The following is a 170,384-nucleotide window of genomic DNA, read 5'->3' as shown; positions in this document are numbered from 1 at the left end:
TACGTTGATAGGCCATAGGTGTAAAGGTTGAGAGACCAAAGCCAAGTGGTACTAATAGCCCGAAGCTTTCTCAAGCAGACAGACACTGTTGTCTTCCTCTTTAATTTTTGAAACAAACAAGAAACGAACCTCTTTCAATAGCTATGTCATTTGGCATGAATAACATGATATCAATCATGATAATGTCAATAAAGATTTTTAGGTGCCTATATCGGCGGTGTCTACCTCTTCCCATTCCGAACAGAGCAGTCAAGCCCGCCAGAGCCGATGGTATTGCCGTAACAGGTGGGAGAGTAGGTCGGTGCCTTTTTTTACACGGAAGCCCTTGCTGGAAACAGTCAAGGGCTTCTTTCGTTTAAATACTTCCGTATTTCCATGTACAGGCTATTGCCTATCCTCCGCATATCGGTTATCGCAGCACATGGCCGTCGATGAGCCTGTTCCGCAACCGTCGCTATCCTGCAACCGCAACTGTCACTGTTCTCAGTGGTATGGAGCATCCTTGTAGCCAAGGGGAATTGTAATCCAGTGGACAGCACTCATACAGCCTTCACTGACCGTGTCAAACCTTATTGCTTTTCACCAGTGTCCTATAGCCGTATATCGGTAAGTACTGCAAGGGCTACTCGTAATTATTGGGGAATATCCTGTCCTGCTACTATCCTTGTCAAGCTATATTGTTTTTCATCTGTATCGTATTGCTGTATATCAATGGAGCTTGCAGGAGCTACTTGTAATAAGCAGTTGTATATGCTATCCGACTGTTGGGAAGTATACAGGTAGTGGTTACAGGTATAGCTCTCATAATTACAAGCTATACAGCTATTCTACTCTATTATTAAGCTTTATTGGCAAATGTCATTAGCCACATAAGTTGATCTTCTTATTTACACATCCTGATCAGGAACGTAATATAACATTATACCTGCAGCTATACCTCTGTGAGTTACAATTGTATAACGATAGCAAATGCAGCTCGATATTCCCTGCTAGGGTAACCGGTTATGATGGGCTTATCCTATCAGGGATTTCATTATTGAAAACTTTGTGGCTGATGAATATCGATTGAAAAACAACGAAGATAAAAAATTAAGCAATCGTTTGTGTAGATTAAGCAAACGATTGCTTTCAAGTTTCATTTTTTATTTAGAAAAAAGTGTTATATTATTGTTATAGAGATTAAGTTCTTACATAAGAACCAAATATAAATCCAATCCAAAAGGATTTTTCTATTGACTGTTTAGTTTGTTTTAAAATAGGTGATTTTTTAGAGGGACCAATTGGTCCCTTTAAATTTATATGAACTTTAAATTATGGATTCTAGAAGAGATTTTCTAAAAAAGGCCGGAATATTGTCATCACTGGCTGTTTCACTCCCTACTTTGGTCAATGCCAATACGGCAGCAGAGTCGTTTAATATGTGTGGCTATGCAGCTCCAAAAATTGATAAAGTCAGAGTAGCGGTGATTGGACTGGGCATGCGCGGTCCTGGTGCTGTTGAACGGTTATCCTTTATTGAGGGATGCGAAATTGTAGCACTTTGCGACAAACATCCGGATCGGGTTGAGCGCGCAACAAAAATCGTTACATCGAAAGGTCTAACAGCTCCGAAAGCGTATTCAGGTGAAGATGGCTGGAAATCCTTGTTGAAAGAAGAGAAACTCGATCTCGTCTATATTTGTACGCCTTGGGATTATCATACTCCGATGAGTATTGCCGCGATGAAAGCGGGTAATCACGTGGCTTGTGAAGTGCCGATTGCTTTGACGATCAAAGATTGTTGGGAGGTCGTGAAGACATCTGAAGCGACTAAAAAGCATTGTATGATGCTGGAAAATTGCTGTTATGATTTCTTCGAAATGCTGACATTGAATATGGTGCGCCAAGGCTTGTTTGGCGAACTCGTCCATGCCGAGGGTGCTTATATTCACGATTTGCTTGATCTTAATTTTGCAAAGAATGGCTATGATAACATGTGGCGCCTGAGAGAAAATATAAAATTAAATGGAAATCTATATCCTACTCATGGACTTGGGCCTGTGGCACAATGCTTAAATATCAATAGAGGGGATAAGATGGATCATCTTGTGGCAATGTCTTCCAATGATTTTATGATGGGAGAAAAAGCAAAAGAGTTAGCGGCCAAGGATTCTTTTTTTCAGGAATTTGTCGGAAAGAAATACCGCGGTAATATGAATACAACGCTTATCCGCACCGCAAAAGGAAAAACGATTATGCTGCAGCATGATGTCACTTCTCCTAGACCTTACTCTAGATTACATACACTAAGCGGAACCAAAGGGTTTGCGCAAAAGTATCCTACGGAGAATATTGCTTTTGGTCATGAATTCATTACAGAACAGAAATTAAAAGAACTGTACGATAAATACACACCAGAATTGGTAAAATATATTGGTGAGCAGGCAAAACAGGTTGGTGGACACGGTGGGATGGATTTTATGATGGACTGGCGTCTGATTGACTGTTTGCGCAACGGATTACCTTTGGACCAGGATGTCTATGATGCTGCTTCATGGAGCTGTATCGTGCCATTGAGTTTTGAATCTGTAGAAAAGAACTGTAAAACAGTTGATGTACCGGATTTCACAAAGGGTGCATGGAAAAATAATACGCCGGTAGAAATCACGTTAAAAGGCGGTGGAAATACGCCTATTCGTTCTAGATCAGCGAAAAAAGAAAATATACAATTAGGCGTATAGCCCTCTTATATAAAATGACTTATTGAAGGGGAACTTTTTATTGTTCCCCTTTTATGTTTATCTTTAATTATGTTATTCAATCTGACTCTAATTACCTGTTTATCGTTATTTTCCACCAAGGATACACTTTCCTGTTGTGTTGGGGAAAATATACCTACGCGCGCAGGTATGATAAAATCCCAAATTGCTCAGTTAAAAAGTAAGACTACGGACAAGATGATATTAGTCGAAGGGGGCAAATTTTTGATGGGAAGTTCGAACTTTGAAGATAGTAAGCCTTTACATCAGGTGCAACTGAATTCATTTTATATGGACGAACATGAGGTCACAAATGCACAGTTTGCACACTTTGTAAAGGAGACAGGTTATATAACTGTTGCTGAGCGGGAGCTGGATCCGAAAGACTTTCCTGGAGTGGATCCCAAGATGTTAGTTCCGGGATCGGCTGTATTTTCCAAACCTAAAGAACTCAATTCATTAAATAATTATCTGATGTGGTGGGAGTATGTCCCTGGTGCAAATTGGCAACATCCCGAGGGACCGAATAGCTCGATAAAGGATAAAATGAATTATCCTGTTGTTCAGGTTGCCTATGAAGATGCTGCAGCTTATGCGAAATGGGCAGGCAAACGATTACCTACAGAAGCGGAATGGGAATATGCGGCTAGAGGACGTAAAGATGCAAACGACGACTTGTATTACTGGGGTAAGGAATTGAAGCCTAATGGTAAATGGACCGCAAATATTTACCAGGGAAAGTTTCCTGTACAAGATTCGAAAGAAGATGGATTTGAAGGGACAGCACCTGTAAAATCATTTCAGGCAAATGCGTTGGGACTGTACGATATGGAAGGGAATGTGTGGGAATGGTGTGCTGATTTTTATAGACCCGATTATTATCAGCATAGTACAACTGCTAACCCCAAAGGACCACAAGATTCTTATGATCCGCAGGAACCAAATCTTGAAAAACGCGTTCAGCGGGGAGGGTCATTTCTTTGCAATGATCAATATTGCGAAAGGTATAAAGCCGGAAGCAGAGGAAAAGGGGAGGTCAACAGTCCTACAAATAATGTAGGGTTCCGCTGTGTAAAAGATATAAAATAGAAAAGAAAAGGCTTGCATTTGCAAGCCTTTTCTTTTCTATTTTATTTTATTGATATGTCTTATTGTGCATTCAAAAACATTGATTTTTGATTGTACAATTCTCTGAAATAAGGATCTTGAAGATCTTTGATAAAGCGAATTGCTTCACCAGTTGATTTCATCTCAGGGCCTAATTGCTTGTCTACTTCAGGGAATTTACTGAAAGAGAATACAGGTTCTTTAATCGCGTATCCTTTTAGTTTACGTTCGATCGTAAAGTCTTTCAATTTATTAACACCCAACATGACTTTAGTTGCAATATTGATGTAAGGAACATCATAAGCTTTAGCGATGAAAGGGACCGTACGAGATGCACGTGGGTTGGCCTCGATAACATACACATTTTCACCTTTTACGGCAAACTGAATGTTTAATAGACCTCTTACGTTCAATGCTTTTGCTAATTTAATGGAGTATTCTTCCATTTTATCCTGAACTGCTTGTGATAGGCCAAATGGAGGCAATACAGCTGAAGAGTCCCCTGAGTGGATACCAGCAGGTTCAATATGTTCCATCATACCAATGATGTGTACATCTTCACCATCACAGATTGAATCTGATTCAGCTTCTTCTGCACGATCCAGGAAGTGGTCGATCAGGATATGGTTTCCAGGAAGGTTTTTCAACAAGTTGACGACAGCTTTTTCTAAATCTTCATCGTTGATGACAATGCTCATGCCTTGTCCACCCAACACGTAAGAAGGACGAACCAATACTGGATATCCAACTTCGTTTGCAACTTGTAATGCTTCTTCTGCTGAAGTTGCCACTCCGTATCTTGGATATGGAATTTCCAATTCTTTCAATAGGTCGGAGAAACGGCCACGGTCTTCTGCCAAGTCCATATTCTCAAATGAAGTACCAATGATTTTTACACCAAGTTGTTCTAGACGCTCAGCCATTTTAAGAGCCGTTTGTCCACCCAGCTGAACGATAACACCTTCTGGTTTTTCTAATTCGATGATCTCACGTACGTGCTCCCAGAATACGGGCTCGAAGTATAATTTGTCAGCCATATTGAAGTCTGTCGATACAGTCTCCGGGTTGCAGTTAACCATAATCGCTTCGTAACCACATTCTTTAGCCGCCAATAAACCGTGTACACAGGAGTAATCGAACTCGATACCCTGACCGATACGGTTAGGACCTGAACCTAAAACGACGATTTTCTTTTTATCTGAAGAGATCGATTCGTTTTCTTCTTCGAATGTCGAATAGTAGTATGGTGTTTGTGCTGGGAATTCTGCAGCACAAGTATCGACCATTTTGTAAACACGGTTGATACCTAATTCCTTACGACGATCGTAAACTTGATCCTCTGTTACATTTCCTAATAACCATGCGATTTGTACATCTGAATAACCTTTTTGTTTTAAGGTCATGAAGAAATCGCGTGGAATATTATTCAATTGATAACGACGTAATTCTTGCTCAAGGTGTACCAACTCTTGGATCTGTACTAAGAACCATTTGTCGATACGTGTTGCCTTACGGATAGATTCCAAAGGAACGCCTAATTCGAATGCATCTTTGATATGGAATAAACGGTCACCGCTTGGATGTTCTAAGCTGTCCATGATCTCGTCAAGGTTTCTCCATTGACGACCGTCAGCACCTAAACCAGCGCGGCCAGTCTCCAATGATTGACATGCTTTTTGTAAAGCTTCGATAAATGTACGGCCGATTGCCATTACTTCACCTACTGCTTTCATCTGTAGACCTAATTCCTTGTTTGCTCCTTTGAATTTATCGAAGTTGAAACGAGGGATCTTAACGATCACATAGTCTAATGTTGGTTCAAAATATGCAGATGTTGTTTTTGTGATCTGATTTTGCAATTCATCCAAGTTGTAACCGATCGCCAATTTAGCGGCAATCTTCGCAATTGGATAACCAGTTGCTTTCGAAGCTAAAGCGGAAGAGCGTGATACACGTGGATTGATTTCGATGGCGATGATCTCTTCGTTTTCTGGGTTTACAGAGAACTGAACGTTACATCCACCTGCAAATGTACCAATAGAACGCATCATCAGAATAGCCTGATTACGCATATCTTGATAACATTTGTCTGACAATGTCATGCCTGGTGCAACAGTGATTGAGTCTCCAGTGTGGATACCCATTGGATCGAAGTTTTCAATGGTACAGATGATGATAACATTGTCGTTGGTATCACGAAGTAATTCCAACTCAAATTCTTTCCAACCCAATACCGCTTGTTCTACCAAAACTTCGTGTGTTGGTGAAGCGTGTAAACCTCTATTTAAGGCTGCGTCAAAATCTTCTTTTCTGTGAACAAATCCACCTCCTGTACCTGCAAGAGTATAAGATGGACGTATAACAAGCGGATAGCCAATTTCTTGCGCCGCTTCTTTACCTTCAAGGAATGAGTTTGCAATTTTGGATGTTGCAACGCCCACACCGATATCAACCATTAATTGACGGAATTCTTCACGGTTTTCAGTTTTTTCAATGGCAGCAACGTCAACACCGATAACTTTTACGTTGTATTTTTCCCAAAGACCTAGGTTAGAAGCTTCGATACATAAGTTCAAAGCAGTCTGGCCACCCATGGTAGGAAGTACAGCGTCAATGTTGTGTTTTTGCAAAATTTCTTCAATACTTTCGCATGTTAATGGAAGTAAGTAGACATTGTCTGCAACAACTTTGTCCGTCATGATTGTTGCAGGGTTTGAGTTGATGATGGATACTTCAATACCTTCTTCTTTCAATGAAAGGGATGCTTGAGATCCAGAATAATCAAATTCACAAGCTTGACCGATAACGATGGGACCTGATCCGATGATTAAAACCGACTTAATGGAAGTGTTTCTTGGCATTATATCTAGTTCAAAAAATTAAATTTCCTATTGTAAATCTGAGCAAAGACAATCAAAAGTAGCTCATGGGGAAGGGTCATTCCGACTGCTTTGTCGGAGTGCAAAGTTACATTTTAAATTTTGAAAATTAACTATTTATTTTAAGAATATTTCAGAAAAAAATGTAGTTTTTAGAAAAGTGGTCCTGAAAAAACAAAAACGAGTTGGAAAATATAAGCGATATGTTTTCCAACTCGTAGGCAATAATGGGGTTGATTTGTTTAATAAATGATGATTTCGTCCGTAAACAAGTAGCCTTTTTTTGGATTGCTGGCTTTGATTTTTATATAACGAGCCTGTTGGGCTTTGTCAAGTTTGAGTTCAAACCTTTTGAAAGTCAGCTTGGATTCTTTATCGGATATGTCATTTTTGATTGTTCCTACGGATCTGAAGGTACGGCCATTATCCGAAAGCAGGACTTCCATTTCTCCTGGCATATAAACGCCCGGGCCAATCATCTGCATAAAATTCATGGCTACCAGGTGTATTTCTTCTCTTCGTTCCATATCGACAACAACATCAATCGGACTGGTGAATCCTTGCCATTGACCATCGTGATAGGAAAGACCGCCCATGATTCCGTTTGTTAAGGTAGAATCTTTTTGTGCTGGATATCCCGACCATGCTGTGTTGTACGTTACTTTTTTTCCAATAGCGCGATGAATGTCAATATCAAAGGATAGGGTTGGACCGATTTTGATAGAATCTAGAAAATAAGCGGCATTGATATGACCTGTTGAGCTGAGTTCAAATGGTCCAGTATATGGTGTAGATAAGATTGTAGGCTCACTGCTATCAATGGTATATCGGATCTGATCTGTTTTTAGTTGCTCCGTTGTCAGCGTAATTTTATTGTTGTTTTTAGCAGCATTGTATGTTGCCGTATAAGCGACATTGAAGGAAGGACGATAATAATTGACGTTTAGATCTTGTAGTAGCTTATAATGTGATTGTAGTCTTCGCTGAAAATCTGTCCAGTTTTTCCCATCTTTATTTGTCCAATTGACTTCCGCCAAAGCCAGTGCACGTGGGAACACCATATATTCGAGGTGTTCGGTGGTAGGTACATATTCTGTCCATATATTCGCTTGTGCTCCGAGGATATGCTTGGCTTTGTCCCCTTGTATCGCAGCTGGAATAGGATCATACGAATAAACCTTATCAAGTGTCAGGTAACCGCCGATGGCCTCAGGCTGTGTCCGTGGGTCTGTCTGATAAGAATCAAAATAGAGGTGTGAACCTGGAGTCATGATGACATCATGGCCTGCATTTGCGGCCTTTATGCCGCCATCTTCACCGCGCCAGCTCATGACGGTAGCTCCTTCGGTGAGCCCCCCTTGGAGGATTTCGTCCCAACCGATCAGCTTTCTACCCTTGGATTGCAGGTATAGATCCATTTGTTTGATAGCATAGCTCTGCAATTCGTCGACAGATTTTAATCCTTCTTTTTGCATGAGCGCCTGATCTTTTGGGCAGGTTTCCCAATGCTTTTTCTCAGCTTCATCACCGCCGATATGAATATACTGGGAAGGGAATATCGTGAGGACTTCATCCAAAACATTTTTTAAAAATTCAAAGGTTTTTTCATTGCCGATACAGAATTCTCCCTGACCATAGGGCTTTCCGGAACAGGAGAGTTCGGGATATACGGCTAATACTTCTTCCGAATGTCCGGGCATTTCTATCTCAGGAATAACATTGATTCCTTTGCGGGCTGCATAGTCGACCAATTCGCGTGCTTCTTCCTGCGTATAGAATCCACCGCTGGCATTTGGCTTACCTTTTTCTACATACTGACGACCATTGTTCCACCAATCTTTCCAGCCCGTATGTGTACGCCAGGCCGCCTTTTGTGTTAACTCGGGGTATTTCTTAATCTCCAGCCGCCATCCCGCTCCGTCAGTTAAATGCCAATGAAAGTTGTTGAATTTGTAGATGGCCATGATGTCGATATACTTTTTTACAAAAGATAGCGGCATAAAATGGCGCGATACATCCAGGTGTAAGCCACGGTAGGCGAATCGTGGCTCATCGACTATAGTCGCATAGGCTATTTTACTTGGATCAGCTTGTAGATAGCCCAATTGAACCAGTGTGTAAATCCCATTGATAACCTGGGGTACATTCCAGGCCCTGAGTAGCAGGCCTTTTTCATCGATTTGGATGGAATAGGCGTTCTTGCTAAGGTTATCTGCATCAACTGCTTTAATAATGCGAAAGCCTTCTTTTGGACCTTTTTTATTTTTCTTGAGTACTTCGACAGCTAGGCTTTTGATAGCTGGGTGTTCAGTAAGCAGTTGTGTCGCCTCCTGAAATTCATCTGAAACAATAACCTGAAGATGTGTAGGGATAGCGTATGTTCCCGTAGCCAATGTGATTTTCGAAGGTTTGGGTATAATGTCAAAGTTGGTTTGGGCATGTGCAGTAAAGATGGTTGCACCCCCAAGTAACAACATGGATAAAGATCGGCTCAGTCGCATAGTTTTGTTATTAGATTAATGATAATCAACACAAATATCCTAATTTTTGTTTCATAATTCTATTATTGGTGGCAATCGGTCATTTTTTATGATATAAAACCAACAAATTGACGGTTAGAAATTACATTTTTAATCCTTAACTTTGTTGTATGATTGAACTTCCAGTTATTCCGGCAACTCCTGCACAACGCAAGCCTGATTGGTTGCGTGTCAAATTGCCTGTTGGTAAAGAGTATAGACATGTCAGAAGTCTTGTAGACGAGCATAAATTACATACAATTTGTGAGAGTGGAAATTGCCCGAATATGGGCGAATGTTGGGGGGCTGGAACGGCAACCTTCATGATTTTGGGAAATATCTGTACGCGTTCTTGTTCATTTTGTGCGGTAGCAACAGGTCGTCCTTTGGCGGTTGATTTGGATGAACCCAATCGTGTCGCCAATTCTGTCAAGTTAATGCAGGTGAAACACTGTGTGATCACTTCGGTAGATCGTGATGACCTAAAAGATGGTGGCTCGATAATATGGGCGGAGACAATCAATGCAATCCGTAGAGAAAGCCCAGAAACAACCTTAGAAACACTTTTGCCAGATTTTAAAGGACAATGGGATAATTTGGACCGCGTGATCGCAGTACGTCCCGAAGTTGTTTCGCACAACCTCGAAACTGTCCGTCGTTTGACAAGAGAAGTTCGCGTTCAGGCTAAATACGATCGTTCACTCGAGTGCCTACGTCGCATTTCTGAAGCTGGACTCCGGACAAAATCTGGTATTATGCTTGGCTTAGGTGAAACTGAGGAAGATGTTATCGAGGCAATGCAAGATTTATATAACGTCGGGGTGCATATTTTGACATTAGGTCAATATTTACAGCCTACGAAAGCTCACCATCCTGTAATCGAATGGATTACACCTGCACAATTTGAGAAATATCAGAAAATTGGTTTAGAAATGGGATTCAAGTATGTGGAGTCTGGACCGTTGGTTCGTTCTTCTTATCATGCTGAGAAACATTTATTCGATATGCAATAGAAAACAGTTCTAAAGTTTTTTAACAAAGAATACTTTTCGCAAGATATAAAAAGAAGCCTGAGTGATTTTTTTGCTCAGGCTTCTTTTTTTTATAGCCCAACGCAATTGTTTCTTTCCGATGTGGTCTGATGCTTTAAAGGTTAAAAACTGTGCGGAGTAAAATTGTTCTTCCGCGAAGTTCAAATTCATTCTGGGAAATCATATTGGCCGTCATCAGATAAGTACGATAGTTTTTGATATTGGCCAAATTATTCATTTCCAATTCGAAATCCATTTTCCACTTGTTGACCTTGTAGCGCGTAAAAAAGTCTATGAAGGTATAACTTGCATTCTTCATGTTTGTTTGAAAGGTGGCAAGATTGCGCAGGTTTAGCCGCATAAAGCCGTTTTTGAAGGGGCTGGTCGGAAAACCTATATTATGCATCATTGTGGTGGTTTTATTTTGGATCGTATTGTCCAGGCCCTGTTGTTTACTCCTGCTCCAATTGAATAGTCCTGAATAGGAAATGTTATAAGATTTAAAGACTTTAGCTTCTATACTGGGTTGAAATAGATAGCTCATACTTTGAATAGGGACTAGGACATTGTTTAACAATTGATTGTATTTGAAGTGAGAAATGCTTCCTTTTAGTTTGAGGGTACTTGTCAGGGGGAAAATGTATTTATCAAACCCGATCTGAGAAGACCAGCGCTCCTGCAGGTTATCCATATTGACCAGGATATTTTCGGTGATGTTATTTTTTATAACGGAAGATAATATCGTGTTGGAAAGCGATCTTGAATAGCTAATACCAGCATTTGCAAATAACACTTTTAGGGTACGGGCTAAATTATAATTGAGATTAAATGTATGTTTTTTGGATTCATTTAGCGCTGCATTATTTTGGCTGAGCATTCTATAGTTCCGTAATACCGCACCACGGTATATATCTTCTATGTTGCCAATGTCCTGCGCAAATTGATAGTTAAATTGAAGATAGTCTTCTTGAGAAACCTGCCATCTCGCTTTTAAATTAGGATTGATCAGCACGGAATTTTTGGAAGTGGACAGCTGATGACTGACGTCTTCATAATGTGTAAATAAATAGGTGACCGGGATGTCGAGCTGGGTTTCAAACCGATTTGTTTTCCAGGAATATTGAGGAGTAATAAATGCTTGGGACCTGCTCCAATGCAGATCATTACGGGTATTATCGCCCAATGTTCGAATATGTTGATCATTATCCTCTATTGTAAGCAGCGAGTTGAAGTGTTGGCGATCTGTATTGAAGCCAATTTGATAGTATTGCTTGATTCTGCCTTTATTGAAGCGATAACCTGTACTGATCTCCGTAAAAAAGGAAGGAACTTCAATTTGCTGGCGACTACTTTTATAGGGAATGCTATCGTTGAGTATTTCTGGAAAAACACCAGGATAGATCTGTAAAGTCTGTGGTTTATTACCATAATTTAAAGACCAGTTGATTGCAATAATGTCATTGTTTTTAAGTTGGGGTATATAGCTGAACAAGTTGCTGAATCCCTTGATGTGGTGTTTTTGGAACTGCTCGATCTGGCCTGAAGAGTTTGCCAACAATGCTGTTATATCTTTTTTTTCATACTCAAATGACAAGGCATTACTCGCATATTTCTTTTCCGTATTGGTGGATGCCGAAAGTCTGGCTGCGCCAAGCCATCGCGCTGTTTTCAGGTGATTTTGCTCATTAAAATAGACGTCGCCATCATCGAGCAGGTATTGTGTGCTTGAGGCATTATTTTGCCTATCGTTGTCGTATAAAACCTGAATATTTGATTTTAGCTGCCAGTGATTCTTGAGGTTATATAGGTTATTGGTGTTTAGCGAACCTGTATTGTTGAAATAATAGTTGTTTTTAGGAATATTTGGACTGCCTGTTGTGCTCGTCGCCAGGAGATTGTTGATGGGCGAGCTACCAAACTTGGCCAGTAAAGAGGACTGATTGGCGCCGATGATATCTCCGGAAAGATCATTGCCGGTATTATTACCGCTGAGGACATTCAACATCTTAACTTTTTTGTTGAATAGGATTGAGTTCAATTCAGGATCATAGAGATTGGGCGTGCCGACGCCAATTTTGGCCTGCCCAGTGAGTTTTAGCTTTGCTTCCTCTTTGATAACGAGATTTATGGCGACGTCGTCTGTAAATCTTTTATTTTTAAGGACTTTATAATGTTCGTGATTGTCGAGTACCTGAATGTCCTTTACCATTTTATGCGGGATTGTCCGTGTACCTACACCATAGCGATTTTCCAATAGATCGTCACCGTCAATGTAAAGTTTAGAAACGGTTTTGTCCTGGTATTTAATAAGACCCGATTCGGTAACTTCCATACCCGGAAGACGTTTGATTACGTCGCCTATATTTCGATCCTCTTCTTTGGCAAAAGATCCGACGTCGTAGGAGATCGTATCATTTGAACGGCTTACTTTAGGTTTGCTCTTTACAATGACATCTTGTAGTAGATTGGTTTTTGGTACGAGGGGGATCCGAAGATTCGATGTCTGCGTGCCAAGTTTGAGTTCAAATTTTTCGTAAGTAAGGTGATTGATCTGCAGGTAGAGGCTTGCATAGTCCTTTGTTAATGTAATTGTAAAACGCCCTTCTTTATCTGTCGGTTTGAAAGCGATGATTTTGTTGTCTGAAAGGATGTTGACACTGGCAAAGGGTACGGGATGCTGCGTCTTATCCACTTGGACCGTTCCACTAATCGTTTGCTGGGCAAAGGTTATTTGCCCAAGCAAAACGAATATAAATAAACATAAAAATACTTTCATTAAGGCGTCAGCTCTATCGGATTGTTGGTAACTTTTGAAGGTTTGTATTTATCGTCTCTTGAAATATTGAAACTCTTTATTTTTGACGGATCCAAAGCACCAGCAGGGGAGCCTCCTCCGGAGCCGGAACTGGATCTAACTGCAACCATATTTCCCGATGAACCTACACTGATGGTTCTGTTTTTTCCCGATTGGGCTTGCATATAAGCTTGTGGATTGGCCTTAAAGGCTTCCTGAACTTTTTTCACCTCTTCTGCAGTACTTACGATGGCGTTTTGCGGCAGGGCCACCGATGTTTTGCCATCCTCAATTTTGTCGAATCCGGCGTAAGCAAAAATCACTTCATTTTTTGTGTCACGGGCATCCAGAATTAGGCCAGGAAGACCATGAAGTTTCCACGGACCATAGGAAAACGGCAGCTCGGTTGTAAACCAGGCGATATAGGTCCGGCCTTTGAATGTTGTTTTTGCGTTCTGGCAATTGTAGCCACCAATTTCTTTGCTGTCACCCAGTATTTCCCAATCTTGAATAGGGTAAACCTGTGGAATGGCAAAATTGTCACTGGCAACGCTGACCACTTCGGTCATTTTGTTTTGATTAGCGTCTAATAAATAGGAGGAGCTCGATGGTGTCGAACGAGTAGTAATGTTTAGTGTACCGTCGAAACTGGGGCCCTCCATTTGTTTTTTGACCTCATCTTGCATGCGCTTGGATGAATATGATGTGTAGTAGCTCGCCTGTTGATTCAGGTAAACGACTGTTTCATCGCGTATAAATTGATCCCGTTGGGTACTATCATTTACATGCTTGAATTCGTAATGTACTTTAGCGATTGCTGGAGTACGCTCTTGTGCAAATAACAGCTGCGTCGCTAAGGATAATAGGAGTGGTAATGAATATTTCATAAATATATGTTTATATCGTAAATATACGAAATATTCGTAATTATGAAAATTTATTCAAACTTTTCCTTGTAATCCTCCCTAGAGGAGGTTGCTGCAGGTGAAGAAATGTTTGATTTGTTAGCGATTTTTTTTGTTAACTATGTTGTATGGTTAGCGATATAAGTTTAGTAGACATATTTAGGCATATGAGCTATTGTTATCTTTTAAACACAGTCTCACCTGCAATTACTGTCCGTTCTGTTTTTACATTTCGCAGTTGCTCATTCTGGATTTTCAAGATATCCTTTTCGAGGATAACAAAATCAGCATCTTTTCCTACTTCGATACTTCCTCTTTTTTTCTCCTGAAAACAGGAGTATGCCGCCCAGATTGTCATTCCTTTCAAAGCGTCTTCACGGCTTATCGCGTCTTGCATCTGAAATCCGTGGCTAGGATACCCTTTTTTGTCGACACGGGCTACTGCCGCGTGGAAACCATATAAGGGATTGAAATGTTCGACCGGAAAATCACTCCCCAAAGCAAGTTTTCCATATTCTTTCAACAGATGCTTATAAGCGTAAGCGCCTTTCATACGTTCTTCACCGAGTCGATCTTTGGCCCAGTACATATCGGAGGTTGCATGTGTGGGTTGTACAGATGGTATGATTTGATATTTTCGAAACTTATCAAAATCTGCAGGCGATATAATTTGGGCGTGCTCGATTCGCCATCTACGATCGCCATTATTATGGAGGTATTTGCCATAAATATCCAATATAATACGATTGGCCGAATCGCCTATCGCATGGGTATTTGCCTGAAACTTACTTTCGGCAATCTGTTTGATCATTGCTTCGTATTCTTGAGGGCTATGGAGGAGAAAGCCATGGGTGGGGGCATCATGGTAATGCGCAAGGAGGCATGCACCACGGGATCCCAATGCGCCATCGGCGAGCAGTTTAAATCCTTTGATCTCGAAACGGTCTGTTTCATAGAAACCCTGATCGATAAATGACTTTATATTTTGGGGATTGCCTAGGATCATGGCATAATCTCTAATTTTCAACTGCCCTTCCCGATAGTATTTCTTTAGCAGATCGAGTCTTTCTTTTGATAAACCTGCGTCTACAATGGAGGTAAGGCCAACGGAAAGGAGGGAGTCTTGCGTTCGCTTGAGCATTCTTAGATATTCTTTTTCACTCGGAACCGGAATTGTCTTATTGACAAGATCCATTGCATTGTCGATCAAGAGACCATTGGGAGTATCATTAGTCCCGCCGACCACACCGCCGCGAATGATGGGGATACTCGTTAATTTTGCCCATTCGAGTGCTTTGGAGTTCGCAACCGCCGCATGATAATCTACACGCATGAGGTAGACGGGGATATCCGGGAAAGCTTTGTCGAGTAGATCCTTGGTTGGAAAAGTTTTATCTTTCCAGCGATTTTGGTCCCAGCCTCCACCGATCAGCCAAGTTTTGTGCGGATTTTTTTGTTGGTAGTTTTTGACACGTTGAATAACCTCCTCGAAAGAATCGGCGCCGTTTAGGTCGACTTGATCCATTAGCTCGGCTTCGTCAAATAAATGCGCATGGGCATCGTAGAATCCCGGATAAATGGCCTTCCCCTTCGCGTCAATTTTTTCTATTGCTTTGTACTTTCGCTGTATTTCTTCATCGGAACCGATGGCAATAAACTTACCATCTTTGACTGCAAAAGCATGTGCTGTACTAAAAGCCGAATCTACAGTATATACTTGCGCATGATAAACAATAAGGTCCACTTTCGTTTGCGGTGAACATGATATGATCGTCAAGCAGAATAAAAAAATGATTATTGGGAAGGTTTTCATAACCTAAAAATAGGAAAAAGCTTTTAATAAACTGAAACTAGACTTGGGGCTAGGTCTGCTGGATATGTGGACTTGAGGTTTTGGTTGATCGAATTGCTTTAGCTGATCGAATTGCTTTACGTGAGGCGCCTATGCTGAGTTGCCGCATATTGTTCGGAAAGGAGACCCTCTGTCAAGTTTTGAAAGGGGACGTGCAGGAAAAGTAAGGAAAATACGAATTATCCAATAGACAAAAAAAGGCTATCCAAATAACTTGGACAGCCTTTTTAATTCAAAAATCAAAATACGTGATTAACAGTACTCGTCAAATGCTGCAACTAAATTGTCAGCAATCATTTGTGCCGGGCGACCTTCAATCATATGTCTTTCAATCATGTGTACCAATTTCCCGTCTTTAAATAAAGCCATTGCTGGTGAAGATGGAGGGTAAGGCAACATGTAGTTACGTGCAGTGTTTACTGCATCAGTTTCCATACCTGCGAAAACAGTCACCAATTTAGCTGGGTGTTTTTCGTTTTTTACAGCAGCTTTTGCAGCAGGACGTGCATTTGCAGCAGCGCAACCACAAACAGAGTTTACAACCACAAAAACAGTTCCTTCTGATGCGATAGCCTGATCAACTGCTTCAGGTGTTTTTAATTCTTCGAATCCCGCATCAACTAACTCTTGACGCATTGGAGTTACTAAATATTCTGGATACATTATTTCTTAAGTAAAATGTTAATATTCTATTTTAATTGTATTTATAAAGCTTTCTGTCGCCGGGCAAGTATACTTACTCCGCATAAACAACAGCTATACTTTATTCCTACAAATATAGCTGTAAAAGGCTGCTTCGTCAAGACACTTGTCTCAAATCAATGTCAGAAAATCTTTTACAGCATAAAGTCCATTTTCAAGACGTTGGTCGCCGAGTCCCGAAATAAGACGATAATTCGCATTAATGGCGTTCAATTCGTTTTTCCAGATCTCCATGAAATGTTCGCGCTGTTCGGGGAAATCCCGTAGTGGATCGTCCTGCCAGGGTAGATCGATATCCATCAGCAGATAGAGATCATAAACATGTTGTTGAATTTTATCGGTGACTTCCGGTGGTGTATGTCCGAAAAGATGATCTGACCAAATTTTGACCGTAAGGAAGGTAGTGTCACAGATGAGGAGCTGTCCTTGTGCTAAAGGGACCAGCGCTTCCTCTAAGGCGACCTGTCCATAAAACATATTGACTTCGTCCTGTAAGGTATATTTATTGTTGAGGCCTTGGCAATAATAACGTGAATATTCGGGCACGCATACCGTCTGAAATTCCTTGGCAAGAAATTGTGCCATCGTTGATTTTCCGGTGGACTCGGGGCCAACAACGGCAATTTTTATGAAATCTTTTCCCACATCGATCGTTTTGATAGGCAATATTACGCAAAATTTTTATAGGTTTTCTGCCAATCGCGATAGCCATTCCAAGCAATGAGTGTGAAAACAAGGTAGAGTACTGCGGTCAGCATAAGGTCTTTGTGTATATAGAGCGGGATATAACAAATATCCACAAATACCCATAAGAGCCAGTTTTGAAGCACTTTGCGTGTCATCAGAAATTGAGCAACAAAACTTACGGATGTGCAGAAAGCGTCAATATAAGGAACATCGGAATTTGTCTTGCTATCGAGGAGATAACCGATTGAAAGTGTCAGGACGAGGATTGCCAGGAGGCAAAGGAGCAACTGCCCCTTGCTGGCTTTGACGATGGGTTTCTTTTTTTCTTCTTTTCGTTTTATCCAATAATACCAGCCATAAACAGCAGTAGACAGAAAGTAGAATTGCAGTACAGTATCTCCATATAGTTTGGCATCATAAAATAGAATAGCATAGGACGCCACGCTGATGATACTAATCGGCCAGTTCCATATATTTTGCTTAGCGGCCAAATAGACACAAAGAAAGCCTGTCAGGGTACCTAACCATTCGAGCCAAGAGGTCTGGGCAAATTGACGTGCAATCTGCTGAAAAAATTCATGCATGTGGTGTATTAAAAATTACACCCTAAATATACAAAGTCTGCCTTATAGTCAATTATTGAACCTGTTTATTAGCACAATTGGTACTGGCAAAAGACTCGGGCTTGGCCTTAAAAACAAATCCCATACCCATAATATAGCCCATGGCTTCTTTCAGGGCAACATTTGACTGGAAATTTGGATTGGTGTTGATGTCGGCGTGGACTTCGAGGTCTACTTTGTGTTTTTCGAGGAGGGGGCAGAGTTGATAGGCTATATCGATGGATTTTTGGACTTCGAGTAGCATCCTTTCTTTAATGCTCATTCGGTGGTGCCTTTTGTCCCGTTGGATAAACATAAATCCACCTTTATGTTCCCGGAGAAAGACGATGACTGTTGCGAAGTCGATGATGCCTCTCTTGACTTGGGAATCGGTGCCGATATAAACCTTGAGCTTATTCCCTAGGGCATCTTCTCGTTTAATAACTTCTTCAACAGCATCGAAAATCGTGGAGCGAATGGATTCGCCATTGTATTTTTGCCATCTCATAGCGATATAAATTAGATATAAAAAAATTAAACTTCATCATTGACATAAATTTACTGAATTTCAATGAGCTAAGTGTTAATTTAGTTTTAAATAATTTATCCACATTAATGGTGTTTTACACCATAGGCCAGGTCTCCGGCATCACCGAGCCCAGGTACAATATAGGCTTTTGAGGTCAGTTCGTGGTCGACGTCACCAACCCAGATATGCGCCGTGGGTACAAAAGCCTGAACGTGGTTTAGTCCTTCTTCGGATGCAATGGCCGCAACAATGTGTAATTCCTTGATGTCATATTCGGCCAGGAGATCCTTACAGCATAAAACGAGGCTCTTTCCTGTAGCCAGCATGGGGTCTACAATGATTACTGTACGATTATCTAAGTTTGGTGTATTGACATATTCCTTATGAATTTCAAACTCACCGCTCTTTTTTGTATGCCGATAGGCTGCAATGAAGGTGTTATCGGCCTGATCAAAAACATTTAAAAGTCCCTGATGAAAGGGAAGGCCCGCTCTCAGAATTGTAGCGAGTACGGGTTGTTCCATCAAGAGATGGGTTTTGGCCACACCTAACGTAGTTTCAACTTCAACAGGTTTGTAGGTCATTGTCTTGCTGATTTCATAAGCGAAAATTTCACCTAATCGTTCCAGATTCCGACGAAAGCGCATGCGATCCTGTTGAATAATGTTATCTCTCAGCTCGGCAATAAAATGATTTGCAATGCTATTTTGGGTAGATAGAATAGTGACCATGGCGTGTGTGCTAGTTCAATTAAACTAAAGATAATAAATAATCAATTGAAAGTAATAACATCTATGGTATTATTATAGTTTGCGCTAAAATGGTAAAATTTTTAGTAAATTTGTGTAAGACCTTAGAAGGATATGGCCTGGATCACAGGTCGAAAAATCGTCTTTTTGCAGATTGAAACCATCGGATCATAAAAGCTGTTTTTGAGCTTACGGCTTAAGTAATTCGTGGTGCAATGTTTGCTGGAAAAGGCCTGAATAGTTTTCTTTAAGAAATAGGAAGTATATGAAATTTGAATTGACATCGGAGTATAAACCCACAGGCGATCAGCCAGAAGCAATTAAGCAATTGGTAGCAGGTGTAGAGCAGGCAGAGCAATACCAGACGCTTTTGGGGGTAACGGGATCGGGTAAGACCTTTACTGTTGCCAATGTGATTCAGGAAACGCAAAAGCCAACATTGATTTTAAGTCACAATAAAACATTGGCGGCTCAGTTGTACGGTGAATTCAAGCAGTTCTTCCCCAATAACTCGGTCAACTATTTTGTGTCTTATTACGATTATTATCAACCCGAAGCTTTTATTGCTTCGACAAATACCTACATCGAGAAGGATTTAGCGATTAACGAAGAAATCGAAAAGTTGCGTTTGGCGACTACCTCGTCATTGATGTCGGGTCGGCGTGATATTGTTGTCGTTTCTTCGGTATCCTGTATCTATGGTATGGGAAATCCGGAGGATTTCTCCCGATCTATTTTTCGTTTTGGTGTCGGTATGACTGTCACAAGAAATGCTTTCCTGCATAAATTGGTGGAGATCTTATATTCACGTACCACCACAGAGTTTAAACGAGGTACTTTTCGTGTTAAAGGTGATACGGTGGATATCTATCCCGCCTATTTGGATTTTGCAATTCGCGTTTCCTTTTTTGGTGATGAAATTGATGAACTGAGTGAAATCGACCCTGTTTCAGGAAAAACGCTCAACAAGATGGAAGATCTTGCTCTTTTTCCGGCGAATCTCTTCGTCACACCGAAGGAAAAATTCAAAGAATCGATCTGGGCTATTCAAGATGAATTGATGCAACGGAAAACGCAACTGGAAGAGGAAGGCTTAATGCTTGAGGCGAAGCGTTTGGAAGAGCGGGTCAATTATGATTTGGAAATGATGCGTGAACTGGGCTATTGCTCGGGAATTGAAAATTATTCCCGCTTTTTCGATGGTAGACAACCGGGGATGCGTCCGTTCTGTTTGCTGGATTATTTTCCGGAGGATTACCTGTTGGTCATCGATGAAAGCCACGTGACCTTACCGCAATTGCGTGCGATGTATGGCGGAGATCGATCGCGAAAAGTTTCCTTGGTGGAACATGGATTTAGGTTACCCGCTGCAATGGATAATAGGCCACTGAACTTTCCGGAGTTTGAATCCCTGACGAATCAGACAATCTATGTATCGGCGACTCCGGGCGATTACGAACTGCAGCAGACCGAAGGTGTTGTCGTTGAGCAGGTCATTCGTCCAACAGGACTTCTGGATCCGATTATTGAAGTGCGGCCAGCGATCAATCAGGTGGATGACTTATTGGAGGAAGTGGATAAGACCATCAAAGAAGGAGGACGTATTTTGGTTACTACATTGACCAAACGCATGGCCGAAGAACTTTCCAAATATATGACCAAGCTGAACTTAAAAGTCCGTTATATACACTCCGAAATTAAAACCTTGGAGCGGGTGGAAATCTTACGGGGTCTTCGCTTGGGTGAATTTGATATCCTGGTCGGGGTGAACTTACTCCGTGAAGGGCTTGATTTACCCGAGGTCACGCTTGTTGCTATTCTCGATGCAGATAAGGAGGGTTTTCTGCGTTCCGAACGATCGCTTATCCAGACGATTGGTCGTGCCGCCAGAAATGATAAGGGAAAAGTAATCATGTATGCGGATAAAATGACCGATAGCATGCGTGTTACGATAGACGAGACCAATCGTCGTCGAGACAAGCAGATGAAATATAACTTGGAACATGGCATTACACCGCGTACAGTCGGCAAAACAAGAGAGGAGATCTTAGAGCAGACTTCTGTTGCTGATTTCTCGGGTATTGAACCTAAAATTTATGTTGAACCTGATCCGTCGCAGGCCATTGCAGCTGATCCAGTGATGCAGTATCTCAGTGAGAAGGATCTGAAGAAAGCGATCGATAACGTACGGAAGAAAATGGATAAAGCAGCAAAAGAAATGGACTTCTTGGAAGCAGCGAAATACCGCGATGAAATGTTCTCCTTGGAGAAGCTCTATGAAGAGCGATTCCCATCGTAAAGGAAGGCGGTTTGTTAATATGTATTAATTATTGTTAATCAATATTAAGATTTGTTAAACAACGCTAAATAGCGTTTAAATTAAGATTCCGCCGTGCATATTTGTGGCAATTGTAAATAAATTGACCACATATGAAACATTTAATCTGCAGTATAATACTGTTTTCTGTGTTTTCCACAGCATTCTGCCAAAGTAAAATTTCCTACGGTATAAATGCCGGGTACACAAATGCCGGATCATTGGTATCCAATAAACGAACGCACAGTTATAGCTTCCGAAGCATTTCGGGTGTTACAGCAGGGCTTTTTCTTGAAATACCGCTCGTTGGTGGACTCTCTATTCAGCCTGAAGTAAACTTTACCCAAAATGGTATGGAGGCAAAGCATGCCCTTGAAAATAACTGGACAACATACCGAAGAAATGCGATCGATATTCCTTTAAACATAGCTTATAACATTACGGTTGGAGAAGGTCGGATTTATCTTGCTGCTAGTCCCTATTATGGTATACAGATGTCTGTGAATAATAATGATGGAAAATTTTACGATGCAACGACCAATCCTTCAGACTATGGTTTGGGTTTTAACTTAGGTTACAAATGGAATGGGGGCTATGGTTTCTTCATTGGCTCTAATTATGGGATGAAGGATATGAGCGTCAATGAAAATGTAAAACTCTATAACCGTACGTTCAATGTTGGCTTACGATTTGACCTCCGTCAGATACTGAAAAAATAGCAACTAATATAACTTTAACGGGAAGCAGCACTCCATCAACTATATCGCCTCAGAAAGAACCTGTTTTTTTTGAAGCGTTATCATCGGATTTGCTGCTTTTTTGTAAGCTCAAATTTTATGTTTTCATCTTCAGGTCATTTGTACTGATCTCTGAGATCTGTATTGACCTCTGGGATCTATTCTAATTCTTTTCCTTTCTTTCACATCGGATGTCTCCTGATCCATTGGAATCGACCTTATTTCATGAGTTTTTCAATTGAATTATATTGTTCAATTGTTAACATATTTTGCGTAAATCAAATTCTTCTCAGTAAATTAGTGCTCAAATCTAAACTAAAACATACTAAAAAATGAAAAAGCCAATTCTCGTTGTCAAATTTGGATCGGCTTCTATTACCACGAAAGAGGGAGAAGTTGATGAACGTATTGTTTTGGAGATCGCTAGGCAGATTGCTTCCTTACAAAAGAAATACAATATTGTCTTGGTCTCTTCAGGTGCTGTTGCTGCCGGTAAACGTTTTCTGCCCAGTTATACGGGAACGTTATCCGAACGAAAGGCCGCTGCTGCAATTGGGAACCCCATATTGATTAATACTTATTCAACTTATTTCCGACCGTTTAAAATTTCATTGGCGCAGAGTTTATGTGAGCGACATCATTTTTCCAATCGGGATCAATTTCTACAATTAAAAAATACCTACGAGGAATTGTGGCGGAACAATGTTATTCCAATCGCAAATGAAAATGATGTGGTGAGTAATAAAGAACTGAAGTTTTCAGATAATGATGAGCTGGCAACCTTGATTGCTGTTGGTTTTGGGGCCGAAAAGTTATTGTTTAGCACTTCCGTCCCCGGTGTGTTGGATGCAAACAACAAGATTATACCGCAAATTGAAACCATCGATCGGGATATCTTAGGTTTGGCAAGGAAGGACAAATCTTCAGTGGGATTGGGGGGAATGACTTCGAAATTGAACTTTGCCCGATTGGCCAATCAGATGGGGATCGCTGTTGTCATTTTTAGTATGCAAACGGAAGAGGCGATCCAAAAAGCGGTTAAGCACGAGACTGGCACATTGTGTCTGGCTCAAAGTAAGAAGATCTCTTCCCGCAAGAAATGGCTTGCGAGTGGAAGTTTGATAAAAGGGGAATTGATGGTTGACCGTGGAGCGGAGGAAGCATTATTGAAGCACAAAAGTTTACTAGCCGTGGGGGTAACCCGTATCGTTGAACATTTTGAAAAAGGAGAAGTGTTAAATATCGTCAATCTAGAAGGCTTAACCGTTGCCGTTGCCCGGGCGAAGATGGATTCATCTGCTTTGTCCCAAACCAGTAAAAAAAATGTAGAAATTGCACATGCAAATGATATCGTATTGTTATGAGTGAATCCATCGTAAAACAACTTCAGGCGGCGGCCAAAGCAAAACAAATTTTGCAACAACTGGCTCCTGATACCAAAATAACTATTTTAAATGCCATCGCAGATGGTCTTGTCACACATACTGCGGATATATTACAAGCCAATAAGATTGATTTGGATCGTATGTCTGATGACGATCCCAAAAAGGATCGTCTTTTGCTCAATAGCGATCGTCTAAAAGGTTTGGCAGACAGTGTTAAGCAGATCGCTCAGTTAGCGGACCCAACAGATCAGCTATTACTAAAAAAGATATTGCCGAATGGATTGGAGATCGAGAAAATTACGGTGCCGCTTGGTGTCGTTGGGGTAATCTATGAATCGCGACCCAATGTGACGATAGATGTTGCTGCACTATGTATTCAATCGGGTAACGTTTGTTTATTGCGTGGTGGTTCTGATGCATTATACACCAACGAAGCGCTGTTGAAAGTGATCCATAATATTTTGGAACTGCATGGTATTGCAACAACTATTGTGCAACTGTTGCCTGTTGAGAGGAAGCATGTTTCGGAATTATTGGAGGCTACCGAATATGTTGATATTATCATACCACGTGGCTCACAGTCGTTGATTGATTATGTCAGGGAGCACGCTAAGGTGCCTGTCATTGAAACAGGAGCGGGAGTATGCCATACTTATGTGGATCGTACAGCAAATTTGGATATGGCAGCTAAAATTGTTGCTAATGCTAAAATTTCCAGGCCGTCGGTGTGTAATTCTTTAGATACTGTTTTGGTCGATCGCGCTATTGCTCCCGAGTTTCTACGGAAATTGAAAACTTATTTTGAAGATGCTCAGGTGGAAGTTTTCGCGGATTCTACGGCTTATGAGGTACTGCAGGGTGAAAGTTTTTCAAATTTAAAGCACGCAGAAGAAGAGGATTTTGGAAGAGAATTTTTAGATTTGAAGTGTTCAATAAAGACGGTTGGGAGTTTAGATGAAGCGTTGGAGCATATTGCAAAATATTCCTCTAAACATTCGGAATGTATTGTTTCCTCTAACGAACTTCATATTGAACAATTTTTAAATACAGTGGATGCAGCTGCGGTGTATGCCAATGCGTCAACACGATTTACAGATGGTGGTGAGTTTGGCTTGGGGGCAGAAATCGGTATCTCTACCCAAAAGTTACATGCCCGCGGACCATTTGCATTGGAAAAATTGGTAACAGAGAAATGGATTGTCCGTGGAAATGGACAGATCAGATAAGGATAGATCATGGGATTAAGTTTTAAAAAAGATGTATTGATGAATTGGATCGAAGAAATTGGTAAATTTCTTCGCATTTGGACAGAAGGCCATGATGCCTTTACGGAGCCGACTGATCCAACAGTGTTTGAAGATGCTTATGAGAAATTCTTCGAAAAGAGTAGGGCCTATTTTTTAAATCTTTCCGAAAGTGAACTTTCGGCATATCTCAAAACAGATCTTCAAATACAGCAACTACATCCATTGGCTTTAACCTTGTTGTTTGACGGTTTGAATGCTACAGATGGCAATCAGGAGAACCTACTTCGCAAAGCAAAGTTTATTTTGAATCTGGCGATGGCCGAAACGGCAAGCTTTGCCTTTCAGGATTATCAATATCTTGCCATGATCGATAACAAGTTGAAGAGCCTTTAAATTTAAAAAGCTGTCAGTCATGCAATGCCACAAAAAAGTTAGACACTTTTTGGGTTCATAGCATGACTGACAGCTTAGCGCAGAATCTCGCGGGCGATCACCAGACGTTGGATTTCAGAGGTCCCCTCGTAGATTTGTGTGATTTTTGCGTCGCGCATTAACCTTTCGACGTGATATTCTTTTACGTAACCATAGCCACCGTGGATCTGTACAGCTTCTACAGTGTGTTTCATGGCGACTTCCGATGCATGTAGTTTGGCCATTGCAGCTTCTTTACCGTAAGGAAGTCCCTGGTCTTTCGTCCAGGCGGCTTTATACGTCAAAAGTCGAGCTGCCTCGATATCGACTTCCATATCGGCCAATTTAAACTGTATGGCCTGATGGTCCGAAATAGGTTTTCCAAAGGTCTTTCGCGCTTTTGAGTAAGCCAAAGCAAGATCATAAGCACCGGCAGCAATTCCTAAAGCCTGTGCTGCAATGCCGATACGACCGCCATCGAGTGTTTTCATGGCAAATTTAAACCCGAAGCCATCTTCTCCGATGCGGTTTTCCTTAGGAACCTGAACATCGGAAAATAGGAGTGAATGGGTATCAGAACTGCGGATACCCAATTTGTTTTCTTTAGGACCAATGGTAAATCCCGTCAGCCCTTTTTCAACGATCAATACATTGATTCCTTTGTGGCCTTTTTCAGGATGTGTCTGTGCAACGACAAGGTAGATATCGGCATGGCCACCGTTGGTGATCCAATTTTTTGTGCCATTTAGTAGATAGTGATCTCCTTTATCTTCGGCGGTTGTGTGTTGCGAGGAGGCGTCCGAACCGGCTTCAGGTTCTGATAACGCAAAAGCGCCAAGTTTCTCGCCCTTCGCTAAAGGAACTAGGTACTTTTGTTTTTGCTCCTCTGTACCAAAAGCATTGAGTCCATATAATACCAGGGAATTGTGGGCGGATACAATAACGGCCGCAGAGGCATCAATTTTGGCAATTTCTTCGAGAACAAGAACATAGGCCAACGTATCCATGCCAGCTCCACCATAAGCTTCGGGGGTCATGATACCCATAAATCCTAATTCGGCCATCTGCTTGACAAAATCTGTTGGAAATTTTGCGGCTTCATCGCGCTCGATTGCCCCAGCCTTTAGCTCCTGGGCGAATTCCCGCGCTGCGTCGCGGATCATTTTATGTTCTTCGCTTAATTCAAAATTCATGGCATTTCAGTTTTTTTGGTTCATCAGTTACCAAGCCGATAACTTATATATCTAATAAGGTTTGCTGTCAAAAAGTTTTCTCCCAACTCACAATCATTTTATGAGATTGGTGTATCACCATACTCAAATATACAAAATATATATTATGCAGGCATAGTAATTAGGCAAATTACTTTTTATACTACTTTAGTTAATCATAATAAACTTTTTGGTGAATAATGGGCTGGATAGGGCATCTAGTCTCGTTTAATCTGGAGACGTATTTGCAGAGGGAAGTCAACCTCTCCATGGGATAAACATAAAGGATCATGTTGATTTTCCATTTTGTTTATAGGTGTAAAATCCTTACTTTCAATTGGATTAAGTTTAGTTTTTTCATCTTAATTTAAAAAATTGAAGAATTACTTGTTTGCTAAATTTAATCTACTATATTTGTAGACTATATGATTTAAACACATTTAAAAAATAAGATTATGAGTTTAAGATTAGGGGATGAAGCGCCAAATTTTAAAGCGCAAACAACCATTGGTGAAATAGACTTTCACGATTATATCAAAGATAGCTGGGTCGTTTTCTTTTCGCACCCATCAGATTATACGCCGGTATGTACAACAGAGTTGGGCCGTACTGCAAAATTGAAATCTGAATTTGACAAGAGAGGTGTGAAGGCCATTGCGCTAAGCGTCGATAATGTAAACGATCACTTGAATTGGATTAAGGATATCAATGAAACGCAAAATACCGAAGTGAATTTCCCGGTTATCGCTGATGAAGATCATCATGTATCCGAATTGTACGATATGATCCATCCAAATGCTTCCGCAACAGTGACCGTACGTTCCGTATTTATTATTGGCCCTGACAAAAAGATCAAATTGACGTTGACTTATCCAGCATCAACAGGTCGTAATTTTGATGAAATCTTACGAGTCATTGATTCTTTACAGTTAACAGCCGATTATCAAGTGGCTACGCCTGCTGACTGGAAGCATGGTGAAGATGTTATTGTTGTTCCAGCGATAAAGACAGAAGATATTCCTGCTAAATTTCCAAAAGGGTTTAAGGAGATCAAACCGTATTTGAGGACGACGCCACAACCTAATCTGTAAGGATTAGGCTTGTATTAAGGGACAAAAAAAGGCAACGTTGGGAAAAACGTTGCCTTTTTTTATAAGTTATAAATGCGTCCTAATAGACTTTAACCATGTAGATATAGTCTTGCATTTTCTTGATTTGTTCTGTTCTTGGTAAACCTGCCAAGCTATTCTTTTTGTTGATCTTAAGACCGGTTACCAGTGAATCACTTGGTATATCCGCTAAAGCATTCAAGATTGATTTCGTTTTGATTGCAAAGGCAGCACCATCTATGCCACGTTGTTTTCCGGAAATAATACCAATCACATTACCTCTGCTATCTAATACGGGACCGCCACTGTTACCTGGATTGACAGGCACGGAGATCTGATAAGCAATGGTATCACCAGCATAACCTGTTGATGAACTTAGGTATCCCTGACCATATACTGCTTCGTCACGAGGAAACCCGATAGTATAAATATCTTCGCCAAGATCTGAAGTCGATGTTTTGAATGTGTAAGGTAAGCTTTTAGCTTTCTTAAAGGTCTTATCTGCAATGTATAAAATAGCCAAGTCTTTGCTTGGATCGGTATGTACGATTTGTGCTTTATACGATTCGCCCTTACTATTTTGTAAATAGATCGAATCAGCCCCACTGATGACATGGTAGTTGGTGACGACATAGCCATCTGTTGTCAACATAAATCCTGTTGCGCCAAACTGGCTTTCGGTACCTTTTACTGATTTTTTGTCATTGATATCCCTGATTGCAGCGTTGTGTGCGTTGACGTTCTTTTTGACATTGTTCATGTCTCTACGTAGCGCACTGTAATCGGAAGATGCTTTCTCGAGGTTGCTGTAATAACCGCTCAGCCATAATGTGCCAAATACCGCAAATACTGCTACCACTGCAGCCACTAAAGAACTTGCTTTGATACGTTCCCAAAGTGAAATTACCGTTGATTGTTTTATAGGAACGACCTTTGCGGGTTTGTTTTGGGTTTTATGGTATTCTTTTGCTGATTGCGCTAATGCATTTTTGAAATCCAGCCGTTGACTAGTTTCTTTCATATTGGCAACAAATTCCCGGTGTTGTTGTAATTGGGCAGCATAGGAGGGCTGATCAGCACAAAAAGATTCAAATGCAGCATTTTCTTCGGCCGATAATTCGCCACGAAGATACTGGTCTGCTAATTCGAAAAATTCTTTTTGATTCATTGTTCCCATGGTGTTACACTAGTTTTAATCTGTTGAAAAAAATATTTTTTTCAGCCGTTGTAGGCATTTATACTTCTGAGTCTTGGCATTATCTGTATTGGTATAACCAAATTTTTCACAGATGTCCTGCATCGAATGGTTTAAGATGTAGAAATCATGTAAGATTGTCTTACAAGGTTCTCCCATTTTCTCTAAGGCAAGCTCCATTTGATCGAACTTTTTTTCAAGTTCTTGATGCTGTTGAAGATCTTCTTCCTCAAATAAGGAATCTTCATAACCGCGAATGTCACTATTGCCAAAACCAGCACGATTGAGTTGCTTAAGCCAAAGCCTTCTGCAAATCGAGTAAAGATATGTTTTTAGTTTGCTGCTGAGCTCAAAGTTCCCTTTGGAAACTTTATCGTAGAGCACAATGACAGCTTCTTGAAAAATATCTTTCGCTTCGTCCTCACTTCCATTGTTTTGCAAGATCATATGGCTTATAGACGGATAGTACCGCTTATAGATAGCATCTATCGCCAAGCTGTTGCCGTCTTTGATGCCTTCAATGATTTGCTCATCATTTTCTAGCAGGACTGATTTACTGAATTTACTCACCTATTAATACCTTAATGCTTAAATTGTAACCCTTTGAAAAATAAAATTCTTCGAAATATTTTCAAACGTAAACTTTTATTTGTTTAAAGCGAAATCTATCCCCAAAAATAAGGCTTATTCCTTGAAACCGAAAGCATTTGTTTTTTATTGAAATCAGCTGCTTTTGGGAGGAAATAGTGATTTTTCGCCGCCTCTATTTTTTATGTTTTTGCTTTGTTTTATGTACAATTCTCGAAAGAAGATCTTATGGGACGATTTTAACGTTCTATATGATCTTTTTTTGTATCGAAAAAGTTTCGCAATCGAGTGCTTTAATAATCTGCTTGTTATTACTGCAAAATGAAGTTACATTTGATTTCCTGGACTAAATTGCTTAATTACATTATGTTAAGAAACTCTGTTATTTTTTCAACGATTCTAGCCTCATTGCTGTCGCTGGACACTACCGTTGCGATAGGGCAAACGATTACGCCATCTATCGACGGTTTCCAGTATGGAGCTGCAGTGGCTCCAAAAGGGAATGAATGGGAATCGCCTCAATTATTATCACTTAATAAGGAGTTGCCACATGCTTCGTTCTTCTCCTTTCAGAACGTAGAAAGTGCAAGAAAAGTACTTCCCGAGCATAGTAACTATTGGCTTTCGCTCAATGGATCTTGGAAGTTTAACTGGGTAAAGACTCCGGAAGAGCGACCAAAGGACTTTTATGATCCTAGTTATAATGTTGGTGCCTGGGAATCTGTTCCAGTCCCGATGAGCTGGAATATTTATGGTATACAGAAGGATGGAAGCCTAAAATATGGTGTACCTATTTATACCAACCAACGTGTGATCTTTCATCATCAAGTAAAGGTCGATGATTGGCGCGGTGGAGTCATGCGAACACCAGCCCAAGATTGGACAACTTATGTCTTCCGTAATGAAGTGGGATCGTACCGACGCAATTTTACAGTACCTACTGATTGGGACGGTCGTGAGGTATTTATCAATTTTGATGGTGTAGACTCCTTTTTCTACCTGTGGATAAATGGCAAATATGTCGGATTTTCAAAAAATTCAAGAAACGTCGCTTCTTTCAATATCTCACCTTACTTAAAAAAGGGTGCTGAAAATGTATTGGCTGTTGAAGTTTACCGCAGTTCGGACGCTTCCTTTTTGGAAGACCAGGATATGTTTAGATTGCCCGGGATATTTCGGGATGTTTCTCTGACTTCAACGCCAAAAGTTCAGATTCGCGATTTAGCGGCTATTCCAGACTTGGATAGCAATTACGAAAATGGTTCGTTAAAAATTACGAGTACTGTACGCAATCTAGGGAATAAGAAGGCTGAAGGGTATAAAGTTGTTTATTCACTTTATAAAAATAAGCTATACAGTGACGAGAATACCCTTGTTGACCAGACAGAAGTCTCTTCTGCTGTGCCAACCCTGGATGGTCAAGTTTCCAATAGCATCGCAGCAACGTTGAACGTTAAAAATCCAGATAAATGGTCTGCCGAATTACCATATCGGTATACTTTGGTAGCTGAATTGAAGGATAAAAAGAACAAAACCATAGAGACTATTTCTACCTACGTTGGATTTAGAAAGGTTGAGATTAAAGACACCAAGGCTGCTGATGATGAATTTGGCTTGGCCGGACGTTATTATTATGTCAATGGCAAGACGGTGAAACTGAAAGGTGTCAACCGTCATGAGACCAATCCTGAACATGGTAAGGTAGTGACCAGAGAACAGATGGAAGCTGAGGTGAAATTGATGAAACGGGCGAATATCAACCATGTCCGGAATTCGCACTATCCAGAACCTGCTTATTGGTATTATTTATGCGATAAATATGGAATTTATCTCGAGGATGAAGCCAATATTGAGAGCCATGAATATTATTACGGCAAAGAGTCTCTTTCTCATGTTCCTGAATGGAAAAATGCCCATGTAGCCCGTAATATCGAGATGGTGCATTCGACCATCAACCATCCGGCTGTTGTGATCTGGTCTCTAGGAAACGAAGCCGGCCCAGGTGATAATTTCGTGGCCGCCTATCAGGCTATCAAGAAAATTGATACGTCACGACCTGTTCAATACGAGCGTAACAATACAATCGTTGATATGGGGTCCAACCAATATCCTTCGATAGACTGGGTAAGAGGAGCGGTAAAAGGTACCTACAAATTGAAATATCCATTTCATATTTCGGAATATTCACATTCCATGGGGAATGCCGTTGGTAACCTAATAGATTATTGGGAAGCCATCGAATCGACCAACTTTTTTATGGGCGGTGCCATCTGGGATTGGATTGATCAGGCCATGTATTATTATGATAAAAAGACCGGCGAACGCTTCTTAGCCTATGGTGGCGACTTTGGAGACAAACCCAATGATGGAACCTTTGTCAATAACGGGTTGATCTTTGCCGATATGAAACCTAAGCCACAGTATTATGAGGTAAAGAAAGTGTACCAAAATGCCGGTGTAAAAGCTGTTGATATTCAACACGGGAAAATTGAGCTTTTCAATAAAAATTATTTTAAGGATCTATCCGATTATCAGGTTCAATGGTCGCTATATAAAAATGGGGTAGAGGTGGAAAATAGCACGGGTACAATCAGTGCAACAGATTTGCCTAAGGCGCGTCAACGCAAGCAGCTTGTATTGCCGATAAATTATGCGCAGTTAGATGCGGGATCGGAGTATTTTGTAAAAGTACAGTTTATTCTCAATACGGATCGACCTTGGGCAGCCAAAGGTTTTGTACAAATGGAGGAACAACTGTTTGTAAAAGCGGCTGAAAATAAACCGTTGATTTCATCTGTGGCACACGGAGAGGCTGCGTTGCTTTCCAAAGAAGGTGATTTGCAGGTGGTGAAAGGACAACAGTTTACTGCCAAATTTGATAATAAGACAGGGTCGCTATATAACTTAATCTATGCTGGTAAACAGATCATTCGCGATGGTGAAGGACCCAAATTAGATGCACTACGTGCTCCGGTTGACAATGACAACTGGGCTTACCAACAATGGTTTGAAAAAGGATTGCATAACCTGCAACATAAGGTTTTGTCTTCAAACAGTTATACCAAGAAGGATGGAACAGTTGTATTGGCGTTTACGATTGAATCACAAGCTCCATATGGTGCGTCTTTGTTGGGGGGAACTTCGGGAACGTATACCCTTAAAGAGCATACAGATAAGCCTTTTGGTAAGGATGATTTTAAATTTACAAGCAATCAGATCTGGACAATCTATAAGGATGGCTCTATTGAATTGTCGTCAAGTATTACATCCAATAATGCGAGTGTCGTGTTAGCTCGATTGGGCTATTCTTTGCAATTACCGGCTGAATATAGCAACTATAGTTATTATGGCCGCGGACCGATCAACAATTATGCTGATCGCAAGACTGCTCAATTTATTGAATTGCACAAAAGCACCGTAAAAGATCAGTTTGTGTCATGGCCTAATCCGCAAAATATGAGCAATAACGAGGATGTGCGCTGGACAGCATTAACAAACAATAATGGTCAAGGAGCTATCTTTGTTGCAAAAAATCATTTAGCAACTTCCGCTTTGGAATATAGTGAGCTCGAACTGACATTTGCACCGCACCCTTATCAATTGCCAAAAAGTTCAGGTGTACATCTGCATCTAGATGCTGCGGTAACAGGCTTGGGCGGTAATAGCTGTGGACAAGGGCCACCGTTGGAAAAAGACCGTGTGAAAGCAGTGCCAACGTCTATGGGCTTTATTATCCGACCGATTCAGAATAATGATATGATGGAGAAGGCTCAGGTAGCGACTGCAGGCGATGCGCCAATTTCTTTGGCAAGAAGTTCAAACGGTGAAGTTTCTATTTTGTCAGGTAATGAGAATGAACCTGTTGTATACAGTTTGAACAATGCGAAAGCAAGCGTTTACAAAGCGCCTTTTGATTTACGCGCCGGCGGTACAGTAACGGCTTGGTATCAGCATAATGAAAAATTAAAGGTAACACAGCAATACACTAAAATCGAAACTATTCCAATGGAAGTTGTTTTTGCTTCAAGTCAAGAGACTGGCGAAGGTGATGCTAAGAACCTTTTGGATGGAGATCCTTCCTCGATTTGGCATACGATGTATTCGGTTACCGTAGCACAGTATCCACATTGGGTTGATTTTGATGCTGGAAGTAGCAAAACAATCAAGGGCTTCACTTTTCTGCCAAGACAGGATGGACCCAATGGTGATATCAAGGATTATAAGATTCAGGTGAGTAAAGATGGGAAGAACTGGGAAGATGTGATGTCCGGATCTTTTGAACGGAATAAAAAACTAAAAACTGTTCGATTCGAAACGCCTGTTAAAGGACGTTATATCCGTTTTACAGGACTTAACTCACAGCGTGGTGATGACTATGCTTCCGGAGCTGAATTTGCTGTTATAGCTGAATAATTTGCTTTATATCCCATATTGAGCCAGCACCTGTCACAGGTGCTGGCTTTTTTGTTAGCGACCCTATGCTGTGTTCAAATAGTGATTGACAGGAACGATTGATTGTCTAGCCTAAAAAGGTAAGGTAAGGTAAGGTAAGGTAAGGTAAGGTAAGGTAAGGTAAGGTAAGGTAAGGTAAGGTAAGGTAAGGTAAGGTAAGGTAAGGTAAGGTAAGGTAAGGTAAGGTAAGGTAAGGTAAGGTAAGGTAAGGTAAGGTAAGGTAAGGTAAGGTAAGGTAAGGTAAGGTAAGGTAGAATCTTGCGCGATAATTTTGCAAACATATTACAAAGAATGTTCGCGCACTTCTGTATTTTTAGGCCAGTTTAAACCGAGGCAATCTGAACAGTATGGAAATAAATAAACTTGATAACGCGCCCTTTACGGCATATCAAAAACTTGTGGTGTTTTTATTGGCAATGACACAGTTTACGGTCGTGCTTGATTTTATGGTGATGTCACCGATGGGGGATATCCTGATGAAAGCCATAGATCTCAAACCGGCTCAATTTGGTATTGCGGTTTCGGCCTACGCCTTTAGCGCGGGGGCTTCGGGCTTGCTGACTGCCGGGTTTGCCGATCGTTTTGATCGGAAGAAACTGCTGTTATTTTTCTATTCTGGCTTTATTATCGGGACCTTCTGCTGCAGTTTTGCCAACGATTACTGGACGTTGGTTGCTGCACGAATCGTCACAGGACTGTTTGGCGGCGTTATCGGCTCGATTTCTATGGCTATTATCACCGATATCTTTACGCTCCAACAGCGCGGACGTGTGATGGGCTTTGTGCAGATGGGCTTCGGTGCAAGTCAGGTTCTAGGGATTCCCATAGGATTATATATTGCAAACAATTGGGGCTGGCATAGTGCCTTCTTGTGGATTGCAGTGATGGCTTTGATTATTGTCGTTATCATAGCGGTCAAACTCATTCCTATTACGGCGCATATAGGTCTTCAGAAACATCAATCTGCGTTAAAACATCTTTGGTTGACTTTTTCACAGCGAGAATACCGCGTCGGCTTTATGGCAACAGCTTTGCTATCAATTGGAGGTTATATGATGATGCCTTTTGGAAGTGCTTTTGCTGTAAATAACCTTAAAGTAAGCCACGAACAGCTGCCGATGTTGTTTATGATTTCAGGTATTGCTTCATTGATTATTATGCCTATTGTAGGGAAATTGAGTGACCGTTACGATAAGTTTAAGATTTTCGCTTTCGCTTCCCTTTGGCTTATGGTTGTCGTATTTATCTACACGAACTTAGGTGTTACGCCATTTTATATTGTTGTTATCTTGAACATTTTAATGATGGCAGGCATTTTAAGTCGGATGACGCCATCTTCGGCTTTGATCACTGCTGTTCCGGAGATGAAAGATCGGGGCGCGTTTATGAGTATCAGTTCTTCGTTGCAACAGCTGGCAGGTGGTGTGGCTGCTTCATTAGCAGGTGTAATCATTGTCCAAGAAACAAAAGAAAGCCCCTTGGAACATTACCCGACATTGGGGATGATTGTTATTCTACTTTCCATTGTCGGTATTTTTATGATCTATCGGGTGAGTAATATGATCAGAAAACGACGCGCTGTTTCTTAAAACAAAATTGTCCTTATCGTTATTAGTTCTTAAAATATGAATTGCTAAAGAGAGATTGAATTATGGAAAAAATAGTTAGATATCCACATCCAAACGGAGAGATAACCGTCCTTTGGATACCTGAACGCTGTGCACATGCTGCAGTTTGTGTAAAGAGTCTACCGAATGTATATCATCCGAAAGATAAGCCCTGGATCACGGCCCAAAATGCCAGTACGGCCGAATTGATTGAACAGATCAAGCACTGTCCTTCGGGAGCTCTTCAGTACGAATTAAAAAAATAATAACTGGTGTATTGTTAAGGCAAAAAAAAAGCATCATTTATAATTAAATGATGCTTTTTTTTGTTGGCGGTCTGGACGGGACTCGAACCCGCGACCCCATGCGTGACAGGCATGTATTCTAACCAGCTGAACTACCAGACCAACAATTGTGTTTTTAAAATTTTAGCGGTCTGGACGGGACTCGAACCCGCGACCCCATGCGTGACAGGCATGTATTCTAACCAGCTGAACTACCAGACCTAAAATCTTAAGGATTGTTTTTAATAATTTTTGGCGGTCTGGACGGGACTCGAACCCGCGACCCCATGCGTGACAGGCATGTATTCTAACCAGCTGAACTACCAGACCTAAAAATCTTAAAAACTTATTTTGTTAAAGAACGTTTGAGATTCCTCTCTCTTGAAGCGGTCTGGACGGGACTCGAACCCGCGACCCCATGCGTGACAGGCATGTATTCTAACCAGCTGAACTACCAGACCTCAACCCTTCTCCTCAGAAGGTGTGCAAATATAGCGTTTGTTTACGTATCTGCAAAGATTTTTTGAAAAAAAACTAATCTACTTGGCCATCTTTCATCTTCTCTGCATTCTCAGCAAACTGCAATGCATCGATAATTCCTTGAATATCACCGTCCATAATTGCCGGTAAGTTGTACATCGTCATTCCAATACGGTGCTCCGTTACGCGACCTTGTGGGTAGTTATATGTACGAATTTTTGCCGAACGGTCTCCTGTAGAAACCAAAGTTTTTCTTTTTGCAGCGATGTCGCCGTTCTTTTTGTTCAACTCGAGCTCGTAAAGTTTGTTCCGCAACATCTCCATCGCTAACTCACGGTTGGCTAATTGGGAACGTTCTACCTGACAAACAACAACAATGCCACTTGGTTTATGCGTCAACTGTACTTTTGTTTCTACCTTGTTGACGTTCTGTCCACCAGCACCACCTGAACGGGATGTCTGTAATTCAATATCACCCGGATTGATCTCAACATCGACATCTTCAGCTTCAGGAAGAACTGCAACAGATGCCGCAGAAGTATGTACACGGCCCTGTGTCTCCGTGTCAGGAACACGTTGCACACGATGAACGCCTGATTCGTATTTCAATTGACCATAAGCATCATCGCCAATAACTTTTAAGATCACCTCCTTGTAACCGCCAGAAGTTCCTTCAGTAACGTCCATTACTTCGTTGCGCCAGCCTTTGGTTTCGAAATAACGTGTGTACATGCGGTAAAGGTCGCCCGCAAATAAGGCTGCTTCATCACCACCTGATCCACCACGAATTTCGATAATGGCATTTTTCGCATCTTCAGGATCCTTCGGAATAAGCATTAGGCGAATTTCTTCTTCTTTTTCTTCTTTTGCTACGTATAAAAGATCCAATTCCTCTTTTGCCATCTCACGAAGTTCTTGATCCTTCTCGTTCATGATGATGTCCTTATTGGTATCAATATTACTCACCATATTTCTGTAAATATGGTATTGGTCCACAATTTTGCCCAAATCTTTGTACTCTTTATTCAATTTGGCAAAACGTTTCATATCTTGCATGGTATCAGGGTTGCTCAATTCAGCTTCCACTTCTTCCCATCTTTCTTTTATCGCTTGTAATTTGTCTAACATATATCAAAAATGCTTCTTCTAGGAATGTATGACCTAGATTACTATTGAGTGTACAAAAGTAAGGAAATTTTGTTGCTTTTAAACAACCTAGCCTGCTATTAATGAGAGGAAACTGCTTTTAGTCCTACGATGGAAGCAATCAGCGTGAAAATAAAGAATATGCGCCAGAAATCTGCTGGCTCCTTAAAAAAGATGATCCCCATTAAAACAGTACCTACCGCACCTATTCCGGTCCAAACGGCATAAGCTGTGCCCAAGGGAAGTGTCTGTGTGGCTTTGATCAATAAGCCCATACTTGCAAATAGGAATACGACAAAGGCACCATACCAGAACCATTGCCCATTCCCGGTTGCATCTTTGGCTTTACCCAAACACGTGGTGAAACCGATTTCACATAATCCGCCCAATATTAAAAATATCCAGTTCATATTGTTTTCTATTTTTTGTTTTGGTACAAAGGTCTAGCTTTTGGCCGATAATAATTTTTACAAATGTTAAAAATTTGAGTGAATATTTGCGCGAATCCGGCTTAAGGTAACCTGACTGACGCCGAGATAGGAGGCGATGTAACCAAGTTTTATCCGTTGGATATATTGGGGGTACTTTTGAAGTAATTCAGCATAGCGCTCTTGGGCAGTATTAAAGAGCTTGGACATGGTTCGTTGTTCGGCCTTGATAAACTCAAGTTCAGCCATCTTTCTTCCCCAGTTTGCAATGGCAATATCACTTTCGTAGAGGTCAAAAAGTTGCTTTTGGTCTATCTGATAAACAACACTGTCTTCCAAAAGGTCTATGTTTTCATAACCCGGGGTATCATGGACATAACTATTCATCGATATGAGTGTTCCGCCGGGTGAAACAAAATCCAGGGTAATCTGACGGTTGGCCGTCTCGTAGTAAACGCGGGCTAATCCTGAAGCCAGAAAATAGATGTCTTTTTGAATTTTGTCCTGTTCGATTAACAGGCTATTTCTTTTCGCCGTGATTTTCTTACTGACCTGCTCCAATTTTGCAGCACTTTCAGGCGTTAGAAAGTGATAACCATTCAGGCAATCGGATAAAGAAATTAGGATTTGCTCGCCCATTTTTCCAAACGTAAAGTTTCACCATCCCATACGGCATAGGTATGGTAATTGATCCATTCCCCTAAATTTAGAATACGGCTATTGGAGTTGAGCTCAACATCATAGGGAAGATGTCTATGGCCAAAGATATAGTAGTCGTGATGTTGGGTTAACTCCAGTTCCTTTGCATAACCGATCAACCATTCTTTGTCTTCGCCCAGAAACTTTTCGTCCTCATTATTCGAAAGCCTGCTATGTTTGGACCAACGTGTCGCAATTCCGATTCCGAGATTTGGGTGCAACCGTGCAAATAACCATTGACAGAGACGGCTCCGAAATACTTTCTTGAGTATCTTGTATTTGTAATCTCCCGAACCTAAACCATCGCCGTGGTGAATGTAAAAATGTTTGCCGTTGAGTTGTAACTCCAGTTCATTGTCGATGATCCGTACATTTAATTCCTTTTTGAGGTAATCAAACATCCACATATCGTGGTTGCCTTTAAATAAAGTAATGGGAATGCCGAGATCCGCAATTTCGGCTAATTTACCCAAAAAGCGGATATAGCCTTTCGGGACAACAGTAGCATATTCAAACCAGAAATCAAAAATATCACCAACAAGATAGAGCTGTGCAGCATCTGTTTTGATCTGGTCCAGCCACTGTATAATTTGCAGCTCCCTTTCCCGTGAACGTTCCAAGGGGTAAGATCCAAGATGGAAGTCGGAGGCAAAATAAATTTTTGTTCTTGTTGACATGCGGCCAAAACTAAAAAAAATGGAGGCGAATACAAAATTCGCCTCCACAATATATTTTGCTATGATTTAGATAATTCGGTGATGAGCGCTTTTAGATATTCCGTAGCATCGGGATCAATGCGCTTCAAGGACTGCTGAAGTTGATCTGGATAAGCACTTTTTATTGCCATGATTGAACTTGCAATAACCATATAGGATTTGTCGGTTACAGCATTCAGAATTAGACTTTTGTATTTTTTATCTTTTGTCTGTGAAAGCTTTTGAATCGCAGAGGCACGGATAACAGATGCTTCGGATTTCTCTGCAAGTGCCAAGATGGTTTTTTCTGTTGACTTGCGAACCGCGGGATTGCTTAGATCGAGACCTTGAATCGCTGTTGCAGCAAGATCCGCATCGGTATCCGCCAATGCTTTTGTTAAGATTTGCTGGCTGATGGTATTTGTCGGATTTTTTGAGGCATAGGCAATCGCACCGACGCGGTTGGCAAATGAAGGGGCGTGCTCATATTGATATAGGTAGTCGCCATCTGATTTATCGATTTGAATTTGACCCACGAGTGTTTTTTCGGGATCAATATCAATAAATTCAACAGCAGCAGGTAATGGAATCATAAATTGAGCATTCCGCTTGTTGAGTTGAAAGGTCTGTCTGATCTTCCCATTTTTGGTATAGATATCGACGGCCAAGGGAAGCTGGAATGTCTGTACTGTAGAATCTTGAATTTGGGCTACATTCAGTATGACACTGTTCTCTCCGTTTCTTGTTGTGACCTTCAAAATTGGATGCCCGCCTTGGTAATACCATTGATTGAAGTACGGAGCCCAGTCTTTGCCGGTCACTTCTTCCATTGCTAGACGGAGCTGTTGCGGTTCACCGGTTTTAAAAGAATTGTCTGTCAAGTATTTTTTCAACGATTGATAGAACGCTTCATCACCCATTTGCTCTTTTAGGGCATAGAGAATCAATGAGCCTTTCGCATAGCTGATATTATCAAACATATCTTCTTTATCATGATAATGATAACGGGCTAAAGTCGGGCTTTTCCCATTTTTTGTCGATTTGAGATAGGACTGGAGTTTTTCAAATCTAGATTTATCTCCACGATCTTTACCGCCGTCGTGTTCACGCCAGATAACCTCGCCGAAAGTGGCGAAAGATTCATTCATGGTCAAATTGGACCAGGATTCTGCTGTGACCAAATCACCAAACCACTGGTGAAATAGTTCATGCGCAATCGTTCCTTCCTGATTATCGTCCAACAATTCGCGTTTTGTCTTTTGTACATGTTCGCCATGTAGTGTTGCACTTGTATTTTCCATGGCGCCTGAGACATAATCGCGACAGACGATCTGCGCATATTTATTCCAAGGGTAAGGAACCCCCAAAGTCTTGCTGTAGAATTCCATCATCGCTGGTGTCTTTCCGAAGATATCTTTGGCATAGGGCGCATATTTAGGTTCAAGGTAGTAGTCAACGGGGATATTGTTGTATTTGTCCTGATAGATTTTAAAATCACCAACAGCCATCATAAATAGGTATGGGGCATGTGGTAAATCCATTTTCCAGGTATCTGTACGTGTGCCATCACTATTTTTCTGTTGATTGCTCAATGCACCGTTCGATAAACTTACATAATTGTCAAGAACGGTCATGGAGATTTCTGCTGTAGTCTTTTGGTTGGGGCGATCAATCGTCGGGAACCAGGCTGATGATGCTTCAGTCTCACCTTGTGTCCATATTTGACGAGGTTTGTTCGGCACGCGTTCATCAGGATTGATAAAATATAGTCCCTTAGCATCGTTAATCGCTGCGCTGCCCTGAACTTTTAATAAGTTGGGTTTTGCTGTGTAATCGAGGTATACTGTATATTGTTCCTTGGCAAGGTAATTACGGTCGAGCTTAATCAGTATCGAATGATCATCATAGGTATATTTTAAAGGAATCAATTGTGAGCCATTGACCAAAGAAACCTCTTTGATATCCATGCCTTTTGCATCGAGGCGAAGGGAATCTGTTGGATAGAAATGGGGTTGTAACGTGATCCACTCTTTTCCATTTAGGAATTGATTGGTATAGTCAAAACGAACATCCAGCTTGGTGTGGACAAGATCGTTGATCTTAGTAGGAGTGGCTCGATATTGTTGATCTATGGAAAGTTGTTGTGCTTCGCTTATTCCAATTTGAAGAATGGAAATTGACAAAGAAAGATATATGACTTTTTTTAACATTGTTGTAATATTTTCAAGATTTAAATAAATCTAAAGAAATTTCGGTTGCTATAAAAATATACCGCGAAGAAATATGTGTATAATGTTGTTGGATAGGTTGTTGTGAGTGAAAAAATGCAGGTGTATCGTATATTTTAAGATAAGAGATCGATAAATTTATTTATATTCAACTCAAATTGAATTTTCAGATGCTAAGTGAATAAAACTTAGGTTGGTTGAAACAAGTAGACGATTTTTTATGATAAACAAAAATTTTGGCCTTATTCTAATGATGATAGGTATGGCAGGTACGGCGACGACCGGTTATGGACAACAGTTGATATATCCGAAGACAAATAAAGGAACCGTCGTGGATGAATTTTGGGGTGAAAAGGTTGCGGATCCTTACCGCTGGTTGGAGGATGATCGTTCAGCTGAGACAAAAAACTGGGTACAGGCAGAGAATAAAGTGACTTTTGACTATTTGAATGCAATTCCATTCCGTACAAAATTAAAAGATCAATTAACCGAAATATGGAATTATGAAAAAATAGGGACTCCGTTTAAGGAAGGTGCATATACTTATTTTTTTAAGAATAACGGCTTGCAGCAACATGCTGTGCTTTATCGTAAACTAGGGGAGACGGGAGGAGAAGAAGTTTTCTTGGATCCAAATACATTCTCGAAAGATGGATCAACTTCATTGGCCGATGTTTCGTTTTCAAAGGATGGCAGCTTAGTCGCCTATTCTATTTCTGAAGGAGGATCAGACTGGCGGAAAGTCATTGTACTGAATGCCAAGGATAAGTCGCCTGTAGGTGAAACGCTAATGGATGTCAAATTCTCCGGTATTGCATGGAAAGGAAATGATGGTTTTTATTACTCGAGTTACGATAAACCAAAGGGATCTGAACTTTCTGAAAAAACAGACCAACATAAATTATACTACCATAAACTTAAAACAGCCCAATCTACAGATAAATTGATTTTTGGTGGCCCTGCAACACCGAGACGTTATGTAGGAGCTTCATTAACAGACGATCAACGTTACCTGATTATTTCCGCTGCAAATACGACAACAGGAAATGAACTTTATTACCAAGATCTCAATCAGCCGAATGGCAAGATTGTCTGCCTACAAGATCATTTTGATGCAAATACAGGTGTCGTTGACAATATTGGGGATAGTTTCTTATTGGAGACGAACTACAAGGCTGCCAACAACCGTTTGGTAAAAGTTGATTTGAAGAATCCTGCCAAGGAAAACTGGAAAGATGTTATTCCAGAAACTGAAAATGTACTTTCGATCAGTACAGGTGGGGGCTATCTTTTTGCAAACTATTTGAAAGATGCCGTTTCGGTTGTGATTCAATACGATTATACAGGTAAAAAGATTCGGCAAATAGAATTGCCTGGTGTGGGTACGGCGAGTGGCTTTTCGGGTAAGAAAAAGGAAAAAGAAATCTATTTTGGTTTTTCAAATTACATTACACCTTCTTCAAGTTATAAGTTTGACGTAAATTCTGGTCAGTCTACACTTTATATCAAACCTAAGGTGAAATTTGATTCCGATCAGTATGAATCGAAACAGGTTTTCTACACATCCAAAGATGGTACAAAGGTTCCGATGATTATTACGTACAAAAAGGGGATTGTCTTGAATGGGAAAAACCCGACGATTGTGTATGGTTATGGCGGCTTTAATATCAGCTTGACACCTGCCTTTAGTACTTCCGTTGCGGTTTGGTTGGCAAATGGTGGTGTTTATGCTGTTCCGAATTTGCGCGGAGGTGGTGAATATGGTCAGAAATGGCATGATGGCGGTAGACAGTTCAATAAATTGAATGTGTTTAACGATTTTATTGCCGCGGCACATTATCTTCAGGAGAATGGTTATACATCACCCGAGTATACTGCTTTATCGGGGGGATCCAATGGTGGCTTGCTCGTTGGGGCAACAATGACAATAGATCCCAAAGTAGCCAAGGTCGCACTGCCTGAGGTTGGTGTTTTGGACATGTTGCGTTATCATACCTTCACAGCTGGTGCAGGTTGGTCCTATGATTATGGTACGGTCAGTGATAGCAAAGAAATGTTTGATTATCTGAAAGCATATTCTCCGGTGCATAATGTGAAATCTGGGGTTTGTTACCCCGCAACGATGGTCTTTACCGGAGATCATGATGATCGGGTGGTACCGGCGCACTCCTACAAGTTTGCTTCCGAACTGCAGGCAAAGCAAGCTTGTGATAACCCAGTATTGATTCGTATTGAGACAAAAGCTGGCCACGGCGCTGGACGGTCAACAGAAGTTCTGATCAATAGTACAGTTGATAAATATGCTTTCGCGCTCTGGAATATGGGGGTCAAAGAATTAAAATAAGTAGACAGTTTTCCAATGTTCAAAGCACTGTCTGTAGAGCAATGAATAAAAAAGCCGCGATCAAGTTATTGACCGCGGCTTTTTTATTCATCGACGATTAGAATATCTTCTTATTGCCAAGTCTTTTCACCTTTTTTCATTTTTTGTAAGGTCGCTACATATTCTTCTTTTTGGGTAGCATCTGTGATCAGTGAAATCGCTTTTTCTTGTGTTTTAATTGCTTTTTCTTTTTCTCCAAGGCGATACAATATGTTTGCAAAAGTGTCTAGATACATCGGCGCATCTTTTTCTTTCTCATTGGACAATTTACTCCATTCCGCTGCTGCTTTTAAACAGGCAGGATCATTGCAGTTTTCAAAAATAGACCAAGCCATGTTGTTCAATTCCGCTGCTGTGATGGTCGACCCATATTTTGCAATATATTTATTGAAGCTATCTCTTAAGCCCGGGTAATTTTTGGTATAACCGTAATAACGTGGTTGCATTTCGAGACTTGCTTTTTCTGTATTGACAGTTGGATATTTTTGCGCCAATTCTTTTTCTATGCTTGCGAAATCAACCGTTTCCTTTGCACGGATTTTGGTATTTACGGCGTTACTAACCAACAGTTGGGACAAGAAGTCATTTGCTTTTACTTTTTCACTAACGGCGTCAAATTTAGCAGGGTTATCTTTGATTAAATTAAAAGCCTTAGAATCGACAACATTCGCCGCCGAAAGTAATAAACTGATATTCTCCTTTGTAAAGATTTGATCGGTAGTCAAGGACGCTAATACGACTCCTTCCGCTTTTGCCTGTGTCTCTTCATCATAAGCTTCTTTGGCTGCCATAGCCATACTTTTGGCAATGTTTACATTAGTTGGGTCGGCATTAAATTTTGCTAATAGCGTTTCATATTGTGTATTTGGATCAAGTGATTTTTGTGCTTTCGCTATAAAATCGTCCGCTTCACCGCCACCAACGATACGATGCACAAGGGTACCTTTTGAATCAAAGATCAGAAAAGTTGGGTATGCCCTAACTTTATAATCTTTGGCAAAACGGTCGGCCTCTTCGTACCAAGATTTTACATCTTCATTGTCATTCTTGGTTTTATCCATCTGAATTTTTGCATTGATAAACTTCGCATTGAAGAAATCACCTACTTTAGCTTGTGGGAAGATGGTGCTCGACATATATTTACAAGGGCCACACCAGGTTGTAAAACAGTCTACAAAAATGAATTTGTTTTCTTTAGCCGCTTTTTCCTTAATCTGACTCCAGTTGAGCCCATGCTCAAATTTGACCCCCTCGCTTTGCGCAAATAGTAGGGTAGGAATTAGAAATAGCATTAAAATCAATTTTTTCATAATGTCGGTATTTTAGATTTTTAATTTAATCGTTCACATTTGTCGGGATAAGGTTAGTTCTCCCAAGTTTTTATTCCTTTCATCATTTTGTCCAGTGTTTCTTGATAGATAGGACGATCGTCCTCACTGGCCATTTCAATAGCTTTGTTTTGCCACTTTATGGCTTTTTCTTTTTCTCCTTTCTTATAGAGTAGGTTTGCATAGGTATCCAAGAATGCACTGCTTGGATCTTCAATGATGGATTTCTTGCTCCAGCTTAACGCAGATTCAATACATGCAGCATCACTGCTATTGTTAAAAATAGTCCAGGCAAAGGTATTTAATTGGTGTGGAGTAAAATCTTCTGACGAAAGGTAATCATTGATGGTATTCTTCATGGCTATATAATTCTTCACCTGAAGGTAATAGTGTGCTTTTATCTTCTTGAACATCGGGACGAAATCGATGTCTGGATATTTTGCAGCAAGTTCATTTTGATAACTATCCCAGTTGGGTTCATGTTTGGCATCTATTTTAATCTGAAATAATTCGTTGACGACAACATTTGCCAGTGTGCGGTTGGCAATACCTGGTGACTCTAATAGAATATCAATTTTCTCTTTATTGTTGCGAATAAGATTGAAAGCTTTTGAATTGGTGAATTTGGCAGCCGCCAATAAAATATGGACATTTTCTTTTTTGAATAACTCATCCGTGCCCAACGAATTTGCTAAAGTATTTTCTGCCTTTCGTGCTGTATTTTCATCGTAAGCGATATTCGCTGCTTTCAGCATCTGCTTGGCTGTATAAATATCTTGAGGTCTTTTCTCGAATTTTTTTAACAGCGTGTAATACTGTGTTTCGGGATATAGTCCATCCATCACATGACCGACAAATTCGGGAGCATCACTTGCACCGACAATTCGGTGTACCGCTTGGCCATTGGGATTAAAGATAAGAAATGTGGGAAAGGATTGAATATTGTATTCATTGGAAATAGCACGCGCATCGGCATACCATTTTTTGACATTGGCATTGTCGGACTCTGTGGAATCCATTTGTACCCTGACACTAATGAAGTTCTGATTAATTGGCTGCCCCACCTGCTCTAAGGGAAAGATCTCATTGCTCATATATTGGCAAGGGCCACACCAGGTTGCAAATAGCTCTACAAAGATAAACTTGTTCTCAGCTTGTGCCCGCTCCTTTATTTGCTTCCAACTCAACCCTTCTACAAATTTCACCCCCTTAGTCTGGGCCTGAGCCAAATTCCCGAATAAAATTGTAAGACATAACGCGATTATACTTCTCATACTCACTCAACAAAAGATTCATAATTATGTTTAAGTTATTAAATTAATCTGAAAACAAAAACACCTCTGAAGTATTAATTTCAGAGGTGTTTTCGTGGACGGATAAATCGCTTATTTGATATTTATCTTCGATTTTAAATCTTTTGTTAGACCGTCTTTATGTAACATCAAAGAAGTTGTTTTATAACGTACAAATTCTTTTGATGCATATAAATAACCATGATAGTCATTTGTTGTGCCCCAAGAGTTTTTAACGATGTAATACTCTTTTCCGTTTTGATCTTTTACAAGACCTACGATATGCATACCGTGGTCATCTGTAGTTTGCCAGTTGTCGAAAGCTTTTTGTCTTTCTTCCGCCGTTACTTTTAACTCTGGTTTAGGACCAACAAACATCGTTGACTTTTCCTGATCTGTCATTTCCTCAAAAGGTTTTTCTGGTACATAAGCTACACCATTTTTCCAAGAGAACCCTTTTTCTGATACGTCAGTTGCCCAAGCTACAGTATAACCCTTTTGTAAAGCATTGTCGATGATGTCCGTTAAATCGTTCATCTTAACATTATAGAAACGGTCGAATGACCAGTTGTCAGGAATCAACAATACGAATTGGCTGTAGTATGGATGGTCACTTACCGAAGCAATACCTACGTAATCATCCGGATTGATACCGATTACCTGATCTGCAAAAGTGCGTGGTGTATAGGATTTACCGTTGTAATCAAATTTCTCAGGTACTTCCCCAAGATAAGAATCCATCGCTGCGGTATATGCTTTTTCCCAGTTTGGAGTTAATGTTTTGCCTTTTACTACTGCTCCTAACATCGCATCCAACATATTTGTCATTTCACCAAAGTTGTTACGTGTAGTACCGTAGTGAAGACCTGTGTAAGCAGATTGCGGCATTGTACCGTATTTACGGAATGAGTTCAAAACATCATGGAATTGACCACCTTCACCCAATGACAATCCACCATGAAGGCGAACATAAGTACGTGCTTTATCTAAGTACGTATTGCGCGCAGTATATATTTGGGAGATCTCAACTGGTTTTTTACCCATACGGATCATCTCTGACTCCAGGAAAGAATTACCTGAATAAGACCAACAAGTACCTGATGAACCTTGGTTTTTGATGGATGTGTTACCTAAATTGATAACTTCAGTAAATGTAAATCCAGATTTGCTATTGTCATTTTGATTTGCTTTTAGTGCATTGATCAAATTGTCCTGTGCTTGTACTTGGAATGAAGCTGCGAAAAGTGAAGCAGCTAGTACAATCGTTTTATTCCAATTCATTGTTAGTATTTTGTTAATTTAGTGTGGTGCTAAATTAAATAAATTAAATTTAGTAAGGTAAATTCCTCTGTAAAATAATTGTTCTTAAAAATCTACTATTTTTTTGCTAATCTTTTGTTGGAGAATAGGATATGTAAGAAGCGATAACATCAAATAGAAATGGTCAGAAATTTTTTCTGACCATGGTGTTTTGTATCGTTTATAATTTAGCGCTGATTACTGGTGTTTCTTGCCGAACAATGACCACCGGTAGGTTGTCAATAATCGCTTAATCAGCCGGTGAAGGCTTTTTTGGAAAAAGCAGCGAAGCAATGATACTCAACGCAAGTATGCCGACAATAACGATCAACGAATGTGTTGTTGTAAAACCTACTTCGGCCAACCAGTGATGCAGCAGCATCTTTAGACCAATGAAGACCAACAAAAATGCTAAACCTACTTTGAGGTATTGGAATTTGTGGATAATATTGACCAAAAGGAAGAACATAGACCGCAATCCAAGTATGGCAAAAATATTGGAGAAAAATACAACATAGGCATCTTTGGTAACCGAGAAAATTGCAGGGATAGAATCCACAGCAAAAATCAAATCCGTAAATTCTATGACCAGTAATACAAGAAATAGTGGCGTCATATATTTCACTCCGTTCTCTACATGGAAGAAGTGCCCGCCATCTAATTTTGGTGTTACCTTAAAGTATCGGGAAGCGAATTTAACAACTGGGTGGTTTTGTGGATCTACTTCTTCTTCCTGGTTACGGTTGATAAACATTTTTACCCCTGTAAAGACCAAAAAAGCACCAAAAACATATAGAATCCAGCCGAATTTAGCAATCAGGGTAGCGCCAAGGAAAATAAATAAGAAACGCATAATGATTGCGCCCAAAATTCCCCATACCAAAACTTTATGGTAATAGCGCTCCGGAATACCAAAAGAAGTAAATAATAATACCATCACAAAGATATTATCTACGGATAGGGCATATTCCACAACGTAACCGGTGAGATATTCCAGACCAAGATTTTTGTTGTAGAGCTCGAGACTCGCCGCTAAATCACCCGGAATGATTTTAATATCGTGGTGGTGCTTGGTAATGATTTCCTGAAGGTGGTCCAAGTCATGGATATTGTGTAGTTCAAATCCATAGTGACGAAGAAGCCAATAGAAACCCAATGAGAATAAGACCCAGATGGCGCTCATGATGCTAGCCATCTTTAGGCTAACAGGTTTGTCGCCTTTGGAGAATAAGCCTAGATCTATTGCGAGCATAAGTGCAATAAAGATGAGGAATCCGCCAAAAAACATTAATTCGTGACTCATTTTATTTTTTTCTTTCTGTTGTATATTTTACCAGCTGCTCCAACCCCGCTTTGTATTCACTGTCGGGAAAGTCTTCCAAAATCCGGAAAGCGTCTTGTTGGTATTCCAGCATCTTATTTGTAGCGTATTCGAGCCCTCCGCTCTGGCGGACAAAGGCAATGACTTCGGCCACTTTGTGTGCATCCTCATTATGGTTTTTAATCAAATTAATGATCCTACGCTTTTCACTTGAAGTCACTTGATTCAAGGCATAGATTAGCGGTAAGGTCATTTTCTTCTCTTTGATGTCATTGCCGAGCGGTTTGCCGACATCATCTAACCCAAAGTCGAATAAATCGTCCTTGATTTGAAATGCAATTCCGATTTTTTCACCAAATTGATGGAGCTTATCTATTGTTTCCTGATCTGCATTTGAAGAAGCCGATCCACAGGCACAGCAAGAGGCAATCAGCGAAGCTGTTTTCTTCCGTATGACCTCAAAATAAATAGATTCTTCGATATCCAGTTTACGGGCTTTTTCAATTTGAAGCAATTCACCTTCGCTCATCTGATCCACAGCTTCCGATACAATTTTTAGTAAGTGATAATCCTGATGTTTTACAGAAAGGAGCAGGCCCCTTGACAGCAGAAAATCACCCACCAAAACAGCAATTTTATTTTTCCACAAAGCATTGATGGAAAAAAAACCTCTGCGTTCGTAGGAGTTGTCTACCACATCATCATGTACGAGTGATGCGGTATGCAGCAATTCTACGAGAGCAGCTCCTCTGTAGGTGGATTCATTGATTCCGTTGCATATCCCAGCAGAAAAGAACACAAACATGGGCCGCATTTGTTTGCCTTTACGTTTGATCAGGTATTGTGTAATGCGATCCAACAAGGGGACGGAGCTTTTCATTGAAGCTTTGAATTTTTTTTCAAAAGCCTCAAGTTCATGGGCAATAGGACGTTGGATCTCTCTTAATTTTGACATGAATTGGGGTGAAATACCAAAATAGTTAAAGCTTAAAGATAGTGATTTTGTTACAACTCTTCGACTGCTTTCTCAAGATTTTTGTACCATTCCTCACCATAGGTTCGGATGAGAGGATCCTTTAAAAATTTAAATACAGGGACCTGTAATTCTTTACCAAATGAGCATGCATCTTTACAGATATGCCAACGGTCATAGTGTAGTACGTCGAATTCGGGGTAATGTGTTGTCCTGATAGGATAGAGGTGACACGAAACGGGTTTTCGCCAATGCACCTCGCCAAGTTCGTAAGCTTTTTCGATAGCGCATTTTGTAATGCCATTTTCCCAGGTCACATAGGCACATTCTTTATTCCCATCAACACAAGTGGTCGTTAGATCGCCATCAATATCGACAACATACTTCCCTTGCTCTTCAATCGCTTCAATACCTTTCTCGGTCATATAGGGCTTTACTTTGGGATAAATCTCCTCCAATATAGCCTTTTCACTCTCCAATAAAGGTGCGCCTGAATCGCCTTCAATACAACAAATTCCTTTACATTTTGATAAATTACACACAAAGTCATTGTTGATTAGATCTTCGTGCACCAATACATTTCCTACTTCAATCATTCTAATTATTTTGAGTAGCTTGCTTTCTGTCCCAATTTGTATTTTAATCCACTGGCTTCGAGTAATTCCAGTGTTACCGAACCGATTAGAATATCTACATTGGCTTTGACCGGAATACGGTTGCCATCATTGGTTACCCACAGATAAAGCTTGCTATTTTTTTTAAAGATACGTCCTGGTTTAATCTCAGGACTGAATTTGAGACATTCTAAAGTGCCTAATTCCGTTTTTATTTTTTCTATTCCAATATATTGTATGCCTAAGGTGGCAATCTCATCATTCAAAAAATAAGTCAGCTTAAAAGATTCTCCTGGTTTAACAGTCGACAGATCTAGATTTCGGGCGAAATAATAGGAAGAAAGCAAGTCGAAAGTCTGATCTACCTTCGAATTGAAAGTCCCCTTGTTGCCTACAACACTATTTGTTTCCTGGTTGAAGCGCACCTTATCGTTCCGTCTATATCCTCCTTCACGAATGTTTTCCGTATAGTAATACGGTAAAAATGTCTTGCTGTTGATATACGAGTTGTATTCATTTCTCACCGTATATATGGCAAAGGCGCCAGCTGTTTTGCCGGCAGCGTATAGATGAAATGAAGGGTTTCCGGCTCCATCCTTGGTATCCTCAACGGTTAATGTCCCTGTTGCGGCTGAAATAAAGCCATAACGGAGTTTATATTTTAATTTCTCGCCACCTTTAAATGCCGATTCTTTTAAATGCGGTAAATCTTGAGCGAAAGCAGTACTTACGATAACGGATAAGTAAAGGAGCAAAGTCGATATAAGTTTCATGTACGTAAGTTTACGAAATTTGTTTGAAAAAGAAATGTTAATTTCATTCAAATAAATTTAACTTTTGGAGTTAATGAGACCTTCATGGACGATGACATATACTTATGTTGAGCTGAGTTATTTAGGCTGTGTCCGCTTAAATACGGGGACCGTAGAACAGGGTTCACCATACATAATACTCTTTGCTACCTTACTCAATTTTACCGTAAACTGCACAAATGTAGACTCTGGGATAAACGTATCGCCACAACCTTTCACAACCACACGTTGATCTCGAAATTGTTCCATGTCAATCTGTTCAATTGCCGCAGCATACTGTATACGCAACAACTCCTCTGAATCCCCAAAAATAACTGTCTTCGCATAGGGTTCCAATTTGTTGGCTAATAACATATAAGCCCAGGTCGGAACAATAGCATCGGCAGTACACGTAATTGCGACATGTTTACCTTCGTATTGCGACCAGTCGTGTGTCTTAATGAATTCTCGGAAATCCTTTTCTTTAAGAATCAAGCCATGGAAGAGATTATCCTTAATATCATAGACTACATTGTCTGCTTTAGGATGGTAGTTGGCCAGGTCAACTGTGACTAACCCACTTTGCGCAACTTTGTTGACAATATCTGTTTGAATATCCATATTTACATCAAAAAAAAAGCCGGACGATAATTCGTCCGGCTACAAATTTACTTAAAAATCTTTTAAAAGAATTTCACTCTATTGTCAATGATTTCAGCTTTGTCTTGTAAAGCGCGGAAAATAGATCCCCAAGCGCGTTGTGCTTTAGCTGCAAGCATTTGTTTCTTTTGTCCGTTGATATCCGAAATCGCGGCAGGATTGGTAAAACCATTTACTTGTACAACATATACACCGGTATTGCCTTCAATCGCTTTGGAAGGTTTGTTTGGCTGTAGCCCAAAAACAGTACCAACCACTTTGTTTTCTAATGCAACACCAGGAATAACTGGGTTTGCGAAGACAACATTTTCAACGTGAATAGCTGCTTTACCAACTTTTTGTGCTACTTGATCAATAGAAGATGTACCTGCTAAAGCCTTGTCAAATTTATCTTTCAAGATTCTAGCTTTAACCATATTTCTTACTGCAGGTTCGATATCTTTCTTAACAGCATCCAAGGAAAGAGTTCCTTTAGGCTGTATGTCGACCAAGTTTGCTAAGATATAAGAGGTTTCAGTTTCGAAAACTTTATCTGAAATATCGCCTTTTTTAGCTTCGAAAGCCCATTTGATTAAATCACGTGGAGCTTCGGCGCCATCTAATACATTGTCCATCGCTGTTACGCGTGAGGCTGTTTTTGCTTCCAGACCAATTTTTTTCGCTTCTTGAGCAAAGTTCTGTGCTGTAGCTGCAGATAAGAATGCTGTTGCTTTGCTATGTGCATTGTTCAACGTTTCTTTTCCGCTGTTGATCACTTTGTCAATGATAGCAACTTTTGCATATTTTGAACTTCCTGATTGTTTTTCAATTTTAATGACATGGACACCATATTGTGATTTTACAACTTTGATATCGCCTGTTTTACTTTCGAAGATGGCTGTCTCAAGATCTGGAGCCATACGGCCTCTTGTTAAAGTACCCAGCTCGCCACCGTTGGTTTTGCTCTCTGGATCTTTGCTGAATTGAACCGCCAATGCCGCAAAATTGTCTCCTTTTTGAATCAATCCTTTGATCGAATCTGCTTTCGCCAATGCTTTATCCATTCCACCTTCGGCAGCAGGATCCAATAGTATGTGTGATGCTTTCACAGAGTCAGGGCTTACGATCGTCGAAACAACTTTTGCAATTTCATACGCATTGTTGTTTAAGAAAGGTCCCACAGTTGTTCCGGCCGCAACATTGAAGACAACGGAATCCAATGAAGGACTCAACTGTCCTTTTTTCACATAAGTAAACGGAAATTTGTTGTCTGAATTGATCGAAGCAAATAAAGAGTCATCTTTAGCAACGATTAAATCTTGTTTCAATTTATTGATCGTCTCTTTTACGGCCAATGAATCTTTTGCAAGAGGTTTTGCATCCACCATTACGTATTGGATCGCACGTGTTTCCTCTTGTGTTTTGAACATACTTTTATGCTCATTATAATATTCTTGGTAATCTGCATCAGTCAATTTGGCATCAGCATCCTTAACAGAAGCGTAATCCAAAAGAATGTATTTGAAGTCTGCTAGTTTATTACGCTCTTGGTATTCTTCGTTTGCTTCCAAAGAAGTAACATATACGCTATTAGAAAGCAATTCGCCATATTTGCTGCTTAAACGCTCATCTCTAACGCCTTTCAGTAGTTCCTCCCATTGTTCAGCCACTTGTTGGTTACCTGATGTGTTCATTTGGGTGATAAAAGCACGCAGTTGACTCGGGTCAAATTGTCCTGTTTGTGGGTTGGTAAACGCTTGAACGATTTGAGGTGAAGGGTTGTTACCTTGCACTAAATCATTTAATTCGTCTTTGCCGACAGTCAAACCGATTTTTTCAATTTCCTTTTTCAAGATTTCTCTTGATAAAAATTGATTCCATACTTGTTGAACAGCGTAGGTCCGCATTTGAGGGGTCACTGCACCGCCCATTTGTTGTTTGAACATTTCCTCTGTTTGTTCAACTTGCTTACTGAACTCAGGATATTCAATTTCAGTTCCGTTGACTTCCCCTACACGATTTTGATGTCTCGCCCAAAAAGGAGCTCCCCCTCGAACGACATCGCCTAGTAAAAATGCTAAAATTGCGATAGCCATAGCTGCGGTCAAGATGACACCAGCTTTGTTACGCAAAAAGCCCATTAATCCCATAGTCTGCTTATTGTGTTTATATTGTGTAAATACTTGTATTTCGTTAATTTATGCATAGCATAGCAAAATGCGGTGCAAGATACAATTTTTATAAAAAAAAACGGAATATTTTCCTGAATGTAACAAAACAAATTTGAAAACTATTTGTATAAAGTGGAGTTTTTTGTGCTCTTTTAGTTCAAATGATTCGTTTTGAACAACTTAATCGTATAAATAAACTGCCTGGAGGTATTGTCTCGGATCTATACCTGCTGTTAAGCTAAACCTGAATCTGGTTTATGGCCTGCAAATAGTTATTTACCTAAGGAAGGGAAGAGACTGTTGTTGGTGATCACCGTATAACCAGTTGCATTGGCTATATTGACGTGTTTAAAATCCTTGTCCGAAGTAAATGATGAACCTTGTAAGTTACCGCGATTATCCCGAAAGAATGCCGTAATGGGAACATGATTATAAAAGGTCATGTTGCTGTTGCTATCGGCTTTACTTTCGTCATAGATGATCTCTTCTGTTTTGATGACAGAACCGTCAGCCATAGTAACCACCACATTTTTGGTAAATACGGTGGTCTTTTCTTTTTCCCGCCGAATAGCATGGTCGGAAGTAATTCGCTGAGTTTCCTTTAAATTGTCGTCGTAAAAGATGATTTTTATGCTTTTTGGAAATTCGTATACTTCGGTGCTATCGTGTTTGATACGCATTTCAGGGGCTGTAAGATTCGCTTTTACCCGTGTGGAATCGCTATAAATAATATCGACATGACGCGAAATGTCGACCGCCTCTTCCTTTTTCATATTGGCAATGCGGTCTACCTCTTTTAGATCCGGTTCGCAAGAGGTCAATGAGAGCGCCCCTAGTAAAAATAAGATTACTAGGGGCGATATATTTTGGAATATGGATGAAGCAAATGTCTTGCGTACCATCGTATTAATTAATCTAAAGGCGGTTTTCTAAACCAGCGGTCATTGAGGGTAAAGCCGATATTAAAGTTAATATAGCGTTCACGTAGGAGACTGTTGCTGATTTTGCCCATTTGGCCAAATTCTGCAGAGAAGTTTATTTTAGAGAAAGCTCCTGAAAATTGATTTCTTGCCAACGGCAGTCCCACACCTACAGTAACCGCCATATCGTTGATATTCTGGTCGCTTAAGAAATATTGTGTTTTATTATACCTGAAACCAACTCTATAGTCTACTTGGTTCAGATATTTAAGCGAAGTAACATCTGGTGTAATCTGACCACCAATCGCTACGCCATAATTCTTCCGTAGTTCGTTTTCACCCGCTCTGGTCTGAAATCTTGACCAATCGGCATATTTAAAATCGGCCCCGATTAACCATCGGTTGTTACGTGCAAGGGTAATACCTACATTATGTCGCAACGGAAGCGTCAAATGCCTGCTGCTACGGTCCGAAACATAGGTGCTATCCAACGGGATATTTTGGTTGTCTGGATCCGTTGAAGGTGTAACCCGTGTATTAAAAATTGTTGCTCTTTCTTTGATATCATTATTGAGCGACCCTGAATAACCAACGATCAACGAGTATTCTCTATTTAAAGGTTGTTCGTATTGCAGACCATAATCAAAGATAATCCCTTGGATTTCGCGCTTATTTTGTTGTTGTGTATTTAATGCTCCGGATGAAGGCAAAAACTCTACACGGCTATAATCATTTAGGGTTCCAAATAGATAAGACATATTGGCACCAATACTCAGACCTTTTACAATGCGTACCCCCCAACCTGCATAGGCTTTAGTTAAACCACCTTCGCCCGTGAAAACTTTCGTATAGGGATCAGAATTGACTGTTCCCGTTGAAGATGTCCGATAGCCTATATCTGAATAGGGAAGGATACCCAAGCTGATACCACCAAATCGTTTCATTGGGAATGTCATGGTGATGTGGCTAAAGGCAAAGTCAGCGGTATTATCCGATCTTGTTGTCGAATTTAACTGCGTGTAGTTCCCGTATAAACCAGCATCAAAGGTCGTAAACTGTGTAGCAGAATAAGATGCAGGGTTGCTTGGGTTGGTATTATACACGCCATTGATTCTCCGGACAGCGGTATTGACACCTCCCATCCCTCTATATTGTGGCAATAAATCTTCACGCATCTGACCAAGTCCAAATTGAGAATAAGGTGATGCGGATGTCGTTTTTTGTGCAAATGCGGTAGTAGAACTAGCTAAAATTCCACCTGCTAACAACAGTTGGAGTGATTTATTTCTTAGAGAGCTTGTAAAGCGTTTCTGCATGGTCAATCTATAAAATTGAGAAACTAATGTTTATTTAGTTTTAGTGAAATTTTCGAGTTATCTGACTCTTATATTAAATGTTCTTTGCTTTTAATCGCATACAAAACTATTCAATTTTTGCGAGCTTGTTAAGCCGATTTTGTTAAAAAAGGTTAAACACTTATTGTACAGTCGTTTAGAAAAACTGAAAGTAGATTATGGTCAGTGTTATGATGGCATATACAACTTCAAAAAACCATTTCTTTTTGGCATAAGTGAAATAATAAGCCATATAAATAGCGATGGAGGGGGCACAAAGTAAAAAATGGGCCTCCGTTAGTTTTTTATTCCAGTAAAAAGAAACTATCGCAAGGCATAACATAAAAAACAACAGTTGAAATGACTTGCGAATATGCACGACACTTTTGAAAAAATTGTCTTTCAATACCAAGAGGAAGAGTATTAACGTAAAGATTACTGGGACGAGTACCAGATAATCGACTAACTGAATGCGAATAGCAGTAGGGAATTTGTAGGTAAACGGTAGCCAAATGGTATAAAACTGCTCCATTTTACCCATCCAAAGGTAGATAACCGCTAAGATGAAATAGACCGTTGCTAGGCCAAGTAAAGGTGTAATCCACTCGCGCCAGTTGAATGGCCTAAAAATGAGTAGGCCTATCCATAGTAAGGCGAACATACTCAGAAAAGGGAAGTAGATCAGACTTCCTATCCCTACAATCATACCGAGATCAAACATTTCGGCTTTAACATCTGTCTGCCGATAGAGGGAGAGCAATTTGCTTAACATCCATATCGAAATGAAATTACAGATCAGTGTGGGTGAAAGTACCAAAAATGGTAAAAACAGGCTGGCCAGTGTCATGTACATCAAAGCAACCAAGAAACTGGGTTTACCCAGCAGGTTAAAATGGCTTGTGATGCGATTGAGTATCGTTGCCTGAGAAATCGTCAGGATCAGTGTGATAAAAACATTGGTCGAAGGAGAGAGGTTGATTAAGTTATTTTCTCCCAAAAGATTCCCCAAGGCAGGCTCAAAGATTACAGAATCAAGTTTGTCCGGAAGGTGAAGAAATATGCCTAAGCATAAAACAAAACCCACGATGGATAGAAATAAAATATTGATGGGTGAATAATTTCTAAACTGACTTATAATCATCGTATGCAATCAATAAAATGCTATTTATTCTTTTTTTCCAATTTGCTGATACGGCGATCGAGCAAGAAAAGGAAGAAAGCCAAACCCAGAAAAATGACCAACATGACCAATACAACAACGTAGATCTTACCTTCGCTACGTAATCCAGTCGCCATCTCGACATCATCCTGTGCAAATGTGCTCAAAGTTGATAAGAGTAGTAAGGCGATTGACAATGTTATTTTTTTCATTTGTTTAAAATATTATTCGTGTCGTTTTCATTGTTATGTATGATTCGATACACGCTATTTGATTTATGTAATATTCTGTTTTTTACTGATTGGGTTTTACCGGATTTCTTTATTTTAGAAATAAAGTACGGTATTAGCCGTTCAATATTATGCGTTCAAGTCTTTCTTTTCGAGCAGGCGTACCCTATAGCGAAGTGAACAAATCCAAGCTGCAATCATTGGCCAGCCGATCATCGCGGCATAAAATGTAGGGCGTAGCTCGCTGCTCATTTTTAAATCGCCAAAGGCTGCGTTTCCTCCACTTCCAGGGTGAAGAGAGTCTGTCATCTTTGGTAGAATATAAAGTAACACGATGATAATCGGAAATGCAAAGATATTGTACACAGCCGATATTTTGGCTCTTTTTTGTTCTTCTTCCAGCGCATTGCGGAGCACCAAATAGGCTAGATACATCAGTGTTGCTATGGCAGAGCCATTAAGCTTCGGGTCGTTTGGCCAAGGCTCTCCCCAGGTGATGTTTGCCCAAAGCATACCTGTTGCAAGTCCAAGAAAACAAAATGTTATTCCGGTATTAACGGCTTCAATGGCCATTAAATCATACTCCTGTTTGCCCGTATTGAGGTATTTGATACTATAAATAACAGACACCAGGTACATAACGAACATAGCCGACCACATTGGGACATGAAAATAAACGTTGCGTATGCTTTCGTGAAGGATGAATAGGCGGGGAACAGGTCCCAAAAGACCATTGATAATGACCGCACAGATAATCATTACCGCTAATATTTTCCACCATTTTTTTCTCATGGATAAATTGAATTTAGTTTGTTCTCAATTCTGACACTTAATCTCGCCAAAGGTACGGAAATAACAATAAAGAAATAGTGATGGTGATTACATTAATTGCAAGTAATACGATTATTTCTTTGCTGCTGGAAGCCCTTTCCACGCCTTCTATTGCATTGCGGGATAGCTTGATTAATACGATTAACAGTGGGATGATGGCGGGGAAACTCAAGATGGCCATTAAGGTGCTGTTGTTGCCAGCTTTGGAGCTGATCCCGGAGATCATGGTAAAGACTGTGGCGAAACTGATGCTGCCTAAGATGACCGAAATGAAGTAAAGTGTTGGATCACCGACAGGGTTTCTGAATATCGTCGAATAGACAAAATATGCAATGATCGCCAGCAGGGTCATCATCATCATATTGTAAATGACTTTCGCTAAAATGATCGCTCTGGGATCAACCAGTGAATAGTAGTAAAGTTGCCGGTTTGGGTTTTCTTGGACGAAGCTTTTGTTGATTGCATTGATCGAAGCGAAGAGCATAATGATCCAAAATAATGCATTCCATGTAGCCGTATCAACTGATTTGAACGCTTGATAGCAGACGAAAACAGTTGATACGACATATAGTAGAATTCCGTTAATAGCATATTTTGAACGCCATTCCAGAATGATGTCTTTAAGAATTAAAGTTTTTACCTGTTGCAGCAAAGTCATATGCAGCAAAGATACAAATGTATTTTGACCACGGGAGTGACCAAAACCATCAATTCTTAAAAAAGCTGTTTTTTTACTTATGCGTTAGAAATTTTGGATTTTGCAGCATCAGTTGTATTGTCGATTTTGCTTGCCAAATTTTGAGCGGCATTGTTAGCGTGGTCCAAAGCTTCTCTGCCGGCTTCTTTTGCTTTGTTTTTCAGTGCATCTGCATCATCCGATGCTTTGCTGAAAGCTGCTTGTGCTTTTGATTTCAAATTGTCTAATTCAGCCGAAGCTCTGTTCGCTAGTTTTTGTGCCTTTTTAGCTTCTTTTTTTGAAAGATCTTTCAATGACTTAGTTAAGCTTTTAATGCCGTCATTTGCACGATCTAATTGTTTTTTCCCATCATCAGTTCCTAAAAGATACCATGCAGCAGCTCCCGCAGCTAATCCTACCAAAGCAAATGCCACTAATCCATTTTTGCTATTTTTCATAATTCTTCTATTTTGTTATATATTCAAATGATAATCAAGTATGATACCAAATGAACAATCCCAGGGTGAATTTGTTTAAAAAGAATCAATAATTAACAAAATTTTACATATCAATTTTCTGCTGCTTTGATTGCAGATTATAGAGGTGCTGATAAAGACCGCTTTCTTTTTGGAGCAGTTCAAAGTGCGTACCGCTCTCAGACACGATTCCATTTTCGACAACGATAATTTTATCGGCATCAATAATGGTCGATAGTCGGTGTGCAATAATGATCGAGGTGCGTCCACGCATTAATTCTTCCAACGCCTCCTGCACTTGTCTTTCTGATTCTGAGTCTAGGGAAGAAGTGGCTTCGTCCAAGATAAGGATTGCAGGATCTTTTAATAGTGCACGCGCAATGGCGATTCGTTGGCGCTGACCACCAGAGAGTTTAACGCCACGTTCACCAACTAAGGTGTCATAGCTTTCGGGGAAATTTAATATAAATTGATGTGCGTTGGCACGTTTTGCAGCCGCTATTATTTCATCTTCCGTGGCATCGAGCTTACCATAGGCTATATTTTCACGTATTGTTCCGCCAAACAGCAAAACATCTTGCGGCACGATAGCGACCTGGTTGCGGATATCGCAAAGTTCAAAATCGGATGCCGGTTTGTCATCGTAATATACTTCCCCTTTATTGGCTGTATAGAATTGAAGAATCAATGAAGCTATTGTTGATTTTCCGGTTCCACTCGGTCCAACGATGGCTATTTTATCGCCAGCATTGGCTGTAAAGTTGATGTCTTTCAGAATTTCAATATCGGGGCGGCTTGGATAGGCAAAGGAAACATGGTTGAAGCTTAGTTTTCCGGTCATGGTCTTGTGCACTTCCTTGCAAGTTGGTTTTACATTGAGGTGTTCTTGGGGCTCATCTAAAATTTCCAAGATCCGCTCACTTGCACCCAAAGAGCGTTGGATATTGGCATAGAGTTCGGGGAAACTGCCCATGGAGCCTGCAACAAACATCGAATACAAGATATAAGTAGTCAGGTCGCCTACAGTCATTTCATGGATAGAAACCAATGCTGCGCCGTACCAGATGACAGCAATCACCGCACCGAAAATACAGAAAATAATAAAAGAGGCAAATGCACCACGGAAAGTAGCTCCTTTGACTGCCAACTTTACCACTGAATCCATTTGATTGCTGTAGCGATTAAACTCGAAGTACTCATTCACAAAGGCTTTTACGTTGCTTATCCCCAATAATGTTTCTTGAACGATACTATTTGACTCGGCCATTTTATCCTGGGCCTGTCTGGACAATTCGCGGATGAATTTTCCGAAAATAATAGCAGCTACAACGATAATCGGTAAAATACAAAGGTTCATGAGGGCAAGTTTGGGCGATACCCAAACCAAAAGGAACACACCGAAACAAAGACTAATCAACTGTCTTAAGATTTCAGCCAAAGTTGTTGTTAACGTATCCTGGATCTGTGAAAGGTCAGCAGACAGGCGGCTGTTTAATTCCCCAACACGACGATTGGCGAAAAATTCAATTGGCAAAGAAATCAGCTTAAGATAAGTATCCTTGCGTAATGCGGATAGCGTACGTTCGGCAATCTCAACAAAAATTCGGATACGAAAAAAAGAAACGACTGACAGAAAAGACAGAATAATAAAGGCAATTCCACCAATATAATAAACATGTGGTGCAAGCCATGGATAAGTTTGCTTGCCTTGCGCGGCATCAATCATGGCGCCAAGCAAAGCCGGAAAGGCGAGCATGGCCAAACTGGATAATACCAAGAAAAACATGCCGACCCCAAATTTAAAACGATAAGGTTTTAAATAGGTCATCAATTTAGATGCTCTCAATAGGAGCTCTTTATTCAATTTTGGTTTTGGTAGATCTTCTTCTTGTTTGTTACCGCTGTTGAATCCTCTTGCCATATCCGCTACTTCAAATTTTGTTGCGAGGACAAATGTAAAGAGATTAAAAATATTTTGCTATCATACTTTAGTCAATTTTTTGAACTAAACCGTACTTTTTCTGATTTAAAACGGCTGTTTTAAGTGGCTTGTACTTGTGCAAATGCTTGTTGCTGCTGCTTTATCCTAAATTTTGTTGTTTCGAAGCTGTTAGTTGCGCGTTAAATTTATACAATAAATATCCTAATACGGCGATAACAAGTAAAGCGATATAGAGCAGGATATTGCCTATACCTCCGTTGCCTGATGTTTTGTCAATCTGTGCCCGCAGTTTCTCGTTCTCTTTTTGAAGCTTACTTATGGTGCCGATATAGGCTGATACCTGCTTGTCGTAATCTGTTGCCAATTGTTGGAATTTATCTTTCTCAAAATCTTTGATTTTCAATAGTTTTTGAGTCTCTAAGAAAATGTTATTGTCGGTGATAACAATATCTTTAAGGATATCAATGCTCTTTTGCATGTCACCTTTTGATTTGAAAAGGCCAAAAAGCCCTGTTTTTTGAGTGAGGCTCGTGTCATAGGCGCCGAATTTCTGTTGACGGGCATCGAGTAGGTCATTTACACGGCTTCGTTGGACCTCAAAAGAGCTGGAGTCTGGGTTGTTTTGCGACTTGGCCTGTCCAAAGAAGCAAAATAGAACGGCGATTGGAAGTAGGAATTTTAAGAATTTCATCATGTATTTGGACGATCTATTTAATCAAATGTCTAGTTTAAACTAACGTTGATGGTAAAATTTTATTTTGCCACGAAGCTACAACTACAATTTTAGCCTTGTGGTCAGTTTGACCAAGGATAAAAAAATGGAGCGAAAGCACGACAAATGAATTTATGAAATTAATCTTTAAATTCTATACGAATAACATTGGAATCGTCATCATGAAGTCCGAGTAGCTGGCTGGCATTACCTTTATTGATGGCGATTTCAAGGTAGTTGGAAATACCGAATAAACAAAGTTTCTCTCCTTCTCCCACTTCATTGTAATGCCAGGAAAGATTGGTAATGGTTTCATTACGTTTAAAATAAAGGACAAAATGACGTCCTTTCTGAACTTTATTGAATAGATCTTTCGAGATATTGGTAATGGCGTTGCCGAATGCATCAACATAAATGACGTTGCCTCGGATCATGTCTTTATCAAAGATGGGCTGCAAAGTTACTTTTTCGATGAGCTGTTGCATTGAAGTACCGATTTCTTTCAGTTTGCCCCCCTTAGCAATATGACAGGCGGATTTAGAAAGAATATCTGCGAGCGGAAAGTGTAGATACCGAAGGTCTTGCATTAAGTTGAGCTCATAGAGTTCCTGGGGTTCGTTGCCATTCAACAATAAGCTGAAAATACCGTTGTCGGCTCCGACGAAATAATGATCGTTGTATTTCATGCCGATATATTTCGACTCTTCATGAAACAGGGTGTTAATGCCGATAATATGTACGGTTCCTTTAGGGAAATAATGATAAGCGTTGCCTAACACAAAGGCCGCTCGAGGGATATTGAATGCTGGAATTTCGTGGGTAATATCAACAATATTGGCACCGGACAATTGCGATAAAAGACTACCCTTTAACGCGGCTTGATAAAAATCTTTGTGTCCTAAGTCTGTTGTTAATGTAATTACTGCCATTATAATCTAATCCTAGATCGAATTGCTGTCGAATTCCCTTAAATATACCCTTATATTTATCTAAATAGTGGACAAAATTACTATTTATCAGATGATTTATAAAGCTAATTGGATAACTTATTTTGAATCTGTCTTTTTTCGATTGATATACACAAACATAGCGAAGATTTTATGTATAATGAAATCTTTGTGCCCCTTTATGGGCTGTCTCCATAAGCTTCTAAATCATCGCCGTTTGTACGCTGTATATTCTTGGTTGTTTCGTTAGAATACGTTAATTTTGAATAGTATTATACAGGAACGATATTGTGTAATGGCTACAATCTAATTAATTCTAAATAGGATAAAATTTGAACGAATTACTAATTGCATTAGATGGTCTGAATTTGCCCATATTATGGGGAGCAGACAATGAGCACTTCGATTATTTGAAGAAGCAATTCCCAAAACTGCGGATTGTAGCTCGCGGAAGTGAAATGAAGGTGTTGGGAGACGCGAAGGAATTAGACCTGTTTGAGCAATCGTTTAAGGAAGTCATGGCTCATCTGGAGAAATTTAACAACATTACTTTATTGGATTTTGAAAATCTCCTTGGAGCAAGTGCAGGTTCTGCTGTTCAGCAGGAAAAAGAACTTGCGGCCAAACATGCAGCCTTTGGATCCGAACCGATCGTGTATGGACCTAATGGCCTTATTGTACGTGCACGTACGGCCAACCAACGGAAGATGGTGGATAGTATTTCGAAAAATGACATCTTATTTGCTATCGGACCGGCGGGTACAGGAAAGACCTATACGGCGGTTGCATTAGCTGTTCGGGCACTTCGAAATAAAGAAATCAAAAGGATCATTCTAACGAGACCAGCCGTCGAGGCCGGCGAAAATCTCGGGTTTTTACCGGGCGACTTAAAGGAGAAGGTAGACCCCTATTTGAGACCGCTCTACGATGCATTGGACGATATGATTCCAGCAGAAAAGCTAAAAGGTTACCTGGAAAATCGGACCATTGAAGTTGCACCTCTAGCGTTTATGCGTGGACGAACATTGGACAACTGCTTTGTGATTCTGGACGAAGCTCAGAATGCAACGGATATGCAGCTGAAGATGTTTTTGACACGTATGGGGCCAACGGCAAAATTTATCGTTACCGGTGATATGACACAGGTAGATTTACCGAAAAAAAATCAATCTGGATTGTCTACTTCAATTCGCCTATTGGAGAATATCGAAGGAATAGACATTATCCACCTCAGCGGTGGAGATGTGGTTCGCCATAAATTGGTTCGCCGCATCCTCGAAGCGTATGGCGATATTTAATCGGTCTATGCTGCAAACGTATGATTTGGGATATCCCAGTTTGGCATGGGTACAAAAGGTGCCGACTGATATAGTTCAAATAGCCTTATTAAAAGGCAAATCGAGTACAGTGAGCTCTTAAATAAATGCGCTGCATTTATGAATGCCGTTGAAAGCAGTCATAAATGAACAATTACTTACATTTGAATTTTACGTTGAACATGAATGCTATAAAAGAAACAAATTTCAATTTCGAAAACCAGACTGCTTTTTACCGGGGAAAAGTACGTGACGTGTATACGATTGCCGATACTTATTTGGCGATGGTTGCCTCAGATCGTATTTCGGCATTTGATGTGGTACTTCCACGTCCTATACCCTATAAAGGACAGGTGTTGAATCAAATTGCAGCCAAATTTTTAAAGGCTACGGCTGATATTATTCCAAATTGGGTCGTATCTGTTCCGGATCCAAGTGTTACTATCGGTCAAATGTGTGAGCCGTTTAAAGTAGAAATGGTTATTCGGGGTTACTTGTCGGGACACGCTTGGCGTGAATATGCTGCAGGCAAACGTGAAGTATGTGGTGAGGCATTGCCAGAAGGACTGAAAGAAAATGACAAATTGCCTGAGCCAATTATTACACCGACAACAAAGGCTGCTGTTGGACATGATGAAGATATCTCACGTGCCGATATCTTGAAAAAGGGTATCGTAAGCGAGGAAGATTATATTCAATTGGAGCAATATACCAAAGCATTGTTCCAAAGAGGTACTGAAATTGCTGCGCAAAGAGGGCTAATTTTGGTGGATACAAAATATGAGTTTGGAAAAAAAGATGGAAAAATTGTGTTGATCGATGAGATTCATACACCAGATTCTTCCCGTTATTTTTATGCAGAAGGCTATCAGGAACGCCAGGAAAAAGGTGAGTCACAAAAGCAATTGTCGAAGGAGTTTGTTCGCAAATGGTTAATTGAAAACGGCTTCCAAGGGAAAGACGGTCAGGTCGTTCCGGAGATGACCGATGAGATCGTGGCTTCCATTTCTGAACGTTATATTGAGCTATACGAGCATATCGTCGGAGAGAAGTTTGTGTATCCAGATCAGGAAAACGTACTGGAACGTGTGGAAAGAAATGTGGCAAACGCCTTGAAAACGCTAAATTATTAGTACATTGTATCCTCAAACAAAGGAGATAGACTAATGAAGTATACCATTGATAAGCACGATCGCTATATTGTCATAGAACCTCATGTCGATGTGATTGACGCGGATAACGCCGCTAAACTCAAAGGGGAGTTTTTGTTGCGGAATACGATTGGACAACGGAATATTGTTTTGGATATGATCCACGTTAAGCAAACGGACGAGGTAGGTATCCGTTTAGGCGTGCTTGCCCATCGTTTATGTCAGTCTGTTGGTGGCATATTTATTTTGGTTAATCTTTGTCCAACGTTAATGGATATGGTTCGTGTATCGCATTTGGATAAATCGCTGAAAATAGCACCATCATTAAAGGTTGCGGAGGATTTAATCTTTGCGCACGAATTGGAATCTGAGTATCGGGGGACTATTGAGGATTAATATGAAGTTTGAAGTTCTGATATTGGGAAATAGCTCGGCAACGCCGATGTTTGATCGTCATCCGACTAGCCAAGTGTTGAACTTTAATGAGCAATTGTTTTTGATCGACTGTGGAGAAGGCACACAAATGCAACTTAGCCGATACGGCATCAAAAGCAATCGCATAGGACATATATTTATTAGCCATTTGCATGGGGATCATTATTTGGGCTTGGTGGGGCTACTTTCATCGATGCACCTTGTCGGCCGAAAAAGTGATCTCCATTTGTATGGCCCACCTGCGTTAAAGGAAATTTTAGACGTGCAGTTTTTGCATTCCGAGACTATTTTACGCTATAATCTTGTTTTTCATCCGATTTCACCGGAACAGCCTGGCGTTATTTTTGAAAACAGAACATTAAAAGTAAGTGCTTTTCCATTAAAGCACCGTATCGCCTGCACCGGCTTTCGTTTTGATGAGGGACCCCGCGCGCGAACATTGCTGGGCGATGTCGTGCAGGAATTAAATATACCGACCGCCTATTTTCCGATGATCAAAAAAGGATTTGATTACGTCGATGAAAGCGGTACAATATATCGTGCAGACGACCTGAGCCTTCCTGCCCCCTTATCGCGCAGTTATGTGTATTGTTCGGATACCGTACGGACGCCAGAATATCTGCCTTATGTGCAAAAGGCTAATCTGATGTATCATGAGTCTACATTCTTGCACGATATGGTCGATCGCGCAAAAGAGACGTTTCACACAACAGCGCTGGAAGCCGGAGAAATCGCCCAGGAAACTCACGCAAAGAAGTTGCTATTAGGTCATTATTCAGCTCGGTACAGAGACTTAAATCCCCTATTGGAAGAAGCGAGAACTGTATTCCCAAATACGGAACTCTCTGTGGAAGGTAGATGGTTTTCCGTTTAGTTTTTTTGATTTTTCTCTTATATCCCAGCGATTAACGGGTAAAGACCAATGAAATAGCGATAAAGGAGAAGTAATCAGGACCCCAAAACGAATAGATACAAGCAAACTACCAGGTAGAACAAGCTGATAAATGCAACTGAAGATCCAATAGTCGCCTATGAATAATTGCTTATTATATTGCATATGATGAACAATTTATCTAAGTTTACGGCTCTAATTTTTTTATAATGGATAATCCATTCAACTTAAACAACCTACTACGGGAAAATATTAAGAAGCTCGTACCTTATTCATCCGCAAGAGATGAATTTAAAGGGGAGGCATCCATATTGATTGATGCCAATGAAAATCCTTTTGGATCCCCCTTAAACCATGATTACAACCGATATCCAGACCCTCTCCAACATCAAGTTAAAGCAAAACTTTCTAAAATAAAAGGTGTACCATCAGAGCATATCTTTTTGGGAAATGGAAGTGATGAAGCTATTGATATCTTATACCGTGCATTTTGTACCCCTGGTGTTGACAATGTCATATTAGTTCCGCCAACCTACGGGATGTATGAAGTTTCTGCGAACATCAATGATGTTGCTTTCAAAAAAGTAAACCTTACTGCTGATTACCAGCTGGATTTGGATGGTATTGCCAATGCAATAGACGCACATACTAAACTGATTTTTATCTGTTCTCCAAATAATCCAACAGGAAACTCAATCCGTCGCCAGGATATTGAAACGATCTTGAATAATTTTCAGGGGCTTGTTGTTGTCGATGAGGCTTATATTAATTTTTCTGCTGTCAAGTCATTTACGCAAGAACTGGCTGAATACCCCAATCTAGTGGTATTGCAGACTTTGTCTAAAGCTTGGGGGCTTGCGGCGCTACGCCTGGGCATGGCTTTTGCCAGTAAAGAGATTATAGCTGTTTACAATAAAATAAAACCACCATACAACATTAACCAGGCTACACAAGATATTGTATTGGAAGCCTTAGATCAGGTTGATCAAGTCAATGACTGGATCAAGGAGACGGTGGCGGAGCGCGAGAAACTCGTGCGTGAATTGCTTGAACTGGACTATGTGCAGCATATTACACCTTCTGATGCCAACTTTATTTTGGTCAAGATGGAGCAGCCACGTGAAGTTTACGATTATCTAGTTCAATATGGAATTATCGTTAGAGATAGATCCAAAGTCGAATTATGTGAAGGCTGCCTACGGATCACTGTTGGAACGCCTGCCGAAAATCAAATATTGTTAGAAAAACTTAATCAAATCAATAAATAATACTATGCCTGATAACTTAAAACGTGTACTGTTTATAGACCGCGATGGAACATTAATTTTGGAACCTGAAGACGAACAAATCGATTCTTTTGCCAAATTAAAATTCTATCCTGGTGCTTTGCAGTATCTTCCACGTATCGCAAAGGAGCTGGATTTCGAATTGATCTTGGTTTCCAACCAAGATGGTTTAGGAACGTCTTCCCATCCGGAGGAGAATTTCTGGCCAGTCCATCATTTTGTGATTGATACGTTTGCAGGAGAAGGAGTAGTGTTTGCCGAGGAACATATTGATAAAACCTTTCCACACGAGAATGCGGAAACCCGAAAACCGGGAGTTGGTATGCTTGGAGCTTATTTTGATACGTCGAAATACGATTTGAGCCAATCCTTCGTCATCGGGGATCGTGTGAATGATGTTAAATTAGCACAAAATCTCGGTGCAAAGGCAATTTGGCTGCGTGCTAACGATCAATTAGGTGCTTTCGAAAACCTTGCGATAGATTCAACTGTTATAGCTTTAGAGACAACAGATTGGAAGACGGTGTATGAATTTCTTAAATTGGGTACGCGCACTGCCGAACATCATCGTAAAACCAATGAAACGGATATTTTTATTCAGTTGAATTTGGACGGTTCGGGTAAGTCTGATATCGAAACGGGGTTACCGTTTTTCGATCATATGTTAGATCAATTGGCTAGACATGGAGCACTTGATTTGACCATCAAGGCGAAAGGTGATCTTCATATCGACGAACATCATACAATCGAAGATACGGGTATCGCACTGGGTGAGGTCTTTTTGAAGGCTTTAGGGGACAAACGTGGAATTGAGCGCTATTCCTATACGTTGCCAATGGATGATTGTTTGGCTCAGGTTGCATTGGATTTTGGTGGCCGCAACTGGATTGTGTGGGATGCGGAATTTAAACGGGAGAAGATCGGCGATATGCCTACGGAAATGTTTTTCCACTTCTTTAAGTCGTTTTCAGATGCTTCACGATCGAATTTAAACATTAAAGCTGAAGGTGACAATGAGCACCATAAGATCGAAGCGATCTTCAAAGCTTTTGCTAAATCTATCAAGAAAGCGGTAAGACGCGATGCCGACCATATGCAATTGCCAAGTACAAAAGGAGTATTGTAAGATGATAGGAATTATTAATTACGGTGCGGGGAATATTTTCTCTTTGACAGCGGCACTGGATCGTGTTGGGCTTACCTATGGTATGGTCAATACCGCAGATGAGATCGATCAATACGATCGTATCATCATTCCTGGAGTGGGGCATGCTGGCGCAGCAATGGACAAACTACAGGAATCAGGATTGGTGCCTTATATCAAAAAGCTAAAAAAGCCTGTATTGGGGATTTGTGTTGGTATGCAATTACTGACGGCTTTTTCAGAAGAAGGAAATGCCGAAATGTTAAAGCTTTTTCCTTTGAAGACGTTACATTTTGATGCCGAAAAGTCGGGTAAAGTACCACATATGGGCTGGAATAGTGTTTCCGTGCCAGCAAATAGTCCTTTATTTGCACATATTGAAGATCAAACTTATTTTTATTTTGTCCACTCGTACTTTATCGAATTCGATGCGACATATACTGCGGCAAAATGTGTCTATGGACAGCCTTTTTCGGCTGCAATTTCTAAAGACAATTTCTTTGGCGTACAATTTCATCCAGAGAAATCTGGAAAAGCAGGAGAGCAGCTGTTGCTCAATTTTTCAACTATTCAAATTGATTAAAAATATTCGACTATGTATATCATTCCAGCAATAGACGTTTTGGACAAAAAAGTTGTCCGTTTGAGAGAGGGTAACTACAATGACGTTACAACGTATGCGATTAGTTTAGAAGAGCAAATCGAAACCTACCGCGCAAATGGTACGGAACTCGTCCATATCATTGATTTAAATGGTGCAAAAGGAGACTTCAGCAATCAGGCCTATTTATTTGATATCATCCAGAAGACGGATATGAAGATTCAATATGGCGGTGGTGTTAGAAGCATAGAGAAGGTTAAAGAATTGGTAGATGCGGGTGTTTATCGCGTTATTGTCGGAACACAGGCAATTACAAATCCTTCATTCTTGGAGGAACTGGCGACATTGAATGAAGGTAAAGTAAAATATGCAGACCACATTGTTATAGCGATCGACGTATTGGATGAAGTCATCAAATACTCCGGCTGGTTGGAAAGCTCTCCAATCAAATTGATCGAATATATTGATAAATGCTTGGTTTTAGGGTTCTTTAGATTCTTATGTACCGATATTAGTAAAGATGGTAAATTGGGCGGTGCAGGTGTTGAATTGTACCAAAAGTTGTTGAACCATTCTCCGATTATCAAGTTAATTGCTTCTGGCGGGATCAGTTCAATGGACGATATTCAGAAACTTCAGGAACTGGGCAGTGTAGAATCTGTTGTCGTTGGTAAAGCAATCTATGAAAATAGAATCTCGATCGATGAAATCAAAGATTGGAATTTAAAATCGTTAATCAGATTTTAAAATGCTGGCAAAACGTATAATTCCCTGTTTGGATGTTAAGGATGGGCGGACTGTAAAAGGAGTCAATTTTGTGGATCTGCGCGATGCGGGTGATCCCGTTGAATTGGCCTATGAATATTCTCAACAAGGGGCTGATGAACTCGTTTTCCTGGATATTACAGCGACACATGAGGAGCGTAAAACGACAATTGATTTAGTCAAAGCAGTCGCACGTCAAGTGAATATTCCTTTTACAATTGGCGGTGGTATCAATGAAATCAAAGATGCTGACATCCTGTTGAATGCAGGTGCAGATAAAATTTCCATCAATTCCGCGGCGGTACGTAACCCCGATCTTATCAATCAGATGGCTGCAGCTTTTGGTGCACAATTTGTTGTTGTTGCTGTCGATACCCGGTCCACCGACGGTCAGCATTTTGTCCATCTGAGTGGTGGACGCATTAGGACGGAATTGAACACAGCGGATTGGATACTTGAAGCGCAGGAACGTGGAGCGGGAGAGATCCTGCTGACGTCAATGGATCATGACGGAACAAAAAATGGCTTTGATAATGGTTTTTTAAAAACAATAAATGACCGCATTCATATTCCACTGATTGCCTCTGGCGGAGCTGGTAATCAACAGCATTTTGTGGATGTTTTTCAGCAAGCTAACGTAGATGCTGCCCTGGCGGCATCGGTCTTCCATTATGGTGAAATATTGATTCCCGATCTTAAAGCTACTTTGCGTCAAAATGGAATTGTCGTAAGATAGAAAACAAGATTGATCAAGGAGAAGTAAGTCATAAACTTGCTGGATGAAATCCTGAGAAGTTAAAAGAGAGCTCACGGTTCTTCGAAAATAATTAAAAATTGAAATACTAAAATCATGTTAGATTTTGCAAAAAGTGACGGCCTCGTTCCAGTGATTGTGCAGGACTTCCAAACGTTGGAAGTATTGATGTTAGGCTATATGAACGAGAAAGCTTGGGAGAAGACACAAGCAGAGAAACGTGTTACGTTTTTCTCCCGAAGCAAAAATCGCCTTTGGACAAAAGGAGAGGAGAGTGGAAACTTTTTGAATGTAAAAAGCATCCATGTTGATTGTGATAAGGATACTGTTTTGATCAAAGCAGAACCAATGGGGCCTACCTGTCATACAGGGAGCAGAAGCTGTTTCAGTACAGACTTTAACCAAAACTTTCTGTTGGAGTTAGAGCGTATTGTCAACCATCGCTATGAACATCCTTCTGATGAATCTTATGTCAACCGCCTGCGTTCTCGCGGTATCAATAAGATTGCGCAAAAGGTTGGCGAGGAAGCTGTAGAAACAGTAATTGCAGCATTGACAGAAACAGATGCTGATTTTATCAATGAAACTTCAGACTTATTGTTTCATTTGATCGTATTGTTGCGTGAGAAAGGATTTTCTTTGGAAACAATTGCGAAAAACCTCGAGAGCAGACATCAATAGGTATTTGAAGGGACATCTTACTTCGTGCTCCTAGCTCACTTAAAATCGGAAGATGGCAACACCGTTGAACAAAATCCGAAACGGGGAGAAGGCTTTAAGCTAAGATGACAAAATAATCTAAGAAGTGCAGTATATTTGTGGATATACTGCACTTCTTGTTTCTGTCGGCTAACAATACGTATTGCTGTATTGATTTTTACTGGACTCACAGTTCGATCAGTGGAGTCCTACAGCATAAAAACTGGGCGTAAAATATGCGATCCGGCTGGAGAAGGAGTTTTAGCGAAATTACTATGGATATTACATTAAAATCGACATTACCAGGACATCAAAACCCTATTTTTTGTGTAGAGAAGGGTTATTATACGCACACATTTTTTACAGCTGGTAACGATAAGGGCGTTGTCGAATGGGATATTGAGCAGAATGCATTTAAGCGTATTCTCTGCGCAGTAAGTTCATCGGTATACGCTTTACGGTTGATAACGGGTACGCCGATTCTGGCCATAGCCTTGCGCGAGGGCAAGCTACTTTTTGTACATGTAGAAGAGCAAAAGCTTGTAGCAAGCATACAACTGAGCACCAAAGCTATTTTTGCATTGGCTTATATGTCCTGGAAAAATGAGCTTTTGGCGGTAGGTGAAGAGGGGACATTGTATGTCATTGACTTGGCAACTTATAAAAGTATTTACGAGAAGCGTATATCCCCAACAACAATTCGGGCAATTGCAATTGATGAAGGACTTGGACGAATAGCATTGGGCGATAAAGATGGACAGGTTTATATGTTGGACAGTACTGACTTTCATGTTATTACTGATTCAAAATTGCATAGTATGCCCACTACGTCGCTGGCATTTATCCATAATAAATTGCTAAGTGGTGGAAGGGATGCGCAATTGGTGATTTCAGATCCAAATCAATTGACAACTAATTTTTCCTTTGTACCTCATCTTTTTACCGTATACGGAATATATCCCCATCCTGAAGCGCCAATTTTTGCAACTGTCAGTCGCGATAAATCGTTGAAGTTTTGGTCCACAGCCGATTTTGCACTATTGAAAAATATGAGCCGCGAGAAGATGCAAGATGGCCATCATTTATCTGTAAATGCAGGATCATGGTCCGAAAATGGACAATATTTCTTTAGTGTCGGTGACGACAAATTAGTGAAAGTCTGGGAATTTGAAAATAAATAAATGATCAAAAATAGCGCAGCTTATCTATTCGCTGTCTAAAAGCTGTAATACCTGCGTAAGGTATTTCTCATCGACTTCATCAAAACTATTTAATTCACTGCTGTCAACGTCCAGCACACCGATAATCTGTCCCTGTTTAAAAACGGGTAGCACTATTTCGGACCGCGAGAGCGAACTACAGGCAATGTGTCCCGGAAATTGCTCTACATCAGGAACAATCAATGTTTTTTCCTGTGCCCAAGCACCCCCGCATACGCCACGGCCTTTCTTGATACGCGTGCATGCAACGGGGCCCTGAAAAGGGCCTAATACGAGCTCGTCTCCATCAACAAGATAGAAACCAACCCAGAAAAAATTGAATTGTTCTTTCAGTGCAGCAGCGATGTTAGCCAAATTGGCTATTTGATTAGGCTCGCCTTGCAATAGTCCTCCAATCTGAGGAAGTAAATTTTGATATTGTTCTTCTTTGCTACCTTTAGCTATTTGTAAATCCTCTGCCATAAAAATCTATGTAAAAAAATAATCATGCATTTGCTATCAGGATTACAATTGCCAAGCATGTTTTGCCTGTCCGGAAAGCTTCAGGGCATATTGAGCTCCAACCTGCATGAAATGAAAAAGCGCTAATACGCTGTTCAAAGTTAACAGAATATTAGCGCTTTCTTATCAGGCAAATGTTATTATTTCTTGGTGTTGATAATATTCACCCGAATGTAGTTGCTTCTTTTGCCGGAAGGCGTTACAACAACGGCTTTGAAAACACGTTCCTTACTATTAGGAACCGTAATTTTCACTGGACCTGTATATTCTAAATCCAATTCTGAAGGATCGTAGTTGTCCAATGTGTAATAAATTTTGGCTCCTTCAACAGATGGTTTCAAGCCTCTGATCGTATATTCCGAAGCATATACGGTGGTATCTGTTATGCCATATACTTCCGGTACACGATAGAATGTATTGGTTTGGTCAAGTTTAGCCAGCTGATTTGCTGCACGTTGTTCTGAGAAATTTTTCCAGTTCTTTTTCTCTGGCTGTGTCCAGGCAATTTCAGAAAGCGCTAAAACGCGCGGTAACACTGTAAATTCGACTTTATTGGATGATCCAATATACTCTGTCCAAATATTTGCTTGTACACCTAAAACGTGTTTCTTGTTGTTTTCAGCAATTTTGCTAGGCATTGGATCTGACGAATATACTTTGCTCAATGTGGAAAGTCCGCCGATACTTAAAGGTTCTCTGTTTTGATCAGGACCTTGTTTGTGATCAAAATATAGACCATAGCTGTTTGCCGTAATGATCACATCGTGACCTTGATTGGCTGCATCAATTGCGCCTTGATCGCCTCTCCAGCTCATGACAGTCGCATTAGGCGCTAAACCACCCTCTAAGATCTCATCCCATCCAATGATACGTTTACCTTTACTATTGATGTATTTTTCCATACGCTGGATAAAATAGCTCTGTAACTCATGTTCATCTTTGAGGTTGTTGTCTTTGATTCTTTTTTGACAAAATGGACATGTTTTCCATTTTGTTTTTGGACACTCATCACCACCGATGTGGATATATTCGCTAGGGAATAGGGGAATGACTTCATCAATTACATCTTCCAATAATTTGAATGTCTCTTCTTTTCCGGCACAGAAAACATCGTCAAACACTCCCCAAGTCTGAGCAGCTGTGTAAGGTCCTGGCTTTTCACCACAACCCAATTCTGGGTAAGCCGAAAGTGCTGCTAATGCATGTCCTGGCATCTCGATTTCGGGTATAACCGTTACATATTTAGCTTTTGCATAGGCAACCACTTCTTTGATTTGGTCCTGGGTATAGAAACCACCATAAGGTGTATTGTCATAATCGCCATCTGTCTTGTAGTTACCCAGCAGTGTTTGCTTGCGGTAACCGCCAACTTGAGTCAATTTTGGATGTGATTTGATTTCTATACGCCAGCCTTGGTCGTCTGTCAAATGCCAATGAAACGTATTCAATTTGTAAGATGCCAGAATATCAATGTATTTTTTTACAAATTCTACAGGAAAGAAGTGACGGCCAACATCGAGATGTAATCCACGATAGGCAAAACGCGGTTCATCCTGGATTGCAGCTTGTTGAATTTCTATGCTGGCCTTTTTATCTACAGGTAGCAATTGGATCAACGATTGCATACCATAAAATAGACCGGCAGCTTTTCCGCTAATAGTTGCGCGGTCCGAACTTATGTTAAGTTCATATGCTTCCACATTAGTGGATTTTGCGTTTTTGGAGGAGAAATAGATCGTATTGCTGCTCGCTGATTTCACTACTGATAAATTGAGATTGTAGTTGCTTTTTAGGAAATCCTGAAACAGCATTGCAACTTTTTTGTCCTCTTCGCTATCAAAGGCGATTTTGGTGTTAGCGTTGATTTTAAACGTACCATTTTTAATTTGAACCTGTTGCGGTAATGGCACAATGTTCAAGGTAGCATCTTTCTTTTCTTGCGCAAATACTGCTGCTCCTACACTTAGAGCCAGCGCAAGTGAAAATAGTTTCTTCATGCGTGAGATTATAACTGAAATAAGAAGTCCTAAAAATAGGTGAATAAATACGTTTTAGCAAAGAGGAAATGTAACAAATAGGGTATGAAAATACTGCTGAAAGTGTTTTTGGGCACTTAGAAGTAGTTTGGATAATAGCGTCATTGGGGTAGATCAATCGTTTGTTTAGTCTGTTAAAGGGGATATTTTACTTTGGAGAATAGTATCCAAATTTAGGTAAAAAAAATATGCCTTTTAACTGTATTTATCCGTGTTCTACTGAGCAGCTGTTCAGTAGAGCACAACGGAATCTGCTTTTCTGGTAACAGTCCCTCAAGCGCCATTTTGAAGATGGCGATAATTGGTTGATACCAAATTCAAAATAAGGATAATATTTAATCAATTTTTAGACAGTGCTTACTCAGTGCTTATTCAGTCTTCACTGACTGATCACTGAGCAAGCACTGAACGATCACTGAACAAGCACTGAATAAACAGTGTCAAAATACCACATTTGATCCCTATTTGATGTCCGTTTGCTGTATCTAAAAACCAAAGCGAAAAGAAGGAAAGGGCTCGCCTTTGTAAAGAATAAATCGCTGTTGTGATGCTTCCTTTTTAGCCCTCGATTTATTGCAAAACTGAGGTTCGGGAAATAACAAAGGAACCCGAAGGTTCCTTTATATCTTTTACGCTACAGCATTAGCAGTACGTATCCGTTATCTAATGATTAATATCGGATACGTACTGCTAATGTTTATGCATTAAAGTCGTTTCAATGCTAATTTGATCATATCCTCTACGGAAAGATTGCTTTCGGTCTTTAAAATGGTATTTAACACCTTCTCTGCCGCGACTTTGTTGAATCCGAGCATAACCAGCGCTGATAAAGCTTCTTCTGGCACAGATTGGGATTGGATAGGTGATGCCAAGGCTTCGAAGCCCTGTTTTTTTAATTTATCCTGAAGTTCCAGTATAAGACGTTGTGCTGTTTTAGGGCCGATTCCTTTAATCTTTTGAATTAGGGCAACCTGGCCATTGACGATGGCAGACTGGATCTCATCCGGTGTGTTTGACGATAGGATCATGCGGCCTGTATTGGGGCCAATACCAGAAACAGAGATCAAATTTTCGAATAATTTTTTCTCGCCTTCTGTCGCAAAGCCATAAAGCGTGTGTGAATCTTCCCGAACTTGAAGTGATATAAATAGTTTACAATTTTCCTGATCCTTGATTTGGGAGAAGGTATAGAGAGAGATGTGGACATAATAACCAATCCCACTCACATCGATAACAACATGAGTGGGGGCTTTATATGCTAATTTTCCATTGAAATATTCGTACATAGTATACGAATATAGGAAGATTTTAAGCTATTCTATAAATTTTTAAGATGTGCTTGTACATCGACTACGGCAATGGTAACCATATTGACGATTTCGCGTACAGAGCTGTCCAATTGCAATACGTGAATTGGTTTGTTCATACCCAAAAGGATTGGACCTACAGCCTCAGCTTCACCAACTTCTTGCAATAATTTATAAGCGATATTTCCGGACTCCAAATTAGGAAATACGAGTGTATTCGCAGATTTTCCATTTAAGCAGCTGAAGGGGAAATTTGCTGTCAACATTTCGCTGTTTAAGGCGAAGTTTGCTTGTAAATCACCATCAGCAATAATCTCTGGATGTTGATCGTGTAGGATCTGCGCTGCCGCTCTTACTTTTGTTGGCGTTTTTCCTTCGCTTGAACCAAAATTAGAGTAAGATAGTAATGCAATACGTGGCTGAATGTTCATGCGTTTCACAGCTTTATCCAATAACAGGGTAATGTCTGCTAGTTCTTGTGCTGTAGGGTCTTCATTTACGGTTGTATCACCCATGAAGATTGGTCCTTTTTTTGTTAACATCATATACATACCTGCGACACGGCTGCCTGGTTTAGCACCGATTACATGTAATGCCGGACGGATTGTATTTGCATAATTTTTGGTCATACCGGAAATTAGGGTATCAGCTTCGCCAAATTCCACTAAAGAGGCACCAAAATAGTTGCGGTCGTACATCAACTTACGGGCATCGTATTTCGATATACCACGGCGTTGTCTTTTGATGTAAAGATGCTCAATAAATTTCTTTGAACGCTCCGTTTCGTTGTCGACTTCAGCAACTGGGTCGATAATTTCAAGACCATCCAATTCAAAAGCATATTCTTTGATTAAACGTTCGATTTTATCTCTTCTACCTAAAAGAATTGGAATCGCAATGCCCTCTTCTTTAACAATCTGTGCCGCACGCAACGTTTTGTAATTGTCTGCTTCTGCAAAAACAACACGTTTAGGATCTCTTTTTGCAGCCATAGTCAAATTGCGCATAATCGCATCATCTTTACCAAGACGTTTACGTAGGGCATCGCTGTATTGATCCCAATCTTCGATTACGGTCTTTGCCACACCTGATGCGATGGCAGCTTTTGCAACAGCCATGGAAACTTCAGTGATCAAACGCGGATCGGTAGGTTTTGGAATGATATATTCTTCCGAGAATTTTAAATTGCTCGTGTTATAGGCTTGATTTACTTCTTCTGGAACAGGTTGTTTCGCCAAGTCTGCAATGGCACGCACTGCGGCAATTTTCATTTCCTCGTTAATTGCTGTTGCACGTACATCCAAAGCACCACGGAATATATAGGGGAAACCCAATACATTGTTTACTTGGTTAGGATAATCTGAACGACCTGTACCCATGATAATATCGTTACGTGTTGCCATCGCCAAATCGTAAGCAATCTCAGGATTTGGATTTGCCATCGCCAATACAATTGGGTTTGGAGCCATCGTTAACAACATCTCTGCCGACATGACGTCTGCTGCCGATAAACCGATAAATACATCCGAATCTTTTACAGCATCTGCCAGGGTGCGAATATCGCGATCTGTTGCATATTGTGCTTTCATACTGTCTAGATTTTCTCTATCAGTACGGATTACACCTTTGCTATCCAGCATCACAATATTTTCTTTGCTAGCACCTACTGAAATATACATTGCAGTACACGACATTGCAGCTGCTCCAGCGCCATTGACGACGATTTTTACTTTTGAAATATCTTTACCGATAATTTCACAGGCGTTGATCAATGCTGCACCTGAGATGATTGCTGTACCATGTTGGTCATCGTGCATCACCGGGATGTTCATTTCTTCTTTTAGACGGCGTTCGATTTCAAAACATTCCGGTGCTTTGATATCTTCCAGGTTGATCCCTCCAAAAGTAGGCTCCAATGCTTTGACAATGTTGACAAACTCATCGACATTTTTGGTGTCCACTTCGATGTCAAATACATCAATGTCGGCAAAAATTTTGAATAATAAACCCTTACCTTCCATGACTGGTTTACCAGCTTGGGCGCCGATATCGCCTAAGCCCAATACTGCTGTACCATTACTGATAACAGCAACAAGGTTTCCTTTTGCGGTATATTTATAAGCATCTTCTTTGTTCTCAGCAATAGCCAAACATGGCTCCGCTACACCTGGAGAATATGCTAATGATAAGTCTCTTTGCGAATTTGTTGGTTTGGTCGGAACAACAGCTATTTTACCAGGTCTACCCATTGCGTGGTAGTTTAACGCTGCCTGTTTACGATTAGTGTTACTCATTACGATTTTATTAATTTAAGGCTACAAATCTATCATTCTTTTTGATAATTGGAAATATTTGCCAATATCTTATTATAATTAGACAATAATATGTTACTTCAGGACATCCAACAGTTTAAACATTTGCTGACGCATGCTGGAGGCCGACCCAGCATAGTTGTTAACCAGTAACGTGTAGGTAAATGACTGTCCTGTTTTATTGGTATGTACACCTGTATAACCAAGTACGCCGCCGATTGTTCCACTTTTCATCTTCATATTGTTATAGGTGGGAAGACTTTCATAGAAAGCAGGGTACCAACTTTGTTTTTGTGCATACTGCATAATCTTATTCATCGCGGCTGTGGTCACTCGATTTTGAGGTGATAGTCCCGAACCATCCATACTATTGAGTTCACTGGATTTTATGCCTAATTTGGCGTTCCAATATTTTTGGATATAATAGGCGCCATCGTCGGTACCTGTTTTACCCGCTGTTGTATAAGCTATCGCTTTCAATAGGGCTTCTCCATAGAGATTGATGCTCTTTTGGTTAAACCAGTAGACAATTTTATCTAAGGTTGGAGATAGGTGAATATCCAGGGTTTGTTTTTTTGAAACATCGACTGAATCCATCTTCGTTCCGGTAGCAGGCCGTTCGCTGGCAACAATACCGTTGTTGTTTAAGACTTCGTTTAATTGATAAGCGAGATCATAAGCTGGATCGGGAGAGGAGAGCTCAATTGTTTTCTTGAGATCCTGCCCATAGGAACCACGCACAAATATCTTAGTTGAATAGGGGGCAGCATAGGCGTATACATTGTCGCCGCTTCCTGATTTACCAGTGGTTGTTTCATTGATAATTTCCAGGTAGGGAACTTGGGCTGTATAACTAAGGATCTCCGCTTTGGCGCCAATTTTATTACTTGGGGTAAAATTTATGCCAAAAGCGTTCTCACACCAATTGAGCGAAGAAATCCCCGCGCCGTAGTAGTTACCCATGTCAGTCCAGATCCAGCCACCCGGAAGCTGGTTCCCATTATAAAGCCGATCATCGGCAATGATAGCGCCATTAATACTTTTGATACCGGCATTTTGGATCGCTGTAAGCCACTTATTCAGTATCGTTGTTGCCTGAGTCTCCGGATAGCGAGCGCTGCCAAGGGTAGGGTCGCCCGTACCTGTCACAATAATACTTCCGTTTAACACACCGTTCTCGTCGATTTCACCTGTATAATACAGGGTTGTTTTGAACTGAAAATTCTTACCCAGGAAGTCCAATGCCGTGGCCGAAGTGATTACCTTCATGGTGGACGCGGTTGCTAGTCCGATATTTTCATTTGCTGCGAATACAGTCTGACCTGTTTTTCCATCGAAAACTATCAGTGAGCTCAAACCATTCCTGAGGCTTTCCTGATTTTGAAACTGCGTAAAAGCATCCTGAATTTTACTGCGAAGATCCTGCGCAAATAATGGAGTGGTAACGGTCGTTAACGCGTAAGTAGAAAAAGCAATGGTACTTAGCAGAAATTGGTTCATATATACTATTTTTTTTATCGTCCTAGGGTATATCCCAGTTTATCTTCAATGAGTTTGCAAACACGGTTATCTATATTCGTGCAGGCAATCATGGATATTCCATTGGATTTATCATGATGACTTGAACGCAGCCTATTTTAAGGGAAAAGCGTTCGCTGTACTTCGTTTGTTTTATTTGGCTTAAAGTTAGGCATTCGACCCTAAAAAATCCTAACTTGCATAAAATTGTATAGACGACATGAAGCATATCGAAAAATTAGCTGCCATTCGTGAGGCGATGAAGGTTCAGGGAATCGATGGATATATCATTCCATCTTCAGATCCTCATATTAGTGAATATCTACCGGAACGTTATAAATGCATTGCCTGGGCCTCGGGTTTTACCGGGTCAGCAGGTACGTTGGCAATCACACAAGATTTTGCCGGCCTTTGGACCGATTCTCGCTATTTTGTCCAAGCAGCGGAGCAATTGGCAGGAACAGGTTTTGAATTGGTGAAATTGAAAGTGCAGGGAGCTGCAGAATATGCTGATTGGTTGGGCGAGCAGTTGGGTGCTGGTGCTAAGGTTGCTTTTGATGGCAATCTCGCTTCTTTATTGGTGGCCCAATCTGTTCAGCATACTTTGGAGCCTTTGGAGATTAAAGTAGATGGTCATGTTGACCTGTTGTCACCATTATGGGAAGGACGACCAGAGCTTCCTAAGGCACAGGCCTACCTGCTGGACGAAAATATTACGGGACAGTCAACGGTTTCTAAAATTGAAGCTGTCCGCGCGGAGATGAAAAAGAATAGAACGGAGGCTCATCTGATCTCATCTTTGGATGACCTGGCCTGGTTATTAAACATCCGTGGTCAAGATGTACCTTGTAACCCTGTTGTTTTGGGATTTGTATTGATTACAGCAGAAAAAGCAACGCTTTATATTGAACCTTCGAAGTTGACAACTCAGGCAACGGAAGAACTGAAGGGCTATGGAGTGGATATTGCAGCTTATGAGGATCTCTTTAAGATAGTTCCGACATTGGAGGTTGCATCTATTCTTATCGATCCAAAACGTACCTGTTTTGCTGTTTTCGACAGCGTACCTAAACAGGTTAAAATTGTTGAGAAAATAAACCCTTCGACGAGTTTAAAAGCAATTAAGAATAAGGTTGAAGTTGAAAATAACCGCCATACGTTTGTAAAAGACGGTATAGCGTTGACTCGTTTCTTCAAATGGTTGGAAGAGAATGTCTCCTCTGGTGAGCTTTCTGAATTATCTATTGCTGACAAATTACGTGGATTTCGTGAAAGTCAAGATGGCTTTGTTGACGTCTCATTCACGACTATTGCGGGATATTTGGATCACGGTGCCCTGCCGCATTATTCGGCTAATGAAAAATCGAATTATACACTAGAGCCTAAAGGTTTACTATTGGTCGATTCTGGGGGGCAATATACTACAGGGACAACGGATATTACCAGAGTGGTAACGCTTGGAGGTCTTACGCAGGAGGAAAAAGAGGATTATACCCTTGTGCTCAAGGGAACAATAGAAGGCTCTCAGGCTATCTTCCCTACTGGAACGCGCGGCTATCAGATCGATGCAATTACGCGTCGTCCATTGTGGGAAACATTACGCAATTATGGACATGGTACGGGACATGGTGTCGGTTTCTTCTTGAATGTACACGAAGGTCCACAAGTGTTCAATGCAGCAGCAATAGATGTTGCTGTTGAACCAGGTATGATCACTTCAATAGAGCCTGGATTGTATCGCGTCGGCAAACATGGTATTCGCATTGAGAACCTCGTGTTGACCCGTAAAGCAGGATCTTCCGAATTTGGAGACTTCCTGGACTTTGAGACACTAACAATGTGTTATATCGCAACCGATTTAGTCGAAAAATCCTTATTGGATAAGAAACATATTGCCTGGCTAAATAACTATAATCAGTGGGTATTTGATCAATTATCGACTCATCTTACGGTTGAGGAAAAGAATTGGTTGGCAGACAAGTGTCAGGCGATTTAATCGCTCAAAAAGAATAACGACAGTGGCTGTCCGCTGTCCACAACAATAAGTTGTCAAAATAAAAAGCCCTCCAATAATTAAGTAATAAAGTTTGGGGGGCTTTTTTTTAATCGATTTTTTTCAAAATCTCGTAAATAGATTCTTTTCCAAAAGGTTTCAGAATAAAACCGCTTATAAAAGGATAATTAGCCAGTTGCTCCTGATCGCTTTTGCTCGTAGAGGAGCTGACAATAAAAATCTTGGTTCGTTTGATGAAGTCTGTCCTATTTTCAAGTACATCCATTAACTCCCAACCAGTCATAAATGGCATATTGATATCCACAAAGAGTATGGGTGGCATCAGCGACTGGCAGATGTCATTGTTATCCAAAAAATCCAATGCATCCAGTGCATTTTTGAAGGAATGAAAGTCAATCTCATAGTCGGTAAATCCCTGTAGCATATGGCCGAAAATAGTACGTAAAATGGCATTATCATCAATGAGAATGATCGTTCTTTTAGTTTCAGGAGTCATGGTCTTTTTGATTAATAATTGTTTTCATCGTGTCAATAAACCTCATCTTTGTCGTTGATTGACATCGCAGTTTTTCTTTTACTCTTTTACTTGTGAGATCACGCTGTCCAGGATCTTAGCAGTTATTTTCTACGAACAGGATTGAACGCTATTTTTTATAGTTGTATCAGCGGATCTTTATATGCTTTTTCTAAAAATTTGACATAAAAGGTACTACCCGAATCGATTTTACTTTGTACATCGATCTTTCCGCCCAATGATTCGATCTGATATCTTATGAGAAACAATCCGACACCTTTAGTCTCAAATCCACGGTGAAAAACCTTTTTGAACATAAACAGCTCAGATTTGTATTTTGGTAGGTTAATACCCAGCCCGTTGTCTTTAACCGTTAATAAGGTTCCTTCTTGTTCCAGATGCGTATGTATTTCGATCCTAGGGGCTCTATCTTTTGCCGTAAATCGGAGTGCATTACTCAGGAGATTGCTTAAGATACTTTCCAGGTAAATCTTAGGATAATAAATATCTTTTACATTGAATTCGATGGAAATAGTCGCATTTTTTTGCTGTATTTCTTCCAGAAATTGCTGTTGCACTTTTTTGAATACATCGAGAAAATTACATTGCTCGTAAATCAGTGAATTGTTTGATTTGATATCAAGTATACCCCCCAAATCATGTAATGTTTCAGTCAGGTTGTCACTGCTAATATCCAGAAGGTTCATAAAATCTGCTTTTATTTTTTCGTCATCCGTTACCTTGATTTCGTCAATAAGCATCTGTATATTACTGAGTGGGCCCTTTAGATCATGAGCGAGGATGTTAGCAAATTCTTCCAGTTGTCGTATTTTGGTTTCAAGATCTATTTTGACTAGATCCGATTCAATCTTTTGCCTCTTTAGAATTTCTATATTCTTTTTTGATTCGGAAATATCCTGCACCTGGACGATCAGAAATTGTGCGGTATTGGCATTATCAAAAACTGCCGCAACCGTTACAGAACACCATACAAAATGTCCTAATTTATGTAAATAGCGTTTTTGAAGCGTAAATGCTTCAATTTCGCCCCTGACAAGTTTTTCTCTAAGTTCAACATCTTTATCTATATCGTCTGGGTGTGTTCGATCAGTAAACTTGGTTGTCGACATTTCTTCATGAGAATAACCAAGAATTTTGGTTAACATGTTATTGGATTCTATGCAGTAACCTTCGAGGCTTGTCAAAGAGATTCCCAGACCAGATAAATAAAATGCTTGATTAAATTTGTGTTCATTGAATTTACTCTTTTCATTGGACTCGACTTGTTTTGTAATGTCGGAAATAACCAGGGCTACCCGGTTCAGCGCCCTATGTATAGGTTTTATCTGTAAACGGTACCATTTGTCTTTGTGCTCTTTTAAATTGGATTGAAAATCCATCTTAAGTTCGCGGTCCAATTTTAATGAACTTTGTATTAATTGAAGAGCGGGCACTGCAAGATCAGGTGGGAAAAGCTCCGTGAGGCTCTTATTTAGAAATTCTTCTGGCGTATAGAACAATAGATCCGGATTGTTGGTCCAGTAGTTTTTAAATACTCCAGTATCGGTTACTTCGAATACAAGATCATTCAATGAGGCAACAAGCAATTGAAGTTGGTGTTGTTTATCTTCTAGGACACGATTTTTATTGACCAATTTCGATACATCAATAAATGAGATTGAAAGACCTTTTTTATTGTCTTCTATAGTAAGATGAACATTGAATTGATACCATCTAAACTCTTGATCCTTTTTTCTTCCTAGGATAATTTCATTTTGGTTTTGGTTTTTGGAAAGAGCACTAAAAAATGGCGTTTCTGTAGGCGATAGTTCCGAAAGATCATCTGCTGAGTAAAATGTAATTAAATCATGTAGTTTGTTGGTGGTTGCCGTACTTTCGAGGTCTAAAAGCTCTTGTGCGCGTTTGTTAAACAGTAGAATAGTGCCATCATCGGTGGTCGTGATTAATCCCTCCAACCTTGTATTTACAGTTTGGTCAGAAAGCACAGATAAAGAGTCCCGTTGCAGATGCATTATCTAACAATGTTTAGGGTTAATTTTCTCATTTATAAGCATAAGTGGCCTATCAGCCCCTATTTGCAAAATTGGTAACTTTTACCCCAAAATAATAAATAAATATTAAAATATGTAACTTTTTGTATAAATTACTAGCAAGCAGATTGTTATGTAGGCATAGTAATCTGCCTGCTGGTGTTTTACATGTTCTGTACCGAGGAACGTATGTTTAATTCTTCATTTTTTCGAGCCAAATCCAGTTAAACCAAAGTGGCTGTAGTTCTTTACTTTTAAAGGTTACGATATATTTTCCGGGCTTATCGAATTTAAATTTGCCGATGCGGTTTTCGACAAATTCTTCTGTGTAGTTGTTTTCATTGGGCTCGACCACCATTTTGTTTGTAGGAGCAAAACTTCCTTGCAACCGCTGATTGGCAGTACTGACTTCAAAAACACTGTTTTGTTTATTGGGATTATGTGCTGAAAAATCGAGTGAGTAGACGCCTGCTTCAGGGATGGTTACCTCCCAATCGATCTTCGTAACACCCGTCAGGATCGCATGCGTTGGATTTTTGCCGTTATAGCGTACAATTTTGAGTCCTTGGTTGAGGCTATTGGTTGATTTCAACGAAAAGCCACCAAAGGTTGATTCCGGGATTGTATTTTTGTCCAATTCTAGCGGGCTGTTAAAAGTCAATTTAACTTCTGAAACATAATGATCAGGTTGCGCGTCAGGTAATTGGATATGGATTAGACTGAGACTTTGATCAAATTTTAGCGCCGTAGATACACTTCCGTTCATCAGTGAAACCTGTTCTGGGGTCGATTTGATTCCTGTAATCCGAAGTGTATGATCTAAGGGCCAATTAAAGACGTGCGCATATACGACTGTTTTTTGCCCTTCTTTTTTGGTCGTGAGGTAACCCCAATCGAAATGGTTGTTTTTTAGATCAAGGCCGGTGCTGCCATAGATGCCCTCTCCATAACTGTTTAGCCAATCTCCGACTTCGTGCAGACGACTGACACTTTCGTAGGGAACTGTTCCATTGGCACGTGGCCCGATATTTAAGGTGAAGCCCCCGTTGAGACTTACATTGGAGATCAACGATTGGAAAATTTGACTGGTTGATTTCCATTCATTCTCCTGACCGTTGTAACCCCATGAATGGGCAATCGTCCCAGGGGTTTCCCATGGATGGTTAATGTAATTGCTGCCAAATTGGTTATCTCCTAATGTCTCAAAATCCACGTTCTCCGCATCTGTAGGAAGACCTAGACGTGAATTAATCAAGCAATTAGGCTGTAGTTCACGGATCAGTTTGACAACTTGCAGTAATTCTTCTTTTTTTATGATCGACTTTTGATAAGGGATCCACATGTCGAACCATATCAATGCAATGTCGCCATAGTTGGTCATCAGTTCGCGAAGTTGAGGGATAACTTTCTCCTGCCAATATTGATTGTATTGGGCATCGGTAACATGTCCCGACAGCTCCTGTTGATGATTCCAGCCGTATGGATGTTCCCAGTCAATCCAATGGGAATAGTAAAAACCTAATTTCATGCCGTGCTTTCTACAAGCCTCTGCGATATCTTTGATGACATCCCGATTGGAACCACTCAATTTTGGGAGGCTATAATCACCAACTTTTGTGTCCCAAAGGGCAACACCATCATGATGTTTGGCGGTGATGATGATATATTTCATCCCAGCCTCTTTTGCTAGAAGAACCCATTGCTCAGGATCTATTTTACTCCAGTCGAAACGTTTTGCCAAAGTACCGTACTCTTCTTTGGAAACGCGGTTGCGATATCTTAACCACTCGGCATAGTTATTCATATAACGTAAAGGTTCACCCTTCCACATGCCTTCAGCCGCACTGTATAGTCCCCAATGAATGAACATGCCAAAGCGGGCATCTTTAAACCAAGAGGCTTTTTCAGAAGTTTGTGCAAATAGTTGGGTCGAAATACTGAATAGCAATAATGACAAAATCAGTAGTCGCTTGATTGATGGTATCATAAAGGTTGTTCTGTTTTTTTGACTTACAAGATAGGCAAAAAATCGAACATCAATCCTTAAATTGGATTTTGGAGTGGTTGTAAACTATGGAATGTAGTCGGTGAAAAAGTGAAAACCCCTCGTATTTAAACTAAGGGGTTTCATGTTGTATGAAAACTTTAAAGCGATTATTTCAAGTTATAGGCTTGGATAATCTTTTTAAAAACGGCTGTATTGTTGTAAATGCCAATAAAATTTTGCGCACCTGGTCCGTAAGCAAAGACAGGTACCATAATATTGGTATGGTCATCGCTACTGAAATTGCCTCTAACAGTTCCCTTTTTATAATTGGCATCCAATAGGGAAAGTCCACCAGTTTCGTGATCTGCAGTGACAATGACGAGTGTTTCACCATCTTGGTCCGCAAATTTTAGGGCTTCCCCGACAAGCCGATCAAAGTCATGTTGTTCGGTAACAACATAGGGAAGATCGTTGGCATGGGCTCCATAGTCAATTTGTGCACCCTCGGCCATGATAAAGAAGCCATTTTTATTTTTAGACAAAAGCTCAATCGTTTTTGAGAGGGAAGTTTTTAGCATTTCTCCCCGTCCATCGAGTATTCTTCGTGTCGCAGAATCCGCCAGGAGTACGAGCTGTTTGCCTGATGTCGCTTTTTCAAAATCACCTAAATTTTGCTGAAGCTGATACCCTTTTTCGGTCAGTTGCTTCATCAGCGTGTTATCCTTGTTGTTGAGGAAGCTTTCGCGACGGGATCCAACTAAGATATCCACATGGCTATTTTTGAAATCTGCCGCAATTTCCTGTGACATGGTCCGATCGATCTGATGTGCGTAAAATGCAGCCGGAGTGGCATCTGTAATATCTCCCGCACTGATGATACCACTTTTGATCCCGTGTTGAGCAAGTGTGTCGGGAATAGCGCTCAACAATTTACCGTCAGCATCCATGCCAATGTAACGGTTATTGGTTTTATGTCCAGTAGCCAAAGCTGTCCCGCCCGCAGCGGAGTCGGTAAAATCCGAATTGGATGCTTCGGTGCGCGAAAGACCAATATGTTTCATATTGATGATATTGGACTGACCAAAATTGGCACTTAAACCCGCTTGTATTTGAGCCAAGCCCATTCCATCACCAATAAGTAAAATAACGTTCTTAACCTTGCTCGTTGCACCATCATTTTTATAGGTTGGCTGATAGGGAACGTAGGCCTTTGGATTTGCGTATTCGACTTTAGCGTTGTTTAAATAGAAATTCTTAAGCGCAGTAGGATGGTCTGTATTGATCCAGTCTACCCCCATGTGACCAAGTTCTTTCCAACTATTGGGACTGTCTTTGGTTGCCCAGAAACGAAAGGTTTTCCCCAATTTATGCGCTTTGTCTATCACAGATTTCATCTTTTCAAGGTCGGGTGGAGTAGGTGTCCCTTTGCCATTCCAGACAGAATACTGCTTAATATCCTGACTGATCATCCCAATATGTTTGAGCTGTGCCGGCGTATAATCTTTTTCCGGCCGGCCATCAAAATAAATCATCGATGGATAATTGTCGAACTTTTCCGGCGGCGGGATTTCACCGCTGACGACAATTTTAATGGCGGAAGGATTTTTCTGCTGGTCGAATATAGATTCGTTGCCCTTCAAATCGGCCAACAATTTAGACAATACCTGTTCGTAATTTTCTTTGATATCAATCACGAGCTGCAAGGTCTGCTCAGGTTTGGCATAAGGTTTATTGCCGTTCTCCTTAAAGAAAGCAATTAAAGGGTCGATGTAAAGTTTTTTTAACGTCTTCCCTGGTTTGATTTCGCTGCTTTCATGGGCGACGTAAAGCTCTCCATTGCGATAGAAGACGTCCGCTTCGATAGAGCCCATTCCAGCATAGTAAGCCTCCAACAGCGGGATTTGCTGTTTGTAATCATTGTGGCTGTGACCTGCATTGGCAGTCAGTTTCTGTTGTGCAGAAACTGACTGAATGCTTAGGCCGGCAAATAGCAGCCACATTAATTTATTGTTTTTTACCATCCTGCATTTTGTTTAATGACGCCGGAACTGTTGTTGATCTCGCGTTGTGGAACTGCCCAAACATCATGTACTTGCGGATTGAAATTTCTAGCCGGCCAAATTACAGCACCATCGAAATCGTGTAAAGGTTTGGCATAGGTAGCTTGCGCATCGCCCCATCTGACCAAATCACGGTGACGGTCTGCCCATTCACCAGCAAGCTCATTGCGGCGCTCGCGTTTTAGGTCTACAAGAGTCATTCCGCTTTTTGCTATTAAACCAGCTCTCTTCCTAATTTTATTTAATTCAGTATCACCGGCTCCAGCCCCATTTAAATTAATGGCGGCCTCAGCTTTAATCAATAATACTTCGGCATAACGCATCAATGGTACATTGAGGTCTGTTGTTCCGTTGTCGCCATTTGGATTAACGTGTGTTGGAATAGGGTTGGCGTATGAAAATGGTTCCATATACTTTTTGAACTGGTAGTTCGAAGTCGCACCACCGTCTTTTGTAAATGTACGTTCTTCGCCAAAAAACTGGAATTTATCCCCTGGTTTCAAGATTGTTGCTTCACGACGCAAGTCACCTGTTTCAAAAGAATCGTAAAGTTCTTTTGTCGGTAGATAGTAGCCCCAGCCGTTGTAGATTCCCCAAGCTTTATTGGTAAGCATAACACCTGGAAGTTTGCTGCCCCAGCCAGTACCACCACCATTTGGCGTACAGACCACCGACCAAATATATTCTTTGGACCAGTTGTTAGCCGCCTTAAACACATCCACAAAATTGGTCAATAAATCATGTTTGCCCGAACTGATCACCATATCCGCGTACTTCGCAGCATTGGTATAATCTTTTTTGTACAGATATACTTTTGATAAATAGGCCCATGCAGCTGTTTTGTGCGCTTTACCATAATCGGTATCCTTCATCTCAGAAAAATAAGGAAGGTTGTCGGCCGCTTTTAATAGTAGTGAAATGATATAATCGTAGTTTTCGTTAACGTTGTTGGCTCTAGCTACAGGAACAGAAGCATCTGTTTCAGGCGTAACAATAGGCACACCCGCCTTGTCGTTACCATAGTTTGCCGCTAATTGAAAATAAACCAGACCTGCATTGAAATAGGCATCGCCAATGATCTGTTTTTTTCGCGCTTCATCCATGCTTATATTGGGAACATTGATAATAATATCGTTGGCCCTCTTTATAATCGCATAACGCATGCTCCATTGAGATTCTGTATAACCACCACCGATGTAATTGCGGTTGAAGTTTTTAATATTGTCGGCTTCGGGCTTGTTACGTCCTGTCACCATGTCGTCACTGGCATTAATAAACCAAAACATCCCGCGACCGTAATAATCCTCTTCATTGTACTTTTCGTACATCCCGGCTTCTGCTTTGATCGCATCTTGTTCCGTTTTCCAGAAATTCTGTGCGGAGGGAGAACCCTCTGGTGTTATATCTAACTGTTTATTGCACGATGCAAAAAGTGCTACTGCTGCTATTGCAAGGTATTTTATATTCGTTTTCATCGTTTTATTTTTTTTATGGCTGATGAGTATAAATCATCGGCTTTTTTTAGATTAAAAATTGACATTTAAACCAACAATAAAGCTTCGGGCTTGTGGGTAACGTCCCACGTCGAGACCATTGTTATCCATTCCAATTTCTGGGTCAAAACCTGTATATTTCGTAATGGTAAATAGGTTGTTGGCCGTTGCATAAACGCGTACGTTGCCCATCTTAAATTTGTTTGCAATTGATTTTGGTAAGGTATAGCCTAATGTAACGTTACGAATGCGGAGGTAGGAACCATTTTCGATGTAAAAATCGGACGCATTGAAATTGCCATTTGCATCTGAAGTGGAGATGATCGGCACTTTACCGTTTGGATTTTCTGGAGACCAGGCGTCCAAAATGCCCGTTAACTTATTGTAAGAAGGTCCACTCGCACTATACGTTGTTCTTTTGATAGCGTTGAAAAGCTTGTTGCCTTGAACGCCCTGAGCAAAAATATTGAAATCAAAATCCTTATAATTCGCATTAAAGCTCAATCCATAGGAGAAATCCGGGTATGCACTGCCCGCAAAATAACGATCTTCAGGTCCGATTGAACCATTGCCATCGATGTCTACAAATTTGAAATCGCCCGCTTTTGCATTCGGCTGAATTTTTTGTCCATTGGCGTTTTTGTAATTATCAGCTTCGGCCTGACTCTGGAAGATACCATCTGTTTTGAGCACATAGTAGCTGTAGAGCGGTTGACCGACGGTAATAGAGAGCGGAGCCAATTCATTTCTGAAATTAGTACCTACGGCAATGGTGTTCAAGCCCGGTGCTAATTCTTCAACCTTGTTATTTAATTTGGTTAAGGTTGCGTTGATGGAATAAGTAAAGTCGGAATTTTTTGAACTATTGTACGTTAATCCCAGCTCAATTCCTCTGTCTTTGACTAAACCCGCGTTGATCGTTTGACTATTTAAACCTGCTGTACCTGGCAGTGATCTGGTCAGGATCATTTTATTTGTTTCCTTAATAAAGTAATCGGCGACTAAGTTAAAATGGTTGAAAATTCCCAAATCTACACCTATATTGGTCTGCTTACTTTCTGCCCAAGTGAGGTTCTTGTTGGCCAAAATCGTTTGTACGTATCCTTTTTGTAAGGTCGGTGTTTGGCCGAAATAACTTTGTGTCGATGCTAGTAGCGGGTTGACAGCTGCAGCTGACAAACTACCGAGATTTCCTAAAATACCATAGCTACCGCGTAATTTTAATTGATCTAACCAGGTTGCTGATTTTAAAAACTCTTCTTTACTGATTACCCATCCTGCAGAAGCAGAAGCGTAGTTTTTAAATCTATTTTCTTTTGTCAACATGGATGAACCATCGCGTCTACCAATTAACGATAGTAAATACTTGTCGTTATAACTGTAGTTTGCTCTTAAGAATAGCGATGATATTGCTGTTGAAGCATAGCCACTTTCCGAAGGTTGAATGGTATTCGCATTTGTTAAATAACGGTATTGTTTGGACTCATCGTCAAAACCTGCTCCGGAAGTATATAGATAGGTGTTCTTTGTTTTTTGAAAGGTATAACCACCAGTTAGGTCAAGTTGATGCTTGTCGAAAGAAGTTTTGTAATTTAAAACTTGTTCTGCAAGGATATCATTTGCATCATCAGCTCGTTCAACTAGACTATTGCTCAGAACCGGTTTACCTATTTCAGGACGTCTTGGTGTAAAGCTTTTAAATCGAGCATTCGATTTAGTAATACTTAAATTAGATCTGAATGTTAAGCCTTTTGCCAATTGGATGCTAGCATAAGGATTGACAACAAGGACATTGACCGGATTGTTGATGTCGATGCGCATCAGTTCGGCAACGGGGTTAATGATATCACCGTAATCGCCAGGGAATGGACCCGGTAGACCAGCAAAACTTCCATCTGCATTGTAAGGGGTCCCATTGGTTGGATAATAAATGGCGGAAAGTAGGGCTCCTGTATAGTCACTGCTGGTATTGGCACCATTCCCATTGGTACTGCTATAGGATAAGTTTTCACCAACTTTCAACCAAGGGGTAAGTTGATGTTCTGAATTTATACGGAAATTATAGCGCTTGGTTTTGGTATTCAATACAATACCCTCGGCGTTGCGGTAATTAAAACTCAGGTAAAAGTTAGACTTTTCGCTACCACCATTAATTGCAGCATTGTAATCCTGTAGTGTCGCGTTTCTAAAAACTTCATCCATCCAGTTTGTTTTGGTGACTAAACCTTCTGGGTATTTGGTCGAATCAAAAGCAGGTAGGATAGTTGTTCCACCATTTTTAGCGGCTGTTGCAGCTACTTGTGCACGTTGTTCGGCATTTAAAGGCTGTAATTTTCGCCATGCACTTTGTTGACCTAACTTGGCATCAACGCTAATTTGCATCTGTCCTTTTTTTCCTTTTTTAGTGGTGATCAATACCACACCACCGGAAGCTCTCGCTCCATAGATCGCTGCCGATGCGTCTTTAAGGACCGAAATGGATTCGATATCGTTTGGATTGAGCTGTGGGGTGCCTAGGAAAATTGAACCGTCAATAACGTAGAGTACACTTTCGCCATTGATACCACCGGCGCCTCTGATATTGATACGTGGCGTTGCAGTTGGGTCACCACCTTCATTCGTAACAATAACACCTGGTGATTTACCGGCCAATACTTCGCCAACACTGTTGACAGATCTAGACGATAATTTGTCAAGTGATACCAAGCTGACAGCACCTGTTAATGTTTCTTTTTTCTGGGTTCCATATCCCACTACAACAACTTCTGATAAGGTCGAACGCTCTTCGCTTAGCGTTACATTAATAACTTCATTTTCGCCAACTGCGACTTCCTTGGAATGGAATCCGACCATCGAAAAGGAAAGTACGGCTTGCGGTCCTGCTTCGATACGGAATGCACCTTTTATATCTGTTGTGGTCCCAACCTGCGTACCCACTACTTTTACAGAAACACCCGCAATTGCAGCCCCTGTTGTATCTCTTACAAAACCGGTAACGATTCGGTCTGCCTTGATGTTTGCTTGCGTGTTCAGGATCACATAGTCCTCTTTTTCCACTGCATTGATTCCAAGCTTATTCAAGAGCGCGCGAACGGGTTCAGTTTTAAAGCTGCCGCTTAAGACTGTGTTCCGTTCTTGCAATAGATCGGGATTGTACACAAAATGAAGGCCCGAAAGACTCTCGATTTTGTGGAGAATCACATCGAGTTTTTCGCCCTTGCTTATTTTGATGTTTACGCTGCTTTTGTCCAAACGTTGGGCCATGCTTGGGGAGGCCATCAATGAACTGCAGAATACTGAAGTAATCGAAAATGCGATGCAGGGATACTTCATGATCCGGTAAAAAGAGAATTCTCTCTTGAATGCAGGTGTTTTCATTTTTTTGTAATAATTAGGTAATGAATTACGCATGGTGACTAAGATGTTTTAGGTAAATTTTTAGACATTATTTGTGGATTTTAAATACTTTATCCTTTTCAATCGTACTGTACTTAAGGTGATGTAGGCTGCAGATAATATCCAGTATTTCTGCTGGATTTTGTGTGCTATTGAATGTGGCTGTTGTTTTTAGAGACCTAAGCGATGTATCCTTTAAGATAATTTCAATGTTGTAGATATATTCCAGTTTTTTTGCGACCTCTTGGAGGTTTGTTCCATCAAACGCTATGGCGACAGCGGTATTTTTTTCTACTACGCTACGCGAAGATTGTGCGGTTTCTTTGCTGTAACGTAAACTCTGGTTTTTGGTTAATATACCCAAGATTTTATCTTGTTGCTGTACCGCAACCTTACCGGTAGCAACAGTGACTTCGACTTGGTCGGAAGCCTGATAGGCTTTTATCCGAAAGGAGGTACCCAATACTTTAACCGCTAGCTTGGATGCAAGCTGTACCTGAAATGGGTGTTGCTCGTCGTGGGCAATATCAAAGAAAGCTTCCCCTTCAGTAAGTGCTATTTCACGGATATTTCCCCTGAATTTACTTGGATAGCTGATTTTTGAAGATGGTTCCATGATAATTTCCGAACCATCTGCCAATACAATCTTTTTATGTTCACCTGCAAGGGTTGTCGTGACGACCTGCGAAGATGGTGCGATAGGTTGATTATTTACTTTCCAATAAAGAAGTCCTATAGAAGCAATCATTAAAATAGCGGCCGCTATTTTGAATACAGGTGAATACAGCAGGGAAGGTCGTTTATTTTCCTTTTCTGAAATACCGGACTGGATATTGGCCAATAATTGTTCGCGCAGTGCTGCCTTGCGTTCCTGCGGAATTTTTTTTGATGCGTTATCCAGTTGGGCGTACCAAACTTCGACTTGTTTAATCTCGGCGGCGCTGGCCTCTCCATTTAAATATTTTTGCAGTAGCTGCTTTGCTTTTTCTTCCATCATTTGAATACATGTCACTTCAAATGGGAATTGGTACTAGTCGAAAATATTAGGAGTATATTAATTTATTGTTAACACTCAAAAAAATGGAGGAACTGCCTAAGAGAGGCTTTTTTTGAGCAGTTTCATGGCCGAGGTAATTTGATTCTTGACAGTTTGTACGGAGACATTCAGCTCGCTCGCAATTTCCTTGATTGATTTTTCTTGCTTGCGGCTCATGGTGACGACCAGTCGCATACGTTCGGGAAGCTGCATCAACGCTTCTTCAACTTTTTGCTGCGCATCTTTTAGGATCAGCAGGTCGTCCGCTGAATCCGCATATTGTTGGTTCATTAAAGTCGCTAGTTCGGCTTTGTGTCCATCTTTAACTGTCGTATTCCGAAAATGGTTGATTACTTTGAATTTTACAGCCCCATGTAGATAGGCTGCAAGGCCACCAGATATGATGACCTGTTCACGGTTTTCCCACAGCGAAATGAAGATTTCCTGGGTAATGTCCTGAGCCACATTTTCGTCGCCTATTTTCTTAAAAGCTGCATCAAATATGGCTTCCCAATACAGATTAAAAATCTGTTCCATGGCAAAGTGGTCACCTTGCTTTAATGATGCTATCAATAATTCGCTCACAAGATCAGTTTTAATTGGACAAAGCTAATAACTCAGTATTCCTTTAAAGTTAATAAATCTTAAAGAGTATATTTTGTCTGTTATAAATTAATCTTGGTAATTTTTGCTGAGATTGAGCGGTATATTTTTATTCTTTATATTCCTTGCCCGTAGCAATGTCAATAAAATAGCCGTCGTCCCGATTGCACTCATTTTTATGTTGTACCCACCCGTTGGGATTGATGGTCATGTAGCTTTTGTTGCCGATTCGTTGTTTTGTCTTGTTGTTGTATAAAGTATAGCGACCATCTTTATGCTCCTGTAATGCGAAGATTTGTCGTTTACCATCTAAGGTTTCAATATGTTCGAAATCGGGGTTTATATCCCAAGTCTTTGCACTTGAATTCCATAGGCCTTTTGTAGGTTCCAGATCACCTCGTTTTACATCAATTAAATAAAGATCTTCTGATGAATCGATGTATTTTATTTTTCCGGTCTTCCAATTCTTTTCCATGGCATTCGAGGTGAATAACATGTGTTTGTCTGGCCAGACCAAATTACCCACCTGATCCAGGATATAGAAGTTCGGGGCTTTGATGGTGTCCAATAAGTTGCCATCTTTATCCATATATAACCAATCATAAGCCCAGATGGCATGATCGTAGTTAAATCTGCCTAGAATAAAATAGGGCGAATTAGTCACCGAATAAACTAAGGATATTTCTTTTAGAAAGGCAATCTGTGTCGCATTGGCTTGTCTAATTTGTTTTGGAAAAGCTTTGTCGTATTGTGGAAAGGCATATATGCTGCCTGTATTATTGTCCTTTAGTAGTTTGGGGATTGCTGGGCTGTAGCGCTCCTGATTGATAGAATCGAGTTGTATGGCCTCATTTTTCCAAAGAAGGTCTATTTTGTCTATGCTTGTCAAAGCGGATAAAACCGGTTTTTTGCTTCGGATATCAAGGATGGTAAAACTGTTTGCTGATGCTGGAATATAACGTCCGTTTTCCAAGGGCATTTCAATGTGTTCTTCTATTTTCTTAAGTTTTTGATCTTTTAGCAGATACAGGTTCCCATTGAGGATCAGATGCTTGTCGTTTAAGGGGTAAGTTGCAAGGTTATATTCGTTCTCATCGTAAGGAATATCTTTTTTCAGCAGAATCTGATTACTTTCCAATACCCGTATTTCAAGCTTGACATAAGTAGCTGTTTTCTTGATATAACTGCTTAGGATATTCCAGTCCCATTTCCAGAAGGACAATTTCTTTTCGTATTCCTGGCGTTTCATCAGAAGAGTCAGCTGCTTGATGTCTAAGAGCTGTAAATCTGTGTCGGAATAATGTTCGATAAATTCACCTTCGCTGTTAATGATCCCCGTTTGATCCTTTTCATTGGCTACCAGTGCATATCCTGTGGACGTGAAAGGCTGAGCCCAATGGAACTCTTGGGATAGCTTCTTCTGGAATGCGCTGTCGACATAGACAAACTGCTTGTTTTTGGTTTGATAGGGAATCCATTTAACCCGGTCATTTTTTGTGATTATGGCGGATTCCTGTGCACATGCTGTGATACATAGCATAGTTGTTATACTTAGCAATAATGATTTGATCATCCTTTTTTCTATAAATTGAACCTGGTTGTTTGTAAGTAGCCCGTGTATTGCTGCGGTTACCAGCTTGTTGATTACCGGTATTTAAACTATACGCTTACTAAACCATTGGGTTTGGAAGCTAAAGTAGGGGAAACAATCGTTAGAAAAATAGCCGATTTCAGTGATTATCTTGAAGATTCAAAAGGAAGGGAATTTTTCCCTTGCTGGATTTGTAAATTATCGTCAAGAGAGGCCAATAATGAATATGCTTTTTCCTTTGAGCCGATTAATTTGGTTAATCGGCTCAAATTTTACTTATATTTGAGCCGATTAGATTTTTAAATCGGCTCAATATGTATAACTGGCAATATAAAGAGTGGCCTAATTTGAGCATGGAATTGAAGGTTTTATTGGCGGGATGACTGCAAAAAAATATATTTCTATTACACGGACCTCAAAAGCTACTGCGACTAGGGATCTGCAAAGGTTGCAGGAACTGGGGATAGTTGAACAGTTGGGACATGGGAGATCTGTACGGTACGAACTCATACTTTCTTAACGCCGGGCGTAAAGTCCTCGGTGCTTCTATTACTTCTTTGTAACCGGAACCAAAATAACCTCCCCTTTATTGGTTTGATACCAGTATCTGTTGCCAAGGTCATCTTCGAAATCATGGTTCACCCGAGATTTATCAACCTTTTTGAAACTTTTTACATCTGGTCCGTTGAATATTTTATTGCCAATGAAAATATGTTTGGCATCCTTGGCGACGGCAAACTTGAGGACCTCAAAAGTCTTTGGATCTGCTTCTGAAAATATCTGTTGCTTATAATAGACATGATTTTTGTCGCGTGACCAAGTGGCGTTTCCGTTTGATCCTTCTAATAATTCAAAGCTGCCCGGATCGACCGCAGGGTATCCAAATTTCTTTCCCGAAATAACTATCAATTGGTCAATGATTACTGTTTTCTCATTAAGGAATTTGATTTTATTTGACGAAGGAATATTGATTTCCAACAGGCCGATATGTTGATGAGGTTCATAATAAAGTAACTTTTTACCATCCAGTAGGATATATGCTGCATTGAGCGCCTCAACGCGAGCAGTTTTGTAGTGCAGCGAAAGAATACCTTTGTCCGTAACAACATAAAGCTGATTTTTATCTTTTACAAAGTTGCTGTTGATAACGCTGAAAGTCGCATAGTCGACGTGAAGGGGTTGATACTTATAAAAGTAATGTGCTTTATCTTTAGCTAGTGCCGGCAGTTGATCATATAACGTCGTATAAGTTGCCGGATCGGCTCCATCAATAATGGTAAGCTGGTTTTGGTTGCAATCGGAAGTAGCCGACGCAAAACCTTCAAACTTGAATACGTGTTGTTGATCGACAGGAATCCTGTTTTTCAGTTGAAAGGTCTTTACATCCACCAGCTCTTGGGGACAACCCATAAAATAGACGCGATCCTTATCGCGGGCATAGACCTCTTTAATCACTGAAAAACTAGCTACATCGGCAACGGTCTTTCTAGACCCTCTTTCAAAACCATTGCCGCCCGGTATAAAATAAATCGCGCCGTTCTTTTTATAGTAGTCTTCAGATAAAGGACTGACCTGTTCCTTGCAGGAAAGGAGTAGACTTATCAAAGCACTTAGGATTCCCATTTTTAAACTACTGTTCATAACTGTAAATGCTATGTTCTATAGCAATTATTAAAGATCTATTCCGCTAAAGATAACGGAAATATATAAGTAATCTGTCGATTGTTTACAATTCGCTTCTCGCCATTTATAATTCGTGTATTTAAAGCACTATTGGATTTTCTTATTGGCTATTTTTAAACATACACAAGTGAAATCTAAAAAATAATTTGTTTTAAAATTGTTAATTTATATATTTGTATATATTAACTATATAATTGTATTGTTATTGTTTTTCTTGTAATTGAATTACAAAGTGTTTAGTTACCAAATTACCAGCGGTAGCTCATCACTTTTTCACGAAATGAAAGTTTCGATACATTTTTAATTGTGGTGCTGGTATTTCCTAAAAAGCCAAGGGGCGAACGTCTATCTAATAAAACGTGTTGACCCTATGTAGTCTCCTTGGATATTATACTATCTTTTTTACAAATTAAGTATTGATTATTTGCAATAATGGTCTTTAACAGTTTGATCTGTTGGTCTGTCTTATTGCGCCAATTTTTTAACCTTAAATCATTTAGTATGGAAATTAATAGCCAATTAATTATTGATCGGCTTTCCCAGCGTATGGATCTCGATCGTGCCTATGTCGTTAAATATCAATTTCTCGATCAGGAATCGCATCATTTAGTTTTAGCGCTTAAACCCGTGAGTGGACTTTCACACAAAGTGCTAAAACCTATTGTGGAATTGTGCTTGATGGATCAAGAGAACATTTCATTTGAATTGATTTTTGCGCCAGAATTGAAGAATAAAATAAAGCTTGGGAGCTTATTTTATTGTTATGCGATCTTGCCTCAGCATGAGATTTTTAGTAGTACACGAAGTAGTTCTCTCGTCAGTAAAGGAAAGGAAATACGTGGCATATTGGATCTCTCGGAAAAGTATTATGAGAAGGCGACTGCTGTATCCGCGGAGTTTTTACAGGGAGCACAAACATTTGCAGAAATAGCCAATTATCCGCGTGCCTTATTTATGGTTCACCAAAGTTTGGAAAGTCATCTGAAACTGCTTCAAGTAATGGTAGAAGGTAAGGGAAATAATGTACATAGTCTTGACAGTCGAATTCGGAGCCTGCATACGCATTTTCCGATGTTCAAATCGGTCTTTATGGGCGAGGCAGACGAAGATAAGATGCGTTTTGCATTACTGGATAATTCTTTTAATGCCGTTAATCAAAATAGAGACCTGGATATTTCAGCCGTAGATGCTTCGCAACTATATGATCGTTGTCTCGTATTGCAGGCTGCAATAGAAAAGTTGTTCCGCTACTTTACGGAAGCCTTGCAGGCCGTATACGATGCGCTTGTGGCCGCAGAGGGCGCTGCTCAAGCGGCGCTAGAAAAGAGCAAGTTGGCTAAAATGAAGGAACAAGAGCAAGTTGAAGCTGGTGCAGACTTTCATAGTTTCCCTTGGCCAGCGCAATATCAGAGCGATGTACAGGAGTTGTTGCATCAGATCCACCAGGAAAATAACCCCGAACAAATGATGTTGCTCAATTATTATGTCAGCGATGCCCATGGAAAAGGGCTGTTTGATTTTCCTCGTCAGGAAAATGGAAAAGCCGAGATCTACCTTGTTGTGATAAAAAAGAAATTGGGTCACTGTCACTTTCGAAAAGTCGCTTACGGTCAAGTTACTGCAGTTGTAGCTTTTATTAGCACAGATTTTCTGGCAACAAAATTGGATCTGGGTAGCCGTTTCTCCCATACCATTTGGAATGAATCTGTTGTTCTCTATCGCCATCCGCGTTATAAACCCACCTATTCCGTTTCTCCGGTCAATTGGCATGATACGTTATTTAAGACATCCATTTCATGGACACGCAATTCAAAACTCATGCAGGATCTGCTAGGTGTATTTGCCTTTGAAGGACTTACTAGTCCACAATTAGCTGTATTATTTTTAAATCAATTGACTTCTATTGGACTATATAGTTATCTATATCTCCGAATCGGTTATGCGCCAATGAATGTGACTATAGCGGATCTGGTGGACTGGACATGTATCTGTGATAAAAAGGTGAAAGAATTTTTTACAGCAAGAAATGAGGTGGAGGAAATATTGAATGCAGAGCTGTTAAAACAAATGAAAGGGCGAGTCTATGAGCTTCCTTCACCATTGGCTCAGCTTGATATGGACTACTTTAAGTCAAAAGCGAAAGAAATTACGGATTTCTTTGTCGATCTCTGCGATCAGAGCATACGGTATATGGAGCTGAAATCGGAGGTTAATTTCAATAAGCAATAAAAAAGGATTTATGGAAAATAGTGTTGAAAATCTGGAGTTAGTAACAGATGTCGTTCCGATTATACCTGACAAAGAGAAGAATAGCTTTATTATTCCTTGGGAAAACCAAGAGGATCTTTATATTTCATCAGACTACTTTCTTAAGCTCTATAAAGGAGAAATACCACTGACGGATTTTCAGCTTTATAGTTACAGCGTTAGGATAATCAAAGTCAACAAGTTTAAATGGCCATTTTCTCTAAGAAGAGACGGAAATTATAAAAACAAAAATCTCAAAATTGATCTCGAGATCCGAGAAATCGGATTGAAGGTTAAGTGCGATTGTAAAAAGCGTCATGATAGTCTGTGTGATTATGTAATTATTGGACTTTATCGTAAGTTTTTAGTCAGTAATAAATTCTTACATGATTTATATGCAAAAGATATTGCCATCCTACCCGAAAGTCAGCATAAGTACTTTCAATTGGGTATTTCTAGGCTATATTACCGCAAGGACAAGGTTTGTATTGAAAATCATAATCAATTTGGTCAGGTATATAATTATTTCGACCACCAGGAGCTTGAATCGGAATTGCTAGATGCAGCATCTGAAAACCGATGGATGGAACAGCATGAGGCGCCTTTTCCGAATTTTATGTATGTTATTCCTAGAGAGCGTCAGGTGGACGGACTGCCCTTTTTAATACCTTTTGAAATAAACAGTAAGATAAATTATTTAGAAGAATTTGGTAATAAGTTGGCGAATTTTGCTGATAGTGATGTTTTAAAAATCGATTTATGTCGTAAGATTTTAGCTTTTTCCAAAAGTCCACAAAGACAATTAGGGGATAGGGAAAAAGATGAGACGCGAAATGACGCTGATCGTGTGGAGAAGGATATTATCATCAGTGCTTGGCGTAAACTTTTGGAAGGAAAATCGGATCAAAGATTACGTGTTGCTTTTGTCGATAGAAATAATTTTAAAACTACAATTGAAAACTTCAAATATCCATCCAAATATCGTACAACGTATCGGAATGTGATTTTGGCGGGCGATGATCTTAGTCTGAAATTTCATTTGAAAGAAGGCAGCGATCACCTGCTTCTATCGTTAATTCTTGTCTACAAAGGAGAGGAGTTGAAAGACTATACATCCGAATGTCGGTCCAATTTCTTCTTTATCAATCTAAATGAAGACGAGTGTCTTTTTGTTGATAATCTTCAAAAGGAGTTTCTATTACGTTTCTTTTACAGTATTTCTACTAAAATAACGGTGTTAAAGCGGGACTATGAAGACTTCTTTACGCGTATGTTGATTCCATTGTCAACATCCTTTCACATAGACCTTGAACCTTTAAACAAGGATACAGTTTTTATTTCTAATACCGCTCATCATGTGCCTCAATTTAAGGTTGTGGTGGAGAAAGACGACGATGATCATTTAAATTTCGAATTGAAAGCTATGCTGAGTGAAAAGGAAGAATATGTAATTCCATATGGAGGAAACTTGATTTTAAAACCGGAAAATGGAACCTGCCTGTATACGGAGAGAGATCTTGTTGGCGAGCATGAGTTTAATACCTTTATTGAAGCTCAGTTGCCAAATTTGAAAAGCTGCACCAATAGAATGGTTAAGCGCTTGGAATGGCAGGCGCATAGCAACAGAAATAGACTGTATGAATTTATAAAAAAATGTAAGAGCAAGGGGTACAAAACTATTCTGAACAATATTTCAAAGGGAGCTTATTTGCTGCCACACCAACTGAAATGGGAAGTATTGGATATTCGTCAGGACAATAATGTATTTTCCATTTACATGATTTTCAAATTTGGAACAACGACCTATTTACCGGGAGAGTTTGAAGAAAAGATCATAAATGACTACAGTAGCATCCAATTGGCAGATAAATCTTTCGGATATATTAAAGCCTCAGATAAAGCATTATTTGATGTGCTGTTTAATTATGCGCTGGTTGAAACCGACTGTCTTAAACTCACTTCAGCCCAATTGCTATCTTTCCAAACACGGCTGGATCGAATTGATCCCCGTATTATTCAAAATAGCCTAGCTGAACGTCGAAAGAAACTGTTGAATACGGATGAAATAGCCCTGTTGGATGTTCCGAAAGAGATCCAGGCAGAGTTGCGCCCTTACCAACAGGCAGGATTTAGCTGGATGGTATTCTTAAGTGATTTTCAATGGGGCGGTATCTTGGCTGATGATATGGGATTAGGGAAAACCTTACAGGCAATAACGCTTTTGGAATATTTCTATCAAAATAATCCAAAGGCGGCCCCCTCAATTATTATTGTACCCAATTCCTTACTATTCAATTGGCTGTCAGAATTTAAGAAATTTTCCCCAAATCGTCGGACTGCTATTTATCATGGACAAAAAAGGAGGGAAATCACAGAAATAGAGAACGAATCCATCTTGATTACGACCTATGGAACAGTTATGATGGAGCTTGATTTTCTTAAATCCCAGTCCTTTAGTTACATGATTTTAGATGAGTCGCAGGCGGTGAAAAATCGTAATTCAAAAAGATTTAAATCGCTCACTGAGCTAAAATCCTGCTATCGCATAGCGATGACAGGAACACCGATTGAAAATGGCGTGGAGGATATCTATGCACAAATGAGTATGGTCAATCCGGGTTTTTTTGGAACTTATGGCAATTTTAATAACACCTATAAGGGGATCAAAGATGAAAATACAGCGCAAGAAACTACCCTTGGCCTCCAAAAGATGATTCAACCTTTTATTCTTCGGCGTACAAAAAAACAGGTTGCTTTGGACCTTCCTGAAAAGACCGAAACAATTCTCTATATGGATATGCTTCCAGAGCAAAGGAAAATATACGATAAGGTCAGAAAAATATTCAAGGGAGAGATTGAAAATAATCTGAATAGCGCTGATTCCACGAAATCCAAATTTTTAGCGATCGAGGCGCTGCAAAAACTACGGCAGCTTTGCAACTCCCCCATTCTGATGAAAGATGGCGGCTTCGGTCATGAATCTATTAAATTGGATTTTATTGATGAGATCATGGATGAAGTAGCTCCAAATCATAAGATTCTTCTCTTTTCGGCGTATACTTCCATGCTTAAGCTGGTGGCTCAACGAATCGAAAATAAGGGAATAGCTTATGTCTACCTTGATGGTAAGATGAATCAAGATCAGCGGCAAAATGCGGTCGAAAGATTTCAGAACGAGGACGAATGCCGTGTGTTTCTCATTAGCCTTAAAGCGGGAGGAACCGGCTTAAATCTAACGGCTGCCGACTATGTCTATATTTTGGATCCCTGGTGGAATCCTGCTGCCGAAGCACAGGCGATAGATCGTTGTTATCGAATAGGGCAAGAAAAGCATGTGATGGCTTATAAGATTGTTTGTCGGGATTCCGTTGAGGAGCACATCTTAGCCCTTCAAGAAAGTAAAAAACGAATATCCGAAGGACTGATTTTAGATGAGGCTAATCTAATGAAATCGATCAGTAAAGATGAGCTGCTTAAATTATTTGAATAACCAATTGTACACTATAATGATCAAAAAAGTATCTCCACAAAAAGCATCCTATGGGGGAATGATGTTTTCGCACGATTTTCAACTATGGTACACCTATCTAAAACTGAGAATAGAAAAGGGCTGGAGACCTGAAGAACTGTCGTTCTTGGTTGGTAGACCTGATCATGCATATTTAGACTTTGAAAAAATGTATCAGGTACGAAGTTTTTTGACCCAGGAATCGATCTTGCTGGATCGAATATACATGAGCTCATGCATTGAACCGATGGAATTCCATCGCGAAAGATATGAAGTTACCGAAGAACGTCTCGTCCGTCTTCATATTGAAGAGGACGAGGTCAGGTGGCATTATTCTATCGAAATTCCTTGGCAGTTTGTCTCGCAAAAAAAGTCTTCAATTGCATTGCAATTTGAGGAATGGAAAGCTGAAAAAGATGTCCAGCTTGAATCGGATGCGATGTTACATGTGCGCCAAAAGATTGAAGGGCTATTGGGTCTGGAATTCTTTGGGCATGGTGCAGCTCCTTGGCAACTGTTTCGGAAAGTTAAGGAAACGGGACAGGTTCATCTCCAGATTTATCCAAGGCATTTGAAAAATGTGCCGTATGGACTCATTCAGCAAAACAGGTTGGTCGTCAGAAATGTGGAAGGAAGGTATTCTTTTTATCCGGTTGATCGAAAGGAGGAGCATGCAAAATTTAATTAATGATATTCACCGAGAGAGATTTCGCGCAGAATTTTCCATGTACTATGCGGGTATTATTTATCTCCTGATATTAAATCGGATCAGCTGCGGTTTTACCCGTGAAGAAATGGCTTTCTTAATGGGACAAGAGCAAACCTATGTTAAGGAAATGGAAGAACTTAAAATCCCGTCCGGAAATCTTGAAGTTATGGTGCATCTTAATTGGGTGTTTAACCGCAGGAAAGTGGATATCAATAAATTTGATAATAAAACAAGCTATCAGTTTGAGTTGACGATTTGGGAAGAAAAGGCTATTCGATATTATCAAATGGAATATTTTATTAATTCCGTTGAAACTATGACTTTTTTTCAATTAATGGAGGAAATCAGGGTAGAAGATTCAGCCCAAGCTGAACAGTTCGCATGCGATTGCATGGTAGTGGAAATCGTTTTGGGTAAGCTTATCGAGATGGATTATTTTAAGAAATATAGAACACCGCTTGAACTATGGCGTTATGCGGAAAAGTATCTGGGAGAAAAAATTTGCATAAAAAGCTTGATGCATGAAATTGGCGTGTTCGTAGGAAAGAAAGGGAGTGCACCGCTGCGGAAAACTAAAGCCAAGAGTTTTGGCTTCCGCTATATCGCACATAAATAAAAGATATTAAAAATATGGAAGATATAATAGGAGTACCTTTAAAGGTACCACGAAATTTTCGGTTAATATGTGAGCTTTTTGGTATCGCTGTGCCAGCTTTTATTCAATTGTTTCTAGATCATTACTCTTTTATAGATCAGAATTTTAAAGATAATTCGAGCTATAATATTGCGACTAGGGCTATACGTTTTATCAACGATAAAATTCCTAAAGACCATAATTGTTTGAAGATCGAATTCAAAGATAATGACAGGGATGTGGGGATGAAATTATTGCGACGTCAGGTAAAATTAGCAGTCAATAGAAATTATAGTACCGGCGAACGTAGAAATAGAGGACGTATTATTACTGCGCAGCTTTATGATCTTTTTGCTAAAAAGGTAATGCTTAAAGATCGAATCTATTTAGATGAAAACATATACTTTAAATTGAGTAAGGATTTTCTGCTGACCTGCATTATGAATTCCGTTCATCCATCGCATTATATCAATACCATGATGCTGCAGGCATCAACACCTGATTTTTTAGCTGCAATGCACCTCGATAAAGCCACTTATAATCCAGTTTTGGGATTTATTCATCGTGTCCATGACGGTTACGGCGGCCTTATTGATTGGGAATATCGTAATACATCTTTTTTTAAACGATTTATAATGGATTTGCAGGAACTCAATAAACGCTATTTTTTCTATCGGGATCTTGATCGAAGAATTGCACTTTATCACGTCTGGCTAGATAATCTTCTGGAAACTAAGGATGACGAATTTTAGTGATAAACAACCTTTGGGAAGTTCGGGAAACAACTTGTCTTTTGATGAAGATAGCGTAATCTTACAGCGGTTAAATAGAGATAACTAGGATAAAAAAATGATGACTTCTTAAATTAAATAAATAATGGAAACATTCGAAAATATTAAATTGACAACGGCATTTAAACAATTCTGCGATCTGTTTGGTTTTAGCCCCGAAGAAGTGGTGCAGGCGTTTATTGACAAGATTGACATTGCTGAGTATATGTGTGATCCAATACACCCCGACCGTTGGGCTAACGTATTTGCGATGGAATATTTGATCCAATATACACAGTCCGAAAATAGTATCGTTGAATATGGGGAATTTGCAGAAGAGTGGGTGAAAATGATGGAGACGAATGAGGGGGGAGACCTTGTCGGAAAAACAAGATCGCTATTGGATGCTTGGCATAAAAGAGTTTTAGAGGACCGCATCCATCTTATCATGAAAGGAGATGATGGGAAGGATACAGCATAAATCTATGTTAAGTTTGATCAACCTTGTAAAATACGACGATCAAAATGTGTAGAACTAGCTAGTCAATGCCAAGGTACCTATAGTGATTATAACATGCAATCAAAATGAATTGCTATATTTAATCATGCATGCAAAACCTGAACAAAGTAAAACATCAATAGTGCCAGCATTATTCAAAGTGCTTGTTGGTACTATTGGTATTTTTGCTATTATGACAGTTTGTTTCTATCACAATGAGCTGGATGTCGATGGCAATTTAACGGTAGGATTTCCATGGATATTCTATAGGGAGGGAAGCGGCTATAGCCTTGATCTTAATGAGCAGGTCGGATACCATGAGTTTGAACCTCTAAAATTGATCGGCAATATTCTTTTTGCGGCTACTTTATATCTTCTGATTTTATGGATTTATAGTGCTTTTAGTGGGAAGCCTAAGCAATAAATCTTAGGTTTTTTGTTATCCTTTTGTTAAGTTTTTATAGCGTGCTAACCCGGTTTATTTAAAAACTGTTAATGTTTTGTTGACCCTGCCTTCATATAGCATTTGTAATCTTGTACCCATAAATCAAATGCGCTACTTATGAAATTTAAAACCAACAATGTCTTTTGGTTGTTATGTGCCATTGCAGCGAGCTCACCCGCTGTTCAAGCCAAATCGCTCACACTAACCACGTCACAATTTACGTATGCACAGGGGATCGTTAAAGGCCGTGTCGTCGACGCCCAAGGAAATGCTGTCGCAGGAGCAACCGTTCAAAATTCGAAAAGTAAAAAATCTGTTCAGTCTGACGAAAAAGGGAATTTTCAGATCGAGGCCGAAATGGGTGATAACCTCAGTATTTCTTTTATTGGGTATAGCAGACTTGTGCAAGCTGTTACCCAATCCAATGGGCAGATCTTTTCCTTACATACCGACGAGAACACACTGGAAGAGGTGACCATCTCTATCGGATATCAGCGGATCAGAAAGTCGGATGTCACGGGCGCAATCGCCAGCGTTAAGGCCGAAGAACTCAATTTGAGCGCACCAAAGTTATCCCAGGCATTGGTTGGTAAAGTAGCAGGTGTACAGGTGATGCAGACAAGTGGCGCTCCATACGATGGGACCAAAATGCGCGTCCGCGGAATGGGATCGATCAACGCTGGTTCGGATCCATTGTACGTTATTGACGGTTATCCAGCAGGGAACAATTTAAATATCAACCCCAATGATATTGAGTCTATCGATGTGTTAAAGGATGCCGCTTCTGCAGCGATCTATGGATCTCGTGGTGCTGGCGGTGTTGTATTGATTACAACCAAGCGTGGCAAGGAAGGTAAGAGTAATGTGGACTACGAAGTATTGGGGGGCTTTGGTCAGCTTTCCAAGAAAATCGATGTTTTAAATTCGGAACAGTTTATTGATCTCCTGATTGATGGTCGTAACAATTCGTATAAAGACCTTCTGGCTACGAAAGGGATCGCTTGGAGCGATAGTAGACGCTTTGATGATAATAAAACGCGTATCGCCAATGTCGGAAATGCCGGTTCAGTAAGTATTCCTGAAGACTACTATGACTTTGCGTCCGGTACCGCAAAAAAAGCGAAATATGATACGGATTGGCAGGATGCCTTATACCGTAATGCTTCTTTCCAACGTCATAATCTCTCTACGTATGGCGGTAACGAAAAAAATCGCTATTTCCTAAGTGGATCTTATCAGAATCAACAAGGGATCATGCTGGGGACGGATCAAAAAGTCTTTAATTTTCGTGCCAATATCGATAGCAAAGTAAGCAAGAGGTTGACCGTCGGCGCAAACGTATCGTTTACATATAACGACAATAACGAGGTGACGACAGGCCGTTACGACAGAAGTCCGTCTATGGCGGCTTTAATCTATCTGCCGACACTGCCGGTTTATAATGAAGATGGAACCTATGCCAAATACCTGATGGCCGATCTTTCGGCGAATAATTACGGTATCCAGAACCCTGAAAACCCACTGGCTTATGTTACTGAGATTAAAAACAACCGTCGTGGAAAGAGAGGGGTATATAACGCCTTTGCAGATTTTTCCATTATGGATGGCCTAAATCTAAAAGTAAACGGTGGACTGTCTACTTATGACGAGAAGTATGATTATTTCCGTCCGACAAGTATATCCGATGGAAACAACAAACCGTTTTCACCGCAGGCAATTTCTGCTGCCTATGCAGATGCCAAGACAAAAAATGAATTGGACAAATTGCTGGAAACAACGTTAAACTATAACAAGACCTTTGGTGGTAAACATCAGGTATCCGCTTTATTGGGCTATTCGGCGCAACGAACAGATTATGATTATCAAGGTGTGAGAGCCAACGGTTTTAATAATAATGCAATTGGGGAAATTACAGATAAAGGAGCGGATCCTTCTAATTTCCAATTGCTAAAAGACGATACGTTCAAACGTACGACAACGCTCCAGTCTTATTTCAGCCGCGTAAATTACAGCTTCGATTCGAAATATTTCCTTTCGGCATCCATTCGTACTGACGGTTCGTCACGCTTTGGACCGAACAGTAAATGGGGAACTTTCCCATCGGTTTCAGCCGGGTGGACCCTCTCCAAGGAGGAGTTTTATACGGATTGGTTAGGGCAACAATCGACAGTCAAACTAAGAGCGAGCTGGGGACGTAGTGGAAATAATAATATTGGTGATTACAATGCGATATCCGTGATCAACTCACCAGCAGGTGTGATCCTTGGGGATAAAGTAGAAACCTCTTATACGGCTGGCAATCTACTCGATCCAAAATTGAGCTGGGAAACAACTTCGCAATACAACGCCGGTCTTGATCTCGGTTTGTTGAAAGGCCGCCTCAACATTATGACCAACTTTTACCTGAGCCGTTCCTTCAATTTATTATTCAACCAGCCACTCTCCGCTGTATCTGGATCAACAACGATCCTGACCAATCTGCCAAATTCGAAGGTGCAGAATAAAGGTTTTGATCTACAGATTGATGCAACACTGATTCGCAAAAATGAATTTGAATTAGGATTCAGTGGGAATATCAATGTCAACAGAAATAAAGTGCTCGATCTTGGTGGGGCTTCTACCATTCTGACGAATGGTGCTGAACGCTCCTACTTAACGCATATTACACAAGAAGGAAGTCCAATTGGTATGTTCTATGGTTTTAAAGTTCTGGGTGTTGCAACAGAGGAAAACTATAAAACTGTCGCACCTTCTGCGGCTTCAACAACCCCACTGCAACCAGGAGATCTTTATTTTGAAGATGTAGATGGCAATGGTATCGTCAATGATGCCGATAAACGTGTGATCGGCAATCCGCATCCTAATTTTACCTATGGCTTTGCCGTTAACGCACGCTATAAGGCATTTGATCTACGGGCATCATTTAATGGCTCCCAAGGGAATAAAGTGCTGGATGGCTATGATTATTACCTCTACAATATGGAAGGTTCCGGTAACCAATATGCGGATGTCGCACAACGCTACCGTTCGGCTCAAAATCCGGGAAATGGTAAAGTCTACCGTGCATCGCGTGGCGGTACGCAAAGTAACAGTACACGTCTTTCCGATTTTTATCTGCAGGACGGTTCATTCTTGCGTATGACAAATATTGCCTTGGGTTATAATCTTCCCAAAAGCCTAGCAGAAAAATTAACACTTTCTGGGGTAAGGGTCTACGCGACCGTGGACAATCCATTTACGATTTCTAAATACAAAGGCTACAATCCGGAACCCGATTATAATCAACGCGGCAACCTGACTCCAGGTGTGGATTATGGGCTTTATCCATTGGTGAGATCATATAACCTTGGTGTGAAAGTAACGTTCTAATAGCAGGATCGAGGAGCTGTTGTGCGTAGGAATATCAAGGAAAGCCCCGTGTTAAGCTCCAGTATTGTAAAATAGTCCTACAGACTGCTCTTTGTAGTTCCGTGGGCTGATGAAAAATAAAAAAATAACAGGATGAAAAAAAGATATATATTACCCTTTGTTTTGTTGGCATTGTCTTCATGTACCAAAGATTTTTTAAATCAGAAAAATCCCAACGCCGTTACGATTGATGATTACTTCAAGTCAGAAAATGATGTGCTCTTGGCGGTTAACGGTCTTTACCAGTCCCTTCGTTCGGGAAGTACGATCGGAGAATCCAGTACATTGTATAATGAGGAACGTTCGGATAATAGTGGACGTAATGATAACCAATCCAACGCCGGCGAGCCATTCCAATTCAATGACTTTTCGTTGCTGCCAAGTAATACCTATCTAAAGACGCATTGGTCGGCTATGTATGCGGCAATCAGCCGCTGTAATGTGGTTCTGTCACATGTCGACGATGTGACCTTTACGAGTGCAGAATTAAAAGGACGTTATATTGCGGAAGCGAAATTCGTTCGTGCATTATTATATTTCCATATGGTGCGTAAATTCGGAGATATTCCATTATCTACGGTACAGGTGACCAGTAAAGAGCAAGCAAATGAATTGGCTTTTCGGCAAAAAGAGTCGGTTGTGTACGAACAGATCATTAAGGATTTGACAGAGGCATTGTCCAGCAATCTTCCCAATACACAGAAAGATTACGTCATTGGCAGAGCATCTAAATCGGCTATTAATGCAATTTTGGGACAAGTATACTTAACGTTGGGAGCAACGCAGACGTCGGGGAGTGCAGAAAATTTTGCGAAGGCAGAACAGTACCTTAATGCGGCCTACCAAATGCGAACTTTTGGTAAACTGAACGAAATCCCCTATGCGGATGTTTTCGATGTGACCAAGAAAAATAGCTGTAAAGAACTCGTTTTTCAGATTCAGTATAAACAGGGAGACCAAAACTATAGCTCGAGTATTGCCCGTAATTACCAGGCGCGAGGAGAAACCATCAACTCACGCTATAACTCGACCGGTGCGGGTGAAGTGGCAAAACTAGATTTGGTTAAAGATTACGAGCAAAGCGATATCCGAAAAGATTTCTCTGTGAAGTTTGCAACAAATACCCAGGTTAACGATTGGTTTGTAACCAAATTTAGGGATAACAGTGACGCTGCCGGTACCAATGGTTGGGGCGGAAACGACTGGATCTTGATCCGTTACGCGGATGTGATGCTGTTGTTGGCCGAGGCCAAGTATCATCTGGGTAAGGATGCGGAAGCTATCGCGCTGTTAGATCAAGTACGTGAACGTGCCGGATTGCCTTCCTATGCTGCTTCCATGTTGAATACGGCTTACCGCAGTAAATATCCAACTTTAAAGGAGGCTATATTGCATGAACGCCGTGTGGAACTGGCATTTGAAAACCAACGTTGGTTTGATCTCATCCGTAATTACAATGCACAGGAACTGGTGACTTATTTCAAAACGAAAAGCCAGGCTGATTATGGAAATGCTAAAATCTCCAATATTTCGACAAAAGATCGATACTATCCAATTCCTTTTGATGAATATAAGCTGGATCCGACACGTATGTATCAAAATCCAGGTTATTAATCTGTTATCGAATGGATATGATAAAGAATATCAGAAAAATCTTGTTACTTGTCTTGGGAATATGCTGTATGCATATTTCCAAAGGTCAGGTAAACAATATGCCTATTGGTCCACAGGATTGGCTGATCAAGAAGAATTATTATGCATCCTATTTGCTTTTAAAAGATTCTGCCCTTATACAGGAGCTCGTCAGCTCCAAGCCGATAGCACAGGTATTGGAAAAACGGTTCGAACGTTTTAACAACAGCGCTAGCTGCGCCGATCTCATGTGCTATTTGAATGCTTTCAAATGGCAGGATAACGAAATCGACCTGTTGACAGAGCAGCTGGCGGAGCAAATTGGTCATAACAAGAAGTTGGACCAGCTTGTTCAGGCGAGTCTTATTCCATCAATGACCTATGGTGTGCTGCATCATGAAACAGCAAAGGTCTATTTTACGAAAGCCTTGAAACAGGATTTAAAGGCAATGAATTATGTCGTGGACGTCTATGCGGGTGGTAAAAGTCCCAATTACCCCAAAATAGATTCGATCTCTTTCGATGTAAAACGTGCGGCCTACCTTCATCTTTTGGACGATGTAGGCCAAGACATCCGCAAAGATATTCCGACGCCTAAAACGGCATTTTTTATGACCATGATGACTGCGGTACGCTTGTTGGAAATTAATGAGCGATGGGACGCGGCACAACTAGAACCGCTGATTGAACTCGAAAACAAGAAAGCTTACGAAGCAGTCAAAAATACCGACTTCGCAAGCTATCCCTATAGTCTATTGCTGACCTTAGGAGCGGGGCCCGAGCTGTATGGACAGCCTATTAGTCCTGGTGGAATGCTACGTGCGCGAATGGCAGCCCGAAGCTACTTTGAAAAATTGGCCCCTTTTATTGTGTTGTCTGGCGGTAAAGTACATCCCTATAAGACTCGCTTTATTGAGGCAATAGAAATGAAAAAGTATCTGATCGAGATTATGGGAGTACCTGAAGCTGCAATATTGATTGATCCACATGCGAGACATACGACCACAAATTTGCGTAATACAGCACGTATCCTGTTGAATTATGGTTTTCCGAAAGATAAATACGCCATCGTTAACAGTAGTAAAGTGCACATTGATGCGGTGGAAAAAATGGGCGATCGTTGTATACGTGAATTGGGGTATATTCCTTATACATTGGGTAAACGAATTTCAGATGTGATCATCGAGTTCAAGGCAAAAGAAGAGGCCTATACGATCGATCCTGATGAACCATTAGACCCCTAGCCGACTAAGTAGGCCAATTGCTAATCCATTAACTGAGCGGATCGGCTTTGTCTATGGCTTATGGGAAGGCATGAAAAAGAAGCTGTCTCAAATTTATTGAGGCAGCTTTTTTATTAAATATGGCTATGCGATAGATTTGTGAGTTGTTTGTTGATTATTTCACAGAACTGTTCATTTGGGAAGAAAAGAACAAAAAGTAGCTTTTTAAGCTGCTTTTTTCCTTAGATTTTGCGCTATAGCCAATAAACCCCATTCTATGGACACTTTTTCCTTACCGCGGAGCATAAATCTTCGGAACCCGTGGTTCTGTTTTATGTTTCCAAAGACTGGTTCGACATCGTGACATCGCTGTTTTCTTTTGGCTATACCGACATCGCTGTTAAGCAATCCGTATGCTCTATCTTTATAAGCCTCAAGCTGTTCATTTATCTGGATGATTCTATTGCCCTGTGATTTGTGGCAAGCACCGTTCAATGGGCAGTTTGTGCAGTTTTTTGCCTGATATCTTTTTATTTTTTGCTCGAAACCTGTGGACGTGTTTTGTGTAAATAGACCTATGCAGTTCATTTCCTGTCCCATTGGACAGATATAGCAATCTTTTGCAGGGTTATAATGTAGTTTATCAACGGAGAATGGCTTCTTGCCCGAATAACTCTTTTTCTGCTCCTTGTCAAACATACCATATTTCACATAGGCCCCAATGTTTTTCCCTTCTAGTATCGCATAGTTCTCCTGGCTGCCATAGCCAGCATCTGCGGTAATGGTTTTCAGTATTTCCCCAAAGCTCGCCTCATGTTGTGCCAGATGACCGGGTAGCGTTGTGGTATCTGTGGGGTTGGGATGTATGGTGTAATTGACGATGTATTGATTGGAAGTAGATATCTGAATGTTATAACCTGGTTTGAGCTGGCCATTTTTCATATGATCCTCTTTCATGCGCATAAAAGTAGCATCGGGATCTGTCTTGCTATAACTATTTCTATCTCCAAGCGTTACTTCCTGCTCTTCATATTGAACAATCTTGGCCGGGTAGTTTTTAGTCGCATAGCGCAACTTTGCCCTCATCTTCTTGCTTACCGAAGGTTTATCGGACAAGACCCGGTTCAGGTTATCGACCGTAGCCTGAACTTTTTCGCGGTCAATTGTTGTCAGATCGGGAGGTTCCGGAAGGTTGTCCTCTGCTTTGGCGATACTTTGGGCGTATTCCCAAATATCTTTTAAGGCAGCTTTCATCTTCTCCTTATTGGTCTGGATAGCTTTTTTCCAGACAAAGGTGTATTTGTTAGCATTGGCTTCAATCTTGGTGCCATCGGTGTAAACATCTTCTATACTCAGCAGACCTTCTTCGGACAGGAGTTTGACAACTTCTTCAAATACACTACGAAGTGCTTCTTTCAAACGAACGCCTCGAAATCTGTTGATGGTATTGTGGTCGGGATAGCTCATGCCGCTCAGCCACATGAAATTGATGTTCTCCCGGCACGCCGTTTCCAATTTGCGACTGCTGTAGACATTGCTTACGTAGCCAAACACCAAAACTTTCAACAACATCTGCGGATGATAACTGGAGCAGCCTTTTATCTTATAAGCGTCCAATAGGGACTGAATGTTGATCCGGTTGATTACATCGTTAACGATACGTACCGGATGACCTTTGGACACCAGTTCGTCCAAAGTTGGAGGAATGGCCATGATCTGGTCCTGATAGTAAGGCTTAAAAGTAGGCTCTTTGAGATGGCATATATCCTTTTTGTTTACACTATAAATATATGAAAATCAAACTGTTAAAACAAATAATAAACCTTAGATAATGAAAAAAAAGAGACTGCCTTTTTGAGACAGCCTCTTTTTTATTTTAAATGTCTCGTCCTGAAATATCGATACACAAAAAGAATCGTTATGGAAAAAGGAACAAATTATGTAAAGCGGACTCAGCGTGATTACACTTTAACATTGAAGCTGAATGTCGTTAAAGAGATTGAATCGGGGAAATTGACACTCTCCCAAGCACAAAAACAGTATGGCATCCAGGGAGATAGCACTATTCGCAATTGGTTAAAAAAATATGGTAACTTTGATTGGGAGAATCAAATACCATCCAATATGGCAAAGTCACCAGAACAGCGCATTTTAGAACTGGAAGCCAAAGTCAGACTGCTGGAGAAGCAAAAGGCTCAACTTGAGCATCAGAATCACATCGCTGATTCCAAAGCGATCATCTTTGACATGATGATCGATATTGCAGAAAAAGAATATAAAATCGACGTAAGAAAAAACTTGAAACCCGCGCAATCAATCGTTTCCGGCAAGAAAAACAAGAAAGCCTAAGTTTTACTTGTGGATTGTTCGGGTTAGACAGGCAGGTGTATTATCGAAGGATCAAACGTATAGTGAGGAGCCAGGGTATAGCCGGGAAAATTGTGGACTTAGTTCATGAAATACGCAGTACCCAGCCAAGAATAGGCACACGGAAACTTTACCATATATTGGCAAGGGAGCTACAGGCATTAAAAGTGGGCAGAGACAAATTCTTTGATATTTTACGCGCCAACCATTTGTTAATTACACCTAAAAGAAGCTATCATACGACCACTATGTCACATCATAGATTTAGAAAATATCCGAATATTATTAAAGAAGTGACTGTTTGCCGTCCCAATCAGGTTTGGGTAAGTGATATCACTTACATAGGGAAGCGAGAAAGCCCCTGTTACCTGAGTTTGGTTATAGATGCCTATTCGAAAAAAATTGTTGGCTTTGAGGTCTCGCGGACCATGTGCACACCGCATGTTGTAAAAGCACTAAAAATGGCACAAAAACAAAGAAAAACAAACGAGCCGTTAATCCATCATTCCGACAGAGGGGTACAATATTGTGCAGAAGAATACCAATATTACCTAAACAAATATCAGCTCAGGTGCAGTATGACAGAAAACTCTGATCCTTATGAAAATGCCATCGCTGAACGAATCAATGGTATACTCAAACAAGAGTTCATGATTGATACCTATCATTTAGATCTACATTTGATGAAGCAGATCGTAGCTGAAGCAATCGATATCTATAATAATGACAGACCACATTGGTCTAATCATATGTTAACTCCAAATCAGATGCACATGAAATCAAACATGAACTTCAGAACTTATAAAACAAAAAACAGTAGCAACCTATCGGCTACTACTGTTTAAATTATTTATTTTTAATCACTGAAAACCTGTATCGATTTTTCAGGACTAGTCAAAAATAATGGACTTTCCTTCTTTAGCCGAGCGTTTTGCCGCTTCCAGGATTTCGACCACAGTGACATTATTATTGATCGATCCGAGATCATTTTCTGGAGCCATAGCATCTTTCAGAACCTGTTCGAGATAGGCAATATGGTTCTCAAAATACGGGATCGCAGTCGATACATGTGTAGGTGGATCATTCTGTTGTTTGTATTTTAGAAGTTCTTTGTCATTTTTGGCGTAGAGCTGAGCTTTTGTGCCAAACACCTGCAGATCTTTAACACTGTATGGCCAAGCCCAGGAAGCTTGAATAATACCCGTGCTGCCATCACGGTAGCTTAGTATGATGGTAGCGTTGTCATCGACTTTTGGATAAACCTCAGGCTTGAGCTGTTGTGTAAAGGCTGTCACTGAAATTGGCCTTTCTCCATTTTTGAGCCAGGTCATCAGATTGGCGCCATAACAGCCAAAATCCATCACTGCACCGCCACCATTTTTTTTCGGATCAGTAAGCCAGTCGAGGAAGTAATTGCTACAGCCAATTTCTTTAGGTCCTTCGTGCCCGTCTTTTACAAGTATACGTGTGATTTTTCCAATTTCACCCTTGTCGACCAGCTGCTTCAACTGTTGATTACTTTTATACCAGGTTGTTTCGTAATTTACCAAAAAGGGTGTTTCGAACTGTTTGGACAAAAATGCAATACGTTTTGCGTCAGAAAGAGTCGTAGCAAGAGGCTTCTCTACCATTACAGGGATCTTAAGCGGGAGACAGGTCTCTGCGACGCGGATATGCTCATCGGTTGGATTGTAGGCCAGCACCGCGTCTGGCTTCACATGTTTCAATAAACTGGGTAAGTCATGGTAGAAGATTGCGTCAGGTAAATTATACTGCGTTCGTATTTTGTTTGATAAGGTTTGATTCGGTTCGGCAATACCGATAATATCGACTTTTTTATCCTTATATAAATTTAAAAGCAAGAATACGTGGTCATGGTTGAGCCCTGCAACAGCAACCCTAAGCCGTTCACTGGCCTGTGCAATTTGTTGGAAGAATAGGAGCAGGAAAACTAGGCGGATAAGATGCTTCATATGTTAAGTTTAGTTATTATAAATATACCGATTTGTGCTGAGGATACCCGTTGTAAATCCAGGTAACTTTGCGGTGCGATCGGATGATATCGGCAACAATGTCAAAATAGGTTTCTCCACGACCAGCTTTTAGCTCATCTAGTTTCTTTTGAAAATGCGTTTGATTGAATGGTGATTCTGCTCCAAGTTTACCTTGATAATAGGCCAAAGTTGTTTCAACGCCCAATGACGTCCTGCTGTGTGCAATATCCTTCCAAACAATGCAATGTGAAGCAGCGTCTTTGAAGGTCCCAAATCCACCGTAAAGCAGGTCGTCAAAGCCGTCTAGGCTCCCTATCTTCCAGCTTTCGCTGGACATGTAGACGGCATTGATTTCTTCGTAAAAACTTGCAATATCGTTGATGCTACAGCCATCAACCACAGCCACGCCAAGATCGGGATTGCTCCCCACAAGTTGCTTAAAATCTGTCCAGAGGTCCTCCCCGGGAAATACTGTTCCAGCTGCTTTGTTTTGCCATTTGTTCAACAATTGAACGAGTTCGGTTCTAATGGTACTGGGGTGATAGGTCAATGAACACAAAAACGAGCTTAATGCAGTGCCATCCGAATCACTGACCAAAAAATGAGCAAGTGTACCGACCAATTTTTTTTCATCTGTTTTCATCTCTGACCTTTGTTTTTAATCGTCTAAAAATAGCCTAACGAAATCGTTTGCGGTTTTTTAACAAAAAATCCTATACATTTAACGATACATTTAAGGATAAATCTAATGTTATGATCTACCGATTTACTTGCTATAGTATATTAACTCTTGTGAATATACTCTTTAGGTTTGGGATTTCTGTATTCGGACAGCAACATCCTAACGTTATTGTCATCCTGAGCGACGATGGAGGTTATGATGATTTTGGTTGTTACGGCGGTAGGGAGGTCTATACCCCCAATATTGATGCACTTGCGAAAAATGGCGTGCGTTTTCAGTCGGCCTATGCCTCAGCTTCAGTATGCGCTCCTTCTCGGGCGGGCTTACTTTCTGGCCGCTACCAGCAGCGCTTTGGTTTTGAACATAATATTTCGAAACGTCCCACTGCGGGTGTCGCACCTGAAGATATCGGAATGGATACGCAGGTAGCCACCATTGCTGACTTCATGAAGTATAACGGCTATAAAACTGTAGCGATTGGCAAATGGCATCAAGGGGATGGTCCACAATTTAATCCATTGAAACGTGGGTTTGACCATTTCTATGGTTTTATCGGTGGTGACCGGCCTTACTTCCCAATCCATGGAGCCGCGAAGCCAACGCAGCTGCTTTATGACGATCGACATGTCGTTCCCGAAGACTCTATTCATTATTTGACTGAAACATTGACCAATAAAGCAATTGCGTATATTCAACAGTATCGAAGCCAGCCCTTTTTTATGTATTTAGCTTTCAATGCAGTGCATACACCTGTCGAAGCGCCCCTGAAGACTATTGATAAGTATAAAAATGTAGCTGATCCATTGCGTCGTGCTTACTTGGCTATGCTGGATAATATGGATGAAAATATTGGACGTCTGGTTGAACATTTAAAGCAAGAAGGACTTTATGAAAACACCTTAATCATTTTTATGAATGATAATGGAGCGGCAACAAATAATGGCGCAGACAATGGACAATTGCGTGGTTTAAAGGGATCGAAATGGGAAGGTGGAATCCGGGTTCCCCTTATCATGCAATGGCCAGCCAAGCTACCGAAAGGGATAACATCAGATGCCATGGTATCGGGAATGGATATCTTACCCACCAGCATCGAGGCAATAAAAGGGAAGAACATCCAGGGGCAGCAAATCGATGGCATCAGTTTGCTATCTTCCTATAAAGATGTGAAAAATGGACACGACTATTTATTCTGGCGTCGAGGGATTGCACGTGCTGTGCGACATAAAGAGTGGAAACTGATTGTGGTTAAAGATGATCCGATATTATTGTTCAATCTTAGGGATGACCTTCGGGAACAGCACAATCTGGCCACGAAGTATCCTGAGCGTGTAAGGGAGATGCTGCATAGACTGTCGGAATGGGAAAAGGGACTGGAGAATCCAAAATGGCTAAGCTCTGTATTGGACAATGATCAAAATCAACTGATGAAACACCGGATGGAAGTCGTCGGACGAGCCGCAGAACGACAATATCCTTAAGTAATGAATACTAAAAACAGATGAAAGGACTAATCCTATTTTTATTGTCCTTTGCCTTGGTTATGGCAAAGGCGCAGAACAGCGATACGTTTGTGCGTATTAAAAAGCATGTATACGATGATGAGTTAAGTGGCCCATTGCCAAATGCAGATAAAACGTTAAGCCTATGTAATCAACTGCGTGCTGACGGTACTTGGGCAGATATCGATTACAGCAGTAAGTCAATATCGCTTTGGCCTCCGGGAGAACACTTGGATCGGTTAAGGACACTTATTGTTGCCTATGTGTCTCCACAAAGTGCATCTTATCAGCAAAAATCACTTTACGATAAAATCCTGCTTGCCGCACAATATTGGGCAAATAATCGTTTTGAGTCTTCAAATTGGTGGCATAACGAGATCGCTTCGCCAAAAGCCATCGGTGTCTGTCTTATCCTGATGAAATTTGGAAAGGAAAAAATTCCTACTACACTAGAGACTCCACTTGTTGAGCTGATGAAGCGTGGCGATCCTTACACAAAAACAGGGGCAAATAAAAGTGACATTGCCATGCACTATTTTTATCGTGCATTGATCTTGGAAGATGAAAATCTTTTAGCTGCTGCGATGGAGCAGCTGCTTTTTCCGATACAGCTCGTGAATGGCAAGGAAGGACTGCAATATGATTTCTCTTACTTACAACATGGCCCTCAATTATACATTGCAGGCTATGGGGAGGAATTTCTGAAGGGGATCTCAAAAGTTATGGCCTATGTGCGGGAGACACCTTATGCTGTAGACATGAAGAGGCTCGGCCTTTTTGAACAATTTCTTACTGAAACCTACCTGCCAATTATTCGTTCGCGCTATATCGATTTTAATGTACATGGTCGCGGGATCTCACGCCCCAATATCTTGGAAAAAACACAGGAGACCGCCATATTACAACAAATCAAGTTGATTGATCCCGCCAAAAATACCATTTGGAACAAAGCGCTAGCAAAACTAGATAGCGTCCAGCCTTATGACGCTGAGCATATCGAGGTCCACCGCCATTACTGGAAAGGAGACTACACGACTCATCTGCGTAAGCAATTCCACTTTAATGTTCGATTGGCCAGTAGCCGTACCAATAAATCGGAGTCTGGAAATGGAGAAAACGTTCTTGGGCGCAATATATCAGATGGTGTGACCAATATTCAGGTATTTGGACCCGAATATTATAATATTATGCCCGTATGGGAATGGGATAAAATTCCTGGAACGACAACACGAGATTATCCGGGCGACCTGGAATTGAAAGAACAATGGGGAGCACTTGCTGCAAATAACTTTGCAGGCGGCGTAAGCAACGATAAGACAGGAGCTTCAGCTATGTCGGTCCAGTACGACGGGGTCAAGGCTCAAAAAGCCTGGTTCTTTTTCGATCGGGAAATCGTTTGTTTGGGGGCTGGGATTCACTGTGCTGCGCCAGAAGCTGTGGTAACAACCTTAAACCAAACCTGGCTGAATGGACCCGTTGTCTGGAATGGAAAGGAAATGTCTGAACTCGATTCAGTACAGAGATCTGTCAAAGTAGGCGATTTTATAACCCATAACAATGTTCTGTATTATTTTCCAGCAGCTATGAATGTTGGATTGACAACCAAAGATCAGGTTGGTTCCTGGTACCGGATCAACCGTTCCCGTTCCAAAGATGTTGTACATGGAAAGGTCTTCAAGCTTTGGTTTGATCATGCTGTTGCTCCAAACAATGCGAGCTATGCTTATATTGTTGTGCCTGGTGCCAAAACTGTTGATACAAAAGCAATGCAGCAGCTAAAAATTTGGCAGAATACATCGGATATACAGGCGGTGGAGCATAAAGGGAGCCGGATTCTACAAATTGTTTGTTATCAAGCAGGAACGTACCAAGTTGGCAATTGGTCTATAAAGCTCGATCAACCTGCTATCATACAATTGAGTATGCGCGAAACAACTAGCATGCAGCTTGATGTTGCAGATCCACTCCAAAGAGCCAAAACAGTGAAGGTTCAACTCGTCAATAAACAGCTTCGTGTAAATCAATCGCTGGAGGTTTCGCTTCCACAGGGCGAATACCCAGGGAGTACTGTAAGTAACCAAATCGCGATCGGGAAGAAATAATCCAGATTCAATTGGAAAGCTTATAAAAATACAAAGGGGAGATATTAAATATCTCCCCTTTGTATTTTTATTTTTTGAGCTGCTCCAACCGTGTCAAACCTTCCAGATAATAATAATCTGCATAGGTCAGCGGAACATCGATTTCCGAATGATGGGGTAAGCTACCGACACTATGCTGCAATAAGAAACCGCCATTGCTTGCATATTTAGCAAAATAGGTGGCTCCTGATAGTGTTTGCAGGCTTTCCTGAGCAAATGTCAAATAGGATTTGCTTTCGGTGCCAGTGGTCAATGTTGAGAGTTCAATCAGTGCAGACGCAACAATGGCTGCAGCTGAGGCATCGCGCGGCACAAAATTTAATTTCAAGGAAGAAAAATCAGCATCCGATTTATAACCCGGCTTTCCGGCATTAAAATCCCAATACGGAATTTTATCTTTTGGAAGATTCGGATGGGTCATGTAAAACTTTGCCGCCGCTTTTGCCGTTTTAAGAAATTCTGGTTTTTTGGTCTCCCGGTACATCATGGTAAATCCATAAATAGCCCATGCTTGACCGCGTGCCCAGGTTGAATTGTCGGCATAGCCTTGGTTTGTTTGTTGGTGGATAGCATGGCCATTACCATCGTAATCGACAACATGGTAAGTACTGTGGTCTTTACGAAAATGGTTTTTCATGGTTTGGGTGGCATGACTGATGGCCACATCCTTATATTTGGTATCTCCAGTCAAGTCGGACACATAACACAGCATTTCCAGGTTCATCATGTTGTCGATAATGACTGGATATTTCCATAGGGTCTTGCCGTCCCAAGACTTCTTCTCGTTCCATGATTTGATGACGCCCACCTGCGGATTATAACGTTTAAGCGCAGTATTGGCCGAGTGGATGAGGATATCCTTGTAAGCGGCAACCTTTTTGGGATCTTTAAGGTATTTAATGGCATTGCCATAGGAACAATACATCACAAAACCAATATCATGATGTTGATCAAGGTCTTTGGCTTTTTCAAGCGCCTCTGTCCATTTGATCGCCGCAGCTTCGGTCTCTTTATTATGGGTATGGTTGTAGATATACCATAGTGACCCTGGAAAGAAACCGCCGGTCCAATCCCATTCGTCTGTCCCTACCAGTTTTCCTGCAGGACTCAATGTGCGTGGAAATTTGTGCTGCTTTTCTGCTGCTTGTTCTAAAAATTGATATTGTTTTTCTGCAGCTCTAAAACTTGTGTCAATAAAGCTTGGTTTTTGATCTGTAAAACTCAGTGCAATCAGACTGGATGTGATCACAAAAAGTGCTTTTAGACCAGGTTTTCTTTTTTTCATAACGGCTTATATTCTTAGTAAGTTACATAATAATCTGATTCTTTTTATTTTATAGCCTCTTGGCGAATCGTAAAGGTATATTTTCCAGCGGATTTGATGCTTTTAGCGGTGAGTTTGATGCGATAGAGTTCCTTACTCCATACCTGACTCAAACGTGGGTCATCTTGAGGAATGACATCGTAGCTCGCCGTGAACTGTCCAGCATCAAAGTGTAGGGTTGCGTGCCCATTATTGAGGAGGATTTCCCCTTTGCCAATTTTTGGTTCCTGAGCAACCAGAAAATGGATGATATTGGCCTGCTTAGGACCTGTGATTTTAAACTCATCCTGAATGTCCAGCCCATTTTGTACGAGGGTGTAACTTCTATTCCAGTGTTCAACATTCGCCGACTTCGGATATGCTTTTCCAATATCAAGTTGGAATCTATTTTGTGCAGGCAGAAATGCTACATTTTCAGCTTTATATTCCTTTCCAAAAGATTGGTCTGCTCCATTGATCATCGGAACATTATGGTAAGCACTCTGCATTGTCCAGATACTGTATCTGTCATCGCTAAAGGTCTTTTTGGTATAGGTGCCGACACCGGCGTCAATGAACAGTGGTTGTTGATCCTCGTATAAGATAAAACTCCCGACATCGTTATGGTTGTGACTTTCATTATTGAAACCACCTTTGGCGGCAAAGAAAAACGGGCCCTTTTTTAGATATATAAATTGTGTTTCCGGATACCACTTGGCATTATTTTGAGGGAGTGAAGCGGTAACACGCTCTAGTTGTGGATAGCATCTCAGGTCCTCGAAGGCGCGAAAAATATCCCTTGAAGGTTTGAAATTTGCAGTTTTGTCGCCGGTATTTTCCATATATCGGGCAAATTGCATCATCTCGCTACTATTGACATCCTGTCCATAACGGTAGATCAATAGTGGATCGCCGCCACCTTTTGCCGAAGCATCGGCAAAATTAACTACCCATTTATCTCCGCCAATATAGGATTGTGCGATGTACTCACCCATATCGCGAATTACAGGTTTATCAAAAATATTGATCTTGCCCTTGGTGGCAAGCGAAAGTATTTTTAAATAATCGTACAGTTTGCCCGCAGCATGGCCCCAATAGGAGGGTCCCTCTTCGCAGGCACCGTCTGTTTTGACATAATTGATAAAGCGATCCACAGAAGACATTGTCTTATAAATTCCCGCCAGTTGTATATCGGGATTGTCCTCAACCAAAAGCAAGGCCGTAAGAACATTAAAGTTACACCATGGATTCCAGTTATTGACCAACTGTCCTTCCTTGAGTTCAAATGCCTGCCACCACATGTCGTTACGATCCAGATAGGGCTGTATAATGCGTTGTTGGATCTGTTGTTTTAGACGGGTACTGATTTCGGGGTTTATTGTATTGAACGTATCGCGGAAGAAATAATGAACCCAGGAGAGGAGAGAGCCTACATCACCGGCCATCAGATCGACTACTTGTGTGCGCTCTTGCGGCAATGATCGCTTACTGGACTGAAAGGCCCCAAGGTGTGCCGAGAGAGACCATGTTGCCATTTCCGTCAATTGCCAACTGCCGTTTAGGATTTGGTCAACAAAGCGCCCCTGTCCTTCTGCAAGCTCCGCCAACAGTAGGTTGGTCAGCGCAGTACAATTTTCGTTCATTGGCTTTTCCATTATGCTGCGGTTGCCTGAACGCTCATATTCAAGGTAGTCGGTTGCTTTGACGACCTGCCACTGGTAGTTCAGGGCCTCGTTTCCCTTTTTTATAATACGCTCTTTAAAGGGAGCCATCAGCTTATCCCAGGCTAAACGGTCGGAATAAGCCGGGTAGGGAACCCAAGATTTGTCATTGCCTAGGCTGGCTTTCAGGTTCTCTTGTTTAAATGCTCCTGTTAGCAGGTTCAGATCTTTCCCTAGCAGTCTTTGGAAAGAAAAACTGCTAAGGAAAAATAGTAGGATTAAGTAAATTCTCATAATTACCAATCTTGATTTTGTGGTAGTAATGCCGGGTTCATTTCAATCTCTTGCCCTGGTATTGGCCAAAGCTTATGACGGCTTTGGTAACCCCGGGTGACGACATTGTCTCCAGTAATACTTTTTTCGATGTAGTCTTTGGAGACGCTTTCTAAGAGGTTCCAGCGCTTAAGATCAAAATAACGCCATCCTTCACCTGCTAGTTCTACGGCCCGTTCGTGCTGGATACGTTTACTCATATCTGCTTTGTTACCGACAACCAAAAATGAGCTGCCACTATTTAGTGCGGGCATTTTAGAGCGTGTACGTACTTTGTTAAGCTCAGTAATCGCTTTATCCAATTGATTGGACTCGTTGTACGCTTCGGAAAGCATCAAAAGTACATCGCCCAAGCGTATGATAGGGAAATTGATCGGTGTATGTGCACGATCGGTAATGGCGCCTTTTAGGTTTCCTTCAGGAACAAATTTCCGCCATAGATAGGTGTACCAACCCCGATTGTTGCGGATCTGACCAAAGTTTTCGTTTACACCGGTTGCCAATATCAGCTGCATATCTCTTTCTTTGTTGGCATTCCATCCTAAGTAATGCGAATATGGTACGATCAAGGTTTGATTCATCCGAGGATCGCGATTGGCATAGATCTGACGCAGTTTTGCTGTATCTGGTACTTTGGTAAGCGTGCCTCCAGATTGCGTAGACTCCATCGCCTGTTTTTTGACCGCATTATCCGTTGCATAGTTGGGGAAATAATCATTCCAGTTAAAGGGGCTTCCATCGCGGTTTTCGTAACGGTCTGCAAGGCGTGTGCTCGGCATACAGTTGTTCCAGTCGCTACCAAAGGTTGAACGCGTTCCCATATAGAAGGCCATGGGCATACCATAAGGGAAACCCGTACCACCCATATTCTGAATGGCAAAAATCATCTCCGGCGATTGATCACCATCCATGGTGAATAAGGCCGAGTAGCTTGTGTTTAAACTATAGCCATACGTGTTGGTCTTGTTGTAAACAATCTCTTCAAAATCCCGGATTGCTCCAGCCCAATCTTTATTGTAAAGGGCTACTTTCCCTCTTAAAGCATACGCTGCACCTTTAGTGATTCTTCCATAATACTTTGCATCATAGCTTACCGGCAATTTCTCAATTGCATAGTTCAGGTCATTGAGGATAAACTTATTGACATCTTCTACCGAAGAGCGACTATTTTTAAGATCAGCGAAATCTTTGTTTAAATCGACAGTTTCATCGTATATCGGCAAGGCGCCATATAGATTGGTGAGCTGGAAGTACATCAGCGCACGTAAGAACTTCGCTTCCGCAATAAAGCCCTCCTGTTTGGCCTTGTCTATGGTCATGGGCTGGATATGCGCGATTGCATGATTACAACGTTGGATAAGATCGTAACCCGCTTGCCATCTATCCACAATAATTGACGAACGGTCCGTAAAAGTACCGCTGATCACTTCGCCCAAACCCGGGGGATCATAGCCCAGACCAATATCGGTAAGACCATCGTAAGAAAATTGCAAACCAAAGGTGGCTTCTTTCTTTAAATCATTATAACAGCCCAGTACGCCAGCTAAGGCCTGGTCTTCATTCTGCCAGAATGTGCTAGCACTTACCTGACTGTAAGGGTTGGTATCAAGCTTATAACAAGATGATAAAGCAATGCATCCGGCTATGAGTAGTGAAATTTTTTTCATGAGGTTTAATTAATTATTCATGATATGTGTTATATTCAAAGGTGTTAAACCACCTCCTCAACTTTTGTCCATAATTTATTTAATACAGGAAGGGGATACCTCCAGTTACATTTCTTTCTTATTAGAAAGATAAGCTAACGCCAAAAACAGCCTGTTTCATTGTTGGATAGTTGGTACCGCTGATCTCCGGATCGAAACCTTTATATTTGGTAATGGTCCAAAAATTTTCCAGCGATGCAAATACGCGTAGGTTTTGCACCTGTATCCGCTTAGTGATATCGTTCGGGATTGTATAGCCCAGCTGGATATTTTTTACGCGGATAAATGCCTTGTTCTGTAACCAGAAATCACTGTTTTTGGCGTTTCTTGTATCGGTATAAGGCAACAATCGCGGGAATTTTGCATCTGTTGCACCTTCAGTCCATCGGCCATCAGCAATTTCCTGATTGATTTGATAGCCCCAGCGAACAGTGGGTGTGTAATAACCATCCGTCCACACGACTTTGTTGCCTGCATTACCTTGCAAGAAGACCGAGAAATCAAATCCTTTATAATCGAATCCCATGTTAAAACCATAGGTCATCCGTGGCGCCGTACCATGACCTACCGGAACCCGGTCATTGTCGTTGATGACGCCGTCGCCATTGGTGTCTTTATACAAGAGATCCCCTTTTTTAGGTGTACCATAGGATGCGAATGGATTGACTTTTTGATTGGTGTTTGGGTCGATTGGCGCATTATCGATCATCTGTTGCACGAGCTGCATATCAGCATCTGTCTGTAATATGCGATCTGTCAACAGGATATATTGGGTATTGATGGCATAACCTTCCTGAAGTAAATTGGAACCACTGATAGACTTGTCATTGCCTTTAAATTTGACCACTTTATTGTCAATAAAGGTAAAGTTGCCACCAATGTTGAATTTAAAATTATCGCCAATTTTATCGCGGTAAGTCAAATTCAGCTCGACACCATTATTACGTACTTTGGCCGCATTGGTGCGTGGTATTGTCGCATTTCCAACGACAAGCGGAGCAGGCAGGTTGATTAAGATGTTGTCGGTTACTTTGTTGAAAACGTCGATCGAGCCCCCTAGTTTGTAATTGAAAAGGTCAAAATCTAAACCAGCATTCAGGATATAAGTGTTTTCCCAAGTCAGAAGCGCATTACTCAATACGGTCTGCGCAAAACCTACATAGAGCTGGTTGTTTAACACATAGTTTGTTGGATTATAAAGCGCTTGATATTCATAATTGTTGATGTTGGCGTTTTTGCAAAAAGACTCATCGGAGGTTCCATTGTTACCTAAGGCACCATATGATGCACGGAATTTCAGGTTAGGCATCCATTTGATGTCATAAAAGTCTTCTGAGGAAACTTTCCAGCCAAAGGAAGCGGATGGAAATGTTCCCCATCTGCTTTTTCCGCTCATAAAACGAGATGAACCGTCTGTCCGTAGATTGGCTTCCAACAAATATTTGTCATCCCAGGATAGGTTGATCCGGCCAAAAAACGAACGCATAGCCCAATCGGTGATATTGCCAGAAGCGGAGGCATCCATAGTCGCCGCATTCAGAACGGTCAGGGATGGATCTACAAGGTCGAGTTTGGATGCCGCAAACCAACCATCTTTAAAATACTCCTGGCTGGCACCCACCATGACTTCATAGTTCAGTTTCTCAAAGAGCTTGTTTTTATATTTGGCAATTCCATCCATGTAATAGCGGTAGGATTTGATTGATTCGTTAGTTACCGACGAACGGCCTGTACCCGCTGAGGCAATTGTATTTGTCAAAAAGTTCCACCGGTCATTGAACACGGGTTGAGAGTAGACGAAATCATCGTCATAGGTATAGGTGTACGATCCTTCGATGGAAAGTCCCTCGACGGGTTTCAGTTTTCCGTAGAAGCGCGACACGAAACGGTTTTTGTTGATGTTGCCTTTCTGCGCATAAAGGCGGTGTAGCACGTTGTTAGACTGTGGGTCATCTTCCGGATTGTTTGGCGAACCAAATCTTCCATCTGGAGCACGCAGGACCATCCCCGGAGTACTTGCTGCGGCAAAAGTAAATACATCATCGATGATATTGGTGCCTATATCTGTTTTGGAAACGACACCATTGATATTGGCTCCCAACGTTAACCAAGGTTTTACATCAGCTTCTAGATTGATACGTCCGGTATGACGTTTATAGGTTGCTTGTTCGATGATTCCAGGGTTATTGAGGAGGCCGTAGGAACCAAAGAACTTGATTTTGTCACTACCTCCGGTAAAGGAAAGGTTGTGGTTTTGGCTGATTTTGTTCTGGAAAAGGTCCGAAACCCAGTCCGTATTGGGATATTTCAATGGATCCTGTCCTGCGTCCTGGCGCCAAAGGTCAATTTTTTCCTGCGAAAATATGGGCTTAGCATTTGGATCGCCATTGCGATAGCCTTCATTGATCAGCTCCATATAGTTGGCATAGTTGGAAACCATTCCAATGGTATTGGATGGTTTTTGACTCGAGAAATAATTGTTGTAAATAACTTTAAATTGCTCCGATTTACCCTTTTTCGTTGTAATGAGGATAACACCATTTGCGGCTCTTGAACCATAAATTGACGCTGAAGCAGCATCTTTTAAAACCGATATGCTTTGGACATCTTGTGGGTTGATCAAGTTCATGTCGCCAATAACACCGTCGATCACGACAAGTGGATTGGCATTATTGAGTGTTCCCTGTCCGCGAACACGTAGTGTTCCCCCATCACTGCCCGGTCTGCCTGAGCCCTGATTAACATATAATCCCGGCGCCTGTCCAGCTAGACCAGCTGACAAGGAGGTTACAGGTCTGCTTTCCACAACCTCGGACATCTGGATGGAAGAGACCGAACCGGTTACATTTTCTTTTTTCTGTGTACCAAAACCGACAACAACAACCTCGTCGAGTCCCTTGGACTCATTCTCCAAGGTGATCGTAAGCGGGCTGCCAGCTTGTGCCTTCGTTTCGATACTCTTATAACCGATGCTCGTGAAAACCAATGTTGCGTCGTTCTGTTGACTTTTGATTTCGAATGAACCACTTACATTGGTCGATGTTGCTAGATTCGTTCCTTTAATCTGAACGGTGACATTGGCGATGCCTTTGCCATCTTTGTCTACAACCTTACCCCGAATGGTTGTCTGCAGCACGGCCAGTGAAAGCTTGCTGTTTGTTTTAACAGGTGCAAATGGAGTCGCTTGTGTTGTCAGGCTAGATACGACCAACAAGCAGGATAATGGTATTGCCGGATACATCCAACGATTCGTCGAAACGGATGTGTTCTTGATCTTGATCATAGGCTTTTAGATTTAATTGGTCTGAAAAATGAATTTTCTGTGAAGTGAATTTACAGTATTGATAGAGAACAATAAGGACGTTTTCTCGCAATCGTTTTCGTAACAGCCTGCCTAAAAACCGAAAGATTTTTGGTTAAAATCTGTTTAGAAAGGTATGCCTGCTGGGAGTATTTGGATCAATAATTCAAAGGTCAGTGTAGCGTCTGTAAGCGATTGTCGTTTAATAAGGAAATTATGTAAACCTATTTCTTTTCGTATGATGAATATCAAAAAAACCGCGTTATTGTTGTGTCTGTCACTTGGAGCATATGCTGGCTATGCACAGACAAAATGGAATGTAAAAGCCGGAGTCGCCTTTTCAAATGTGGATGCTAAAAATAAAGCGGGCGATAAGGCCAACACGGCCGCGGTTGGAGGCCTGTATTTGGGACTCGGTCCCACATTACGCCTCAGTGAGAATTTCTCTTTAGAACCCGCATTTGTATTTGCTAAACGGGGCTTTAAACGAAAAGATGGGAGTTTTATAGGCTGGGGTAAAGATTTTAAAGCGAATACGTCTTATATCGAAATGCCTATCGATGTTGTCTTTAATGCTACGATCGGTACAGGTAAGTTTGAGGTCGGTATAGGCCCTTATATCGGTTATGGATTGGGCGGGAAATGGAAAACTTCGGAATCTGTTTACCTAGACGATATTGCAATTGATAACAAGGGAGATATCAAGTTCAAAAATGATTCGAGTGAAGGTGAGTATGGGGATTATACACTTGGGAGACCTTTTGATTATGGCGCTCGTGCAAAAGTAAACTATCTTTTTAGGGAACATTATCTTGTCGGCATAGAATTTCAGAAAGGAATTGCCAATTTAGAATCCAAATGGGGGGATTATAAATCCGGGAATGCTATACGTAATCGCTCCTTGGGTATTTCAGTTGGCTATCGGTTTTAGTAACTTAAAAACAGTGAATAAATAAGCGTATTGTTGGAAGCATGAGCTTGTCTCATTAATCCAATCGTTTGTCTTCAGCGCCTAGTGTCTGGAGACAAACGATTGGAAATAAATCTTTCCGTTGTACTTGCTACTATTGGGCATTAGAATTCAATCCGGTAGTTAATGGTCGGAATGATACCAGTCCATTTTTGAGGTTCAATGATACGTTTGCTGAAATTGTAGTGCATACCCACAGTGTTTTCTCTATTAAGGAGATTCTGAATATCCAAAATAAAAAGATGGCTTACTTTTTTGCGGTTAACCCGATAGCTCGATGAGAAATCAACACGTACGTAGGGATCGGCAGTCAGGGTATTGATGCGATCTTGATCAATAACTTCTTCGTCTAAACGAAGCGATTCTTCTTCCAGAACAGGAGAGTACTTTCTTCCTCCGGCATAAATTAATTTGGCATTAAGACCGAACAGATTATTTTTACTCTTTCCCACGGTCCATTCTTTCCCCATCAATAAATTTCCTACATAACGCGTATTGAATGTGGTGTTGTATTCTTTGCCATTGCGTGCTTTGAATTTAGAATCAAAGAAGGAGGTCGTTGCCATGAAGTAATACCCCTTACTTAACGACTTCTCAAGCGTCAGCTCAATGCCGTAATTTTTGCCGGTTCCTTTATTGATAAGCTGACGGTAGTTTGATGTACCAATAGCTGCAATATCCGATACATTGAGTAAGGAGAAGTTGATGTCGGAATCTGTAGATACTGGGACATCATAAAGATGCTGATAATAGAGTTCTGTCTTAAACCGGAGTGTTCTGCTTAGGTTCTTTTCATAGCCAATAACAGCCTGAGCAGATTTCGTTGGCGAAAGAGGCTTGTTTGGCTCTAGGCTTGTTTGATCGCTATTTTTAGCAAAATAGTAGACCAAGGGCTCCAGTCGGTTATATAGACCAGTCCCAAAAGATATCGTTTGATCTGCGGCTACACGCCAGTTTAGGCCAAGCCTTGGCTCGATAGACCAGCTCTTGCTCAAGGCGAAGTAATTTGCATGTACTCCTGTATTTAGCGTTAGTTTGTCGTTCAAAACTGTTTTTAACTGTGCAAAAGCATCATAAGTACTTGTATTCCCAGTCTCATTAATCCGCTCTTTCAATGCTGCTAGCTCGGTGTCGTAGGACAGCGCATAGAGGTCATAGTGTAATAAACTTGCATTTAAGCCCGCTCTAATCGTGTTTTTACTGTTGGCGCGATAGTTTAGCGTACCCGCATAGCGAAGAGCCGTATTCGTAAATTTGTCCTTGTGATAGAGGCTGGAAACATAGTCCCGTGTTAATGTATCAGTGCTATTGGAATTACGGCTAAGGGACATGGAAACAATATTGGTGAAATATAATCTGTCGTTTGCAATGTATTGATGTTTTAGTCCAGCACTCCCCGCGTTGAACTTTAAGTTTAGATCTTGGGCGTCTGTTCGTTCGTCCCATTTTTCGTAATTACGCTCGGCAGTTTGTTGAAGTTTCCCCAAACCGCCTATACCGAATAAGGAAAAGGTTCCGGCTTTTTTTGTGGGAAATACAAAATTAAAAGAAAGGTCCTGATATTTTGGGACGCCAGTGTCTGAAACTTTTACACCTACTTTTTCCAGTAGACTCAATGAAGAATAGCGGTAACTAATCAAATAGGAAGCGTCACTTCCTTTTTTGAAAGGCCCTTCTAACGTTGCTCCTACGCCCAGGACTCCGACGTTGAATGTGTATTCGCGTTTGTCGGTATTTCCCTTACGGAACCTAAGATCAAAAACACCTGCCGTTGCATTGCTGTATTCCGCGGCAAGTCCACCAGTATAGAAATCAGATTTTCCCAATACCATGGTATTGAGCATACTGATACCGCCGCCTGCAGCGCCTTCGGCTCCAAAATGATTGGGATTTACAATTTCGATACCTTCAAGCCGCCATTGCAAGCTTTTGGGGGAATTTCCGCGGACAATAATTTCATTGTCATCGCCGCCGGCAGCAACACCTGGAAAACTCTGTGCCATACGGGCGGGATCAAAAAAGGCGCCAGCATAGCGGTTGGTCTCTTCCGGCGAAAAAGAGCGTCCACTCGTCATTGCCATCTGGTTGAGCGGTTGTTTTCCGGCATTGGCATAGACGACAGCTTCAGTTAATGCATTTATTTGCGGCTCCATTTCCACATTGACCATATTCTCCCGTCCACTGGTGATCAGTAATTCTGTAAATTCTTCTGGTTTATATCCGGCCATGCGAACTTGAAGCTGTTGACGCCCAACCGGAACTTGCTGCAGCCGAAATATGCCCTGTGCGTCTGTACTTACAGACTTTGTTCCATCACTGGATGAAATGACAATTGTGGCACCTGTAAGCGGTAATCTGGTATTTTTATCTATCACGGTTCCTTTGACAGTTTCGGTCACAACCTGATTTTTTTGCTTTGGCGCTGCTGGTTGCTGGGCGAATGTAAACCCTGCTTGAAGCGATAATCCAATAAGTAAGATTGGCGATAGTTTCATAAAAGATTAGTTTTTATCTTTATGACAGCCGACTTTCAATTTACCCTTAGCTTTTACCTAATTTTTTGTTTTTCACGCCGCGAATATGTATGATTCAACTTAAATTCACATGTCATTACATGAAATTTTATAGGTTTTACTGATAAGTAGTTATTAACATAAAGGTTGCTGATTACAAGTTAATTAATATTGTTATTAACATTTTAGCTGAACTGTTTTTGTCCTAAATGCCTAAATGTAAAAAAATAGGACGTCCGCTACGTTTTTAACAAAAGATCTGCTCTATACTAGAAAGTTAACATGTTTATTAACAATTCCTGGGATGGTTTTTTACAAAGACTAAGCGGAGTGTATTCAAATGGCGCAGTTCATTCGAGTAGCGCAGTTCATTCAAATAATAGAGCGTATTCAAATAAAAGCTTCCCGAAAAATTAACATTTTGATAATCTGACGAACCTATCTTTGTTAGGTGAAAACTACCGAAGCCAATGTAGATAACCACTATGTGTTGCGTTTTAAAGAAGGTGACCCCATTGCCTTTGCCCATTTCTTTGAGCGGTATTGGGAGGATCTATACACCGTCGCTTTTCGTCATCTTCGGGAAGAGGATCAGGCTAAGGATCTTGTGCAGGAAGTATTCATCCATATCTGGGAAAAACGATCGCTCGTGAGTACTGAATACTCCGATATAAAATTCTATTTCCACAAAGCCCTCAAAAACAAAATACTGAATTACTACGCCTCGGAGCGTGTACGAAAACAGGTCTTGGAGAAATCAATGGAACGTATGGACGCTTTTTCCAATTTGGATAGCCAGGCCTTTGCCAGGTATAAGGCGCTGGAGGCTATTGTGGATGATTCGATAGACAAATTACCTAGATTGATGAAAGCAGTCTACTTAATGCGTTCTGACAATTATTCAATAACACAAATTGCCAAGGAACTCAATCTGGCTGAACAGACCGTTAAGAACTACCTGTCAGAGGCCAAAAAGATTATGCGGTACGAATTGACAAGAAGGTTTGCGGACCACGATTCTGTATTTTTATTGCTCGCAGGAAGCTATCTCCTTTATGATTATTTAATATAAAGAACATATTTAATTAAAGTACTTTGCCCGTTTTGATCTGTATTAGTATAAAAATTAATGCAGGTGAATTTAGAACGCTTTAAACTTATCATAACAGATTATCTCGGAGGAAAATTGACTGAGGAGGAAAAAGGTCATGTTGACGACTGGTACGAGTCTATTTCAAACGATGATATTAATCCCTTTAGCGATGCAAATCATCGGGAAAAAATCAAACAAGAATTATTTATTCGTGTAGGAATAGCTGAAGCACCTGCGAGGGCAAAGAAGGTGGCCAACATACCGGTCAGAAAATTCTCTTGGCTTTCAGCAGCAGCGGCTATTTTGGTCCTAGGAGGCATCAGTCTGCTATTTTTACAGCACAACCCGATGTCGCTTTCTCGGAAGCGGACAGAAGCGGTCGCATTACTGACGGAAACGGTTACGAATGCGGGCGAATTGAAAGAAATTCAGTTACCTGATGGCACATCTATTTTTTTAAACGGAAATACACGTATCCGCTACGATCGTAAGAATTTTGCATCAAATAGAAAATTCTTTTTAGATCGAGGGGAAGCATTCTTTCGGGTCAGACGGGATACTTTACACCCATTTGAGATAGAAACAGGTAGCGTTTCTGTTGCAGTCCTAGGAACATCATTCAACGTCAACAATTCGATGTCTACTAAACATGTGACGGTCGAAGTTAAAACTGGGCGGGTGAGTGTTCTAAATGCAAAAAATGGAGCAAACCATATCCTTACAGCAGGTAAGGCCGTCCGGTATAGCGTAGTTAAAAATGATTTTAAAACTTTCGATAGCGATCCAGCTTACATCAGCCTTTGGACACAAGGAGGTATGCAATTGAATAACATCAGCTTCAAGGAACTGAAAGAAATAATCTATAACCGCTTCGGTGTTGTGTTGCTTACCGAAAATCTGAATACAGATCCATTCAATTATTCGCTTATGATACCACATGTACAGTCATTAGACCAGGTGCTGAATATCGTTTGCAATATTCATCAAATCAAATTTAGGAGGGAGAAAAATGAAATAATCTTATACAAATAAGCTGTAGGGGGTAGAACAGCATAATTTATCTGCCCAAGAAAAGTGCTCAGCTGGCAAACCGCTAAATCGACCAGTGAGCACCTGAATATTCATGTTTAAAACATTCATACAAATATATGTATAAAATAATTAAGCTTACCGGCCTTGCGACAAAGCTTGCCATCTGCGCTATGGTCTCTTGTGCTGTAACCAATAGCCATGCTGAGGGATTGGAAAAGATCAATCGCACTTACTGGGATAATATCAATATTCATTTGTCTAGTGGTAACGCCGCGCAGGCGGTACTGCAGTTGTCAAAACAAACAGGTCAAGCGATCGGCTACGATCGGAGTATGCTCCAATTAGATCGGATTTTAATTGCCGAAAAAAAATTCCAGAATGCGAGCTTCGAGGAAGTCCTTGCCTATATCCTGAACGGGACCAACATTAAGTCAAAAAGAGTGTCAGGGGGTATTGTCCTTGTAAAAAATACGGGTAAACAGGAATCTTATGACTTGAAATTGCAGCTTGTCGATCGTACAAAACAACCTATTGGGGGAGCTTCCGTGCATATTCCACTGACTGGACAGAGCGCCTTGTCAAATGCCAAAGGTGAAGTGACTATTCGACTAGCTGCCGGCGTATATGATGTACTGATAAGCCATGTTGGCTATGAAAAAAAAGAGTTGAACGATCTCAAGCTCGATGCCAGCACAGCAGGTATACGTCAGGTGGTCTTAAACGAAGATGACAACGAATTGGATGAAGTGGTCGTGACTGCATTGGGCATCAAACGGCAGGATCGTTCCCTCGGTTATGCTGTCGGTAAAATTAAGGGCGAGGATATCAATCGGGTCAATAATGATAACTTTCTGGTTGGTATGGCAGGTAGAGTACCCGGGGTTTCGATTAGTTCTACAGGACCCACCGGTTCCAGCGTGAATATGGTGATTCGGGGGGCATCATCGCTAAGTACAGACAACCAGCCGCTATTTGTCGTAGATGGAGTGCCCTTGATGAATAGTTTAAATAATGTTGGTCAGATCGGTGACGACAACAAAGTGGATTATGGTAATGCAATTGCCAATATCAATCCCGAAGATATTGAAAATATTTCCATCTTGAAGGGGCCAAGTGCAGCTGCGCTTTACGGCTCACGTGCAGGTAATGGTGTAGTGCTGATCACAACCAAAAGTGGTAAGAATGCGGAGAAGATGACCATTGCTGTGACTAGTAACACAGTATTTGATATCCCGTATAAATTTATTGAATTGCATAACAAATTTGCAAGCGGTACCTTGCCATGGCGACCAGGCGACCTGCCCGGCAATTTAGTTATTGAGGAGGAGTCTAGTGTTATGGTAGGCCCTGCACTGGATAAGGGGTATAAAGCTGTCCAATGGAATAGTCCGCTTGACGAGAACGGTAAGCCCATTCCTACGGAACTAAAAGCGTACCCAAATAACATTAAAAACTTTGTCCAGACCGGGGTCACAAGTACCAATGGGATTTCCCTCAGCAACAGAAGCGAAAAATTGGACTATCGTTTCTCGTATTCCAATATGGCCAATAAGGGTGTTATCCCCAATTCGGATCTGTTCAGAAACACCTTGAATATCAATTCGACCATGCGCCTTCGCAATAGTTTGACATTGGGGCTCTCGCTAGATGCCAGCAGAAATAACTCCAACAATAGACCTGCAGGAAATCGGGGAACCAATCCGATGCAAGCGGCCTATGAAGTTGCACCTCACATCAATATTCTGGACTTGCAGGATTATTGGTTGCCAGGGCAGGAGCAGATCCAACAGCGTTCACAGTCTATTGGCAACCACAATAACCCGTATTTCCTTGCTTATGGAGTGAATAATGCTTTTACAAGAGACCGCGTCTTTGGAAACTTACGGTTAGATTGGACCATCAAAAAAGATTGGACGGCCATGATACGGTACGCAACGGATATTTATTGGGAAAATAGGGAAACAAAAATCCCTTACAGTTATACGAACGAACCCAGAGGTGCTTATGGGATTGTTAATCTGATGAATATGGAACAGAATATCGACTTTCTGACGGCATATACAAAGAAGATGAGCGACTTTCAGATCACAGGATCACTGGGTGGAAATTTGCGGTATAATCGTGGTAAATCCGTGCAAAATACCTCAAAGAATGGCGCTGGATTAATCACGCCGGGACTCTACACATTGGCCAATATCAGTCCATTAAATTTGGATTTCTACAGTACAATTTCTGAAAGAGCCATAAACAGTGTTTATGGACTGATCAATCTAAGTTACAGGGATATGGTTTATTTAGATGTGACTGGGCGCAATGACTGGTCCAGTACCTTACCTGTGAACAATCGATCCTATTTCTATCCTTCGGCATCCCTAAGTGTGTTGGCTAACCAGGTGTTTTCTCTGCCTAAAACGATCAATTTGGCAAAACTGAGAGCGGGTATTGCACGTGTAGGAAATGATACTTATCCCTATAATCTTTCCAATGTACTGAGTAATCCCGGTAGCTGGGGCGACGTATTGCGGCTAACACGTTCGGGATCACTCTTGGTTCCTAATCTGAAGCCCGAAATTGCCACATCTTACGAATTTGGCTTGGATCTAGGCATGTGGAATAATCGACTGAAGTTTGAAGGAACCTACTATAAGCTGGAGAACAAAAACCAAATTATTTCAACAACACTTCCCGGATCAAGTGGTTTCAATTCTAAAAATATCAACGCCGGACTGTTAAGCAGCCGCGGTATTGAACTTGCTGTTTCCGGGCGACCTATTGCCAAGGAAAATTGGTCCTGGGACGTTGGTGTCAACTGGCATCGCAATCGTACCCGTATCGATGAGCTTTCTGATGGTGTAGAATTTTATACCTTTTGGACCGATGGTCGGGGTGGGGCACGTACCTATGTCGGGGAAGAGATCGGGGATCTGTACGATTCCAAGTTAGTGACCGTGGAGGATCAATCGTCGCCGTATTATGGTTTTCCTATTCTCAATAAGAATGGTTCTTGGCAGGCTGTACGGATTAACAATAGTCGCAACAAAATCGGAAACTTCAATCCCGATTTCACGATGGGATTACAGTCAAGTCTTCGCTATAAAAAATGGACGATGAATATTGCCGCAGATATGCGTTTTGGCGGGAAATTTATGTCGCAGACCTATCGCTATTTCGAATCGAATCTAACCACGCAACGTTTTCTTGATCAGATGATCAATCCTAATGGAATGACAGGCGAAACGCTGCGCAATTATTTGGTCGATAACAATCTTGTTCGCGTGCAAGGTAATAGGTATCCCATTGTTGGAGGACCAGGCGAAGAGTATGGTGGTTATCCGATCAGTGTGGGTGGTCTTGTTGGCAATTTTGGGGTGTTTAATCCAGGTGTTATCGCACAATATGATGATAAAGGTAATATCACAGGTTATACAGAGAATCTTGGTGGTGAAGGAACAAAATATATCGCTTATTCAGACAATTACCCTTGGGATTTTATGAATGCAGCGACATTTGATGCTTCTTTTATCAAGCTTCGGGAACTGTCCTTTAGCTACGATTTATCAGGAAAATGGCTGAAACGTCTCGGAATAGAGAATGGCAGTGTGGGAGTCTATACCCGTAACCTGATCTTATGGACCAAAGCGAAAGTAGGTATAGATCCGGAAATGGCCTTCCAGCCAGAAACTGGCGTTGGATTTAAACAGGGGATTGAGCGCTACAACGTTACCCCTTGGTCAATGCCTATTGGATTTAAAGTAAATGTGACATTTTAATATACGACATAAATGAAAAATCAGTTGAAGAGATTCATCATGGCTGCAGTAGGCCTTGGGATGGTATGGAATATTTCAGCTTGTAAAGATCTGACCGAACTTAATATCAATCCGAACGGTGTAAGTGAGGAAGATGCCAATCCCAATCTGTTATTGCCGACGATATTGACAGGAACAGCGAAAAAATACAACGAATTGAGTTTCTCAGATCTTGGCGGAGTTATGCAGCACACCCAATTTGATGCATGGTTCAATTCACATAATGACTACGAATGGACAGGAGGGATTCTGAGCTGGGATGCTTATTATGGCTTTTTACGTGACAATGAGCTTATGCGTAAACGCGCGGAGAAATTAGGCTTGGATTTTCATAAAGGAGTTTCGCTGGTGATGCGCGCTTACTTATTCGGATTGGTGACTGATCTCTGGGGAGACGCTCCTTATACCGATGCCTTAAAAGCGGAACTGGGAGATGCTGTATATAATTTTCCGAAATACGATAGTCAGGAAATAATCTATAAGGGAATTATCGACGAGTTGAAACAAGCCAATGAACTTCTATCCCGCCCCGATGGTTCTTATGAGGTGCTGGCGAATGCGGATGTTTACTTTGGCGGAAAGGCTTCCAAATGGCGTCGTTTTGCCAATTCTTTGGCATTACGGTATTATATGCGCATTTCAGCAAAGTCTGCTGACTTTGCCAAACAGGGGATTGAAAGTATTGTTGCCAATCCCGATAAATTTCCAATTATTACGAGTACTACTGATGATGTATTGATGGATTTTGTTGGAAATAATGCAAATGACTCCTGGCCGTCAAATACAGTGTATGATGCCAGTGGAAGTAATTTTAGACGAATGAAAATGTGTGCAACACTGGTCGACCGGCTACAGGAACTTGGCGACTCTCGTTTGGCGGTTTGGGCAAGAAAGGTAGACATACCCATTGAGATCCGCAGCAACGAGCCCGCAGGTACAGATAAGATCGTTAATGGTGTTCGGATTGTATCGCCAGATGTCGTCAAAGGTGTTCCCGTGGATACCGATAAAGAGTATGTTGGACTGCCGCCAAGTGTATCTAAAAACCCTTCAGCCTACAACCTCAATCCAACACCGGGGCAAACCTCGATCAATCCGCATGTTTCTTACCTGAATGATAGCTATCGTTCGGCGAAGGGAAGTTTGTTAAAAGCACGCTTGCTTTCTGCTGCCGAAGTTAGTTTTATTTTGGCTGAAGCAGCCTGGAAAGGATGGGGGCTGCCTGAGTCAGCCAAGACCTATTATGAGCGTGCTATACAGGAATCGTTGGCAAGCTGGGGAAAGGGCGCAGACTATTCCAACTATATCCGTCAGAAAGGTGTGGCGTTTGAAAATACGCAAGTGCAGATCATTGAACAAAAATGGATCGCCAGTTGGTCAACTGCCGCACAGTCCTGGTTTGATTATCGTCGCACAGGGTACCCCGCTTTAAAGGCCGGCCCCGCAGCCATTCGTACACAGCTTCCTGTTCGTGTACCTTATATGCAAACCGAAATGAGTGTGAATAAAAAAAATGCCGAGGAGGCCTTGAAACGTATTGAAAAGACAGCGTATTCACAGGCAGACAATGAAAATAGTGCCTGGTCAAAACCTTGGTTATTGCAAGGAACAAACAAGCCCTGGTAATTAGTAATTAAAAGTTATTAAATAGAGTTCTCAAATCGCTTATAAAATCAATATCACAATGAAAATCAAACATATTCTTCTTGCTGTAGTACTGTGCTGCACTTTATTGGAAGGGAAAAGCCAGACGGATAATAAAGACAAACAACCTGATCGTATTACGTTGACCTGGTCCGATGAGCCCAGCAGTACGCAGTCTGTTTCTTGGCGGATCAATGCGGATAGGACCAAAATAATTGGTCAGATTGCTGAAGAACAGAGCAATCCAGAACTTGAAAAAAACGCGATCACAATAAATGGAACAGCGCTACCGCTCGAGCGAGGACAGCAAGAGGATGCTTATGGACAGGTAACCTTCCGTGACCTGAAACCCGGTACAGTTTATGCCTATCGCGTTGGAGATGGCAGCAATTGGAGTGCCTGGAACCAATTTAGGACTGCGGAGCGTTCAGGCGCGTTTTCATTTATCTATTTGGGTGATGCACAGAACGACTTACGTTCACGCTGGGCACGTGCCATTCGGCGTGCTTTCCAGCAGGAAGCGAATGCACGCTTTATTGTTCACGCGGGCGATCTGATCAATCGTTCGAATGCAGACGAGGAGTGGGCAGAATGGCATGAGGCCGCAGGATTTATTCATCAGATGATCCCTGCTGTTCCAACACCGGGTAATCACGAGTACCGTCGCGACTCGCTTGGGAAGCTTGTACTTGACCCGCATTGGAAAGCACAATTCAACTTGCCAAGGAATGGCCCTGAGGGTATGCAAGATGCTGTTTACTACCTCGATTATCAGGATCTACGTATGATTTCCCTAAATTCTCAATTGATTATGCTCGACTCTACTGCAGCAGCGATACAGGAAAAGTGGTTGGAGAAAGTGTTGTCTTCATCAGCAAAAAAATGGAATATTGTTGTCATGCACCATCCCGTATACTCTACGGCAAAAAATCGTGACAATACCATCTTGAGAGAACGTTTCAAACCTATTTTCGAGAAATATGGTGTCGATTTGGTCCTTCAGGGCCACGATCATACCTACGCTCGTGGCGGGCTGGGTAAAAAGCGACCTGTCTATCTCCTGTCTGTAGCGGGGCCTAAGATGTATGAATCTGATTCTGAACGCTGGATGGAAGTTGCAACGTCACAGACGCAATTGTATCAGGTGATCAAGCTGACCGAAAATAAACTGTATTTTTCGAGCTACAAGCTGAATGGGCAGTTGTTTGATTCATTCGAGTTGTCGAAAAAGTAGAACGTCATAGACGGAAGGTAATCCATTCAAACCGGATTACTTTCCGTCAATATAATTGCGGGATTCACTCCATGACGCGATTGAGATGTAACTGCAGCGAGATCGCCGGTTTTTAAGGTATAACAAAAAGAGATTGCAAAAAAATAACTATACAGCAATGAAAAAGATTTTATTTTCTACTATTCTGTTGGGTATAATAGTAAGTTCTACAACCCACTTATATGCTCAGTCGATCGATTTAATAAAAAAGTTAGAGCAAAAAAGTTTACACATTGCCGCACACCGGGGAGCTCATCTGGAGCAACCTGAAAACTCAATTGCTGCTATCGAAGAGGCCATTCGGCAGGGGGCTTCCGTGGTAGAGGTCGATGTGCGGGCCACCAAAGATGGTGTACTTGTACTGATGCACGATAAAACAGTCAATCGGACGACAACCGGGCAAGGAGAGGTCGCCAAACAAACCTATGCCGAGCTTCAACAGCTTCACTTACGCAAAAAGGCTAATGGTGAAGGCTCGGATCATGTTATACCAACGCTATCGGAAGCTTTGCGCGTTGCAAAGGGAAAAATCCTTGTTGATCTCGATTTTAAAGAAGATCGCAAAGAGTTTATTAAGAAAACCTATGCGCTTGTTGAACAGGAGGGGATGGAAGACCAGGTACTATTTTTTCTCTATGATTATAAAGACATGCTCAAGATTTACAAACTCAATCCAGCGATCACACTTTTTCCGAGGGCACGTAATATGAAGGATCTAGAAGCCATACTAAAGATGAAATTAACCTCAATTGTCCATCTTGATGAATCATTTACTGATACCGAAAAACTTAATGCATTGCGCCAACAGGGCATTTATTTTTGGATGAATAGTTTGGGGGAATATGACGACAAAGCAGAACAGGAGGGAAAGAAAGCTTATCGATCTTTTTTGGAGAAATATCCTTTTGTATGTCTTATTCAAACAGATCATCCTAATTTGTGGCGCGAAGTGCTTTCCGGATCTTAGTCTATTTTTATCTGTTTAATTAAAAATGCTTGATTTTATTGTAGCGATATTGTTAGAACGATCGTTCTCAAGATATAACTAATGGAAACCGTAATGAATAAATTATTTACAGGGAGTTTTGCAATCCTCTTTTTACTGACGAGCTGTAGTAAGGAAAATGAAATGACTGTACCTATGGATGTTCAAAAACAGCTGGAAAGTTTTGAATGGAGCCCCATCGTGTCTGCGAAAGGGACGACAAACGAGCAATTGAAGCACAAACCGAAAGATTGTGAAAAGGATAATGTGTATACATTTACATTTGCTGAATCAGCGAATAAGTTCACTGTCAATCGTGGTAAAGAACTATGTGGGGATGATAAGTTGACATTTGAAAGTTTGATTTTTGCTGAAGGACAGCATCGCGCATTTGCCTATGATAAAGAGAAGAAAAGTATCAAGTTTGCCGACAGTAGCCCATACCAAAGTTATGAGGTACAGCTTGATGGTGATCAGCTCATATTAATTTCGCGCAATAATAATCCTCTAGCATACGCAGCTCCAATTGAATACTATTTTCAAGGTAAGCGAACGGCTGCAACAAAATAAGATAAGTAGTATATTTCCTTTAACATTCAAAATAAAGACGGCTTGCTGTCTTTATTTTTTTGTTCAATTCTGTTTTGATGAAATTGCAATTGAATCTTTCACATTAGTTTTTTCTTTGTCTAACTGTTTTGTTGTTGCCCAACGTGCAAGAATGAATTTCGTGGATATTTGCCATTTGCTCTCCTCTACTTCAATACATAAAGTAAAGCCTGTGTTAGGTTGTTTAGATGAACGCTGTTCAAACCGATGCTGCCGCCCTATGATTATTAAAAGAATTAGGAATCAAAATTTAACTTGATTATTTAGGCTAAATCGTTAATTTAGTGGTTTGGAAACCGGTTGCATAGATAATGTGAAATAATAAAACCGGATCCGATTAATGAAGAAAACTAGATAAATAATAATCCACTTATGAAAGTCCGTATATTACTTATGGCGGCAATGGCGACATTGCTCTGCCCACAACTTCAAGCCCAGCAATTGCCCTATAAGAATAGTACATTACCAATTGAAAAACGGGTAAGTGATCTATTGGGAAGAATGACTGTGGAAGAGAAAGTCGGGCAATTGAGCAAATTGCTGGGCTGGGAAATGTATAGCAAAAACGGAAAGCAGGTTACAATCAGCAATAAATTGCGAAAGGCAGTAAAAGAACAGCATATCGGATTGTTATGGGCAACCTTACGTGCAGATCCTTGGACACAGAAAACCTTACTGAATGGCCTGAGCCCTGTGGAAGCTGCGCGCGCTACAAATGCGATCCAACGTTATATGGTGGATAGTACTCGACTAGGGATTCCATTGTTGTTGTCTGAGGAGGCGCCACATGGACATATGGCGATTGGTGCAACAGTGTTCCCTACCGCGATCGGACAGGCGAGTACATGGAACCCACAGTTGATTCAGGATATGGCATCAACAATCGCCATGGAGACTTATGCTGTGGGTGGTAAAAACGGCTATGGTCCTGTATTAGATTTGGCACGAGATCCACGTTGGTCGCGCACTGAAGAGACCTATGGGGAGGATCCCTATCTGATCGGTCAGATGGGAACTGCAATGATCCGTGGTTTTCAGGGTGAGAAGCTAGGTGAGCGCGATAAAATAATAGGAACTTTAAAGCATTTTGTAGCCTATGCCGCTCCAGATGGCGGTCACAATGGTGAGTCCGTATCGGTTGGAGAACGAAGCCTGAGACAGTATTTTCTGCCGCCTTTTGAGCGTGCTGTAAAATCGGGAGCTGGGTCGGTAATGACAGCATATAATAGCATTGATGGTATTCCTTGTTCTGCCAACCCCTGGTTGCTAAAAGACATTCTACGTAAAGACTGGGGATTTACGGGGTTTGTTGTATCGGATCTACTGAGTATATCAGGGCTCAATGGAGGGCATGCAACAGCAGCGACTGCAGAAGAAGCGGCTTCACAAAGTATACATGCCGGATTGGATGTCGATCTAAGCGGGACTGGTTATGGTTCAAATCTGCTTAAGGCTGTCCAACAGGGGCTCGTTGAACCTGCTGTTCTTGATACAGCAGTAGCCCGTGTACTGCGAATGAAGTTCAATTTGGGGCTTTTTGATCATCCCTATGTGGATGAAAAGTTGGTAGCGCAAAAAGTCGCTACGGCACAAAATAAAACGGTAGCAAGACAGGTGGCCCGCGAGTCGATTGTTTTGCTTAAAAACGATCAGCATATCTTACCCTTAAGTAAATCGTTGAAACGAATAGCCGTTATAGGACCGAATGCCCACAATGCCTATAATCAGCTGGGCGATTATACTGCTCCACAAGCTGAGGGGAAAGTTCAGACCCTCTTGACCGGAATACGGGCGGCAGTTGGTAACAGTACCAAGGTTGATTATGTGAAAGGTTGTGCAATCCGTGATACAAGCAATTCCGATATCGCTGCCGCCGTCGCAGCTGCAAAGCAGGCCGATGCGGTGGTTTTAGTCCTGGGTGGTTCGAGTGCACGTGATTTTAAAACGTCGTATCAAGCAACTGGAGCAGCCAATGTGGATCCCAATACGGTAAGTGATATGGAGAGCGGAGAAGGATTTGATCGCGTTTCTTTGGATATGATGGGCGATCAGATCAAGTTGCTGAAAGCGATACAGGCGACGGGAAAACCAGTTGTACTTGTTACGATTATGGGGAGACCATTGAACTTAAATTGGGCAGCTGAACATGTGCCTGCGATCGTGAATGCCTGGTATCCGGGACAAGAAGGCGGCTTGGCTATTGCCGATGTATTGTTCGGTGACTATAATCCGGCTGGAAGATTACCGATTTCGGTACCTCGTTCGGTCGGCCAGCTTCCTGTACATTACAACCATACAAAACCTAAACATCACGATTATGTGGAAATGTCGGCCAAACCATTGTATGCTTTTGGTTATGGGTTGAGCTACAGTAGTTTTGATTACTCCAATTTACAGGTCTCGCTGAAGGAGAATGGCAATGATTTTGTATGTACAGTGTCGTTCGACGTGGTAAACCAGGGCAAATTGGCGGGCGATGAAGTCGCTCAGTTGTATGTTGTGGATGAAGTAAGTTCGGTGGTGACACCTGTTATGCAGTTGAAGCGGTTTGAGCGTAAAAACATTGCCGCAGGAAAGAAAGAACGTTATTCTTTTCAATTGACCAAGGAGGACCTCAAACTTTGGAATGCAGGTAACGAATGGAAGACGGAAAAAGGCAGGTTTAAACTTTTGGTCGGCGCATCTTCCGATGATATCCGGTTGAAGGGAGAATTGGAATTAACGAAGGATTATTAATTAATCCTTCGTTAATTTATAGATATAGCTATTATGTTGATGGGGAGCTTTTGTTAAAGTTAGATCGTTTCCATTCACTAAATAGGTGTAATTGTGGTTCAATATTAAAGCCCAATCGAAGTCGGCGGTCCATACATTTTTATCTTTGAAAATAATTTGGTCGCCATTAATCTCATATGTTCCTGAGCCACCTGCAGGAAATCTATTTTTGTTTGCTGTACAAAAGAAACTGTCCGCTTTAAACCGTACAGTTACGTCTCCAGTGAAAGTTTGGTCCTGATTTTTATAGCTGACTATAAATTTTCCTGAATAGGTTCCCTCGAGATAGAGGTTGTGATTAGCAGTTTCCTTTGAGCAACCTACGGATACGATATATGCTAATAATGTTAATAATTTTGATATTGATCTCATAACTTGGTTTTTAGCATACAACGAAGTTACTGCCATTTTTGTTACAACTATCATTCTTATTTGAGCACAATATGCTTGATACTTTTCCTATTCCAGGTATAGGTGATGTGGATAAGACCGTTTGTGTCCTGAATAATTGTCGGATAAGAATATTCATCGTTCTTTACCCCATCTTCAAGGGTTAGGACATCTTTCCACTGTAAGCCATCCTTTGATATGGCGACATGGAGTTTTGTGCGTCCTTCCCACCAGTCGTTGCCAGCGATGGCCGGATTGAAGACGATCATAAATAAACCATTATTTAAACGGATGGCGTCTGTGGCAGAATTGGGATTGAGCAGGTTTGTGGCTTGCCAGGGGCCCCAGGTAAGGCCTTCATCTGCTGAGAATGCTGCCATCACTTTATTTTCTTTACTTCGACAGAGCACCTGAATGCGTCCATCTGTATGTTGGATCACACTTGGCTGAATAACCTGGATACTGGTATCGGGGCGTATTGCGCTGACGGACCAGGAGCGGCCATGATCGCGGCTGATTTCCAGGTGTGCTTTCCAGATTTCTTCTTTGGACTCCGTGCTGGAAGGGGAGAGAAGCAGTCCGTTTGTCAAGGTGAGCGGTTTATTCTTGATAGGCCCCAAAATACCTTCAGGCAACTGCTGCGCTGCAGACCAGGTCGTTCCTTTATCCAGTGAATGTTTGACATAGCCTTTCCATTCTCTGGGATTGGGCCCTATTTTATAATACAAAGATAGGGTGTCACTGTGCGGGTATTGATAGAAGACAGGATTCCATGTTGGAAAGCGGTTGTCACCAAGGATACCGTCTGCAATCTGTACAGGACGCTGCCATTGTCCATGGCTATACAGTGAACTCCATATGACAACATCGGGGTTAGATTCATGTGTACCACCAAACCAGGCTGCCAATAAACTGTCTTTTCCGATGACTTGAATCGTGGAAGCATGGCATTGTTGGAATGGAACCTGGCCTGTTTTAAAAATTTGCTCTGATACCAGGATCTGAGGTTTATACGTTGCACATGAGGAGAGAAAAAGAAGGATAAATAGTGGAAATAGGTTGATTTTTTTCATTGGAATTTAAGGTTCTAAAAACCCCATAGTTTGTTGATGACTTATTTTCTTATTCCTGAGCAGAGGCTTTGGGAATATTGAGATGTTCAGGCGGTGATCGGTAAACAATGACCTTGTTAAATGATAAAATTCCGTTGGATTATATCCAACGGAATTTTATATTATTTGCTTTGCAATTGAATTGCAGTCGCATAACTAAATCGTGTACTAGGGCTTCTTAAGGTAATTTGGTTACCACGTTGAGACCAGTCTAATTTACCTTTATGACCCAAAATAGCGATTTTCTTTACGCTAAAATTATCAGGTACTTGAAAGACGTATTCGTTTGGCTGCTGGTAAGTATCACCTTCAGAAAGATGGAATACATTGACCACTTTACTGTCTTTGCTTCTAGTGTAGTAATAGTCACCTTGGTGATATGGAGCAATCGTACGTGTTGCAAACACTGCAGTTTGATTGATTTTCATCCAGGCTGCCAGTTCGTTCAAGCGATCGTATGCTGCCTGGTCATAATCTCCTGTTGGGCCAGGGGCGATGTTCAATAGGTAGTTTCCACCGCGGGAAATAATTTTTACCAATGTTTCAACAATCTTTTTGGTCGGTTTGTATTGGTCGTTGGGCACATAGCTGAACGAATTTCCCATGGTGATACAACTTTCCCATGGAATATCCAAGGGATGTTCAGGAATCGCTTGTTCAGGTGTGACATAATTTTCCCAGTTTCCAGGTACTGTACGGTCGACAACGATAATGCCGGGTTGATTTTTCCTTGCCATGCCCCCAATGCGGTCCATGTCAATATTCTGATCCATTTTGATTGTCTGTTGCCAGTCAACAGATTTGTCAACGGTTTCTAAGGGGCGCACCTGACCACCATCCAACCAAAGAATGTCGACTTTGCCATATGCTGAGGTCAGCTCGTTGATTTGATTGTAGGTAAAGTCTTTGAATTTTTGCCAACGATCCGGATATTTTTTAGGGTCATAATTTACATTTCTGTCTTTTGGCGGAAAGTATGACCACCAGTAGTAATCGGAGTGCCAGTCCGGTTTGGAGAAATAAGCCCCAATTTTAAAACCGTCATTGCGGAAGGTATTGAAGATTTCTTTGGTCACATTTGCCTTTGGGTTTGTGGAAAATGGCGTTTTGGAGGATGTAATTTTATAATCCGATTCTTTGGTATCGAACATGGCAAATCCATCGTGATGTTTTGTTGTAAAGACGACATATTTCATGCCGGCAGCTTTTGCGGCATCGGCCCATTTTTGTGGATTGAAATCCGTAGGATTAAAGGTGGTCTGTAGATTTTCGTAGTTCTTGAGGTATTCAAAATAAGTTTTACCATGTTCGGGTTTGCGTTGGGTCCAGCCTTCATCTTCAGGACAGATACTCCAGCTTTCAACGATTCCCCATTGACTATAGGTACCCCAGTGCATGAAAAGACCAAACTTCATATCTTGCCATTGTTCGAGATTTTCAATTACTAAGGGATCTGTCGGTTTTTGATAGCCATTAGATACGTTATGTGCCTGGCCAAACGCTAGTGTTGCGCTTGAAGCGATCAGCGCAGTGGATATAATGGTTTTTAATTTTTGCATGGATAAAGATAATGAAAATGATAAAAAGAAGGCCACCTAAGGTGGCCTTCTTATAGATAGATGTAGTGTATGCCTTAATTAACGTCCCAGAAAAGTTTGGTTGTTCTAGTATCTTTTGAACGAACAGCTTCGTAATTTTCGGAGTTAACGGAAATCTCTCCAGTAGGATATAAAAATCTTAATGGAAGCGTAGAATAATTTGCAGCTCCAGCTGTTAAGACCGTAATTTTTGGATAACCAGTTCTCCTATATTCAGACCAAGCATGTTGCGCCTGTAAGAATCCGTAATGAAGCCATTTTTGGGTCAAGATCAGTTCTAATTTTGCTGTTGAAGTTCCGGTATATTTCGCTGTTGAATTGTCAACAAAATCAGCGATTACAGCATCAGTAGGTTTTGTTTCTGTTTTCAGACCTGATGTATTTAAATTATTCAGGTAATAATAGAACGTAACGGACTGTTTAAGCGCTAGATCATAAGCTGCTTTTGCGTCTGTATCACTTCCCCATCTTAAGTAAGCTTCTGCTTTAGCAAAGTTAGTCTCAGATGCTGTTGCAACAATGCCCGGTAGTTTTGCATTATCAAAGAATGTTGCAGAATCCAACACCGCATATTTTTGATAATTTGTTAAAATGTCATTTTCAGTGAAGGTAATTGGCATCGCATTATACTCCTTATTTGGGGTAAATACACCATCTTTTGTAACACCAAATTTATCGTAAAATACAGGAATACGTGGGTCATTTGCGGGTTTCATTGTTTTATTTAACATGTAATCCGTTGCGTATTGATTATTTCCTTCTGTTAACGCTTGACGCAACGTACCTGTGTACGTTGTTAATGGTTGAAGCAAAATATCCGTAGTTCCCGGAAGGTAGTTTGCATTTGCAGAACCATCTACTAATGGGTATGTGCTGGGATTATTCAACATTTCTAAAACTTCTGTTTTAGCTTTACTTTCATCGACATTGGAGATGCGCATTAATAAACGTAAACGCAAAGAGTTGGCATAACGTCTCCATTTGTCAATACCACCGCTATTTAGAATGTCAAATTTTGAAAAATCACCTGTTGTAGCAGTTTCACTAAAATACGTATTGATTGCTTTTAGATCATCTATAAAAGAATAGTATAACTCTTTTTGGTCATCGAATTTCGCTTTTTTCGCAATGCTCGTTAACGGTAAACTCCCTGCTTCTGAAAAAGGAATATCACCATAATTGTCGATGAGTTTTGATGCTTCATCGTACATGACCACTTTACCAGCCTGAAGGAAAATTTCTTCTTTCGCTTGATTTTCTGGTGTTAATTCCGCGTAAGCAGCTTCCATTTTTCGGTAAACGCCAAGTACACCGGGAGCATAGAAATCTGTCCAATAGCCATAGGAATAACTATCATTCGGCTGGTACATTGTATTGTTTGGAATAAAAGAAGCAGTTTGCGTATATATCGCTTGATTTGATAGAATAAATGTTCTGTAATGCCAATACGATGGGCGAACCCGATCGTTATTTAACAAATCGGTGAAAAAGCCGGGAATACTTGCCTCAGTGGTTTGATCCGGATTGTTAAACGCATCTTCCAATTCAGATTTACATCCTGTAAATCCAAGGGTCGATAGCGTTAAAAATAATAATATATAAAATGATTTATTCATGATTAATTACGGTTAAAAATTAGCATTCAATGAAAATCCAAAACTTCTTGTTGCAGTATTAGAACCAACATCTACCCCTTGTGACCACCATTGGTTTCCAACTGGTGATTCTGGGTCAATATTTTTAAGAGTTCTGTAGAAGTAAAATAGATTTCGGCCCAATAAGGATACTCTTACATTATTTAATTTGAGCTTTTGTGTTACAGAAGATGGAATTCGGTAACTAACGGATAGTTCCCGCATTTTGACAAAAGAGTTATCATATACCGCGCCTTTCTCGGTCCATGAATCCGCTCCCCAAGCAAAGGTATTCATGTAATATTCTGCTGCGCTTAGGTGTACATTATTTTTAGCTCCGGTTTTCTCATTTACACCATCCAAGGTAACACCCGTTTCTCTGTATTCCAAAGTATTTTCATACGCACCAGTTCCCATGGCGTATTTTTGATTTTCAGACACCATTTTACCACCGAGACGATAATCTACCGTGAAATCCAATGAAAAGTTCTTATAGTTGAATGTATTGGTCATACCACCAATTGCTTTTGGTAATATATTTCCTACATATTTGTACTTTGTTTTATCAATGACATAATAACCTTCATCGGAAATTAAATTATTCCCCTGTTCATCTTTAGCTATATCATAGGCGTAAATATTCCCTAATTTCTTGCCGACTTCGGCCACGACTTTTAAGGAATTCTCATCCGCACTATAAAAAACTAACTCGTCTCCGCCAGTATTTAATTTATCCACCATTGTTCTATTGAATGAATAGTTTAGACGGGTATTCCAGCTAAAATTCTCATGTTGGATAGGTGTTGCTGTTAATGACACTTCGAGACCATTATTGGAGATACGACCCACATTTGTCCATTGGGAAGTTGCACCCGCAGATGCTTCAGTTGTTAGATTTAAAATTTGATCGTCAATGTAGTTGTCATAGTAGCTGATATCTAACCCTAATCTGTTTTTTAGGAATTTCAATTCTAAACCATATTCCCATTCATATTTCATTTCTGGCATTAGCTCTAAATTTCCATAGCTACCGCTGTAAGTCAAAGAAGGTACTGACCCATTGATTGTACCAATTGCATTTTGACTGTTCGCCACATTTGCGACATAAATTCCAGCATCATTTCCGACAATACCGTAAGAAACACGCAATTTGCCAAAGTTGAATTTTTCAGACTTTAGCCCCAAAGCATCACTAAAAATAAAACTTCCGCTAACTGAACCGTATTTGTAGTTGTTGTTGCCAGGAGGCATGGTTGAGGAATATTCCGAGCGATATGTACCATCTAAATAAGCAAATCCCTTATAACCAATATTGGCCATCCCGAAATAGGCATATTTTATTTTTTTCTTACGCTCATTTGTTGTGGTTGCTGGTGCATAGCTATTGCTGATACTAAACCAGTTCTCTTTTACGAGTCCGCTTTGTGTAGTAGACGATTGATCGTCATAGTTCTCTTCCCTAGATTGGAAACCAGCACTTACACTGTAATCCCAATCGCTATTTATTTTGTTGGCATAAGTTGCTAATACATCACCATACAATATAGAGTACAGTCCCTTTGATGTACTGAATCCTCCTGAGCTGTTGGTTGTGGAATTATAACGGGTTGCATACTCGTTATATTGTTTGTTTGTAATAGCAGCTGAAGTGAAATCATTACCGATACGGCCTCTCAATTTAAGGTGATTTACGACTTCCCAATTTAAGGTAGCACTCGTTAATAAACGGTTTTCTGTTTCGTCATAACTGTTTTTATATTGGGACCAGAAATAATCCAACAAATTGTATGGTCGAATGGTATATTTGAAATCTTCGTCGCGTCCCGTACCGAAGGCCGAATACTTGTACCCATCGGAAGTTTGATATTTTTCTTTTAATACAGACATATCTTCCGTACGGCTAAAGAAACCTCCATAGGATCCTAGGACTTGTCCGAGTAATGCCGAACGATTATGTGTTTTTGTGTTTGTATAGTTCGCTACGAGATCCAATGATAATTTCTCATGCATCTTCACCGTACTATTTAGGTTGAAGGTATTTCTGCTTTGTTTTGAACCTGGACTGGTACTTTTGTAATCCATGCGCGTACCGCTCAGACGATAGTTGACTTTGTCTGTTTGATTGGAAATCGCAAAGTTAATGTTCGAATTATAACCAGTATCGAAGATATCTTTAAAGTTGTTTTCGCGCGCTTCGTATTTCTTGGTCGTACCATCCCACCAGCTTACCTCTTCGCCAGTAAATTTTGGACCAAAGTTACCATATGAACGAAAGTATGGACGTCTTCCTGATGGTGAATTCGCATCAGCGATCCATCCCTCTTCGGTAGCACCATTCGCGAGATTGGTCGCTGCATCATAACCAGGTCCATAGATATTTTGGAATTTTGGTAAAAATGCGGCACGTTCGATAGAACCATTGTAATTAAAATCAATGCCTAATCCTCGGCCTTTAATCCCTTTTTTTGTTGTAATTACGATAACACCACTTGCCGCATCTGATCCGTACAACGCACTTGCTGCAGATCCTTTTAATACAGACATACTTTCAATATCCGCGGGATTAATATCTAACATACCATTACCACGGATACGTTGATCATCCCAATAGTTGTTGTTATTGGCTCCTTTAGTTCCGTATTGTTCATCATTACGGATGATGACACCATCTACAACATAGAGCGGTTGACGTTGATAATTTAGGGAGTTAATACCCCGGATTTGAACGTTTACGGCACTGGAAGCTCCACCTGGTGCAGTTGTAATTTTTAGACCGGCAACTTTACCATATAGCGCAGAACCAAAGTTGGTATTTCCTGCTTTGGTAAGTTCTTCCGCTTTGATCGTGCTTACTGCATATCCTAGTGCTTTGGAATCCCGTTTGATACCCATCGCTGTGACGACAACTTCATCCAGTGCAGAGGCATCAGAAGTTAAGGTTACATTAATCGTTTTAGTCGAGCCAACTGCGATATCTTGTGATTTGTATCCAATAATGGATATTCGTAATGTCTCTCCTTTAGAAGCTTGTAGTGTAAATGACCCGTTTGCTGCTGTTTGTGTGCCTCTAGTTGTCCCTTTTACGGTAACCGTAGCGCCAGAAATAGGTCCATTAGCATCTGAAACTGTTCCAGTAATGCTTTGCTGCGCGTAGAGTGATGTAGCACTAAATAGTGTACATAACGCTAATCCTGCAGTTTTTTTGTAAAATAGACTCATGTTTTAGGTATTTGTGTAAAACGTTAGTTAATAATGTTTGTGATGTATTTTTCTATGACTAATGCTGTTGTGCCGAGTTGCTGCGCTCTTTTGTGCAGGTCGGAGATCTCAATGCTTGTTTTCTTCGATATTTTAGGAATGCTGTATTCATTTACTGCAACTTGGATATGAGGCGCAAGGATATAACCGATTTCCGCTCCACGACCACTGATGATAATTTTGTTCGGATTGAGAATATGTATCAACGTTGATATTCCTTTACCTAATAAGTACCCAATTTTTCCGATATTATTGATGGCTATCTGATCACCAATGTGAACGGATTCAATAAGAGCTTCAGCTTTGTTGTCATATTCTTCTACAAGTTTTTCATATATAGAGTATTCGCCGTTCTTTATATCCTTTTCAATATTTCGGATGGCAGCGCTCACAGAAGCTTCCACTTCTAAGCACCCTCTCTTACCGCAAGAGCATAGTGTTAATTCGTCTGAAAGAGGGATGTGGCTGAACTCACCGGCAAAACCAGAAGTTCCTTTAAAGATGTCGTCATTAATAAGAATACCCAAACCTACTCCCCAATTAAGATTAATGACAAGGGAGTGCGAGGAATCTTGTGCATTTCCAAATTTTTTCTCAGCCCAGGCGACACAGCGTGAATCGTTGTCAATTACTGCAGGCACGTTAAACTTTTGTTCGATGAGTTCCTTTATATTATATAAGGGGGAATCACTGTTGTAGGATTCATTTAACCCTGTTTCTGAATTGACAAAGCCCGGCATGCTAATCCCTATGCCGATAACCTGTTTTAAATCAATATTATTTGTAGAAAAAAAGCGATCTACGGTTTTTAATAGTACGTTTGCTGCATCAGAATCTCGAAGATCAACCGGAAGATTTTCTAGCGATGAGATAATATCCCCTTTAAGGTTTGATAAGGTAATTGCTGTATAGAATTGATCGATAGATAGGCTGGCGATTGTATAGCTTAAATCTTCATTAATCATATACTGCATAGCCTTTCTTCCGCCTGTCGATGCAGCATAACCTTTCTCAACTACGATATTCTTTGAAAGAAGTTCGTTGATTTGTTTGGTGACAGAAGGTATACTTCGTGAAAGTGAGTTCGCGATGTCTGCAATCGGTTGCATAGGCCGATAATACAAATTCCTTAAAATCTCTAGGACCATTTCTACTTAAGCTTCATTAATGAGTAATCATTTGGTTTTTAATGTTTTCAATAATGATATTATACTTTTTTAATATCATTGGTAGTTGGTTTTTAGCTCAATTGCTCTACTTAATTTAGGTGTGCGGCAATTGAGTTTTTCTGTGTTTGTTTTTAGTTTATATATAAAGATATAGATACTTTATTTTAAGTTCCAAATTCTTTTTAAAAAATTTAAAAAGAATTTGATAGATTCTTTATTTTTAAGGGAATTGGATGCTTCTTTTGAATTAATAATAAGTGTAATTGTAACAAATATACTGATCAATATTGTGATAAACTAGAAAAGCCGGCTCAAGGCCGGCTTTTCTAGTGTTATAAAAAAATTATTTTTGTTTAGCCCACCATAGGGGTGTAAATACGCCATCTGATCCACCTAATAAGGATACCGCTTTATCATAATTTGCCTGATCAGCATTTCTAAATGATGAAGGATAGCTCGTTCTTTGTGGAAAGAAATCTACTTGGTTTTTTGTGTAATTTGCACTTGTCAATTGTGGCATTGTTGCGATGGCCGTTTCGACAGCAGGATTTTCAAAGAAAGGAAGGCCTAAACGACGTTGGTCATTCCATGCCTCAAGGCATAAGTATGGAAATGAGGCAATATATTTTTGCGTGATAATTTTTGTCAACTTATCGTTCTTGATTGCTCCATTTTTATAGATCGTATTTTCAGGATACTTGATTGCGGCAGTTCCTGTAGCATTAGTATAACCGTCTTTGTACTTGACAGTGAAGGTCGCAGCAGGCTCCGTTGTATGATCATATTTTACTGAAGTTCCCACACGGTTGTAGTTTTCTGATGCTAAGTATTGACCGAGGTAAGATGATACTTCCCAGTAGTTAAAGTTTTCTGAAATACCTTTTTCATAGGCAACTTTGTCAGATATAGGAGTGCTCCAACCTCTCAAAGCCGCTTCGGCAATCAAAAAATAACTTTCCCATGAAGCGAAGAATAAACGTTTTTGTGTGCTTGTTCTGAACTTTTTGATCATGCCTGGAATACGACCATTTTGTGCTCTAAGCACCATATTTGACGATTTAGCTCCCCATGTACCTGACGTAAACGCATTCCATGTGTATGAAGTTTTAAAATTCAATGTAGTGCCGTCTGGTTTTTTGATTTGGGCATCCTGATTGCTAGCATCGGTCCAATATTGTGGGTCGGATGTATGACCTGGAATAAAGAAAGCTTTGTATGCTCTTGGATCCATTTTATTTGGAATCCCATCTAAGTAATAACCTTGGCTTGGGTCATTTGACATAGTCGAGAAGTTATCCAGATAACGGATACCAAAATCGTCTTCGTTCTTGATTTTGCTTAAAACTTCGGTTTCTGTAAACTGATCAGCAGTTTTGATGCCACCCAATCCAATAAATATATTGTTTAATGTAGCAGATAGTAGTTGTGTATTCCATGAACGGCTCATTACACCCGTTAGTGGATCCCAACCGTCTTTTTCCTGTACGCCGAAGTTTTGTGCAGCTGTTTCAATGTATTTATTCGTTTTAACAGCATCCTCAAATTCGGTTTTTGCTTTCGTTGCATCAACCTCTGATAAGCGCATTGCCAAACGCATACGCATTGAGTTCGCATAGCGGATCCAATTGTCCCATTTGAAACCGTAAGCGGCATCATAGTTTTCAATACCCGAATTGCTGACAGCTGGATCGATTTTCGATTGAGCATCTTTTAATTCAGTCAACAGATAATAATAAACGTCTTTGACAGCATCAAATTCAGGATTGACTCCTTGAAATCCTTTGGTAGGTATTGGGCCAAAATTGTCACTTAACTCACTTAACAAGTATGCTCGCCATATTCTGGCAACCTGTATCATATTTTGGTTGTAAACAGCAGCCGTGCCATTTTGAGTTTTCTTCTCTGCAATTTCGATGGTTGCGTTAGCGTTATTCAACCAGCCTGAGATACTTGACCAGTACAAGGAATTATAGTCATCACTTTGCTGCCCGATATTGATAAAGTTAAAATATTGCTGGTGGGCAGCGGTTTTCCACGAATAAATAAATAAACGTTCGGCCAATCCGGGATCTTGCTGAGCTCCAATAATAGAGTTGTTTAAAAAATATTCTGGTTTAACTTGCTGGTCATTTGCAGCAGTTTGATCTATATTGATATCCTCTAGTTTTGTACAGGAGGTGGCTGTGCTTACTAATAATATTGCCAGCGCTATTTTTGATAGTGTATTTTTCATGATAATTCAGATTAGAAGCCAATAGATAGGTTTAAGAAATAAGAACGAGATGTCGGAAAAGATAGATTTTCAAATCCTACAGCATTTGAGCTCATTGCATAGGTAGATTCAGGATCTACACCATTTGCATAACTCTTTAGCATGGCTAAATTATTGACCGATACCCCTACTTTTGCATTTTTAACAATGGATGATTTCAAAACGCTTTTAGGGATAGAGTAATTTAATTGCAAATTTCTAATCCTAACATTGGTTGCATTGTATAAATTTTGTTCAGTAATACCTAAGTTGCCACTAGCTCCAGATACGGTTGTCCAGTAATCTTGTGGCGTAACTGCGACTGTACTTTTTTCGTATGCACCATTTTTTAGGATAACTCCATCAACAACAAAATTATCCCGACTTCCGTTAACAACTGTTTCGGCAGAAGAACCGCTAGCTTGTAGTGCGCGCTGTGTTCCTGAGAAGAATTTTCCGCCAAATCTGCCATCGATTTGAAAGCTTAATCCGAAGTTTTTAAAAGTGAAAGAGTTGGTGATACCAGCAAGGGCACGTGCAGTCTGATCACCCAGAAGCTCTGCTTCATTAGATTTCGCTTGTGGTAAACCTGTACCGCTTAGAATAAGTTGTCCATTATAAGGGCTGTTTGCATCTTCAACACGTAGGAATTTTGTTCCGAATATAGCGCCATATCTTTGATTTTCAGCTGCATATATTGCGAAATTGTCATAGCCGCCCAATGTCATTCGTTTGGATTCAGGGTGTAATTCAAGAATTTTATTGAAATTGCGAGAAACATTGGCATTTAGATTCCATCTAAAATTCTCTTTTCTTATTACATCGGCGTTTAATGTGATTTCAAATCCCTCGTTAAGAATATTACCTGCATTGGCTTTGAAAGCTCTGTATCCAGATAGATTGTTCATTGGGATATCAATCAATTGATTTGTTGAGTTGTTTTTATAATATGTTAAATCCAAACCAACTCGATTGTTGAAAAATTTAGTCTCTAAACCTACTTCAATTGATTTTTGAAGTTCATTAACTACGTTCTCATCATAAAGAACATCTCGTTTGGATGCAGTTGTATTATTATTAGGGTCATTACCAATGATATAAGTATTATATAATTGGTATGCGTCCATGTCGCGACCTGTTCTTGCATAAGATGCTCTCACCTTTGCAAAGTTGAACCAAGAAGGCATACTTCCAGATTTATTGATCAGGTCGGAGAGTACAAATGAGGTGCTTACAGAAGGGTAAAAATAACTGTTATGATTTGGGTGTAAAGTCGATGTCCAGTCATTTCTTCCTGTGAAACTAACATACCAAATATTATCATAATTGATGTCAATGTTACCATAAATCGAATTAATCTGTTTTCTATTGATACTTTCAGTAATACCAGGATTGCCAATATTGTTACCAATGGTAAATAGATTAGGTACCCTTAAATTGCCCGCACTAGCGCTTAAGGAAGTACGGCTACGGTCCATGATCTGTCCATAAATTGCGGCACTACCACCCCATTTACCGAATAGATTGTCTTTTCTTGCCTGTAAACTTGCGATATAATTGTTCTCATAAAACTTGTCTGTACCTGTACCATACGAATTGTTTATATGAGATCCGGTATATGTTTTATCTTCGTATTTTGTCGAATAGTTATCAGAACCCACACGTACATCAGCACTTAACCAGTCATTAAAATCATACTTTACAGTAGCGTTCATCAAATAACGATCACGGGTATCACGGCTTAATTTATTGTTGGCCGCCCAATATGGGTTAATTCCTGAATCTTCCAAATACCAACTTTGTTTCACACCCAATTCATCCATTCCAGGTTTAAATTGCGTAATGTCCAAACTTCTTGGGAAAGTTAACAACTGTGAATAATAATTACCACCATTCACACCACCAACTGCACGATTATAGGCCATATTGCGCATGTATTGTACCTTTACGTCGGTAGTCCACTGATTGCGCTGACCAAATTTGGCATTTACTCTATTAATTAAATTTAGGCGGTTTAGTTTTTGGCCGGGAGATTTGCTGTTATCATGCAAATAAGTCGCTGATGAATATACATTGACTTTATCGGAAACAGCCTGTTGAAAATTGATGTTTTGGGTTGTATTGAATCCTGTTTTAAAGAAATTACCGATATTATCGTAGGCCTTTAAATTTGTTTTCGTACCATTCCATAACTCAACTTCCTGCCCAGTTATTTTTTCTCCCCAAGATCCTGTGGCTAATTTACCGTAGACACCGCCATCCCCCTGAGAGAAGTCACTCTGTAATTTTGGCGTCATAAAGATATTTTCGATTCCCGTAATGGTTGAATAGGAAATTCCTACGCCATCTTTTGCTTTACCGCTTTTGGTTGTAATTAAAATAACCCCATTAGAGGCACGTGATCCATAAAGCGCAGAAGCAGCACCGCCTTTCAAGACAGACATGCTCTCGATATCTTCCGGATTTAAGTCTCCTAACCCACTTCCCATATCTGCTGACGGATTCCAAAAATCATTGTTTTTAGCGCCGGCAAAATTATCCATCGGCACCCCATCGACAACAATTAACGGTTGGTTGTCTCCGGTAATGGAATTGAATCCGCGAAGAATAATTTTCGAAGATGATGAAGGTCCGTTTGAACCTTTAACAACCTGAAGACTGGAAACCTTGCCCGCTAGTGCATTGGCTATGTTGTTTTCTCTGGCATCCGTCAATGCAGTACCTTGTATATCTTGAAATGAATAACCAAGACTTCTTTTTTCACGTTTAACTCCCATTGCTGTGACGACCACTTCTCCCAAAGTTGATTCATCGCTTGTTAAGGATACGTTAATCGTTTTAGTTGTTCCAACCACAATTTCCTGAGGTTTATAGCCTATTAGTGAAATACGTAATGTTTCGCCTTGTGCAGCTTGTATATTAAATGCCCCACTTGCAGTCGACTGGGTCGCTCTATTTGTTCCCTTTACGGAAATAGTAGCACCTGCAATTGGCCCCTTGGCATCTGAAACTGTTCCAGAAATGCCTTGCTGTGCAAATAGCGATGTTGCACTGAAAAGTGTGCACAAAGCTAATCCAGCTGTTTTTTTGTAGAATAGACTCATCTTTAAGTGTTTAATTTATAAATAATTATTTAGTTAGGATTCTGTTGATATGGTTTTCCACGACGATAGCTGCAGTACCCTTTATTTGAGCATGTTTGTTCAATTCTGACATTTGAATCTGTGTTGTTTTTGCAATTTCAGGGATGCAAAATTCATTAATGGCAATTTGTATTTGAGGATTCAGAATTCTCCCCAGTTCTGCACCTCTTCCGCTGACAATGATTTGTTTTGGATTAAGAATATGGATGAGCGTTGATATGCCTTTGCCGAGCATGTAACCTATTTTTCCGATATTGTTAATCGCAATTTGGTCTCCAACATGAGTCGCTTCGATCAGTGCATCGATTTTGTTTAGATTACTCTTTACAAACGTACTATAAATCGAATACTCATTGTTTTGAATATCGTTCTCCGTACTTCGAATGGCAGCATCCAATGATGCTTCAACTTCAAGGCATCCCCGTTTACCACAGGAGCATAAGGTGTTGTTGTCGGAAAGAGGGATGTGGCTAAATTCTCCAGCAAAACCTGATTCGCCCTTAAAAACAGTTCCATTAATGATAATTCCTAATCCAACTCCCCAGTTTAGATTAATAATAAGTGAGTGCTCAATGTATTTCGCAGCCCCAAATTCTTTCTCTGCAATGGCTATGCAGCGAGAATCATTCTCTATGATTGTTGTCAGTTTATATTTTTTTTCAATCCTGCTTTTTATTTCATACAAAGGATGCGTATTGATATAGGATTCATTGACGCCCAATTCTGAATTAACAAAACCAGGCATACTAATTCCAATACCTATAATCCGATCTAATGAAATCGTTGAAGATGCTAAAATTCGGTCAATTTCGGATAAAAGGAGCTCTGAAGACTCTTCGGAATTTAAGTCTAACGGTATATCCCTATGCTCTAATATTGTCTTTTGAGTTAAATCGGTAATTGTGCATGTCGAAAAATGCTGGTCACAAGAGATCGTTAATATATAAAAATCCAAGGACGGGTTGAGCGCAAATTGAATAGGTCGTCTTCCGCCAGTAGATTCGGCAAATCCACATTCAACAATGATCTTTTCTTCCAAAAGACGATTGATCACCTTGGTAATGGATGGCGTACTTTTCGAAAGCTTTTTTACCAACTCTGCTATGGACAGGGTTGAATCAAAATATAGGTTCTTCAGTATATCTTTTTCCATTGGTATTTGGTACAATTCATAAAGTTGGTTAAACTTTTGTTAAAGATATATTAAAAAAAAAGTAAGTTCAAAATACTTTTTAAAATTGTTTAAAAAGTATCCCTTTTCTGACTAATAAGCCCATGCAAACGTTTGTTATTGTAACAATCTTGTCGTCTGACCTTCCTGTTTATGCCATTAAATTGTGGACTGCGCATAAAAATGAAGGGCAAATACGTTATATTTACCTTTTAATTATACAATCTGATTATGAAACAACGCTATTACTCCTTGGATGTCTTTCGTGGGGCTACTGTGGCACTGATGATTATGGTTAATAATCCGGGGACATGGGCTCATATGTTTGCACCGCTAAAACATGCAGAATGGCATGGATGTTCACCTACAGACCTGGTTTTTCCTTTTTTTCTTTTCGCAGTAGGTAATGCCATGTCTTTTGTTATACCTCGTTTACAGGAGGCAGGACCTGCAGTATTTTGGCAAAAAGTAATTAAACGGACGATCTTGATTTTTGCGATTGGACTTTTCATCAATTGGTGGCCTTTTGTGAAATGGGATGGTGCGGAGCTGGTTTTTAAACAATGGGTGGACGGAACGGATCCGAGCCGGGGAATTCGGATTTTCGGTGTACTCCAACGCATCGCAGTTGCTTATTGTTTTGCTTCGATTTTAGCTTATTATTTTAAAGAAAAAACGATTATCTGGATCTCGGCAATCATACTGTTGTTATATTGGGCAATCTGTGCAATAGCCGGAGGAGCAGATCCCTATAGCTTGGAGGGCTGGTTCGGTACACAATATGATATTGCCATTTTAGGTTTACCGCATGTTTACAAAGGGGAGGGGGTGCCATTTGATCCTGAAGGGCTGATGAGTACCTTGCCGACAATTGTTCAGGTCGTCTTTGGCTATTTAGTTGGTGTATTTATTAAAAAGCAAGGTCAGGTAGATTGGTTGTGGTCCAAAGTGCCGGCCTCTAGTGAGCCTCATTTTAAATTGCTGGCGGGAATGTTTGTGACGGGATTTATTTTGGTCGTATTGGCTTGGATATGGGCCTTGGGTTTTCCGATCAATAAAAAAATATGGACGAGTTCCTATGTGCTCTATACAACAGGTTTGGCAACCATGACACTCGGTGGTATGATCTGGTTTATTGAGGTACAGGGTGTCAAAAATAAATTGACACAGTTTTTTGATGTTTTTGGTAAAAATCCGTTATTCATCTTTGTCTTGAGCGGTGTTCTACCACGCTTTTTGGGATTGTTCCGTATTCCTGATGGCGTAAAAGAGGATGGTACACAAAAATACCTCGATGCTTTTGCCTGGTTCTATAAATACGTTTGCGCGAAAGTGCCTGGGATACCGGAAGTTGGTTCTTTTGTTTATTCGCTCTGTTTCTTAACGTTGATGTGGGTAATCTGCTATTGGTTGGACAAGAAGAAAATCTACGTAAAGGTTTAGTAGTAGCTGAACCTTTGCTTATTAAATTATTTTGGCAACCGAAGATTTTTGCTATCTTTGCAGCCAATTAATAAAATTTTTAACGCTTTAATATTATTCAGGAAATGTATTTAAGTAAAGAGTACAAAGCTGATATCTTCGCAGAATTTGCTGGATCAGCTACAAACACAGGATCTACTGAAGGTCAAGTTGCTTTATTCACTAAGAGAATTGCTCACTTAACTGAGCACTTGAAAAAAAACAGAAAAGATTTCGGTACACAACGTGCCCTACAAATGTTAGTAGGTAAACGTCGTTCATTATTAGCTTATCTTTACAAAAAAGATATCAACCGTTACCGTGCGATCATTAAAGGTCTAGGTTTACGTGATATTATCAAATAAGCTTTAATACAAAGGTGTTAAGAAAGCCATCCAATTTTTGGATGGCTTTTTTTGTTGTGCTTATCGCGCCCGAATTGTTATTGGATTTTTTGCATCAGCAGGGTCGTTTTCTGTTCGTCATGGCTTTTGTCGTTGTTCAGGACTTCCTGAGGTTGGCGGACGAGATTGGTCTACTTGTTCTTTACTTCAGTTTCACTATTTAGTCGTTATTTAATCGTTTTTTCCTCGGAGCTTGCTCGCTGTTTATTCGCTTCCAACCGAAGAAGTACCGAACAAGCTCCGAACAAGTACCGAAGAAGCACCGAGGAATCTCCGAAAATGATAGCCATGTTTTATACTTGTCTTATATTGTTTTATACTACGCGATAGGCTAGATTCCTCGTTATAATTGATAAGCCTTTGGAAGCTTTTTTCGAGAAATAAGAGAACTTGAGAAGACTTCAATCGATTCATTGCTTGACAGATTAAGGCGGTTGCTGCCGTATTCCGATGGTTTGATGATTTAGCCTGCTGTTAATTGCACTAATCTTAATATTTTAATTTACCTTTGTGCTGAAATCTAATGTATTTAAAATATTGGCATGCTGCCAACAAGATGAAAAGCATGTCGCAAACAAGATTAAATGAATTACAACGAAATTAAAACGACCATCGATATGGGTAATGGCACCCAGATCGAATTGTCTACAGGGAAATTGGCAAAACAGGCTGATGGTGCTGTAGTATTAAAACAAGGTGATACGATGTTGCTTGCAACAGTCGTTTCAGCTAAAGAAGCTAAATCTGGCGTTGATTTTTTACCTCTTTCGGTAGATTATCAAGAAAAATATGCGGCAACAGGCCGTATTCCAGGAGGTTTCTTACGTCGTGAAGCTAGACTATCGGATTATGAGGTATTGATCTCGCGTTTGGTAGACCGCGCATTACGTCCTTTGTTCCCTGAAAACTATCACGCAGATACACAAGTGGCAATCAGCTTGATCTCTGCAGATAAAGATATTATGCCTGACGCTTTAGCAGGTTTGGCTGCTTCTGCAGCTATTGCTGTTTCTGATATTCCTTTCAATGGACCAATTTCTGAAGTTCGCGTAGCAAAGATTGATGGTCAACTGGTGATCAATCCAAAATTATCTGAACTTGAAAAAGCAACTTTAGAATTTATTGTTGCTGGTTCTGCACAAGATATCGGTATGGTTGAAGGTGAAGCGAAAGAAATTTCTGAAGCTGAGATGGTAGAAGCGATTGCTTTTGCTCATGAAGCTATCAAAAAACAAGTTGCTGCTCAAGTAGAATTGGCTAACTTAGTTGGTAAAACTGTGAAGCGTGAGTATAACCATGAGCCTGAAAACCTTGAATTGAGAGATGCTATTTTTGCAGCTACTTATGATAAGGTTTACGCTATTGCAAAATCTGCTTCTGCAAAACATGACCGTTCTGAGAACTTCGCAAAAATCGCAGAAGAGTACAGAGCAACAATGCCAGAGGAATTGGATGATGACACGGCATTCTTGTTTAAAAAATATTTCCACGATGTTCAGTATGATGCTGTCCGTAACCTAGTTTTGGATGAAGGTATGCGTTTAGATGGACGTGATGTACGTACTGTACGTCCGATCTGGTCTGAAGTGGATTACTTGCCTGCTGCACACGGTTCGGCTGTATTTACACGTGGTGAAACACAAGCATTGACTTCGGTTACTTTAGGTGCTAAAGACGATGAGCAAATGATCGATGGTGCTTTTATCAACGGTTATAACAAATTTATTCTTCACTACAACTTCCCTGCATTCTCTACAGGTGAGGTAAGACCTAATAGAGGTCCAGGCCGTCGTGAAGTTGGTCACGGTAACTTGGCTATGCGTTCATTGAAACAGGTACTTCCTGCAGACAGTGAAAATCCATATACGATCCGTGTTGTTTCTGATATCCTGGAATCAAATGGATCTTCTTCAATGGCTACGGTATGTGCTGGTACATTAGCACTTTTGGATGCCGGTGTGAAATTGAAAGCGCCAGTTTCAGGTATTGCCATGGGATTGATTTCTGACGAGAAAACAGGTAAATATGCGATCTTATCGGATATCTTAGGTGATGAAGATCATTTAGGTGATATGGACTTTAAAGTAACTGGTACAGAAAAAGGTATCGTTGCTTGTCAAATGGACTTAAAAATCAATGGTTTGAAATGGGAAGTGTTGACGCAAGCTTTGGATCAAGCAAAAGAAGCGCGTTTACACATCTTAGGTGAAATGAAGAAAACAATTTCTGCTCCACGTGAAGATTACAAACCACATGCACCTCGTATCGTTCAACTGTTGATCGATAAAGAATTTATTGGCGCTGTAATCGGACCAGGTGGTAAAATTATCCAAGAGATGCAACGTGAGACCGGTGCTACAATTTCGATCGAAGAAGTTGATAACAAGGGTGTTGTTCAAGTATTCGCAGATAATAAAGCGGCTATTGATGATGCAGTAGGTCGTATTAAAGCAATCGCTTCTAAACCAGAGATTGGTGAAACTTACGAAGGTAAAGTGAAATCAATTATGCCATTCGGTGCTTTCGTTGAAATCATGCCTGGTAAAGATGGTTTATTGCACATCTCTGAAATCGACTGGAAACGTCTTGAAACAATGGACGGTATCTTCAAAGAAGGTGATAAAGTAACGGTTAAATTGTTGGATATCGACAAACAAGGTAAAATGAAGCTTTCGCGTAAAGCGTTATTGCCTCGTCCTCCGAAAGAAGACAAACCAAAGCAGGATAAACCTGCCGGTGAAGCTCCTGTAGCTGGTGCTGGACAAGAATAGGTTTATTCCTTTCAAATGATATGAAAAGCTCGCTTTAAGCGGGCTTTTTTTATGGAAAATAAGGCTTACCTGCATCTTTATCCTATGAAAAGTATACTTCGTTTGTTTCTGTTTAAACCTGGTCAGATTTTGGTGTTTGTCCTCATGCATGTGACCGTGTATGGTCAGCGGTCTTATGGGGATAAATTCCAGGAGCTATCTGCCACTGTGCAGCATTATGCAACTAAAAATAATATGATCTTGGCCAAGGGGCGTTATGAGTTTTATAAACTGGATCGTGCCATTTTATGGTCCTATAAACAGGATTTATTTTGGCCTCTTAATAGGTTAATCTTAAAGGATAAAGCTATCAGAGATTCAATGACAGACGAGCTTTACATTAATTTTGATCGGGAATATAATCGCTTTGTGATGGATGTGTATGAAAGCCCTTATAAATATAACGAGGCGAGACCATTTGAAGCACTTTCCGTGCAAGGCTCATTCAGAGGTGGGATGGCACCGCTTGTGGAGCGTTTGTCCAAGTTTTTATTGGATTATCAAGGACGCTGGGGCCTCAATTTGTCTTCTTTTACCTTATATATGGATCGTGAGCTTAGTGCTGTGCCCTTAGCATACGATGGCGAGCCAGAAGTAGTGAAATTGCTTAAGGAATTTTTTGAGGAGGCCAAGATTCCCCATAAACCTGGTATTTACTATGGGAATCCAATGTATTGTTCGTATCGATTTGACTGGATGGCTAATAAAAATAAAGAGATTACGCTCGATTGCGCGGTATATAAAGACTATTTTAATATACTGTTTAGTGAAACGAAGTTATATGCGCTGGGAGGGACTTGGAATAGCATGGATGGACAAATGTCTTTTTTTTATGATCGAAAAAATAGCTGGAAACAGTTTGCTGCCCGACGGGACGTCAAACGCATTTTGGATTTTTTAAATGAGGAGGCTGCTGTTAATCTATTCAAGCTGCACTATGCTAGTAAAAGATTTAGCGGCGATTATTGGCTTGATGTCGTTATGCTGAAATAGGGAGGAGTTAAGCTAATATGTAAATCAGAAAACAAATCAGGCTGTCAATTCGACAGCCTGATTTGTTCTTTTATAACATGATAACACCTTTTATCTTCGCTACTTCTTTGTAGAAGTAGATCACCTGATCGGCGTCTTTTACGTTCAAGTTTACCGTAATTGAAGTATACTTACCTGTTTTGGAATCCTTGAAATCAAACTGAGCACCTGTGTCATCAAATACGCGCTGGATCTGATTGAAGTGGTCCTGATCTTTTGGTAAGATAAATTTATACGTGTAGTCCTTTGGAAATGTTTCTAAGTCTTCTAAGCGCTCTTTAAAAGTTTCATAGAAGTCTTTTGGATTATCACCTCCATCGGGGATATCTTGTATATTGATGTTTTTGTAATCTGCCATGTTTTGTTTCTCCTTAAATATGTTATTAAGGTATTAACAAATATTAATCCAGTAATGTTTTACTGACAATATTTCAGTTAATTATTGTCAATGCTTGAAGGCCAATCGG

Annotated in this window: 125 protein-coding genes, 4 tRNA genes and 1 rRNA gene (1 of these 130 cut by a window edge); 54 read left to right on the top strand and 76 right to left on the bottom strand. The window is 40.6% G+C overall.

Going from position 1 to position 170,384, the window contains the following annotated elements; all coding sequences use genetic code 11:
• The first annotated feature begins 198 nt into the window (after window positions 1-198).
• The 3 genes from rrf (at window position 199) to A9970_RS19105 (ending at window position 3,827) form a co-directional block, all read left to right on the top strand.
• Window positions 199-310: ribosomal RNA gene (rrf, locus tag A9970_RS19115) — 5S ribosomal RNA — on the top strand.
• A gap of 1,003 nt (window positions 311-1,313) precedes the next feature.
• Complete coding sequence (locus tag A9970_RS19110) at window positions 1,314-2,720, top strand: Gfo/Idh/MocA family protein (protein ID WP_220801655.1); 1,407 nt, start codon at window positions 1,314-1,316, stop codon at window positions 2,718-2,720.
• A gap of 216 nt (window positions 2,721-2,936) precedes the next feature.
• A complete protein-coding gene (locus A9970_RS19105; protein ID WP_259655435.1) occupies window positions 2,937-3,827 on the top strand; it encodes a formylglycine-generating enzyme family protein in 891 nt (296 codons plus the stop codon).
• A gap of 59 nt (window positions 3,828-3,886) precedes the next feature.
• On the opposite strand, the gene carB is transcribed toward A9970_RS19105, so the two are convergent.
• Together carB and A9970_RS19095 are read right to left on the bottom strand one after the other, a co-directional pair.
• Window positions 3,887-6,706, bottom strand: coding sequence for a carbamoyl-phosphate synthase large subunit (gene carB / locus A9970_RS19100; RefSeq protein ID WP_182983353.1), 2,820 nt, complete (start codon window positions 6,704-6,706; stop codon window positions 3,887-3,889).
• Between the two features lie 260 nt (window positions 6,707-6,966).
• On the bottom strand, window positions 6,967-9,225 hold the full coding sequence (locus A9970_RS19095; RefSeq protein ID WP_182983352.1) for a beta-N-acetylhexosaminidase: 2,259 nt from the start codon (window positions 9,223-9,225) through the stop codon (window positions 6,967-6,969).
• 149 nt (window positions 9,226-9,374) lie between these two features.
• On the opposite strand from A9970_RS19095, the gene lipA reads away from it, so the two are divergent.
• Complete coding sequence (gene lipA / locus A9970_RS19090) at window positions 9,375-10,256, top strand: lipoyl synthase (protein ID WP_046672297.1); 882 nt, start codon at window positions 9,375-9,377, stop codon at window positions 10,254-10,256.
• A 133-nt stretch (window positions 10,257-10,389) separates the two neighbouring features.
• On the opposite strand, the gene A9970_RS19085 is transcribed toward lipA, so the two are convergent.
• From A9970_RS19085 to upp, 8 genes are all read right to left on the bottom strand, one after another.
• Complete coding sequence (locus tag A9970_RS19085; protein ID WP_182983351.1) at window positions 10,390-13,050, bottom strand: hypothetical protein; 2,661 nt, start codon at window positions 13,048-13,050, stop codon at window positions 10,390-10,392.
• A complete protein-coding gene (locus tag A9970_RS19080) occupies window positions 13,050-13,955 on the bottom strand; it encodes a GLPGLI family protein (protein WP_182983350.1) in 906 nt (301 codons plus the stop codon). The genes A9970_RS19085 and A9970_RS19080 overlap by 1 nt, the downstream gene beginning before the upstream one ends.
• A gap of 196 nt (window positions 13,956-14,151) precedes the next feature.
• A complete protein-coding gene (locus A9970_RS19075) occupies window positions 14,152-15,717 on the bottom strand; it encodes an amidohydrolase (protein WP_310889294.1) in 1,566 nt (521 codons plus the stop codon).
• Between the two features lie 360 nt (window positions 15,718-16,077).
• Complete coding sequence (locus A9970_RS19070; RefSeq protein WP_070563263.1) at window positions 16,078-16,488, bottom strand: BrxA/BrxB family bacilliredoxin; 411 nt, start codon at window positions 16,486-16,488, stop codon at window positions 16,078-16,080.
• 150 nt (window positions 16,489-16,638) lie between these two features.
• On the bottom strand, window positions 16,639-17,172 hold the full coding sequence (locus A9970_RS19065) for an AAA family ATPase (RefSeq protein WP_182983348.1): 534 nt from the start codon (window positions 17,170-17,172) through the stop codon (window positions 16,639-16,641).
• A gap of 23 nt (window positions 17,173-17,195) precedes the next feature.
• Window positions 17,196-17,798 carry a nicotinamide riboside transporter PnuC gene (pnuC, locus tag A9970_RS19060; RefSeq protein ID WP_075990952.1) on the bottom strand — a complete coding sequence of 201 codons (603 nt, stop codon included), beginning with the start codon at window positions 17,796-17,798 and terminating at the stop codon, window positions 17,196-17,198.
• A 52-nt stretch (window positions 17,799-17,850) separates the two neighbouring features.
• The gene (locus tag A9970_RS19055) at window positions 17,851-18,324 is read right to left on the bottom strand and encodes a ribonuclease H-like YkuK family protein (RefSeq protein WP_046672303.1); all 474 of its coding nucleotides are present in this window, start codon (window positions 18,322-18,324) and stop codon (window positions 17,851-17,853) included.
• A 104-nt stretch (window positions 18,325-18,428) separates the two neighbouring features.
• Window positions 18,429-19,076, bottom strand: a complete 648-nt coding sequence (gene upp, locus A9970_RS19050) for a uracil phosphoribosyltransferase (protein WP_182983347.1) — start codon at window positions 19,074-19,076, stop codon at window positions 18,429-18,431.
• Window positions 19,077-19,359: 283 nt separating this feature from the next.
• Between upp and uvrB the strand changes: the two genes are divergently transcribed.
• From uvrB to A9970_RS19025, 5 genes are all read left to right on the top strand, one after another.
• Complete coding sequence (uvrB, locus tag A9970_RS19045) at window positions 19,360-21,393, top strand: excinuclease ABC subunit UvrB (protein WP_182983346.1); 2,034 nt, start codon at window positions 19,360-19,362, stop codon at window positions 21,391-21,393.
• A gap of 131 nt (window positions 21,394-21,524) precedes the next feature.
• Window positions 21,525-22,130: an outer membrane beta-barrel protein gene (locus tag A9970_RS19040; RefSeq protein ID WP_182983345.1), complete on the top strand. Its 606-nt coding sequence runs from the start codon at window positions 21,525-21,527 to the stop codon at window positions 22,128-22,130.
• 350 nt (window positions 22,131-22,480) lie between these two features.
• The gene (proB, locus tag A9970_RS19035; RefSeq protein ID WP_046672306.1) at window positions 22,481-23,512 is read left to right on the top strand and encodes a glutamate 5-kinase; all 1,032 of its coding nucleotides are present in this window, start codon (window positions 22,481-22,483) and stop codon (window positions 23,510-23,512) included.
• On the top strand, window positions 23,509-24,759 hold the full coding sequence (locus A9970_RS19030) for a glutamate-5-semialdehyde dehydrogenase (protein ID WP_182983344.1): 1,251 nt from the start codon (window positions 23,509-23,511) through the stop codon (window positions 24,757-24,759). Before proB ends, A9970_RS19030 begins: the two co-directional genes overlap by 4 nt.
• Window positions 24,760-24,798: 39 nt before the next feature.
• On the top strand, window positions 24,799-25,173 hold the full coding sequence (locus A9970_RS19025) for a hypothetical protein (protein WP_259655433.1): 375 nt from the start codon (window positions 24,799-24,801) through the stop codon (window positions 25,171-25,173).
• A 74-nt stretch (window positions 25,174-25,247) separates the two neighbouring features.
• Here the strand turns inward: A9970_RS19025 and A9970_RS19020 are convergent, their stop codons facing one another.
• The gene (locus A9970_RS19020; RefSeq protein ID WP_153847508.1) at window positions 25,248-26,384 is read right to left on the bottom strand and encodes an acyl-CoA dehydrogenase; all 1,137 of its coding nucleotides are present in this window, start codon (window positions 26,382-26,384) and stop codon (window positions 25,248-25,250) included.
• A gap of 473 nt (window positions 26,385-26,857) precedes the next feature.
• Between A9970_RS19020 and A9970_RS19015 the strand changes: the two genes are divergently transcribed.
• Window positions 26,858-27,493, top strand: coding sequence for a peroxiredoxin (locus tag A9970_RS19015; RefSeq protein WP_145331041.1), 636 nt, complete (start codon window positions 26,858-26,860; stop codon window positions 27,491-27,493).
• A gap of 79 nt (window positions 27,494-27,572) precedes the next feature.
• On the opposite strand, the gene A9970_RS19010 is transcribed toward A9970_RS19015, so the two are convergent.
• Both A9970_RS19010 and A9970_RS19005 read right to left on the bottom strand, forming a co-directional pair.
• Window positions 27,573-28,679 carry a serine protease gene (locus A9970_RS19010; protein WP_227550289.1) on the bottom strand — a complete coding sequence of 369 codons (1,107 nt, stop codon included), beginning with the start codon at window positions 28,677-28,679 and terminating at the stop codon, window positions 27,573-27,575.
• A gap of 24 nt (window positions 28,680-28,703) precedes the next feature.
• A complete protein-coding gene (locus A9970_RS19005) occupies window positions 28,704-29,276 on the bottom strand; it encodes an RNA polymerase sigma factor (protein ID WP_075990961.1) in 573 nt (190 codons plus the stop codon).
• Window positions 29,277-29,660: 384 nt separating this feature from the next.
• Here A9970_RS19005 and A9970_RS19000 point away from each other — a divergent pair, with 384 nt between their 5' ends.
• Window positions 29,661-33,707 (top strand): glycoside hydrolase family 2 TIM barrel-domain containing protein, encoded by a 4,047-nt coding sequence (locus A9970_RS19000; RefSeq protein ID WP_182983342.1) that lies wholly within the window; start codon window positions 29,661-29,663, stop codon window positions 33,705-33,707.
• Between the two features lie 74 nt (window positions 33,708-33,781).
• Here the strand turns inward: A9970_RS19000 and A9970_RS18995 are convergent, their stop codons facing one another.
• Window positions 33,782-34,027, bottom strand: a complete 246-nt coding sequence (locus A9970_RS18995; protein ID WP_182983341.1) for a hypothetical protein — start codon at window positions 34,025-34,027, stop codon at window positions 33,782-33,784.
• 66 nt (window positions 34,028-34,093) lie between these two features.
• Here A9970_RS18995 and A9970_RS18990 point away from each other — a divergent pair, with 66 nt between their 5' ends.
• Entirely contained in the window at window positions 34,094-35,335 is a 1,242-nt protein-coding gene (locus A9970_RS18990) for an MFS transporter (protein WP_182983340.1), read from the top strand.
• Window positions 35,336-35,397: 62 nt separating this feature from the next.
• Window positions 35,398-35,619 carry a (4Fe-4S)-binding protein gene (locus tag A9970_RS18985; protein ID WP_120333921.1) on the top strand — a complete coding sequence of 74 codons (222 nt, stop codon included), beginning with the start codon at window positions 35,398-35,400 and terminating at the stop codon, window positions 35,617-35,619.
• Between the two features lie 64 nt (window positions 35,620-35,683).
• Here A9970_RS18985 and A9970_RS18980 read toward each other — a convergent pair.
• The 9 genes from A9970_RS18980 to A9970_RS18940 form a co-directional block, all read right to left on the bottom strand.
• Window positions 35,684-35,760 (bottom strand) — tRNA-Asp (locus A9970_RS18980).
• A 25-nt stretch (window positions 35,761-35,785) separates the two neighbouring features.
• Window positions 35,786-35,859, bottom strand: a tRNA-Asp gene (locus tag A9970_RS18975).
• Window positions 35,860-35,890: 31 nt separating this feature from the next.
• Window positions 35,891-35,967: transfer RNA gene (locus tag A9970_RS18970), tRNA-Asp, on the bottom strand.
• 57 nt (window positions 35,968-36,024) lie between these two features.
• A tRNA-Asp gene (locus A9970_RS18965) sits at window positions 36,025-36,098 on the bottom strand.
• Between the two features lie 73 nt (window positions 36,099-36,171).
• Window positions 36,172-37,245 (bottom strand): peptide chain release factor 1, encoded by a 1,074-nt coding sequence (gene prfA, locus A9970_RS18960; RefSeq protein WP_153847503.1) that lies wholly within the window; start codon window positions 37,243-37,245, stop codon window positions 36,172-36,174.
• A gap of 98 nt (window positions 37,246-37,343) precedes the next feature.
• Window positions 37,344-37,673: a multidrug efflux SMR transporter gene (locus A9970_RS18955; RefSeq protein WP_153847502.1), complete on the bottom strand. Its 330-nt coding sequence runs from the start codon at window positions 37,671-37,673 to the stop codon at window positions 37,344-37,346.
• Window positions 37,674-37,739: 66 nt separating this feature from the next.
• Window positions 37,740-38,330 carry a Crp/Fnr family transcriptional regulator gene (locus A9970_RS18950; RefSeq protein ID WP_120333600.1) on the bottom strand — a complete coding sequence of 197 codons (591 nt, stop codon included), beginning with the start codon at window positions 38,328-38,330 and terminating at the stop codon, window positions 37,740-37,742.
• Window positions 38,312-39,067 (bottom strand): UDP-2,3-diacylglucosamine diphosphatase, encoded by a 756-nt coding sequence (locus A9970_RS18945; RefSeq protein WP_182983339.1) that lies wholly within the window; start codon window positions 39,065-39,067, stop codon window positions 38,312-38,314. The genes A9970_RS18950 and A9970_RS18945 overlap by 19 nt, the downstream gene beginning before the upstream one ends.
• A 59-nt stretch (window positions 39,068-39,126) precedes the next feature.
• Window positions 39,127-41,295, bottom strand: a complete 2,169-nt coding sequence (locus A9970_RS18940; RefSeq protein ID WP_182983338.1) for a M1 family metallopeptidase — start codon at window positions 41,293-41,295, stop codon at window positions 39,127-39,129.
• Between the two features lie 238 nt (window positions 41,296-41,533).
• On the opposite strand from A9970_RS18940, the gene A9970_RS18935 reads away from it, so the two are divergent.
• A complete protein-coding gene (locus A9970_RS18935) occupies window positions 41,534-43,657 on the top strand; it encodes a prolyl oligopeptidase family protein (protein WP_182983337.1) in 2,124 nt (707 codons plus the stop codon).
• A 110-nt stretch (window positions 43,658-43,767) separates the two neighbouring features.
• On the opposite strand, the gene A9970_RS18930 is transcribed toward A9970_RS18935, so the two are convergent.
• The 19 genes from A9970_RS18930 to A9970_RS18840 form a co-directional block, all read right to left on the bottom strand.
• On the bottom strand, window positions 43,768-45,006 hold the full coding sequence (locus tag A9970_RS18930; RefSeq protein WP_182983336.1) for a thioredoxin family protein: 1,239 nt from the start codon (window positions 45,004-45,006) through the stop codon (window positions 43,768-43,770).
• 53 nt (window positions 45,007-45,059) lie between these two features.
• On the bottom strand, window positions 45,060-46,298 hold the full coding sequence (locus A9970_RS18925) for a thioredoxin family protein (protein ID WP_182983335.1): 1,239 nt from the start codon (window positions 46,296-46,298) through the stop codon (window positions 45,060-45,062).
• Between the two features lie 111 nt (window positions 46,299-46,409).
• Window positions 46,410-47,597, bottom strand: coding sequence for an aminopeptidase C (locus tag A9970_RS18920; RefSeq protein ID WP_153847497.1), 1,188 nt, complete (start codon window positions 47,595-47,597; stop codon window positions 46,410-46,412).
• 268 nt (window positions 47,598-47,865) lie between these two features.
• On the bottom strand, window positions 47,866-48,918 hold the full coding sequence (locus A9970_RS18915; protein ID WP_153847496.1) for a TerC family protein: 1,053 nt from the start codon (window positions 48,916-48,918) through the stop codon (window positions 47,866-47,868).
• A 1-nt stretch (window position 48,919) separates the two neighbouring features.
• Window positions 48,920-49,891 carry a polyprenyl synthetase family protein gene (locus tag A9970_RS18910; protein ID WP_075990972.1) on the bottom strand — a complete coding sequence of 324 codons (972 nt, stop codon included), beginning with the start codon at window positions 49,889-49,891 and terminating at the stop codon, window positions 48,920-48,922.
• Window positions 49,892-49,941: 50 nt separating this feature from the next.
• Window positions 49,942-50,505, bottom strand: a complete 564-nt coding sequence (locus A9970_RS18905) for a DUF3109 family protein (RefSeq protein WP_070563316.1) — start codon at window positions 50,503-50,505, stop codon at window positions 49,942-49,944.
• Between the two features lie 5 nt (window positions 50,506-50,510).
• Window positions 50,511-51,296, bottom strand: a complete 786-nt coding sequence (locus A9970_RS18900) for a DUF3108 domain-containing protein (protein ID WP_070563318.1) — start codon at window positions 51,294-51,296, stop codon at window positions 50,511-50,513.
• 117 nt (window positions 51,297-51,413) lie between these two features.
• Window positions 51,414-51,935: a DUF2480 family protein gene (locus A9970_RS18895; protein WP_070563320.1), complete on the bottom strand. Its 522-nt coding sequence runs from the start codon at window positions 51,933-51,935 to the stop codon at window positions 51,414-51,416.
• 62 nt (window positions 51,936-51,997) lie between these two features.
• Window positions 51,998-54,103: a SurA N-terminal domain-containing protein gene (locus tag A9970_RS18890; RefSeq protein WP_182983334.1), complete on the bottom strand. Its 2,106-nt coding sequence runs from the start codon at window positions 54,101-54,103 to the stop codon at window positions 51,998-52,000.
• A gap of 293 nt (window positions 54,104-54,396) precedes the next feature.
• Window positions 54,397-55,026 carry an LPS export ABC transporter periplasmic protein LptC gene (gene lptC / locus A9970_RS18885; RefSeq protein WP_070563326.1) on the bottom strand — a complete coding sequence of 210 codons (630 nt, stop codon included), beginning with the start codon at window positions 55,024-55,026 and terminating at the stop codon, window positions 54,397-54,399.
• A gap of 8 nt (window positions 55,027-55,034) precedes the next feature.
• Window positions 55,035-56,360 (bottom strand): membrane protein, encoded by a 1,326-nt coding sequence (locus A9970_RS18880; RefSeq protein WP_046672330.1) that lies wholly within the window; start codon window positions 56,358-56,360, stop codon window positions 55,035-55,037.
• 175 nt (window positions 56,361-56,535) lie between these two features.
• The gene (locus tag A9970_RS18875; RefSeq protein WP_070563329.1) at window positions 56,536-57,519 is read right to left on the bottom strand and encodes a DUF6427 family protein; all 984 of its coding nucleotides are present in this window, start codon (window positions 57,517-57,519) and stop codon (window positions 56,536-56,538) included.
• Between the two features lie 20 nt (window positions 57,520-57,539).
• Window positions 57,540-57,749, bottom strand: coding sequence for a CcmD family protein (locus A9970_RS18870; RefSeq protein ID WP_046672332.1), 210 nt, complete (start codon window positions 57,747-57,749; stop codon window positions 57,540-57,542).
• 147 nt (window positions 57,750-57,896) lie between these two features.
• Window positions 57,897-58,559 (bottom strand): cytochrome c biogenesis protein, encoded by a 663-nt coding sequence (gene ccsA / locus A9970_RS18865; RefSeq protein WP_046672333.1) that lies wholly within the window; start codon window positions 58,557-58,559, stop codon window positions 57,897-57,899.
• A gap of 37 nt (window positions 58,560-58,596) precedes the next feature.
• On the bottom strand, window positions 58,597-59,256 hold the full coding sequence (locus A9970_RS18860) for a heme exporter protein CcmB (RefSeq protein ID WP_070563333.1): 660 nt from the start codon (window positions 59,254-59,256) through the stop codon (window positions 58,597-58,599).
• Window positions 59,257-59,333: 77 nt separating this feature from the next.
• Complete coding sequence (locus A9970_RS18855) at window positions 59,334-59,732, bottom strand: hypothetical protein (protein ID WP_070563336.1); 399 nt, start codon at window positions 59,730-59,732, stop codon at window positions 59,334-59,336.
• Window positions 59,733-59,835: 103 nt separating this feature from the next.
• Window positions 59,836-61,671: an ABC transporter ATP-binding protein gene (locus A9970_RS18850; protein WP_070563339.1), complete on the bottom strand. Its 1,836-nt coding sequence runs from the start codon at window positions 61,669-61,671 to the stop codon at window positions 59,836-59,838.
• 160 nt (window positions 61,672-61,831) lie between these two features.
• On the bottom strand, window positions 61,832-62,386 hold the full coding sequence (locus A9970_RS18845; protein ID WP_070563342.1) for a hypothetical protein: 555 nt from the start codon (window positions 62,384-62,386) through the stop codon (window positions 61,832-61,834).
• A 158-nt stretch (window positions 62,387-62,544) separates the two neighbouring features.
• Window positions 62,545-63,333 carry an S-adenosyl-l-methionine hydroxide adenosyltransferase family protein gene (locus A9970_RS18840; RefSeq protein WP_046672337.1) on the bottom strand — a complete coding sequence of 263 codons (789 nt, stop codon included), beginning with the start codon at window positions 63,331-63,333 and terminating at the stop codon, window positions 62,545-62,547.
• Between the two features lie 350 nt (window positions 63,334-63,683).
• Here A9970_RS18840 and A9970_RS18835 point away from each other — a divergent pair, with 350 nt between their 5' ends.
• The 11 genes from A9970_RS18835 to A9970_RS18785 all read left to right on the top strand — a co-directional run bounded on the left by A9970_RS18835 (window position 63,684) and on the right by A9970_RS18785 (window position 73,575).
• Window positions 63,684-64,649 carry a PhoH family protein gene (locus A9970_RS18835; RefSeq protein WP_046672338.1) on the top strand — a complete coding sequence of 322 codons (966 nt, stop codon included), beginning with the start codon at window positions 63,684-63,686 and terminating at the stop codon, window positions 64,647-64,649.
• Between the two features lie 200 nt (window positions 64,650-64,849).
• Window positions 64,850-65,800 (top strand): phosphoribosylaminoimidazolesuccinocarboxamide synthase, encoded by a 951-nt coding sequence (locus A9970_RS18830; protein WP_075994626.1) that lies wholly within the window; start codon window positions 64,850-64,852, stop codon window positions 65,798-65,800.
• Window positions 65,801-65,833: 33 nt separating this feature from the next.
• Window positions 65,834-66,214, top strand: a complete 381-nt coding sequence (locus tag A9970_RS18825) for an STAS domain-containing protein (protein WP_075990983.1) — start codon at window positions 65,834-65,836, stop codon at window positions 66,212-66,214.
• A gap of 1 nt (window position 66,215) precedes the next feature.
• Window positions 66,216-67,127: a ribonuclease Z gene (locus tag A9970_RS18820; RefSeq protein ID WP_182983333.1), complete on the top strand. Its 912-nt coding sequence runs from the start codon at window positions 66,216-66,218 to the stop codon at window positions 67,125-67,127.
• Between the two features lie 227 nt (window positions 67,128-67,354).
• Window positions 67,355-68,413, top strand: a complete 1,059-nt coding sequence (gene hisC / locus A9970_RS18815) for a histidinol-phosphate transaminase (RefSeq protein ID WP_075990985.1) — start codon at window positions 67,355-67,357, stop codon at window positions 68,411-68,413.
• Window positions 68,414-68,417: 4 nt separating this feature from the next.
• Window positions 68,418-69,557, top strand: a complete 1,140-nt coding sequence (gene hisB / locus A9970_RS18810; protein WP_182983332.1) for a bifunctional histidinol-phosphatase/imidazoleglycerol-phosphate dehydratase HisB — start codon at window positions 68,418-68,420, stop codon at window positions 69,555-69,557.
• 1 nt (window position 69,558) lies between these two features.
• Entirely contained in the window at window positions 69,559-70,158 is a 600-nt protein-coding gene (hisH, locus tag A9970_RS18805; protein ID WP_046672343.1) for an imidazole glycerol phosphate synthase subunit HisH, read from the top strand.
• Window positions 70,159-70,170: 12 nt separating this feature from the next.
• Window positions 70,171-70,923, top strand: coding sequence for a HisA/HisF-related TIM barrel protein (locus A9970_RS18800; RefSeq protein ID WP_075990987.1), 753 nt, complete (start codon window positions 70,171-70,173; stop codon window positions 70,921-70,923).
• 1 nt (window position 70,924) lies between these two features.
• Window positions 70,925-71,677 (top strand): imidazole glycerol phosphate synthase subunit HisF, encoded by a 753-nt coding sequence (gene hisF, locus A9970_RS18795; protein ID WP_182983331.1) that lies wholly within the window; start codon window positions 70,925-70,927, stop codon window positions 71,675-71,677.
• A 114-nt stretch (window positions 71,678-71,791) separates the two neighbouring features.
• On the top strand, window positions 71,792-72,376 hold the full coding sequence (hisIE, locus tag A9970_RS18790; protein WP_088160174.1) for a bifunctional phosphoribosyl-AMP cyclohydrolase/phosphoribosyl-ATP diphosphatase HisIE: 585 nt from the start codon (window positions 71,792-71,794) through the stop codon (window positions 72,374-72,376).
• Window positions 72,377-72,669: 293 nt separating this feature from the next.
• Window positions 72,670-73,575 (top strand): WD40 repeat domain-containing protein, encoded by a 906-nt coding sequence (locus A9970_RS18785; RefSeq protein ID WP_244294523.1) that lies wholly within the window; start codon window positions 72,670-72,672, stop codon window positions 73,573-73,575.
• A gap of 24 nt (window positions 73,576-73,599) precedes the next feature.
• Here the strand turns inward: A9970_RS18785 and A9970_RS18780 are convergent, their stop codons facing one another.
• From A9970_RS18780 to dacB, 5 genes are all read right to left on the bottom strand, one after another.
• Window positions 73,600-74,076, bottom strand: a complete 477-nt coding sequence (locus A9970_RS18780; RefSeq protein ID WP_046672350.1) for a GAF domain-containing protein — start codon at window positions 74,074-74,076, stop codon at window positions 73,600-73,602.
• Window positions 74,077-74,255: 179 nt separating this feature from the next.
• Window positions 74,256-76,112 (bottom strand): beta-N-acetylhexosaminidase, encoded by a 1,857-nt coding sequence (locus tag A9970_RS18775; protein WP_145328919.1) that lies wholly within the window; start codon window positions 76,110-76,112, stop codon window positions 74,256-74,258.
• A gap of 743 nt (window positions 76,113-76,855) precedes the next feature.
• Window positions 76,856-77,437: a Holliday junction branch migration protein RuvA gene (ruvA, locus tag A9970_RS18770; RefSeq protein WP_145328917.1), complete on the bottom strand. Its 582-nt coding sequence runs from the start codon at window positions 77,435-77,437 to the stop codon at window positions 76,856-76,858.
• Window positions 77,438-77,469: 32 nt separating this feature from the next.
• On the bottom strand, window positions 77,470-79,752 hold the full coding sequence (locus A9970_RS18765) for an NADP-dependent malic enzyme (RefSeq protein WP_145328916.1): 2,283 nt from the start codon (window positions 79,750-79,752) through the stop codon (window positions 77,470-77,472).
• Between the two features lie 93 nt (window positions 79,753-79,845).
• Entirely contained in the window at window positions 79,846-81,270 is a 1,425-nt protein-coding gene (gene dacB / locus A9970_RS18760) for a D-alanyl-D-alanine carboxypeptidase/D-alanyl-D-alanine-endopeptidase (protein ID WP_120333575.1), read from the bottom strand.
• 238 nt (window positions 81,271-81,508) lie between these two features.
• On the opposite strand from dacB, the gene A9970_RS18755 reads away from it, so the two are divergent.
• Complete coding sequence (locus A9970_RS18755) at window positions 81,509-83,284, top strand: aminopeptidase P family protein (protein WP_182983330.1); 1,776 nt, start codon at window positions 81,509-81,511, stop codon at window positions 83,282-83,284.
• Between the two features lie 106 nt (window positions 83,285-83,390).
• On the opposite strand, the gene A9970_RS18750 is transcribed toward A9970_RS18755, so the two are convergent.
• The 9 genes from A9970_RS18750 to A9970_RS18710 all read right to left on the bottom strand — a co-directional run bounded on the left by A9970_RS18750 (window position 83,391) and on the right by A9970_RS18710 (window position 98,015).
• Window positions 83,391-83,798: a response regulator gene (locus A9970_RS18750; RefSeq protein ID WP_145328912.1), complete on the bottom strand. Its 408-nt coding sequence runs from the start codon at window positions 83,796-83,798 to the stop codon at window positions 83,391-83,393.
• Window positions 83,799-83,953: 155 nt separating this feature from the next.
• Entirely contained in the window at window positions 83,954-85,849 is a 1,896-nt protein-coding gene (locus A9970_RS18745; protein ID WP_145328910.1) for a PAS domain S-box protein, read from the bottom strand.
• A gap of 211 nt (window positions 85,850-86,060) precedes the next feature.
• On the bottom strand, window positions 86,061-87,854 hold the full coding sequence (locus tag A9970_RS18740) for an alpha-L-fucosidase (protein ID WP_220801654.1): 1,794 nt from the start codon (window positions 87,852-87,854) through the stop codon (window positions 86,061-86,063).
• 167 nt (window positions 87,855-88,021) lie between these two features.
• Window positions 88,022-89,875: an alkaline phosphatase gene (locus tag A9970_RS18735; protein WP_182983329.1), complete on the bottom strand. Its 1,854-nt coding sequence runs from the start codon at window positions 89,873-89,875 to the stop codon at window positions 88,022-88,024.
• Window positions 89,869-91,389: a RagB/SusD family nutrient uptake outer membrane protein gene (locus tag A9970_RS18730; RefSeq protein ID WP_182983328.1), complete on the bottom strand. Its 1,521-nt coding sequence runs from the start codon at window positions 91,387-91,389 to the stop codon at window positions 89,869-89,871. Before A9970_RS18730 ends, A9970_RS18735 begins: the two co-directional genes overlap by 7 nt.
• Before the next feature lie 51 nt (window positions 91,390-91,440).
• The gene (locus tag A9970_RS18725) at window positions 91,441-94,785 is read right to left on the bottom strand and encodes a TonB-dependent receptor (RefSeq protein ID WP_239468798.1); all 3,345 of its coding nucleotides are present in this window, start codon (window positions 94,783-94,785) and stop codon (window positions 91,441-91,443) included.
• A 67-nt stretch (window positions 94,786-94,852) separates the two neighbouring features.
• The gene (locus A9970_RS18720) at window positions 94,853-95,800 is read right to left on the bottom strand and encodes a FecR family protein (protein WP_182983327.1); all 948 of its coding nucleotides are present in this window, start codon (window positions 95,798-95,800) and stop codon (window positions 94,853-94,855) included.
• A gap of 96 nt (window positions 95,801-95,896) precedes the next feature.
• Window positions 95,897-96,424 (bottom strand): RNA polymerase sigma-70 factor, encoded by a 528-nt coding sequence (locus A9970_RS18715; RefSeq protein ID WP_112373850.1) that lies wholly within the window; start codon window positions 96,422-96,424, stop codon window positions 95,897-95,899.
• A gap of 127 nt (window positions 96,425-96,551) precedes the next feature.
• On the bottom strand, window positions 96,552-98,015 hold the full coding sequence (locus tag A9970_RS18710) for a hypothetical protein (RefSeq protein ID WP_182983326.1): 1,464 nt from the start codon (window positions 98,013-98,015) through the stop codon (window positions 96,552-96,554).
• 397 nt (window positions 98,016-98,412) lie between these two features.
• Here A9970_RS18710 and A9970_RS29075 point away from each other — a divergent pair, with 397 nt between their 5' ends.
• Window positions 98,413-98,553: a hypothetical protein gene (locus A9970_RS29075; RefSeq protein ID WP_376746074.1), complete on the top strand. Its 141-nt coding sequence runs from the start codon at window positions 98,413-98,415 to the stop codon at window positions 98,551-98,553.
• Window positions 98,554-98,582: 29 nt separating this feature from the next.
• Here A9970_RS29075 and A9970_RS18705 read toward each other — a convergent pair whose 3' ends face one another.
• Entirely contained in the window at window positions 98,583-99,674 is a 1,092-nt protein-coding gene (locus A9970_RS18705) for a DKNYY domain-containing protein (RefSeq protein ID WP_182983325.1), read from the bottom strand.
• 543 nt (window positions 99,675-100,217) lie between these two features.
• Here A9970_RS18705 and A9970_RS18700 point away from each other — a divergent pair.
• From A9970_RS18700 to A9970_RS18655, 10 genes are all read left to right on the top strand, one after another.
• On the top strand, window positions 100,218-101,945 hold the full coding sequence (locus tag A9970_RS18700; RefSeq protein WP_182983324.1) for a hypothetical protein: 1,728 nt from the start codon (window positions 100,218-100,220) through the stop codon (window positions 101,943-101,945).
• Between the two features lie 10 nt (window positions 101,946-101,955).
• Window positions 101,956-105,453 carry a DEAD/DEAH box helicase gene (locus A9970_RS18695; protein WP_182983323.1) on the top strand — a complete coding sequence of 1,166 codons (3,498 nt, stop codon included), beginning with the start codon at window positions 101,956-101,958 and terminating at the stop codon, window positions 105,451-105,453.
• Window positions 105,454-105,469: 16 nt separating this feature from the next.
• Entirely contained in the window at window positions 105,470-106,159 is a 690-nt protein-coding gene (locus A9970_RS18690; RefSeq protein WP_070563412.1) for a hypothetical protein, read from the top strand.
• A complete protein-coding gene (locus A9970_RS18685; protein ID WP_112373843.1) occupies window positions 106,143-106,796 on the top strand; it encodes a hypothetical protein in 654 nt (217 codons plus the stop codon). The genes A9970_RS18690 and A9970_RS18685 overlap by 17 nt, the downstream gene beginning before the upstream one ends.
• Before the next feature lie 14 nt (window positions 106,797-106,810).
• The gene (locus A9970_RS18680) at window positions 106,811-107,566 is read left to right on the top strand and encodes a hypothetical protein (protein WP_070563419.1); all 756 of its coding nucleotides are present in this window, start codon (window positions 106,811-106,813) and stop codon (window positions 107,564-107,566) included.
• Window positions 107,567-107,690: 124 nt separating this feature from the next.
• Complete coding sequence (locus A9970_RS18675; protein ID WP_070563422.1) at window positions 107,691-108,065, top strand: hypothetical protein; 375 nt, start codon at window positions 107,691-107,693, stop codon at window positions 108,063-108,065.
• 124 nt (window positions 108,066-108,189) lie between these two features.
• Window positions 108,190-108,507 carry a hypothetical protein gene (locus tag A9970_RS18670; RefSeq protein ID WP_070563425.1) on the top strand — a complete coding sequence of 106 codons (318 nt, stop codon included), beginning with the start codon at window positions 108,190-108,192 and terminating at the stop codon, window positions 108,505-108,507.
• 138 nt (window positions 108,508-108,645) lie between these two features.
• Window positions 108,646-111,897: a TonB-dependent receptor gene (locus tag A9970_RS18665; protein WP_182983322.1), complete on the top strand. Its 3,252-nt coding sequence runs from the start codon at window positions 108,646-108,648 to the stop codon at window positions 111,895-111,897.
• 132 nt (window positions 111,898-112,029) lie between these two features.
• On the top strand, window positions 112,030-113,550 hold the full coding sequence (locus A9970_RS18660; RefSeq protein WP_182983321.1) for a RagB/SusD family nutrient uptake outer membrane protein: 1,521 nt from the start codon (window positions 112,030-112,032) through the stop codon (window positions 113,548-113,550).
• A gap of 17 nt (window positions 113,551-113,567) precedes the next feature.
• The gene (locus tag A9970_RS18655; protein ID WP_220801653.1) at window positions 113,568-114,812 is read left to right on the top strand and encodes a YdcF family protein; all 1,245 of its coding nucleotides are present in this window, start codon (window positions 113,568-113,570) and stop codon (window positions 114,810-114,812) included.
• A 204-nt stretch (window positions 114,813-115,016) separates the two neighbouring features.
• On the opposite strand, the gene A9970_RS18650 is transcribed toward A9970_RS18655, so the two are convergent.
• Window positions 115,017-116,555: an IS1182 family transposase gene (locus A9970_RS18650; RefSeq protein ID WP_256602862.1), complete on the bottom strand. Its 1,539-nt coding sequence runs from the start codon at window positions 116,553-116,555 to the stop codon at window positions 115,017-115,019.
• A gap of 156 nt (window positions 116,556-116,711) precedes the next feature.
• On the opposite strand from A9970_RS18650, the gene A9970_RS28735 reads away from it, so the two are divergent.
• Both A9970_RS28735 and A9970_RS18645 read left to right on the top strand, forming a co-directional pair.
• Window positions 116,712-117,140 (top strand): helix-turn-helix domain-containing protein, encoded by a 429-nt coding sequence (locus A9970_RS28735; protein WP_259655432.1) that lies wholly within the window; start codon window positions 116,712-116,714, stop codon window positions 117,138-117,140.
• 14 nt (window positions 117,141-117,154) lie between these two features.
• Entirely contained in the window at window positions 117,155-118,003 is an 849-nt protein-coding gene (locus tag A9970_RS18645; protein ID WP_259655431.1) for an IS3 family transposase, read from the top strand.
• A gap of 45 nt (window positions 118,004-118,048) precedes the next feature.
• Here the strand turns inward: A9970_RS18645 and A9970_RS18640 are convergent, their stop codons facing one another.
• Both A9970_RS18640 and A9970_RS28555 read right to left on the bottom strand, forming a co-directional pair.
• Complete coding sequence (locus tag A9970_RS18640; protein ID WP_182983320.1) at window positions 118,049-119,131, bottom strand: Gfo/Idh/MocA family protein; 1,083 nt, start codon at window positions 119,129-119,131, stop codon at window positions 118,049-118,051.
• A 16-nt stretch (window positions 119,132-119,147) separates the two neighbouring features.
• Entirely contained in the window at window positions 119,148-119,795 is a 648-nt protein-coding gene (locus A9970_RS28555) for a hypothetical protein (protein ID WP_220801652.1), read from the bottom strand.
• Window positions 119,796-119,905: 110 nt separating this feature from the next.
• On the opposite strand from A9970_RS28555, the gene A9970_RS18630 reads away from it, so the two are divergent.
• Both A9970_RS18630 and A9970_RS18625 read left to right on the top strand, forming a co-directional pair.
• Window positions 119,906-121,315, top strand: coding sequence for a sulfatase-like hydrolase/transferase (locus A9970_RS18630; RefSeq protein WP_112374053.1), 1,410 nt, complete (start codon window positions 119,906-119,908; stop codon window positions 121,313-121,315).
• A gap of 20 nt (window positions 121,316-121,335) precedes the next feature.
• A complete protein-coding gene (locus A9970_RS18625; RefSeq protein ID WP_182983319.1) occupies window positions 121,336-123,438 on the top strand; it encodes a polysaccharide lyase 8 family protein in 2,103 nt (700 codons plus the stop codon).
• Between the two features lie 67 nt (window positions 123,439-123,505).
• Here the strand turns inward: A9970_RS18625 and A9970_RS18620 are convergent, their stop codons facing one another.
• The 4 genes from A9970_RS18620 to A9970_RS18605 form a co-directional block, all read right to left on the bottom strand.
• A complete protein-coding gene (locus tag A9970_RS18620; RefSeq protein WP_088160206.1) occupies window positions 123,506-124,762 on the bottom strand; it encodes a glycoside hydrolase family 88 protein in 1,257 nt (418 codons plus the stop codon).
• Between the two features lie 44 nt (window positions 124,763-124,806).
• Window positions 124,807-126,735, bottom strand: a complete 1,929-nt coding sequence (locus A9970_RS18615) for a heparinase II/III-family protein (RefSeq protein ID WP_182983318.1) — start codon at window positions 126,733-126,735, stop codon at window positions 124,807-124,809.
• A gap of 2 nt (window positions 126,736-126,737) precedes the next feature.
• On the bottom strand, window positions 126,738-128,441 hold the full coding sequence (locus A9970_RS18610; protein WP_182983317.1) for a RagB/SusD family nutrient uptake outer membrane protein: 1,704 nt from the start codon (window positions 128,439-128,441) through the stop codon (window positions 126,738-126,740).
• Window positions 128,442-128,562: 121 nt separating this feature from the next.
• On the bottom strand, window positions 128,563-131,763 hold the full coding sequence (locus A9970_RS18605; RefSeq protein WP_182983316.1) for a TonB-dependent receptor: 3,201 nt from the start codon (window positions 131,761-131,763) through the stop codon (window positions 128,563-128,565).
• Between the two features lie 256 nt (window positions 131,764-132,019).
• Between A9970_RS18605 and A9970_RS18600 the strand changes: the two genes are divergently transcribed.
• On the top strand, window positions 132,020-132,712 hold the full coding sequence (locus A9970_RS18600) for an outer membrane beta-barrel protein (protein WP_182983315.1): 693 nt from the start codon (window positions 132,020-132,022) through the stop codon (window positions 132,710-132,712).
• Window positions 132,713-132,855: 143 nt separating this feature from the next.
• On the opposite strand, the gene A9970_RS18595 is transcribed toward A9970_RS18600, so the two are convergent.
• Window positions 132,856-135,246, bottom strand: coding sequence for a TonB-dependent receptor (locus A9970_RS18595; protein ID WP_182983314.1), 2,391 nt, complete (start codon window positions 135,244-135,246; stop codon window positions 132,856-132,858).
• 469 nt (window positions 135,247-135,715) lie between these two features.
• On the opposite strand from A9970_RS18595, the gene A9970_RS18590 reads away from it, so the two are divergent.
• The 8 genes from A9970_RS18590 to A9970_RS18555 all read left to right on the top strand — a co-directional run bounded on the left by A9970_RS18590 (window position 135,716) and on the right by A9970_RS18555 (window position 148,445).
• The gene (locus A9970_RS18590) at window positions 135,716-136,336 is read left to right on the top strand and encodes an RNA polymerase sigma factor (protein WP_075991019.1); all 621 of its coding nucleotides are present in this window, start codon (window positions 135,716-135,718) and stop codon (window positions 136,334-136,336) included.
• Between the two features lie 63 nt (window positions 136,337-136,399).
• Window positions 136,400-137,389, top strand: a complete 990-nt coding sequence (locus A9970_RS18585) for a FecR family protein (protein ID WP_158638904.1) — start codon at window positions 136,400-136,402, stop codon at window positions 137,387-137,389.
• 116 nt (window positions 137,390-137,505) lie between these two features.
• Window positions 137,506-141,159 carry a SusC/RagA family TonB-linked outer membrane protein gene (locus A9970_RS18580; RefSeq protein WP_220801651.1) on the top strand — a complete coding sequence of 1,218 codons (3,654 nt, stop codon included), beginning with the start codon at window positions 137,506-137,508 and terminating at the stop codon, window positions 141,157-141,159.
• Window positions 141,160-141,171: 12 nt separating this feature from the next.
• The gene (locus A9970_RS18575; RefSeq protein WP_182983313.1) at window positions 141,172-142,824 is read left to right on the top strand and encodes a SusD/RagB family nutrient-binding outer membrane lipoprotein; all 1,653 of its coding nucleotides are present in this window, start codon (window positions 141,172-141,174) and stop codon (window positions 142,822-142,824) included.
• Window positions 142,825-142,882: 58 nt separating this feature from the next.
• The gene (locus A9970_RS18570) at window positions 142,883-144,076 is read left to right on the top strand and encodes a metallophosphoesterase family protein (protein ID WP_182983312.1); all 1,194 of its coding nucleotides are present in this window, start codon (window positions 142,883-142,885) and stop codon (window positions 144,074-144,076) included.
• Between the two features lie 157 nt (window positions 144,077-144,233).
• Window positions 144,234-145,082 (top strand): glycerophosphodiester phosphodiesterase family protein, encoded by an 849-nt coding sequence (locus A9970_RS18565; protein ID WP_182983311.1) that lies wholly within the window; start codon window positions 144,234-144,236, stop codon window positions 145,080-145,082.
• A gap of 93 nt (window positions 145,083-145,175) precedes the next feature.
• Window positions 145,176-145,670, top strand: coding sequence for a hypothetical protein (locus A9970_RS18560; RefSeq protein WP_145328867.1), 495 nt, complete (start codon window positions 145,176-145,178; stop codon window positions 145,668-145,670).
• A 411-nt stretch (window positions 145,671-146,081) separates the two neighbouring features.
• Window positions 146,082-148,445 (top strand): glycoside hydrolase family 3 N-terminal domain-containing protein, encoded by a 2,364-nt coding sequence (locus A9970_RS18555; protein ID WP_182983310.1) that lies wholly within the window; start codon window positions 146,082-146,084, stop codon window positions 148,443-148,445.
• On the opposite strand, the gene A9970_RS18550 is transcribed toward A9970_RS18555, so the two are convergent.
• From A9970_RS18550 to A9970_RS18510, 9 genes are all read right to left on the bottom strand, one after another.
• A complete protein-coding gene (locus A9970_RS18550) occupies window positions 148,446-148,856 on the bottom strand; it encodes a hypothetical protein (protein WP_145328865.1) in 411 nt (136 codons plus the stop codon). It abuts the gene before it with no gap.
• 56 nt (window positions 148,857-148,912) lie between these two features.
• The gene (locus A9970_RS18545) at window positions 148,913-149,947 is read right to left on the bottom strand and encodes an exo-alpha-sialidase (protein WP_220801650.1); all 1,035 of its coding nucleotides are present in this window, start codon (window positions 149,945-149,947) and stop codon (window positions 148,913-148,915) included.
• Between the two features lie 161 nt (window positions 149,948-150,108).
• Window positions 150,109-151,545, bottom strand: coding sequence for an alpha-L-fucosidase (locus A9970_RS18540; RefSeq protein ID WP_145328863.1), 1,437 nt, complete (start codon window positions 151,543-151,545; stop codon window positions 150,109-150,111).
• 74 nt (window positions 151,546-151,619) lie between these two features.
• Complete coding sequence (locus A9970_RS18535) at window positions 151,620-153,200, bottom strand: SusD/RagB family nutrient-binding outer membrane lipoprotein (protein ID WP_145328861.1); 1,581 nt, start codon at window positions 153,198-153,200, stop codon at window positions 151,620-151,622.
• A gap of 12 nt (window positions 153,201-153,212) precedes the next feature.
• Window positions 153,213-156,437 carry a SusC/RagA family TonB-linked outer membrane protein gene (locus A9970_RS18530; RefSeq protein WP_145328859.1) on the bottom strand — a complete coding sequence of 1,075 codons (3,225 nt, stop codon included), beginning with the start codon at window positions 156,435-156,437 and terminating at the stop codon, window positions 153,213-153,215.
• Window positions 156,438-156,460: 23 nt separating this feature from the next.
• Window positions 156,461-157,585, bottom strand: coding sequence for an ROK family protein (locus A9970_RS18525; RefSeq protein WP_158638902.1), 1,125 nt, complete (start codon window positions 157,583-157,585; stop codon window positions 156,461-156,463).
• Window positions 157,586-157,988: 403 nt separating this feature from the next.
• On the bottom strand, window positions 157,989-159,878 hold the full coding sequence (locus A9970_RS18520; RefSeq protein WP_182983309.1) for a SusD/RagB family nutrient-binding outer membrane lipoprotein: 1,890 nt from the start codon (window positions 159,876-159,878) through the stop codon (window positions 157,989-157,991).
• An 11-nt stretch (window positions 159,879-159,889) separates the two neighbouring features.
• Window positions 159,890-163,000, bottom strand: a complete 3,111-nt coding sequence (locus tag A9970_RS18515; RefSeq protein ID WP_145328853.1) for a SusC/RagA family TonB-linked outer membrane protein — start codon at window positions 162,998-163,000, stop codon at window positions 159,890-159,892.
• Window positions 163,001-163,025: 25 nt separating this feature from the next.
• A complete protein-coding gene (locus A9970_RS18510) occupies window positions 163,026-164,192 on the bottom strand; it encodes an ROK family protein (protein WP_145328851.1) in 1,167 nt (388 codons plus the stop codon).
• A gap of 249 nt (window positions 164,193-164,441) precedes the next feature.
• Between A9970_RS18510 and A9970_RS18505 the strand changes: the two genes are divergently transcribed.
• The 4 genes from A9970_RS18505 (at window position 164,442) to A9970_RS18490 (ending at window position 169,878) form a co-directional block, all read left to right on the top strand.
• Entirely contained in the window at window positions 164,442-165,653 is a 1,212-nt protein-coding gene (locus tag A9970_RS18505; RefSeq protein ID WP_182983308.1) for an acyltransferase family protein, read from the top strand.
• A 104-nt stretch (window positions 165,654-165,757) separates the two neighbouring features.
• Complete coding sequence (gene rpsO, locus A9970_RS18500; protein ID WP_046674145.1) at window positions 165,758-166,036, top strand: 30S ribosomal protein S15; 279 nt, start codon at window positions 165,758-165,760, stop codon at window positions 166,034-166,036.
• A gap of 623 nt (window positions 166,037-166,659) precedes the next feature.
• Window positions 166,660-168,846, top strand: a complete 2,187-nt coding sequence (gene pnp / locus A9970_RS18495) for a polyribonucleotide nucleotidyltransferase (RefSeq protein ID WP_182983307.1) — start codon at window positions 166,660-166,662, stop codon at window positions 168,844-168,846.
• An 84-nt stretch (window positions 168,847-168,930) separates the two neighbouring features.
• Window positions 168,931-169,878 (top strand): hypothetical protein, encoded by a 948-nt coding sequence (locus tag A9970_RS18490; RefSeq protein WP_182983306.1) that lies wholly within the window; start codon window positions 168,931-168,933, stop codon window positions 169,876-169,878.
• A 70-nt stretch (window positions 169,879-169,948) separates the two neighbouring features.
• Here A9970_RS18490 and A9970_RS18485 read toward each other — a convergent pair whose 3' ends face one another.
• Both A9970_RS18485 and A9970_RS18480 read right to left on the bottom strand, forming a co-directional pair.
• Window positions 169,949-170,275: a DUF493 domain-containing protein gene (locus A9970_RS18485; protein WP_145327846.1), complete on the bottom strand. Its 327-nt coding sequence runs from the start codon at window positions 170,273-170,275 to the stop codon at window positions 169,949-169,951.
• Between the two features lie 77 nt (window positions 170,276-170,352).
• Window positions 170,353-170,384 carry the end of a GH92 family glycosyl hydrolase gene (locus tag A9970_RS18480; RefSeq protein WP_182983305.1) on the bottom strand. 2,251 nt of this gene lie beyond the right edge of the window, so the window shows 32 of its 2,283 coding nt (coding positions 2,252-2,283); its start codon lies off the right edge, out of view — the gene reads right to left on this strand; it ends in the stop codon at window positions 170,353-170,355.

This window comes from Sphingobacterium sp. UME9 (genome assembly GCF_014170215.1).
Lineage (GTDB): Bacteria > Bacteroidota > Bacteroidia > Sphingobacteriales > Sphingobacteriaceae > Sphingobacterium > Sphingobacterium paramultivorum.
Note: the sequence above shows the minus strand (reverse complement) of the source record. Positions and strands in the feature narration are given on the sequence as shown.

Excerpts from the sequence above, each read along its gene's own strand:
- A9970_RS19110 (WP_220801655.1), top strand. The coding sequence starts at position 1,314 with ATGGATTCTAGAAGAGATTTTCTAAAAAAGGCCGGAATATTGTCATCA.
- A9970_RS19105 (WP_259655435.1), top strand. The coding sequence starts at position 2,937 with ATGATATTAGTCGAAGGGGGCAAATTTTTGATGGGAAGTTCGAACTTT.
- carB (WP_182983353.1), bottom strand. The coding sequence starts at position 6,706 with ATGCCAAGAAACACTTCCATTAAGTCGGTTTTAATCATCGGATCAGGT.
- A9970_RS19095 (WP_182983352.1), bottom strand. The coding sequence starts at position 9,225 with ATGCGACTGAGCCGATCTTTATCCATGTTGTTACTTGGGGGTGCAACC.
- lipA (WP_046672297.1), top strand. The coding sequence starts at position 9,375 with ATGATTGAACTTCCAGTTATTCCGGCAACTCCTGCACAACGCAAGCCT.
- A9970_RS19085 (WP_182983351.1), bottom strand. The coding sequence starts at position 13,050 with ATGAAAGTATTTTTATGTTTATTTATATTCGTTTTGCTTGGGCAAATA.
- A9970_RS19080 (WP_182983350.1), bottom strand. The coding sequence starts at position 13,955 with ATGAAATATTCATTACCACTCCTATTATCCTTAGCGACGCAGCTGTTA.
- A9970_RS19070 (WP_070563263.1), bottom strand. The coding sequence starts at position 16,488 with ATGTATCCAGAATATTTAGTAACTCCAATGCGTCAAGAGTTAGTTGAT.
- pnuC (WP_075990952.1), bottom strand. The coding sequence starts at position 17,798 with ATGCATGAATTTTTTCAGCAGATTGCACGTCAATTTGCCCAGACCTCT.
- A9970_RS19055 (WP_046672303.1), bottom strand. The coding sequence starts at position 18,324 with ATGAGATGGCAAAAATACAATGGCGAATCCATTCGCTCCACGATTTTC.
- upp (WP_182983347.1), bottom strand. The coding sequence starts at position 19,076 with ATGGTCACTATTCTATCTACCCAAAATAGCATTGCAAATCATTTTATT.
- uvrB (WP_182983346.1), top strand. The coding sequence starts at position 19,360 with ATGAAATTTGAATTGACATCGGAGTATAAACCCACAGGCGATCAGCCA.
- A9970_RS19040 (WP_182983345.1), top strand. The coding sequence starts at position 21,525 with ATGAAACATTTAATCTGCAGTATAATACTGTTTTCTGTGTTTTCCACA.
- proB (WP_046672306.1), top strand. The coding sequence starts at position 22,481 with ATGAAAAAGCCAATTCTCGTTGTCAAATTTGGATCGGCTTCTATTACC.
- A9970_RS19030 (WP_182983344.1), top strand. The coding sequence starts at position 23,509 with ATGAGTGAATCCATCGTAAAACAACTTCAGGCGGCGGCCAAAGCAAAA.
- A9970_RS19025 (WP_259655433.1), top strand. The coding sequence starts at position 24,799 with ATGAATTGGATCGAAGAAATTGGTAAATTTCTTCGCATTTGGACAGAA.
- A9970_RS19020 (WP_153847508.1), bottom strand. The coding sequence starts at position 26,384 with ATGAATTTTGAATTAAGCGAAGAACATAAAATGATCCGCGACGCAGCG.
- A9970_RS19015 (WP_145331041.1), top strand. The coding sequence starts at position 26,858 with ATGAGTTTAAGATTAGGGGATGAAGCGCCAAATTTTAAAGCGCAAACA.
- A9970_RS19010 (WP_227550289.1), bottom strand. The coding sequence starts at position 28,679 with ATGAATCAAAAAGAATTTTTCGAATTAGCAGACCAGTATCTTCGTGGC.
- A9970_RS19000 (WP_182983342.1), top strand. The coding sequence starts at position 29,661 with ATGTTAAGAAACTCTGTTATTTTTTCAACGATTCTAGCCTCATTGCTG.
- A9970_RS18995 (WP_182983341.1), bottom strand. The coding sequence starts at position 34,027 with ATGTTTGCAAAATTATCGCGCAAGATTCTACCTTACCTTACCTTACCT.
- A9970_RS18990 (WP_182983340.1), top strand. The coding sequence starts at position 34,094 with ATGGAAATAAATAAACTTGATAACGCGCCCTTTACGGCATATCAAAAA.
- A9970_RS18985 (WP_120333921.1), top strand. The coding sequence starts at position 35,398 with ATGGAAAAAATAGTTAGATATCCACATCCAAACGGAGAGATAACCGTC.
- prfA (WP_153847503.1), bottom strand. The coding sequence starts at position 37,245 with ATGTTAGACAAATTACAAGCGATAAAAGAAAGATGGGAAGAAGTGGAA.
- A9970_RS18955 (WP_153847502.1), bottom strand. The coding sequence starts at position 37,673 with ATGAACTGGATATTTTTAATATTGGGCGGATTATGTGAAATCGGTTTC.
- A9970_RS18950 (WP_120333600.1), bottom strand. The coding sequence starts at position 38,330 with ATGGGCGAGCAAATCCTAATTTCTTTATCCGATTGCCTGAATGGTTAT.
- A9970_RS18945 (WP_182983339.1), bottom strand. The coding sequence starts at position 39,067 with ATGTCAACAAGAACAAAAATTTATTTTGCCTCCGACTTCCATCTTGGA.
- A9970_RS18940 (WP_182983338.1), bottom strand. The coding sequence starts at position 41,295 with ATGTTAAAAAAAGTCATATATCTTTCTTTGTCAATTTCCATTCTTCAA.
- A9970_RS18935 (WP_182983337.1), top strand. The coding sequence starts at position 41,534 with ATGATAAACAAAAATTTTGGCCTTATTCTAATGATGATAGGTATGGCA.
- A9970_RS18930 (WP_182983336.1), bottom strand. The coding sequence starts at position 45,006 with ATGAAAAAATTGATTTTAATGCTATTTCTAATTCCTACCCTACTATTT.
- A9970_RS18925 (WP_182983335.1), bottom strand. The coding sequence starts at position 46,298 with ATGAGAAGTATAATCGCGTTATGTCTTACAATTTTATTCGGGAATTTG.
- A9970_RS18920 (WP_153847497.1), bottom strand. The coding sequence starts at position 47,597 with ATGAATTGGAATAAAACGATTGTACTAGCTGCTTCACTTTTCGCAGCT.
- A9970_RS18915 (WP_153847496.1), bottom strand. The coding sequence starts at position 48,918 with ATGAGTCACGAATTAATGTTTTTTGGCGGATTCCTCATCTTTATTGCA.
- A9970_RS18910 (WP_075990972.1), bottom strand. The coding sequence starts at position 49,891 with ATGTCAAAATTAAGAGAGATCCAACGTCCTATTGCCCATGAACTTGAG.
- A9970_RS18905 (WP_070563316.1), bottom strand. The coding sequence starts at position 50,505 with ATGATTGAAGTAGGAAATGTATTGGTGCACGAAGATCTAATCAACAAT.
- A9970_RS18900 (WP_070563318.1), bottom strand. The coding sequence starts at position 51,296 with ATGAAACTTATATCGACTTTGCTCCTTTACTTATCCGTTATCGTAAGT.
- A9970_RS18895 (WP_070563320.1), bottom strand. The coding sequence starts at position 51,935 with ATGGATATTCAAACAGATATTGTCAACAAAGTTGCGCAAAGTGGGTTA.
- A9970_RS18890 (WP_182983334.1), bottom strand. The coding sequence starts at position 54,103 with ATGGGATTAATGGGCTTTTTGCGTAACAAAGCTGGTGTCATCTTGACC.
- lptC (WP_070563326.1), bottom strand. The coding sequence starts at position 55,026 with ATGGTACGCAAGACATTTGCTTCATCCATATTCCAAAATATATCGCCC.
- A9970_RS18880 (WP_046672330.1), bottom strand. The coding sequence starts at position 56,360 with ATGCAGAAACGCTTTACAAGCTCTCTAAGAAATAAATCACTCCAACTG.
- A9970_RS18875 (WP_070563329.1), bottom strand. The coding sequence starts at position 57,519 with ATGATTATAAGTCAGTTTAGAAATTATTCACCCATCAATATTTTATTT.
- A9970_RS18870 (WP_046672332.1), bottom strand. The coding sequence starts at position 57,749 with ATGAAAAAAATAACATTGTCAATCGCCTTACTACTCTTATCAACTTTG.
- ccsA (WP_046672333.1), bottom strand. The coding sequence starts at position 58,559 with ATGAGAAAAAAATGGTGGAAAATATTAGCGGTAATGATTATCTGTGCG.
- A9970_RS18860 (WP_070563333.1), bottom strand. The coding sequence starts at position 59,256 with ATGACTTTGCTGCAACAGGTAAAAACTTTAATTCTTAAAGACATCATT.
- A9970_RS18855 (WP_070563336.1), bottom strand. The coding sequence starts at position 59,732 with ATGAAAAATAGCAAAAATGGATTAGTGGCATTTGCTTTGGTAGGATTA.
- A9970_RS18850 (WP_070563339.1), bottom strand. The coding sequence starts at position 61,671 with ATGGCAAGAGGATTCAACAGCGGTAACAAACAAGAAGAAGATCTACCA.
- A9970_RS18845 (WP_070563342.1), bottom strand. The coding sequence starts at position 62,386 with ATGATGAAATTCTTAAAATTCCTACTTCCAATCGCCGTTCTATTTTGC.
- A9970_RS18840 (WP_046672337.1), bottom strand. The coding sequence starts at position 63,333 with ATGGCAGTAATTACATTAACAACAGACTTAGGACACAAAGATTTTTAT.
- A9970_RS18830 (WP_075994626.1), top strand. The coding sequence starts at position 64,850 with ATGAATGCTATAAAAGAAACAAATTTCAATTTCGAAAACCAGACTGCT.
- A9970_RS18825 (WP_075990983.1), top strand. The coding sequence starts at position 65,834 with ATGAAGTATACCATTGATAAGCACGATCGCTATATTGTCATAGAACCT.
- A9970_RS18820 (WP_182983333.1), top strand. The coding sequence starts at position 66,216 with ATGAAGTTTGAAGTTCTGATATTGGGAAATAGCTCGGCAACGCCGATG.
- hisC (WP_075990985.1), top strand. The coding sequence starts at position 67,355 with ATGGATAATCCATTCAACTTAAACAACCTACTACGGGAAAATATTAAG.
- hisB (WP_182983332.1), top strand. The coding sequence starts at position 68,418 with ATGCCTGATAACTTAAAACGTGTACTGTTTATAGACCGCGATGGAACA.
- hisH (WP_046672343.1), top strand. The coding sequence starts at position 69,559 with ATGATAGGAATTATTAATTACGGTGCGGGGAATATTTTCTCTTTGACA.
- A9970_RS18800 (WP_075990987.1), top strand. The coding sequence starts at position 70,171 with ATGTATATCATTCCAGCAATAGACGTTTTGGACAAAAAAGTTGTCCGT.
- hisF (WP_182983331.1), top strand. The coding sequence starts at position 70,925 with ATGCTGGCAAAACGTATAATTCCCTGTTTGGATGTTAAGGATGGGCGG.
- hisIE (WP_088160174.1), top strand. The coding sequence starts at position 71,792 with ATGTTAGATTTTGCAAAAAGTGACGGCCTCGTTCCAGTGATTGTGCAG.
- A9970_RS18785 (WP_244294523.1), top strand. The coding sequence starts at position 72,670 with ATGGATATTACATTAAAATCGACATTACCAGGACATCAAAACCCTATT.
- A9970_RS18780 (WP_046672350.1), bottom strand. The coding sequence starts at position 74,076 with ATGGCAGAGGATTTACAAATAGCTAAAGGTAGCAAAGAAGAACAATAT.
- A9970_RS18775 (WP_145328919.1), bottom strand. The coding sequence starts at position 76,112 with ATGAAGAAACTATTTTCACTTGCGCTGGCTCTAAGTGTAGGAGCAGCA.
- ruvA (WP_145328917.1), bottom strand. The coding sequence starts at position 77,437 with ATGTACGAATATTTCAATGGAAAATTAGCATATAAAGCCCCCACTCAT.
- A9970_RS18765 (WP_145328916.1), bottom strand. The coding sequence starts at position 79,752 with ATGAGTAACACTAATCGTAAACAGGCAGCGTTAAACTACCACGCAATG.
- dacB (WP_120333575.1), bottom strand. The coding sequence starts at position 81,270 with ATGAACCAATTTCTGCTAAGTACCATTGCTTTTTCTACTTACGCGTTA.
- A9970_RS18755 (WP_182983330.1), top strand. The coding sequence starts at position 81,509 with ATGAAGCATATCGAAAAATTAGCTGCCATTCGTGAGGCGATGAAGGTT.
- A9970_RS18750 (WP_145328912.1), bottom strand. The coding sequence starts at position 83,798 with ATGACTCCTGAAACTAAAAGAACGATCATTCTCATTGATGATAATGCC.
- A9970_RS18745 (WP_145328910.1), bottom strand. The coding sequence starts at position 85,849 with ATGCATCTGCAACGGGACTCTTTATCTGTGCTTTCTGACCAAACTGTA.
- A9970_RS18740 (WP_220801654.1), bottom strand. The coding sequence starts at position 87,854 with ATGATACCATCAATCAAGCGACTACTGATTTTGTCATTATTGCTATTC.
- A9970_RS18735 (WP_182983329.1), bottom strand. The coding sequence starts at position 89,875 with ATGGTAAAAAACAATAAATTAATGTGGCTGCTATTTGCCGGCCTAAGC.
- A9970_RS18730 (WP_182983328.1), bottom strand. The coding sequence starts at position 91,389 with ATGAAAACGAATATAAAATACCTTGCAATAGCAGCAGTAGCACTTTTT.
- A9970_RS18725 (WP_239468798.1), bottom strand. The coding sequence starts at position 94,785 with ATGAAAACACCTGCATTCAAGAGAGAATTCTCTTTTTACCGGATCATG.
- A9970_RS18720 (WP_182983327.1), bottom strand. The coding sequence starts at position 95,800 with ATGATGGAAGAAAAAGCAAAGCAGCTACTGCAAAAATATTTAAATGGA.
- A9970_RS18710 (WP_182983326.1), bottom strand. The coding sequence starts at position 98,015 with ATGATCAAATCATTATTGCTAAGTATAACAACTATGCTATGTATCACA.
- A9970_RS29075 (WP_376746074.1), top strand. The coding sequence starts at position 98,413 with ATGACTGCAAAAAAATATATTTCTATTACACGGACCTCAAAAGCTACT.
- A9970_RS18705 (WP_182983325.1), bottom strand. The coding sequence starts at position 99,674 with ATGAACAGTAGTTTAAAAATGGGAATCCTAAGTGCTTTGATAAGTCTA.
- A9970_RS18700 (WP_182983324.1), top strand. The coding sequence starts at position 100,218 with ATGGAAATTAATAGCCAATTAATTATTGATCGGCTTTCCCAGCGTATG.
- A9970_RS18695 (WP_182983323.1), top strand. The coding sequence starts at position 101,956 with ATGGAAAATAGTGTTGAAAATCTGGAGTTAGTAACAGATGTCGTTCCG.
- A9970_RS18690 (WP_070563412.1), top strand. The coding sequence starts at position 105,470 with ATGATCAAAAAAGTATCTCCACAAAAAGCATCCTATGGGGGAATGATG.
- A9970_RS18685 (WP_112373843.1), top strand. The coding sequence starts at position 106,143 with ATGCAAAATTTAATTAATGATATTCACCGAGAGAGATTTCGCGCAGAA.
- A9970_RS18680 (WP_070563419.1), top strand. The coding sequence starts at position 106,811 with ATGGAAGATATAATAGGAGTACCTTTAAAGGTACCACGAAATTTTCGG.
- A9970_RS18675 (WP_070563422.1), top strand. The coding sequence starts at position 107,691 with ATGGAAACATTCGAAAATATTAAATTGACAACGGCATTTAAACAATTC.
- A9970_RS18670 (WP_070563425.1), top strand. The coding sequence starts at position 108,190 with ATGCATGCAAAACCTGAACAAAGTAAAACATCAATAGTGCCAGCATTA.
- A9970_RS18665 (WP_182983322.1), top strand. The coding sequence starts at position 108,646 with ATGAAATTTAAAACCAACAATGTCTTTTGGTTGTTATGTGCCATTGCA.
- A9970_RS18660 (WP_182983321.1), top strand. The coding sequence starts at position 112,030 with ATGAAAAAAAGATATATATTACCCTTTGTTTTGTTGGCATTGTCTTCA.
- A9970_RS18655 (WP_220801653.1), top strand. The coding sequence starts at position 113,568 with ATGATAAAGAATATCAGAAAAATCTTGTTACTTGTCTTGGGAATATGC.
- A9970_RS28735 (WP_259655432.1), top strand. The coding sequence starts at position 116,712 with ATGGAAAAAGGAACAAATTATGTAAAGCGGACTCAGCGTGATTACACT.
- A9970_RS18640 (WP_182983320.1), bottom strand. The coding sequence starts at position 119,131 with ATGAAGCATCTTATCCGCCTAGTTTTCCTGCTCCTATTCTTCCAACAA.
- A9970_RS28555 (WP_220801652.1), bottom strand. The coding sequence starts at position 119,795 with ATGAAAACAGATGAAAAAAAATTGGTCGGTACACTTGCTCATTTTTTG.
- A9970_RS18630 (WP_112374053.1), top strand. The coding sequence starts at position 119,906 with ATGATCTACCGATTTACTTGCTATAGTATATTAACTCTTGTGAATATA.
- A9970_RS18625 (WP_182983319.1), top strand. The coding sequence starts at position 121,336 with ATGAAAGGACTAATCCTATTTTTATTGTCCTTTGCCTTGGTTATGGCA.
- A9970_RS18620 (WP_088160206.1), bottom strand. The coding sequence starts at position 124,762 with ATGAAAAAAAGAAAACCTGGTCTAAAAGCACTTTTTGTGATCACATCC.
- A9970_RS18615 (WP_182983318.1), bottom strand. The coding sequence starts at position 126,735 with ATGAGAATTTACTTAATCCTACTATTTTTCCTTAGCAGTTTTTCTTTC.
- A9970_RS18610 (WP_182983317.1), bottom strand. The coding sequence starts at position 128,441 with ATGAAAAAAATTTCACTACTCATAGCCGGATGCATTGCTTTATCATCT.
- A9970_RS18605 (WP_182983316.1), bottom strand. The coding sequence starts at position 131,763 with ATGATCAAGATCAAGAACACATCCGTTTCGACGAATCGTTGGATGTAT.
- A9970_RS18600 (WP_182983315.1), top strand. The coding sequence starts at position 132,020 with ATGATGAATATCAAAAAAACCGCGTTATTGTTGTGTCTGTCACTTGGA.
- A9970_RS18595 (WP_182983314.1), bottom strand. The coding sequence starts at position 135,246 with ATGAAACTATCGCCAATCTTACTTATTGGATTATCGCTTCAAGCAGGG.
- A9970_RS18580 (WP_220801651.1), top strand. The coding sequence starts at position 137,506 with ATGTATAAAATAATTAAGCTTACCGGCCTTGCGACAAAGCTTGCCATC.
- A9970_RS18575 (WP_182983313.1), top strand. The coding sequence starts at position 141,172 with ATGAAAAATCAGTTGAAGAGATTCATCATGGCTGCAGTAGGCCTTGGG.
- A9970_RS18570 (WP_182983312.1), top strand. The coding sequence starts at position 142,883 with ATGAAAATCAAACATATTCTTCTTGCTGTAGTACTGTGCTGCACTTTA.
- A9970_RS18565 (WP_182983311.1), top strand. The coding sequence starts at position 144,234 with ATGAAAAAGATTTTATTTTCTACTATTCTGTTGGGTATAATAGTAAGT.
- A9970_RS18560 (WP_145328867.1), top strand. The coding sequence starts at position 145,176 with ATGAATAAATTATTTACAGGGAGTTTTGCAATCCTCTTTTTACTGACG.
- A9970_RS18555 (WP_182983310.1), top strand. The coding sequence starts at position 146,082 with ATGAAAGTCCGTATATTACTTATGGCGGCAATGGCGACATTGCTCTGC.
- A9970_RS18550 (WP_145328865.1), bottom strand. The coding sequence starts at position 148,856 with ATGAGATCAATATCAAAATTATTAACATTATTAGCATATATCGTATCC.
- A9970_RS18545 (WP_220801650.1), bottom strand. The coding sequence starts at position 149,947 with ATGAAAAAAATCAACCTATTTCCACTATTTATCCTTCTTTTTCTCTCC.
- A9970_RS18540 (WP_145328863.1), bottom strand. The coding sequence starts at position 151,545 with ATGCAAAAATTAAAAACCATTATATCCACTGCGCTGATCGCTTCAAGC.
- A9970_RS18535 (WP_145328861.1), bottom strand. The coding sequence starts at position 153,200 with ATGAATAAATCATTTTATATATTATTATTTTTAACGCTATCGACCCTT.
- A9970_RS18530 (WP_145328859.1), bottom strand. The coding sequence starts at position 156,437 with ATGAGTCTATTTTACAAAAAAACTGCAGGATTAGCGTTATGTACACTA.
- A9970_RS18525 (WP_158638902.1), bottom strand. The coding sequence starts at position 157,585 with ATGCAACCGATTGCAGACATCGCGAACTCACTTTCACGAAGTATACCT.
- A9970_RS18520 (WP_182983309.1), bottom strand. The coding sequence starts at position 159,878 with ATGAAAAATACACTATCAAAAATAGCGCTGGCAATATTATTAGTAAGC.
- A9970_RS18515 (WP_145328853.1), bottom strand. The coding sequence starts at position 163,000 with ATGAGTCTATTCTACAAAAAAACAGCTGGATTAGCTTTGTGCACACTT.
- A9970_RS18510 (WP_145328851.1), bottom strand. The coding sequence starts at position 164,192 with ATGGAAAAAGATATACTGAAGAACCTATATTTTGATTCAACCCTGTCC.
- A9970_RS18505 (WP_182983308.1), top strand. The coding sequence starts at position 164,442 with ATGAAACAACGCTATTACTCCTTGGATGTCTTTCGTGGGGCTACTGTG.
- rpsO (WP_046674145.1), top strand. The coding sequence starts at position 165,758 with ATGTATTTAAGTAAAGAGTACAAAGCTGATATCTTCGCAGAATTTGCT.
- pnp (WP_182983307.1), top strand. The coding sequence starts at position 166,660 with ATGAATTACAACGAAATTAAAACGACCATCGATATGGGTAATGGCACC.
- A9970_RS18490 (WP_182983306.1), top strand. The coding sequence starts at position 168,931 with ATGAAAAGTATACTTCGTTTGTTTCTGTTTAAACCTGGTCAGATTTTG.
- A9970_RS18485 (WP_145327846.1), bottom strand. The coding sequence starts at position 170,275 with ATGGCAGATTACAAAAACATCAATATACAAGATATCCCCGATGGAGGT.